We start from the raw sequence: 230,686 nt of genomic DNA on the forward strand, positions 1-230,686 counted from the left end.
AAGTTATACTCGATACTATCATCACAGCCATCGAAGTCCACATCTTGACCAACACCTGTTTTTATGATAGCTATGCCGAACAATGGTGTGCCGTCTCCATCATCTGGGCAAGCATCATCTGGAACAAGAGTTCTGGTAACCCCATTTTCTTCAAGGCTATCATCGTCAGAGAGGTCGAATACTGGTAGGTCCAGCCCAGCAAGTATTCCATTAACAGTTGCTTGGTTTATGACCGAACCTTGGTCAATGTCCGCCTGAGTGATAGCATAGAGTGCCTGATAGGTCCATGTTTCATCTACGGAGAGTATGCCGTCGTCCCCTTCGTCGGTTCCTGCCACGGGCCCGGGAATCTCGCCCCCGAAAAGTTCATCTTCCAGTACTATCTGCCCCAGGTCTGTTTCTCCTGTATTTGTTACGATAAATGTGTACAAAATGCTATCAATGCAGCCGTCTTGGTCGATATCGGTAAGGGTACCCTCTTTGATAAGCCCCATGTCGACCGGGTTATCAGGACATGCATCATCAGGAACGGGTGTCCTGGTGGGTTCGTCCTCAATCAGACTGTCGTCGTCGGAAAGGTCAAAGACAGGAAGATTCATTCCCACAGGAATTCCGTTGACCGTCGCCTGGTTTATGACTGAGCCTTGGTCTATATCTGCCTGAGTGATAGCATAAAGTGCCTGATAGGTCCAAGTTTCTCCAGAGGACAGTATGCCGTCATTGCCATCGTCCGTTCCTTCCACAGGGCCAGAGATTTCACCTCCGAAAAGGTCGTCCTCGAGTGTAATCTGCTCTAGGTCAGAACTTCCTGTATTGGTCACGGTGAAGGTATACAGAATGCTATCAATACAGCCATCTTGATCAATGTCCACAAGCTCGGCCTCCTTGATCATTCCCATATCAGCAGGGTCATTGGGGCACACATCATCCGGTACAGGGGTTCTGGTGGGTTCGTCCTCTTCAAGACTATCATCATCTGATAAATCGGATACTGGCACATCCTGTCCAACAGGTAGACCATTCACAGTGGCCTGGTTTATCACAGAGCCCTGATCTATATCCGCTTGTGTAATGCCATACAGGGCCTCGTAGCTCCAGGTTTCTCCGGCTGACAGCATACCATCATTGCCATCATCCGTTCCTTCTACAGGACCTGGTATTTCACCTCCGAAGAGGTCATCCTCGAGTGTAATCTGCTCTAGGTCCGAACTGCCCGTATTGGTCACGGTGAAGGTGTACAGAATGCTGTCAATGCAGCCGTCCTGATCAATGTCGACGAGCGTTCCCTCTTTGATCATTCCAAGATTTGTTGGAGATATTTGACAAGAAGGAAGGTCTATAACAGTTGGATCATCCTCAAATGGGCTGTCATCATCAGAAAGATCTGATACAACTGCCCCTGGGTCTCCTTGCACATTTGCGCTCACAGTAGCTTGATTAACAACCTGTTGATTGTCCTTGTCTGCCTGTGTAGTAATATATGGTCCTGAGTATAGCCATGTCTCGTCAATATCAAGAATACCATCGTCATTGTCATCGCCCATAAAGGGTCCATCCACTTCACCTCCGAGCAATGGATCATCCAAGACTACATTTTCCAACGGTACATCTCCTTCGTTGTTCACAGCGAAGTTGTATAGAATAAGGTTACATCCCGGATTGCCTTCAATACCATCCAAAGCAGCACCTGTTTTAATTACTGAGATGTTTGATTGGCAAGAAGGAAGGTCTATAACAGTTGGGTCATCCTCAGATGGGCTGTCATCATCAGAAAGATCTGATACAACTGCCCCTGGGTCTCCTTGCACATTTGCGATCACAGTCGCCTGATTAACAACCTGTTCGTTGTCCTTGTCTGTCTGTGTAGTAATATACGGCCCTGAATATAGCCATGTCTCGTCAATATCAAGAATGCCATCGTCATTGTCATCGCCCATAAAGGGTCCGTCTACCTCACCTCCGAGCAATGGGTCATCCAAGACTACATTTTCCAATGGTACGCCTCCCTCGTTGTTCACGGTGAAATTATACAGAATAAGGTTACATCCCGGATTGCCCTCTATACCATCCAAAGCGGTACCTTTTTTAATTACTGAAATATTGGGGCAAGAAGAAAGGTCTATAATTGTGGTATCGTCTTCCAGTGGGCTGTCATCATCTGAAAGATCCATTACTGTTACGCCTGGTTGTCCTTGAACATCAGCATTCACATTTGCCTGACCAACAACTTGTCCATTGTTGATATCTGTTTGGGTTATGTTGTGGTTGGCCACATAAATCCATGTTTCTCCTGGATCAAGAAACGTGTTGTTGTTGTCATCTCCGGAGTCAGGTCCTGCCAAATCACCAAAAATAGGATCGGAAACAACTACATTTTCCAAAACCTCACCAAGTGTACTTTCGTTTGTTACGGTGTATGTAAATTCAATAGCGTCACATCCTCCAACTACTGTTCCTGATTTCACAAGAGCTATTCCAGCTGCATAGGTTTCACTCTTATGGGCAGTGCTGTAATCGGGGTTATTTGACATACCTGCCAAAATTGAAGTAATACCGTTTACAAAAAATATAAAATTGGTAAGAGTCAGAACTCTTTTTTTAGAAGAAAAGCTTTTGAAGACTTTCTTGAAAGTAATGTTGCACATCTTAGTTTTATTAAATCCACTATGAACGAAAACACCTTGTATACAAGCAATTAACCTTTTTGTGGGACTGGCTTGTAAAATGGCGTCCAAATATTGGTCTTAATTTTGGTTTCAAACTTGACCAATTGATGAATGGGGTGTTTCAATTGATGAATAGGGAGAAATAATTGATGAAAGTGGCTTTATGGCCAGTTTATTAATGAAGGAATGTATCATACAGGCATTTAAAACACGTAGCATAGAGGAATTCTTTGTGGAATTAGGGGCTTGAAAATTTTGTTTTAATCTTAGAATACTTGGAATAAACTAAGGTCAAAACCAGAAAAAAACAGTTTATCTAAAGATGGTGGGTAGGGGTCAAGTTCAAACTCCAAAATATCTAACTTTAGACGTTCAACCTCGTACTTCTGGCATAAATTTTACGTGATAATAGTTCAGTCTTTAATGATGAACATGGACCTTCTATTGAGTTGGTGCTGCTCTTCTGAACAGTTTACCCCATTGGAACACTCGTTCAACAATTGTGTTTCTCCATAACCCTTGGCTGATAGTCTGCTGCGGTCAATGCCTTGTTTAACGAACCAATTCAATGTGGCTTGGGCACGTCTTTCAGATAATCTCAGATTAAACCTATCACTTGATCTGGAATCTGTGTGGGATTCAATATGAATGGAAAGTTCTGGATATTGTTTCATGGCCTGTAAAATCTTGGCCAGCTCCACTTCAGAATCGGAGCGAATGGTATGCTTCCCATAATCAAAATAAATGGGTTCAAGGGTAAGTCTGCATCCCAGATCATCGACGGGACACTCGGGTGGTGTGAGTTCCATATCCATTTGAACGGTATGGGTTCCCCTAGGGGTCACGGTACTTTTATCAGTCGCTGTGTAATCTTTATATTCTGCATGCACCGTATATTTTTTACTGCAATCCACAACACCTTTAAACACATAGTTGCCACTCTCGTCGGTTGTTGTTTCGGTTATTACATTATTGTTCTTGTTCAGTAGTTTTACCGTGACACCGACCAAGGTTTTACCTGTTTTGGAGTCAGAAATGGCCCCTTGGATAACCATGATGCCACAGCTTTCCCAAACCCGGTAAATGTCGTCGGAACTGCTGCCGCCGTCCCCATCTCGGTTTGAGGCCAGATACCCAATCTTCTTTTCTTCATCCAGAATGAATCCAAAATCGTCCTTATTGGAATTTATGGGCTGTTTTAAGTTAGTAACCTCCTTAAATTCACCATCGGGTTCCAAGGAGACCACAAAAATATCGAGGCCACCAAGGCCAAGGTGCCCATCACTCGAAAAGTATAGGTTGTTATTTTTGCCTATAAAAGGAAAACCCTCCCGTGTTTCTGTATTTATTTCAGGACCTAAATTAACAGGTGTACCATAGGTTCCACCTTCCAATATATCCACATACCAAATATCGGAATCTCCATGTGTACCTTCCATATCGGAAGAAAAATACAAGCGCTTTTCATCTGGACTCAGGGCTGGGTGCGCTGCGGAATAGGAATCGTTGTTAAAGGGGAGCTCCTCGATGTTCGTCCATGTACCATTTTCCGTTTTAGTGGCCTTGTAAATTTTTAGGCTGATAAGCTTTTTTCGGCTTTTCTTTTTTCGGCCATCACTATAATTGTTACGGGTAAAGTAAACTGTTTTCCCATCCTTGGTAAATACCGCATTAGATTCATGGTAAGGAGTGTTGATGTCACCTTCAAGAGGTTTGGGGTTCGATAATCTCCAATCTTCGTCTATATCCGCTTCAAAAAGATCAAGGTAGGGCAAACCTGTCCAATTGTGTATTTTATCACCCTCTGTATTGGTGGATGATGAAGCATACACAATTTTATCTCCGTAAAAAGAAGGTGCAAAATCAGAACTTGTCAATAGCCCGGTTATATTGTCCACTTCGTAAGTGCTGGACTTGATACCGACCAAACTGTCCAAGGCAGGGTAATCTTTCATGAAGTTCTTTGCAATTTCCGTATTGGCGGACAACCCGGCGAACTTGCCCATCATTTTTTTGGAGGTATGGTATTCTCCAATACTTTTAAAACTTTGTGAGGCTCGATAATAGTAGATGGGGTCAACATCGTTGGGGTGTTTTTCCATGAGCCGTTTGTACCATTTTACGGCCTCGGCATATTCACTGTTAAAATAATAGGTGTCTCCCAGTTTTTTTAAAACTTGTGGGGATTCATAGCCATCCTCTACAATATTTAAATAAATTTCCCTGGCATCGATATAATTATAGGCATCAAAATCCTCGTTAGCCTTTTTAACGACACTTTTTTGGGCATTTATGGTTGATACCATTAAAACTGCCATTAAAATCTTTAGAATAGTTTTTGGGTACATTAATTGCTGCATTTAAAAGAATCTTGGGGTTAGGACTTTGTCCAGTCTGTTTAGTATATCAAAGCGAATCACGGCTTCATAAGAGCCATTGTTATAATCCTTTATTGTAGTTGAATCATAGTCATAAGCCAATCCAATAAATATAGACTGAGAGATTTGAAACCCCGCTAAGGCGCTGATTGATGAATTCCACCGATAGGAAGCCCCGAGGGTAAATTTCTCATTGATCAAAAAATTGGCGGACATATCCCATTGAAACGGCGCCCCGCTTACAAACTTGGTCAAGCCTGCAGGTTTGAACTTTAGGTTGGGACCAAGGTCAAAAACATATCCTATTATAAAAAAGTAGTGCAAACGTTCTATGGCTATGCTCTGCAATTCTTCATTCTCCAACGAGGATTCATCAAAATGTTTTGAATTAAGAAAATTGGGGACAGAAAATCCTGCATAGAATTTTTGAGTGTGGTAATACATTCCAGCTCCGATTTGGGGTTGAATTTTATTATCTACAGTGTTTTGGAAATGAGGGTCATAGGGATTATGGATGGTCAATTTGGTATAATCAACATCCAATACATCCATTCCAGCTTTTAAACCAAAAGAAAGCTTGCTCACATCATGCCGATCAAGATGAATTGAATATGAATAGTCCACATTGGCATTGGATTCGGTGGCCGGACCTATCTGATCATATACGATGGATAGCCCAAGCCCCATATTGTCCAATGCTCCTATGGGTGAACTTACAGTAAGTGTACCTGTTCGCGGAGCCCCATCTATATCTACCCATTGCATACGCCCCAAAATCCCAAAACTCAACATTTCCCTAGAACCTGTGTAGGCGGGGTTCACAATTTGGGTATTATACAGGTATTGTGTGTATTGCGGGTCTTGTTGGGCATAAGTTGCATGAATGCAGGCAATAACAAGCATCGTCAATAACCAATAGAACTTTTTGTTTGAATGCGACTTATTTTTGAGCTTCATTTTTTGTGTTGGTATATTTTCAGTTAATCCCTATTGATGTAGAGGTAGCCTGAATAGTATTCCTTACCAGGATTTTGTCCCGTAAAGGAAAGGGTGTAGAAATAGGTTCCGCTGGGGAGTTCCCTTTTCTGTTGGATGGTGGCCTTGCCTTCGGAAATACCTGTAAAATAATTGCCATCCAGTCCATATCCTTCGGCTTGATAGACGAGTGCACCCCATCTGTTGAAGATTTTTAGGACGTTATCAGGATAATTTTCAATATTGTTTATTCTGAAATAATCATTAATGTCGTCACCATCGGGCGTGATTCCTGTAAATATTTTAAAATCTGGATCTTGGTTTCCTCCTGAGCAGCTATAATTGGGTACAAAAGTTATGGTTTGATGGTTTTCAAAAAGATTGTTGTCATCAGATAGATCCATAATCTGGATTTCCGTTCCAATGGGTATGGCCGTGACCGTAGCTTGATTGGTGACGGAACCTACATCAATATCCTCTTGGGTAAGGGCGTAGGTATCTTCATAAGTCCAACTTTCCCCAACAGACAAAATCCCGTCCTCATTTATATCATTCCCTAGCAAAGGACCGGTTACTGTGCCACTAAGCAAATCGTCAGTTAGTGTAATTTCTTCTAGATCAACATAACCTCCGTTCGTAACAGTAAAGGTGTATCGGATGCTATCGTCACAACCATCATAGTTTGCATCAAAAAGTTCCCCTTCTTTGATTAATCCAATACCAGCCCCACCAGTGGTACAGACATCATTAAAAATTGTGACAGTGGTAGGATCATTTTCTGTAAGACTATTGTTGTCGGACAGGTCTTGCACCCCGGTGTCGGTGTCCAGTATCTGTGCGGAGACCGTTGCAGAATTGGCCACGCTGCCGTTGTCGATGTCCTGTTGTTCGAGTCCGTAGATCGCCTCGTAGGTCCAGCTCTCGCCAATCGACAGGATACCATCGCCCCCTTCGTCGCTGCCCACTACGGGGCCTGCGAGCGTACCGCCGAGCAGTGGGTCGTCCACGGTGACCTGATCCAGATCCACATCACCTGTATTGGTCACGGTAAAGGTATATTGGATACTCTCATCGCAGCCATCGGTGTTGACGTCGATAAGTGTCCCTGTCTTTATAAGTCCTATTCCCGCACTTCCGTCGGTACAGGCATCGTTGGGGATTGTGGTGTTGGTGGGGTCGTCTTCCAGTAGGCTGTCATCATCGGACAGGTCCTGCACCCCGGTGTCGGAGCCTAGAATCTGGGCCGAGACCGTGGCGGAGTTCATCACACTTCCGTTGTTGATGTCCTGTTGTTCGAGTCCGTAGATCGCCTCGTAGGTCCAGCTCTCGCCAATAGAAAGGATGCCGTCGTCCCCCTCGTCGCTGCCCGCTACGGGGCCTGCGAGCGCACCGCCCAGCAGTGGGTCGTTGACGGTGACTTCGTCCAAATCCACATCGCCCGTGTTGGTCACGGTAAAGGTATATTGGATGCTCTCGTCGCAGCCATCGGTATTGACATCTATCAAGGCACCTGTTTTTATCAGCCCGATTCCTGCGCTGCCGTCGGTACAGGCATCGTTGGGGATTGTGGTGTTGATGGGGTCGTCTTCCAGTAGGCTGTCATCATCGGACAGGTCCTGCACCCCGGTGTCGGAGCCTAGAATCTGGGCCGAGACCGTGGCGGAGTTGACCACGTTGCCGTTGTCGATGTCCTGTTGTTCGAGTCCGTAGATCGCCTCGTAGGTCCAGCTCTCGCCAATAGAAAGGATGCCGTCGTCCCCCTCGTCGCTGCCCGCTACGGGGCCTGCGAGCGCACCGCCCAGCAAGGGGTCGTCCACGGTGACCTGATCCAAATCTACATCTCCGGTGTTGGCCACGGTAAAGGTATATTGGATACTCTCGTCGCAGCCATCGGTATTGACATCTATCAAGGCACCTGTTTTTATCAGCCCGATTCCTGCGCTGCCGTCGGTACAGGCATCGTTGGGGATTGTGGTGTTGGTGGGATCATCTTCCAGCAAGCTGTCATCATCGGACAGGTCCTGCACCCCAGTGTCGGTGCCCAGAATCTGGGCCGATACCGTTGCGGAGTTGACCACGCTGCCGTTGTCGATGTCCGGTTGGGTGAAGGCGTAGATTGCCTCGTAGGTCCAGCTCTCGCCAATGGAGAGGATGCCGTCGTCCCCGTCATCGCTGCCCGCTACGGGGCCTGCGAGCGCACCGCCGAGCAGTGGGTCGTCCACGGTGACCTGATCCAAATCTACATCGCCCATGTTGGTCACGGTAAAGGTATATTGGATACTCTCATCGCAGCCATCGGTGTTGACATCTACCAAAGCTCCGGTTTTTATCAGCCCGATACCGGCACTTCCATTAATACAGGCATCGTTGGGGATTGTGGTGTTGGTGGGGTCGTCTTCCAGTAGACTGTCGTCATCGGACAGATCCTGCACCCCGGTGTCGGAGCCTAGAATCTGGGCCGAGACCGTGGCGGAGTTCATCACACTTCCGTTGTCGATGTCCTGTTGTTCGAGTCCGTAGATGGCCTCGTAGATCCAGCTCTCGCCAATGGAAAGGATGCCGTCGTCCCCCTCGTCGCTGCCCGCTACGGGGCCGGCGAGCGCACCGCCTAGCATGGGGTCGTCCAAGGCGACCTGATCCAGGTCCACATCACCTGTATTGGTCACGGTAAAGGTATATTGGATACTCTCATCGCAGCCATCGGTGTTGACGTCGATAAGTGTCCCTGTCTTTATCAGCCCGATTCCTGCGCTGCCGTCGGTACAGGCATCGTTGGGGATTGTGGTGTTGGTGGGATCATCTTCCAAGAGACTGTCGTCATCGGACAGATCCTGCACCCCGGTGTCGGTGTCCAGTATCTGTGCGGAGACCGTTGCAGAATTGGCCACGCTGCCGTTGTCGATGTCCTGTTGTTCGAGTCCGTAGATCGCCTCGTAGGTCCAGCTCTCGCCAATGGAGAGGATGCCGTCGTCCCCCTCGTCGCTGCCCGCTACGGGGCCTGCGAGCGCACCGCCCAGCAGTGGGTCGTTGACGGTGACTTCGTCCAAATCCACATCGCCCGTGTTGGTCACGGTAAAGGTATATTGGATGCTCTCGTCGCAGCCATCGGTATTGACATCTATCAAGGCACCTGTTTTTATCAAACCAATGGATGGTGAGCTAATTTGACAACTAGATACATCAATAGAGGTAATGTCATTTTCATCAATACTATTGTCATCGGATAAATCTTCTATCATCAGGTCTGGAAGTCCAAGAACATTGGCAGAGACCACAGCTTGATTATCCACTTGTCCGGCATCAATATCGGCTTGTGTTAGGGCATAAGTGGCGGTATAGGTCCAAGTTTCATCTATATCCAAGCGGGTATTGTTATTCGCATCACCTTCAGGACCTTCAATGACGAGGGGTAGGTTTAAATCGTTCAGCACCACATTTTCCAATATTTGATCGTCACCACTTTCATTGGTAAGGGTAAAAGTGTAATCAATGGATGTGCAATCTTCACTAAGAACACCAGTTTTGATGAGTCCCATGCCAGCGCAGTTGACAAGTGGCACCACGGTGGGACGGTCTTCATCAATGCTTTCATAATCGGAGTAATCCTCTACATCAATATCTGCACTTAGGAGTTTTGCCTTTACATGTGCCTGATTTTCTACCTGTTCTGCATTGATGTCATCTGCAGTTAGTTGATAAGTGGCTGTATAGTCCCAAGTTTCCCCTGGATCCATAAGGCCATCATTGTTGATATCTCCTTCGGGACCTTGTATTAAAAGTTCTGGATGATTTAAATCTGCCAATGTTATACTTTCCAGTATCTGGTCGGGACCGCTTTGGTTGGTCACCGAAAAGGAATACGCTATTTGGCTGCAACCTCCTTCCTCTCCAAGACCATTAGTGACCACTCCTTTTTTAATAAGACTGATCCTTGGCGAACATGCTGAAAGGTCCACCACGGTGGGACGGTCTTCATCGGTACTTTCATAATCGGAAAAATCCTCGAGGGTAATATTCACTGGCCCCAATAGCTCGGCCCCGACACGTGCTTGGTTTTCTACCGATCCAGCGTTGATATCATCGGCAGTAATTTGGTAATTGGCCGTATAGTCCCAAGTTTCTCCAGGATCCATGAGACCATCATTGTTGATATCTCCTACGGGGCCTTGTATTAAAAGCCCTGGGTGATCTAAATCTGCCAGCGATATATTCTCAAGTACTTGATCGGGGCCACTTTGGTTGGTCACCGAAAACGAATACGCTATTTGGCTACAACCTCCTTCCTCGCCTAAACCGTTTGTGGTTACACCTTTTTTAATAAGGCTGATTTTTGGCACACAAGAAGATAGGTCTATCGCTGTTTTTCTATCTTCGTCCAAGCTAACATAATCCGAAAGGTCGCTGACCATTATATTGGGATCAACAGTAGTAACACCTTCCACGTAGCCTTGAACCAACATAGTACCAGCCAAGTATTCTTCTGCGGTAGGGACATAGGCCACTTTGTAAATCCATACTTCACCTGGATCCAACATACCGAAGTTAATATCATCGCCACTGTCCGGCGCTAAGATATTGCCTTGGTGGGAGTCGTTCAGCACAATGGATTCAAATGTTTCGCCGGGAACGTCACTAGTATGGTGCAGTTCATAAGTAAGCTCAACACTGGAACAGCCCGGGTCTCCATTTCCCAAAGGGCCTGTGGTCACTCCTGTCAAAAGTAAGGAGATACCAGTACCACAATCATCCAAAAACGTTTTTGTGGTAGCATCCCAATTTTGTAATGTTGGGTGTGACAGATCGCTCACTAAAACCCCTGGTTGGCCTACCACATCAGCCTTGACTGCGGCCTGATCCTCTGCGATACCATTTTCTATTTCACTTTTAAGAATTATTCGTTTGCCTTGATATGTCCATTGTTCCCCTACATCCAATTGGCCGTTATTGTTATCATCACCATCTTTAAAGCTTATGGTAATCTCTGAGCCCATACTTATATCTATGTTTTCAAGAGATTCGTTGTTTGTACTTGTATTAAAAATCAATATCCGAAACTCGATATAGGTACAACCTGGCGTATTGTTGTTATAGGTAAGTGTTTGAGTTTGAAGTATTGCAGCAATGCCAGGTGCGTACAACCCCTTGTCCACAGATGTTTTAAAAGAAGTAGGGAACTCACTTTTAATTATTGGTCCTTTTGAGCAGAGTGTTTCATTTATTGTATGAGAACTTTTGTTTCCAAGTACATTAGAAACCAATAAAATTGAAAGTAGGATAAAACAAACAACGTATTTTTTCTTTTGTAAGATAGATTTGGAGAGGAACATGGCTACAATGTTAACTTGTGACCTGTAATATTAGAGAATAGGGACATCATTGGACTAGATGAATTGATAGATGCCAATGGTAAATTGACGAAATAGGGGTTTGGATTGATAGAAAAAATCAACTATTAAAGTCTCTAAAATTTTATGTATTTTCTTTTTTACAAAAGAAGTGGTAATATACTTACATTGCTGTTTGTGCCGTGATTTAGGTGCAGTATTTGATCATCTTGGCGGCATCCTTCTATCGCTTAGGACTCCCAGTCAGGTTTAAGTTCAAGTATCAAGTTTAAGAGCCAAGACTTTGGAGTTATGAGTTCAGAGATCAGAGTTACTGCGTACTGCGTACTTCGGACGTTTCGACTGCGCTCAACGTGACACTTCGGACTAAGTTGTTCGGTTATTGAGTTACTGCAAACTGCGTACTGCAACTGCCGACTGCGTACTTCCAAATTCGGACGTTTCGACTGCGCTCAACGTGACACTTCCAACTCCGTGCATCGGGCTTCCGACATCCGATTTCTTATAATTTTTCCCTCAAATACGTTGCTGTGTAAGATTCCTTATTGTTTATAATTTCTTCGGGGGTGCCTTCTATCACTAAATTCCCGCCCTTTTCGCCACCTTCGAGACCAAGGTCGATGATGTAGTCGGCACATTTTACGAGCTCCATATTATGCTCGATTACGATTACGGAATGTCCTTTGCCAATAAGTTCATCAAAGGATTTAAGCAATTTCTTAATATCATGAAAATGAAGACCTGTGGTGGGTTCATCAAAGATGAACAAAGCTTTTTCCTTGGTATGCCCTTTTACCAAAAATGAAGCCAGTTTTATACGCTGCGCTTCACCGCCGGAAAGGGTAGAGGAGGACTGCCCTAAAGCCACGTATCCCAAGCCTACATCTTGCAAAGGCTTCAGTTTGGTTACTATCTTGTCTTGTTTGTGGGTTGAAAAATGTGCAATGGCATCGTCAATGGTCATATTAAGGATGTCATCAATATTTTTTCCTTCAAACTGGACTTCTAGAATATCTTTTTTGAAGCGTTTTCCTGCACATACATCACATTCCAAATGCACATCGGCCATAAACTGCATCTCTACGGTAATTTCACCTTCGCCCTTACATTTTTCGCATCGACCTCCATCAACATTAAATGAAAAATGCTTGGCCTGGTATCCCCTTAACTTGCTCAGTTTTTGTGAAGCAAACAGGCTTCGAATATCATCGTAGGCCTTTATATAGGTTACGGGGTTGGAACGCGAGGAACGACCTATTGGGTTTTGGTCTACAAACTCTACATGTTTTATATGGGAATATTTTCCATCCATGGATGAGAACTGACCTGCTTTTTCGCCATATCCTCCGGTTTCTTTTAATATGGTGGGATACAATATTTTCCTGACGAGGGTACTTTTACCACTTCCGGATACTCCCGTGACCACGGTCAATACGTTCAAAGGGAAAGTAACATCAATATTTTTTAGATTGTTTTCCCGTGCCCCAGTTATTTTAATGTAGTGTTTGGAATTTCTACGTTCTTTTGGAACTGGTATTTCCATGGTTCCATTAAGGTAGGATGCCGTTAGGGAGTCAGATTGGAGAATGGTTTCCCAATTTCCCGTAGCAACAACTTTTCCGCCCAAGGTTCCTGCTTCAGGGCCTATGTCGATAATTTCATCTGCGGCCTGCATAATGTCTTCGTCGTGTTCTACTACTATGACAGTATTGCCTAAATTCCTGAGTGATTTGAGTACCTCTATCAAATTTTCTGTATCTCTTGGGTGAAGCCCGATACTAGGTTCGTCTAAAATATACATGGAACCCACCAGACTACTTCCCAAAGAGGTTGCCAAATTGATGCGCTGGCTTTCACCACCGGAAAGCGTGTTGGATTTTCGATTCAGGGTGAGGTAACTCAAACCTACTTTATCCAAAAAGTCCAAACGTGTAGTGATTTCCTTTAGTAATCTATTGGAAATGACTGTATCGTGTTCAGAAAGTTGAAGCTCCTCAAAAAATGGTCCCAGTTTATTGATGGGCAGTTCAATCAAATCCGAAATGGATTTCCCCCCAACCTTTACATAATCGGCTTCTTTGCGAAGTCGCTTTCCTTTACAAACGGAGCATCTGGTTTTTCCGCGGTATCGGGATAGCATTACCCTGTTCTGAATCTTATAACTTTTCTCTTCTAACTGTTCAAAAAACTTATGGATACCTATAAAGTGTTCGTTGCCGTCCCAGACCAGTTGTTTTTGTTCTTCGGAGAGTTCGAACCAAGGTTTGTGAATGGGAAAATCAAATTTGTAAGCTGAGTTCACCAATTGATCACGGTACCAGCTCATACTTTCGCCTCGCCATGGGAAAATGGCATTTTCATAGACAGATAGTGCAGTATTGGGAATCACCAAATCCTCATCAATACCGATAACATCGCCATAGCCTTCACATTTTGGGCAGGCTCCGTAGGGATTATTGAAACTGAACAAGTGAACGTTCGGTTCCAAAAACTTCATTCCGTCCAATTCAAACTGGTTGCTGAAGGTCTTGACTTCTCCTGTTTGAAGGTTTTCGATGGCACATTGGCCTTTCCCTTCAAAAAAAGCATTGTCCACAGCATTGGCCAAGCGGTTATAAAAATCCTCATCATCCTTAACAATGATTCTATCTATCACTAAATCAAATTCCCTCCCAATATTTTCAGGAACTTGATCTATTCGGATGACCTCACCCTTATACTTAATACGGGCATAGCCTTGTTTGGAAAAAAGTTCCAACGATTTTAAAGGCTCTCGCTCTTCTTTAATTTTAATGGGTGCCAACAATAACAGTTTGTCCCTTTCGTTTAATCCTTTAATATGGTTGATGACATCCGTAACGGTTTGCTTCTTTACTTCTTTCCCAGAAATAGGGGATAGGGTCTTGCCGATACGAGCATACAACAACTTTAGGTAGTCATATATTTCGGTAGTGGTTCCCACAGTTGACCGTGGATTCGTAGAATTCACTTTTTGTTCTATGGCAATGGCGGGGGCTATACCTTTAATATAGTCCACTTTGGGCTTGTCCAATTTCCCCAAAAACTGTCGTGCGTAAGAGGAAAGGCTTTCCACATATCTACGCTGACCTTCGGCATAGAGCGTATCAAACGCCAGGCTGGACTTACCAGAGCCGGATAATCCAGTGATTACCACCAACTTATTTCTTGGGATAACCACATCAATATTTTTAAGGTTGTGCAGTTTGGCACCTTTAATGATGATATGCTGCTTGGGATCTACGTTGATATTGATTGACATTTGTTAAAATTAGGGTCTCAAAGATACGATACACTACACTTAATACGTATATTGCATCAGTTAACATATAAAAATCGTCAACTCACAACATAGATTTTAGGTCGCCTACCTATTTATCTATATTTGAAGTGTAATTAAAATCCTGATAGGCCTATACAGAATAATTACTTTTTTAAAGATTAAAAACTGAATAACTAAAGTCTTTCTTAGAAAAGGGAGGACTATGTTTTAACCCAAAAAAAGTAATTTGTATGGAACAACTACAGATTAAAGACTCGATTTTAGTAAAAAATTACATTGACGGAGACGAAAAGGCTCTTGAAATCCTGATCAACAGGCATAACCAAAGAATTACCAGCTTTATTTACAGCAAAGTTTTGGACAGAGATGTAGCAGAGGACATCTTTCAGGACACTTTTATCAAGGTAATAAAGACTTTGAAAAAAGGAAGATATAGCGAAGAGGGCAAATTCTTGCCTTGGGTAATGCGAATTGCGCACAACTTGGTAATAGATCATTTCCGTAAAAACAAAAGAATGCCCAAATTCGAAGGCAGCGATGACTTCAATATTTTTTCCGTTATCCACGACGAGAAGTTAAATGCCGAAAAGCAAATCATCAAAGATCAAATAGAAAGTGATCTAACACTTTTGATCGATGAATTGCCAGATGATCAAAGAGAGGTGTTGATCATGCGTATTTACAAGGATATGAGCTTTAAAGAAATATCCGAAAACACTAACGTAAGCATCAATACGGCCTTGGGAAGAATGCGATATGCCCTTATCAATCTAAGAAAAATTGTAGAGCGTAAGAATATCGTTTTAACGAATTAATCGAGCAATACGTCGAAGTCTGCAATATTTCCAAACTAGCGCCGTTATATAATGGAAACAATTACTTACGCTAGAATATGGAAAACATTTACTCTGAAGAACAAAAATCCGTAAAAACGGTAAAAGCTAGTCAGAAAACAGTAGATTTTTTGCTTAGCTTTTCAAAATCGATTCATGTAGTTGACTACAAAAAACACCAGTTTGAAGTAACATTGAATTAATTTAAGGATCAAACTGACGAAAAGAGCCGCAATTAGCGGCTCTTTTTGTTTTTATAATACTCGTTGATCACTGTTTTTCTACCAATGGTCTTGGTAATAATGTCTTTTTCCAAGTCCCAGCCCCTTGCCGGAGAATATTCCCTACCGTACCAAATAATTTGAAGATGCAAACGGTTCCAAATCTCCTCGGGGAACAATCGTTTGGCATCACGCTCGGTTTGCACCACATTTTTCCCATTGCTGAAACCCCAACGGTACATCAGCCTATGAATGTGTGTATCTACCGGAAAAGCGGGTATCCCAAAGGCCTGGGAAACCACAACACTGGCTGTTTTATGTCCTACTGCGGGTAATTCTTCCAGCAAAGCAATATCGCGAGGGACTTTACCATTATATTTTTCAATCAAAATTTGGGAAAGCCCATATATTCCCTTTGATTTCATCGGGGATAGCCCTACTGGTTTTATGATTTCCCGAATCTCATCCTCCGAAAGTTTTACCATATCATAAGGGTTATCCGCTTTTTCAAATAAAAGAGGTGTGATTTGGTTAACCCGAACATCCGTACTTTGGGCCGATAACAGTACAGCTATTAATAAAGTATAAGGATCTTTATGATCTAACGGAATGGGAATAGTAGGATATAGTTTATCCAAGGTCTTGATTGTGAATGCAACCTTTTCTTGTTTGGTCATATTTGTTTAACTTTGTTAATGTAAATATTAAACAATTAATTCAAGAGCAACGCAAATGAACATGTTAAAAGTAGGAGATAAAGTACCTGATTTTTCGGCAAAAGACCAAGACGGCAATACAATTAATCTGAGTGATTACAAAGGCAAAAAACTTGTTGTCTTTTTCTACCCCAAAGCAAACACACCTGGTTGCACGGCAGAAGCCTGTAACTTAAGGGATAACTACAAAGAATTACAAGACCAAGGTTTCGAAATTTTGGGCGTAAGTGCCGATTCAGAAAAGAAACAGTCCAATTTTAAGAACAAATATGAGTTCCCTTTTCCTTTATTGGCCGATGAAGACCATACCGTGATCAACACCTTTGGTGTTTGGGGGCCTAAGAAATTTATGGGCAAGGAATACGATGGAATTCACCGAACTACTTTTGTGATCAATGGAGATAGCGTTGTGGAAAGCGTTATTGACAAGGTAAAGACTAAAGATCACGCCGCGCAGATATTGTCTTAAAAGAATATTTGTCACATCGAGCGCAGTCGAGAACCTAATTAAACCTGATAACCAAGAGGTTTCGACTGCGCTCGAACTGACATTTTAAAATAAAGAGGCTGTCTAAAAAGTAGTGAAATACTTCATTCTGAATTTATTTCAGAATCCCATCATATTGATAAACAAATCATTATGTGAACCTGAAACAAGTTCAGGTTGACGAAAACCGACTTTTTAGACAGCCTCTTTATTTTATTTTTCCTTCTCTTCAAGAACCTTTCTGGTAAACAGGTTTTTCTCTTTTATTATTTCGGCAATGCCCTCTGGCAACTCTTTTTCCCATCCATCGGCATTGTTTATAATCTTCTTGAGCACATTTCTAGAAAAAATATGAAGTACATCCGGGTCGTAGTCAATAATATCCATCACTTTTCCATTGTACTTAAAGAATTTGTACAACTCTTTCATACGAGGATGAACTTTGACATTGTTGCTGGTAAGCACCTGTCCAGTTTCTGGATCTTTCATCGGATACAGGTACACCTTAAGATCCTTAAAGAACAATTTTCCGAAAGCTTCCAAAATACCACCGCTTAAGTGACGGTAGTATTTTTCATCAAATACATCCACTAAATTGTTCACGCCCATGGTCAATCCAATTTTGGCTTTGGTGTAATTGTTAAAATACTCTACCAATTTATAGTACTCTTGGAATTTGGATATCAACACCGTATGTCCGAGTGAACACAATAGTTCCGCCCTGTCCATAAAGTCCTGCTCGTCGATTTCACCCGAAGCTTTTAGGTTGGATAATGTTATTTCGAAAACAACAATGGCATTTTCCATATCCACGGTCTGTTCCCGAATAAAAATATCGTACGATTTCTGGAACATGTCCATATTCACCTTGGTCACAGGCCTAAAACTACCCCGTAATGCCAAGATATTTTTTTTGTACAACACGGCTGCAGGCAGCAAGTTGTTTCCATCGGGACCAAACATAACCGCATCGGTCATATCATTTTTAATCAACTGAAGGCTCATCAACCTATTATCAACATCCGCAAAGTTGGGCCCTGTAAAGTTGATCATATCAATTTCCAAAGTGTCATGGTCGATATGATCATATAGGTATTTTAAAAGTTTTTTGGGTTTATGGAACTTAAAAAACGCCCCATAAATCAAGTTTACACCTAAAATACCCAAGGTTTCTTGCTGTAATCTTGCTTCATTTTGTTTAAAACGAATATGAAGGACGATTTCATCGTATTCTTTTTGGTCCGGATCCAATTGAAAACGAAGTCCAACCCATCCATGCCCTTTGTAACGTTTGGAAAAATCGATGGTAGCCACAGTATTGGCGTAACTAAAGAACAAATAATCCGGATTGCTGTCCCTACTGATTCGTTCCTCGACCAACCTCATTTCGTGATCCAACATCTTTTTCAACCGGGATTGGGTAACGTAGCGCCCATCTTCCTCAATACCATAAATGGCATCACTAAAAGATTTGTCGTAAGCGCTCATCGCCTTTGCTATGGTTCCAGAAGCTCCACCAGCCCTAAAAAAATGTCTAGCAGTTTCTTGTCCAGCGCCAATTTCGGCAAATGTTCCATAAATATCACGGTTCAAATTGATCCTAAGGGTCTTCGCTTTTATGGAAGGAATATTTTCAAAAGCATTTTCTCTGCTTGGTACGCTAGGCATATCCGAATTTTTAAAGTAAAACAAAGTTACACTCTTCAATCAATCTATTAAATAAATAAGTTATAATTTTGGATTTAATGGATGATAAGATGACCATTACTTTTTTGGGTACGGGAACTTCACAGGGAATCCCCATAATCGGAAGCAAACACCCCGTTTGCCTGAGCGATAATCCAAAAGACAAAAGACTACGTGTATCCGTGCTCATTTCTTGGCAAGATTATAACTACGTGATTGATTGCGGCCCCGACTTTAGGCAACAAATGCTCTCCAACCCAATAGATAAGTTGGATGGAATTTTGTTTACCCACGAGCATGCCGACCATACCGCAGGCATTGATGATATTCGCCCCTTTTTCTTTAGGCAAGGAGATATTCCTGTTTATGCACACCCCAGAGTGCTTGATTCCCTCAAGAGGCGATTTGATTACATTTTTGCAGATGAAGATCGTTACCCGGGCGCACCTGCCGTAAAGGTTCATGAAGTTTTCAAGGATAAGAAAATTCCTTTGGGCGGCTTGGATGTAGTTCCCATTGAAGCTAGCCACAACAGATTAAAAGTTTTTGGTTACCGTTTTGGCGAATTTGTATACATGACCGATGTAAAAAGGGTAGAGGAGGAGGAAATGAAAAAAATGAAAGGAGCCGAAGTATTGGTGATAAATGCGCTACGGATAGATCCGCACCATTCCCATTTTAATTTGAAGGAAGCACTGGAGTTTGCCGAAGAAGTGGGAGCAGAGCGAACCTATTTTACTCATATCAGTCATTTATTGGGATTTCATGATGAAGTTGAAAAAAATCTCCCCAAAAACATACATTTGGCATACGATAACCTACAATTAAAAATATAGAAGTTCTTGATGCGTTATGATAACATGTCTCAAAGCTTTGGTTTTGTTATCTTGAGCGCAGTCGAAAGGTAGACAAGAACATCTCGACTACGCTCGATATGACATTTAGAAGAAATATCAAATTGAATGTCCGCAATGTGTCATAATATTAGCGTCACCCTGAACTTGATTCAGGGTCACATAAAGATGCTCATATTCAGCAGGATGAGATGTTGAAACCTGTCTTTGCCGGCAGGCAAGTTCAACATGACGCCAAAAACACCATTTTGACATTAAACGGACAATCAGTAATATCAATTTACAAAATATATAAATCCATGAAAAGCAGAATTTTTCTATACCTATTTGTTTTTGCCGCATTGTTGGCCTTGTTTCAATATGTGACAGGAAATAACATGCAAAAAGCATTGACCTCCGATGTTGAACAGTTACAGACCGAGGTGGAAGAACTTAAGGATTCCTTGCAAACCATGCACCTTAAAGTTCTTGATATGCAGTATTTTACTTTGGAAAACAATGATGATGCTCTTGCCTATTATGATCATTTGGATATAGAAAACCCATCACTCTACATTCAGGATAAGTTGCTGGAAACCAATGAACAAAAAGGAGATAATCCTTTAATTCCCTACGAAGGAATGGAAAGTGATTTTAAAATCAACAAAATAAAGGTACTCAACCATAAATGGATTTTGGCCGATTTTTCCGACGGTAAATACTGGGGAGACCTCATTATAAAATATGAGCTAAAAGATGATTTGAGCGTAGACTTCACCTTGGCCGAACATTTGCTTTATGCTCCGCAGTAATTAATCCGTGCCAAAAGAGAAACAAGAACAGAGAAAATAGAACAAGGACAAAAGAATCAAGACTCAAGTTCGGAGTTCAGAGTTCAGAGTTACTGCGTACTGCACACTGCCTACTGCAAACTGACTCCCGACTTCAGACTTCGTGCTTCCGACCCAAAGACAAGTTCAAGAGCAAACCTATTTGCGATGATTCGTGGAATTCGTGTCAAAAGGGAAAATAGAACAAGGACAAAAGAATCAAGAGACAAGAACCAAGACTCAAGTTCAGAGTTCGGAGTTACTAAGTTATTGGGTTACTGCCAGCTTCGTGCTTCGGACGTCCGACTTCGGCCCCCCAACAAGTTCAAAAAAAAGAGTTACTACCGACCGCGAAACTGACTCCAGACCTCGTGCATCAGACTTCCGACATCAAACATCAAACATGTTCCTCCAACCATTTTTTAAAGGAAAAAAAGTTATGTTGGGAAACCCCATGCCCCACAGGAAACTCCTGATAAGTAGTCGGAATACCCAGATTTTCAAGGAATTCTGGTGAATTTTGGGCCCATTCCAAAGGAATTACTTGGTCTACTTGCCCATGCGATGTGTAAACATTTAGTTTACTATGATCTTTTTCAGCATAGCCGTTCACCAAAATATTTTCATTAATGTATCCACTGAGTGCAATCACGTTCTTCACTTTTTCCGGATACGACAAGGCAACCGCATAGCTTAAAATGGTTCCTTGACTAAATCCCAATAGCGTAATATTATCTTTGTCCAAATCGTATGCCTCAATGGCTTCATCCATAAAAGCAACAATTTTCTCCCTAGACTCTTTGGCTTGTTCGTCATCGCTCCATTTGCCTTGTTCGGCATCAAAATTAATGGCATACCATGCATGGCCAAATGGCTCAAGGTCATAAGGTGCTTTTACAGAAAAAACCATTAATTCCTCAGGGAGTTCAGATGCAAATGAAAAAAGGTCTTCCTCATTGCTGCCATAACCATGAAACATAAACAATGCTGGAACTTTTCCAGAGGCTTTGGATGAAGGTCGTAATAAATATGTTAGCGATAAGGGTTTTGAGGACATTATTATAGTTTATGATATGAATGTGAACCATTTTTGAAAGTATTTTCCCAATACTGGTAATGGTTTTGTCTTTTCGTTCAGGGCTTGTAAAAAACCAAACACCCAGATTACAATATAAAAAATATAGATGGGGATCGATAGATAAACCAACTCTGTATACGTTAGCAATATGGCCAAGACATGGAAAAGAATATGGATTCCAAACGCCTGCCGTATATGAAAACGGGCAAAGGTATTTTTGGGTTCAATGTTCATGGTGATGGCAATCAAACAGCCCACAATGGTAATATATGCTACTACTGCTGTGGTTTTTCCCGGTGTGGAATTACTCATTATAAAATGCTTTGATCATTGTTGATGATTCCGTAAACTTTACCTTTTAATGTGGAACCTACGAACATGCTATTCTTTGAGGTGGAAAGAATGTTCTTTGTCTCAAAAGTATATTCACCATCAGGATTGAACAGGGTTAAACATGCTTTGGAACCTTCTTTTAGGGCAGGAGGCACTATTTGGAACCGAGAACGTCCTTTGGTTAAAAAAGCAATGGTTTCTTCCAACTCAAAAATGGTGTTCAAACTTCCAAAAGCGGACTCTAGCCCAAGACTTCCACTTTTTGCATTATCAAATTCCACACGTTTGTGCTCAATATCCATCGGAATATGGTCTGTGGTCACAAAATCAATGGTTCCGTTTTTCACCCCCTTGATCAATGTCTTACAATCCGATTTTGTCCGAAGGGGAGGTGACACCTTAAAATGGGTATCAAAACTCGTTAGGGTTTCATCCGAAAAGAATAGATTATGAATGGCCACGCTGCACGTTACATCCAATCCCTTTTTCTTGGCCTCAGCGATAAGTTTTACCGAACCCCCTGAAGATATGGTCGGAATATGCAATTTACCTCCGGTATATTCCAAAATAAAAAGATCTCGTGCAACTTGCAGTTCTTCGGCCAAGGCAGGAATACCCTTTAGTCCCAATACGGTGGATACTTCGCCTTCGTGGGCCACACCTTTTCCTTTTATGTCGCCGTCCTGAGGAAAGGAATACACCAGTCCATCGAAATTTTGGGCGTACAACAATGCTATTTTTAATAGGTTGGGATTGGAAACCTGTTTTTTGAAATCGTAAAAGGCCACGGCCCCTGCATTCCTCATATCATAAAGCTCCGCAAGGTCAACGCCGTCGGCATTCTTGGTCAAGGTGCCCAAAGGATAAATTTTTGTAGCCTTACCTATTCCACGTTCTTTTAAAAATACCACATCGGAGCTGGTATCGGGCACGGGATTCGTGTTTGGGTTCAGCACAATATCGGTGAACCCACTTTTACCGGCTGTAAACAATCCGTTTGCAATGGTTTCCCGTTCCTCAAATCCTGGCTCACCAAAACTCACGCTGCTATCGAACCAACCGAGGGATACATGTAGATTATCCTTTTCTACCACCTTGGTATTGGCAGGAGCTTCCACAGAGGCACCAATCTTCTCGATGATTCCTTTTTTAATAAGGATATCCCTTTTCTTTAGGTGAAGTTCCTTGTTATCTGGGCATACGATTTTTGCAGACTTCAGCAGAATGTTCATGTAACAAATTTTTGAATGAGTACCTCAATAAGCGCCAGAAGCAACGCTAAAATAACAAACCATTTCCAATATGCGGTAATGTTGTTCTCCGCTTCCAGATATTCAAATAGTTCGGGAACGGAATCCATCGTGTTTACATTTTCCAATACTCCGATATCCAAATATTTGAGTTGACTTTCCGCTCTGGGGTAATTAAAACTTATATTTTGTAGCCTTTGTTCGTTTTGTAAAATGGAAAAAATGCCATCTTCGGTCGGATTTTGGTCAAAAGTGAGCCGCACCCGATTTGGGAAAGTTTGTTGTAGCGGAATAAACTCATAACCTGCTTTGGAGGCCTCTAAAATATCGTCGTTGCCTATTTGAGCAGAAATATCCACCGTGGTTACTTCACCAAGGGTTTGATAGGGCTTTGGTGTTTGCAAACTGGATTGTGCCATATTATAAAAGGTGGGCACAATCAATGGCGAGTTGATAAAATTGGAGTTATCCAATGCTAAGGGAGCTGTATAAACATATAGTCCGTCATCCCCGGACAAAAACGAATCCCCGCCTTCTAAGGACAAAGCTTTGGGCAAAGTAGTCTGTATTCTAAAATGCTCTTTTACGGATGGATATTGAAAATTGGTCACTTCCTGTTCAAAAACGTTGCGGTACAATGGGTGATCAAAGGTGATGGTAGTCAATTGGGCATTGGATGTGATTTTCTCCGAAAATTGTGTTGGGGATAAACTGGACAAAAACGTATTGTATGTGGATAAATTACTGTTGATCGCAGGAACTATGATCAATGTGCCACCATCATTTTTAAAAGTACGCAAGATATTTTGAAGGCTACTTGGAATTGTAGCTAAATTATCCAGAATCACTACATTTTTATTATCCAAATTACTGTAATCCAGTTGATTCAAAGCATATTTTTGAAAATCGAACTCGTCGCCCCGGAACAATCGGTTTAAATAATCGCTATCTGATTCACTAATGGCCAAAACTTTAATTTTTTCTTTGGAATTGATGTTGAAGTAAAACCGATTATCGTACCCCAATGCATTATCGATGATGCTCAAACGTCCGTTTAACTTTTCACTAGCTGGAATGGTAAATGCTACTTCTGCATCTCCATTTGATTTAAATTTTGCAGCAGTTTTGGCAATCAATTCCTCATCATTATAAAGAGAAATGGGCAAGGCATTATTCTCGTTCCCTCCAGAAAGAAACACTTTTAATTTGGCCTGTTCATTCAAACCATCATCCACAAAAACGGAATCAATCGATACATTTTGGATCTCTCGCGGCTGCATCGGAACAAAATGAGTCACTAAAGTTGAATCCAAATCGGTATTTCCATCGGATAATCTTTCTTGAAAATCAGAAATTACAATCAAGTTTTTTATGCTACTATTGTTTTGGGAGAACAGACTATTGGCCTTTAGGTCAATTTCGTTTAAGTTCAGTTGTTTGTAGGAGTAGGGGAGTGATAGCAACGAATTTTGAATGTCCGTTACGCGAACGTTATTGAATGTTTTTTCGTTAGTGAACAGACTGAACTCCGTATCCCCATCAATGTTTTTGATTAAATCCTGGACAGCTTTTTCCAAAAGTGAAATACCATTGTTCTTAGCTTGCATACTGAAAGAGTCGTCCAGATAAACAACGGTTTCCTTTTCTTGAAGCGCTGTTGTGGCCGAGGTAAACGGTTGCGCAAAAGCAATTATGATGGCAGCCAACAATAAGAGACGGGTAAATAGCAGCAGCCATTTTTTTAGGGAATTACTTTTTCTGGACTCCGAAACCACTTTTTGTAGCATGGCCACATTGGTGAACGGGGTTTTGGTAAAGCGCCGTAACTGAAATAAATGGATTAAAATGGGTATGACTAGAAGAAAAAGTGCCCAAAGAATTTCTGGATGTTTAAACTGCATTCCCAACATTGCTTGATCAAAGATAGGCATTAAAACATTCTGATTTCAAACTTCATTTGTAATGTACCGTTAACAACTCACAATTTATCTTTGACATGAATTTCACAAATATGTCAAATATTATAAATTGTCATTTCGAGCGCAGCCGAGAAATCTTCAACTCATTGACACGAATTCCACTAAGTTTCACAAATCGAATATTGAAATTAAGGTCTAACAAAAAAAGAAGTAATCCTGCATGGGCAACTGCCCCAATTCTGAAAAATATGCTCGAATTTCTTTTTGGGCTTCTTCATTGGCAACGGTAATAATACTTTGCGGATTGTCCAGTTCTTGTAATGCCTCAAAGTGGACAAGTTCTTTATCATAGATTTTTTTGCCGATTTTCTTTGGGTTGTCGCACAGCCAAACAAAATCAAGACCTCGTTTTTTCAACCCTTTTGCAATCTTCTTCCCTTTAAATCCAGCTCCCCAAACTACCAAGGTGCGGGTTGCATCGTAATTCAACCTTAAAAAATAATGGAGTTTGATGTCTAAAAAATAGTTTTGTGCGTAATGCTCATGGGTACGGGAGGTTCGGGTATCGTAGTCACGCCAAAGGTGTAGCACCTTTTTGCAGGGAATAATTTTAAATCCATGTTCATAAAATCGAAAGGTTAGGTCGTAATCTTCTGGGTAACGGTTGGGTTGAAAACCATCGCACTTATCAAAATCTTCTCGGTGAACCATCCAGCAAGGGGAGGGAATTACGCACTCCTTATAAATTTCATCATAATTATTGCCAGTTGATGTTAATTGGTTCAACCATGTCTCATACCGCTCATAACCATTGCTAATGCCTCGGTTAGAAAAATATTTTACTTGTCCAACAGCGATATGTCCAATACCGTTTTCAACTAAAGCATTTACCATTACCTCCAATCTGATAGGCTTCATGATGTCATCCGAATCCATGCGGGTCACAAAGCTTCCACTACTTTGGGCATAGGCCGTTTGGAGCGCAGGAATAATCCCCGTGCCTTTGTTTTGGAAGACTTTTATACGATTATCTTTTTTGGAGTAGGCGGAGAGGAGCTCAAAACTCTTATCGGTAGAATGGTCATTAACGGCCAGAATTTCCCAATAGGCATAGGTTTGATTCAAAATGGAATCCAAGCATTCTGGAAGAAAATGTGCAGTGTTTTTAAAAGGAATGATGATGCTAACCTTGCCGTTTTGCATGTTGTAAGGTAACTAATTTAAGACAAGTAATTTTAGTTGAACGGGAGTAGGTCGGGTTCCAAATAGGTTGTTTTTGCCTTTGGGTCGGCAATAACATCTTTGCCATAATGTTGGAACAGTAATTCTTTGAACGAGGTGATCAGTCTAGGAAATTCGGTTATAAATTCTTCAAAATTGGTTGCGTTCGATTTTTGCTTGAAATGATGCACCACTTTTACAGCGGCCACAGTCAAGGTTGTGTGAAATTTTGTACCATCTCCATGTAGCTTATCAAAATTTTGAATGGCCTTACACGTTTTGGAAATAGCAGTCTCCTCATCAAACTGATTTAAATAAATCCAAGCTAGTTTGATATGCGCTGCGTGATTGAATTGACTTGGTGGAAAACTCCCATTTTCAAAAGCATGGACAAACTTATTGTTGTTCATTTTACTTGGTATTAAGAACCTTTTTGATGGCTTCTCGCACCATTTCCTCCATAATTTCATAGCCCACTTTGGTCACATGTACTTCGTCCGTGGTCAATTCGGATGGCAGTCCATTCCTATCATCGGCCATTTCAGAAAAATAATCTAGGTAAATAACTCCTTGGGCTTCTGTCATAGCCTTGAGCATGTTATTGAGCTTTGGTATTTTAATGTTCGGCTCCAAACCTGGACGCCACGGGTAATCGTAAGCAGGCAGTACGGAACAAACTATTGGTTTAATGCCGTTTGCTTTTGCCAGTTCTACCATGGAAAGGATATTATAGTGTATTTGTTTCAGCGTCATGGGGCCTGTATTGCCCGCAATATCGTTGGTACCGGCTAAAATCACCACTGCTTTTGGATTTAGGTCAATAACGTCTTGTCTAAAACGTAGCAACATCTGTGGCGTGGTCTGTCCGCCGATGCCACGGTTTATAAAAGGGTGGTTCTTAAAAAACTCAGGATGGGCATCTTCCCACATTTCGGTAATGGAGTTGCCCATGAATACTACACGGTTTTCTCCTTCTGAAGGCGGAGGGAGTTCAGCATTGGCGTTTTTATACTTTTCCAAATTGGGCCAATCTTGGGCATTGATTTTAGAAGTGCCCATCAATCCTAAAAAAGAAAGCATCATCCAGAGTATGGTTTGTTTTTTCACTTTATGCGGTTTTTGCTAAAAATAGAAAATTATCATTGTACAAATAGCAAATACATCACAAAAAACAGTAGAACGGTTGCTATAAAGGCATAAAACATCTGCCGTTTTTCTTTTTCTTTTTGGATAAACATTTTTTTACGGATTCGAGCTACGTCTCGTCGGGTAGATTTTTTGAAATGTAATTTTGTGACGTTTTTTTTGCCGTAGACATCATCTTTAGAAGCTAACTTTCTTTTTTTTAGCATGCTTCGATTGGCCTTTAAGCTTTTTATGGCATGCATCATACTTCCTTCACCTCCCATAATTGATATATTTTACCATATAAGTATGATTAATTACATTTTTGTTACACAAAAGGCTACTTTGTAGATTTTTATTCAACAAAAAAGCGGTATAACTTAAAATGTCCTACCGCTTTTGTAAACTATAAATATTATTTGAATTAATATTTCGCGCTCTTCCCTTTGGCTTGGGTTCTTAAAATGAATGCCCTAATATCTTCGTTGGCCGATTTTAAATCTTCTTTTCTCAAATACATCATGTGACCGGAACGGTATCCTTTAAACTCAAATCGGTCTTTCATTCTACCGCTTGGGTCTACTTGAGACATGGTATACTTGGCGGCAAAATAGGTGCAGGCACCATCGTAATATCCCGATTGTACCAAAACGTTCAAGTATGGGTTCTGTGCCATCGCTTGACGTAGATTTTCCCTTACGTTATCATCATCATTGTCCCAAGGATGTACAGGACCGAACATGTTGTACTTAATGTCAGTTTTAAAATCAAGCTCTTCCTGCAAGTAATAATTAATAGCAGGGGTAAAGCTGTGCAACCAAGAGGTCAATTCGGGTGAGTAATCTGGTCGGGTTCCTGCCATTTTTTTATCAATTCCCAAATAACGGCTATCCAAACGCCCGATCGTGTATCCACCTTTGTCCCTCAACAAAGCTTTCCAAAAGAATTGCGTTGGTACGTCCAAATTGTGGTCAATAATGTCTTTTGCATCCAATCCAGAATAACGCGCCATTTTATCGGCAATGGCTTTACGTTCAGATTCAGGAATAAAACCACCTTTAGCGATTGCTGGCAGTAATTCATTAATTGTGAATTCTTCCACTTCCGGCAGTACTTCCAACAAATCTTTGCTTTGAAGGTCAGACGGCAACGCCTTGTGGTGCCATGCTGCAGCGGCAAAATAAGGAAGGTTCAATGCACTGGAAACAGGGTCGTTGTCACGGAACACCTTGTAATCCGCAGGGGAAACCATGATTACGCCGTTCAAGTACATCCATTGTTGGTTTTGAAGTGCCAACGAAAGCCCCATCACTCGGGTACCTCCATAGCTTTCACCCACAATGTATTTCGGAGAGTTCCAGCGGTTGTTTCTAGAAACAAAGGTGTTCAGCCATTCCGCCAAATATTTGGTATCTGCATTGATTCCGAAGAATTTTTTACGGTCCACTTCTTTTCCTGTTTCGGGAATGGTACGTGAATAGCCCGTGTTTACAGGATTTACGTAAACAATATCGGTTACGTCCAAAACGGAATACGGATTTTCCTTAACGCCATAAGGCTGCACAGGGTATCCTTCATCATCAATTTTAAGGATACGCGGACCTGTGTAGGCTAAGTGCATCCAAACCGAACCAGAACCCGGCCCTCCGTTAAAGGAAATCAATAAAGGTCTTGAAGACCTGTCTTTTACACCGTTTTTGGTGTAATACGTATAGTGCAGGGAAGCAATCGGTTCTCCCAATTCATCCCATACGGGTTGGGTTCCTGTAGTTGCGGTGTAGTCAATGTTGGAACCGTTGATGGTTACGGAATGTTGTGTGGTTACTGTGGTGTCAACGGGTAATTTTCTGCTTTGGGCAAAGGCAAGCGACGTGCAAAACGCCATGCCTAGTAGTAAGAGTTTTTTCATTTTTACGGGTTGAATTAGTCTAGTTCATAAAAATAGGGAATTTGAAGATTCTTATACAGACAAAAGCTCTGAAAATGCATGAAGGTGCATTCGATTGTTCTATTATGTGTAAATTTAATAGCGTTAACTAATTTTATATTCCATGAAGAGTCTCACCCGAAGAAATTTTAACAATCTCACCGCAAAAGGCATAGGAGGTGCCGCCTTGTTGTCGTCAGCGCCGTTTGCCTGTGCCATGGGTGCCAATCAAGATAAAAAGAAGCTGGGCATTGCCCTAGTTGGACTTGGCAGTTACAGCACCTATCAGTTGGCACCTGCTTTGCAGGATACCCAACATTGTTATTTGGCAGGAATTGTTACTGGAACTCCCGAAAAGGAAAAGGTTTGGGCAGATAAATACGGTATTCCTAAAAAGAACATCTACAATTATCAAAATTTTGATGACATTGCCAACAACCCAGAAATTGATGTGGTGTATGTGGTGCTTCCCAACAGTATGCATGCCGAATTCAGTATCCGTGCGGCACAAGCAGGCAAGCATGTAATTTGTGAAAAACCTATGGCCATTAGTGTAGCGGAATGTGATGCCATCATCAATGCATGTAAGGAAGCTGGCGTAAAATTGGGAATGGGCTATCGCTTGCATTCTGAACCTTACACACAGCAAGTGAAGGAATTTGTTAAGGGGAAAACCTTTGGTGATATTTTGTTTGTATCTGCGGATGCTGCCTACCGCTCCACGAGCAATACAAACCAATGGCGTTTGGACAAAAAACTTTCGGGAGGGGGTGCTTTAATGAATATGGGCGTGTATGCCGTGCAAAGTGCCATTTATGGTACGGGTGAAAATCCAATTTCGGTGGCTGCACAGGAATTTAGCACCAGACCTGAGTATTTTAAAGACACTGACGAGACCATTACGGCACAATTTGAATTCCCGAGTGGGGCAGTGGGCAACATTTCCACTTCGCACAATTTTAATGCGAATGCGATGTATGTTTCCGGGACTTCGGGATGGTTTCGGTTACAGCCTGCCAATAATTATGGTCCGTTGAGCGGGGTGACTTCTAATGGTGATGTTATTAAATTTCCGCACGAGAGCCAGCAGAAATTGCAAATGGACGATTTTGCCCGGCACGTATTGTTCGATGAGCCCAACAAAGCGCCCGGTGAAATGGGCAAACGTGATATGATGATCGTGGAAGCCATATACAAATCCATTGCGAATGGGGGAGAGACAATTTCCTTAAATCTTGAACCTGATTTTGGGTTTGGGGGGTGAGTTGAGTCGATTGAAGAATTGGAGGTGTTTTTCAATTGGTATTTAGCCGATTAATTTGTGCTTGTTGCTTTCTAAATTGACTTTGTACTTAGACCATAATGTTTAGGTTTCGCGAGACAAATATCCGTAGCCCTATCTTTCGATTCGAAAAAGTCTAAATCATTTCTCTAAAAAATCAATGGAATTAGCTAACTTCAATCAAAATGAACAAAAAAGAAACTTTGGAACAACTACGTTACCCCATTGGAAAATTTGAGGTTCCTGACACCATCACAAAACATAATTTGGAGGAATGGATTTCCGTTTTGGAACAATTGCCCCAACGTTTGAGCGATTTGGTTACTCCATTGTCCGAGGAACAACTCGAAACCCCGTATCGACCAGGGGGTTGGACGGTTCGCCAGGTGGTCCATCATATTTCCGATAGCCACCACAATAGCTATATTCGCTTTAAATGGGCACTTACGGAAGATACTCCTACAATTAAAGCCTACGATGAAAAGGCCTGGGCCGAATTGTTCGATACCCGTACCGCACCCATATTAATGTCACTCTACCATTTGAGTGCCATACATGCCAAGTTGGTTTATTTGCTGAAAGGAATCTCTGAAGGAGATTTAAAAAGAAGCTTTATCCATCCCGATGGAAACCAAGAGACCACTTTGGAAGAAAACATTGCACGCTACGCTTGGCACAGCAACCATCATTTTGCCCATATTGAAAATTTGGTGGAGCGCGAAGGATGGTAGGTCATAGGGTCTTGGTAAGAATCCACATAGCTTTTTCGTTTGGCCTTGCGCCCGGAAAAGGAATTTCGCTATCTCTTTTGATGATATATCCGTTTTTTTGATAGAAATGAACGGGATTTCCTTTTTGCATGGCATCCAGCCAAACGTACTTTTTGTTCCGTTTTCTCGCGATGTCTTCAATAAACAAAAGCACCTGTTTGCCTATTCCTTTACCGGAGTGTTCTTTCAGCAAATAAATTTTCTCAGCTTTCAGTGCATCTGAATCTGCAATTTCATCAATGCCACAGTTTTTTACCAATTTAAGGATGCCAACATTTTTATTGTTTTGTTGAATCAGATAGTTGAGTGCATTGGGGTCCTGAAGTTCGCGTTCAACAACTTCTTTGGTCAGTCCATACGAAATATAGGGTGTTGGATCTTCGTTCTCCCAAAGATGCAGGTAATGCTCGCAGTACGATTTTACACCAACGGTCAAATATTCATTTAAGTTATCTTGGGTAACGGGCTCCAAGATTACCTTGTTTTTTTGAATAGTGAGGGTCATTCTTTACTACGATGTTAGATGTTGGTCCATTTAATATTACAGCCGAGACTCGGCTTTTGCTCGGAATCTGCAGCTTTGCCATCCAGAACGGCATCCATTGCACTTTTAAGGTCAGCTCCTGTTAGTGGAACGTCATTGCCAGGCCTTGAATCGTCGAGTTGACCTCGATACACTAAGGTCATTTCAGCATCAAAGAGATAAAAGTCGGGAGTACAGGCAGCATCGTATGCCTTTGCCGTTACTTGTGTTTCATCATACAAATAGGGGAACGTATAGCCATCCTTTTTGGCTTTTTCTTTCATTAAATGCGGGGCATCCTGTGGATAGTTTTCCACATCGTTGCTGGAAATGGCGACAAAGGCAATCCCTTTTCCCTGATATTCTTTTGCCAACTTTACGATCATCGGGTTTACATGAACCACAAAAGGGCAGTGGTTGCAGATAAACATGATTACGGTTCCTTTTTCTCCTTTCAACTCGTCCAAAGAGCGTTTTTTATCGGAAACGGTGTCCAATAGTTCAAAGTTTGGAGCCTTGGTTCCCAAGGGAAGCATGTTGCTGGGAGTTCTAGCCATTGTTCTTAAATTTTAGGATTGCACTACATATATGGTAAAAATAAAAAAACGACCTGCAAAAATACAGGTCGCTTAATTTTTTTAAGGAATTGTTTTTAGATGTCGTCGAAACTTACATCGGTAAAGTTGCCTGACGCAGCCCCGTTTTCACTAAAGTTTTCTTCGTCCTTTTTAAAGTCTTTTTGATGGCGTTCGGAGATAACCTCGGTACCTTTTTCGTCAATAATGTAATCCATCATCTCTTCCATAATCTCACGGAAAGCACTGAAATCTTCTTTGTACAGATAAATTTTGTGCTTTTTGTAGTGGAAAGAACCATCGTCGTGGGTAAACTTTTTACTTTCGGTGATGGTAAGGTAGTAATCTCCGGCCTTGGTACTTCTTACATCAAAAAAATAGGTTCTTCTTCCTGCTCTTAAGACTTTCGAATAAATCTCTTCCTGATCCATTGTATCTTTCTGGCCCATATGGTATAGTGTATTTAGTACTATGTTGAATTATGTCTTCAAAAATGTAAAAAAAAAGCTAATTCAGCAACTTTTTTATGAATCTTTACCCGAGAGTTGATTGATGTAGAGGTCTTTGTAATACCCTTCGGTATTGTTCAATTCCTCGTGGGTACCCTCTTGAATGATGCTACCGTTGTCCAACACAATGATTTTATCGGCATTCTTGGCAGATGATACCCTGTGACTTACAATAAGTGTGGTTTTACTTTCCGAAACCCGCTTTAGGTTGTTCAGTATTTCCTCTTCCGTTTCGGTATCCACCGCGGATAGGCAATCATCAAAAAGATAGATTCTAGGGTCTTTTAAGAGGGCGCGGGCGATGGAAACACGTTGTTTTTGACCACCACTAAGTGTGATGCCACGTTCTCCCAAAATAGTTTGGTATTTTTTCGCAAAGCCTTCAATATTTTTATGTACTACTGCTTTTTTGGCTACTTCCACAATATCATCGTGAGTTGCATTTTCGTTTCCAAAACGGATGTTGTTCTCAATGGTGTCCGAAAACAAGAATGCATCTTGCGGAACGGCACCAATGGAACTTCTTAAACTGTCTAGATTTAGCTCTTGGACCGGAACACCATCAATCAAAACTTCTCCCGAAGATGTATCGTACAAGCGGGCCACCAAATCCAATATCGTTGATTTCCCTGCCCCTGTTTTCCCTAAAATAGCCACAGTTTGACCAGCTTCCACCGTAAATGAAACATCTTTGAGAGCAGTTATGTTGGTGTCTTCGTAAGTAAAGGTCACATTTCTGAACTCAATACCACCAGTAATTGGGGTCGGTGTTTTTACTTGGTTTTTAATGGAAGGCTCTTCCTTTAAAAATTCGTTTATTCTTTTTTGGGAAGCCTCCGCCCTTTGCACTATAGATGTAAGCCACCCCACAACGGCAACAGGCCATGTAAGCATATTTACATAAAGAATAAACTCGGCAATGATCCCAATGGTCTCAATTTCCCCATTTATGTATTGCCGTCCACCTATGTAAATCACAAACACATTACTGATACCGATCAATAAAATCATTAAAGGAAAGAACCAAGCGTTCACTTTGGCCAAGGCCATGCTGGTATCTTTTCCATCTTGCGCCAATCCACGAAGCTCTGTATTTATTCGGGGCTCAATGCTGTATGCTTTTATTACTGAAATCCCCGAAAAGGATTCTTGCGTAAAAGTGGACAGGGTGGACAAATATTCTTGGACCTTGGTGCTTCTTTTATGGATTATTTTACTGATTTGATAAATTAAAACAGATAAAATAGGCAACGGAAGCAAGGTATAGGCCGCTAGGGTAGGGGCCTTTATAAACATTAGGGGTATCAAGCACACAAAAAGCGTTAAGGTTTGTATACCGTACATAATGGCAGGGCCACCGTACATACGAACTTGGTTGATATCCTCACTGATTCGGTTCATTAAATCCCCGATCCTGTTTTTTTTGTAAAAATTAAGGCTAAGGAGTTGATAATGGTCAAAAACCTCATTCTTCAAATCATATTCAATGTAACGGGACACATTAATGATGGTCTGTCGCATCAAAAAAGTAAAAAGCCCAGAAAGGATGGCCGCTCCGACGATAATCAGAATATACTGTAACAATAATCCCTTGGCATCCGAAAGGCTGATCACGTCTGACGCAAAGTCTTCGACTGCCTGTATGGATTTGTTCACATACGATGGCATTACCAAGGAAAAAATACGTGCAATTATGGTAATCAAGACCCCCAAAAAAAGTTTGAGCCAATATTTTTTAAAATATTTATTAAGGTGTTTCAGTTCCTTCATAAAAAGGGAAAATGGTGATTTTTAAGGTAAATGTACAGCGACAATCCCGCAAATATATACCATACCACACAAAGTAAACGTTATAAAACTGATAAGAAAACAACTTTGGTAGGTAAGATTCAAATATAAGATTACTTTTGCGGAGTGAAAGCCAAACAATGACTTTAAAAGTTCTTTAAACATGCTTACCCGAAGGCACATCAGAGTAAAAGTAATGCAATGCATCTATGCATTGGTGCAATCCAAGGATGATTCCTTGCAAAAACAAGAAAAGTTTTTGAGAGTTAGTATAGAAAACATGTACGTTCTATACCTTTTGATTTTAAGCCTCTTGGCCGAACTCCATCGTTTGGCGGAAAAACATACGAGCCACGCTTCCAAAAAATATGTGGCCACTGAAGAAGACAATTACCCCGATCCTGAAAAGTTTGTAAAAAACCGATTGCTCTTACAATTGGTGAACAACGAGGTTTTGAAAAACGAACTGTCCAAACGTAAGTTGGACAATTGGTACATGAATGATGAGTATGTGAAAATCATTCATAAAGCCGTTATTTCCAGCGATGTTTACAAAGCGTACATGTCTAATGAAGCGGATAGCTATGCGGATGACCGGAATGTTGTTATTCAACTGTTCAAGGAAATTATAGCGCCAAACGAAAAAATTTACGATTACTTTGAGGACGATAAGTTGACTTGGGTGGATGATTTTCCCATTGTGAACACCTTTTTGGTAAAGCGTTTAAAAAAGGCCAAACCAGATTCCGGGGACCGTTTCTTTTTACCAGCTTTGCTGAAGGACCAACAGGATATGGATTTCGCCAACGAACTGTTGACTAAAACTTTGCTCAACGATGCCAAATGGGAAAAGGAAATCGAAGGTAAAACACCCAATTGGGATAACGACCGTATCGCGGAGATAGATTCCATTATTTTAAAAATGGCCATTTGCGAACTGCTCAACTTCCCTTCCATACCAGAAAAAGTAACCTTGAACGAGTATTTGGAAATAGCCAAAGAGTACTCCACACCAAAGAGTAGCATCTTTATAAATGGAGTTTTGGACAAGCTTGCAAAAGAGTATAAATCAGATGGTAGGCTTCAAAAAATAGGCAGAGGTTTGCAATAAACAATAATTCCTTAATTTTGGAAAAACAAATTTTAATCATGAAAAGAATAACAACAATTTTAAGTTTGATCATGGTAGTCGCCATTATGGGCGTATCATGCAAGGACAAAGCATCAAAAAAAATAGTTGCTGACAACGTTGAAAGTGCTGTGGACAGAGATGAAGCAGCTAAAAATGTTCCCGTAATGACCTTTGAGAAAACTGAACACGATTTCGGTACAATCCAAAGAGGAACTCCACAGGAAACAACTTTTACATTTACCAATACAGGCAATGCTCCTTTGATCATTACAAATGCTAAAAGTAGCTGTGGTTGTACCGTACCAAACCCTCCAAAAGACCCTATTGCACCAGGAGATACCGGAGAGTTGTTGGTTAAGTTCAACGGATCAGGTCAAAACCAGGTTACAAAAACAATTACCGTAAACGCAAATACAGCTAAAGGTTCAGAAATATTGAGAATCAAGGCATTTGTTCAAGCACCAGGAGCTACACCAGCTGGTCCTGTTAAATAATTAAAAGACCTAAATGGAAAATATAGGACAGTTTTTACCGCTGATATTGATTTTTGCCGTGGCGTATTTTTTTATGATTCGCCCGCAGATGAAACGTCAGAAGGATGAGAAAAAATTCGCTTCGGAGATAAAAAAGGGTGATAAAATCATCACCAAAAGTGGGTTGCACGGCAAAATCGTGGAATTGAACGACAAGGATTTTTCCTGTGTCATCGAAACCATGGCCGGCCGCTTAAAGTTTGACCGTTCTGCCATTTCTATGGAAATGAGCAAAAAGTTGAACGCTACCCCCGCCGAAAAGAAGTAAGCGAAAATATATACATTAAATTTTAAAACGTCCCTTGAAAATTAAACTTCAAGGGACGTTTTTTTTGTATCTTTTTCCAAATTTTGAAACAATATGGGAACAAGAAGACAATTTGTAAAACGTGGTGGAATGTATGTGGCAGGTTTGGGAGCATCAATGGTGTTTCCTACCGAATTATTGGCATCAATTCGGAAAAACATAAGTCCTAACGATAAAGTACAGGTTGGTCTTATTGGTTGTAAAGGTATGGGCTTTTCCGATCTAAGTTCCATGCTGCAGAACAGCGAAGTGGAAATTGTTGCCCTTTGTGATGTTGATGAAAATGTTCTTCGTGAAAAAACGGCCGAGCTGGAAAAAGGAGGTATCAAAAAGCCCAAATGGTATTCCGATTACCGAAAACTGCTGGAGGACAAAGATATTCACATTGCCATTATCGGAACTCCAGACCATTGGCATTGTTTACAACTTACAGATGCCATTGATGCAGGCAAAGACGTGTATTGCGAAAAACCCATTGCCAACTCTGTAGCGGAGAGCGATACCATGCTCGCCAAAGTAAATGCAAGCGATAGAATGGTGCAAATAGGCCAGTGGCAGCGTAGCGAGCCCCATTTTGTAGATGCTATCAATTATGTACATTCCGGTAAATTGGGACAGATTCGCTTGGTAAAAACTTGGGCCTACCAAGGGTGGATGCAATCCATACCTGTAGTTCCGAATAGTCCCGTACCGGACGGGGTGGATTACAATATGTGGTTGGGCCCTGCGGAGAACAGGCCATTCAATAAAAATAGGTTCCATTTTAATTTTAGGTGGTTTTGGGACTATGCCGGTGGCTTAATGACGGATTGGGGCGTTCACTTAATCGATTATGCTCTTTATGGCATGAAAGCCTCCACACCAAAATCCGTAATGGCGATGGGGGGCAAATTTGCTTATCCCAATGATGCCGCAGAAACACCCGATACCTTGCAGACCGTTTACGATTTTGGTGACTTTTCCCTGTTATGGGAACACGCTACAGGAATTGATGGTGGCAATTACGGACGAAACCACGGTATAGCCTTTATTGGTAACAATGGCACCTTGGTGCTGGACCGTGGTGGATGGGAAGTGATCCCAGAGCACGAGCGCCCTCACTGGAGCAAAGATTTGGGGCCTAAAATAGAAGCCGTGCCGTTACAACAAGGAGTAGGGCAAGGGTTGGGGCTACACACACAGAATTTTTTGGAAGCTGTAAAAACCCGTGATAAATCAATTTTGAAGGCGCCAATAAAAATTGGATATGATGCTGCAGTGGTAAGCCATTTGGGCAATATTGCCTACAAAACAGGGGAGCGTTTGTTTTGGGATGCCGAAAACGGCAAGTTCAACCACACAGAAGCTGATGTCATGTTGAAAAATGAATACCACAACGGTTGGGAGTTTCCAAGGATATAACTTCTTGGGTGTATTTAGATTGGAAAAACTCCCAAAAAAGGTGTTCAAATTCAACTACAATACCAATCAATCGGTTCAGTATTGCTCAAAAGGTAAATTTGATTGCTCCTTGAAAAATCTTTAATAGTGCATTTTGCAATATTTATATTTTGCAGACTTTTTAAAAAGTAGCTTTCTAAAAATTAACGAAATTGGAAAAGGGGACAGCTCCTTGCCTAAATACGAATTCAATGAATGTTGGGAAGTTTCTAAAACCGCTCAAAAACACCTAAACCAAATAGGGCAAAGTCATACTTTACGGGGTCGGTGGCGTCCAGTTTTCGAAGATTCTTGTCCAGTTCCTTTAGTGCCTTGGCATCGTTTTGTTTGCGTTTGAGCAGCTTTAGTTTGCGAGCTACATTGCCCGAGTGTACATCTAACGGGCAGGAGAGTTTGGCCGGGTCAATGTCTTCCCAAAGCCCAAAATCAACTCCCGTGGCATTGTCGCGAACCATCCAACGTAAAAACATATTGATGCGCTTGGCAGCAGAACCTTTATTGGGGTCGGAAACATGTTTTTGGGTTCTACTTTGGTGGGGCAACTCAAAAAACACTTCCTTAAACTTTGAAATGGCAGGCTGCATGGAGTCTTTGGTCTGATGTTCTGTAAAAATTGCTTCCAAACCACCGTGATTCTTATAAATATTCTTTAAACTGGTTACAAAGTAACCAAGATCCATCCCATTAAAGGTTCGGTGTACAAAAGGGCGGAGTTGTTCAAGATCATCATCGGTATGGTTTATCACAAAATCATAAGGTGTGTTGTCCATCATCCCCATTAATTTAGTGGCATTGTTGATAATACTTTTGCGATTGCCCCAAGCAATAGTGGCCGTTAAAAATGCACTGATTTCAATATCTTCTTTTCGATTAAATAGGTGAGGAATCTGTATGGGGTCATCTTCCAAAAACTTAGGGTGATTGTATTCCAACACCTTGGCATCCAAAAACTCTTTGAGCTCTGTCTTGGTCATATCAGTCTTTGGAAACGATCAAACCATCGACCATGGTGAGTCTTCGGTCTGCCATGTCGGCCAGTTCTAAGTTATGTGTGACCAAGACAAAAGTCTGTCCAAATTCATCTCGCAGCTGAAAAAAGAGTTTGTGCAGGTTGTCCGCACTTTCAGAATCTAGGTTTCCACTGGGCTCATCTGCCAAGACTACAGAGGGGTTGTTCATTAACGAACGGGCCACGGCAACACGTTGCTGTTCACCCCCAGAGAGGGCGTTGGGCTTGTGGTCGTAACGATCCTGCAATCCTAAAAAATCCAATAGTTCCTTGGCACGCTCTTCAGCTTCGGCCCGTGGAGTTTTTTTTATAAAAGCAGGAATACAAACATTTTCCAAGGCCGTAAACTCCGGCAACAATTGGTGAAACTGAAAAATAAAACCGATATGCTCGTTCCGGAATTGCGCCAAGCTCTTATCGTTGAGTTGGTTTACATCGGTGTCGTTGATCAAAAGTGTGCTTTCTCCTTTGTTGGTAGGGGTATCCAAGGTGCCCAGAATTTGCAATAAAGTGGTTTTTCCTGCACCCGAGGCCCCGACAATGGAGACCACTTCGCCTTTTTTTATTACCAAATCGACCCCTTTTAAAACTTTGAGGTCTCCGTAACTTTTTTGAATATTTGTGGCCTTTATCATAAATACAACTTCGTTGGTCGAAGATAATGATTACTACTGTATCGTAAAGAATGTATTTTCTGGCTAAACGCCTGTCAATTTAAGTTATTTTTGATTGAAGCGAATAAAATTGCATGGAGGGTTAGCATGGTAAGATGTCAGTTCTCGATGCTTTTTCTCAAACAAACGTTCTAAAATGTACAACAGGTATTTTTAATACACTTTTAACTGATTTTATACGCATTACCCAAATAATCTAGTAATTTTGTAGGGTACTAATTTTTCAAACTTTAAAATCAGAAAATATATGGCAACTTTACGATTGGGAGATACTGCTCCGGACTTTACTGCAGTTACTTCGGAAGGAACACTTAATTTTTATGAATACCTTGGTGATAGTTGGGGGATTCTATTTTCTCACCCTGCTGACTTTACTCCTGTTTGTACCACCGAACTGGGTACTGCTGCCAAGTTTAAGGATGAGTTCGACAAAAGAAACGTAAAGATGATGGCATTGAGTGTTGACGGGGCCGCATCTCACATGGAATGGATCAAGGACATCAACGAGACCCAAAATACCAAGGTCAACTTTCCTATAGTTGCCGATGTGGAAAGAAAGGTTTCCGATCTTTACGATATGATTCACCCCAATGCGGACGATACACTTACTGTACGATCAGTGTTTATTGTGGGTCCCGATAAAAAAATCAAACTTACATTAACATATCCTGCCTCGACCGGACGTAATTTTTACGAATTGTTGCGCGTAGTGGATTCTTTGCAATTAACGGCAAACCATAAAGTGGCTACTCCGGCAAACTGGAAAAATGGGGAAAAAGTCGTGGTAAGTCCATCTATACCTACCGAAGAGGCCAAAGGAATTTTTACCAAAGGTGTGGAAGAAATTAAGCCATACCTGCGTTTGACGCCTGATCCAACCACATAATTATTTTATTTTTAAGAAAAAAAAACTGATTCTCAATAAATTAAATGTACCTTTGTAGCTCAATTAATTTTTTTCAATTTATATTATGAGTAAAGGAACAGTAAAATTCTTCAATGATTCTAAAGGTTATGGATTTATCACTGAAGATGGTTCAAACACAGATCACTTCGTACACATTTCTGGTTTAATCGATGAAATTAGAGAAGGTGACGTTGTAGAATTCGAACTACAACAAGGTAAAAAAGGATTAAACGCCGTTAATGTACAAGTTGCGGATTAAGTTATAACATACTTTTTTATAGAGACAAAGCCTGGGCAGTGCCCGGGTTTTTTTTTGCAATTTTTTTTGAATCTCACGCAACCATTTATTTTTTTACTATCTAAGCTATAAACACACTGTTCCCCATAACCATTAAATCCAATATAAATGAACACTTTTTTTGGAGTACTCTCGTTCCTTTTAATCGTAAATGCCCTGCTGTTGTTGTGGAGTGTAAACGGTTCCCAAAAGTAACTTAAAAAGGTTTTTAGGCAATAGGTAGGGTTTTTTACCGTTGGATTGTTACGTAATAAACACGTTACAACCATGACCACTTTTTTCAGCATTCTAATTTCATTACTTGCCCTTAATCTTTGTTTGCTTTTATTGAGTGTAAATAGGGCCAAATAAAAGAGGTTGTCTAAAATGTCGATTTTCGTCAACCTGAACTTGATTCAGGTTCTCATAGTGATTTGTTTATCAGTATGATGAGATTCTGAAATAAATTCAGAATGACGTGTTTCAATACTTTTTAGACAACCTCTTTTATATATTCTTGTGAATTTTGTTATTTCATGTTCACCAGTTCCACATCAAAAATAAGTGTTGCGTTCGGAGGAATAACCCCTCCTGCGCCTGTGCTTCCGTAAGCCAAATGGGATGGAATTACAAAACGGGCCTTGTCACCTACCTGCAATAGGCTAATTCCTTCGTCCCAACCCGGGATTACCTGTCCAATACCCAAAACAAAATCAATGGGTTGGTTTCTTTTATAGGAGGAGTCAAAAATTTGTCCGTTGGTCAATGCACCTTCATAATGAACGGAAACGGTTTTACCTTTTTCAGCTTTGGCACCACTTCCCTTTTGAATCATTTTATAACGCAGCCCACTATCGGTCTTGTCAAACCCAGCGGCCAATTTTTCCATTTCTGCCTCTGCGGCAGCTTTTTGTTCGGCAATCCGCTTTTCCCTGGCTCCTTCAAAAACCCTGAAGGCTTCTATGGCATTCCAGTTTTTGGCTTCATCTCCAACCCTAACAATTTCTAAAGTTTCAATAGCATCGCCTTGAGCAATGGAATCCACAATATCCTGGCCTTCTTGTACACGACCAAATATAGTATGTTTGTTATCTAACCAAGGGGTAGCCACGTGCGTAATAAAAAACTGGCTTCCATTGGTGCCGGGTCCGGCATTGGCCATGGATAATACTCCTGGACCATCGTGTACCAGATCGGGGTGGAACTCATCATCAAACTTATAACCTGGGTCTCCAGTTCCGGTTCCGGTTGGGCACCCGCCTTGGATCATAAAATCGGCGATTACCCTATGAAATTTTAGCCCGTCATAATATGGTTTGCCCTGTGGTCTTACACTGTTTTCCATATTTCCTTCGGCCAATGCAACAAAGTTGCCAACAGTTCCCGGTGTTTTATCGTGGGTAAGTTTTACCAGTATTTCCCCTTTGGTAGTATTAAATTTTGCGTAGATTCCGTCTTGCATTGTATGTTGATTATTATGTTATTAAAAACTAAATTCTCGGATTTTTCCAAGGATGCAAAGGTAGGGGTTTATGGTCAAAGGCAAAAGCAGGAACTGTGGTGTAAAGGGTTTACTATCTACCATAAATTCCCCACCTGTTCAATTATATTGGTGCAACATTGCTGTACACAAAGGTTTTACCAATATAATTGTAGAATGATTTGAATATGTATTGCCCTTTTCAGTAATTGGGCAGGGAACTACCCATTAAGGTAGAAGATTACATTTTTTTATGCCTGATTTCTGCTAGAAAATAGTAAACGTATAATTTTGACGATAATTTCGACCAAGGATTATATAAATATTTGCTAGAATTCAATTTCTCAATCAAATATTGTTTAACTTTGAATCAAAATACATGAACAAAAATAATTTAAAATTGGAAACCGCAATATTTGCCGGGGGGTGTTTTTGGTGTACGGAAGCTGTTTTTCAGCGACTTAATGGAGTAGAGGAGGTGGTTTCCGGTTATACGGGTGGAACCATTAAAAATCCAGCATATAGGGAGATTGCTACTGGAAGAACAGGACATGCCGAGGGGGTAAAAATAGCATTTGATGCTTCACAAATATCGTATGAAGAGTTATTGGAAGTTTTTTTTGCTACTCACGACCCCACAACATTGAATCGTCAAGGAAATGATGTGGGCACGCAATATCGCAGCGAAATTTTCTATACTACTGCGGAACAAAAACAATTGGCAGAGGACTTTATCAAACTTTTGGAAAAAGAAAAAGTGTTCGATTCCCCAATTGTAACAGCAATATCTGCTGAAAAACCCTTTTATTTGGCAGAAGAAGACCATCATAATTATTACAACCAACATAGGCAACAACCGTATTGTCAAATCATAATTGATCCCAAGATCAAAAAACTGAACAACTATTTTTCAAAAAAACTTAAGCATGGCACCCTATAGAAACCTCGAAGAGTATAATATTGAAATTACCAATGAGGTAAAAGAGCATTTCTCAAAAATAGTGGAGGATATTGGGGAGGATGTAACCCGAGAGGGGCTTTTAAAAACACCTGAACGTGCCGCAAAAGCTATGCTTTTCTTAACGCAAGGTTACAAACAAAATGCAGAGGAAATTCTTAAAGGCGCCATGTTTGCAGAGGATTATGACGATATGGTCATAATAAAGGATATTGAGCTTTATTCGCTTTGTGAGCACCACATGCTGCCATTTTTTGGCAAAGCCCATGTAGCTTACATCCCCAACGGACATATTGTAGGTTTGAGCAAAATTCCCCGAATAGTAGATGTTTTTGCCCGTAGGTTGCAGGTGCAGGAACGGTTGACGCACGATATTCTGGAATGCATCAACAAAACATTAAAACCCAAAGGCGTTGCCGTTGTAATAGAAGCCGCCCACATGTGCATGATGATGCGCGGTGTGCAAAAACAAAATTCTGTGACGACAACCTCGGGTTTTAGAGGACAATTTGAAAAAATTGAGACCCGAAACGAATTTTTAAAGCTGATTAGCTCCGATTTGTCATAAACAGCTTTTTCAATTAAGCGGGAATCGCTAATTTTCCCCTATGACAGAAGAAAAGGATAACAAGTATCGCAATCTTATTTTGGGATTGTTATTTGATGGTATCGGGATGATATCGTATGCAATTCCCGGAATAGGGGAGTTTTCCGATGTAATTTGGGCACCCGTTGCGGGATGGCTCATGACCAGACTTTACAAGGGCAGGGTAGGGCAGGCTGCAGGTTTGGTGACTTTTGCCGAGGAGTTGGTGCCTGGTATGGACGTCATCCCCACTTTTACCTTGACCTGGATTTATACTTATTTTTTGAGCAAGAAAAAAGGCCAACCTAAAAAAGATTGACCTTGAATTTATTCTGATTTGATTTAGAAAGAACTTGTTCTCGATACAATTTTCTTCGCTATACTCGAAAATTACTCGAACTGACGATTTTCAATTTATAATTTCTACCGATTTATTTTCACAAAGGAATATTCAAGTTGAAAGAAATATTTCTTCCAATATTGGCAATACCATCTGCCTTTAATCTGGACAAGTGTGAGATATAGTTCTTATCAAAAAGGTTATTTCCTGTAATGGAATATCCCACTTTTTGGTTGAAGATTCGTATATCACCGCCCACACCAACATTAAATAGATTATACCTTGAAGTAGGAGTTTCAAAATCTGCTACTTTATTTTGGTCAAAAAAGGTTTGAAGCGTTACAAATGCATAGTATTTATAATCTTGGTTTTTATTCCATTCCACTCTAAAAGTATTTGTCCAACGGTTGGCCGGAATCAAGGGCAGGTCGGATTTATCTTCCAATTCACCAAAAACAATATCGTAACTACTTTCTAAATGGAGCCAATCCAAAGGATGGGGATGTAAATGGAATCCGAACTCACCACCGTACAAGGTCGCATTTTGCTGTTGGAAATTATATATCGGATCCAATTCCCTAAACTCTCCTGTAGGTTCTAGATAGATATAATCGTTTATGATATTATAAAATGTATTGACGTAAGCTTCAATATGCTTGTTTCCATACTCCAAAGCCAAATCCACTTGAAAATTCTGTTCGCTATCCAAGTCTGGATTTCCGATTTCCACTCGGTTCGCTCCGCTGTGCAAGCCATTCGAGGTCAATTCCGATAGGTTAGGGGCCCTAAAGCCTGTAGCCAGGTTCAAACGGCCCATCACGTTTTGAGTCAGGTCCATTCGGTAACCCACAGCAGCATTGAAACTGTTGAAATCCTTGTTTAAAGCAGGAATGTACTCTTCATCCCCTTCGATACCACTTTCTTCACCATTGATAGATCTAAGGTCGTAACGCAATCCAATTTGCAAATCACTATTGTTGAAATGTATGTGAGAAGTGGCCAAAACTCCAAAATCGTTTGTTGTAGCATTGGGAACCAACACTTCTTCCCCAAAGTTTTCATTGGTTTGATGCATTCCCTGAACTCCAAAAATGGTCGTCATTTTCCCCCATTGTGGGTTAAATTGAATGTTGTAGTTCAAGGTGCTCAAACGCATATCCAAAGCAGCTCCTTCTCCTTCTTCATGCTCTTCCTCCGCATGTTCCTCTTCGGTATGCTCTTCGCCTTCATGTTCCTCACCTTCGTGCTCCTCCTCGTGATGGTGTTCTTCAAACTCTTTTCTATTATTGACTGTATACCCAAAAGTGGCCTCTAAACTCGATTTTTTAAAAAAGAAATTGTTTTTGGAACTTATAATATGCGTGGAAAGCTCTTGGTAGGGCATCAAAGGATCCCGGTCGTTGTTCTGAACCCCAATTTCTTCAGGAATACCAAGCTCCGAAGCATTGTAATTGTATCGGAGTTCAGTCTTAAATTTAGATGCTTGGTAGGCAAGACCCGTTTTTAAATCCGCTTCGTTAAACCTAGAATTTGTAACGCTAGTTCCATCGCCAGTTTCATAATCGGCATTGGTAGCATAAGCACCACGTACCAAAAACTTTAATTTTTCTCCAGATGTCTTAAACCCTGCATTGGCATTATACCCCAAGGTATTGGTAAAATACCTCATGTTTACATCTCCAGAAGTTTCGCCGGAGGCTTCAAACTTTTCTGGGTTTAAATATAGTACACCGCCCAAGGCATCGGAACCATATAGCAAAGATGCTGGGCCTTTAATGACCTCTACACTGGAAATTCCCGCATCGTTGATACCCAAGCCATGTTCACCACCATATTGCTGATTTTCCAAACGAACACCTTGCGTGTACACCAACACACGGTTAAAACTCAAACCACGTATAACGGGTTTTCCGATTCCCACACCCGTAGAAACCGATGATACCCCTGGGATATTCGTAATTCCTTCGGATAGGGTTATGCCGCCTTGTTGTTTCAGTTCTTCCATGGATTTTTGTTCCACCTTCATCACGTTTTCACGCTGTAATTTATGGAAAGGGGTAGACAGTACCACTTCATCCATTTCTATGGCCGATGGAGACATCTGATAATCAAATTGGTTGTTTTCAGAGTTGATTTCTATGGAAGTTGAATAGGTTTCAAATCCTATGTAAGATATAACGAGCTTATAGTTTCCTTCAGGAAGGTTTTTGAGGGAATAGTTTCCATTTTGATCAGTAACCGTTCCGTTTTCCAATTGAGGAATGTAAACGGAAACTTGTTCCAAAGGTTCGCCAGTTTCAGCGTCCAATATCTTACCTGATAATGTATTTTGAGTATATGCAAATAAGGGAACCAATGCTAAAAGCATTGAAATATATAGTTGTTTCATTGTAAAAAATAAATGGTTTTTAAAAAAATTAAATCAATCTTACTATGAAACAGATGGAGGACCGCGTAAAGCCTGGAAAGAAATTTTGTGCGGCTTATAAACAAATGTGTAATTGATGGTCGTGTACCTTATTTCGGGTATCTCGACCGGAATGTAAGTTAAAGAAGAATTGAAGAGTACCTTATTGGCAAGGGTGAAATCATGAAAATCACAATCCAGATTGGCATCGTGAATATGATTTGTGCCATAGGCTATACATTGGTTTTCTTGGTTATGCTCATACAAAGCATGTCCCAATTTTATAACGGATGGAGCTAAAATTGCTGCCACCATTACAAGGGAAACAAAGATGAGTATACGTTTATGGAGGTTGGTAAACATACTTCACAAAAGTAACCAAGGCACCTACTCTTTTTATGTTAAAAAAATTATAAACTATGAAAAGAAAGCACCTAACCCCATGCGCTTAAGCATCTTTTTCTCAAAATCCCAAAAAAATTGATACTGACCGAACAACCAGCCAATAAAAACAAGGAGAATTTGGTAGATGGGAAAAATCAATAGGATTCGGAGTGCCCAATACACTGCAGAGTGTACATTTTCACTATCCAATCCGATCCAATGGACCAAGGGACCGGCCAATTTACCGGAAAGACTGCCTGTAATCGCAAAAACAATGAAAATGGCGATCATTTCCCATTTATAGTCCACTTTCCATTTGTTTTCCACTTTTTTAAAGCACCATAGGAAAAACTTTATCAAAATAACATGCAAAAGCAATGTAATCCCAATGGTAAAGAACCATTCAAAAATTGTGTTGTTTAGTCCAAAAGCGTGTAATAGGCTCCGAGAAATGGTATAAGAGGTAAGTAAAACCAATAGGGTGCCCAAAATGGGAAAAAGCATTTGCCAGTTTTTCTGGATTTCCCAACGCTGCTTTATTTTTTGCATTATCTCAATATAATTGAGGGCAAAAATAACAATTTAAATTCTTGGCAGAAAAGGACCTAGCCGCTGGTTATATTTTCTTTGAAAATAAATGAAGTAGTTATAGAGTTTATAGTTGACCTCGTAACCATAATCAATATTAGAATCATAATTGATTTGCATTTCGTAAAGGTTGGGGTTAAACCTATTGGGCTGCAATACCCTTTGATTCCAAGTAATTACCATGATTGCATTTCTATTTTCCAAGAATGATTGGGAATAGTAGCCCTCTGGTTTTGCAATGGAATTTAACCAAGTGTAGAACCCCGGCTCTATGATGATGATTTCATATTCGGTTTCGTCATCTGCGATTTCAACGGGTTTCTCGTCATCAGAATCAAAAAGGGCTTTTTCTTGGTTTGAAACATCCAAGGTCGATTTTTGCGAGGTACAAGAAATCAGACCAAAACAAAGTACCAAACAAAACAATAATGTATTTATAAGCTTCTTTTTCATCTTATTAAGATACAAAAAAGCCACTTGAAAATTCAAATGGCTTTGTTAAATATCGTTAGGTTGAATTTTATTTTCCGAAAAGCCCGCCCAGCATTCCACCAAGACCGCCTTTTTGCTTACCTCCACTATTTAGGGCTATTCCGGCCAAATCGTCAATAACGCTGCCATCACCATCACTATCCAAAAAAGTTTCTACTAGGGATTGTTGTTTGGCAGCTGTTTTACCACCGCCCATTAGTCCTCCCAATAAACCATTTAGGCCTTCGGGACTGTTTACGTTTTGTTGCTTGGTCTGTTTTCCCAAATAGCCCAAAATAATTGGGGCAGCAATTTTTAATATTTGAGAGATTGTACCGGCATCGATACCTGATTTACTGCTCAAAGCATTTTCTACTTGGGGTTGTTTGGATCCAAGGATATGGCCCAAGATTCCGGCACCATCATCCATTACATTTTGGTCCACACCACCTCCAAAAAGGCCTCCCAAATCATCCAATATACCACCATCGTGTTTAGAGGAAAGGGCATCCATGAGTCCTTGCGCACCTCCCGGGGTTGATGCATTCTTTTTCATGGCACCCATTAAAAGAGGCATGGCCATGCTCAAAACATCTGCTGTTTTGCTTTCTGGTTGTCCTGTTTGACCAGCTACACCACTGACCAATTGTTTGCCCATTGGGCTATTTATCAAATCCAATAATCCTGACATTGTGTTAGTGTTAAGGTTAAAGTGACAATGTACAAAAAAGTGGGTTTTGAAAAGGTGTTTCCATTCAGAAATACCATCACTTTAGCAATTTGATAACTTTTTGTGCCAATTCGATTCCGATACGTTGCTGTGCTTCGATTGTAGAACCACCAACATGGGGGCTGAGGGAAATCTTGGGATTCATCAATATTTTGATTTCTGGATTGGGTTCTGACTCAAACACATCAAGTCCTGCAAAGGCCAAGTGGTCGGAATCCAAAGCCTCAACCAAGGCAACTTCATCCAAAACACCACCGCGAGAGGTGTTTACGATTCCAGAACCTGGTTTCATGAGTGCCAATTCTTTTTTGCCAATCAGGTATTTTTCTTGCGATGGTACGTGTAGGCTCACAAAATCTGAATTCGCGAGTACTTCTTTTAAATCTTTACTTTTTAAAACGAAATCGACGGATTGTCCATCAAAATAAGAAAGGGTTATGGTCGCTTCTTTGGTATGATGGTCTGTAAATAGAACCTCCATACCCAAAGCAAGCGCAATTTTAGCGGTAGCTTGGCCAATTCTGCCAAAACCTACTATTCCCAAGACTTTTCCGCGAAGTTCAACACCTGCCGAGTAACTCTTTTTGAGTTGTTTAAATTGACTATCACCTTCCAAAGGCATGTTTCTGTTGGAATCGTGCAAAAAGCGGACCCCATTGAGCAAATGCGCAAAAACCAGTTCAGCTACCGATTCCGAAGATGCTTCGGGCGTGTTGAACACATGAATGTCTTTGGATTTTGCATATTTCACATCAATATTGTCCAAACCAACACCACCGCGGCCAATCAACTTTAAGCTTGGGCAGTCGTCAATTAACTTTTTGTCAACCTTTGTAGCGCTACGCACCAAAAGTGCTTCAATTTTGTTTTTGTTGATATAATTTGCCAATTGCTCTTCGGCAACCCTTGTATTTTTTACTTCGAAACCTTCTTTTTCAAGCAAGTCGATTCCTGATTGGGCCAAGCCGTCATTCGCTAAAATATTCGCCATTAAAATTATCCTTTCTTTTCGAGTTCACTCATTATATCTACCAACACGCCTACACTTTCCATAGGAAGTGCGTTGTACATGGAAGCGCGGTAACCACCAACTGAGCGGTGGCCGTTGATTCCGTTTATTCCTGCTTCTTTGCACATTTCATCAAACACATCTTTTAATTCATCATCGGTGATGTTGAAGGTGGCATTCATATTAGAGCGGTCTTCTTTGGCGGCAATTCCGGAGAAAACAGGATTGAGTTCAATTTCGGAATAAATTAGGTTGGCCTTGCGTTCGTTGATTTCCTCGATAGCTGGGATTCCTCCCAAGTCTTTTAACCATTGCATGGTCAGCATGGAAACGTACACCGCAAAAACTGGAGGAGTGTTAAACATACTGTCTTTTGCCACATGTACGGAATAATCCAGCATTGATGGTATTTTTCGGGATACTTTGCCTAAAATATCCTCCTTTACAACCACAAGTGTTGTTCCGGCAGGGCCCATATTTTTCTGTGCCCCCGCATAAATCAAATCAAACTGAGAAAAATCGAGCTGTCTGGAAAAGATATCGGAGCTCATATCGCACACCAAGGGCACATCGGTTTTAGGGAACTTTTTGTACTGCGTCCCATAAATGGTGTTATTAGATGTTAGGTGCAGATAATCCAAATCGGAGGGAATATCGAACCCCTTCGGAATATGGTTGAAATTATCCTTTTGGGAAGATGCTACTTCCACAATATCGCCGAACAAGCGAGCTTCCTTAATGGCTTTTTGGCTCCATGTTCCCGTGTTTACATATCCTGCCTTTTTATCCAAAAAGTTATAGGCGGTCATTAAGAATTGCATACTTGCGCCTCCCTGAAGGAACAAAGCTTGGTACCCTTTGCCTTCGAGTCCCAAAAGCTCCAGGGCAAGGGCTCTCGCTTTTTCCATAATGCCCACAAACTCTTTGCTGCGGTGGGAGATTTCTATAAGTGAAAGACCAATGCCGTCCAGTTCAATAACGGCTTCGGATGCCTTTTGCATTACCTCTGCGGGCAAAATGCAAGGGCCTGCGCTAAAATTGTGCTTTTTCATTTCCTTGGTTTAAGGGGTAAAGGTCTAAAAAATTGTTGGATCTATAAACCATTGCGAAGGTTAGGGTTTTCTTAAAGTTGAAGGAGAAATTGCATGGTGTCGATTCCGTCCGCGTAGTCGTTAAGGTTTGGTTTTTGGGTTTCTCCAAATTTCACTTCGTTTTCTCCCGCAGCACTAGAAACCATACATTGAATTTGTTCTTCAAGTTCTTCCAATTCTTTTCTCAAACTTGATTCATCATCATAGTGGGAATAATACAACACAGAAATGGGAGAGGTGAGCCCTTTGTCTTCCTTCAAAAGCATAAAGCCATTGTCCAAAATCTTAAACTGACTCATCAAATAAACGGCTTTGTTGTAGTCATAGTTATTGGCATATTTATGTTGATGAATGATATCTTTGTAATCGTAAAGCGCTTTGTACAAGGTATCAAAATCATAACTTTTGGGCACAAATAGTTTGGATACATTGCGGCAACCCAATCCGTAGTACCGAAAAATATCCTCGCCAAGTGATTTTAGTTCTTCTTCGGATTCATTTCCAGTTAGTATTGCAACGGAATTTCTGTTTTTTCGTATGATGTTGGGTTTATTGCCAAAATAATATTCAAAATAACGGCTTGTGTTATTACTTCCCGTTGCGATAACAGCATCGAAATTTTCTAGCTTTCCATCAACGAACTCAATTTTATCAGCTAGTGAGGCTTCTTGTTGAATCAAGTATTTTGACAGGTATGGAAGTAACATCTTGTCGTTGGAAGATAGTTTGGCCAACACCTTGTTGCCCGAGAGCAATACGCATAAAAAATCATGAAAACCGACCAAAGGAATATTGCCCGCCATCACGATACCTATTGTTTTTGGCGCATTATTCGAATCAAAAGTATAATCGTACAACCATTCCCTGAGATTTTCTTCTGTAAGCAAATGCCCCCATTGCTTTAGAGAAAACAATATGTTATCCTCGGTAAACCACCCGTTGTGGTGTCGCGCTTGCACAACGATTTCCTTCAGTTCCGAATCGACTTTATCGGTCTTGGAATAACAATTATCACAAAAATCCGTTAAGTATTTTCCAAGTTTAACAAAAGCAGTTATGGTATTTGTATCTGATGCCATTAAATTTGTACACTAAATTACTAGGGTTTATTTTTGTCAAAAGTAAGCATGCTGATAAGAATCAGCCCAAAAGGAAAAGAAAATTATGGCAATTATTATAACAGATGAGTGCATAAACTGTGGTGCTTGCGAGCCAGAATGCCCGAACACAGCAATTTATGAAGGTGCGGATGAATGGAGATATAGTGATGGAACTTCGCTGACCGGCGACGTAGTCTTGCCCAATGGCAAAGAGGTCAATGCCGATGAAGTTCAAGAACCTGTTAGCGATGAGCTTTATTATATAGTTCCGGATAAATGCACGGAATGCCAAGGATTTCACGAAGAACCCCAATGTGCAGCGGTATGTCCCGTTGATTGTTGTGTTCCCGATGAAGACCACGTAGAAAGTGAAGAAGAACTATTGGGCAAGCAAAAGTTTATGCACCCCGATGGTTAAGCAATAAAAAACATTTAATTTAGCCCCGAACCAAGGTTCGGGGTTTTTTTATGCAAGAAAAAGAGAAAGTATACAAAGGTATTTGGAAACAAGCGGGATGCATATTGTCCTTGATTGCCATTTTTGGTATCATAGCCTTGGTTGTAATAGGTTTCTATTTACTCATTCAAGGTTATTAAGTTCCATAACCAAAACTTCAACTTATATTTGCAGCCTCAAAACACAAGAATTTAGATGAAAGCAGGTATTGTAGGATTGCCCAACGTAGGAAAATCAACACTTTTTAACTGTTTGTCCAATGCAAAGGCACAAAGTGCCAACTTCCCTTTTTGTACCATAGAACCCAATATTGGTGTGGTGAACGTGCCCGACCAACGCTTGGAGAAATTGGAAGAATTGGTGAATCCCGAACGTGTTCTTCCAGCTACTGTGGAAATTGTGGACATTGCCGGTTTGGTAAAAGGTGCCAGCAAAGGAGAGGGACTTGGAAACCAGTTTTTGGGGAATATTCGCGAAACCGATGCTATTCTGCACGTACTTCGCTGTTTTGATAATGACAATGTGGTTCATGTCGATGGTTCGGTAGACCCAATTCGGGACAAGGAGACCATTGATATGGAATTGCAGCTAAAGGATTTGGAAAGTGTTGAGAAAAAGCTGGATAAAGTAAAGCGTGCAGCCAAAACAGGCAATAAAGAAGCCCAAAAGGAAGAAGCGGTACTTTCTGCACTAAAAGAAGGTCTGGAAGCCGGAAAATCGGTCAGAGCCATTGAAATTAGCGAAGATGGCCGGGAAGAATTTGTAAAACCATTGCAGTTGATCACGGACAAGCCCGTAATGTATGTTTGTAATGTAGATGAAAGCTCAGCCGTTGATGGCAATGCATATGTTGAAAAAGTAAAAGAAGCTGTGTCCGATGAAAATGCAGAGGTTATTTTTTTAGCTGTGGGCACTGAGGCCGATATCACCGAATTGGAATCTTACGAAGAGCGCCAAATGTTCTTGGAAGATATCGGACTTTCCGAACCAGGTTCCGCCAAATTGATTCGTGGAGCCTACAGATTACTCGAATTGGATACTTATTTCACTGCTGGAGAAAAAGAAGTCCGCGCGTGGACCATTCCTGTTGGGGCCACGGCACCACAAGCTGCAGGTGTTATCCATACCGATTTTGAAAAAGGCTTTATCCGTGCCGAGGTCATTGCTTACGACGATTACGTAAAATATGGCAGCGAAGCCAAAGTAAAAGAAGCTGGCCGTATGCGCGTAGAAGGCAAAGAATACATTGTTAAGGACGGTGATGTGATGCACTTTAGGTTTAATGTGTAGCCGCTGGGCATTGTAATCAACACCATTTACTACATTCTAGTTTACGGGTATAAAATAGCTTTGCCACATGTCCAGTAAAAGCTTGGGAATTTTATACGGTGTTTTGGGGGTAGTACTGTTCTCCTCCAAGGCCGTTATGGTGAAACTGGCTTACCGTTACGATGTGGACACCTTGGATTTACTACTGTTTCGGATGCTGTTTTCCCTACCGTTCTATGTTTTTATTCTCTTTTTGATTCGAAAAAAATCGTCAAAAACAACAATTGTTGCCAGAGATTATGCATGGCTCTTTCTTTTTGGCTTTGTCGGTTATTATTTGGCCAGTTATTTTGATTTTTTGGGACTGAATTACATCAAGGCGGGATTGGAGCGTATCATTTTATTTGTGTACCCTACCATTGTCGTATTTCTTACCTGGTTGATTTTTAGGAAAAAAATAACTCGGGTTCAATTTGTTGCTATTCTTATCACCTATCTAGGTGTGCTCATTACTTTTTGGGATGAATTGGACATCACGGGAAACAAAGTGTTGTTAGGCGGATTTTTGGTTTTGTTGAGCGCCATAACTTATGCCTCTTATTTAGTGGGCAGTGGTTGGTTGATTCCTAAATTCGGAGTGCTTCGATTTACCTGCTACGCGATGATCGTATCCACCATTTGTATTGTGATACATTATTTGGTGGCGGGCAACTGGGAATTTGCGAATTACCCATGGCCAGTGTACGCTTATGGTTTGGCCATGGCCATTTTTGCCACTTTGATTCCATCCTTTTTGGTTTCAGCCGCAATCGAAAGACTGGGAGCTTCCAATTTTTCAATTTTGGGAAGTTTGGGACCCATTTCCACGATTTTGCTTGCCTTTGTGTTTTTGGACGAAAAACTCACGAATTGGCAGTTGGTTGGAATGTTGATTGTTATTTTTGGAGTGACATATCTATCAATCCAAGGAAAAAAGCGGGCTAACGGCTGATATATATTAACAATTATTGTTATCTATTGTTGATTACTTTCTACCGTACACCCTTTTATTTTTGCTCCTAAATTTTATATTGCAATGATTAACCCTTAACTAATGGCAGACACCCAATATACTGAGGATAATATCCGTTCGCTGGACTGGAAGGAGCATATTCGTATGCGTCCAGGAATGTACATTGGAAAATTGGGCGACGGTTCCTCTGCGGATGATGGTATTTATATTCTCTTAAAAGAAGTTCTCGATAACTCCATCGATGAATTTGTGATGGGAGCCGGGAAGACCATCGAAATCACTATAAAGGAAAATACCGTTCACGTACGCGATTACGGTCGTGGCATTCCGCTGGGAAAAGTGGTGGACGTTGTTTCCAAAATGAACACAGGTGGTAAATACGATACCCGGGCCTTTAAAAAATCTGTAGGACTGAACGGGGTAGGTACCAAAGCTGTGAATGCACTTTCCTCTTATTTTAGGGTAGAATCCAACCGGGACGGGCAATCCAAGTCAGCAGAGTTTGAGACAGGAAATTTGGTCAACGAAGAACTTTTGGAGGAATCTTCCCGAAGAAAGGGGACCAAGGTGAGTTTCACTCCAGATGAATCCATCTTTAAAAAATACAAATACCGCAATGAGTATGTGGAACGCATGCTCAAATACTACGTTTACCTGAATCCTGGGTTGACCATCGTTTTCAATGGCGAAAAATTCCATTCGGATAATGGCCTAAAGGATTTGTTGGAGGACAACAACAACGAAGAAGACTTTTTATATCCGGTAATTCATCTCAAAGGCGATGATATTGAAGTGGCGATGACCCACAGCAAAACCCAGTATAGTGAGGAGTACCATTCTTTTGTGAATGGACAGCACACCACACAAGGAGGAACACATCAATCCGCATTTAGGGAAGCTATCGTGAAAACCATTCGTGATTTCTACGGTAAAAACTACGATGCTTCCGATGTTCGTAAATCCATCATATCCGCAGTTTCCATCAAAGTAATGGAGCCCGTATTCGAGAGCCAGACCAAGACCAAATTGGGTTCTACCGATATGGGGGGCGATCTGCCCACTGTCCGCACCTATATCAATGATTTTATAGGGACACATTTGGACAACTACCTCCATAAGAACCAAGCAACTGCCGATGTTCTTCAAAAGAAAATTGTTCAGGCCGAGAAAGAACGTAAAGAACTCTCAGGGATTCGAAAATTGGCCAGAGACCGTGCCAAGAAAGCCAGTCTTCACAATAAAAAGCTACGAGATTGCCGCGTCCATCTACAGGACATGAAAAAAGATCGACGCTTGGAGACCACCTTGTTTATTACCGAAGGGGATTCCGCATCGGGTTCCATTACCAAATCCCGCGATGTAAATACCCAGGCCGTATTCAGCCTACGAGGTAAACCGTTGAACTCCTATGGAATGTCCAAAAAGATTGTATACGAGAACGAGGAGTTCAATTTGTTGCAAGCGGCACTTAACATCGAGGATTCTATGGAAGAGCTGCGATACAACAATATTGTAATCGCTACGGATGCCGATGTGGACGGAATGCACATTCGCCTATTGCTGATTACCTTCTTTTTGCAATTTTTCCCGGAATTGATCAAAGAAAACCACTTATATATTCTTCAAACCCCATTATTTAGGGTGCGCAATAAAAAAGAAACCATTTATTGTTACAGTGATGAAGAGCGAAGAAATGCTATTGAAAAACTTACCGGGAAACCAGAAATTACCCGATTTAAGGGATTGGGTGAAATTTCTCCGGATGAGTTTAAAAATTTTATAGGTGATGATATCCGTTTGGAACCTGTTATGCTGGACAAGGCGATGAGCATAGATGCCCTGTTGAAATTTTATATGGGGAAAAATACGCCGGATAGACAGGAATTCATTATCAACAACCTTAAGGTGGAACTTGACCTTGTTGAAGAAAACCAACTGCAACCCAAATAAATGCCGATTTTCTAAATGGAAGAAAATGAAGAACTGAACGATGAGAGTTTAGAGAACCAAGACGAGTCCCAAGACAGCCTGATCAAGGTAACGGGGATGTACAAGGATTGGTTTTTGGATTATGCTTCATACGTAATATTGGAGCGTGCCGTTCCTGCTATCGAAGATGGATTTAAGCCCGTGCAGCGCAGGATTATGCACGCACTAAAGGAGCTTGACGATGGCCGATACAACAAAGTGGCCAACGTAGTCGGACACACCATGCAGTACCACCCGCACGGAGATGCCAGTATTGCCGATGCCATGGTCCAAATTGGGCAAAAGGATTTGCTGATCGACACCCAAGGTAACTGGGGTAACATTTTAACAGGTGACGGAGCAGCTGCACCACGTTATATAGAAGCGCGACTTTCCAAGTTTGCCCTGGAAGTAGTTTACAGCCCAAAAATTACCGAGTGGCAACTTTCTTATGATGGCAGAAAAAAAGAACCCGTTAATTTACCCGTTAAATTTCCGCTTCTTTTGGCCCAAGGAGCCGAGGGGATTGCGGTAGGTCTTTCCACAAAAATACTTCCGCACAACTTTAATGAGTTGATCGATGCTTCCATAAAGCATTTAAAAGGCAAACGTTTTACAATTTATCCCGACTTTCCAACCGCGGGAATCATTGATATCACGAATTACAATGATGGGATGCGAGGTGGAAAAATCAGGGTGAGGGCAAAAATATCGACCTTGGACAAAAATACCTTGGTGATCAACGAAATACCTTATGGCACCAATACTTCCTCTTTAATTGACTCCATCTTAAAGGCTAATGATAAGGGGAAAATCAAAATAAAAAAGATTGAGGACAATACGGCTGCCGAAGTAGAGATTTTGGTGCATTTGCCCAACGGTATCTCTCCCGATAAAACCATTGATGCCCTCTATGCGTTTACGGCGTGCGAATCCTCCATATCCCCGCTGGGATGTGTAATTGAAGACAACAAGCCCTTGTTTATCGGCATTAAGGAGATGCTTGAAAGATCCACAGACAATACGGTGGAACTACTTAAAGCAGAACTTGAAATACAACTGGACGAGTTGGAGGAGCAATGGCACTTTTCTTCCTTGGAACGAATTTTTATAGAGAACAGGATTTATCGCGAAATTGAGGAGGAGGAAACCTGGGAAGGTGTAATCGAAGCCATAGACAAAGGCTTGAAGCCACACATCACGCATTTAAAAAGAGAAGTAACCAAGGAAGACATTGTACGACTGACCGAAATCCGAATCAAGCGAATTTCAAAGTTTGATCTGGACAAGGCACAGCAACTTATTGAAAGTTTAGAAGATAAGATTGCCCAGACCAAGCACCACTTGGAGCATTTGGTAGATTACGCCATTACTTATTTTAAGGAACTTAAAAAGAAATACGGTGCTGGTCGGGAGCGCAAATCAGAAATAAAGATTTTTGATGATATTGAAGCCACCAAAGTGGTCATTAGAAACACCAAACTTTATGTAAACCGCAAAGAAGGCTTTATTGGCACCTCTTTAAAGCGAGATGAATACGTTACCGATTGTAGTGATATCGACGATATTATTGTTTTTACGGAGAAAGGGGAGATGATGGTGACCAAAGTGGACTCCAAGGTGTTTGTTGGAAAAAACATTATCCATGTGGCCGTTTTCAAAAAGAAGGACAAGCGCACCACCTACAACATGATCTACAAACTCATGAAAGGTGGGCCAAGCTACATCAAAAGGTTCAACGTCACTAGCATGACCAGGGATAAAATTTATCAACTGGCCGGGGATAAGCCCTCTGCAGAAGTACTTTATTTTTCTGCAAACCCAAATGGTGAAGCCGAGGTGGTCACTGTAATGTTGCGCCAATCAGGAAGCATTAAAAAACTGAAGTGGGACTTGGATTTTTCCGACGTACTCATCAAGGGAAGAGGTTCCAAAGGAAATTTAGTCACCAAATATGCCGTAAAACGCATCGAACTAAAAGAAAAAGGCGTATCTACACTTAAACCAAGAAAAATTTGGTTCGACGATGTGGTAAGTCGCCTTAATGTGGATGGAAGAGGGGAGTTGCTCGGTGAATTCAGGGGAGACGACCTATTGTTGGTAATAGACCAGAAAGGGATTGTAAAAACCATTCCGCCAGATTTACTGACAAGATTTAATGACGACATGATCGTGTTGGAAAAATGGAATCCTGACAAGCCTATTTCGGTGGTGCACTACGTGGGCGACAAGGACCGTTTTTACTTGAAAAGGTTCTTGGTGGAAAGCCCCAACAAGGAAGAGGTAGTGATTTCCGAAGATTCAAAATCCTATTTGGAGCTTGTTTCCACTGACTGGAGACCCATGTTGGAAATTGAATTTGTTAAGCCCAGAGGCAAGGACCCCAAACCAAACCAAGAAATTAATGTGGAAGATTTTATTGCTGTAAAAGGAATAAAAGCACTTGGAAACCAGCTTACTCCGGAAAAAGTGAAAAATATAAATATTTTGGACCCCTTACCTTACGAGGAACCCGAGGAACAAAAAACCGAAGACATTGAAGTAGTGGATGAAGAACAAATAAATAATAATGATAATGAAATAGAGACCAAGAATGACAGTTCAGACCAAACCACTTTGTTTTGATGTGATTTATGGCTAATTTTCACGCGAGTTACACACCTACAGCAGACCGCTTAATACATTTATATGGATTTTACAAACCCACTGGTATATGGTGTACCAGTATTTATTGCCTTTATTTTATTAGAATTAACTTACAGTAAAACCCATGATCACGAACACCATGATCTTTATAACTGGAAAGATTTAGCTGCCAGTGGCTTTATGGGGATTGGCTCTGCAATCCTTGGACCTTTGTTCAAGGTTGCCTTTGCTATACTCCTTTTTGAAGGGACCTATGAGTTGTTCAATCCCGTTGTGGGTGGCGTAAGAACCAATATTATGGGGTATGAGTCCTTTGGCTACGCTTGGTACGTTTGGATTATTTGTCAATTGGGCGACGATTTCACCTATTATTGGTTCCATAGGGCCAATCACGAAGTCCGTATTTTATGGGCTGCACATATAGTACACCATTCTTCCGATAATTTTAATTTAGGTACAGCGATAAGAAACGGATGGTTCACTATTTTATACAAACCATTCTTTTACTTATGGTTGCCTGCAATTGGTTTTCCACCAGAAATGGTACTGGTATGTTTAGGGATTGAAGCATTATGGCAATTTCAATTGCACACGGTTTATGTTCCCAAACTCGGATTTTTGGAAAAAATATTCAATACACACACCATGCACCAAGTACACCACGCCCAAAATGTGGAGTATCTAGATAAAAACCACGGCGGTTTCTTGAATATTTTCGATAAAATATTTGGCACCTGGAAGGAGCTTGACGATGATGTCGATGTTAAATACGGCGTAATCCATGCTCCAGAATCATACAATCCTGTAGTTATACTTACCCACGAATTCAAGGATATTTGGAACGATGTCAAAAAATCGAAAAAACTCTCGCATAAATTAATGTACATTTTTGGCCCTCCAGGATGGAGCCACGATGGAAGCACTTTGACAGTGAAACAACAACAGCGATTGTTCAAAAAACAAAAGGAAGCCAGCCCGGAACTTGCTTACCAAAGACCCAACTAATTTTTATAAATCCAATTTATTGGATTGGGGACTCCCTAAATTAATCAATTTTATGGGCAGTCCCTTTAAACTTGCGATTATCGCCAACTACATTATATTCAAAAGTGTACGAAGATTCAGTAGTGGTCAATATTTTGATGTGAATCGGTTTTTCTTCTGCCTTGTTCTTGGGGTTCAGGTTTTTTAGCACATATTCACAATCGTTTATCCAGCGAACCGACGAAGAATCTGTTTTCCCTTCAAATTCATCCACTTCCAAATCTGTGGTTCTATTGAATATGGTTTTTTTTTCCTCACCGTTTATGGTTGCGGTGAACGAAAATTTACCCGTTTTAAAATCGTTACAATTGCGTTGTGGTGGCTGCCCACAGGCCAAAAACAATAGTATAATTGACCCAAAAAGAAGATGTTTTGTCATACCTACAAAGTAACGGAAAGTAGTTGAAAGGGTCAATCCTTTTTTGTGTTGTATACCTCAAAAGTACCATCGGAATAAAACATAACTACCTTATACGGGTTTTTGGACTGTTGTACACGCTTCTTTTCTTTAGAAGAGGGAATAGCAAAATCATCCAGATGTGGGTTATCTACCTCTTTAGTGATTTTAGGGCCATTGATTTCGGCCTGATTGGTGCTCTCCTTTGGAAAGCGGCCTTCACCCTTTAACAACCAATACAAATCCACCTCAGGGTAGGTATTGACCAATTTCATTACAAAGTCCAAGCTAGGTTTGTTTCTTCCATTCAGCAAGTGCGAGATGCTCGAACGCTGCACACCAATCTCGTCGGCAAAGGCAGAGACAGACAACTCCAAGTGCTCGATAACAGTTTCTATACGGGCTATAATTCCTTTGTTCACAAATGTAAATTATTTAACAACTAAGATAGTGCAATTCGAACTAATAAAGAACATGTATGATAAAATAAAGTCAATAATATAAAACAAATAGGTTAAATAAATACATATATATTACTGGTATAACGCATTTTATGTATATTAAATAAGGCAGTGTTTACATTTATCACAGAAGGACAGGAAAACATGTTGTGGAATGTTACAAATGTGTCAAAACATTCTTTGAATCTAGTTACAATTGTAAATACAAGGTTGGTTACTTTTGTAAACTTTAATTCCGAAACTTCATGCTTCAATATTCACTATATAAGGAGAAGTCCATTCAAGGTAGATACATTAACATAGAATCCATTCAGTCTTGTTTCTCCAAACTATCATCACCCTTAATTCATATCGGGGATTCCGTAAATGGCATTAAAATAAATGCTTTTGAAATGGGGACAGGAAAAAAGAAGGTGCTTATGTGGTCCCAAATGCATGGCAACGAATCAACCACGACCAAGGCGGTATGGGACATGGTCAATTTTATGCAATCGGAGGAAGCATTGGCCAAAACCATTTTAAAGGAATGTACCTTAATGATTATACCCATGCTAAACCCTGACGGAGCCAATGTGTATACTCGCGAGAATATAAACAAGGTAGATTTGAACCGCGATGCTAAAAATTTGACACAGCCCGAAAGCATAGCTTTACGAAAACTGTTTGAATCGTTTCAGCCGGATTTTTGTTTTAACCTACATGATCAACGCACCCTATTTAGTGCCGGTAAAACGGACAAGCCGGCGACGGTCTCTTTTTTATCCCCGGCAAGCAACCAAGAACGCCACATTACCCCCGCAAGGGAAGTGGCCATGAAATTGATTGTTGGCATGGACTCCATGCTGCAAAAACATATTCTGGGGCAGGTGGGTAGGTACGATGACGGATTCAACGATAATTGCATTGGAGATACACTTCAAATGTTGGGGGTGCCGACTATTTTGTTCGAGTCGGGCCATTATCCCAAAGACTATGAGCGGGAGAAAACCAGAGAGTTGATTTTTCTATCAATTGTAGAAGCGCTGAAAATTATTGCCACAGATAAAATTGACGACTATAAAACAGGCGATTATTTTTCAATTCCAGGCAACCATAAGTTATTTTTTGATGTGCTGGTAAAGAATCCAGAGGTGGCAAACCCTGAATTTGATGCCGGACATTCAGTAGGAATTCGATATAAGGAAGTGTTGAAAAGCGATAAAATCGTTTTTAGGCCAGAAATAGCGGAAATTGGCCCTCTTGAAGGTTTTTACGGACACCAAACCATAGAATGTGTTGATACCAAGGATTTTGGATTTGCATCCTCCCAAAACGAAATTCTTGATTTAATCCTGAAAATCAATAAATAAGAATCATTCCTCAAAGGTTCTTGCATATTATTTAAAAAAGAACCATTTTTATTACGTAAATTTCCATTTTTAACTATTTTTGCTGCAAAATTCAATGTAATGACCAAAGTAAAACTTGACGAGATAGATCACCAGATATTGGATATGTTAATCGATAACACTCGTACACCTTTTACGGACATCGCAAAAAAATTGCTGATTTCCGCAGGTACGGTTCATGTCCGTGTCAAAAAAATGGAAGAATCCGGAATCATTAAAGGCTCTTCCCTTACTCTGGACTATGTCAAATTGGGTTATTCCTTTATCGCCTATGTTGGTATATTCTTGGAAAAAACACACCAGACAAAATTTGTACTGGAAAGGTTGAGCCAAATACCTTATGTTACCGTGGCCCACATAACAACAGGCAAATTCAATATTTTCTGTAAAATAAGGGCTAAGGATACTACACATGCAAAAAATATTATTTTTAAGATAGATGATATTGAAGGCATCAGCAGAACAGAAACCATGATTTCTTTGGAAGAGAGCATCAACGATAAAAGACGTTTGATGCACACTATCTTCAACGAACTATAATTCCATTATACATATTGTATGGTGCTTTCGGAACTACCCTCTTCGGAATACAATCCATTTTACCAGACCTATATTATGGCGCTGGGGAATGTAGATTTGATGGAAGAACTAAAGAAGGGAAAGGACAACTTTCTGACCCTTTTGGAACAAATCCCAGAAGAAAAACTTTATTATGCTTACGCCGAGGGCAAATGGTCCTTGGCGGAAGTGTTGGTGCATGTGATAGACACTGAGCGAATATTCCAATACCGTGCACTTTGTATTGCAAGAAACGATAAAACCCCACTGCCAGGGTTTGACCAAGACACCTATGTGCCGTATTCCAATGCCGATAACAGGTCCAAAAAAAGCTTGATGGAGGAATATAAAGCGGTTAGGGATTCCACAATTTTTCTTTTTAATTCCTTTGACGAAGAAACAATTAAAAGGGTTGGAGTGGCCAGTGGGTCCAAAATGAGTGTGCGAGCACTGGGTTTTATCATAAGCGGACATCAAGCGCACCATATTCGAATCCTACGGGAACGCTATTTGCCCTAAATCAATATTGATCTTCGTTTTCCAAATCTTCCGAAGTAGGTTCCAGGCCCTCGAACGAGTCATCTTCAAAATCAGAAGCCACTAATTCTTTGTCGAGTTCCTTTTCAATGGTCTCTTCAAAATTTGAAATGAAGTTGGAAAGGCTCTTACTGATTTTTACCAGATAAATGGTATCTGCCGTTTTTACTTCTACCGCTTCAATAAGCTCTCCGTCGGGTTTTCTTATAGAAACAATATCATCATCACCATAACCGTCTGGATATAAATCAATTAATTGCGCCGCCACTTTGTGGTCCAACTTTTTGTAGTCTATCAAAATTCGTTTCATAATAGTTGGTTATTAAATGCATTCCTAAGCTAGGAATTTTTGAATTTGATGGACCCTAATAGTTGTAAACGAAAAAAATAAGTATGCGAAGTGATTATTCCTTGTAGTAAGCAAAAGCTTTTTGGAACAGTTCTTCCGGAACTTTAATATCTGTAACGGCTTTACCAATAGAATGTAGCAATACAAAATTTACGTTCCCGTGAGAATTCTTTTTATCGTATTTAAGTAATTGAAGAATGGCATCAATATCGTCATCAGTAAAGTCCACTTTGTCAAAATGGGTTAAAAATGTTTTTTTGATTTCATCCAACGATAATTTGGAAAGTCCCTGGAGCTCGTGTGATAAATATCCCTCCAAAATCATTCCTGCTGCAATAGCTTCACCATGCAATAAGGTTTTCTTGTCATGATTATCCAAACAATACGATTCAATGGCGTGCCCCAAGGTGTGCCCAAAATTTAAGATTTTTCGCAACCCTTTTTCGGTAGGGTCTTGAAGAACAACCTCATTTTTTATGGCAATAGATTTTTGAATGCATGATGCATCTGTAAAATTGCTTTTTTCAGTTAAACTGCTCCAGTACGCTTTGTCCTTTATAAGCCCGTGTTTCAACATCTCGGCATATCCACTTTTTACCTGGCGTGGGTCAAGGGTCTTTAAAAAATCTGGAAAAATCAGCACCATTTGGGGTTGGTTGATCACACCAATCTGGTTTTTTAACGAACCTAAATCAACACCTGTTTTGCCGCCGATGGACGCATCTACCATAGAAAGTAGGGTAGTGGGGATGTTGATAAAATCAATCCCTCGCTTAAAAGTAGAGGCCACAAAACCTCCCATATCGGTAAGCACCCCCCCACCAAGGTTGATCAGTAGGCTTTTTCGGTCACCATCTAAATTGGAAAGGTCCTCCCAAAGTTGCAAACAAGTATGGATATGTTTGTTTTCTTCCCCTGATTGGATTTCCAAGATAAAATCTACAGAGCCGTCAAATATTTTTTTAAAAAAAGGCAAGCAATGCTCTTTGGTGTTTTCATCCACCAAAACAAATATTTTGGAGTAACCACTTTTAGCAATGTGTTGGTTAAGAGCAGCTTCTGCCAATTCGCCAATATGTACCTCGTAAGACTGTGATTTAACCGATTCCATAATTTAAATTTCACTGCTAAATAAAGACTATTTTTATATATATGGTTCTAGTTTGCGTACTTATCTTTGAATCTTTAATGGATATCAAAGAATGCGACCTAATTTTGAGAATACTGCAATAGCTTTTGAGCTTAAGTCGGACTCCCAGCTGGAGCGAGCCTATTTCCTTTTTAAATTGATTTCCAACGAACCCTTGGTTCGTATTGGAACCGCTGTGACCAATTTTGCCATTAAGGCCCATTTGCCTGTTGAGGGTTTGATCAGGGCTACCGTGTTCGACCATTTTTGTGGTGGGGTGAACGAGGAGGATTGTCTCCCCATTATTGATAATATGTATGGCAATGGGGTCTGTTCTATTTTGGATTATTCGGCCGAGGGCAAAGAGGTGGACAACCAGTTTGATTTTGCCATGGAAAAGACCTTGGATATTCTGGATTTTGTGAAGGAAAAAGATGCGATACCCTTTGCGGTTTTTAAGCCCACAGGATTTGGCCGCTTTAAATTGTTCGAAAAAATTTCTGCACAAAGTGAATTGAATGAAGATGAAAAAGCGGAATGGGGAAGAATAGTGAACCGTTTCGAAAAAGTTTGTCAAAAAGCACACAAGCTGGATGTTGCGTTGTTGATAGATGCCGAGGAAAGTTGGATGCAAGATGCGGCAGATGATTTGGTCCTTGATATGATGCGCAAATACAACAAGGAAAAAGCGATTGTTTTCAATACCTTTCAAATGTACCGTTGGGACCGAATGGATTACATTAAAAAACTTTATGTAATGGCTTCTGATGAAGGTTTTAAAATTGGAGCCAAGGTGGTTCGCGGAGCTTACATGGAAAAGGAAAACGATAGGGCGAACGACAATGGGTATGAAAGCCCTATTTGCAAGTCCAAGCAGGAAACCGACGAAAACTTTGATGCCTCCATTGCATACATGATGGAGCATTTAGACCAATTTATCATCTTTGCCGGCACCCATAATGAGCAAAGTACCTTCAAACTAATTGATTTGATGGAAAAACAGGGAGTACCTACCAACGACGAACGGATTTGGTTTGGTCAATTGTTCGGTATGAGCGACCATATTACCTATAATTTGGCGGCCCACGGCTATAATGCTGTAAAATATGTTCCGTATGGCCCTGTCAGGGACGTAATGCCCTACCTGATCAGAAGGGCAGAGGAAAACACTTCGGTCGCTGGGCAAACCTCAAGGGAACTGGCCTTGTTGCAAAGAGAGCGGAAGCGTAGGAGGTTGGAGGATTAGACCTATAAGTCTCTTCTGCAAACATCTTGTTCCACATCAAAGTGCTCTTAAGAGTATTTTACACTTATAAAAATGCACGAAAAACAATTGATTTATAAATTGACTTGTTGATTCTTAAATGCAAAAGAGACCCTTTTGGGATTTTGGTCTTATGGGAGCACCTTTAGGGTATGCAAATTTTCCCGAAAGAGATTATTGAGAATACAGTACAGGCTTACATCCCCAAAAATGGGGTAAAAAGCAAAGCAATTTATAGTTTACTCCTGTTTTTTATCCTGTCAATTATTTGTGCTTTGCCTTTTATTAAGGTGAAAGTTTACACAAACGCTCAAGGTCTGGTTAAACCCTCTAAAGAGCGCATAGCCATTACAAGTCTTAATTCCGGAAAAGTATTGTTTTCCGGAATTGAGAGTAATAAATATGTGGACAAAGGGGATGTGCTGCTCATTTTGGAGAACAATGTACTTAATGAACAGATAGCCCTGACCAAGTACGATACAAAAAGATTATCGGAACAAATAAGAGACCTACAATACCTGTTGAGTCAAAAACGAATACAAAGCGATAGTATGTTGTCCGCAAAATATCAAAAGGAATATTTTCAATTTTTAGAAATTTCCTTTGAACACCGAACGCGGATTAAAAAGTTAAAAGTTGATTATGAGCGTAACCATAAGCTTTTAACTAGGGGGGTGATTGCAAAAGCTGAATTTGAAAACATTAAATTGGAATATGATTTGGCATTAAATGCATATAGCCAATTCAAAAAACAACAATTCAATACTTGGGAATCCAGTTTGACAGCGTTGAAGAATGAATTGGAAATCACCCAAAACAAAAGCTCCCAATATCTAGAAAGCAAAAAAGAACATGTAGTAACTGCTCCTGTTTCCGGTTCTTTGGTTAACCCTATGGGCATTGAAAAGGGAAGCATAATTACTTCTGGCTCAATATTGACCGAGATATCGCCAGACACCAAATTATTGGCCGAATGCTATGTTAGTCCATTGGATATTGGACTTATTGATAAGTCAAAGTCTGTTAATTTTCAGATAGATGCCTTTAACTACAACCAATGGGGTTTGGCCACGGGAAAAATCTTAGAGATTTCGGAAGATATAGAATTGATCAATGAGCAACCTATTTTTAAGATGAGATGCCAGATAAACGAAGAGTTTTTGGAACTTAAAAATGGAGCAAAGGGAACCATAAAAAAGGGGATGACCTTTAATGCTCGCTTTGAACTCACCGAAAGGACCCTGTACCAGCTCTTATATGACAAGGTTGACGATTGGATGAATCCAACCAATCAAAATAGTCAAATCACTTCAATCGAGTAAAATGGGGAAGACAACAATCAAACAACACGATATTACGGATTGTGGGGCTGCTTGTCTGGCTTCTATTTCAGCACACTACAATTTTCAAATACCTATTTCACGCATACGGCAATATGCAGGCACCGATAAAAAAGGCACAAACGTTCTGGGTCTTATAAAAGCTGCTGAAAAGTTGGGTTTTGAGGCCAAAGGGGTACGTGGTGATTTTGAAAGTCTGTTCAAGATACCCAAACCGGCCATTGCACATATTATTGTGCGCAAAAGACTGCATCACTATGTTGTAATTTATGAAGTGACCAAGAGCTACATAAAAATCATGGACCCAGGTTCTGGGAAACTGGAAAAACGAAGTCATGAGGAATTTAAAAAGGAATGGACCGGGGTTTTGGTACTCTTGTTACCCAATGAGAGTTTTGAAAAAGGTAACGAAAAAGTATCGGTATTTAAGCGCTTTTGGTTCTTGTTGAGACCTCACCGAGCAGTACTTACCCAAGCTTTTATTGGTGCTTTGGTCTATACCTTATTGGGTTTTTCCACATCAATTTACATTCAAAAGATTACGGACCATGTCTTGGTAGATGGCAATGCCAAACTTCTGAACTTGTTGAGTGTGGTAATGATTATCTTGTTATTGATTCAACTTGCCATTGGGTATTATAAGGATACATTTCTTTTAAAAACGGGGCAACAGATTGATGCGCGGTTGATTTTAGGCTATTATAAACATTTATTAAAGTTGCCACAACAGTTTTTCGACACCATGAGGGTAGGGGAGATTATATCCCGAATCAATGATGCGGTCAAGATTAGAAACTTTATCAATGGAGTCTCTCTTAATCTAACCGTGAACATCCTCATCGTTATCTTCTCGTTTGCCTTGATGTTCACTTATTATTGGAAGCTAGCTCTAATTATGCTGATTATTATTCCAATATATACCCTTATTTATTGGATTGTGAACAAACTCAATAAAAAAGTGGAACGCAGGGTAATGGAAAATGCAGCTGATCTTGAAAGCCAGTTGGTAGAATCATTGAATGCGGTTGGCACTATTAAAAGGTTTGGATTGGAAGATTATGCAAATATCAAAACAGAAACTCGTTTCATTACCCTTTTAAGAACAGGATATACTTCAGCGCTGAATATGATTTTTTCCCAGACCTCTTCAAAAGCCATCTCACAGATCTTTATTATTGTACTGCTTTGGACCGGGTCTGGATTTGTGATTGAACGGCAGATAAGTCCGGGGGAATTATTATCATTTTATGCCATTATAGGATATTTCACTGGACCATTGAGTAGTTTGATAGGAGCAAACAAAGAAATTCAAAATGCCCTTATTGCTGCTGATCGACTTTTCGAGATCATGGATTTGGAGCGAGAGGAGAAAGATAAAAATATAGTGTTCACCAGGGATAAGGTTGATGACATTACCTTCTCGGAGGTAAGTTTTCAGTATGGAACAAGGGTCGAAGTCTTTAAAAATTTGAACCTGACCATTCAGAAAGGCACCATAACGGCCTTTGTGGGGGAAAGTGGCTCAGGAAAATCGACCCTTGTATCCCTTTTGCAAAACATCTATCCCATAAATAAGGGGAAAATTCGAATCGGAGACATAGATATTAACCATATTGAAAACCAGAGTCTTCGAAATTTAATAAGCGTAGTCCCACAAAAAATTGACCTTTTTGCAGGCAACGTCATTGAAAACATTGCTGTGGGGGAAATACAACCCAACTTTGAAAAGATTTACAAGATTTGCAAGGACATTGGTATTTTAGATTTCATTGAAAGCCTCCCCAACGACTTCAACACCTATTTGGGCGAAAATGGGGCCACATTGTCCGGAGGGCAAAAACAACGTATTGCCATTGCACGGGCACTATATAAAGACCCAGAAATTTTGGTCTTGGACGAGGCCACCTCTTCTTTGGACAGTAGCTCGGAGAATTATGTGCAAAAAACCATTGATAATTTAAGGTCCGAAGGTAAAACCGTAATTATCATAGCGCACAGGTTAAGTACCGTGGTCAATGCAGATAAGATTGTAGTGTTGGACCAAGGCGAAGTTTTGGAAGAAGGCTCGCATTACCAACTATACGAACAAAAAGGAGCCTATTTTAAACTATGGCAACAACAAGTGCCCGCATTCTTATCCATACACAAACCTATTAATTCATAAATCTTACAATTATGGCAAAACTTACTCAACAGATAGCAATTTTGGAACGTATAGATCAATTGATACGATTAAAGGCCACAGGAAGGCCAAAACAGTTGGCAGATAGGTTGGAAGTATCCGAAGCCACAGTTTTTAGAATGATAGAAACCATGAAAGAACTCAACGCTCCCATTTGTTATGACTTGTCGTGGCAAAGTTATGTGTATACCGAAACCACAAGCTTTAAATGCGGGTTTTATGTGGAAGCGCTCGACGAAACAACAGAACGGAACCTTTCCGGAGGGTATAGCTTTGGCAATATGAAACGATTACTGAAATTTTAACATTTTTCACCTGCTCACTCTCAAAATTTGAGAGTGGCATGCCTCATATTTGAAATACAACTCAACGCGGCGCGCAACAGAATTTCTAGCTTTGGTTGCTGAAATTATTGTTTAATTAAAATTTACTACTTATGGAAAACTTAGAAAGTTATGGGGTATCTGAACTTAGAAGAGATGATACCAAAGAATTAAATGGAGGAGTATGGCCTCTTGTATTAGCCTTAACAGCTATGGGTATTCACGATTCAATAGAGCATCCAGACGCCTTTTTAAAAGGATTATTAGGAGAGGAATTATAAATATTAAAAGAATAGAATATTATGATACAAGACTTAAACAAAAAGGAAACTATCGAAGTTAATGGAGGTGGGGAAAGATATGCATATTACTTTGGACGAGCCGTAGGTTTAGCTGTTGGTTTTCCTTTTTCAGGAATATATTATGCAGGTAAGGATTTGGATTTATGGTAATTCTACCAAATTTATAATGGGTATTGCTTTTAAGCAGTACCTATTGTTTAGTTTTATAACATGGCTCTTTTTTATAGACATAGTAGATTATTTTTTGTAATTCTGTCAAACAGTATATTCTATCTGTTAAACCTTAGGTTTTTCCGACCATATATTTACTCATGTTGTAATAGTAGTTCAATTGCTATAGTAGTAGGAGTTTTACCGAATATTATAGGAACTTTTTTATTTGGGACATTGATTAGATATTTTTCCAGCTATACTTTTTTTAAAGTATTTTTAATATCTATGGCACTTCCACTGTTTATGGAGTTTCAAAGAAATATTTCTGGAGGACATAATTTTGACGTTTACGATATTATTGCTTCCCTGATTAGTATGGTTTTTGTATATTTTTTTGTTGGAAGTAATCGTTTCATCAAGCCAATCAAACGAATGACATTAGATTGAATATGGATAATATAGAAAATAATAATATCTTCCATCATGAGTTTGAAGATTACATTCTCTCAGAACATTATCTTAAAAAGTGCAAGGCCATACGTGATAAAGCCGATAGAATCTATCACAAAAAAATAAACGCCCAAGACAAATACCTAAAGAGGAAGATTGTTCTCTTTCAAAAATGGATGTTCATATCTAACAAAAGGAGGGGACTACTGCTAAAGCAATATTCCAATTTGATTTATATTTCAAAATGCGTTCTTCGATAATTTCCATAAATTTCTTCTCTGCTATAATGTTGGGTGTATTCTACTTCTCAACCTTTCATGTAAGTTTTTCCCAAAACACTCAATCAAATGATAGCGCAGATGCGAAACACGTCTATGATTTCTCTGTTATTAATGGAGAAAACCTCTTTACCATGCGTCAGACAAACACAAACTATGTGTCGGCAAATAGGATTTTGGCCAGATTAATCAATAAAAAACCTTCTAAGGTTGACAGGTTCTTACAATTCGGGATTTCATTTCTTGGTGTCGCAGTAACCCACGAAGAAGGACATCGATCAATTTTAACAGACTTGGAGATAGGCTCGGTAAGCCAACCCTTTTCAATATTCAACGGAGCAGCCTATGTTAAGGGAGTGACAGATCAAACATTGATTGATTTAAGGGATAATAACCTAAATGATTATATCAGGCTGCACACGGCCGGATTGGAATCCGATTATGCTATCCTAACAAGAACAGAAACACTATTGGCTTTTGAAGAGGACAATTTTAAAAACCTTGGCATAGATTATCTAACAAGGAAAGCATCCATGATTGGTTATTACCTTACAAATTTGATTCCTGCCCTGTTTTCAGAGATGGAAGAAGAAGAAAATGAGTTGGAAAGGGATATTGTTGGGCATGACATATATGGTGCTATAAAAAACTTATACCGACCCAACGAAGAATTTTATAGATACACCAATTTTGATGATTTGACCGAGGAAGAAAAGAAATTTACCAGAAAAGTAGGCTGGTTGTCCATATTGAATTTAATCAACCCGATGCTGTTGGGAAAGAACAACTTCAAGTTTAACGAGAATTTAAAGGTAAATGCTGGGCTGGGATACACAATGGCTCCTTTTGGTGGTTACTTGGATGAGAATTTTTGGTTTAACTATAAAAACCGATATAAAATCCACTTTTATTTAAGACAATTTCATAACAAAGACAATATGTTTTGGGGTATGGGCATCAAACTTTTTAATCATTCGCTATTTGTCGATAAAATTATTTTAAACTCAGAACTCCATTATTGGAACCAACCTGAGAACTTGGATTTCTTCATCTCCAATTCCACATCAGGGGTAGGAGGAGCATTGGATCTAGGGTATAAAATTTTAAATGAAACCGAAAATGAGTCTAAGCTCTATTTAAATCTTGGCCTCAGTCACAAAACTCAAGGGTTTTTACCTGAATACACAAGTTTGGACAAACAAACAATGTTCAATCTAGGGTTTTCTTTAGCGTGGTAAATTTTTCCACTCATCCTCCAAAAGCCGCTTAAAAAACACTCCTGGTGTTATCCCAGTTTTGTTTTTAAACGTTTTTGTAAAAACACTTAAAGAATTAAACCCGTACATTTTGGCAATCTGGATTATGGACTCGGTAATATAAAACGATTACTCAAATTTTAACATTTTTTGCCTACTCACTCTCAAAATTTGAGAGTGGTAACTCCCATATTTGGAATGTAATCCAAAGCAGCGCGCAACAGAATTTCTGGCTTTGGTTACGGAAATTATTGTTTAACTAAAATTTATTTAAAATGAAAAGTTTAGAAAATTTTGGAGTTTGTGAGCTTAAGAAACTCGAAGTCAAAGAAATCAATGGTGGTAATATCTGGGGAAGACTAGTAAGAGCAGGAATAGCAGCTCTAGCTGCACTTCATGATCAGGTTTGCGATGGTGAAGGAAGATGCGAAATGTCATTAACACCAAATCAGTCAGCAGATTATTATAAATATAGAGCTATGTGATTATCCTTGAAAACAGTAAATTTTAAAATGCCAAACCAATAATATATTAAGTTGGTTTGGTATATTTATGTGACAAATTGCACATTATGTTTTGGAAAACTACTAAAGTCAAGCAACAAATGTTATCAAAAAGCGTAAGAATCATATTAACAACGATAATAATAGTAATTGCCATATTATCTCTTTTACACATAGATTTTGTGGGAAGAAAGATATTACTGTATGGCGGGATAATTTTAATTCTTGCAGAGAATGTCTATGCAATTTCAAAAAAGTAATTACTATAATTCCGTTATTCTTTTTCAGTTGTTCTTTCCCACTCATCCTCCAAAATCCGCTTAAAAAACACCCCTGGCGTTACCCCAGTTTTATTTTTGAACGTTTTTGTAAAAACACTTAACGAGTTAAACCCGTACATTTCGGCTATCTGGATCATGGATTTGGTTTTCACTATCTCCGGTTTTTCCTTTAAATGATTTATCGCATAAGTAATCCGAACATCTTTTAGGTAGCTTGCAAAATTTTGATTTTTATGGGTGTTTATTACTTTGGATAAGTAAGAACTGTTGGTGTTGAGTTCTTTGGCCAAACGGTGCAAGGTAATTTTGTTGTCCAAAAAGCCGTTTTGTTGTTCCCAAAAACTGAGCTTTTCCAAAATTTCTCCAACTAACTCTTCTTTTACTTTTGACCTTTTATTTATTGGAAAAGTTGAAGCAAACGATAATTTCTTTTTTGATACTCTACTGAGCTTATATTTAAGTACACCAAAATCAATCATGAAAAGAGTGTTTTTCTGTTTAGTCAGAAATATAACACTTGATTTGTGTAATTAGCTTACAAATTGACGAATGCCCCTTTTGAATTGATGGATAAGGCTATGAATTGTTATTCATTAATTTTCTCGACCTTTTCTAGTATAACTTCCTCCTCACAACTCTTGGCCTTTAATTCCAACTCTTCACCATTGTATTCATGTGAGATAAAATACGTCTTGCACGGTTCGGATTTGGTGTCACTTTTACCAAAATCCACGTCTCCATCCTCTAAAAAGGACTGGATCAGCAAAGAGTCTCGATATTGCTCGGGCAGGGATTCGGAGAAAGTCAAAGGTTTGGAACGCATATCCTTGAGCACCCTACAATTAGGGAAGTAGCAGAAATCCAACCCCTCTTCACCCGATTTTTTCTTCAAAATAAAAACCAAAAAAATCAATCCTATGGACAGTCCCACTAGGTACCATCCCAATCGTTTCAAAAATGCCATCTACATTAAAAAATAAGAAAATTAATATCGTTATAGCTCAAGCCGAACCAATCGCCCACAGATTTGTTGGTCAATATACCGTGGTACATGTAAAGTCCGTTGCGCAAGCCTTTATCAAACCGAAGTGAATGCTCCAGACCGCCCTCTTCGCCAATTTTCAATAAATAGGGCGTAAAAATATTACTTATGGAGATAGACGATGTTCTCGGATACCTCGATGGAATATTGGGAACACCATAATGGACCACCCCATATTTCTCAAAAGTGGGTTTTCTGTGTGTGGTCACCTCGGAGGTTTCAAAACAACCGCCCATGTCAATGCTCACATCAATGATCACCGCCCCTTTTTTCATGTTTTCCACCATGGAACAGGAAACAACCACAGGAGAACGGTCCTTTCCGCGGGTGGCGCCAATGGCAACATCGCAACGTTGCAAGGACTTGATTAAATTCTTGGGTTGCACCGTGGAGGTGTACAAAGTTTGGTTAAGGTTGGTTTGCAAATTTCTGAGTTTACTGATGGAATTGTCAAAGACCTTTACATTGGCTCCAAGCCCTAAGGCAGACCTGGCTGCAAACTCACCTACGGTTCCGGCTCCAATAATGACCACTTCAACAGGAGGTACCCCGCTAATATTTCCAAACATTAATCCGTTGCCCGTACTGGGGTTTGCCATCAATTCCGAGGCAATTAGAATGGAAGAGATTCCTGCAATTTCGCTCAACGACCGAACAGCTGGGTAGTTTCCATCATCATCCCGAATGTATTCGAAAGCGATGGCCGTGAGACGCTTTTTGGCCATGATCTCAAAATACTCCTTGTTCTGGGTCTTAATCTGCAAAGCAGAAATAACGATGGTCTGTGGATTTAATATATCTATTTCCGAAAGGGTAGGGGGCTCCACTTTTAAAATTAGGGGGCAAGAGAACACTTTTTTGGTATCCCTTGTAATCTCGGCCCCTGCATTCGTATAGTCCAGATCTGAAAAATTGGCACCATCACCAGCTCCGGATTCCACCAATACTCGATGTCCGTGTGCTGTAATGGCATTAACAGCATCCGGAGTAAGGCATACTCGCTTTTCTTGATACTGGTTTTCTTTTGGAATGCCTATAAAAAGTTCCCCCTTTTGTTTTACAACCTCTAAGGTTTCTTCTTGGGGGAGCAATTGTTGTTTGCTAAATGGAGATGAAGCTTGGCTCATAAACGGTAAATCTATTCGAACTCGTCTTGAGTTGTCATATTCAGTCGAAAATTAAAGATTTTGTGCCCGGATGAAGGCTTTTTTGAACCACATAGCAGCGCTACGGGGCGAGAAAAAGACAAAATGCGGGTGCAAAAGATAAATTTACAGCAAATATTGGGAACTCAAGACGAGTTCTCCACAATACCGCCAGGTATTAAAACAAATTTACATTTTTTTTGAAGCAGTCTTTTGACGTTGTTCCAGTTTCTCGCGTTCTTTGCGCAATTCTTCTTTTTCCTTGAGTATTTGGAGTTCGGTGTCCATGGCCTCCAAGTCGATACCGTGGACATGTTTATCAACTAATTTGACCCTTATAAAGTAGACAATTGGTACTACTACCATGGTAACAGCAATAACATACAAAATCTCATTTTCATCCAACTTACTGTTTTCATAATTCAACACATTGAAGAATTGAAAGCTATACATGGCTATGGGTATAAGAATTGCATGATACCACCAGTTCCTTGAAGTTATATACCAAATGACAAGTAACAGCAGAGGAACAATTTTATTGAAGTAATAATAAAAAGCATCACTTACATCGTTGAATCCATTGGCAGTAAATTCTATACCCAAAAAACTCCATGTTTCTTCAAGTGGCATGTACTTGTAGAAATAAAACATCAACGGGGTAATTGCTATCAATAGTGACAGAAACCCTTCAATAATAAACTTCTTCTTAACCGTAAATTTATCCTTCATTATTCTAAATAACTATAAAAATGAAAGATTATTGTAAAAAAAATAATCCCTTCTAAAAAAAAGGGATTATTGTTTGGTTTCGATAAAAAGAGTTCTACAATTTCTTGATGTCTTTTCTATCGATGCTCACTGTTTGATCTTTGTCAATTTTAACAACGCTTGTCGAAACAGCGGTCATTGCCAAAAATGCAACAGCTAGCAATCCAAAAAAAACTTTTTTAGTGTTCATCGTAAAAGAGTTTTTGGTTAATAAATGAATTCATTTCAGAACAAATGTAGGAAAATATTTCAACTTACCATGCTTTTTGTCGATAAAATTGGTTTTTAAACGAAAAAAACTTACACTTTATCGAAATAAGCTTGCTCTGAACAATAATTGCGATGAAGATACCGGGATGATTCCTTAAGAAATATTTAACTCGATTGAACGCGTGCTTTCCTCGACAAAGTGCAAGAATACCCCCACAGCATCATCAGGAAGCAAGGATGGGATTTTATTGGGCCACTCGATAAACAACCAAACATCTGAATTCAAATAATCCTCTAAGCCCATGTCCAAGGCTTCCATTTCATCATTTAGTCTGTAAAAATCAAAATGGTAAGCTATAGGGGTATCCTTATCATCATGGTATTCATTCACCAAACCAAAAGTGGGGCTATTGGCCAACTCCACAGCGCCAAGTTCCTTTACCAAGGCTTTTACCAAAGTGGTTTTGCCCACCCCCATATCGCCATATAGGCACAGCACCTTGTTTGGTGCTACCTGCAGCACTTCTTTGGCAACCTCATGGATTTCATCCAATGCAAAGTTTCTCTTCAAAATAGATTTATTTAGGATCCAAAACTACAAAAGGAACTATCATTTCTTCCAAGGAAACACCACCATGTTGATATGTGTTTCTGTAATAACTCACATAATGATTGTAGTTGTTCGGATAGGCAAAAAAGAGGTCGTTCTTGGCAAAAATGTAACTACTGCTCAAGTTGATGTTGGGCAAGTGAATCTCTTGCGGATTTTTGGTGGCCAACACATCTTTGTCCTGATAGGTAAGGCTTCTCCCTGTTTTATAACGAAGGTTCAAGCTGGTTTCTCTGTCACCAATTACCTTGGATGGCTGTTTTACATTGATGGTGCCATGATCCGTAGTCAAAATCAACTTCATTCCCAAATCCTGTGCCTGCTGGATAATTTCCAACAAGGGCGAATTTTTAAACCAGCTCAAGGTAAGGGAACGATAGGCTTTATCGTTGGCAGCAAGCTCTTTAACCACTTCCATTTCTGTTTTGGAGTGGGAGAGCATATCCACAAAATTGTAGACAACAACGGTTAGATCGTTATCTTTTTGGGATTTAAAGTTTTGGGCCAGTTGCTTACCTTGCTTAAGGTTGCTTATTTTATGGTATTCCCAATTAAGATTCAGCCCCAGTCGTTTTAACTGTGCTCCCAAGAACTCGGATTCGTGGAGGTTTTTACCCCCTTCGTCCGTATCGTTTTTCCACCAATTCGGATATTGTTTCTCCATTTCAGAGGGCATCAGGCCAGAAAAAAGGGCATTACGGGCATATTGCGTTGCTGTGGGGAGAATACTGAAATACGCGCACTCTTGCTTCTTTTTATAATGTGCCGATAACGTTTTCTCAAATGCCAACCATTGGTCGTACCGTAAATTATCAATCACAACCAAAAGCGTTTTGTTCTCTTCCAATTCGGGTTGAATCTTATTTTTAAATAGGGTGTGGGACATCACGGGAGCATCACCATCTCGAAACCAGCCTTTATAGTTTTTGTCCACAAACTTGCCAAACTGCGAATTGGCCTCTGTTTTCTGGGATTCCAATATCTCGAACATACCGGAGTCCTCAATATGTTCCAGCTCCAACTCCCAATAGATCAATTTTTTATAGAGTTCCACCCACTCTTCCTGCGTATTGATCATGGAAAGGTCCATCGCAATTTTTCGGAATTCCTGTTGATAGTTGGCAGTGGTTTTTTCAGAAACCAAACGGGAATTGTCCAAACTCTTTTTTAAAGAAAGAAGAATTTGATTGGGATTTACAGGTTTAATAAGGTAATCGGCAATTTTGGAACCAATGGCTTCGTCCATAATATATTCCTCTTCACTTTTGGTAATCATTACCACGGGAATGGAACCATCATACTTCTTTATTTCGGTCAACGTCTCCAAACCAGAAAGTCCGGGCATATTTTCATCGAGGAAAACAATATCAAAAAAAGTTTCTTTGATCTCTTCAAGGGCATCTTGGCCACTTTGACTAGTGACCACTTTGTAGCCTTTGCCTTCTAAAAATAATATGTGAGGTTTTAATAGGTCTATTTCATCATCGACCCAAAGAATTGTTATCTTGTTCATATAGTAGTTATCTTTGTGGGAAATAAAACAAAAAACTTTGGTAAAAACCAATAAGCTTAATGTTTTCAACGATCCAATTTACGGTTTTATTGGAACTCCCAACGAACTAATTTTTAGTCTGATCTCGCACCCTTACTTTCAAAGATTGAGGCGGATATCCCAAATGGGGCTCTCTTATTTAGTATATCCCGGAGCCCACCATACCCGGTTCCATCATGCGCTGGGAAGCATGCATTTAATGACTAAGGCCATTCAGGTTTTAAAGTTGAAAAATGTAGAAATAACCGATGAAGAGGAGAAAGGTTTATTGTGTGCCATTTTGTTGCACGATATCGGCCACGGTCCATTTTCCCATGCGCTGGAAGGTTTTGTTGCCAAAGAAATAAGCCACGAACAGATTTCCTTGAAATTTATGATGGAACTGAACAGGGAATTTGAAGGACAACTCGATATAGCCATTTCCATATTTAGGGGAGATTACCCTAAGCCTTTTTTAAATCAGTTGGTATCCAGTCAGTTGGACATGGACCGGTTAGATTACCTTAAAAGAGATAGTTTTTACTCAGGGGTTACCGAGGGGAACATTAATTCGGAACGGCTCATCTCCATGTTAAACGTAGTCAACGGTAATTTGGTGGTAGAGGAGAAGGCCATTTATGCCGTGGAAAAGTTTTTGATGGCTCGTAGGTTTATGTATTGGCAGGTTTACTTGCACAAAACAGGATTGGTGGCCGAGCAATTGTTGATTCGAATTATGCAACGGGCAAGACTGTTGTTGAGTAGAGGTGAAGATTTAATGGGAAGCCGACCATTATTGCTTTTTCTGAAAAATAATAGGGCACAGGCATTTAATAAGGAAGTTCTGGAAACTTTTGCGGAACTGGACGATATTGATGTTCTTGGTGCCTTGAAAAATTGGCAATTCCATGAAGATTTTGTGCTTTCCAAACTGTGCAAAATGATTTTGGACAGAAGACTTTTGCACGTTAAAATAAAAAAGAGACCCATGACTCCTGAAAAAATGACCGAAAAGTTGGATTGGATCATAGAAAAGCATGATCTTTCAGTTGAAGAAGCTTCCAATTTTGTGTTTCAAGGAGAAATATCCAATAAAGCCTATAGCAAGGATGAGGCTATTCAAATTTTAAAAAAGAACGGGAAAATATCGGATGTTTTAAAGGAGTCGGACCAGCTTAGCCTAAAAGCGCTGGCCAAAACCGTCACCAAATATTACAGCTGTTACCCAAAGAAAGCCGTTTAACAAATTTTGTTACTTTTGCACCAATGAAATTTACAGCTACCCAAATTGCCGGAATCTTAGAAGGGGAAGTTGAGGGAAATCCTCAAATCGCTGTCCATAAATTGTCCAAGATAGAAGACGGTGAAAAAGGGTCTTTGACCTTTTTGGCCAACCCAAAATATACATCGTACATATATTCTACCAAGGCATCAATAACTATTGTAAACAAGGATTTTATTCCAGAGCAGGAAATTTCTACCACACTTATTAAGGTAGATGATGCCTATAAATCCTTTTCCAAATTATTGGAATACTACAATCAAGTTAAAAACAACAAGATAGGGGTTGAAAACCCTTGTTACATTTCCGAAAGTGCAAACTACGGCGAAGGTTTTTACTTAGGTGCTTTTGCCTATTTGGGAGATAATGTTAAAATCGGGGATAACGTCAAAATATACCCCAATGCTTATGTGGGCGACAATGTGGTTATTGGCGATAATGTTATCGTTTTTGCCGGGGCCAAGATCTATTCAGAAACCATTATAGGTAGCAATTGTGTTATCCATGGTGGTGCGATCATTGGGGCAGATGGGTTTGGTTTTACACCAAATTCTAATGGAGAATACAGCAAAGTACCGCAGACTGGCAACGTAATAATTGAAGATAATGTGGATGTAGGCGCGGGAACTACCATAGACCGTGCTACTTTAGGTTCCACTATTTTGAGAAAAGGTGTGAAACTGGATAATCAAATCCAAATAGCACATAATGTAGAAATTGGCGAAAATACCGCCATTGCGGCCCAAACAGGGGTTGCCGGTTCCACCAAAATAGGAAAAAACTGCTTGATTGGCGGTCAAGTGGGCATTGTGGGCCATATCATCATAGGTGATAGGGTACGCATTCAGGCCCAATCCGGAATCGGAAGAAACGTAAAAGATGATGAAGTCCTCCAAGGATCACCAGCATTGAACTATGGAGACTTCAACAAATCATATGTACACTTTAAGAATTTGCCGAAATTGGCAAATCAAATCTCCAACATAGAAAAAAGAGTTGAAGGTGAGCAAACCAAGTAACAAACAACGCACCATAGCCAAAAAAGTAACGCTACAAGGTGTAGGGCTACATACGGGCGAAAACGTAAGCATGAGTTTTCTTCCTGCCGATGAGAATCACGGCTATGCATTCAAGAGAATAGATTTGGAAGGGGAACCCATAATTGAAGCCGATGCGAATTATGTGGTAAATACCCAGCGTGGCACCAATCTGGAAAAGAATGGCGTTAAAATCCACACCTCGGAGCATGTGCTTGCAGCCCTGGTCGGTTTGGATATCGACAACGTCCTAATTGAATTGGATGCCCCGGAGCCTCCCATCATGGACGGTTCTTCCAAGTTTTTTGTTGAGGCGTTGGAAGAAGCAGGTATAGTGGAGCAAGATGAGGAGCGTGAAGAATTTGTGGTAAAAGATGTTATTTCCTATAGAGATGAAGCCACAGGAAGCGAAATTACCGTAATTCCTGCGAATGAATACCAAGTAACTACAATGGTGGATTTTGGCACCAAGGTTTTGGGCACACAAAATGCCACTTTGGAAAAAATGTCCGATTTTAAAGAGCAAATAGCAGACTCACGTACCTTTAGTTTTCTTCATGAACTGGAAATGTTACTGGAAAATGGCCTGATCAAGGGAGGTGACCTCAATAATGCCATTGTTTATGTGGATAAAGAGATATCGGAATCCACAATGAAGAAATTGGAGAAGGCCTTTAACAAAGAAAAACTATCCGTAAAGCCCAACGGTATTTTAGATAACCTTACCCTACACCATCCAAATGAAGCGGCACGGCACAAGTTGCTGGACGTGATTGGGGATTTGGCCTTGACAGGCACCCGGATCAAGGGTAAAGTAATCGCAAACAAACCTGGCCATTTTGTGAACACACAGTTTGCAAAAAAGTTGTCCAAAATCATTAAAATAGAAAAAAGGAACAAAGTTCCCAGCTATGATTTGAATCAAGAGCCTTTGCTTAACGTGAATCAAATTATGGAGAGATTGCCTCACCGACCACCGTTTTTGTTGGTTGATAAAATCTTGGAACTGTCCGACACCCATGTGGTCGGGGTTAAGAACGTGACGATGAACGAACCTTTTTTCGTAGGTCACTTTCCGGGAGCTCCTGTAATGCCAGGGGTTTTGCAAGTAGAGGCGATGGCTCAAACTGGTGGGATACTTGTTTTGAGCACCGTTCCAGACCCAGAGAACTACCTAACTTTCTTCATGAAAATTGATAAGGTAAAGTTCAAGCAACAAGTGGTGCCAGGCGACACTTTAATATTTAAATGCGATTTAATCTCTCCTATACGTAGAGGTATTTGTCACATGCAAGCCTATGCTTATGCCAATGGTAAATTGGTGTCCGAGGCAGAGTTAATGGCACAAATCGTAAAAACAAAAAATACAGATTCGTAAATGAACCAACCATTAGCATATGTACACCCCGGGGCCAAAATTGCCAAAAATGTGGTAATTGAACCCTTTACCACCATACATAATAATGTAACCATTGGGGAGGGAACGTGGATTGGTTCCAACGTAACCATAATGGAGGGTGCCAGAATCGGAAAAAATTGCAGCATTTTTCCAGGTGCCGTAATCTCCGCAATGCCCCAAGATTTAAAATACCAAGGAGAGGATACCACCGTCGTAATTGGAGATAATACCACAATTAGGGAATGTGCCACCATAAACAAAGGGACTTCCGACCGAATGAAAACGGTTATCGGAAATAATTGTTTGATCATGGCCTATTGCCACGTAGCACACGACTGTTTTGTTGGCGATGGTTGTATTTTTAGTAACAATTCAACTTTAGCGGGACACGTTACAATAGGTCAAAATGTAGTATTGGCGGGAATGGTTGCCGTACATCAGTTTGTTTCTATCGGAAACCATGCCTTTGTAACGGGTGGATCATTAGTTCGTAAAGATGTACCACCATACGTAAAAGCGGCCAGGGAACCTTTATCTTATGTGGGGATCAACTCCATTGGATTGCGCAGAAGAGGTTTTGAAGCCGATAAAATCCGTGAGATTCAAAATATTTACAGATTACTATATCAACAAAACTATAACAATTCCCAAGCTGCGTCCATTATCGAAGCTGAGATGGAAGCAACCCCGGAAAGGGATGAAATCCTTCAATTCATCAGGGATTCGCAACGAGGAATTATGAAAGGTTATTTCAGTTCAAATTAAGTTTATGGCAAGTACTTCAGATATAAGAAAAGGATTGTGCATTAAGTACAACCACGACATTTACAAAATTATAGAGTTTCTTCACGTAAAACCAGGTAAGGGACCCGCTTTTGTCCGTACCAAACTAAAAAGTGTTACCTCGGGCAAAGTGGTGGACAATACATTTTCTGCAGGACACAAAATTGAAGATGTCCGTGTAGAAACACGTTCGTACCAATTTTTGTACAATGATGGTGAAACGTATCATTTTATGAATACAGATGATTACACCCAGATTGCTTTGCAAAAAGATGCCTTGGATGCTTCCGATTTGCTAAAAGAAAGCGAAGTGGTGACCATTATCTTCAACGCAGAGGACAATAATCCGCTTTCCGTAGAAATGCCAACGAGTGTTGTATTGGAGGTAACCCATACCGAACCAGGTGTAAAAGGAAATACAGCTACAAATGCAACAAAACCGGCCACCGTGGAAACTGGAGCCACCATCAATGTGCCGCTTTTTATTAACGAAGGCGACAGAATAAAGATTGATACGGAGAAAGCAGCCTATTTGGAACGGGCCAAAGAATAGCTTGAATGAAATTCCCTAAAACCTATACCTTAAAGGAAATATCGGAGATCATTGATGCCGACTTTGTAGGAAATGAAGATTTCCCTGTTTTTGGTATGAATGAAATCCATGTGGTAGAGGAAGGCGATATCGTATTTGTGGACCATCCAAAATATTACGATAAAGCCTTACTGTCCAACGCTACCATCGTGCTCATCAACAAAGTGGTGGATTGTCCCGAGGGCAAGGCCTTACTTGTTTCTGATGACCCTTTCAGGGATTTCAACAAATTGACCCATCATTTTAAACCTTTTGAAAGTGCCAGTTCTTCCATTTCAGATTCAGCACAAATAGGAGAGGGAACCGTAATTCAACCCAATGTTTTTATAGGCAATCATGTAAAGATTGGTGAAAATTGCATCGTTCATTCCAATGTAAGCATTTATGATGGATGCATCATTGGTGACAACGTAACTATTCATGCAGGTACTGTTTTAGGAGCCGATGCATTCTATTATAAGAACAGACCCGAAGGTTTTGATAAGCTAATTTCTGGAGGAAACGTGGTAATTGAAAACAATGTGGACATTGGAGCTTCTTGTACCATAGACCGTGGAGTAACAGGTTCGACCACCATTAAGGAAGGTTCCAAGCTGGATAATCAAATCCAAGTAGGCCACGATACAGTTATCGGGAAGAAATGTTTGATTGCATCCCATGTGGGTATTGCAGGCTGTGTCATCATCGAAGATGAAGTTACCTTGTGGGGACAGGTTGGAGTCATAAGTGGCGTCACCATTGGCAAGAAAGCGGTGATATTGGCCCAATCCGGCATTTCAAAATCACTTAAAGGAGGTAAAACCTATTTTGGCTCCCCAGCAGAAGAAGCACGTGAAAAATTGAAACAAATCGCATCCATTAAAAGGATTCCAGAAATCTTGAAAAAACTGAAAAAGATTTAAGAAATCAATAGATAAAAACTTTAGTAAACCATATTTTTGTATCTACATTAAGTAAAATATATGAGCGTCTTAGTAAACAAGGATTCAAACATAATTGTACAAGGATTTACCGGTAGTGAAGGAACATTTCATGCCGAACAAATGATTGAATACGGAACCAACGTGGTTGGTGGTGTGACCCCCGGTAAAGGTGGTCAGGAACATTTGGGAAAACCAGTTTTCAATACAGTGGAAGATGCTGTAAAAGAAGTTGGTGCCGACACCACGATTATTTTTGTTCCGCCCGCATTTGCTGCGGATGCCATTATGGAAGCTGCCGATGCCGGAATCAAGGTAATCATTACCATTACCGAAGGTATTCCAGTAGCGGATATGGTAAAAGCCAACGATTACATTAAGGATTTTGACTGCACTTTGATCGGTCCTAACTGTCCTGGTGTTATCACGCCTGGTGAAGCCAAAGTTGGTATTATGCCCGGATTTGTCTTCAAAAAAGGAAAAGTAGGTATCGTTTCCAAATCAGGAACACTTACTTACGAAGCGGCCGACCAAGTAGTTCGCCAAGGATTGGGAATTACAACAGCCATCGGAATCGGTGGAGACCCCATCATCGGAACCACTACTAAACAAGCTGTTGAACTGTTGATCAATGACCCTGAAACCGAATGTGTTGTTATGATCGGTGAAATTGGTGGTCAATTGGAAGCCGAAGCAGCAAGATGGTACAAAGAGAGCGGTAGTAAAAAGCCTATTGTTGGTTTTATTGCTGGTGAAACCGCTCCTGCAGGACGTACCATGGGGCATGCCGGTGCCATTGTAGGTGGTAGCGACGATACGGCCCAAGCCAAGAAGAAAATTATGCACGATTGTGGTATCCATGTAGTGGATTCACCCGCGGAAATTGGTGTAAAAGTGAAGGAAGTGGTTGGGTAACCAACCGTTAAAACCATACTAAATCCCGTTTTATGCGGGATTTTTTTTCGACTAAACGTAAAACAACAACTATATTTGACCCGTTTTGTATTTTGAACATACAAAATAGTTCTAGGTGTCAGTTCGAGTGATTTTGAGAAACGAAAAATCGTATCGAGAACTTTTTAGATAAAAATTCTGTTTCTCGATACAAATTTCACTCCTGCTGTCGTGAAATCCACTCGAAATGACAAATTTTAGCAAAATGAACAACAACAACTATAATTTGGTTAATAACCATTCAAACACAATCATTGTATGCAACTTTTGGAAGGGAAAAACGTAATCATAACAGGAGCCAGTAGGGGAATTGGTAAAGGAATTGCCGAAGTATTTGCAAAACATGGTGCAAATGTGGCTTTTACCTACAGTTCCAGTGAAGCTCCAGCCTTGGAACTGGAAAAAGAACTGACCCAAATGGGCGTAAAGGCCAAGGCCTATAAAAGTAATGCTGCCAGTTTTGAAGAATCTGAAGCCCTCGTGGCCAAAGTTTTGGAAGATTTTGATGGCAGAATCGATGTGCTCATCAATAACGCTGGTATTACAAAAGACAATTTGTTGATGCGTATGGGCGAAGATGATTTTGATAAAGTCATCGAAATCAATCTAAAATCAGTATTCAATATGACCAAAGCTGTGCAACGTACGATGTTGAAGCAGCGTAAAGGTTCCATTATCAACATGAGTAGTGTGGTAGGTGTTAAAGGTAATGCTGGACAAACCAACTATGCCGCATCCAAAGCGGGTATGATTGGCTTCACCAAATCCGTAGCCTTGGAATTGGGATCTAGAAACATCCGTTGTAACGCCATCGCCCCAGGATTTATCGAAACTGAAATGACCGAGAAATTGGACGAAAAAGTAGTTCAAGGTTGGAGAGAAGGCATTCCATTAAAACGCGGAGGTAACCCTGAAGATGTGGCAAATGCCTGTGTGTTCTTGGCATCCGACTTATCGGGTTATATTACAGGACAGGTATTGAATGTTGATGGTGGTATGTTAACATAGAATGAATGGATTTACGCACGGTACTACTTATTGTTTTAGCAGTTGCTGCCGCGCTTGCCATAGTATTTTTTCAATACTTTTATAAGAACCCGAGAAAAGGTTCGCTTAAAATAATATTGGCCGCATTGAGGTTTGTTACCTTATTTTGTGGCCTTTTGCTTTTGATAAACCCAAAATTTGTCAACAAGGATTATTTTCTTGAAAAAGCAAACCTTATCCTGTTAGTGGACAATTCCACTTCCATGGAAGATGCTTCTACCACTTCGGAGATTTCCCAAGCCATTGCCCAAATTAAAGCTGATGATGATTTAAATGAACGGTTTACCATCCATCAATACGGGTTTGGAAATACAATAGCAGTAACGGATTCCGTAAGTTTTAACCAAGGAAATACCGATGTTTCCAATGCCCTTTCAACTTTAAATGATGTTTTTGTGAACGGAACCAATGCCCTTGTTATGTTTTCCGATGGAAATCAAACACTCGGCAGGGATTACGAATACATCAGCCTGAATAAAAATTCAACAATAAACCCCGTCGTGGTTGGAGACACCGCGCAGTATGAGGATATTTCCGTCGGTTTAATAAACGTAAACAAATACGCTTTTTTAAGAAATAGCTTCCCGATTGAGACCTCTGTTCGGTATCAAGGTTCTCGACCTGTTTCCAGTACGGTTACCATTTTCATAAATGGGAATAGGGTGCATCAAGAACGGGTAAGCCTAAATAGCACCAAAAACAGTCAAACCTTAAATACGTTGGTCGAGGCACAAAGTGTGGGCATCAAAACCATCAAAATTGAGGTGGGTGCGTTGGAAAATGAACGGAACACCGCTAACAACAGCAAGGAAACCGCCATTGAGGTAATCGATGAAAAAACCAATGTTGCCATAGTTTCGGATATGCTACATCCAGATATAGGCGCGTTAAAAAAATCCATCGAGTCCAATGAGCAACGTTCGGTTACCCTGGTAAAACCAAATGCAAGTCAGTCTGTTCTAGCGGAATCCGATATTATAATTCTGTATCAGCCCAATCGGAATTATAGAAGTGTCTATGAATTTCTGGAAAATTCAGGGGCCAATTATTTTACAATAACAGGAAGCAAAACCGATTGGAATTTTTTGAACAGGATACAAGAAAGCTATACCATTACGGGAAGTACACAACCAGAAGAAATTTTGCCAGTTTTAAACAATGCCTTTGGCCTGTTTGGTTTAGGTGAATTTACGGTTGACGGATTTCCGCCCTTGAATGGAACTCTTGGGGATATTCAACTCAATAAGGATAACGAAACCGTTATGTTCCAGCAATTACAGGGGGTTAATTTGGATAAGCCTTTGTTCACCATTCTCACGGAATCCAATCAAAAGGAAGCCGTACTCTTTGGAGAGAATCTTTGGCGCTGGCGCGCACAGGTATATCGTAATGACCAAAGTTTTCAAAAGTTTGATGACTTTATGGGAAGTTTGATGGTGTATCTGGGTTCCAACAGACAGCGGAGCCGATTGGAGTTGGATTACGAGCTAGTTTTTGACAACGCTAGTATGGCCAAAATTAGAGCTTCGTATTTTGATGAAAGCTACCAATTTGATGCCGATGCCAATATTTCCATCGCTATTAAGGGTAAGGACAATGATTTTTCCAGAGTGTCCCCTATACTTTTAAAAGGTTCTTTTTATGAGGTGGATTTGAGTGATTTGGAGGCTGGGGAATATAATTTCACCGTTACCGTGCAAGACGAAAACCTGAACCGTTCGGGAACATTTAGAATATTGGATTTTAATCCCGAAAAGCAATTGGTCTCTGCCAACTACAAAAAATTGGGGCGTTTAGCAGCTAATAATAAGGGGCAACTGTACTTTTTGGATAAACTCGAAGACTTACGATCCGACTTATCATCTTCCAATGAATTTCTTCCTGTCCAAAAAAGCAGGGATAATGTTGTATCTTTGATAGATTTCCGTATTTTATTGGGATTGATGGTTCTTTCCCTAGCTGCGGAATGGTTCATCAGAAAATATAACGGATTAATATAAAACCATTTATACATGGATAAATTACCTAAAATTGCATTACCTGCTTTAGCAGGAATTATTTTTATTATCATTTTCGCATCAAGGTCTACCATAACTATTGGTTCTGGTGAGGCCGGGGTGTTGTACAAATATTTCGGCGGAGGTGTTGTTACCGACGAACCGCCTTTGGGGGAAGGTTTTCACTTGGTGGCTCCATGGAACAAAGTCTTTATTTATGAAGTGCGTCAACAAGAAAAACTTGAAAAAATGAACGTACTTTCTTCCAACGGGTTGGATATAAAACTGGAAGCTTCTGTTTGGTTTCAGCCAAAATCTGAAGACCTTGGAAAACTGCATCAAGAAAAAGGGGAACAGTATATAGACCGTGTGCTATTGCCTGCAATTCGTTCGGCTGCCCGTAGCGTGGTTGGGCGATATACACCGGAACAATTGTACTCAAGTAAGCGAGATGCAATTCAACAGGAGATTTTTGAGGAAACGCAAAAAATTGTGGACGACCAATACGTTCAATTAAATGAAATACTGGTACGCGATGTTACATTACCTCCCACTATTAAAGATGCCATTGAACGTAAATTAAGGCAAGAACAAGAATCGTTGGAGTATGAGTTTAGATTGGTGACCGCCGAAAAAGAAGCTCAAAAAGTTCGTATTGAAGCACAAGGTAAGGCAGATGCCAACCAAATATTGAGTGCCTCTCTTACCGATAAGATATTGCAGGACAAAGGGATAGATGCCACATTAAAGCTCGCGGAATCACCCAATGCAAAAATAGTTGTAGTAGGGTCGGGGGATGACGGTTTACCATTAATTTTGGGAAATAACTAAATTCCTCTTTTTTGATATAAAAATATATTCTATTTTTGGAGCGTAATGAGAAACAAAAACACACATCATCATTTTTATACTTGCCCTCAAGCGAGATAGAAATGTATTGTTGTTTTTAAAATATATTCTAACCCGTTTGAGAAATCAAACGGGTTTTATTTTTTGTACCCATTTGGTTTTTCAGACAAAACGATTGAAAAATGACAAAAATTAGGATTGCTGTTCAAAAAAGCGGCCGTTTAAACGAGGATTCCCTCAAAATTTTAAAAGACTGCGGTATTTCCATAGATAATGGTAAAGACCAACTAAAGGCTACTTCCCGTAATTTTCCTTTGGAAGTATTTTATTTAAGGAACGGGGATATTCCCCAATACCTTAGGGATGGAGTAGTGGACATTGCCATTATAGGTGAAAATGTGCTTATTGAAAAAGGAAAGGATATTTCCATTGCGGAGCGATTGAACTTTTCCAAATGTCGTGTCTCCCTTGCCGTACCCAAAAATGTTTCCTACAATTCCATTACGGATTTTGAAGGCAATAAAATCGCAACATCATACCCGAATACAGTAAAAGAATATTTGGCGTCAAAAGGAGTTACGGCCGACCTGCACATTATCAACGGTTCTGTGGAAATTGCCCCAAATATTGGTTTGGCTTACGGTATCTGTGACATTGTTTCGAGCGGAAGCACACTTTTTAAAAACAATTTGAAAGAGGTGGAAGTCATGCTAAAAAGCGAGGCAGTTCTTGCAGTATCTCCCACAATTTCTGAAGAGCACAAAGAATTACTTAGAAAGATTCAATTCAGAATCAAATCCGTATTGCAGGCGCGCCAAAACAAATATGTGTTGATGAATGCACCAAATGATAAATTGGATAAAATTATTTCCATTCTCCCTGGAATGCGAAGCCCCACGGTTTTGCCCTTGGCAGAAGAGGGATGGAGTTCCGTGCACACCGTGATCAACCGGGAAACTTTTTGGGAGGTCATCGATGAATTGAAGGAAGCCGGAGCCGAAGGAATCTTGGTTTGTCCTATTGAAAAAATGGTACTGTAATGCAGCGTATCAATTATCCACAGCAAAGTGATTGGGCCGAAATATTGAAGCGACCCACGCAAACTGTTTCCGATATTGAAGAAATTGTCAACAGTATTTTTAAAGAGGTGAAATCTGATGGCGATACCGTTATCAAAAAGTGTACAGACCGGTTTGACCAAGTGAAGTTGGATGCACTTTCGGTATCTCCTTCAGAAATTAAAATAGCTAATGATGCCGTTTCAGATGCCCTAAAACAAGCTATCAACCTAGCAAAGGTCAATATCGAAAAATTCCATGCAGCTCAAAAAACTTCCAAAGTTGAAGTAGAAACGATGCCTGGTGTGGAATGCTGGCAGGAAAAACGCCCTATTCAAAAAGTAGGTTTGTACATACCCGGCGGCACAGCTCCCTTATTTTCTACTATTTTGATGTTGGCAATTCCGGCTAAATTGGCTGGTTGTGAGGAAATTGTACTCTGCACCCCACCCGATAAAAATGGAGAAATCAATCCAGCGATTTTATACACGGCCCAACTTTGTGGCGTAACACGGATTTTTAAAGTTGGCGGTATTCAGGCTATTGCAGGAATGACCTTTGGTACGGAAAGCATCCCAAAAGTGTATAAAATATTTGGTCCGGGAAACCAATATGTGACCGTTGCCAAGCAATTGGCCACTAAATATGGGGTAGCGATAGATATGCCAGCGGGGCCAAGTGAGCTTTTGGTGGTTGCGGATGATTCAGCGAACGCTGCTTTTGTAGCTTCGGATTTGTTAAGTCAAGCCGAACACGGGGTGGACAGTCAGGTAATTTTGGTATCCACTTCAGAAAAATTGATTGAGGCAGTTGAAGAGGAAATCGAAAGTCAGCTACAGCAGTTGCCGAGAGCGGAAATAGCTCGCAAATCGATTGGCAATAGTAGATTGATTTTGGTGAAGAATGACCAAGAAGCTATGGATTTGATCAATGAATATGGTCCGGAGCACTTTATTGTTTGTATGGGAAATGAGGCGTTTTACCTCGAAAACATCCAGAATGCGGGCTCTGTGTTTATCGGCAATTATACGCCCGAGAGTGCAGGTGATTACGCTTCGGGCACCAATCATACCCTGCCTACCAACGGATATGCCAAGCAATACAGCGGGGTGAATCTGGATAGTTTTATGAAGAGCATGACTTTTCAAAAAATATCCGAAAAGGGAATCCAAGGCATCGGAAGTGCCATAGAGCTTATGGCAGAGGCCGAGGGATTACAGGCGCACAAAAATGCGGTAACCTTACGATTGAAAAGTTTGAAATAATGAAAGTGTTTGAGTTAAATAAATTGGTTAGGGAATCGGTTCGCAAGTTGCAACCGTATTCCTCCGCACGGGACGAATATGTTTCCGATGGCTCGGAAATGATATTTCTGGATGCCAACGAAAACCCTTTTGATAACGGGGTCAACCGCTACCCAGACCCGTATCAACGAAGTTTAAAATCCCTTTTGGCCGAACAAAAAGGAGTATCGGAAAGCCAAATTTTACTTGGAAACGGTAGTGACGAAGTTTTGGATTTGATTTACAGGGCTTTTTGTGAACCCAATCAAGATAACATTATCACATTACCACCCACTTATGGAATGTACAAAGTGTTGGCAGGCATCAATTCCGTGGAGAACAAAGAAGTTTTGTTGACTACTGATTTTCAGCCGAATGTGGATGAAATTCTAGCGACAGTCGATACAAACACCAAGCTTCTCTTTATTTGCTCACCCAACAATCCTACGGGAAACTCCTTTAAAAAAGAAGGAATTGAAGAGTTATTGAAATCATTCAATGGATTAATGGTAATTGACGAAGCCTACATTGATTTTTCAAAGGATGAAAGTTGGTTGTCACAATTAAAACAGTACCCCAACTTGATTGTTACCCAAACCCTGTCCAAAGCTTATGGCTTAGCGGGCATTAGGCTAGGTATTTGCTATGCATCGGAAGAAATAATCGCTGTTTTAAACAAAATCAAACCACCATACAATGTCAATCAATTGACTCAGCAAAGAGCACTACAACGCGTGTTGAATCAGGATTTGGTTAATCAAGAAGTAAAACAAATTCTTCAAGAAAGAGCTGAATTAATCAAAGCATTGAACAGTTTAAAATTTGTGGAACAACTATATCCATCCGATGCTAATTTTGTGTTGGCCAAAGTTGATAATGCCGACAAACGCTACCAACAATTGTTGAAAAAACAGGTGGTAGTGCGCAACCGAAGTACGCAACCGCTTTGCGAAAACACGCTGCGATTTACCGTGGGCACACCAGAAGAGAACAAAAAATTGATAGCCATTTTAAAAGAATTATAGTAATGGGCAAGAAAGTACTATTTATTGATCGGGATGGGACGATCATCAAAGAAACTGCCGATGAGCAGATTGATGCCTTTGAGAAACTAGATTTTTATCCCAAAACCTTTACCTATTTGGGCAAAATCGCCAAGGAATTGGATTATGAATTGGTGATGATCACCAACCAAGATGGGTTGGGCACCGACATTTTCCCAGAAGATACGTTTTGGCCTGTGCAAAACTTTATCATCAGAGCTTTTGAAAATGAAGGGGTTGTTTTTGATAAGGTTTTTATAGACAGAACATTTCCAAAGGACAATGCAGATACCCGTAAACCAGGTACAGGAACGTTAACTTCTTATTTTTCTGAAGAGTATGATTTAGAGAATTCTTTCGTGATCGGTGACCGATTGACGGACATGGAATTGGCCAAAAACCTCGGAGCTAAAGGAATCTTTATCAATGATGAAACTCATCTGGGCACAGGAGAAATTACTGTGAAACGTGAAGCTTTGGATGAATATATTGCTCTGGAAAGCAATGATTGGGAAAAAATCTATGAATTTCTCAAATTGGAAAATCGGATTGCAGAAATATCCCGAAAAACCAATGAAACCGACATTAAAATCAAAATAAACCTCGATGGAACCGGAAAGAGTGACATCAACACAGGTTTGGCTTTTTTCGACCACATGTTGGACCAATTGGCGCGGCATGGCCAAATGGATTTGAACATTAAGGTGGATGGGGACTTGGAGGTGGATGAACACCATACCATCGAAGACACCGCTATCGCCCTGGGAGAGTTGTTCTCCAAAGCCTTGGGCAACAAACTGGGAATTGAACGCTATGGTTTTGCTTTGCCTATGGATGATTGTCTGGCACAGGTTGCCATAGATTTTGGTGGGAGAAACTGGTTGGTTTGGGACACCAAATTCAAACGTGAAAAAGTAGGGGATGTGCCCACAGAAATGTTTATGCACTTTTTTAAATCGTTCACCGATGGTGCCAAGGCCAATTTGAACATTAAAGCCGAAGGTACCAACGAGCACCATAAAATCGAGGCTATTTTCAAAGCTTTTGCCAAGTCAATTAAAATGGCGGTAAAACGGGATGCGGAGAAAATGGTTTTGCCATCAACCAAAGGAATGTTGTAAACCCCAATCATTTCGAAAGAGCTTGCGACTGAGAAATCTAGATTTCTCCCTTCGATCGAAATGACAATAAACAAGTATAAATGAAATTAGTAATCATAGATTACGGAGCAGGAAACATCCAGAGCATCATGTTTGCTATTAAACGCCTTGGTTTTGAGGCTGTTTTAAGCCATGATGCAGAAGAAATCCGAAATGCAGATAAGGTGATATTCCCAGGTGTTGGGGAAGCGAGTTCGGCCATGGCAAAGTTGAAAGCCACAGGGTTGGACAAGTTGATTCCTACATTAAAACAGCCCGTTCTGGGGATTTGTTTGGGTATGCAGTTGATGTGTCATTCATCCGAAGAGGGCAATACCGAAGGTTTGGGAATTTTTGACTTGGATGTGGTTAAATTTTCCAACAACGTTAAAGTTCCACAAATTGGATGGAACCAAATTTCAGGTTTAAAAAGTAAGCTATTCACCAATATTCCAGAGAAATCATACATCTATTTGGTACACAGTTTTTATGCCCCGATCGGGAAAGAAACCATTGCAACTTCGGAATATGACCTAACTTACAGTGCTGCTTTGCAAAAGGATAATTTTTACGGAGTACAGTTTCACCCAGAAAAGAGCAGTGATGTGGGTAGTCAAATATTAAACAACTTTTTAACAATTGTCTGATATGGAGTTCCTTATATCAACGGACAAGGATAAATTGGATATCCCAAAGATTCACGAAGAAGTTGCATCGACATATTGGGGAAAGGGCAGGAGCATGGAACAAACGCTGATGACCATTGAAAAAAGTGTCTGTTTTGGGATGTATGCTGAAAATGGAGAACAAATTGCTTATACCAGAATAATGACCGACGGACTGGTTTTTGCCTACATTATGGATGTCGTCGTCTTTGACCCCTATAAAGGAAAAGGACTCGGAAAAAAGCTGATTAAGCATATTTTGGACCGCCCCGATGTTAGTAAAGTCAATACAGTAGCATTAAAAACAAAAGATGCCCACAGCTTTTATGAAACCTTAGGCTTTAAAAGAATAGGGGATTCGGAAATGTGGATGTCAATAGACCGAGTAAAATACGATTAGAAAATGAGATTGATTCCAGCAATAGACATCATTGAAGGAAAATGTGTTCGGCTTTCCAAAGGAGATTATGACACTAAAAAGATATATAACGAAAATCCGTTGGAAGTAGCCAAGGAGTTCGAGGCTCATGGAATTAGGTATTTACATTTAGTAGATTTGGATGGGGCTAAATCCAAGCACATTGTTAATCATAAGGTATTGGAGACCATCGCATCAAAAACCAATTTGCAAATAGATTTTGGGGGAGGGTTAAAGACCGATAAAGATCTACGCATTGCTTTTGAAAGTGGCGCCCATCAAATTACTGGCGGAAGTATTGCCGTAAGAGACCAAGAAACTTTTTTAAGTTGGTTGAAAAATTTTGGCCCAGATAAAATTATTTTAGGAGCTGATGCCAATAACGAAAAAATTGCAGTTTCAGGTTGGCAAGAAGAATCTGAGCAAGAATTGTTACCTTTTATTCAATTTTACCAAAAAGCGGGTATTGTGTACGTGATTTGCACGGATATTAGTAAAGATGGTATGTTGCAAGGCCCTGCTTTTGAGCTCTATAAAAAGATATTGGACAATACTTCTGATATCAAATTAATCGCTAGTGGAGGTATTTCTTCATTTGATGAGTTGCCAAAACTTGCTGAAATTGGTTGTGATGGCACCATTATAGGAAAGGCCATTTATGAAAACAGAATCAGTTTAAAACAATTGGAACATTACATTCTCGAAAATGGATAAGGAAAAAGAACTCCAGGAAGAATTGGTTTGGAACGCAGGCTACCGTATGAACGAAAGCCTCCGTATGATCAAAATTTGTTTGGAACAGTTGTCGGAAGAGCAGGTTTGGGAAAAACCAAATGAATCTAGTAACAGTATTGCCAATCTCATCCTTCATCTGTGCGGAAATATTACCCAATATGGGATTGCCTCCATCCAAAATTTAGATGACGAACGGAAAAGAGATGAAGAATTTTCAACTGAATCGGGCTATACTAAAGCAGGGCTTATCCAAAAATTGGAAGATACCATATCTGATGCCAAAAGAGCATTTTATGATGCTCCGCTCAAAGAACTTTTGCGTAAAAGAAATGTTCAAAGCTTCAACTTTTCTGGTGTAGGCAATATTATCCATGTCACGGAGCATTTGTCTTATCATACAGGACAGATAGCACTTTGGACTAAAATTTTACAGAACAAAGATTTAGGGTTTTATGGAGACGTAGACCTAAATGTCAAGAATGAAACTGAAAATTAGGTATTTATGAACTACGTCATGCTGAACTTGTTTCAGCATCTCATAGCCCTTTAAGCCAATCAGGATGGGACCCTGAAACGAGTTCAGGGTGACGACCAAAAATTATGAGGATAAATATTAAAAAAAGATACGTCATGCAGAACTCGTTTCAGCATCTCATCATCTATAAAACCTATTTTGAGAGGAACACAAGATGACAAAAAAGAAATTATGCTTACAAAAAGAATCATACCCTGTCTCGATATTAAAAACGGACGGACCGTAAAGGGAATCAACTTTGTTGACCTCAGGGATGCGGGCGATCCCGTGGAATTGGCAGAAATCTATGCCAAAGAAGGAGCTGATGAATTGGTTTTTTTGGATATTTCAGCCACCGAGGAAAAGCGAAAGACCTTGGCCGAGTTGGTATATCATGTTGCAGAGACCATCAATATACCTTTTACCGTTGGCGGAGGAATTTCATCTGTGGAAGATGTGGATATTCTGCTGAAAAACGGGGCTGACAAGGTTTCCATAAATTCATCAGCGGTAAAAAGACCTGATTTGATCAATGAACTGGTAGCGAAATTCGGTTCGCAGTGCGTTGTTGTAGCAATAGATGCCAAACAAATCGATGGACAATGGAAAGTTCATTTGGTAGGAGGGAAGGTTCCCACGGAACTAGACCTTTTTGAATGGGCCAAGGAAGTGGAAGAACGTGGAGCAGGTGAAATTTTATTCACTTCCATGGACCACGATGGCACTAAAAACGGGTTTGCCAACAAAGCCTTAGCGCATTTGTCAGGTTTGGTGAACATTCCTGTGATTGCATCAGGTGGAGCTGGTACCGTTTCACACTTTATAGATACTTTTAAGGATGGAAAGGCTGATGCAGCATTAGCTGCCAGTGTTTTTCATTTTAAGGAAATCGAAATCAACACACTAAAAGAAAAATTAAAGCAAGAGGGAATTCCTGTAAGAATATAAAATCCACATCTCGACGCTCCTTCCACTACGCTCAGAATGACATCTCGATGTGACAGCTTAAGAAAAATTTACAATGAAAATAGATTTCAATAAAAACCTAGACGGACTAGTTCCAGCAATTATTCAAGATGCAACCACCAAAAACGTCTTGATGCTGGGCTATATGAACCAAGAAGCGTTTGAGAAAACCAAGGAAACACAAAAAGTCACATTTTTTAGCCGCTCCAAGCAACGGTTATGGACCAAAGGCGAGGAAAGTGGCAACTTCTTAAACCTTGTGGATATTCAAGTGGACTGCGATAACGACACCCTTTTGGTGACCGTAAACCCGGTTGGACCTACCTGCCACAAAGGAACGGACACTTGCTGGGCCGAAGAAAATGTTCAAGGATATGGCTTCTTGTCCACTTTGGAAGGTATCATCGAATCCAGAAAAAATGACCAAGAGAATCCAGATAGCTACGTGGCATCATTGTTTCGAAAAGGTATCAACAAAATAGCACAAAAAGTAGGGGAGGAGGCTGTGGAAACCATTATCGAGGCCAAAGATGACGATGAGAGCCTTTTCCAGAACGAAAGTGCAGATTTACTGTTTCACTACCTTATTTTGTTGCAGGCCAAAGGCTACACTTTGGACGATATTGCCCAAGTACTGGAAAAACGTCATTAAACAAATCCGTTAAGTTTTTTCTAAAGCCCTAGTCGTTACAGCGAAATGCCGTAAATTTATGTAATGGCTATGAACACAAGAAAAGGGTTTCGTTTTACCAATTATGAGGCTCCGGACCAAACTCCGTTCGAAAAACTCTTTAAGATTTTTCAGGAATTGATTACCCATACTTCAGGTGATGTGGAGGAGGCTTTGGACTGGCTTCGCGAACTCGACAAGGAATACGAACTTACCGACGACGATTACACCATTGACGATTTTATAGAAGATTTGAAGTCTAAGGGGTATATCCGTGAAGAATTCGATATGGATAATCCCCAAGGTGGTGAAGGCGAAGAAGGTGACGAAAATGGTAGGGGTGGAAATCTATCCATTACTTCCAAACTGGAGCGTATGATACGTCAAAGAGCTTTGGACCAAATCTTTGGTAAAATAAAACGTAGTGGCTCGGGAAACCATAAAACCGGTAAATCCGGAAAAGGAGATGAACATACCGGGGAGTTTCGTGAATACCGTTTTGGAGATTCACTGGAGCGAATTAGTATGACGGAAAGTCTCAAGAATGCCCAAGTGAACCACGGGTTGGACAATTTTTCTTTGAGTGAAGCCGATTTAGTGGTTGAAGATACCCAGCACAAGGCGCAAATGAGCACGGTATTGATGATTGATATCAGCCATAGTATGATTTTGTATGGCGAAGACCGAATCACACCCGCCAAAAAAGTCGCAATGGCACTCGCAGAACTGATTACGACCCGTTATCCAAAGGATACCTTGGATATTTTGGTGTTCGGAAACGATGCCTGGCCCATTCCCATTAAGGATTTACCTTACTTGAGAGTAGGACCGTATCACACCAATACCGTTGCGGGACTTCAATTGGCGATGGATATGCTCCGCAGAAAAAGAAACACCAATAAGCAGATATTTATGATCACGGACGGAAAACCGTCCTGTTTAAGGCTTCCGAACGGTGATTATTACAAGAACAGTGTAGGATTGGATGAATATATCGTTGAAAAATGTTATGCTATGGCGCAACAGGCCCGAAAACTTCATATCCCCATAACCACTTTTATGATTGCGGAGGACCCTTATTTGATGCAGTTTGTGCGCGAATTCACCAAAGCTAATAAAGGGAAAGCCTTTTACACAGGCCTTAAAGGTTTGGGTGAAATGATTTTTGAAGATTACGAACAAAACAGAAAAAGAAGAATAAAAGGATAACACAACATATGAACTTGGATCATACCAAAATTACAACGCTAGGTGAATTAAAATCAGCGGGATATACAAGCAGAAGCATCAAAGACGAACTCCGGGAAAATCTTTTGGAGAAAATATCCAAGAAAGAACAGGTGTTCGAAGGGGTTTGGGGTTATGAAAATTCCGTAATTCCGGAATTGGAAAGAGCCATTCTTTCCCGTCACAATATTAATTTATTGGGCTTGCGCGGACAGGCAAAGACCCGTTTGGCCCGTTTAATGGTACAACTGCTTGATGAATGGATGCCCATTGTGGAAGGCTCTGAAATCCACGATGACCCTTTGGAACCTATTTCAAGATACGCCACCGAGCTGATTAAAGAAAAAGGAGATGACACTCCCATAAGTTGGGTACACCGAAGCGAACGTTTTTACGAAAAGCTGGCCACACCCGATGTAACCGTAGCGGATTTGATAGGTGATGTTGACCCGATAAAAGCGGCTAACCTTAAACTATCCTATGCTGATGATCGTGTAATCCATTTTGGAATGATCCCACGGGCCAACCGCTGTATTTTTGTAATCAATGAACTTCCTGATCTTCAAGCAAGGATTCAAGTGGCTTTATTTAATATTTTACAAGAAGGGGATATACAAATTCGAGGATTTAAACTTCGATTGCATTTGGACATTCAATTTGTATTTACCGCCAACCCTGAAGATTATACGAACAGAGGAAGCATTGTAACTCCATTGAAGGATAGAATCGGTTCCCAGATTCTTACCCATTATCCCGAGAGTATCGAAATTGCAAAGAAAATTACGAAACAAGAAGCGCAATTGGATAAACGACAATCTGATTTTGTGTATGTACCTGAAATCGCGATGGATTTATTGGAGCAAATCAGTTTTGAGGCCAGAAAAAGTGAGTATGTTGATGCCAAAAGTGGTGTGAGTGCACGTATGAGCATCACCGCATTTGAAAATTTATTGAGTACTGCAGAGCGCAGGGCCATTGTTGCTGGAGACAGAAAAACATCAGTTCGTCTCAGTGATTTTATGGGCGTAGTGCCATCCATCACAGGAAAAATAGAATTGGTGTACGAAGGAGAGCAAGAGGGAGCGGGTTCTGTGGCGGAAAACTTAATTGAGGATGCGGCAAAGTCATTGTTCCCGAATTACTTCCCTAAAATTGATAAACTTCAGCGCAAAGAGGAGGAAAACGAATACGATGAATTGGTCAGTTGGTTTTTTGATGGCGAGGGTTTCGACCTTTTAGATGATGAAAAAGAAGAAAACTACAAATCAAAATTGGATTCCATTGGCCCTTTGAACAATCTTTTAAAGGAGTATCAACCCGATGCCCCCAAAGAAGATTCTTATTTTTTGAAGGAACTGCTGCTCTGGGGATTGGTTGCCTATAAAAAGTTGAGCAAACACCGCTTTCAGCAAGGATATCAGTTTAAAGATTTGTATGGAAGTTACATTCGAGGACTGTAACTATTGCCAAATATTTAGATTGTCGTTGTAGTTTTCAAAATTGTAGATACCCACGTAGCGCTTTCTCAACCAAAAAGTATAAAGCGTTAGAATTGGTAAAATACTGTAAAGTACTACGGAAAGGGTCGCCATAGGTTTGAAAGTGGCTGGAATTACATGTTGCCCATAAAGATTTATGGAGTTTAAAACCGTTATGCTATCATATATTTTAAATACGTACACAATCATAATGGCGTAAAGTACGTATTCGATGTTTCTCATCTTAGGGTCTGGCAACTCATCTTCTGTAATCTTAAACCACACCACATATAGATACAAAAAATGCACAGTAGTAAGAACTGGAAATATATAGTTATCAGCCTTAAGAAAGTAAAATTGATTGGTAAAGACACCGTAAAAGCTTAGCACAATCAATGTTAACAAGACTGCTGCACTGGCCAGTATGTTTCTTTTCCAAGTGATGATTTTTGACAGGGTATTCATATCAATTTCAAGATTTTGGGACTTTATCACTATAAAGAACGGGGTTTTATCAGGACTATTTCAAAGAAATCGATGATTCGCAAACAATGTTGGATAATGCGAAAAATCCGAAATGAAAGTCGTGAAAATTGATATGAAAATGATTCGTCTAATCAAACAAATCTGAAGATAGATAACGATCACCTCTGTCGCAAACAATGGAAACGATAACCCCACTCTCCAAGGTTTCTGCAAGGCGTAATGCCACTGTAGCGGCTCCACCGCTGCTCATCCCGGCAAAAATACCTTCTTCTTTAGCCAACCTTTTGGCCATTTCGGTGGCATCCTGTTCACTGACTTCCATTACCGTATCAACCTTTTTAGGGTTAAAAATCTTTGGAAGGTATTCCTGCGGCCACTTGCGTATCCCAGGAATTTTGGAATCATCGGTAGGCTGTACACCCACAATTTGAATATTGGGATTCTGCTCCTTCAAATAAGTAGAAGTTCCCATAATGGTTCCGGTAGTTCCCATGCTGGACACAAAATGGGTGATTTCTCCATTGGTATCCCTCCAAATCTCAGGGCCTGTTGTTTTGTAGTGCGCCTTCCAGTTGTCATCATTGGAAAACTGGTTCAACATTTGGAAACCTTCATCCTTTACTTTAGCCTCTGCATAATCCCGAGCACCTTCTATACCAACATCGGCAGGAGTCAGCGTCACTTTTGCCCCGTATGCACGCATTGTTTGCACACGTTCTTTTGTTGAATTCTCGGGCATGACCAATTCAATATCAAGGCCAAAAAGACCTGCTATCATGGCCAATCCAATACCCGTATTTCCACTTGTGGCCTCAATGAGCTTGGTACTTTTGGTAAAATCCCCACGTTCCAGACCGCTTTTGATCATATTGAATGCGGGTCTGTCCTTTACACTTCCTCCGGGGTTGTTCCCTTCGAGCTTAAACAGGATTTTTACATTAGGATTTTTATTCAAAACTTTGGATTCCACCAAAGGGGTGTTTCCAATAAGGTCTAGTATACTGTTAGACATTTGGGGTTGTCTTTATTTTAATTTCTGGTTTATGATAAACGGTTGAATTCGCAGGAACGGACGAAGTAATCCATGCATTACCACCAATAACGGAATTGGCGCCCACAACGGTTTCACCTCCTAAAATTGTCGCATTGGCGTAGATGGTCACATTGTTTTCTATGGTAGGATGACGTTTTGTTTTCTCCAAATTCTTGGCAACATAAAGCGCTCCGAGCGTAACACCTTGATACAATTTTACATTATCATGGATTACTGCAGTTTCGCCAATTACGACTCCCGTGGCGTGGTCTATAAAAAACGATTTCCCGATTTTAGCTCCTGGGTTAATGTCCACGCCTGTTTGTCGATGCGCATATTCGGTCATCATTCTGGGAATTAATGGAACTCCCTCTTCATAAAGTTCGTGCGCCAATCTGTAAATAGCGATGGCATAGAAACCCGGGTAGGCCATATAAATCTCCTGAATGGAAAGTGAGGCAGGGTCGCAATTCAATATAGCCTCAGCATCCAAATTCAAATTTTCTAAAATTTGTGGCAAATGGGAAATGTAGTTGTTCCAAAGCTCTTCGCTTGGTTTCTCCAAATCCCAACATGCCATATCCATTAATTGGTTGAATTTTTTCTCTAACAGCTCCAAGTTAACGGCCACAGGGGTATTGGCATCAAATAAAGTATAAAAAAGCGTATCGGTAAAATCCTCAGTTTCCTGCTTTAGTCTATAGTCCAAATATGGCAATTTTTTATGCCTATTGAGTTCAGCTATTATTTTTTCTTTGTCCATACTGCGCTTTATAGTCTTAAAATTAGACAAATCCTTACCATACCCATGATAAAAAGTTAACTTTAGTTTAAAAATAACATATTATCGTTATATGACATCCAACGTTACGATATCCAAAGGAGTTTTTGATTTTTTGGCCGAACTTAAAAAGAACAACAATAGAGATTGGTTCGAAGCACACAAACCTACATTTAAAAAACATAAATCCGATGTAAAGTCATTTCTTGAAGCTGTCAAGGATAGGTTGAACCATCACGATGAAATTGAAAAGATGAAATTGTTCCGTATTTATAGGGATGTTCGTTTTTCCAAGGACAAAACACCGTACAAAGCTCACTTTGCTGGTTCCTTTTCTCGATTGGGCGCACATTTACGGGGAGGCTATTATCTTCATTTAAAACCAGGGGAGTCGTTTTTGGCCACTGGATTCTGGGCTCCAAACAAGGAAGACCTTTTACGGATAAGAAAAGAACTGGAAATGGATGCTTCCGAATTTAGGGAAGTCATCAATCAAAAAGAATTAAAAACAATTTGGGGCGAACTAAGTGGTGATGAAGTAAAAACTGCTCCTAAAGGTTTTGACAAAGAACATTCCGATATCGACTTGATCAGAAAGAAACAGTTTGTGTTCACACACAAGTTTTCCGATAAAGAAGTCCTTTCTTCATCATTTATAGATGAAGTGGACAAGTCGTACAGGGCTATTCGGCCTTATTTTGACCTAATGAGCGATATCCTCACTACCAACCTAAATGGAGAATCAATTTTGTAATAAAGCTTCTTCTTCCAGAAGTTGAATCTGATCCTTTAATCGTTCCACCACCATGTTCATCATTCTTTTGTTCAATGCGGAAGAATTAGTAATGTAATCCTGGTATTCATCCACGGTGAACTGGCCAATGATCATTCCCTTTAGGGAATTCCTGAATTTGATGTCCTTTTGGATGGCCCGTTCAATGTAGTGGAACTTTTTTTCCAAAGAGAGCTCGTAGAAAACTCCCTTATGCTTGTTCGCATAATTCTTGAAAGCCTCTACCAACAAATAGTTTTGGAGTTTGATCACGGGTCGAAGGGTTTTGTTCTGAAAATACTCATCGAAACCCATTTGACTGTTAAAATGTGACTCGGGAATGCTTGGACGGATGTCCAATCGACGGTCGGATTGTGAATCCATGGCTGTGATTTTTAATAAAATTACAGAATGATCAACCGCACACTTTTAAATATGGCAATAGTTGTCAACGATGTTATGAACAAACACAGCAAGGATATTTCTGGGTATTTTAAAGTAATTTGGAAATCCAGTAAACGATCAGGCACACTATACAGATTGAGAATTCGAGCAAAACCCAATATCTGAATAGCTTGGAGAGTTTAATACGTCTGTTGAAGAGTAACATAAACTAAATATAACAAAAATATTGTTCATGCCCTCTAAAAATCAAAAGTGTTATATTACTGACTTAACATTAGCAATCTAAAAGATTCGTTATCTTCGTTTTTACAAAATATTGATTATGAATATTCAAGCGGAAAAAATAGAGCTGGCAAAAATGTTGTTAAATACTAACGACCCCAAGATTATTCAATCAATCAAGCAAATTTTCAAAAAGGAAAGTTCAACTGATTTTTGGGATGAATTGACTACCGAGCAACAAGCTGAAATAAATCAAGGAATTTCTGAAATTGAAAATGGAGATGTTGTTGACTTCGACTCATTTATGGCAAAGCATAGATAAGAATGGATAGAAAGGTCAAGATTTCTAAAACAGCAGAAAAGAAAGTATCAGAACTCTTAGACTACTTACAGGAAAATTGGTCGTTGAAAGTTAAGTTGGATTTCGTTAAAAAGTTGGATAAATCCATTGATTTAATAAAGAACGACCCTAATATTTTTCCAGAATCTGATAAAAAGCTTGGACTGTATAAATGTGTAATCTCCAAACAGACCACTATGTATTATCGTTTTAATTCTAAAACGATATTTATAGTTACAATTTTTGATAATAGACAAAATCCCTCTAAATTAAAAAGAGAGGTGTAATAAAGCTTTAAAATAGTTTTACATATAAACTTTAATGAATAAATGAAATTCGGCAAAGTAGACCATCCAGAGCACATAGATTTCACCATACCTCCAGACCACCCCGATACTCCCGTGGTCTTATCAAAAAATAAGACGGGTGCGGACACTAAAATTTTTGTCGGCTGTGCCAAATGGAATCGGCAAGAACTCAAGAATTTTTACCCTCGAGGCACAAAAGATGAGTTAGCTTACTATTCTACACAATTCAACAGTATTGAACTCAATGCGACGTTCTATAGAATTTTTCCCGCAGAACAATATGAAAAGTGGCGGGACAAAACACCGGAAGGCTTTAAATTCTTTCCAAAAATGACCAACGAGGTCAGTCATCTTCGGCGAATGAACGATAAGGCACTGGAGGCCGCAGACCGCTATTTGGAAGTGACCGCTTTGTTAGGAGAAAAGTTGGGAACCATCTTTTTACAAATGCACAACAACTTTGGACCCAAAAATTGGGATAGGGTAGTGCGCTTTGTGGAATATTGGCCAAAAGAGTTCCCATTGGCCATGGAGTTTCGGCACACGGATTGGTTTACGGACGAAAAAGTCGCCCAAGAACTTTATCATTTATTGGAAGAAAACAACATTGTCAATATTTTGGTGGATACCGCAGGTAGGAGAGACCTTATGCACATGCGATTGACCAAAAACGAAGCTTTTGTTCGTTATGTTGGTGCAAATCATGTGTCGGATTATCCCCGTTTGGACGATTGGATCGAGCGTTTATCTTCATGGAAATCCATGGGATTGGAGAACATCCATTTTTTTGTGCATCAGAACCTTGAACTGGAATCTCCATTATTGTCTGCCTATTTTGTTGAACAATTAAATGCCAAAATGGGCTGTAACTTGCACATTCCAAAGACGACCTTGCCCTCTCAAAAAGGTTTATTCGATTAAGGAATTTGGATGTGAGGTGCCTGAAGTTGGAAGTACGAAGGCAGTATGCAGTAGGCAGTGAGCAATTATCAATCACCAATTGTCAGTTCGAGCGCAGTCGAGAACCCTTGGCCTTTTACCGTTCACCTAAGAACCATCAATCAACGAACAACCCTAGACCACTTTGCCCGCACAAGAGGATTTGTTCAGTTAAAACACATCGAATTGATCAAGTTCAAAATCTTGGGCATTCAAAATTATTTACTCAATACTCGTCGACCAGCAAATATTTCAAATTCATAATTCGTATAAATTAAAGACTTTAACAAGAAATATCTTCAAGGGATTCATCTAACTTTGTATTGAATTATAAAAGTTTCAATTATGCGATTTCATACAAGAAAATGGGTGAAGCCAGAGGATTTGAATGCCAATGGAACGCTGTTTGGAGGTAAGGTCCTTGCTTGGATAGATGAAGAAGCTGCATTGTACAGCATCATTCAGCTCGAGAACAAAAAAATTGTAACCAAATACATGTCCGAAATCAATTTTATGAGTACTGCCAAAGAAGGCGATATCATAGAAATTGGTATTGAGGTCATAAAATTTGGGACCACCTCAATTTCCTTGAACTGCGAAGTTAGAAATAAGATGACCCACGAGAGTATTGTTACGGTGGACAATATTATTATGGTCAATCTAGATGAGAACGGCAATCCCAAGGCCCACGGGAAAACGAAAATAGAATACGTTAAAGACCGTTTGGCCAAAAAAGAAAAAGAAGAAGAAAGGTCCGCTTCTTAGTTCAAAGTTTTGGCCACGGCCTGAACATCGTCCAACACTCTTAACAGGTTGCCGCCCCACAATTTGGCTATTTCTTCTTCGGTATAGCCCCGTTTCACCAGTTCCAAGGTTACGTTGAAGGTTTCAGAAGCATCTGACCAGCCTTCGATGCCGCCACCTCCATCAAAATCGGAGCTGATGCCCACGTGGTCAATTCCGATTAAATCCACCATATAGTCAATGTGGTCCACAAAGTCGGATACATTTACTGCTGGTGGCACATTGGGGTCGGTTTCGGCCAATTCTTTACCAATGTTCATCACCTTTCGGTAGTTGACAAAGAATTCCTCACGCTGCTCATCGGTCAAAGAAGAGAACTGGGAACGTTCATACCAGGCAACATCCAATGAATCTGCTACTTTTTTATAGACTTCGGTCATATAAGCGGAACGGGCTTCGTGCTTTTCGGTGTTCAAATAAGAACTAAAGGCAACGGTTTGCACCACGCCTCCATTTTCTTTCATCAACATCAATTGTTCATCATCCAAATTACGGCTGTGGTCGCAAAGTGCCCTAGCCGAAGAGTGTGAGGCAATAATGGGAGCTTTGGTCAACTCAATCATTTGTTTCATGGCTTCTTTGGATGGATGCGAAACATCGATCATCATTCCAACACGGTTCATTTCAGCAACAGCTTCCTTCCCCAGAGCACTTAGGCCGTTATGCAGCCATGCACTGTCTTGTTCTCCGGTGTTGGAATCGCTGAACTGGCTATGCCCATTGTGTGATAGGGACATATAGCGGGCACCAAGTTTTTGGTACTCTTCAATATTGGAAAGATCTTCGCCGATTGGATAAGCATTTTCCACACCGATCATGGCCACTTTTTTTCCTGATGCTGCAATTCTTCTCACATCATCGGAAGTCAATGCCAACTCAATTTGGTCCGGAGCAATATCTTCGCACAACCGGTGAATGGCTTCAAATTTGGAAATAGCATTCTCAGAGGCTTTGGCATAACCTTCGGTGGTTAAAGTATCCTGACCCGTATACACAATAAGCCAAGCTACATCCAATCCACCTTCCTCCATTTTCGGAATATTGATTTGAGTTTCCAGTCGTTGAGTGTAATTGATGCTGTCCGTAAAATTCTGCACGTTGATATCGTCATGAGTATCAATCGTAATCACGGAATCATGAATCCTTTGGGCTTTTTCTTCCAAGGTTTCGGTCTTTTCAGTTTTTTTTTCTCCGCAAGAGATTAATAGGGAAAGACTAAAGAATAGATAAAAATATTTCATGGTTGGTTTTTTTACACATACAAATAACGCAATTTGACAACAAAATCCGAATGCTACGGAACAATAAATTGTAATCCCTCAGTATAATCAACATTTTTAGAATAGTTAATATTGATTATAGCAAAGAATTGGGAACACGGGAATTGTTGACATATCTAGAAAAACTGGAAATAGGATTAAGTTCATTTTCTTATGAGGAATTGGGCGTTGTGGAGGCAGGAGAGCTTAAAAAATCCTTTGAAGTTTTTAAGATGGGACTGGAAAACAAGGTTTTTGGTGTCTCAGAAATGAGACAACTTGAAAGTATCTACCAAAAAATAGGTATACAAAGCTTGGACAACAAACAATTCACCGAATCTGATAACACCAAGTTTTTAGCTCTGATCAAAGCAATGGAAGATACCCCGCTATCCAATGAGCAAAGTGCTATTGTGAAGGAACTTAAAAAATTGGTGCAAAATCCGCAGGGTGATAAAGCTCAACATTCTGATAAAAATACCGACATCATGTCTACCGATTTTAAATTTATAGAAAAAAGTTTGCAAGCTGGGTTTGTTGGCCAAGACATTGACCTTAAACCTGTTTTGGAAGATTGTATGGGGCAGATGGATCTATTGGAAGAATTGGTCCGTATGTTCAAACAGAACGTTTGGGAATTTATTGGAAGCGCCAAGGTTAATCTAATGAATGAAAACTTCGCTGAACTGGAACTTGCATGTCAAAAAATTATGCCTTCGTTGCGCATGATAAAAACTTACGGCCTTTTGGAAGTGACCCAGCAAGTTTCCAGACTCTGCAAAACCGACAAAGATGTAAAACATCTTACTTTTTTATATGACCAATTTCTTCAAGAATATCCACGTGTACAAGAGCAGATAGATTTTGAAATGGAAATGTTCCGAACAATGTAAAATACCTACACCATGGCAAGCAACGAACTCCCCGAGTACCTCCAAAGCATCTTTTATCCTTTGTTCCAATATACAAAGGACCTTGATACCCAATTAATGTTATTGGATGAAATGTTAGAAGTAGGGGATAGGAAAGAAATTCCTTTTCTTTCTGAGTTGGAATCCCATGATGACCCAAAAATCAGCAATAAAGCATTTCAAATCAAAAATGAACTGCAATCCAAATTGGGTGTAATGTCCGATACCGAACGACGAAGGTTGCCGATGAATTTGTGTTTCATTTATGATGAATTCAACATAAGGCCAAGCAAAGTGGATAAAGCCCTTGATTTTGAGGTAGAACTGGATATTTTAAATACAAAGTAGGGGTTTTACCACATTTTATAAGAACAATATAATCTTTAAAATAAAATTACGTTATACCTAAAACCCCGAACAAAAACCGAAGATTACTATGTTATACGATACCTACGGCGAAGAATACTTGGCATTTTTACAAGAACTGAATGAAATTTTGACAGTAAATGAACTTGCCGAACTTGATTACCTATAGTTGGATAAACAACCCAAAACTTGTTACCATGAAAAACCATAACAAAGAAAACACAGCCTACTTGAATTTTATTCAAGATTTGAAAGACATGCTCACCGACTTTGATATTAGTCTTTTGAGCAAATCGTGATGTTTTTTAAGTGAATATCATGGAAAAGGGGATGTTGAATTGATTACAACATCCCCTTTTTTATTGAACTCATTTAAACTTTTAGGATTGAAGCGAAAATTAGTCAATTTGTGCCCATTTGAAGACTTTTTCGAGTTGCATAGCAGGGCTACGGAAGGATAAAAAGACAAAAAGTGGGTGCAAAAGGGCAATTTTTTAGCCAATTGAAAAAGTTTAAATGAGTTCACCTATAACCATTTGGCATCTTATCCCAAATAAGACTTTAATATCTTACTTTTTGAGGTATGTCTTAATTTTCTAATTGCTTTTTCACGGATTTGACGCACACGCTCCCTGGTCAGATCAAAGGTGCTGCCAATTTCTTCCAAGGTCATGGAGGGTTGATTACCAATTCCATAATACAGTCTTACCACATCGGCTTCTCTTGGAGATAGTGTATCCAATGCCCTGTTTATTTCGGTGTTCAAAGACTGGTGCATCAAACCTTTATCGGGTTTTGGGGAATCTCCGGCGTTTAGCACATCATACAAATTGGACGTTTCTCCCTCTTTTAATGGAGCATCCATGGATACGTGCCTGCCTGTATTCTTCAAAGATTGTTTTACTTCGGAAACCGTCATGTCCAATTCCTTGGCAATTTCTTCGGGAGATGGTGGACGCTCGTGCGCTTGTTCCAAATAAGAGAATGTTTTTTTTATTTTGTTGATGGATCCAATCTTGTTCAAAGGCAATCGAACCACACGGGATTGTTCTGCCAAGGCTTGCAGAATGGATTGGCGAATCCACCAAACCGCGTAGGAAATAAATTTAAATCCTCGGGTTTCATCAAATCGTTTGGCAGCTTTTACCAAACCAACGTTTCCCTCGTTGATCAAATCGGGTAATTTTAGACCTTGATTTTGATATTGTTTTGCCACGGAGACCACAAACCTTAGGTTTGCGTTCGTCAGTTTTTCCAAAGCAGCTTGGTCTCCGGCCCTGATCTTCTGTGCTAGCTCAACTTCCTCCTGCGCGGTGATTAAATCAATTTTACTAATGTCCTGCAAGTATTTGTCAAGTGATTTGGATTCCCGGTTCGTAACCTGTTTAATGATTTTTAGCTGCCTCATTCTTATATCTGGTTTAACAAGTGTTATAAGCTATCATTATACATTATAATCTCCATTTTTCCAAGTCCAAAATGTTATTGTTATCAAAATGTTATAAGCAAATGCATCAATTGCGAAAAAAAGGATTCAACAAGGGTTGTTGATACTATTTTTAATATAAAAGCTTCCGAGTATTGGTCTCAAGCGCAAAAAACCTCTAATTTTGTAGGGTTTTTTATTTAAGAACCCATAACGCAATTTCCCTTTGGAGGTAAACAGAGAAATCAAGAAGAAAACATTATACGATTATCAGGAAGAAGACCTGAACAAAATCTTCAAACACTTGGAAAAGATTCCTAAGGGTGCCAATATTTTGTACCAATTGCCCACAGGAGGTGGTAAAACCGTGGTTTTTTCCGAGATAACCAGAAGGTTTATTGAGCAGACCGGTAAAAAGGTGATGGTGCTTACCCACCGTATTGAGCTCAGTAAACAAACCTCCAAAATGCTCCATGGCTTCGGTGTGGCCAATAAGGTAATTAACAGCGAGGTCAAGGAACTTTACGATCAGGACAACTATATGTGCTTTGTGGCTATGGTGGAAACACTGAACAATCGGTTACAGGAAGAAAAAGTAAAAATCAACAATATTGGGCTGGTCATTATTGATGAGGCCCACTACAATTCCTTTAGGAAACTTTTCAAATATTTTGAAGATTCCACGATTTTGGGTGTAACGGCAACACCGTTGAGCTCCAACATCAAACTTCCCATGAAGGACAACTACAAGCATTTGATCATTGGGGAGTCCATAAAATCATTGATAGACAAACAGTTCTTAGCTAAGGCCAACCTTTATAATTATGATGTTAGCCTACGGACCTTAAAACTTGGCATCAATGGAGACTATACCGTAAAGTCTTCTGATGAGTTTTACAGTGCGCACAGTATGTTGGGCAAATTGCTCACTGCTTACGAAGAGATTGCAAGGGGCACCAAAACACTGATTTTCAATAACGGTATCAACACCTCCTTGTATGTGTACGAGACCTTTAAAAAGGCTGGCTACAACGTTAGGCACTTAGATAATAAGAATACAGCGACCGAACGAAAAGAAATCTTGGATTGGTTTGCCAAAACACCAGACGCCATTTTAACCTCCGTAAGTATTTTAACCACAGGTTTTGATGAGCCCACCGTGGAAAGTATTATCCTAAATAGGGCTACACGTTCCCTTACGCTATATTTTCAGATGATAGGAAGGGGCTCTAGGGTATTGCCCAATAAAGATGAGTTCAACGTTATTGATATGGGTAACAACATTGCCCGTTTTGGTTCTTGGGATGCACCTGTGGATTGGCAAGAAATATTCCACTTTCCAGACTTTTATCTGGAAAACATTAAAAATGATGAGGAGATTGAGCGTGATTTTGTGTACGAGATGCCCGATGAGCTCCGTGCCAAATTCAGTAAGTCCGACAACATTACGTTTGATGTAAAAGCGGAGTACAAAAAAATATTCGCGCAAGGTAAAAAATCTAAGGTTGTACTGGAAAAAAGTATAGAACAACATGCCCAAATATGTGTGGAAAATAGCGAAGATGTATTCGATGCCCGTATTTTGGCCAAGGAACTCAAAGATGAGATTTCCTATCGCGTAAAGCAGTATTCGTATTGCATTATGAACAACACCAAAAATTACAAGGAGTGGTTGGAAGAAGATTATGAACGAAAACTCCGTTCCAGTATCTCCAAAATGTTTGCGGCGCGGATGTAGTTGGTTATTAGTTTGGAAGTTTGATGCTCGGTGCTAGATGTCAGGTGTTCTGTTATTTGGTTATTGAGTTATTGGTGTTTCGGGTTTCTGTTCCCTGTCTCTTGTCTATTTTCTTTGGTCTGGTTTCAGGTTTAGTTATTTGGAATTTGTCTACCAGTAAAGAAGAGTGCCCTGTATCTTGGTTCCTAAACCCTTCTTCTTGTACTTGATGCTTGAACTTAACACTTGGATTTGACTCTTGTATTTCGTGCTTGTCACATCGAGCGCAGTCGAGATGTCTTCTTCCAAGAAAATTGGTGTCATTCGTGCCAAATACAGGTCACTTGTTGACTGCCAATTGCCCACTGCTTACTGCGTTCTTGAACTTAAGCTTGCACTTTAAACTGAGTAACTCGTACTTTTACCAACATGTCAAAAAAACTTCTCGTAATCGGTTATGTATGGCCCGAGCCCAACACCACGGCTGCTGGCTGCCGAATGCAACAATTGCTGGAAGCCTTTATAAGCTTTGGTTTTCAAGTTACGTTTGCCAGTACCGCCAGTAAAACCGAGTACAGTTTAGATCTGCAACAAATGGGAATTCGGGAAACTCCCATACAGCTTAACCATTCCAGTTTTGATGAATTTGTAAAAGAACTATCTCCCGATATGGTGCTGTTCGATCGCTTTATGGTGGAAGAACAATTTGGATGGCGTGTAGCGGACTGTGCCCCAAATGCCATTCGCATACTGAATACCGAAGATTTACACTCGCTGCGAAAGGCTAGGGAAGAGGCTCATAAAAAGAAGGAATGCTTTACGTTACAACATTGGAAAAACCACCCAATAACTTTACGGGAAGTGGCCAGTATTTATCGTTGTGATCTTAGTTTGATTATTTCTACCTACGAAATGGAAATTTTATATGCAACACTGAACATTCCTACTGAATTGTTGTGCCATTTGCCTTTTATGGTGGGTAAAACTACAGAACAATGGCCATCTTATATAGCACGAAAAGGCTTTGTAAGCATAGGAAATGGTAAACATGCCCCCAATGTTGACGCCATCAAGGTTTTAAAGCAAGAGATTTGGCCTCAAATTCGAAAACAACTACCAGAAGCCGAAATGCATATTTATGGAGCATACTTACCCCAACAATTGAATGAAATGCACAGCCCCAAAACCCGTTTTCATGTACACGGATGGGCAGAAGACGTAGATGTAGTGCTTAAAAAAGCCAAAGTATTGCTTGCACCCATACAATTTGGTGCGGGGATTAAAGGAAAATTATTGGATGCCATGAAAATAGGCACCCCAAGCGTAACCACATCTATTGGAGCGGAGGGCATGCATGGTGACCTGCCTTGGAACGGCACAATTACTAATGCCTGGGACAAGTTTGCCCAAGCTGCAGTGGATTTGTACCAAAACCCGACCGCTTGGGAGAACGCTCAACGGCAAGGAAGTGAATTGCTTCAAACTTTTTATGATAAAGAAAGTTTGCAAACTCGATTAAAAGAACGACTGCAACAACTAAGCGAAGCTTTGCAAACCCATCGTACGCAAAATTTTATCGGGAAGTTGCTACAGCATCAAACCATGGCCAGTACCAAGTATATGGCCAAATGGATTGAAGCGAAGCATAAGGAGTAGTTTGGTATGGCTTTAAGGAGTTCCATGGGCACACCATTAACATATCAGCCAGAGAGTAGGTACAACAAACAACTAATGATTGTAGTCGTTTTTCAGAAGTAGGGCTACCAAGTTTTCGACAATGGATCGTTATAAAAGTTCCCTGCAAGAATCACAAGAACTTAAAGATTAGCTCTTGAGGATTGTTTTTTATGATTGTCCAGATCCAGAGTTTCCAAATCTTGAAAGGTTCCGCAAGAAATTTGTCTCTTAACGAGTGACCGTGACTTTTTTCGTTTGGTACGTGATTCTATTTCCTTATTTAAAAAATTCACGGGAAAATATTTTACCTAAAAACGAGTTTAGAGTTGTTTTATTATTTAGCACACAATTAAATTACTGAAATTCAGTATAATTAATTCAATTTATTTAAAAGTATTACGTACTTAAAATTACAATGGTGGTTGATTTAATTCTGTTTGTTTATCCCGTTGAAGAACACAACGTAGGAATGAATTTGTTACTTCTTCGCCTCCACCAATTCCAATTGATCCACGCTAACGTTGGTGGTAAACATACCGTAATTCACCACGGCCTTGCCTTTCTCCAAAGTGTCAATGCTGCCTACGGCCTTACCGTCCATTAAGCGGACGCGATCGCCTACCTTAAAAACAGGGCGCGGCTTGTTCTTTTCTGCCTGAATTTCTTTTTTCTTCTGGACTTTTTTCTCAACCCGAACTTTCTTGATCTTTTGCTCCAGTTCTTGGGCCACTTGTTTTTTCTCCTGTTGCTTGGCCTTCGCCTTTTTGGCCGTGGTTTTTTTGCGCTTGCTGTTCTCGGTTTCCACAATACGAAGCATCTCAGAAATTAGCGGCCGTTTTTTTTTGTCGATAAAGTATTTCTCAGCTGCGGTGTTCACTTTGTTGCCGAGTTGGATCATACGCTGGTTGTGGTCGTACATTTCTTGGTAACTCTCCAACTTGGACTTGATCTTGGAGTTGAGCTGTTCCAATCGTTCCGATTCTTCACGGGCCTTGGACTCCTCTTCTTTGAGTTTGGAGCCAGTTTCCACCATTTTGCTGCGCTCTTTTTGTAGCTTGGCAATAGTGGCATCAAAGCGGACCTTTCCGCGTTCAATTTTCTTCTTTGCTTTATTGATCAAGGAGTAGGGGATGCCGTTCTTTTGGGCCACCTCAAACGTAAAGGAGCTTCCCGCTTCGCCCAGCACCAATTGAAAGGTGGGCTCCAAGGTTTTAGAGTTGAACAGCATATTGGCGTTGGTGGTGTGTGGCAGTTCGTTGGCCAAAGCCTTCAAATTGGCATAGTGTGTAGTGATCACTCCATAAGCTTCGCGCTCGTAGAACACCTCCAAAAAAGCTTCCGCCAAAGCACCGCCCAATTCGGGGTCACTGCCTGTACCAAATTCATCAATTAAGAACAAGGTTTTGTCGTTGCACTTTCTTAAAAATTGGTTCATGTTTTTGAGTCGATAACTGTATGTGCTCAAATGATTTTCAATGGATTGATTATCCCCAATATCCGTTAGAATCTTATCAAAAAAGCAAACGGAACTACGTTCGTGCACGGGAATCAACATTCCGCTTTGAAGCATTACTTGAAGCAGTCCAATTGTTTTTAATGTGATACTTTTTCCCCCTGCGTTAGGCCCAGAAATCACAATAATTCGGTTCTCTTGGTGTAGTTTTATCGTCTGCGGCCAGGTTTTCTCGTTCTTTCGTTTGTTGGAAAGATAAAGTAGCGGATGGTAGGCATCTCGAAGATATAGTTCCCGCTCCTCATTGATTTCTGGCAATAAACCGTTCATCTCGCTCGCGTACCTTGCTTTGGCAGCGGTAATATCTGTATTGGAAAGATGTTTTTGATATTCCTGTAACAACTCCAAATAAGGTCGAATCTCGTCGGTGAGCTTGTTCAGGATGCGCTGGATTTCTTCTTTCTCCTCAAACTCAAGATTATTGAGCTCTCTGGTGTAGGAAAGCGTGGCCTCTGGCACAATATACACGATGCTTCCTGTTTTGGAAGTGCCCATCACCGTGCCCTTCACTTTTTTGCGGTGCATGGCCTTTACGGCCAATACCCTACGGTTTTCCACAACAGATTCACGGATTTCATCCAAAAAATCCGAGGATTGATAACGCCCAAGGGCCGTACTGAAACTTTGGTTGATTTTACTGCGCACTTCATTGATTTTGCTTCGAATGTAGCGTAACTCATCCGAGGCGGAATCTTTGATTTCCCCAAACTTGTCGATAACATCATCAATTGCATCCGGAATTTCAGGATGCAATTCCAGGGCATTCACTTTATCAAAAAGCAACGGATAGTATTCCTTGAACTTTTTAAAGAATTTTTGATGGATGGCGACAGTCTTGCAGATGCCACCAATCTTTCGAAAACCAGAAATCTCCAAAGTGCTATTGTCAATCTTGAGCAGCCCCAATTCGCTGTTGATATGGTCGAAACCATGATTGGGAATGCGGTTGTCGTTGGAAAAAGACGCCAAATACTCCGAAGTCTGCCCTAAAATAGCCATCAATTCCTCTTTATCTTGGAACGGTTTTATGGCCAGGGCCTCCTCTTTGCCCAATTCGGTATTGCATCGTGCAGCGATTTGGGTCAATACCGTTGGAAATTCGAGATCCTGAAGTGTTTTGGGGTGAATGTTTTGCATCTTTTTCTACTAGCAGCGCAAATATAGGATTTTGAAGGGTTTTTGGAGGTGGGTATCTGGTAAAAACAATTCGCATTGCGTACTTTTGAATCGCACCGATTCATTGCATTAAATAGTACTTAAATGAGGAGCGACAATATCGTGATTTACATTATAGCAGGCATAATTTTGCTTCATTTTGTTGTGGGCATAGGGTATTTAATCTAAAAATTGACTAAAAAGAAGTAAAGTCATCACATGGACGTTAATATTGAAAATAGCTGGAAAGCACAATTGAACAATGAATTTAAAAAAACCTATTTCCAAGAATTGGCAATATTTGTGAAGCAGGAATATAAACAGAATACCTGTTACCCAAAGGGTAAGGATATTTTTTCTGCATTTGATCATTGTCCATTCCAAGAAACCAAAGTGGTCATCATTGGTCAAGACCCCTACCATGGGCCGAACCAAGCGAATGGGTTGTGCTTTTCCGTAAAAGATGGTATTCCGCATCCGCCATCCTTGGTCAATATTTTCAAAGAGATCAAAACCGATGTTGAAAAGCCGTATCCCAAAAGCGGTAATCTGGAGTGTTGGGCGGATCAAGGGGTTCTTTTGTTGAATGCCACGCTGACAGTTCGTGCACATCAGGCAGGGAGTCATCAGAAAAAAGGGTGGGAGCAATTTACCGATGCGGTGATCAAAACGGTTTCCAGTGAACTGGAAGGTGTTGTTTTTCTGCTTTGGGGCGGATTCGCCAAGAAAAAATCATCCTTGATCGATAAAAGCAAACACCATATTTTAACATCGGGGCATCCTTCTCCTTTGAGTGCCAATCGCGGATTGTGGTTTGGCAATCAACATTTTAGTAAAACCAACGGTTTGCTCGCCCAAATGGGTAAAGAACCGATTGATTGGTGAAAATGTCGGGTTATTTCCAAAGGAATTTTGAAGCGTCTTTGACTTCCTCAATCAAATTAAGGTCATATAGCCTGGATTGCACCTCATTCATGGTTTCTTCAGAAAGTTGCTCTTGTCCCCATGTGGTTTTGGATAACCATTCTTGGGTATCCTCCAGCTTTTGTTCGTATCGGTTGGATAGTGTCCTGTCAATACTCGGAATTTGTTTAAATTCCGAGGTGTAGGTATTAATCACTTCCAAAATATGGCGCAACACACCTGCGTTTTCTTTTAAAAATGCATCCGAAGCGGCCATAACAAAACAAGGCCATGGAGTAGGGCAGTCGCCCACTCGTTTAAAGGTTCCGTTGTCTACAAGGGGTTTGGTGGTAAAGTGTTCCCACATAAAATAGGCGTTGGAGCCGTTTGTGAGATTTTCTACGGCGCCATCAAGGTTGTTCACGATTTCAAATTCGAGGTTTTTGGTATCCCATCCTTGGTTTTGTGCGTTGATGTAGGCCATTAAATGACTCCCACTGCCCATACGGCTGATGGCAATCTTGTCATCCTTTAATGAGGTGATGGATTGTCGGTCGCTGTTTGCGTCTACATGGATTCCCCAGAGCAGGGGAGAAGAGACATATTCCTGAACAATTTTACTTGGATTGCCCTGTGAGATGCTTTTTATGATACCCTCGGTGAGAATGATGCCCATGTCCGCTTCACCATCTTGAAGCATTTGGGTCATTTTTCCCGTTCCTTCGGGAATGTCAGTCCATTCCAATTGAATACCCCGGTCTTCAAATGCGTTATCTTCCATAGCGAGGTGCCAGGGCAGATTAAAATGTTCGGGGACCCCAATAATTTTTACGGTTTTCATGCGTCTTTTTTTCTTTGGAGTTTAAAATTATGATTCCGTTCGGTATCTTTCAAAAAAATCAGAATGGAAAATTATACCAAATGACTTTCGGCAATATGTTCCAAGGTATATTGAATCAATTCATCGATGGCTTTATGGCCTTGCTTGGAGAACTCTCCCGTAGCCCTGTTGGCCAATATTGCATTGAGGGAAACGGCTCGGTGTCCATGTAGTTTTGCAATACCGTATATGGCTGCTGTTTCCATTTCTAGATTGGTTATCCTCAAATCCCCATAAGAAAAACCAGCTAATTTCTCATTAAAGTCCCTAATAACGGGAGCTAAACGCAACGACCTGCCTTGTGGAGCGTAAAAACCTGAATTTGTACCAGTTACACCTAATCGTATACGATTTGAGACAAAAACATCACCTAGCTCTTTGTTAAAATCAACCACATAGGGGTGAATATTGTACTTACCCCAATTTAAGTAGGCCGCAAGGGCTTGTTCCATCTCTTTGTTTTTGATGTGCCCGCAATCATAGAAATGCAAAAGGTTGTCAAAGCCAATACCAGCGGCACTAATCAAAAATGAATCAACGGGGATATCCGATTGTAAAGAGCCTGATGTACCGACCCGTATAAAATTGAGCTGTTTTTTTTTGGTGTTTATCTGTCGAGATTGAAAATCTATGTTTGCCAAGGCATCCAATTCATTAAAAACAATGTCAATATTGTCCGTTCCGATGCCAGTTGAGACAACAGAAATGCGTTTACCTGAATAATACCCGGTATGGGTGACAAACTCTCGTTTGCTTTTCTTTATTTCAATGGAGTCAAAGTATTTGGACACTTCGCGCACCCGTTCTGGGTCACCAACCGTGATAATGGTGGTGGCAATGTCATCTGGAAGAAGATTTAGATGGTAAATGCTCCCATCAGGATTCAGAATAAGTTCTGAACTTCCCAGCGATGAGCCCATTTTTTATAATTTGAGGATTCGGTCCGTATCGGCGTTGTACAAGAAGTTATACTTTAAAGAACCGCCCAGATACATTTGATTATCACGCAGTTCCGAATAATAATTTGCTTCTTGTTTCAATACATGCATTCCCTTTTTGGTCAATTTAACAGGGTTAAACGAACTAAAAAGCGGTTTTAAGGAAGAAATCATGCGTTCGTATTGCGTGTCTCCAAAACCGTAATACCCTTGGTTGGTCAATAAATTATCCAAAAGTTCTTTTTTGGACTTAGGCTTATATTGTTTGGCCACTTCCAAAATATGGTTTTCTAAATCATTAAGCCCATTTTTAATGGTCGGAAAGCGTTTTAGGTGGGTTTTCAGTGCATCCGATAGATATTCAAACTGAAAATCATTGTTGGCAATCTGGTTTTCCAAGCGAATAGGGTTATCGCTACAGTACAGTTGCCAAATATAATCCGCGTACTCTATATCGTCTTGCGAAAGAACTTTCCTATTGTCGTAAAGTTCAAGTAACTTCTCATCACCGAGTTCATTTAAACCATAAAGTTTGCTGGAACCTTCCACTTTGCCACTACAGACCAAAGAGATTTCTGCATGCCTTCTGTGTGTTTTTAGCCAACTAAGAACGGCCAGCATGTTAATTTGGCAAAAGAGGTCATATTCAAACCACAGTACAATATGGTCTTGCTGCTTATGGTTGCAGAGTGACCGATATTCCTTTAGGGTTTTTTCTATGAACCAAGATTTGGAGACTTTGTAATTTTTGTTCAGGAACTCGAACCTTGTTTTCCAAAAAGATTCGCTCCCCACGGAGGAAAGGGTTTTGCCTTCACAAAGCATTTCCCTCCATGTAATTACATCTCCTTTTAATTGCAAAGATTGTAATCTGGACGTGAAACTGTCCCCGTTGGTTATATGCAACAGTGATTTCATTTTCAGCTCAGTTTTCGTTGGTTAGGAAGAATAAAAGTAAGGTTTAAAGCAAGAACACAAAAATTTTTTCACAAAACATTGGTATTCTGATCAAGTTTTTAACAAGAATTAAAAAGTAAATTAAATTTTTGCGGATTTATCAAGTCATCCGCCGACCCGCTTTACTGAAAAGCCATTTTCTTTAAGAAAGTCCATAATTTTACCCCGGTAATCCCCTTGTATAATAATGGTTTCGTTCTTAAAACTTCCGCCCACTCCCAATAGCGTTTTTAGGTCTTTCGTCAATTTTTTAAAATCGCTGTCGGCACCGTTGTACCCTTCAAGAATGGTTACGGGTTTCCCTTTTCTTTTTTCATATTTACAGATAATGGGGTCGTCTTGCAGCCAATAAGAGGGTTTTTCTTTGTCATTATCGGGTTCTTTCTCTGGTTCGTGGTCTGGAAATAAATTTTTAAGCTGATCTCCTAAATCCATTGTTGTTGTTTTTTGTATATCAGTAATTGTACCAGTGACCTTGAAGGTTGGTGCCGATGCTTTGTTTTTGCCCTCTTGAGCGCAGTCGAAAGGCAGACAAAAACATCTCGACTGCGCTCGATATGACATTTGGATTGGCCACTGGTGCAATTGTGTATAATCGATTATTTTTTTATCAATCCCAGTTCTATCAATCTTTCGTGTAGATATTCTCCTGCGGTAATGTCCTCAAAAGCCTTGGGGTGCTCATCATCAATACAGTTTTCCAAGCAGTTTAACGGCATGTCGCTCACAGGGTGCATAAAAAAGGGAATGGAATAGCGGGAAGTGCCCCAAAGTTCCTTCGGTGGATTGACTACTTGGTGAATGGTCGATTTCAATTGGTTGTTGGATAGTCTGGAGAGCATATCGCCAACATTGATCATTAATTGATCGGGTCTTGCAATGGCATCCACCCAGTTTCCTTCGTGGTCTTTCACCTGGAGCCCTTTGCCATGTGCCCCCATGAGCAAAGTAATCAGGTTGATGTCCCCGTGCGCCGCTGCTCTTACCGCATTTTTGGGTTCTTCTGTTATGGGAGGATAGTGGATGGGTCTTAAAATGGAGTTGCCGTTTTTTATGTAGTTGTCAAAATAGGTTTCCTCCAGGCCAAGATGCAAAGCCAATGCCCGAAGCACATACTTTGCCGTTTTCTCCAGCATTTTATACGTTTCTTTTCCAACATTGTTAAAGTTGGGAAGCTCCTTTACGGTAACATTGTCGGGATATTCAGTTTCCAGTTCGGGATTGTCTTCCACATATTGGCCAAAATGCCAAAATTCCTTCAGGTCGCCTTCTTTTTTGCCTTTAGCATGCTCTTTTCCAAAGGAAGTGTATCCCCTCTGTCCTCCAATGCCTTCAATTTCATACTTGTTTTTCACATCTTGGGGCAAATTGAAGAACTTTTTTATTTCGGTATAAAGGTTTTCCACCAACTCATCCGATAAAAAATGTCCGCTCAATGCCACAAAACCGATATCCTCGAAAGCAGCACCTATTTCTTCGACAAATTTTTCTTTTCTTTTTGGGTCACCCGAAACAAAGTCTTTCAGGTCCACACTAGGAATAGCACTCATATTGTATTCTTTGATATAAAATCAAAAATAAGGAAATAAGATGAAGGTTTTTGAATTTTAAAGCGTTTTGAAAGGCTTTTTACTACTTTTAACCGACAGAATTTTATTGTATGAGGTATCATGTTGGCGACTTGGAACACGAAAAGTTGCTGGATTTGTACACAGGGATGCTGAAGCCGAGAATGATAGAGGAAAAAATGTTGATTCTTCTACGGCAAGGCAAAATTTCTAAATGGTTTAGTGGGATAGGACAGGAGGCTATTTCCGTTGGTGTCGCCAAGGCGCTCAAGGAAAGTGAGTATATCCTCCCCATGCACCGGAATTTGGGGGTTTTCACCGCCAGAAACATTCCTTTGAACCGTCTTTTTGCGCAATGGCAAGGAAAACAAAGCGGTTTTACCCAAGGTAGGGACCGAAGTTTTCATTTTGGCACTCAAGAATATAAAATTGTCGGTATGATTTCGCATCTGGGGCCCCAACTCGGAGTGGCCGATGGTATTGCCTTGGCCGATATGTTACGGAGAAAGAAGCGGGTAACGGCCGTTTTTACAGGAGAGGGTGCAACCAGCGAAGGAGATTTTCATGAAGCCTTGAACGTGGCTTCTGTTTGGAACTTACCTGTATTGTTCTGTATTGAGAACAATGGCTATGGGCTTTCCACGCCCACCAACGAGCAATACAATTGCGAACATTTGGCGGATAGGGCCAAAGGGTATGGCATTGAGTCCAGAATTATTGATGGCAACAATATCTTGGAAGTGTACGCTAAAGTGGACGAATTGTGCAAAGCCATTCGGAGGAGGCCGCGACCAGTGCTTTTGGAATTCAAAACGTTTCGGATGCGTGGGCACGAAGAGGCAAGTGGAACCAAATATGTTCCAGATAAGTTGATGAAGGAATGGGGGAAGAAAGACCCTATTTCCAATTATGAAAGTTTTCTGTTGGAAGAAGGGGTGCTTACCGAGGAAAATGTTGAAGCGATCAAGCAAGACATTACTGAGGAAATCAATACCAATTTGCAGATGGCTTTTGATGAACCCGAAGTTTTATTAAATGAAACCAAAGAATTAAGTGAGGTTTATCAAGATTTTAATTATCAGAATGTTGAGCCTGAATCAAACGAATCTGAAAACACTCGATTTGTTGATGCTATTTCCCAAGGATTGGAGCAATCCATGTACCGCCACAACGAACTCATTATCATGGGGCAAGATGTTGCGGATTACGGAGGTGTTTTTAAAATTACCGAAGGTTTTGTGCCCAAATTTGGAAAAAGTCGGGTACGAAATACACCCATTTGTGAGTCGGCGATTGTTTCCACGGCCATGGGATTGTCCATCAACGGAATGAAATCCGTGGTTGAAATGCAGTTTGCCGATTTTGTCAGCTCTGGGTTCAACCCTATTGTCAACTATTTGGCAAAAGTACATTATCGTTGGAACGAGAAAGCCGATGTGGTCATCCGAATGCCCTGTGGCGGTGGCGTAGGGGCAGGGCCTTTCCATTCCCAGACCAATGAAGCATGGTTTACTAAGACCCCCGGACTCAAAGTGGTATATCCTGCATCTCCTTATGATGCCAAAGGATTGCTGGCCACAGCGATTAACGACCCCAATCCCGTACTGTTTTTTGAGCACAAAGGCTTGTACCGAAGTATTAAAGGCGATGTTCCAAAAGATTATTACACGCTTCCTTTTGGTAAAGCCAAACTTTTAAAGGAAGGGAACGCCATAACGGTGGTCACCTATGGTGCAGGTGTGCATTGGGCTTTGGAGATTCTAGAAAAACACCCTGAAATTGATGTGGACCTAGTGGATTTACGAACGCTTCAACCATTGGACACCGAAACTATTTTCAATTCAGTGAAAAAGACAGGGAAATTGATCGTGCTTCAAGAAGACACCTTATTTGGAGGTATTGCCAGCGATATTTCGGCCTTGGTCATGGAAAACTGTTTTGAATTCCTGGACGCTCCCGTAAAAAGGGTCGGCAGTTTGGAAACTCCAGTACCCTTTGCAAAACCACTTGAAACCAATTATTTGCCAAAAAATCGATTCGAATCAGCATTAATTGAATTATATCAATATTAAAATCAACTATTTAACTTTTTTTTGATAATTTAACAACTATAAACACGTCCCCAAACGTATATTTTTTGAACATTAACTTATATACTTATGATGAAACGATCACTTTTATTTCTCACAGTGATGGGACTTTTGCTCTCATCCTGTTCCATTTCCAAAAGCGCTAGAACACAGCGAAATTTGTTTAGCGGTACATGGAATTTGGACAATGTTTACTACGAAAATGCCTCTGGCAACTTCAAATCTACCATTTTCAACGATGCAGAGGATATCTGTTTTGAGGATAGTGAATGGTTTTTCCGCGACAATAACAGTACAGGGCGCTACACTATAGCCCAAAGCTCACTTTGTCAAGGTGGAGACCGTTTTTTTAGATGGTCCGTGGTAGAACCCGAACAGAATTACCAAAGCCAGCTTCAATTTAAGTTTATTGATGATAAACGAAAGGATATTTCCGGAGGGTACGGATATCGCTTAAATATTGTTAGTCTGTCCGAACAATCCATGACGCTTAATTCAAATGTTTCAGTTGATGGTCAACCTGTGACCATAGTTTACGAATTCTCAAAAAAATAATTCCATGAAAAATATAGTTTTAAAAGGGGCAACTGCTTTTTTGGCGTTGACCATGATTATTGGTTGTGATGCCATCAAAAATGCGAACAATACCCAAAAAGGTGCCGCAATTGGCGCTGGTGGTGGTGCCGTTATCGGTGGCGTTATCGGTAATAACGTAGGAGAGGGCAATACTGCTCTGGGCGCTATTATTGGCGCTGTAGTTGGTGGTGCCGCCGGTGGCTACATTGGAAACCGTATGGACAGACAAGCCGAACGGATTGAACAGGAAATTCCAGGTGCAGAAGTAAACAGGGTCGGCGAAGGTATCAATGTTACCTTTAGTGGCGAAAATGGTGTTTATTTTGACACCAATAAATCTGACGTTAAAGGAGCTTCTGCCACCACATTGGATAAATTGGCCGGAATTTTTATGGAATACCCTAAAACCAATATTTTGGTGGAAGGACATACCGATAGCGATGGTGCAGCCGATTACAATATGGGCCTTTCCCAACGTAGGGCACAGGCAGTAACCGGTTATCTGGTAGCCAAAGGCATTTCCAGCGGACGATTTACTACCAAATGGTATGGCGAAGAACAACCTGTTGAAAGTAACGATACGGCGTCAGGTAAAGCAGCCAATAGACGTGTAGAGCTTGCCATTATTGCCTCTGACGAATTAAAAGAGGAAGCTCGCGAGCAGACTGAAAATTAATTTTTCAATATTCAAAATTAACAAAGGCCCGGTTTTTACTGGGTCTTTTTTTGTTTATGTTAAATAAACCATTAAAAGATAGTTAACCATGTCGGAGTTTGTAAGAATTTATTTAACTTAAAGGGTGTCAAACCGTTAATGTTAAAAATCCTTGTGAGCCATGGAACATATCACCCAAAATAGTATTAAACAGAACCAAGAGCTACTGATGCGGGTGGAACGAAACCAAAGAATGGTGCAACGCCTGTCCGAAAAATTGAATTCGTACATCTATGAACCCAAATGTCCTCGGCGGTTCGAAAAATTTTACGAACTGAACAGAAGCATCCAAAGTTTTACAAGGCACCAAAAACAGGTGATGTCCAAAATTAAGAGCCGTAGGATAGATTTGACAGATGCAAAAATCAACGAAATTGAGGATCATTTAAATCGCTTTAAAAAATTGGAAAGCGAGTTTGCATCCTACATATTCGATTTAAATAAACCGCTCTAATCCGTTCAAGCGGGAAAATCAGCTAAAATTTAACTTCGCAGTCACATACTCCAGTAAACATACGTAATATTGCAGGGCGGTTAAACTGTCCTTAAAAATGGCAAAATCCTCTAACTCTGCTCTCGTCATCCTGGCTTTTTTTGCCATTTATGTGATTTGGGGCTCTACCTATTTGTTGAACAAAATAGCTGTATTGGAACTGGAACCCTTTATGCTGGCCAGTTTTAGGTTTACCTTGGCAGGACTCTGTATTTTTCTTCTGGCCAAAATCATGGGAACCTCCCTGCGAATCACCAAAAAACAACTTTTGAATACACTAATTGCAGGAGTGCTTTTCTTGAGTATTGGCAATGGTTTGGTAGTTTGGGCCCTGCGTTATGTGGATACGGGCTTCGCAGCTCTGGAAATTTCTTCCCAGCCTCTTATTATTCTTTTGTTGATGCGCATACTGCAAGGCAAAAAAATTCAACCCATGTCCGTTGTTGGTGTTGTTTTAGGGATAATAGGAATCTATTTATTGGTAAGCCAAAAACAGATAATTGCCCAAGAAGAGTCTATAGTGGGTATGATCATGATCTTTTTTTGCATGTTCTGTTGGGCCTACGCCAGTCTTTTTGTGGCCAAGGCAGATTTGCCCACCAATTATTTTGTGAACACGGGCTACCAAATGCTCTTTGCCGGTATTGTTTTAAGTTTGATGAGCCTTGGTTTCGGGGAAGAATGGATTTCGCCCTTGGCATGGAGCGGTGAGGTACAGTTAGCCATGGTATTGCTTATCTTTTTGGGAAGTATTGTGGCCTTTACCTCGTTCAATTACCTGCTCAAGGCCGTTTCTCCAGAGAAAGTGGCAACCTCTACCTATGTTAATCCGATTGTTGCCCTTTTGTTGGGCTGGTATTTTTTGGATGAACAGATTACACTGCAATCCATAATAGCAGCGGCCATTCTTTTAACAGGAGTATATTTTATCAATACCAAAAAGACATTGGCCATTTTTGAACGTTTCAAACGTTAACACACCGTTATTTGTCTCGGAATTGGCTTGACTATTTTGTACTTTGTAAGAAGTTAATAATCAAAACAATGAAGTCTATTGTAAAAGTTGGAGCTTTCCTATTGTTATTGACCACGTTTGCATGTGCGTCGAGCAAAAGCCATGCAACGCCCGAAGAATTGGCAGCTTTGGATAAGATGCTTTCCAACAAGCAGTTTAAAATAGAAGCCAAATGGGCACAACCCATGGCCAGCCAAGGATTGAACAGTATCGCCAATGCCGGATTGTTGCCGCCTGGTAGTACGGCCAGCCGCATAGATGTTTCGGGCTCAAGCGGATATTTGCGCATGGTGGGCGATAGTGTAAAGGCAAACCTTCCCTTTTTTGGAGAACGCCAAATGGGAGGGTATTATGATCAAGACAAAGCGGGAATAAAGTTCGAGGGAATTCCAAAGAACCTTTCTTTCTCTTCCAATAAAAAAGATACCGGAAAAACCATACGGTTTACTATTAGCCAAGAATCTGAGAATTTTCAGGTAATTGCACAGCTCTATCCCAATGGAAAGGCTAGACTTGCCGTTTCCAGTTCCCACCGAACCAATATTTGGTATCAAGGCAATCTTTCCGAATATAAGGAAGAGTAGAGAAGTTCAGGCTCAAACATCAAGTTCAAGATCAAGGAGCAAAGAACCAAGACCGCCGCGCTGTTTGATACGAGAACAAAGACCTATAACCAGATCCAGCAATCTAAAACCTGAAACTTGAAACAAGGAACGGGCTTCCGACTTCGTTCTTCGGACATCAAGCCCAAACTCAAGTATCAAGTTCAAACACAAATAACTCAATAACCGTATAATGTAGTAACTTGAAACGGATTTTAGACTTCGTACCCCTGACATCCAACATCAGACTTCCAACTTTAAACACGGATATACTATATCAAATCCCAAACTTCTTCCTCTTTCCACCATTTTGTTATAGCTTTATTGACTCAGAAACAAAAAAAACTAAAAAATCAAGATGAAAATATATACTTTGCCCCTTAGGTCAATAGTTATGTTGATGCTTTCCGTTAGCTTTCTGGCCTGTAATGGAAAAAAAGAAAGCAATGATGAAGAATCAACTGAAGAAGAAGTAGTAGAGAATGCGGAAGAATCTTCACAGGATTCTCTCCAATTGAATATGAATCGCCTTAACCTTCCCGAAGGCTTTAGTATTGAACTTTATGCGAAAAACATTGAGGGAGCACGCTCCATGGCCATGGGATCGAACGGTACCCTGTTTGTGGGTACTCGAAACGAAGGTAAAGTATACGCACTAAAAGATACGGACGGCGATTACAAGGTAGATAAAACCTACACCATCGCTTCCGATTTGGAGCAGCCCAACGGCGTAGCGTTTAAAGATGGAGCTTTGTATGTGGCCGCAGTAAGCCGAATGCTCAAATACAACAATATTGAATCGCAGTTGGAAAGTCCACAAGAACCGGAATTGATCTATGACGATTACCCGACCGAATTCCACCATGGTTGGAAATACATTGCCTTTGGCCCTGACGATAAATTGTACGTGCCCGTAGGAGCGCCGTGCAATATTTGCGATAGCGCTACGGTAGATAAGCGTTATGCTTCCATCACTAGAATGGACCCCAATGGCAGTAATCGGGAGATTGTAGCCCATGGAGTGCGCAACACTGTTGGTTTTACGTGGCATCCGGATACCAACGAGTTGTGGTTTACGGACAACGGTAGGGACATGATGGGAGACGATGTACCTCCGGGGGAATTGAACAAACTTACCGAAGCAGGTCAGCATTTTGGTTATCCCTATTGCCACGGCGGAACCGTAAAGGACCCCGAATATGGAGACCAACGTCCCTGTTCCGATTTTGTACCTCCTGTACAGCCTTTGGGGGCGCACGTAGCGGCCCTTGGTGTTAAGTTTGGTAAAGGCCCCATGTTCCCGGAAGCCTATCAAAAACATGCATTTTTGGCCGAGCATGGCTCTTGGAACCGTTCTTCTAAGGTAGGGTACAGGGTAACCTTGGTAAAACTCGAAAACGGAGAAGCTGTAAGTTACGAACCCTTTATAGATGGCTGGTTGGACGAGGAGTCGCAAGAAGCCTTTGGTAGGCCTGTGGACCTGCTTTTCTTGAAAGATGGTTCTTTGTTGATTTCCGATGATGAAGGGGACGCTATTTATAGGGTTACCTACAAGGGATAACCCCGTTTCAAGGCGCTTGGGGATGAGTATTTACCCTATTCGCGTGATGGAGCAAAAAATAAATAGCAGTAAGAATCTGGACGACCAAGAAAAGGTGGATCTACAACAATATATTACCCGCATTAACGGCAGCTTAACCAGTTTTAATGTACTGTTTAAAACCAAAGGTGATCATTTTGTGGGGGAGAGGGGGAAGTGATTAAGCAATTAACCTGTAATTAGGCATTTCATCGTAAGTACGACCATTCAGCAAACGACCACTCTTTTTCTTATTAGTGCCGCCCCATTGTTTAAAAAAGAATGCGACATTTAAATTTTCACATTGATTTTGAATATCTTTAACCCATTCGGCTTTGATTGGTCGTGGTTTACGTCCACTTTCTCCTCCAACAATGACCCAGCTAATTCTACTGAGGTTTAAGTTAGGGAGTGGTCCAATTAGAGGTTCGAGAGATAAAAACTTTACTTTTGCATTGGTTTCACGTAAATAATCAATTCGATGCTCAACTTGTTGGTCTTCAACCGAAACTCCCATCCAAATATTAGGTGTCCAATTCAATTTCTCGTGTAATTCCAATAATCGTTCATGTCTTTTTGTTAAGACCTGAAAAATATGCTGTTGATTATCATTCATTACCTCAAATACCTTTTGTATGAATGACAGCGGAACTTCTGGATGAAACAAATCACTCATGGAGTTTACAAATACCATTTTAGGTTTCTTCCATGTGTAAGGTGTTTTTAATTCCGATTCGTGAATCCGAACCTTGAAATTATCCTTGTATTTGTCGATTCCCATTGCCTGAAGCCGTTTGGACATTACCTCTGCATAGCAGAATTTGCAACCTTGACTTACTTTGGTGCAGCCAGTAGTTGGGTTCCACGTCATTTCCGTCCATTCGATACTAGATTGGGCCATAATTATAGGATTTCTATTTTTTTGGGTTCTCTGGTTGGTTTCAATACTGTAGTGCATGAAAAAGATGGATGCTTTATTTTAATTTTACCAGTTTTTTTTAATCTGTTTACTACTTCGGATACATGTTTACCAATAAACCCATTGTTAATCATATAGACAAATACTTCTTTGTCAGATTTAAGCTCACCACTTAATATTTTATCTTCGAGTTGTCTTTGAAACGTTGGAATTTTTCTCTTGTCGTTGTCTTCTGGGAATAGTGAGGGTTGTAAACATAATTTTTTATCTCCCTGTATATCAAAGTTTGCTTCTCCTGTTTCCTCATCTTCTTTCCAACAAATATTTAGAAATTTTTCCATACCTAATGGGTGACCGCTTCCAAATATTAAACCATAAATGTTTGTTCCTTTTTTTATAGAAAATGGCGCAAGCGAGTAGGAAACTTCTTGTGGAATTAATTCAAAATATTTTTGATGGACTAATCTGTGTATTTCATAAAAAGGTTTTTCCTGTATTTCCTCTGAAGTCAGACCAATTACATTTGTCACATTATCATCATTATGAAAGCGATTAAATGTGGAAGAAGATATAAAGAAAATGATGTCTGTTACTGGTAGACCAATTAAAACTTTAAATCTTTCTTCATTAACATATTTAACGCCGAATTGGTCGAGGAAAATTAGGTTTGCGGCATTTTCCATTTTTGGGATCGTATCTGGAAATAACTCGGTGAAGTCTTTATTATAAAAATGAATATTAATTTTATCTGTTGGTAAACCAGATTCGTTGATGTTCTTTCTCAGGGTTTCAATGTATTCTATTTTGGAATCGTTGAAATGTAAATTTATTTCTACGGTTGTGTCTTGAACGTATTCTTGATATTCTTTTAAAATTTCAAGTGCAATGAGTGGGCTTCCCGATGTGCCTTCTGAATCCTTACCGGGTCCACAAAAGAAATCAAATAAATTTACTACTTTCTTAAATGGTCTGCGGGCAGCTATAAAGACAGGAAACCATTCTTTTAAATACTCTTTATAGAGTGATAATTTAACATTAGTATCTTCAGTAAAAGGCTTTTGGAAAAAATCTTCAGACATATCAATTGTTGAATTTTATTGCAAATACATTTTTGTATGGGGAAGATTTCTTACAATATTAAATAATTTATTTAAACCGCCTCTTTCTTCTCGCTCAAATACTTCCAATTGGGTTTGGGAACATGTTGCGTGTGTAACTTTGGGTTAATACGGGATGCGATATTAATACTCTTAAAATAATCGTTCCAAAGGGTTTGGTTTTCGTATTCCTCGCTGGTAAAGACATCACTTCTAACGGTTTTGTCATGGAGGATGTCCTTTAAGTTCAGGGAAACCATTTCCATATGATCTAAATTGTAAAAGATACCGTATTTGCGTTTCACATCATAAATCAACCAGCGCTGATCAGCATAACAGCCGCGGAAATGTTTGGAAATTAGAGGAAGTACATCAAAATCAGGGTCAATGTTCGCAAAATAAATATCGTCCTTGCTCAACTGGAACTGAACAAAGGCTTCCATACGGTGCTTTTCCCGCCCCACTTTTTTGGCCAATTGGCCAATGTGCACTACGGTACTATCCGAATAATCCAAACACTTACCGTTTTGTGTGCGCATTAATTTTTGAACATAGGTATAAAGCATGAGCTCAATGCCTTCGGCTTCACTCAAAAAAGCGAAATAGATATTGGATATGGCATTATGACTTTTGTTTCGGATACCGTTCCATACCCGTTTGGCCTTTTCTACATTGGTAAAAACGGTTTCTGTATCGGAAAACAATCCGTTTTGGCATTGATTGTTTTTTTGAATGTCGGCCACATTGATTTTCTCATCAAAAGCTATGAAGATTGCGGTCAGAAATCCATTAAAACTGCCATCGTAAATAAGGGTTGTTGTGGGTTCCATAATTGCTATTTAAATAAATTAAAAACATCGACCATTGGAAATATTCCAATCAAATATATGGAAATGTTCCAAATAATGGAAATATTCCATAAAAGTTTTTGGAAATAATCCAAATGTTATATATTTGGTACGAGATGTCAGGTCGAGCCTTTCGACTCTGCTCCAGATAAGCTTAAGTCGAGACCTGTTCTTTGCTAAATGGTTAGGAGGCTTCTCGATTATTCCTTCGACTGCGCTCAGGATGACAGCTCGAAGTGACACCAAAAATGAAGAAATGGAAAACGAATCAACCCTGAAACGATTTACCGATATCCGAAGGGAACTCGGTTACACCCAAACCGAATTTGCCAAGCTATTGGGGGTGAAGAACACTACAGCGGATATTGAACGGGGAAGAACCAAATTATCGGGAAAGGTGGTTACCGAACTCTTGCGTCAATTTAAAATAAATCCACTTTGGTTGTTCGGAGAAAGCGATCAGAAACATTTGGACACCTCCAAAACTAGTGTTATCCCCAAAGTGGTTACGGTGGACAACTCCGATAATGATAACATGGTGATGGTAAACGCAAAAGCGGCTGCGGGATATCCCCAGAATATTTCAGATACAAGTTGGTATAGGCAATTACCCGCTTTTGATATGCCCATTCCCGAGTTCAGGAACGCCACCTATCGAGGTTTTCAGGTCGAGGGTGATAGCATGTTGCCCAATTTGAGACCCAACGATTGGGTTTTGGCAAAAGCCATTGAGCATATTGATCATGTGAGCCCCAACAAAATGTACGTGGTGGTGCTTCAGGATTCTGTAATGGTGAAGAAAATAGAACGAAAGCCAAATTCCAATAATATCACCCTTGTTTCATTAAACGAAACTTATCCGCCATACGAAATCAAACCTTTTCAAATCCAAGAAATTTGGGAGGTGAGCAGTAAACTTACCTTTAATGTGGATGCCACTACCGAAACTGGATTGCTGAAACAACTGCAACAATCCATGGATGAATTGAAAAAACAAGTTGGACAAATAAAATAGTTTAAAACCCGTCTCCAACCGTTTTGGTCTTAATCCTCATCAAGAATTTATGGGCTGTTATGTAGAGTACAGAGCCATCACCACCCCAAGCACAATTGGCCGTAGGTTGACCTGTATCTATACGTCCCAAAAGTTTTCCTTCTGGGTTTATAATTAATATTCCACCAGGTCCTGTGGAGAAAACAGTTCCATTTTTATCTACTTTGATACCGTCCGGAGACCCGATTAAACCAGATTTTATTAAGGGGGATGTATCAAAAAATAACCTCCCTTCATCCAAAGAACCGTCATTCTTAATGTTGTACGCCATTATATAGGGCGCTTCAGGGGCCGATTGTGTAACGTAGAGGATTTTTTCATCGGGGGACAGTGCCACACCATTGGGGCGACTGAGATTGCTGACCACCATTTCCACACTTCCGTCCACATCTATTTTATATACCCCAAAAGCATCAATTTCCCGCGTTTCTGAATTTTCCTGTTTAGGTAGACCGTAGGGAGGGTCGGTAAAATAGTAGATGCCATTGGAGGTTTGTACAATATCATTTGGGCTATTAAAACGTTTTCCTTGCCATTTATCCGCCACCGTTATTTTTCCACCTTGGGATAAGGGCATGCTAGAAATTCTTCGGTCGCCATGCTCGCAGGCCACCAATTCGCCTTCATTGTTTATTGTAAGCCCATTACTGCCCGGCTCTCTACTATACGGAAGAATACCTGTATATCCCGAAGGCTTTAAAAATTCAGTCAGACCCTCATAGTCCCGCCATTTAAAAATGGTGTTTTGGGGAGCATCGGAAAAGAGGAGAAATCCACCTTCTTTAACCCATACAGGTCCTTCCGACCATATAAAACCTTCGGCCAAAACCTCAATTTTTGCATCGTTATCCACGTAGTTATAAAAAGCATCGTCCTCTGCCACCAGTTTCCCCGTGGTTTTTTGTTGGGCGAAACATCCGAAGGTTATACTTAATAGGAGGAGAGGTAAGTTTTTCATTTTGAAATATTTATTAAATATAAAAATATAGAACAACCCAAATTGGGTTTAATGAACAATGCAAGTTTCTTTGATGGCTTTCGCCAAAATTTTAGCTGCTTTAGGGTTGAGACGAAACCAAAGTTCCGGTTCAAAGATTTCCAGTTCAGCCAAGGCCCAATTACCGTCATTGTCCTTAAAAATATCTACTCTGGCATAAATTGGCAATTCTGGTGCGGCATTTACCACACTTTTGGCAAATGCTATTTGTTCTTCAACGGGATTGTACTCATGAACAGTTCCTCCAAAATCATCCTGTACCCTAAAATCGCCAGGTTTTGCAATTTTTAGTACGGCATGGGTAAACTCACCATTAAAAACCATCATAGATATTTCTCCTTTGGAAACAATATTTTGCTGAAATTCTTGAAACATCATGGCTTCTTCCGCCACTAATTCTTGGAAAATGGCCTCATGCTTTTCAATCTCATTTTTCTGAATTTTGTACGTATGCCGTGCCGCTCCCGAAACACAAGGTTTTAAAATATAGGTGTCCGCCGTAAAGCCATATTCTGATTTTGCGTTTGCAATGGATTCGGCAAGGGTAGTTTTTGTGCCTTTTTCCACAAAAATCGTTTTTGGAATGGTTACGCCTGCGTTTGATAGATCTTGTAGGTAATGCTTGTCAATGTTCCAATAGATCAGTGCTTTGGAATTGATGAACTGCGTTTGTTTTGAAGCTGTCTCCAACCATTTTGAAAATTCTGAATAACGGTCAAAATAGTCCCAAGTAGTTCTAAACAAGGCATATTTGGTGGTTGACCAATCAAAATTGGGGTCGTCCCAAGATTTGCGAATGGCCCGTAAACCTTGTTTTTGCAATGCATCTAGAACTAAGCTGTCTTCTTGCAATACATTTTCAATATAAGGTGTTCGCTCTTTTGGAGCCACATAGCGGTGGTCTGTTAAAACAACAACATCAAACTTCATATTTGGGAAAATTAATATCCAACTGCGGTATCGTCGCCACGTTTGTCCGCTCCACCTTCGAGCTTTCCATCGGGTAAAACACGAATGGCATCCACTTTACCAATAATGGGCGTGCGCTCTTCGTTAATAATGTATCCTTTGGATTTTAACTCATCTATAAGTTCTTCAGAAAATCCTTCGGGTTCAAAAATTACCATATCGGGTAACCATTGGTGGTGGAATCGTGGAGCATTGACCGCTTCTTGCATGCTCAAATTAAACTCATATACGTTTAAAATAGTCTGTGCCACCGCTGTAATAATGGTGGAACCTCCGGGGGTGCCGACCACCATGTACAGTTTGCCATCCTTCTCCACAATAGTAGGCGTCATACTGCTCAACATGCGTTTTTCCGGTTCAATGCTATTGGCCTCGGCGCCAATGAGCCCAAACATATTGGGAACGCCGGGTTTGGCACTAAAGTCGTCCATTTCGTTGTTTAAAAAGAAACCGAGTTCCTCGCAATATAGCTTGGAACCATACCCTCCGTTAAGTGTAGAGGTTACAGAAACGGCATTCCCCTCACTGTCCACTATGGAAAAATGTGTGGTTTGGGCGCTTTCAACAATCTTTACTTCACCATGGCTTACTTCTGATGATAGTGTGGCCTTATCAAAAGAGAAATTGGACATTCTATCCTGAAGATAATCATCACTTAACAAGACATCATAGGGAATATCCACAAAGTCAGGGTCGCCCAAATAGAAATTCCTGTCTGCATAGGCTCTTCGTGAGGCTTCGGTGAACAACTGAATGGTTTTGGTGGAGTTGTGTCCAAACTTTGAAACATCGTAGGGCTCCATCATTTTAAATATTTGATTGATGGTGACCCCACCGCTGCTGGGAGGGCTCATGGATATAACCTTGATGTCTTTATAATCAAAAACTATCGGGTCTCTCCATACAGCCTCATACTTTTCCAAATCTTCTTCGGTGATGTAACCGCCATTTTCCTGTACAAAAGCGGCCAGTTTTTGGGCAACCTCACCTTTGTAAAAACCATCCCTGCCTTGTTCCATAATTTTTTGAAGGGTTTTGGCGTAGGCAGGGTATTTTATGGTATCGCCCGTAACAAAAGGACCTACAAATTTGGTACTGTCCCCATTGGCCTCAATAAAATCTTCCCGATAACCTTCCAATCGGCCTGCTTGCTTTTTGGTGACCACAACGCCTTTTTTTGCTAGCGCTATAATTGGCTCTATAATCTCTTTGAGTGGAAGTTTTCCGAATTTCTTGTGGACTTCCAGTACTCCAGCTACCGTTCCTGGCACACCTACGGCGGTTCCGCCCGAGGTGCTCATTCCAGGGATTACATTGCCCAAGGAGTCCAAATACATGTCCTTATGGGCGGCCAAGGGAGCTTTTTCCCTATAATCGATTCCTCCGACCTCGCCATTGCTTTTACGATAAACCATAAACCCGCCCCCGCCAACGCTACCCGCAAAGGGATAGGCGACCACCAAAGAAAGTTCGGTGGCGACCATGGCATCAAAGGCATTTCCACCTTTTTTCATAATGTCCGCCGCCAATTGTGATGCTTCTTCACGTGCGGATACCACCATCGCTTTTTCGGCGACCAGTCCAGTTGGTTTTGCAGGTTGTTGTTTACAATGGATAAATAAGATTAGGGGTAGGAGGAGTATTAGTCTTCGCATAGAGAAATAAATTTTTGGTTGGAAAAGGTAATCAATTCTTTAAAAAAGGAGGTGAATTCATTTTCAAAATCAGTATAATGCTCTTCAAGGTCTAAAATGGCAAAATTCATCTTGGATTTGTTTTTAGTGCGTCGGTTCATTCCGTTCAAAACACGGTCAATTCCAGCTAAATTGGCATAATTGAGCAACCAATTGTCCGCAATCATGTAGGGCATCATGCGTTTGGTGGCCATGGGGAGGATGTCGTAGTTGTCTTCCAATAAATCATAAAAATCCTCTACATATTCATCCAAAGGCGTATTGGAATAATCACTCCAGTTTTTGGCCAAAAAATGGTCGTAATAAATATCTACAATAACTCGGCTGTAATGGCTGTAATTTTTATGGAGGCGCTTGCTACTTTGTCTCACTATGGGATGGGAATCGGTAAAGGTGTCAATTTCCCGATGTAGGAGAATCCCTTTCTGGATTTTATCCGGCAGATGTTTGTACTTGTTTCCACGGATATGATCGGCAAAGAAATTACCCAAAGTTATTTCCTTATCATCAAAAGATAGATAAATATGAGCCAAGAAGTTCATCGGGACAAATTCTTTTTCTGTCGAAATTTACAAATTCAAAACATGGAATCGGATATGCCCGATTATATTTGCAAAAACTTTTTTAACAATTATGACACTGATCAAATCAATTTCTGGAATACGAGGAACCATAGGGGGCAACACTAACGATAACTTAACACCTGTTGATGCGGTTAAATTTGCTGCTGCTTACGGAACCTGGTTAAAGTCGTATTCCAAGAAACAAAAATTAAAGGTCGTAATTGGACGGGATGCCCGTTTGTCGGGCGAGATGATTCAGAATTTGGTGGTTTCCACCTTGGTTGGATTGGGGATTGATATAATTGATTTGGGATTGTCCACCACGCCAACGGTAGAAATTGCCGTTCCTTTGGAAAAGGCTGATGGGGGAATTATTTTAACGGCTAGCCACAACCCCAAGCAATGGAATGCCCTCAAATTATTGAACGAACGAGGTGAGTTTTTGGATGCCGAGCAAGGTGCAAAGATTTTGGCTTTGGCCGAGAAAGAGGATTTTGAATTTGCAGAAGTGGATGATTTGGGGGAAATCATTAAAAATGATTCTTATATTGATATTCATATTGATGAAGTTTTAGAGTTGTCCCTAGTTGATGCCGACACCATAAAAAAAGCTGGTTTTAAGGTGGTGGTGGACGGAGTTAACTCTACTGGAGGTATAGCCATTCCCAAATTACTTGAAGAATTGGGCGTGGAAGTGGTAAAGCTCTACTGTGACCCTACGGGGCATTTTCCGCACAATCCAGAGCCTTTAAAGGAGCATTTGGGTGACATTTGTAAAAAAGTGGTGGAGGAAAAGGCAGACTTTGGTATTGTGGTGGATCCCGATGTTGACCGTTTGGCATTCATCAGCAACGATGGTGAAATGTTCGGGGAGGAATACACTTTGGTGGCCTGTGCCGATTATGTGTTGGGCAAGACCAAAGGAAATACGGTTTCCAATCTGTCATCCTCCAGGGCATTGCGCGATGTTACCGAAAAACACGGTGGCACATACGAAGCTGCTGCGGTTGGTGAGGTCAATGTGGTGACCAAAATGAAAGAAAACAACGCCATTATTGGTGGAGAGGGGAACGGTGGAATTATTTACCCGGAAAGTCATTATGGTCGTGATGCCTTGGTAGGAACGGCTCTGTTCTTGATGTTGATGGCAGAAAGGGGTGGAACCGTGGCTGAGTTACGTGCCAGTTACCCCAGCTATTTTATGAGCAAAAAGAAGATACAATTAACGCCCGATCTGGATGTGGATGCCCTTTTGGATGCCATGCACGATAAATATAAAGACGAGCAGGTTTCAACCATTGATGGGGTAAAGATTGATTTCTCTGAAAACTGGGTGCATCTTCGCAAATCGAATACGGAACCTATTATCCGAATTTATACCGAGGCTAAATCACAAAATGAAGCTGATAGTCTAGCCGACCGTATTATTGGTGAGATTAAGGAAGTTGCTGGAATCTAACAGTTGACTGCTTTTGAGGTGTCTTTTTGGAAATCTTTTGGCACTTTGTCCTTGTGCTTCCACCGTTTATGGGTCCAGAAATAATATTCCGGAGCCTCACGAATGGATTTTTCGGTTTCTTTCATAAAAGCTTCAGAAACCTTATAATTTGCTACCTCGTTTGGATTTTCCGCTAGAATTTTAAAAGAAGCTTGGTAATAGCCACGCCCAACTTTTTTTACTTTTAGATAAACCGGGATCATTTTATGGCTTTTACAGATTTCTTCTGCACCAACATGTATTGGAACAAAAACACCCATAAAATTCGCCCAATGCCGCGCTCTTTGTAACATAGGTGATTGGTCACTGATAATACCAACCGTAATTAATTTGTTCAATTTATTTGCATCTGCAATAATTTTTCGACTCTCATATGTTTTTATCAGTGTGGTTCCGTACTTGCTACGTATATCACGCACTAATTTGTCGAAGTATTTATTCTGTATGGGTTGATAAATCGCGTATGCCTTTGATTTAACCATTGAGTTTAATGAAAAAACCCATTCCCAGCTAGCGTAATGTGGCATCATTATCATAATATTTTTGCCCTCATTTTCCAGTTTTTGAAAAACTTCAACGTTGGTAAAAACATATCTTTTTTTCATTTGGTTATCACTAATCCCCAAGGTCTTTATCATCTCCAAGAACATATCGCAGAAATGCTTGTAGAATTTCTTTTCTATCCCTAATCGTTCTTCACCCGACTTTTCGGGAAAAACAAGGGCCAAGTTGTTGCGGACCACTTTTTTACGATACCCGATTACATGGTAAAGGAGTACGTAGACACCATCAGAAATAAAATAAATGATTTTAAAGGGAAGTCTGGAAATCAACCAGAGCAAAGGATAAACAAGGATATAAACTACCAGCTGCATAGACTATTCTTGTGTGCAAATATAGCTATATTTGAACCCAAACCTTTATTTACATGCTTAATTTACATATTGCCACTATTGCTATTATGGCTGCCAATGTCTTGGTTTCCTTACGCGGATTCAACAACATGGTTTTTTTTGACAGATACAAGTTCAATATCAGTGCCATACAGGCCGGGCAGCGTGAACGAATGGTGACTTCGGGGTTCTTGCACGTGGATATTTCCCATCTGTTCCTGAATATGTTTACCCTCTATTTTTTTGCTCCAGTGGTAATAGGTTGGTTCGGTTCTATAAAATTCCTTATCATTTACCTGGTTAGTTTGCTTGCAGGGAGTTTGTTGGCACTTTTTTTTCATAAAGATGAGCCTTTTTATAGCGCTGTTGGTGCCAGTGGTGCGGTAATGGGTATTTTATACGCGGCCATATTGTTGAACCCTGATATGCAATTGGGTATTATGTTTATCCCGATTCCCTTACCTGCGTATGTACTGGGGATTGCTTATTTGTTATATTCCATTTGGGGAATGAAGAGTAGAATGGGCAACATTGGGCATACAGCGCACTTTGGAGGGGCTATTGGCGGTTATGCAACCACCTTGTTGTTTAAGCCAGAACTTTTTGTGACGGATACTTTAATCGTTGTGTTGTTGGCCATTCCCATAATCATCCTGTTTGTTTTGGGGAAAATGGGGAAGATTTAGGTTTAGGTTTCAAGCTCAAGTTCAAACTCAAATTTCAACAATACAATAACACCCTGAGCTTAGCCGAAGGGGAATATGGGAAATCTCGTCACCCTAAACTGGTTTCAGGGTCTCACTCTTATGGGATTCCGAAACAAGTTCGGAATGACGACCTAACACGAATTTCACTAATTGCTCGGATTAAGCATCAAGTTCAAGTGTCAAGTTCAAGAGCAAAGAAAAGAGAGCCAAGAACCAAGACTCAAGTTCAGAGTTAGGAGTTCAGAGTTACTAAGTTATTGAGTTACTGCGGACCGCCACTGCTTACTGCCAACTGACTTCCGACCTCGGACTTCGTGCTTCCAACTTCTGGACTAAATTATTGGATTATTCAGTTACTGCGTACCGCACACTGCCTACTACCAACTGATTCCCAACTCCAACAAAAAAGGCCTTGAAATTATCAAGACCTTCTTTAGCTACCAATATTGTTACTTTTTAGCTTTTGCCAAGTATTTCAGCTACCTTTTGTTCCAATGCAGGACCTCTTAAGTCCCTTGCTACGATAACGCCATTTTCATCCAATAAAAATGCTGCTGGTATCGCGTTGATGTTGTACAAACGAGCAATTGGATCTTGAAAACGTTGCAAGTTTGAGATGTGGTTCCACACCAAACCATCGGATTCAATGGCATTTTTCCAATGCTCTTCCTTGTTGTCCAAAGAAACACCTAGGACGTCAAAGCCTTTTTCGTGATATTTTTTATAAACCGATACGATATTGGGGTTTTCGGCACGACAAGGCCTACACCATGCTGCCCAAAAATCGACCAAAGTAAGTTTAGCGTTGCTGGTAACATCGCTGAGTGCAAGTACATCGCCGGTTGGAGTAGGGGCAGAAAAGTCTGGTGCTATGGCCCCGACTTCGGTGGATTTTAAATTTTCGAGTTGTTCCGCAATCTTTTTACCAGGTTCGGTCGCCTTCATTTCTGGTGATAGCCCTTCAAACATTGCCTTAACCTCATCAACGGGCACTGCTTTAGTGGCCAATAGGTTTCCAATTACCAATACAGATATAAACGCATTGGGATTGTTCTTTACAAAATCAATATTGAAGTTCTTTGCGTCTTCCTGAAACTCGATAAATTCTTCACGCAATGCTGTAACTGTGGCTGTATCTTGTTGTTGGGCTGCCATGCGCATATCGTTCTGCATAGACCTTGCACGTTCCGATAGTTTACGGGACTCTTCCAAAAAGCCCATAAATATCTCGTTTTGTTCTGTTCCCTTAAGTTTAGCCTGACCTATACTATCTCTTTGGAACTCAACCTCTATAGTGCCGTTTTCAACAATCACAGGTACATTTCCACGAACTTTGTCCACAAAAACATAGTACATTTTAGGCTCCACCTGATTTCCGTTAAAGCTGAACAAACCATTTTCAATCACCGTGGTATCAACATCCACCAATTGGTTGACGGAATCTGTAGTTTTTAAAAATATTTGGGTGCCATTTTCAGGTTCGCCGGTTATAGTGCCTTTTAAAGTGTATCCTTTTGGGTCGGAATTACAAGAAGCTAAAAACAGAACTCCTAAGGATATTACAAATAGTCTTTTCATTTCAAAATGTTTAGATCGCTAAGGTATTCAATACTTATGGCATAAAAAAACCCTTGGCGTTTTGGTAAGGCCAAGGGTTCTTCTTAAATGCATTCGCTATTAGAATTGATATCGGATACCAAGTGCTATGTCAAAATCAAAATCGTTGTCAAAACCGTCGTAACCTACCAAACCTATTTCAGGTCTAAAGTCCAAAGACAGCAGTAGCGGAATATCAAAATTATACTCTATACCAATATCTCCTGCGGCAAAGACAAAAAGTCCGTCATTGTCATCGTCAAAATCAGGGTCAGGATAATCAAAATCAACGCTGCCCAATCCGCCACCAACACCATAGTACCAGTTAAAATTGCCGTCCAATTGGTGAACCCATTGGTATACTCCCGTCAATTTAAAGGCATCAAAATTTCTGCTGTCTCTCCAACCGAGGTCAAATTCAGCACGGTGATACTGTCCAATGGATTTTTGATAAGAAATTTCGGCTCCAAAGCCGTCGCTGTCACCCAAACGTAGCCCTAGGGCATGTTCGGATATACTTTGTGCACTTAAGCTCGCTGTTGCAAATAACATAAGTGCTGCAAATAATGTGGTAATCTTCATGAGTTTCTCTTTTAAGTTAAAAATTAGAGATAGTTTTGTGTTAGATTTACGTTTGAAAAACAGTTTTAGTTCCCAAAAAGTATTCCAAGTTGAATAAAAATTTGTTAAAAGACCTTTCTGAAGCATTGAAAGGCGAGTTGCTGTTCGATGAATTAAGCAAAGCCATTTATGCCACCGATGCCTCTGTATACCGTAAATTACCTACCGCGGTAGCTTACCCTAAAAATGCGGAGGATCTAAAAACCTTGATTGTATTCGCGAATAAAAATAAAGTTGGACTTATTCCCCGTACTGCGGGCACCTCTTTGGCGGGTCAGTGTGTGGGAGATGGTATTGTGGTCGATGTAAGTCGCCATTTTACCAAAATCATAAGTTTGGACAAAGATAAAAAGCAAGTTACCGTACAACCAGGTGTGGTTCGTGACGAGCTCAATCAATATTTAAAACCATTTGGTCTATTCTTTGGGCCGAACACTTCTACCTCTAACCGCTGTATGATAGGAGGAATGGTCGGGAACAATTCTTCGGGCACCACCTCTATCCAATATGGGGTTACCCGGGACAAAGTAATGGCAATGCAGTGTGTTTTATCCGACGGAAGTGATGCTTTCTTCTCTGATATTTCAAAAAAAGAATTCGAAGAAAGGAAAGATGGTGATTCGCTGGAAGCAAAAATCTACAGCAAACTCTTTGAAGAGCTTTCCAATCCAGAAATCCAGAACAATATAAAAGCTGAGTTCCCTAAACCCAGTATCCACAGAAGAAATACCGGATATGCGGTGGACGAATTGCTCAAAAACAACATTTTTGGGGATGATAAAGTCGATTTCAACCTTTGTAAGTTGTTATCCGGAAGTGAAGGGACACTGGCTTTTACCACCGAAGTTACCCTTCAATTGGATGATTTACCACCCCAACATGCGGCAATGGTGGCTACGCACTATAAAACTTTGGAAGATTGTTTGAGCGACGTTGCCCCTGTAATGCAGCATAACCTCCATTTGTGCGAGATGATGGACAAGGTGATTCTGGACTGTACCAAAAACAACAGGGCCCAATTGGCCAATCGTTTTTTTGTGGAAGGAGACCCTGCAGGAATTTTAATGTTGGAAGTAAAAGCGGACTCCAAAGAAGATTTGGACAAACAACTGGACGAACTTTTAAAAACCATTGAGAAGTCTGGATTGAGTTATGCCAGTCCTATTTTGTACGGGGATAATATTAACAAGGCCATTGAACTCCGCAAGGCCGGACTAGGCCTTTTAGGAAATATGGTCGGGGACAGAAAAGCAGTCGCATGTATAGAAGATACTGCCGTGGCTTTGGAAGACCTTAAGGATTTTATCGGGGAGTTTTCCCAGATTATGAAAGGCTATGACCAAGATGCGGTGTATTATGCCCATGCTGGTGCTGGAGAATTGCATTTGCGTCCCATTCTCAATTTAAAAAAGTCGGAGGATGTGGTTTTGTTCCGAAGCATTACTACCGATGTGGCCAAACTCACCAAAAAATATCAAGGAAGTTTTAGTGGTGAGCATGGTGATGGGATTGTGCGTGCCGAGTTTATTCCTTTAATGATTGGTGAAGCGAATTATGAGCTGTTGAAAAGGGTGAAAGCACTCTTTGACCCCAACTTGGTGCTCAATCCTGGCAAAATTGTGGACGCCTACCCCATGGATGAGTCTTTGCGCTATAAGGTTGACCGTAAAGAACCAGAAGTGGAGACTTTGATGGATTTTTCCGATAGTGAGGGCATTTTAAAAGCTGCCGAAAAATGTAACGGAAGCGGAGATTGTAGAAAAAGTCACCACATGAACGGGGGCATGTGCCCAAGTTACCAAGCTACCAAAGATGAAAAAGATACTACTCGTGGCAGGGCCAATGCGCTTCGGGAATTTTTGACCAACTCAGAAAAAACCAATCGATTCGATCATGAAGAACTCAAAAATGTTTTTGATTTATGTTTGAGTTGCAAGGCCTGCGCTAGCGAATGCCCAAGTAATGTGGATGTCGCGGCGTTGAAAGCGGAATTTCTATATAATTATCAAGAAGCGAACGGATATTCGTTGCGTAGCAAACTGTTCGCTTACAACACCCGATTAAATGCTTTGGGAAGTAAATTTTCTGGCATCACCAATTGGATGTTTGAGTCCAAAACGGTAAGTGGTATGTTAAAAAAGGTGGTTGGAGTTGCTCCTGAGCGAAGTTTACCTTTAGTAGGCCGATTCAGTTTTAAAAAGCATTTAGATAAATACCGGGTAAAACGGACCGACATCTCTAAAAAACGGGTTGTGCTTTATGTGGACGAGTTTGTAAAGTACCTGGATATCCAAGTGGGAAAAGATGCCATTGAGCTTCTTTGTAAACTGGGGTACGATGTGGAATTGTTTTATGGCGAAAGTGGCCGGACCTATCTTTCCAAAGGATTCTTGAAGCAAGCCAAAAAATTAGTGGCACAAAACATGGAAAGGTTAAAAAGTATTTTGAATGATGGTACACTCATTGTTGGTTTGGAGCCATCGGCAATTCTATCTTTTAGGGATGAATACCAAAGATTGCATGATGATAAGGAGCAATTACAAAAACTGGCTTCCAACTCATTTTTGATTGAAGAGTTTTTGGCGGCAGAGATTGCTGCAGGACATATTTCTGCAGATAGTTTCACCGAAGAGGAACGAACCGTTAAAATTCATGGGCATTGTCATCAAAAGGCATTGAGCAACCAAAAGGTGACTTTTGATGTATTGAATCTACCAAAAAACTATAAGGTAACGATTATACCGTCCGGTTGTTGTGGAATGGCAGGCTCTTTCGGCTACGAAAAGGAACATTACGAAACCAGTATGCAGGTAGGGGAGCTTAAGTTGTTCCCAGCCGTGAAGAAAAGCTCGGAAGATACCTTGATCGCGGCAAATGGAACAAGTTGTAGGCATCAAATCAAGGATGGGACGAAAAGGGAGGCACAACACCCGGTATCAATCTTGAGAAAGGCCTTGGTCATCTAAGAAATCACGGTCTATATTTTCTTCGCTTTCGCTAAGGTGTTGTTTCTCGGTAATGTCTTCAATGTCCACCTCTTTATCGGTAATGGAAGCAATAAGGTCGTTCATGTCCATTTCCTTTAAATCTTCATCCACAAAGAACGGGGATAATCTATCGTGATTGTAATGGTAGATTTTCCAACGCTTGAACGAATATTCCAAAGCGGTCAGGTTTTCTACCCAATCACCCGAATTTAAGTAAGTGCAACTGCCATGTTTGGTTTCGTACACTTCTTTTTTAGGTTGATGGATATGTCCGCAGACCACATAATCATAGTCGTTTTCTATAGCAAGCTCCGCAGCGGTCTTTTCAAAATTGTTGATGTATTTAACGGCACCCTTTACGCTATTTTTGATTTTTTTGGAGAGCGAATATTTTTCACGGCCCATTTTGGCCAAGCACCAGTTTAGGAAGCTATTGATTAAAATAAGAAGGTCATAACCATAGCCGCCCAACTTGGCCAACCATTTGGCATTCTGTATCGAAACATCGAACACATCACCATGAAAAATCCATGCTTTTTTACCATCAAGATTGAGCACCAATTTATCCATTATCTTAAAATTCCCCATTGAAGTGTTGCTAAACTTTCGGAGCATTTCGTCGTGATTTCCAGTAATATAGTAAACTTCGGTACCCTTGGAGGCCATTCCTATGATCTTTCTCAATACCTTTAGATGGGAAGGGGGGAAATACCTTTTGCTAAACTGCCAAATATCAATAATATCACCATTTAAAATGAGCTTTTTCGGCTGGATACTGTTGAGGTAGGTAATGAGTTCATCTGCATGGCAGCCATAGGTTCCCAAGTGGACATCTGAGATAACTGCCAATTCTATCTTCCTTTTTTTCAACGGTATAGGGTTTAATACAAAATAAAAGGAGAGGAATAAAACAGAAATCAAATTGAAGTCATTAATTCATGAGGATATTGTTAAAAAAACATCACTCCAAGGTGAATTATGTTACAATAACATTAAGCCAAAATTGAATATCCGTAATGTGTCATAATATTATCAACGTCACCCTGAACTTGATTCAGGGTCACATAAAGATGCTCATATTCAACAGGATGAGATGTTGAAACAAGTTCAACATGACGACAAAAACACTGATATGATACACTAAGGACAATTAGAAAGCCAAAACCTTGTTTTTGAATTAGATTTGTAACATCTACCTTTGAGGCAACATAATTTTTATACCGAATGGCAGGAAATTCGTTTGGACAACTTTTTAGGCTCACCACCTTTGGTGAATCTCACGGAAAGGCATTGGGAGGCATCATTGATGGTTGTCCTGCAGGGATAACATTGGACTTGGAACAGATTCAGTTCGAGCTCAACCGAAGAAAACCTGGGCAATCTGCCATTGTAACGCAACGGAAAGAACCGGACACCGTTGAAATTTATTCCGGAGTTTTTGAGGGAAAGACCACGGGAACACCCATTGGTTTTGCAATTCACAATACCAACCAAAAATCCAAGGATTACTCGCACATCAAAGATTCGTACCGACCATCGCATGCCGATTATGTGTATGACAAGAAATACGGTTTCCGTGATTACCGTGGTGGCGGAAGAAGCTCTGCTCGCGAAACGGCCAGCAGGGTAGTGGCAGGGAGCATTGCAAAGCAATTTTTGAGTGATGTCAAAATAGGCGCCTTTGTTTCCCAAGTGGGCGAAATGAAGTTGGACAAATCCTATCAGGAATTGGATTTTTCCAAGATTGAATCCAATGCTGTTCGTTGTCCAGATACCGAAATGGCGCAAAAAATGGAGGAATACATCAAATCCATTAAAAAAGAGGGAGATACCATTGGAGGTGTCATCACCTGTGTCATTCAAAATGTACCCATTGGTCTTGGAGAACCTGTTTTTGATAAACTACATGCCCGATTGGGAGAAGCCATGTTGTCCATAAATGCTGTTAAAGGTTTTGAGTATGGCAGTGGTTTTGCCGGAGTTGCCATGAAGGGCAGCGAACACAATGACGCTTTCAATACCGATGGCACTACAAAAACCAATCGCAGTGGAGGAGTCCAGGGTGGAATCAGCAACGGAATGGATATTTACTTCAGTGTGGCATTTAAGCCCGTTGCTACGGTGCTACAATCCTATGAGACCATTAATAAAGAAGGAGAAAAAGTAACTACCCAAGGTAAGGGTAGGCACGACCCTTGTGTTGTTCCAAGAGCGGTTCCCATTGTAGAAGCTATGGCTGCATTGGTTTTGGCAGATTACTCGCTTTTGGCCCGTACCAACAAAATCTAGGTCTACGTTAGGAGGTTTCCAATCAAAAAAGTATCTTACCGTCCATAATTTTACTTTATGAAGAAATTGGAATTGCACTGGCAAATCCTAATAGGAATGCTGCTCGGTATTCTTTTTGGATTTGCAATGACCCAAATTAGCTGGGGTAAGGATTTTGTATCGGATTGGATTCAGCCTCTAGGCACCATTTTTGTAAAACTTCTCAAATTAATTGCCATACCTCTTATTTTGGCATCCTTGGTCAAAGGTATTTCGGACCTTAAGGACATTTCTAAATTTAGGAATATCGGTCTCCGAACCATTGCCACATATATAGTTACCACGGTTGTGGCCATTACAATTGGTCTTTTTTTGGTAAATGTTATGAATCCCGGAAGTGGAATTTCCCAAGAAACCGTTACCAAACTAACCGACACTTATGCAGGCGATGCTGAGGTTACCTCCAAATTGGAAGAAGCTTCACGCCAAAAAGATAGCGGACCATTACAGTTTCTTGTGGATATGGTGCCGGACAATGCTTTGGCGGCCATGACGGATAATGCTTTAATGCTACAAGTTATCTTCTTTACCATTTTTCTTGGTATTTCCATGTTGTTGATCGGGGAGAAAAAGGCAAAGCCCTTAAAAGATTTCTTCGATGCCCTGAACTATGTGGTCCTAAAAATGGTCGATTTGATCATGCTGACCGCTCCATACGCTGTATTTGCCCTATTAGCTGGAGTTGTGGTCTCATCCAGTGACCCTGACTTATTGTTGGCATTGTTAAAATATGCTGGTGTGGTTGTATTGGGTCTGGCTTTAATGATTGTTTTTTATTCCACTGTGGTTGCCCTTGTTACCAAAAAGAACCCTTTTTGGTTCTTAAAAGAGATAAGTCCAGCGCAACTATTGGCTTTTTCCACAAGTTCAAGTGCGGCAACGCTGCCCGTGACTATGGAAAGGGTGGAAGAGCACATAGGAGTGGACAAAGAAGTGTCCAGTTTTGTGTTGCCCGTAGGTGCCACCATCAATATGGACGGTACTAGTTTGTACCAAGGTGTTGCAGCTGTATTCATTTCACAAGCGCTCGGTTTTGACCTGACTTTTGGAAATCAGTTGACCATTGTATTGACGGCTTTGTTGGCCTCTATTGGTTCTGCGGCTGTTCCAGGAGCAGGAATGGTAATGTTGGTAATAGTATTGGAGTCTATTGGATTCCCACCAGATAAATTGGCCATTGGTCTTGCCTTGATTTTTGCAGTGGATAGACCATTGGATATGTGCCGAACCGTAGTAAACGTTACCGGTGATGCTACCGTTTCCATGTTGGTTGCCAAATCTGTGGGCAAACTTGGTGACCCTCATGTAGAGGAATGGGATGATCATTTGGATGAAGTGAAATAACTTTTTAAAGTTTATATATAAAAGAGGCTGTCTAAAAAGTATTGAAATACGTCATTCTGAATTTATTTCAGAATCCCATCATATTGATAAACAAATCATTATGAGAACCTGAAACAAGTTTAAGTTGACGAAAACCGACTTTTTAGACAGCCTCTTCAGTTGTACTACAAGGAAATGTATCTTCCTTTGGGAAATTTCACCTGAAATGAAAAGTCTTCCTTTTGTGCAGATTTTGGTTTCAATACCATATTCCAAGTCAATAACCCTTTGACTTCATCATAGGAAGCGTTGTTGGTAATAATGTCATCAACCTTGATTTCTTTATTTTGAGATTTGGGAACTCTATCCATAAGTCTTAGATTGATAGTAGAGTTTTTATTGTTTTTAACCTCAAGAACATAACTACGATCTAAAATTCGATTGTTACCCACAAAAGGCTTGCTTTTGAAATTAAGTGCCTGTTGTCTTGTAACTGTAATATTGTTTTCAATACCTAGAGATAAAATCATTTCTTTCTTTGTGGTGTAAGGGTCTATAACAGTTTTGCCCGCATAGGAACCTTCAAAATAGATATTGGCTTCACCCGGCAATAGCTGATGCTTTTCCCAATCTTTAAAACTGGCTGTCAGATATACATTTTCATTCAAAATTGGTGCTGTAAAATATTCGTAGGTAGCTGGAATCTTATATGTATTCACTTCAACCGACGTAATATCGCCATCTGACAAAATCGTGTACGGTTTTTTAATGGTAAACTCTGTCTTGGCAGCTCCTTCCTGTGTATGACTTTTCTTGGTTGTAATTACCACAACACCATTATCTCCTCGATTCCCATAAATGGCGGAAGCATTTTTACCCTTTAGTACTTCAATATCCTGAATTTCGTTTTCATCCAAATCACCTTCAGCAAAATTGTCTACGGGGACCCCATCTATAATATAAAGTGGTTCGGTGTAATTAATGGATGAATTTCCTCGAATAGAGATCCCAGCTGCTCTGCCACTCAATACCCGTTCAGGAGAAACAGAACCAACTGCGGCAGTTGCATATCCAGTAACTACTACCTCTTCTAGCCTCGCTACATCTTCTTCCATACGAACGTTCATAATGGAGGCGTAAATGGGCAACTCTTGCGGAAACATACCAATGTAACTGTAGGTTAATTCTTGACCCATCGGCACATCCAAAGCATAATTTCCGTCAAAATCGGATGTGGTCCCCGTGGAAGTTCCTTTGATTACAATATTGACTCCTGGTAGCGGAGCACCAGATTCGTCCGTTATAGTTCCAACCACCTTTTTTACATTAGGGTTAAAGGCATACCCCTTTTTCTTGGTGGATGGAGTGTACCTTTTTTGGTAGGCACTTACAAAATTTAAATAATGAGCGTCCATTGTTGGTTTACTAATATTATAATTGGGGTTACCGGTTGAAAGGGAAATTTTCACATTTTTCCAGTCTTGTCCTGTTTTTTGGTAAACATTCCCTTTATAGGCTAAACTTAGCGGTGCGTTTAGTCCTGTGGATTTGATGTCATAATTGGGCACCCAACCTGCATCTTTCACCAAATAAGAAAGGGTAGTATTTAAATTTGTGGAAATTGGAGCATCAAAAGTAATGGTGATCTCTCCTTGTGGTACTTCGGCACTATTGTTTGCCTCGGCCAATTGTTGCTGTAGGTCTTTTACCTCAAGCTTTATTTTGTTGATGTTTAAATTGGTCTTGAAAATTTCGTTTTTGATTTTGGTTATACGCTCTCTATAATACTGGCCGATTTGTTTGATTCTTTCCAGATCTAATACTTGGCTGTCACCATTTACAACCCGATTGGAAGTAATCACTTTTTCTTCCTCTTCAAGACCGGCAATGGTATTTTTTAATAATGAAATTTCATATTCCAGTTGTTCAATTTGGCTTTCCCACAGCTTAATTTTTGGGTTGCTTTCGGATTTCTCCAGATAATTAATATTGTAGGCGATGGATAAGATGGAAACAGCGCCAAGACCTGAGACTTGAATACTGCTCTCATCAATTTTGTGTGACAATCCTGTAAATATTACTTCGTTGGAGCCTTCTTGAAGTTCGTAGGAGGCAGTTCTTGTAATTTGTGCCCCGTTAAGGTAAACGGTGACTTCTTTGATTTTGGAAGGTGTTTTCAATTCGTTGGAAAATAAAAACACCGGAGCTAACAAAAATAGAATGACTGCATTTTTCATAGTGGTTGGATATTTAATTGTTTATCCAAACCTATGATTCACATTGCCTAATAAAAACTTATAATGGTGTGAATGGGGCAGTTGGGTTAGGGAAGACCGATTTTCGATGAGTTAACCCAAAAACTTGGCCTTTAATTCGGGTGTTGGAATCATGCAAGCATCCTGTTTGCCAAACCATTTATAGCGGTTTTTGGCAATAAAATCATAGATTCCATTTCGAATAGAAGTGGGAATCCATGTAAAAATGGCTGACAATTTCCATAATCCACCAAGGTCTTGGGCAATTTCCAATGCAGCATCGGATTTAGTATAGTAAGCGACGCCAGGTTCAATAAGGATAATGGAATCCACCTTGGTGGCATCAATGCCGCGCTCGGCTACCAAATGTTGCCCCACCTCACTTTGTAGAGCAGCATAGCGGAATACATCTTTTTTGTCCCGTTTGATCACAAACTGGACCGAGCTGTTGCAAAGGTTGCACACACCATCGAACAGGATTATTTTTTTGTTTTCCAGCTTGTTCATGACACTTGACTAAAACCTGACATCCGCAATGCTGCTGTTTTTATCAAATTCTGCTTTTGCAAAGGGGCAGAGGGGTAGAATTTTCACATCTTTTTCTCGAGCGAACGTTACAGCTTTCATTACCAACATTTTTCCATATCCTTTTCCTCCGAACGCCTCTTCTATTCCGGTATGGTCTATGATGAATTTTGTTGTTCCGGCCCAAGTATAGGTCATTTCACCTGCAAATTCACCATCATCATAAATTACAAACCTACCTTTTCTTTGATTTTCTTCTCTTTCTATCTTAACCAAAATACGTTAGTTTTTTATGCTTAATGCCCCCGAAGGACATTTGGATACTTGATTTATTAACTCTTTACTAGTAGCATTTTCGGGTTTGACCCAAGGCTTTTCTTTTGGGTTGTATACTTTGGGCAATGTTTTTACACATATTCCAGAGTGAATGCATTTTTCGGGTTGCCATAATATGGTGACCTCTCCGTTGGTGTACTCTTTCGTTGTCATAATTGTACCGGTTTAGATTTTGTTGTCACCAATGTTTTTGGTCAAAAATTGATGCAACAAAGAATACTGATTCAGCTTAAGTAAAGATACTATAGTTTGTTCAATTTTATTTCTGAACCGATACTTCCTTTTGATATGTTATTCTCTTCTTCCAAAATATCTGTCAAATAAATTTTGTCGATATTCTCCACATAATAGTCGTGGATTCGTTTACCTTGTTGGAGAAAGCGTTTGGCGGTTTTTAAGTTCGATAGGTAACTTTCTTGATTTTGCATAAACTTGTAAGCAATAGCAATGTAAAACCTATTTTCGGCCAAGTCGTTTATGTTTTCCTGCTTTTTAAACTGCTCTATTGCTTTGGTGTATTCTTCTTGTTCTAAATACATGGTGCCCAAGTGCAAATGATCAAACAATCCTGAAGAGTAGGAGGGGTCAGCTAATCTTGAACGCATAATTTTGATTGCTTTTTCCGTTTCTCCCAAAGATCTAAAGCATAGGGCTAAAAAAGTATCTACGTGGGTATCATCATGTACCAGCAACTGTTCGTTTTCATTTTGATTGTTAATGTAACGTTTAAGTGCCTTAAAATCTTCGATGGCTCCTTTGTAGTCCCTAAAATAGTTGAACCTGCATCTTCCTCGATAATATAAATTGTTTAAAGTGTCGAACTGCACAGCTTTGTCGATCAGTTTTTTCCAAGTAACAAAGTCACCACTTTTTAAATAGGCGGTAGATTTTGCCCTGTATGGATAGGCCCAAGTAGGGTCTATGGTAAGGGCACTGTCGAGCACAGACTGAAACTCTTTGCTAAACTGATAGTGTCCCGCTGTTTTTTCTGCGGCCAAACAGGCCTTGTAGCGCTCCATCTGCCCTGTATACTTAAAATAGTTGCAATTGGGTTGGGCCAACAATAGGTTGATCGGGAGGAAAACAAAAATTACAATGGACAGTTTTTTCATGGCATCACTTTTTCAATTTCTCCATTCTTGATTTTAAAGATCAGATACTGATAATAATCTATGGGCTCATCATCTTTGGTTTGGATTTTCCATCCTTTCAGGGCTTTGGATAGTGTTACCAGTTGTTTTGAAATTTTTTTATCAAATGGTCTTTCTTTGTAGTTTTCGTCGGACTCCAACATTCTGAACCTTCCTGTTTCTCCCTTACAATTAACAATAAAACGCACCCTTATCCAGCCAGATTGATTGGTTTTTACTGGCTGATAATTTTTTAAGAAATAACGTTCAACCGCTATTTTTTCACCTTCAAACTGAAGACCTCGCTGCATATTGAAGTATTGATAGATGTGGTCGTCTCCATGGCAGAGCTTAAAATTCTCCTCGTCAATATTTGGGTCATGGGAAATATCTCCTACCCAGCGAGGATAAGGTTGTTTTTTGTCTTTTTTGTTGGAGTCGCATGACAACAATACGATTGATAACACAAGAAGTAAATGCTTAAAATCCATTTTTGTTTAAATAAAAATCGATTAAGCCAATGCCCAATTAAGGGAAGTGCTAAAGCAAGATCGTATGCACGGTACTAATTTCGTTTATTTTTCGTTAAAATCAAATTTGTTATTTCAAACCCACCAGCGGGAGTGTGAGAAATCTAATTTACATGGAGAGATTTCCCGTCGCTTCGCTGGCTCGAAATGACGTAGTATGTTGAAAGAATCGTACTCTTTAAAATAAAGAGGCTGTCTAAAAAGTATTGAAATACGTCATTCTGAACTTGTTTCAGAATCCCATCATATTGATAAACAAATCATTATGAGAACCTGAAACAAGTTCAGGTTGACGAAAACCGACTTTTTAGACAGCCTCTAAAATTTCAATTATAATTTTTTTTGGGACATTACATTTCCCATCCCTCACGGTAAGTGCGGGTAACAAATTGGTTGGCATCATCAAAATTGGTGATGTTCATATTCTCCCCGTCCCAAAGCAGCTTTTTACGACCATAGAACTCCATGTTACCTTCGGTGTTTTCCCTTTGTAACATATAACTACGGATAGCAAGATTGCCCATCAACACAGTTTCGGTCATAGGGCCGGCATAATCAAAAGAAGAGGTAAGGTCTAAGTGTTCCTGACTGCCAAAACCTGCTTTGCAGGCATCCACCCATTTGCGTTGGTGGCCATACTCGGGTTCGGGCATTTCCTCAACCTCAGGGCCAAACTCGGTAACGCCATTGTTCATGTATAACTTGGGTGTCAAAGGCGAACTATCGTTAATGTTTGTGGAAATAACGCCATGCTCTCCGTGAATCAGTACTCCATTTTGACTTCCTGGCCCTCCAATATCACTATCGGCAGGAATAATCTCTGGATGGGACGGACGTATGCCGCCATCGCTCCATGTCATGGTCAAAGGAGCAGCAGTTTTATCCGTAGCCTCATAATTTAAGGTTATGAACGAAGAAGGCGGGCACCCTTCGGGATGATAATCCGGATTCCACATTTGTGAGAACACCGTGCCTACACTACATTCTGCAGCGGTAGGGTAACCCAATTTCAAGGTTCTGTAGGGAATGTCGATTAAGTGACAGCCCACATCGCCCAGGGCTCCAGTGCCATAATCCCACCAGCCTCTCCAGTTAAAAGGGTGTAGGTTTGGCGTGTATGGGCGCATTGGTGCAGGGCCTAACCATAAATCCCAGAATAAATCGTCTGGTTTGCTGGAGGGGTCTGCTTTCGGCATCGCATTGCCCTGTGGCCATACGGGGCGGTTGGTCCATATTTCCACTTTGGTGATTCTTCCCAAAGCTCCGGAATCCACCCACTTTTGTACCAAGCCCAATAACGGGTTGGACCCACCTTGGTTCCCCATTTGGGTCACCACTTGTTTGTCCCTTGCCATTTGGGTCAGCATTCTTGCTTCGCGTATATTGTGGGTCATGGGTTTTTGTACGTACACGTGTTTACCGCGTTGCATGGCATAGGCTGCTGCTGGGCCATGGACGTGGTCGGGTGTGCTAATGGTGACAGCATCGATATCTTTTACGGTATCGAGCATTTCACGGTAATCGTTGAACAGTTTAGCTTTGGGAAAACGCTCCACCGACCGTTTTGCCGATCCTGAAAAATCGACATCACAGAGGGCCACCACGTTTTCACGACCGTTAACGGAGGCATTGGCAATATCGCTCGACCCTTTACCGCCCGCACCTATAGCAGCAATGTTCAAGCGGTCGCTGGGCGCTAAAAAGCCGGGGCCGCCCAAAACATGGCGCGGTACAATAAACACGCCAGATGCCAGCGCGGTGTTCTTTACAAACTTTCTTCTACTTTGGGAATTGGATTTTTTTTCCATTTTTTGTTTACGATGTTTTTAGAGCCTGTTTAGGAATTTGCCAATTGTTTTCGTATGCTCCTTTTTGCGCATTTTTTCGTTATAATTTTGAACCGTAACCACGGCTATGCTTAAAAATTATGCCTCAAACTGCATCAAAAATGATTTATACCAATTCCAATCACAAATTCCTAAACAGGCTCTTAGTTTCTAATTGCAAAACAAGATAGGAAAAAATGAACTGAGCCCTTATTGGGATTTTGTGATATGTGTAAAATTAGGTGGAGGTGGGAGGGGGAGGTTTGTTGTCGGTTTTGGGGTATGAGTAGTTGCGAGGATTTTCAGAAGTAAGTGAGAATAAGCAATTAATTAGGAAAGTATTTTATTTTCTAAAGTCAGATAAAACAAGTTCGAAATTTTCCTTTGCTAATAAAATTTTCTCTTTTGTTTCTATACTTTCTTTTAATTCAGGTTTTACGCTTTCCAGAATTGTTTCAAATTCTAGTTCTAAATATTGTTTAAATCCCATTGAAAATAATTGCGATTGCAAAGATTGACAATGAATTTTCATTCGTTCAATATCTATTTTAAAGACCTCTTTTTCAATTTCAATCTTTTTGTTTTTGTCAGCGTATTTAAAATCGGGATGAATAGGTTCTTTAATTGGAAAACTATCTTTATGTTTTACACAATTTGCAATATAACTTACTCTTTTTGTTATGTCAAATTGATAATGTGATTTGTAAATATCGATTTTATATTCCTTTTTACAATATTGTTCTAAAGTCAGCAAATTATTTTCTTCCCGTAATTCTGCAAACAGAAAATTAGTTGCTGCAACTAAATCTTTAAGGTAAGATTCGTATTTGTGAAATAGACCAACATATCCAAGTCGAATAGTTTCGTACAAATTATCTTTTAAATCTTGTTTTGATAAGTTTAATAAACTCTTGTATTTTGATTTTGAAATGTGCGTCCAACTGTCTGCAATTGACCTGTTAGCAGCAGGAATATAATAATTCAAGAACAAAGCCTGAAAAGATTCCATTTCGGAAGTTGATTTTACAATCAAATCAAACAGTTTTTGACCTTCTTCCGACTCTTGTAATTTATCGAAGTCTTTGATTTTAGCAAAATTGACAGAAAGGTTATCAACCGCTGTTCAGACCCATTGCAATGGGTTTCTAGATAAAATGTATATTTACTCCGTCAACACATTTTAATAATCTCGCAATGCGAAATTTTCAAAAACGGTTTAAACAGAAAAAACTGGGAAGGCATACGGGTGCAAGTCCCGAGACCTATCTGAGCATTGCTTGGAATGTGTTGACGGTGACCTTCCCTCTTTGTTTAATTTTTAATCCACTTACTTATGTCAACACAAGATGGTCAAAAAAACTGCCCCCATTGCGGTAACGAGAATTCGCAAAGCGCACCCAAAATTTCCCGAATGCTTACCCCAGAACAAGTTGAACTCTTGGAGTTTGCCGATCATTTGGATGGCCCAGATTTGGTAAAATCCCTAAAACTGGTACATGATGTTGTCCTTTATCATTCCCATGAACCTATAGACGAGGCCGAAAAAGATGCGCTCTTCAACCTAAAAGGCCTTTGGGAGTGTATTGATCGGATTGGGGAGTAATTTTTCAGGAGATAGGGGGTAGGAGTAAGGTATTTGGGGTTGGAATGGATTTTACCCTGTCATTTCGAACCGACCAGCGGGAGTGTGAGAAATCTATAAGGCAAGTAATTCCAACAATAAAAAAGTTAACCATTTTTAATGTGGATCTGTCCTCCAATATGTTCCAAAATGGACATCCAATGCATTCGTAAAATCAAGGCGGCTGTAGGAACATTATCTTCTTGGATGGCCTCGACCACGGAGCGGGTTTGAGCACTTAATTTTTTGAAGAATGAAAAGTCTTGGATAAAATCATGCTCATAAAAATGAAGCCTTAGCTTGAGGTCTTTCAAAATTTGCAATAAAATTTTATTGGTACAATGCCGTACCAATTGATTGTGGAAATTGTACCGAATTGCAAGTCCTTCGGCAATACTCTCGGTATTCTCCATTTTGGTTTGTAGCGTCTTCAAAAGATCCATTTCGTCAAAATCAAAATCGGAATTCTCCAAAGCCATAACTTCTAGCTGGGCTACGATTTCGATAAGGTTCTTGACTTCGGTTTTGGAAAGTTTTGCCACCACAAAACCGCGATTGGGTATAGCTTGCAATACCTGAGCCTGCTCTAATTGACTCAAGGCTTCACGAATAGGGGTAACGCTGACCCCGGTATCTCTGGAAAGGGCGGCCAAATTAATGGTTTTGCCCACTTTTAACGCTCCGTTCTGAATTTGAAGCAATAAATGCGCCTTTATTTTATCCCTCAAAATAGATTGTTTGGCCATGGCTTCAAGTCAAGTATGACGGTATTTTAATTATCCACGCTGCAATAAAAATTACTGCCGTTTTTCATAAACATAGGTCTCTACACCCGGTAGTTCCTCATCTTCGCTTTTTATGATTTTATTGCCATCCAATTGTAGGACGCCCAAAGTAACGCTACCTTGAAAAGCTATTTCTGTACCATCGCTGGCCCAGGCTCCGGTTGATGAATTGGTGCCAAAACAATCCACGTAGTATTGATCGTTGGTAATTGCCGTTATATTAAAGCTGGATTGTTCGTATTGGTAGGTGGTGTCGTCTTTAAGTACCAGGGTTCCCGAAATACAAGTTTCCTCATCCAAGAGATTGGAGGAGAGTTTTCCATCACCATCAAGGTCCACGGCAGCACTTAATTTTACTTCTACCAAATCCCAAGTACCTACAAGGGCTGCGCTGGAAAATCCATTATCGTCGTTACCATCATCTTCACTGCAAGAAAAGATGGGGAGCAGGGTTAAAAGCAATATCGAAAGTGATTTGATTTTTTTCATAGAACCTTAATTTACGCGATAATCGAGATTTGAACTCCGAGGCTTGTCTCGAGTTTGTTTACTTCTTGTTGAAAATAACATAATTTCAAGAATAATATTTCAATACCCTTGTATTTCATCGATTTAACGACGCTATCTACACTAAATGGCAGATCGCAACGTTTTTTTGGTAAATACACAATCAAATGAAGAAACTTACCTTAAGATTTTTATCGATTACTCTTGCCAGCTTTGCGCTGATCGGTTTTCAATCCTGTAGTGATGATGCCAAGGCAGGCGAGGGGGAAGCACTTACCCAAACGGAGTTAAAGACCATTTTAAATACCGACGATATTGCTGGAGCGGCCGATACAACATTGGCAGGGCTTTTTGCTGGAAATACGGCCAAAACGTCCACAGCAAAGGACGGGGAGTGCTACTCAGCCGTATATTCCGAAACTGGATTTGTGGCGACCTTTAACAATTGCGTGCTCAACGGAACGGACAATGTAAACGGAACCGTGACCGTTACTTACGAAGCAGGGGAGGAAACCGCCTCGTTTACAGCTACTTATCAGGATTTCTACGTGGGCAAAATCAAAATAACCGGTACTAGAACTTTTGAAATGTCAGCGAGCAGCGATCAAACTTCTATTATATTTTCGGTAGTAAGTAATGTGTCCGTGGAAATGGAAGATGGTTCTGTAATTTCTGAAAATGGGACCAAAACATTCGGCATCACCTTTGGTGATAGCTTGGAAAGTGCCATTTTTACCCTTTCGGGCAGTTGGACCGTTGAAGCGGATGGAAATACTTATGCCGTGGAAACTTTGGAAGACCTGCAAGGAAATGCTTCTTGCCAGTACATGACCACCGGGACCATGGTTGTTTCCAAAAATGGATTGGCCGTTACCGTGGACTTTGGTAATGGGGAATGTGATAACACTGTCACGATTATCTATCCGAACGGAGCCACAGAAGAGTTGACGCTTTAAACGTTTTTAAAATATATTTTAAAGAAGCTGTCTAAAAAGTATTGAAATACGTCATTCTGAACCTGCCTACCGGCCAGGTAGGTTTATTTCAGAATCCCATCATATTGATAAACAAATCATTATGAGAACTTGAAACAAGTTCAGGTTGACGAAAACCGACTTTTTAGACAGCTTCTTTTATTTTAATGAGATTCCTAGTTAGATTGGTTATATTTAAGGAAACAATCTATTTATGGTGAAGCATTTGGTAGCGGCCCAGAATGAGTTTTTTGCCACTCAGAAAACAAAGGAAGTCACATATAGAAAATACTACCTCAAAAAATTGCAGCAAGAAATTCTTGATCAAGAAGATGCTATTTGCAATGCGCTTTATGCCGATTTTAAAAAACCGAAATTCGAAAGCCTCGCCACCGAAACCCAATTGGTTTTGGCCGAACTCAAGCACGCTATCAAAAATATACGATCATGGAGCGAACCCAATAGCGTAGGGGCCTCATTGTCCAATTTTCCATCAAAGGATTGGATTCAGCCTGAGCCCTATGGAAAAGTACTTATTATTTCGCCCTGGAACTACCCGTTTATGCTCGCCATTGCACCCTTGGTCGGGGCCTTGGCCGCTGGCAATACCGCTATCTTGAAACCATCGGAATTTAGTCCGCATACTTCCAAGATGATTGCGCAAATTATTCAAAAAGTATTTCCGCCAGAATATGTGACAGTTGTGGAGGGTGGAGTAGAGGTATCTGCCCAGCTTTTAAAAGAAAAATGGGAGTATATCTTTTTTACGGGAAGCACCCGAGTGGGCAAAATTGTCTACCAAAGCGCTGCGGAGCACCTAACACCGGTTACCTTGGAACTGAGCGGCAAAAATCCCTGTATTGTGGACGAAACGGCTTCCATAAAACTGGCCGCAAAACGTATTGCCTGGGGTAAATTTATCAACGCAGGGCAGACTTGTATTGCCCCGGACTATATTTTGGTGCACAAAAACATTAAGGATTCCTTGGTGGATCATCTTAAACAAAACATCACCCAATTTTATGGGAAAGAAATGGAAACATCGGAGAGTTTTGCCCGGATTGCCACAACCAAGCACTACCAAGAACTTAAAGTAATGCTTGAAGGTCAAACACTGCTGTTTGGTGGCTCTTTTACCGATGAGGAGCAATATATTTCGCCCACTTTGGTGGATGAGCCCCAACTGGACAGCCCAATTATGAACGGTGAGATATTTGGCCCCATTCTTCCCATAATTTCCTATGAAGAGGAAGATGAATTACATGAGTATATCTCCAAATACCCGAACCCTTTGGCATTTTATGTATTCTCCAGCAATAAAAAGTTTCAAAAACGTTTGATGGGCCAATATTCCTTTGGCGGAGGCGCCATTAACGATGTGGTAGTACATATCAGCAACAAGGATTTACCCTTTGGTGGGGTTGGCCAATCGGGGATAGGGGGGTACCATGGAAAACACACTTTTGACCTTTTCTCCCATCATAAATCCATAATAAAGAGAGGTACGTGGTTAGATGTGCCACTGAGATATGCACCTTACAATATTTCTTTGAAATGGGTGAAAAAAATAAAGCACTTATTTTGAACTCAAGACGAGTTCTTTGATTGATCAAGGTTTTACCAAATTTTATAAGGTCATTTTAGCAATATCATATTTCTTGTCTTAATCAAAAGTTAAACCTTTGAATTATAAGGGTTTTGATACTATTTTAGGGGAAACCATCAAAATCTACACATCTATGGGAGTGAATCAAAAAAAATATCGCATCTCAGTTTTATTGGACATGTCCAAGAATTCTTCGTTTGTATTGAACAGTGCCGTGGAATTGGCCAAAAGAGTTCAGGGCTCCATTGAGGTTTTCCATGTAAAACCCACTACCAACATCATTAAAGGGGACAGCCAACTCTCCGCCATACGAACATTGAACCAGGACGATCGATCTACACGTGCGGAGATCAATGAACTTATTTCCAAGATAAGTGAAAAGGAAAATCTTTCCATTAGTTATAAATTGGAGTATGGCAACGTAAAAAACAGGGTCAGGGATTATTTGGCGCTCCAAAACCCGGATATTTTAGTTTTGGGCAAGCGTAGGCCAAGATTGGGAATGTTTTTTGAAAGTATTACGGATTTTGTAATTAACCAGACGAACAACACCAATGTGTTGATTTTGGGCGAGGACGATAAATTCCATTCGTTTGAGGATATTAATTTGGGCTTTTTTGGAGCAGAGCTTGCAGAAACCGATCTGGAAGTGATACAAGACTTAAAACGGGATAGTGAAAAACCTGTGCGACATTTTGATATTTCGAACGAGGAAACATCCCAAAACCGTAATTATCCTTGGCACAAAACAATTTCGTACAAGTTTAGTAAAGGAGCCAATGCACTGGATGGGCTTGTAAGTTATGTGGCACGTACCAACACGCAACTTTTGTGTGTTCCCAAAAGCGGCAAAAATTTTATGTTTACACCGAGCCCTATAAAATCTGTGATTAGAAAAACAAAGGTGCCATTAATGGTTTTTGCCAAATAAGGGACTTAGGGGAGTATTGTTTTGCTTCCTGATATTTTCTATTTTACATAACATAAATTATAGTACAAATATAATATATGAGTAAAACAGCGAATACAGCGTATTTGATATAATTGCAGATATAGACCTAAGGTACTATATCTGCAATTATGTCACAACGGTTTTATACGCTGGTTTGTTTCCTACCAGATTCGTAAGCTATAATTTGTTATTATATTTAATTGCTACGCGCAATTGAAAGAAAAAATTAATTATAATTTATTCTTTTGCAAATGTCCATTTAAAATCTTTTAGTCTTAAAGGGAATAATTTATCAAATTCAATTTTTTCATTAATTAAACTATGTATAGTTAGTAAGCTTTTATATTTATCTTTTACAATCTTACCTTGTATAGATGTTTTGCTATGTAATGAATCAAGAATCTTGAAAAAATCTACATCATCATCTTTGATGGATTGCTCTAACTCTTGAAATTCTTCTATATTCATTATAACAAGTGGCCAAATAATATGGTCTTTAGATTTTAGATTAATATCTTCTTTAATTAGCATTTTTTCAAATTGTTGTCGTAATGGAAAATTAAAAAGACCACTAGATAATATAGGTTCATTTACAAGTATTATGGGATATAAATGTACTTTACGATTCAAATTCAATCCCTCATCATTAATATGATGCTTATAAGTATGGAAGTTCTTCATCGTATCTACCATTTGAGTTAATCCAAAGCTTTTATAAAATTTTTCCAAATCTAATGCTTTAAATTCTTCAACGGTCGTAACACTTTTATATCCATCAACCATATTGATAAAATTGCTTTTCACCTCAATACAAGCAATTTTTTGTTTCTGACGAATATATACATCTGCTATTTCTATTTCTGATTTAGCAGGAAGTGTAATTTTTAACTCATCCAACATTTTAATTGTATAATTCTGTTTGTTGTTAAAAGTATTGGAGATAACATCTTCCACAAGTGGTTCAAAAAATTTTGAACCAATAAAATTCCCCCAATCTGTTCGGTTTAAATCTGAATGAGTCTTTAAATAATCAAACCAAAAATCGTTGATAAAAAATGAATCCATTTTTTCTAATAAAAATGCCATATCTAAAACTGCAAATCCAGTAAATTCATCTGAACTTAAAGGTTCCCATGAAAATATAGGATTCTTTTTAACAGATAAAAAATCTAACGTTTTAACATCATCATGGTTTACTGTTTTTAAAGGAGTATTAGCACTAAAACCTTTAATTATTTTGATTATAGCTTTCTGTTCATTATCTATTTTTAGATGATAAATTTTCAAATTTTCATCATACATTTTTAAAAATGAAAAAATAAAGACCCTAAAAAACTCTTCTATATCATCAAGGCCATACTTGCTTTTAAAATAATTCGTTAAATGACCTTTTGTGGAATCATCGTTCATAAGGCATTTAAGGAAAATAGCCGATTTATAAAGCTTGGTTAAACTATTTATTGAATTAGTATATTGATTAAATGGAGTTTGATTAAAGGCAAAAAATTCAAAGAAATTTAATCCTTGGTCTGTAATGTTTTCATATGGTTCCACATTTGAGAATTTTAAAATCCTTTCATTGCAAACGAGCAAGTATTCAAGTATTCCTATTCTTTCTTCTTGAGAATACTGTCTTTTGTCAACTTTTAAAAAGTTATCTGACTGTAGAATTTCATTCAATGCATAAAGACATGTTCCTCTTGTGAAAACAATATATTCCTCTGGTAAATTATTTAGATGTTCAGCATACGTCTGAAATATTCTAATATACTCTAATGGAGCATTTTTTTCATCTTGTAATATAATGGCCTTAAGACATTCTATTTGTGTTTCTTTGGAATTATCAATATTACGATAGCCTTGTGGTTGTAAAAGCGTGTTTATTTTTGCAATGGTTACTATAATCTCATTTTTAGGAAGATGTGCCAATAAACCAAGAGGGGTTTCTGGGATTGGCTTATTATAATAATTCGAGTATTTTAAAATTATTCCTATCAATTTATTTTAAATTTTATTTGTTTTTTATTCTTCTTAATGTACCAATAATCAATAACGTGTGTAATACTCGCTCACTTGTACTTCTACTTGATGAATTAGGTTCACTTAATCCATGACATATTTTATTTCTTAAATTCCAGCCTCTTGGGTCTGTATAAATAGCTCTAAAATATATTTGGATATCTTTTCCCAAAGTATATTTTACAATATCATCAAGTAATAACTTATTAAATGTTTTTAACTGAAATGCATCTAGAGAAGATGGTTCTAAAACAACTCCATTATTTTGTTCAATTAAGTTTCTTATTGAAGTTTCAATTTGTGGAATAAGTAGATGTTCGCAAACGATAAAATCATTATCAAAGTATGCTTGAACACCTTTACGAATGACATTAATTCTACTTTCAGATAGAATTGCAGAATCTTTTATGAAATTTATAAAATCATCAACAGTATAATTAAGTTCGTTAATTAATCGATAAAATATTCTATTTGTATAAAACGAATTATATTGAAAATCTTGAGAAAGATAATGGAGTATATTTCCAATTAAATCCTCTTCAAGCGTACCAATATTTGCAATCTCTCTTCCGGTTTCGTCTATGATACTTTTACCAAACAAGTTACTTAATACATGTTTTTTAGCAGACTCTTTTAAAGACTGTGTCACAAGGTCTATTTGTGGAGTAAAAAAATGAATCAATTTATAAAAAACTTCATTTTTTGTTCCTGTAGTCATTGGAATAATTATTTTATCAATTTCTTCTTTGGTTATTTGAACTTCTGAAGTTATCAATTGCATTTCATCCAATACTTTAACACTAATTTCTTTAATTGTAATTAATAATTCATCAGACTCATTTTTCATTCCATATTCGGAATACAATTTTTGTAAATCCTTAAGAGCACCTTGGTACTGAAGAATTAACGCATATTCTTTTTTATTTTTTATAGCATCTCCATGTATACGCAAAACTCTTTGAGCATCATTAAGCTTATTCTTTTTTCTGTAATATGGAGCAAGTCTTTTTATAATGCATTCAGAAGCCCAAGTGTTCAATTCATTTTCTGAAGTTACATCAACTAAACGTTGTTCAAGTTTTTGTAGAATTGTTGTTTGTTCAAGTTTCGATAATTGAGATTTAGAATTATCCAATAATACATCAAAAGAAAATCCCCAAAGCCCAGGTTTGTCATTTTCTCCAATTTCATCTTCAAGTGCAAGTATTACTTCTTTAGATTTATTTATTAGTTCTTTATTATTTATCGATATAGCAACAGAAATTGCTCTTTCAATTTTTCGAATTAAGTCAATTCCATTTTGCAACCTACCCTCTACAATTCTTATTAGTGATTCAATATATATTATCGCAATATGATGAGATGGTTTTTTAGATGTAATATTAGAAGTGAAATCCCATACTAAACCTGCATATCGAGCTTTTAGAACTGGATTTACTACTTGATTTGCTCTTTCTTTCCAATGGTCTATAACATCTCCATTAACGTCTTTAATTGATGGGATTTCAATTGACGTCCCATTTTCTTGAGGAAAACGAGCAAATGAGCCAAAATAAGTTCCCCAATCACTCCTATTTTGATTATTTTCCATGAATTGAAAACCAATGATTTCCGCTTTTATTTTACTGCAATCATCAGTATTAGGAACACTTTGAAACTTTTTTAAAATATTAGTTTCAAGATAATAGTTATTTTCAAGTTCAATATAGATATCGTCTAACATATTTTGAATTTATTTCAAGAAATATTATGGTAAAAAAATTAATTAAGGGAGAGTTTAAATTTACAAAATAATGTAGGGGTATATATGAGGGAAAACCGTAAAGTAAATAAAGTTTTAAATATAAATTGTCACTTCACACACATTATACTCCCCTCCTACCTCGGGTTATAAAAAGTGTCCTGACACCTTTTTTTGAGGGTAGGTGATTATAAGAAGAGTCTTTTTGAAGAATTATTACAAAGTGGACACAAGAAGCTCACGAATATCTACTCCAAGTGCATACGCTACATCTCGCAGCGTTTCTAAAGAAGGCTGCATTTCATTGGTACACCAACGAGAAACAGTTGTTCTACTTTTCCCAACTTTTTCTGCCAACCATTTATTGGTTCTGTCTTGCTCTGCAAGGACAACTCTAATTCTATTGATTGGCTTTCTGGTGCTCATTTGTATCGTTTTACGTTAAATGTGTAGCATTTTAAACAAACTTAATTTTCTTATTAGTAATTAAATATTAACTTTAAACGATATAAATGAACTGTTATAAGTAACTTAAATATCATTTTATTTAAATTAAAATGCTTTAAATGATAAAAAATGATTATTAAAGTTTTTTTCAACACCCAGCATTCAATATTATGGAATTAAAGAATTTAGACCTACTCCCCCTCCTCTCCTACTTTGAAGAATGCCACGAAGACGACTTGCTTTCCTTTACCCAATGGTTGGACAAGGCCATTTATATGTTCCATTACCTTCCTTCGGATGCCTTTTCAGAATTGGAGCGCCAAAATGTTTGCCATGTGTTAATGGAACTAAAGGAAGTTGTAATGGAAATCCATGTTGAGCAAAATAATTGTGCTTAATATCCATTCCAAACACTTTCACCTCCCCTACTCTCTTCGGCTTCGCTCAGGACAGGTTCGGGGGTGTGCAATAAGTTCTAGTATCAAACAAAAAACGCCTGATCAAAATTGAAAAGGCGCTTTGCTTTCTATTGGTATTATGGTTTATAGTATCTCGACCACCTCAAGATCAAACACCAAATCTTGGCCCGCCAACGGGTGGTTGGCATCTATGATTATATCTTCCTCTTCTACTTTTGCAACGCGAAACTGTTGTTCTTGCCCTTGTGAATTGGCACCTACCAATCCCATTCCAACTTCTGGCTTAAGGTCTTCGGGCAATTGTGTTTTGGAGATTTTTTGAAAAAGTGCTTCGTTGACCTCTCCATACGCATCTTCCTTATCAATGGTTATGGTTTTCTTTTCGTTAACAGCCATATCTATAAGTCCCTTTTCAAATCCCGGTATAAGTTGACCTTGACCCAAGGCTACTTCCATGGGTTCTCTTTCCAACGAACTGTCAAAAACCTGTCCAGTAGTTAATTTACCCGTGTAGTGTACCTTTACGGTATCGTTTTCTTTTACTTTACTCATAATTATAGTTTATAATTTTATAATCAAAACATTGCAAATATACAGGGTATAAAATGGTTAAAAGAATGAGAGGACATTGGTTTTCCAAAAAGCCGGGTTTTAATAAGGGGGCAACACGCTTTTTTCTATTCCAAAGCGTTCAATTTGTTCTGCAGAAAACTTTGTGTACTGTCGGTCTCAATTTCTAGCCATACGGGCAGGTGGTCGCTTATCTGGTTCCGTTTCCAATACCTGTTGAAATAGGTGCGAAATGCTTCATCGGAAGTCAATGTGGACGGATCATCTTTATGGATCAACATCAACTCGTGGTATTTTAAAATTGCGTCCGGGGTGTTTTTGTACACGTAGTCGAACAGTTTAAAGACGCCTCCCCGCTCCTGCCCATCTTCATCCTCGCCAATTTTAAAATATTGGTCAACATGCAAAAAGATGCGGTCATAAATCTGGTTGAGGCTCGTGTTGGTGTATTTGCCTTTGAGGCCATCGCTTTCAAAAAAACCTTTGTCGTTCATTAATTGAACAATATCCTCATCCTCTTCATATAGATTTGTATCGCCCAACACAATAAGGTTTCGTTCCTCGAAGGAGGATCGGTTCAGTTTCAGCTCCAAAAGCTGCATAAGGAGCCGTACTTCTTCCTTTCGGATTTCTTTGTCCGTGGGTTCATCAGGGTCGTTGGTACCATCCCCTGGGTGCAAATGCAAACTAACGATGGAAAACTTTTTCCACCCACTTTCAAAACCAGTAAACGTAGGGGTACGTTTCAGTTGTTTTATAATGGGGTTTGCCGAGATAAACTCATCCGGGATTACCAGTTCGCCGGACAGGCCCGAGTGGGTCACCCGCCGTGAATCGTAAATAAAACCAAAGCGTTCCTCGTTGCCCGCATTACCTTCGGTTACATCGCTAATGGTATATTTCCAATCACTTCCCAAGAGTTTCATGACCTTGTCAAAATGATCTAAGTCACCGTTGATTTCTTGCAGCGCCACAATATCGAACGCATTGATGATCTCCGCTATGTAAAAAAGTGATTCGGCCGTTCGGTCCTTTAATCTCCCAAAATTTTTGATGTTCCAAGAGGCCAACAGCAGGTTTTTGTCCACTCCCTTCGACGGAATGTTATTGAGGAGGCCTTCTTTTAGTTTTAGCAATCCTTTTATTGTGCGTTCCTTGCCCTCGTTGTCCAACAACCTGGCGTAGTCGTCGTATTTGTCGAGCATTACCAGAAAGTAGCGGTTGGTATTGAGTTCTTCATCCGGTCTAAGATCCGTGTACCACATAGTTTTTGTTTTAAAGATGTTCTACAATGTATATGGGAAACCTTTTGAATCTAAAATATCGAAGGGAAACGGATAAGCTATAACCTGTTGTGCTTAAAGATATTGATTCATTGGAAGACGAACTTGGTGAAACACCTTAAAAATTAAAGGGTTTTTATTGCTGATTTTTAGAGGTTTACCTCAGTATTAGAAGATAAAAAAGTCTATTGATAATTCGCATCAAGTTTACCGAAAAGCTTTTTGAATGGCACCTTTCTTGTTTTTGGTTCTCCCCTTACCTATGCTAAACAAGAGTCATCAAGTTGACGATTTTTATCGGCTCTTTATCATTTTTTGATAAGACTTCAACTAAATTTTATTTTCTTTGATAGATTTGAAGTAATAATCTTACATAAATGACCAACCTCAAACCATTTCTTTGTTTCTGTTTATTTTTTTTTACTGCACTTTCTCATTCTCAATGGACACCTACACCGGGGCCAGAGGGTGGGGCCACTGGTGATGTTATCAAAGTGAACAATACGTTACTGGTGATTTCTTCGTATACAATTCATTCTTCTACAAATAATGGGGAATCATGGACCCAAAGTATTTCTGGGCTACCGGAAGATGGCGGGGCAACTAGTTTAACTACTGATGGCAATACTATTTATGTTGCTTTGGTCAGAAACGGTATTTATAAATCAACAGATGAAGGAAATTCTTGGGTTCCCGCAAATAAAGATATTGAGGACCTTACATTTTACAAGGTATTTGCCAATGGTACCACAATTTATGGTGGTACGGGCACAGGTGTAATATATCGATCTCTTGATTCAGGAGAAAATTGGACAGTTTGGAGTACTGGAGTTACAGGTTATCAAGTCAGCGATTTTGTAGTATTTAATTCCAAAGTATATGTAGGCACACTAGACGGGGTTTTCGAAAATGATGGTAATAGCGATATCTGGACACAAGTGGACATACCTGGACTTACCCATGGCGCATGGTCTTTAACAACTCAAAACGGAATATTGTATGTTGGAGGTATTGGTGAAGTATATGTTTCTAATGATAATTTGAGTACATGGGTAGCAATGAACACCGGGAACGCAAGTATTTCAGACCTAATTTCCATACAAAATACTGTATATGCTGTTGGTGGGTCACGTTCATATTTTTATTCAAACGATGATGGAGCCACTTGGAGTGAGGTCTTGGTTTTGTCCCCTGACAATTATAGCATTTTGAAGTCTTTACTAATATCAAATGGGAAAATAATAGTCAGCTCTACTTCTGGTAACTATGAATCATTGGATAATGGTATGTCTTGGACATGGAACAATACAGGCATAAGAACACAAAACATTACAACTTTTGCTTCAAATGATTACTACCTTTTTACAGGTACTGGAGGTAATGGGCTGTTCCGTTCTGCTGACAATGGTGTCTCCTGGACCGCTATTAATTCAGGAATCGACAGACCAAACGCTTTCACTATCCATGAAATGATAGAAGTGGACAATAAACTAATCATTGCCACCAGTGGAGGGGTGTTCTTATCCAATGACAATGGTGATACTTGGGAAAAAAAGATAAACCCAAGTGTCAATATCGCTACCTCTGCATTGGATTACAGCAATGGTGTTTTGGTCTCAGGAATGCTGGGCGAAGGCATCTACTTGTCCGAGGATTTAGGAGAAACATGGGATGTTTTTGTTCCCGAAGGTTTGGATTCAGGGGAGTCTTATGTGAAAATAGCACTGGAAGGATCTACAATGCTTCTGGATTCGGGAAACGGCGATGTTTACCTATCTACGGATATGGGGCAAAGTTGGAATCTCATCACCACTTTAGAGAATGATTCCATTTTTATTGAAGATATTGACATTATCAATGGTAAACTTTTTGTTTCAGACAGTTATGGGCTTCATAAATCTTCTGATATGGGCCAAACTTGGACCACCTACCAAAATACAGACTATAGCATAGTAGAGAACATTACGGTTGAGGGAGATGTTCTGTATTTGGCGACACGAAAAGGTTTCAAGGCCACAACTATAGATCAAGATGTTTGGTATTCGTTCACCGACGGTATGGGAAACCTTGGCACCACCAGTATTTTCCTTAATAATGGACAATTGTTCGCTGGCACTTATAGATTTAGTGTCTGGTCTAGACCTGTATCCGAAGTAGTGGTTCCTTTTCCTGATGATGACAATGACGGCGTTGCCAATGCGGATGATCTTTGCCCCAATACCTACCCAGGCATAGCTGTTAATGAAGATGGTTGTGATTTTATAGCTATTGACGCGTTAAGCGTAGTTGGTAAATCACAATCATGCCCTAATGTGGATAATGCCAGAATAGTAGTGGGCACCACTCTATCCGGTTATGCTTTTGATATCAGTTTGGAAGGTGAAGGAATTAGCCAAAGCTTCGAAAATGTAAGTCTGGAAGTCGATTTTATATTGGATAATCTTCCTCCGGGTTCATACGAAGTGATAGTTTCGATACCTGAAATACGTTATGAACAGTTATTTGGCCTTACCATCAATGAAATGAACAACATATCTGGAAAAAGGACCATTGTCGACAAAAGCAATAAGGTTGCTAAGTATCTTGTTTCTGGAAGTAATGAGTATGTGGTAAACGTTAACGGACATCAAAAACGTTATTTTTTTGATACTAATGATGAAAATGAAATTTTGATACGGAATTTACAAAGCTCCAATATGGTCCGCATCTCCGGGAAGAATGAATGTCAGGGAACCATAGAAGATAATCTTGTCTTGGAAACCGAAATGCAGGTCTACCCTACCATTACCTCGGGCATGTTGTCCATCTCAGGAGAAACCACAATCAACCAAATAAACGTATACAACTCCATTGGCCAACTTGTATTAAGTAAAAAAATGAATTCCTTGAATAACAAAACCATTCATTTGGAAAACCAGTCTGCTGGATTTTATGTCGTTCACTTGGTTGCTGAAGATAAAATCAAAAGATTTAAAATAATTAAACAATGATAAAGTCCTTAATAAGTCAAGCTCTAGCTTTAATCATTTTATTGATGCTGGTAGGCGCATGCTCATCATCTTCATCAACTGAAGAGGTAGAAGTGATGCCCCCAGGTAAACCCAACGGGATTCTTCCAACAAATGGAGAAACTTGTTCTGATTTTATCGAAGTCCCCCAAGATGAAACCAAAGCCATTATTCTTTTTACATGGGGCAGTATCTCAAATGCAACCGGTTATGTTTTAGAAGTTTTTGATGGAAACGTTATCCAGAATAGCATTAGTGCTTCCAGAACAGATGTAGAAGTTACTTTGGACAAAGGTAAATCCTATACATGGACCGTGACCGCGGAAAATAGTGCAGGTCAAACAAAGAGCGATACAATGTCCTTTACCACTCCAGGTGAGTCTGTTGCCAATTATGCGCCCTATGCGGCAGAAATAAGCACCGAGTTTAAAAGTGAAACTTCCGAACTAATAGTTTCTTGGTCAGGTAGTGATCAAGATGGTGACGCCCTAACATACAATATACTTGTAAAAGACAGTAAGGATATAGAGACAGTTAACCAAACTGGTATGACCGAAACTGCCTTGGACCCCATTGTAGTCAATCTAGGAGAAACGTATAGTATTAGTGTTAAAAGTATAGATGGTTTTGGCAATTTTTCAATATCTGTTAGCTCAATCACCATAAAGAACTAACCACCTGACTAAAGAATTAATGTAGTATAATTAATTCAATTACGAGCAACCGATTGTTAATCCAAATTCCCCTCCACTCCTACCTCATTTTCTATCCAGTAGTAAAAATCATTATCCTAATTCTTTTTATAGGTGTTCAATAACACATTTCATGTCTTTATCGAGACATTTGGTTATTTACCGACATCATTGTCAAAATTCTTATAACATTCTTACTTTCATTGCTGCATGTGTTTTGTTTTCAGAAAATTACATGGTTCCTCCCAAGAGGTTTGTTTAAGAATAAAATAACTAACACTATTCAAAATGAAAAGATTCAGAACTTTTAGTTGCCTATCCTGTTTAGGGATAATGATTTTTATTACTGGTTGTGAAATAGAGGAAGTTGGCAATGCTGATGAACTAAGCGCAACTGGTTTAGTGACAGAAACATCCTGTGATGCCATAATTGACTTTAATAATATTGATGCTGGTACTATAGTGGATGAAATTTCTTCCGGCAATGGTATATCGGGTGTTACCATTTCTGGTGTGGTCTCCGTATATGGTGAGAACTTGAACCCCGCCAGACCTGATGAGAACCATGCCATGATTTTTGACACGGACAATCCCACCGGTGGCGATGAAGATTTAGTAGTGCCAGATACAGACCATCAAGAAGTCTTGATTATTTCAGAAGACCTTGATAGTGGCGATCCTGACGATGACGATATTCCTGGAGGTACTTTTACATTTGATTTTTCCGGATTTGGACCGGGTCATGTAGCTATTGGTAGCTTCACAACCATAGATAATGAAGAGGCTGGAGAGTTTAAGGCCTACGATGGCGATGGAGTTATGGTGGCCAGCGGCCCTGTAGCCGAGATTTCTGATAATACAGAGCAAACCATTATGGTGAATGCTGCCAATATAGTTACGCTTGTTGTAACCTTAAATGGTTCTGGTGCCTTGGATAATTTCTGCATCAATGTCACTGAAGAAGATTCTGGCTGCACCTACACACAAGGTTTTTGGAAAAACGAGAAAAAAGGAGCTTTCCCTGACCCTTATAACAGAAGCGATGTTTTCTTCCTAAGTGAAATGACATGGCAGAAAGTATTGAAGACCAGTCCTAAAGGAAATGCATATTTTCAAGCAGCGCATCAATACATAGCTGCCGTATTAAATGGTGCCAATGGTGCCTCTTATCCTGACGAGGTTGAAGATGCCATAGAACTGGGAACTACATTATTTGACACCTATACCCCAGCCGAAATTGCTGATTTAAAGGGCAATGATGAGCTTAGAGCGCAGTTCCGAATGGTGAACGATGTTTTGGATGACTATAACAACGGAAGAATAGGTCCAGGTCATTGTGATGATTAATAAATAAAATTCAACCATATAAAAAAACCATCGATGGATTAATTCTACCGATGGTTTTTTGTTTACTGCCCTAAAAATGAACTTCCTAAACGCAGAGCGTACGAGGTGTCAAAAGTAAAACCGCTGTGCGTCAAGAACCAGGACACAAGACAAAATAGGGTTCATCGATTCTCCAATACCGCCTTCAACTCATCCAAATCCTCCTGATAAATTTCGTTCAGGTATTCCTTGTAAGGGTCTTTGCGTTTATATTCAATGGTTTCCTGTGCCTTTTTTAAATAATCTTTTGTTTTGATGGTGTCCCCAATCTGCAAATAGGTCTTTGCCAATCCAAAATAAGCTTCGCAAGTGGTTTCATATTGCTCCAGACCATTTTCAAAAGAAACAATGGCATCATCATAATTTCCCATTTCGTAGTGGCACAAGCCTTGGTACACAAATGCCTGTACATCTACCCAATCGGCTCCTTGGTTAATTACACTTTGCTCAAAATGTTCCAATGCCTTCGGATAATTGCCAAGGCCGTAATAGCATTCACCACGCAAAAAATCAATATCCTCGCCCCATGGGGCATCCACCACATCGGGTGTTAGTGCATCCAAGCGTTCAAAAAAAGCAGCAGCATAATCGGGGTGTTGCCAATTGAGAATCCCAAACATGGTTTGAGACCATCCGTGCCCTTGCATGTTTCCTGCAATATTGAACCGTTTTTCCTTGGATTGAAATACCAATTGATACGCAATCAGACCAATATAAACCGTAAAAACAGTCGCCAAAAGGATTTTTATAATTTTGAGGAATAGTTTCATACCTTAAAATATATCTGTGATTTTACCCTCTTCCAGCTTGAAGGCTATTTGTGCGTAGCTATCCGCTGGTTTCCCCTCGATTTGGCCAGGAACCCACCCTTTTAGTTCAGAAATTAGTCCGTAAAAATGTTTTGAGGCCTCTATTGGCGTTGCAACATCTTTTAAATCAGGGTCGATCATTTTAGTTCTGAAGTAACCGGTTTCCCCTTGACAATTAACCACAAAGCGGACTGTCAGCAAACCATTTTTTGGCAGTCCATCAGTTTTTATTTTTGGCAAAAGCTCCGTTTTAATGGCTTTTTTACCACCCTGATAATAAGTGCCAATTTGGTAATACTGAAGAATTCGATAGTCACTACAGGGGCTGAATTCCGCAGAATCCATAGCACTATCATTGGAAATATCACCGACGTGCTCGTTTAGTTTAAGATAGATCCAAAGGGTCAGAAGTGCAGCGATAACAAAGCTGACCAATAGCCAAATATTGATTTTGCGCTTCAAAAAGTAGATAATTTGTTAATGGTTAACGGCAAGATACTAATTACAAGTAAATTATGAAACTGCCCCTATCGCTCGTTGTGTCCTTTCCCGTCAAAAATCTTAGGGACGGACTTATCTATTCGAGACTCCCGGGTCTTGGATTGTTTGGCACTGGAAAAGTATAACAGATGCCCTTTCTGCCTTCCAGGTGTCAAGGCGTTAAAAGCTGCTTTGAGTTCCGGGTCTCCATCCAAACGCTTTTGAAATTCCTCTGGAATCTCATATTCCGATGCTTTTTTAAAATTGACCTTCAACCCCGATTTCTCCACTTCAATAGCTTCGAAAATATAGGTTTTTAAGACGGGTTCCAGGGCTGCGATCCGTTCAACATCGGTAAATCGGATTACCCTACCGGACTGGGTGTTCTCCCCCGGTTTCTCCAGAATCTTATGGTTATCCCTCAACAGGGCACCTTTAAAAAAACTTAATGTACAATTGTCTTTGAATGCAGCCACCATCAGAATATTGCTACCGTTGTGGGTGTAGCAGGGTACGCCCCATTTTCGCTCTTCGGTAAGCCCACAATCCAGCACTACCCTTCTCAAGTATTTCAACTCTTCTTGCCAATTGTGCACCTTACATTTTGGGGTGCCGCCCAAGGCACATCGACCACAGCCTTCCAGTAAATAAGCGTCGATTTCGGGATTCATAAATGTGTCAATAAATTAATTGTGGCACCGTTTGGGTCTTTTACAAAGAACCGTCTAACGCCCCATTCTTCATTTGTTGGCCCATAAACCACTTCGTACCCCAACCTCTTGGCCCGTTCGTACATTTGGTCCACATTGGATATTTCAATGGACAGAAAAACCGATGTATTGTCCGGTTTTATGGCTTCTTCATTTTTAAAAATGTTGATTTGGGCCGTTGGATTTTCTTTGGAGGCAAATGTTATGATCCACCCAAGATCCATAGCCAAATCCATCTCCAAAAATTCCATATAAAATGCTTTGCTCACTTCTAGATCATCGGAATACATATTGGGAACAATTCTTCGCATGGTTCTTTTTTGTTGATGGTTTACATTTCGTTATATCCCTTCCCTTCAAAAATCTTGGGGATGGACTTCTCTATTCGCGATACACGGGTCTTGGATTGTTTGGCTTGTGAAACATAGAGCATATACCCGCGTTGGCGTCCTGGAGTCAATGCTTCAAAAGCGGACTTAAATGCTGTATCTTCATCCAGTTTATTTTGAAGCTCTTCGGGCATATCAAATTCAGAAGTTTTCTTCATTTTGACTTCCAATCCGGCTTTTTTTACCTCAATAGCTTCATGGATATAGGTTTTCAACACTTTTTCCATATTCAAAATCTCCTTCACATCAGTAAATCGAATCTGGCGGGCCGATTGTACATTTTTGGTCTGTTGGATAAGAATTCCTTCGGTATCCTTCAGCAAAACACCTTTATGAAACAACAGCGCGCAATACTCCTTAAAACCATGAATCAAGACCACATTGCTACCCTTATGGGTATAACACGGAACACCCCACTTAAGCGTTTCGGTAAGGCCCGTATCGAGGGCTATTTTACGCAATTGTCGATAGGCTTCCTGCCATTGGGATGGTTTTTCAAAGAAGAAATCAACTTTTGGGTTCATAGCGTTATTGGTTTTGTGTTGTGATAACTTTTCTGCTAGCTGGTCTAAAATACCAAGAAATTAGGGTCAATGCCAATAACAAGGACGGTCCAAAGAAATCAGCGGCTCCATCGCCTACCGCCAAATGGGAAACTAGGGCCCCGGTCATTGTAAAAACAAACCCAGCGTATGCCCATTCCTTGAGTACGGGGAATTTGGGAATTAGTATGGCCACAACGCCCAAAAGTTTCCAAACCCCGATAATAAGAAGAAAGTACAACGGATACCCCAAATGTTCCATCATTTCAATTTCCTCTTCCATTCCGATCAATTGTACAATGCCTGTGGATGTCATTCCCAAGGCCAGCCAAACAGTGGCTACCCAATAGATAATTTTGTTACGTTTTGTCATAGATATGATTTATTGAATATCCGTAATGTGTCATAATATTATCAACGTCACCCTGAACTTGATTCAGGGTCACATAAAGATGCTCATATTCAACAGGATGAGATGTTGAAACCTGCCTTTGCCGGCAGGCAGGCAAGTTCAACATGACGCCAAAAACACTACTATGACACATTACGGACAATTAAACATGATTTTTTAGGTTTGTGTGTTTGCAAAACTTTTTCCTTTCATTTCGACTGCGCTCAATGTCACAGGAAAAAGTTCTTATCGTTAGTAAGACTTATTATTATAACTGTTCCACCACTTCCTGCAAGCGGTTATGTGCCATATTGATGCCTTGGGCAAAAGGCAACTTCAACATGCGGTCCCGATCATCCACTGATTTATAGACCATGTGTATGGTAAGCTTGCTCGTGGTATCGGTAAGGGCTTCAAATTCTAAAAATTCCAACTGGACCGGAAACTGTGCATTTTCCATTTCAAAGGTCCTGATGATTTTTAGATTCGGCACAAATTCGTGTATGGTCCCATTGAACCGATGTTTGTTTCCCTTGGGGTCGGTGGTCTCAAACTGATAACTACCGTGTTTCCTATTGTCAAGTTTTAGTACTTGTGTACCCATCCATTGCTCCACGATTTCAGGTTTTTCATACGCTTTAAAAAGGGATGCCACGGGCAGTTCAAATTCTCTAGTGATCCATATTTCCTGTTTTCCGTCCTCAGCATGGACTTTGGTTTTTCGTTCCATATTATTTTTTAGGTAGTTGTTTTTTCATAATGGCTTCGAGGGCATCGAACCTATCGTCCCACATATCCCTAAAAGGTGCTATAAAATCAGCGATTTCCTTTAATTTCTGTGGATTGAAATGATAGTAGATCTCCCTCCCCTGCTGTTCTTGGTTCAGTAATTCACATTCGGTAAGGATTCGGATATGCTTGGAAATGGTCTGCCGAGACGAATCAAATTCCGCTGCGATGGCTCCCGGTGTCATGGCATTGAGCGCTACCATGGTTATTATGGCCCTTCGGGTAGGATCGGCAATGGCCTGAAAAACATCTCTTCGCAATTCCATTTATGCAGCTATTTGACTGCAAATATATATGCAACCATTTAACTGCGCAAATTTATTTTATAATTCGAAGTATCAAGTCCAAACAACAAGTTCAAGAGCAAAGAACCAAGACTCAAGTTCAGACCTCGTACTTATGACTTCGGACAACAGGCATCGAGCATCAAACAACCGAATAACGCAGTGGGCGGTCAACTGTGTCATTTTGAGCGAAAACGAAAAATCTCAACCTCCTCAATGTCTGGGAGATTCTTCAGTCGCTCCGCTCTTTCAGAATGACAGACATCAAATGTCAAGTTCAGAGTTAGGAGTTACTAAGTTATTGCGCTTTGACACAAATTTCTCGAATTTGCACGAACAGGTATGCTTTTGAACTTCGGGCATCAGGCATTGGGCATCGGGCTTCCGACTCAAATATCAATCTCAATCTCAAAGGCAAGAGTTACTGCACACTGCCAACTGCAAGTTCAAGCATCAAGTGCAAGAGTAGAAAAATTTGTGGCATTCGTGAAATTCGTGTCAAAAAGTAATAATCCGAGTTATTGCGTACTGTCCTACTGCACACTGCCAACTGACTCCCGACTTCGTACTTCCGACCTCTGGACTAAGTTATTCGATTATTGGGTACTGAATACTGCCACTGCCAACTGCACGTTCAAGCATCAAGTGCAAGGGTAGAAAAATTTGTGGCATTCGTGAAATTCGTGTCAAAAAGTAATAATCCGATTTATTGCGTACTGTCCTACTGCACACTGCCACTGCTTACTGCCAACTGACTTCCAACACCGAGCACCCAACATCCAACATCAATAACTCAACAACCAGTAACCAATTAACCACAGAAATACTTAAATTTAAGAGCTAATTCAAAACAATGAAAAATAAATTACTACCTCTACTCCTATTATTAGGGACAATCAGTATTACGGCCCAAGACAAGATTATTGGGTTTAGTGACAAAGCTTCTAAAACTCAAGTACAGCTCGAAGCAGACTACGAAAAACAACTTTCCGCCAACAATTTGGACCAATGGATGAAACTATTGGCCGCCGAACCCCACTGGGTAGGCACCGAATATGGCGAAGCGAATGTAAAATGGATGGAAAAACAGTTTAAATCTTGGGGATACAAAACCAAGATTGATACGTACCACGTGCTTTTCCCCTACCCTAAAGTGCGGGTGCTGGAACTCACCGCTCCTACCCAATACACTGCTAAACTGGAAGCCGTTCCCGTGGAGGGCGACCCCTATACCGCACAGGGCGATAAATTATTGCCCAGCTATAACGCCTTCTCCACCGATGGCGATGTGGAGGCTGAACTCGTGTTCGTGAACTACGGAATCCCCAGCGATTACGAAGAGCTCGAAAAATTGGGCATCGATGTAAAGGGTAAGATTGTTATTGCGAAATATTACGGTTCTTGGCGAGGCATCAAACCAAAACTGGCCGCCGAAAAAGGCGCTATTGGTTGTATTATCTATTCCGACCCCGAAGATGACGGCTACTACCAAGGCGATGTGTACCCCAAAGGACCTTATAAAAATAAAACTGGTGTGCAGCGTGGTTCCGTAATGGATATGCCCCTTTACCCTGGTGATGTGTTGACGCCCGGATACGCGGCCACCAAGGATGCGAAGCGTTTAAAGCGTGAAGAGGCACCGACCATTACCAAGATTCCAGTTTTGCCAATCTCTTATGAAGATGCACAACCCTTGTTGGAAGCTTTGGAAGGCCCTGTGGCCCCAGCTTCTTGGAGAGGTGCTTTGCCCCTCACCTACCACATTGGCCCCGGACCTGCCAAAGTGCACCTAAAATTGGAGTTTGATTGGCAATTGAAACCTGCCCATAACCTGATTGCTACTTTGGAAGGGGATGAATTCCCTGATGAGTGGGTAATCCGTGGTAACCACCACGATGCTTGGGTACACGGTGCCAGCGACCCCATTAGCGGCATGGTGGCCTTGATGGAAGAAGCCCGCGTAGTGGCCAAATTGGCCAAAGCCGGTAACAAACCAAAACGTACTTTAGTGTATTGCGCTTGGGATGCCGAAGAGCCCGGACTCATTGGTTCCACCGAATGGGTAGAAGACCATATCCCCGAACTAAAGGAAAAGGCTGTAGCCTACATTAATACCGATGGCAACAGCCGGGGGTATTTGGGTGCCGGAGGTTCCCACTCGCTACAGGCGATGGTAAGCCAAGTGGCCCACGCCGTGACCGACCCTCAAAAAGGGGTTTCCGTAGCGGAGCGTCGCAAGGCGGCCAATGTTATACGCGGTGGTGACAACACTTTTGCATTGTCCGCCCTGGGTTCTGGTTCGGATTATACGCCATTTATACAGCATACCGGTATTGCTTCGTTGAACTTGGGCTACGGCGGTGAAGGTTCTGGTGGGGAATATCACACCATTTACGATACTTACAGCCACTACACCCGTTTTAAAGACCCCGGGTTCGACTATGGCGTGGCCTTGGCCAACACGGCCGGACGTATTTCGCTACGTTTGGCAAATGCCGAGGTTTTACCGTTTGAACTCACCCAATGGCACAGCACCATTGAAACCTATTTGGGCGAAGTGATGAAAACCTTGGAAAACATGCGCGCCGAAGTGGAAAAACATAACAAATTGGTGAAACAGGACACCTACCAACTGGTGATGGATCCCAAAAAACCCATAGCTCCCGCAAAAATGAAGGACGAAGTACCCTATTTGGACTTTTCGCCCATACAAAATGTGGTTGCCGATCTAAAGAAAAGTATAGCCACCTTTTCCAAGGCCGATGTACTTGCCCTGTCCAGTGCCAAAAAGGCGCAACTGAACCAAGAACTGATGAGCATGGAGCAGGTATTGCTACAGGATAAGGGACTGCCCCGTAGGGATTGGTTCAAACACCAGATCTACGCTCCCGGATTTTACACGGGCTATGGGGTAAAAACACTTCCAGGCGTGCGCGAGGCCATTGAGCAGCAGGAATGGAAAGAAGCACAGGAACAAATTGGGGTATTGGCCACCACCCTCAAAAATTTTGATGCGCAGGTACAACAACTGAACAGCATAGTGCAGTAAATTGGATTGCTGCTAAATAACCAAAACCGCCTCTTGCCAATCGTGAGGGGCGGTTTTTTTATGCCCAAACGGCATTTTTGCTTTTTTCACGGGCATGGACTACCTTTCCCCAACCCAAAAATTATAAACACCTACCATGAACGTAAGGCTTACCAAAGATCAAAAGATAAAAGTGCTCAACTCTGCGGACATATATGCGATCATGCAACAGGTTTTGCTGCGCGAGAACAAGATACGCCGTAACCAAGAGCATTTTTGGGTGGTGGGCCTTAACCACAACAACAAAATCTTGTTCGTGGAGCTCATTGGCCTTGGGGCCAGTAACCGCGTAAATGCCGACCCGCCCGATGTATTCCGCATGGCGATCTACAAACTGGCCAACAAGCTGATCTTGGTGCACAACCACCCCAGCGGCTCGCACGAGGTTAGCGATGCCGACATTACCTTTACCGACCACATGCTAAAAGCGGGCAAACTGATCAAAGTAGAGGTGCTGGACCATTTGGTGATTACCGAAACCAATTACACCAGTTTTGCCGACCAAGGGGTTATGGACGAACTAAAGAAAAATGGCCTTTTTGAAATTATGGGCCCCGAAAGGCAGGAACTAGAACAATTTAAAATTGATACGGAGAAAAAGCGGGCGGAAAAAGAAAAGGCGATCAGTATTTCCAAGAAGATGAAGGCCAAGGGCTATGACGATGCCACTATTAAGGAACTGACAGGGTTGAGTTTGAAGGTTATTGGGGGAATGTAAACTTAAAATTTCTAACTAGGATCTTCTATTACAGGTATGATTTCTTTAAATGTTCTAGGCAACCCTATCCTACCTAAATAACCTGAATATTTTTGTTGAAGATTGGTGATATGAGGAGGCAACAATCGTTGAAGTCTAGATTCTTTTAGTTCTTTAAATTCAAACTGGTACAGACTACTAAGTGAGAAAGAAACAAACTTTGAGCGTTCGATTCCAAAAACAATATATTCATTATCTCTTTGATTAATGTACCCATATTTTTCATTAAATTTTTCGGAAACACTTTTATCAGAAACCTTTTTCCCTCTCAAACAATAGACAATACCGTCGCAAGTCTCCCTGTCAATTACTGTATCACAAATAGGACGAATATTTATATAGTAGACATTCTTTTTTTCTCCTTTGAATATGTCACCTGGTTGTAAATCATTTGATGGAATGCTGTCATCAAATACAAATTGTGAATTAATAACTAAAGATCTTATTTCTTCAGGAGTATGATCCTCATTCTTTTCATCGTTGTTAACAATATCTGGGTTTAATTCAAGTAATGGGCCCCTACCTTTAATATTCCTATAGATTATTTCATCTATACTTAAGCCTTCATGTACTGAATCTTTATTAAAAGCTTTCCATAATACAGTAGGCCAAATCGGACTACTACTGTACAATTCTAGAAATGTAGAATTTTTTGCCTTGTAAAAATTTTCTTCCCATTTTTTTAAAGTATATATAGATGGATTTGAATTTATCCAATCTGAAATACTATCAAACATTTGTTTTTTACCTGTTATTTCACTTTTCTTTCTTATCAAGATAAAATTCTTGCTTTCATCTTCTACATCGTACAAATTCTTTTCAGATTTTAACAACCATTCAATTACGGTATCCGTATCAAATGCAGTAAAAATGAAAACAGGAGCAAAACAATTTTCTTTAATTGATTCAATAAACTTTACATTATCTTCAAAGGAAGAATCTTTTACCGCGTCACCAAGCTGCAATTCAACTTGATCTTCAGAATGCGGCTCTCCTTTATCATTTGGATTCAACTCCCAATCCAATATGAAAAAACTTACCGATTTTATATTTTTAATAAAATTTTCGTTTTTTGGGATTGCATCGTATTTAACCAATGGTATACCTTCCTCCTCAATTTGCTGAACTATATCTAATATTCTATCATCCGAATCTGGACTATTAATATTTTCATCTATTGCAATTGCATAGCCAGAATACAATTTTTCAATAGTCTTTTCAGCCATCGATTGTTCTTTCATACTAACTTTAAAATTTAATCTTGAAATTAGCTCCTTTAAGCACCTTTGAATCTTCTTTTTGGATATAGGAAATTTCATAGTCATACCTTTCTAAAAGTTGTTTTGCTATGTAAAGACCGAGTCCCCTTCCTTCATTACCTTTTGTTGAAAAAAAGGGTTCAAAAATGAAGTCAATATCATCTGGCTGTACACCTATTCCATTGTCAGCAACAACAACTTGTTCTTTGTGACCGTCAATTTCTACAGTAATATTCTTGGGTTCTGCATCGTCTATTGAATGTGCCAGCCAGTAAACAGCATTATCCAATAGATTAATTACAACTTGCATAATTACACCATCGTTACATTCAATGACTAATGGCCCACCCTTTTCAATTACATCCAGAGAAACGTTGTATTTGTTAAATACAGAGTCAAAATATTTAATGACCTTATCAAAGATTACCTTAAAACGATGAGATTTGACTTTTCTCTTAGTACTTCTAAACATAGGCTGAATCCCTTCAAGTTGATCTTCAATGAAAGAAAGCTGCCCTCTGAGCTTTTCTAGTTCTTCTCCCAAGAGTTCATAGTCAATGTCTTGATAGTAACTTGATTTTAGAAGATTATCCAAAAGACCTTTGGCCCTTCCCATCATAAACATGATATCATGTGAAGCAGTTTCAACAGCCAACCCAACTGCTGCTAAATCCTCTGTCTGTTCAGCTCTTTCAACTAAGTAGTTTTTCTCCTGTTCATAATGTTTTGAAGCAGAAACAAGCATTTTAGAAGCCTCACTGTATTTTTTATCAGCAATGAATTCTTTGATTAAATCCAACTCATTGTTAATTGTTTTCTTTTTGAATACTTCAACAGCTTCCTTTTCTTTATTAGCTAATGTGTATTTATTATATTCCTTTTTCAACCATCCCAAAAAACTTTGCAATAAAGCTTTGAAGTCCTGGAAAACACCTCCAATCTCAATTAATCCCTCGCGATTAGTTTTATCTCTTAAATCTGGATTATCTTCCTGTGATATTTGAACGAAACCCACTGTTTGATCCATGCTCAAATAATTACCTGCTCGATGTACTCCTCTTAAAACATCAATACCGAGCCAATCATCATTTGGGTCGCCATATGGATAAACTCTGATGTCATCCCTGTATAGATATATTCTGTGTTTTTTAATATATCCCCTCTCAGCCTTTTGAAGTTTATATTTTGGTGGTGCCTTTGTTGTTAGGTCAAAAACATAGAATTCAAATTCAAAAGGACCACAAGTAATGTTTTTTTGCAAGCGCTTACCATCTTTTTCTATTAGGAATCTATCTTCATACTCCTTGATACCATTTAATTGATTTAAATCGACAGTTAATTGTTGATCATTCAATTTGAATTTGAACACCCTTGCCTTATCATCAAAATGACCATCAGTAACCTTTAACGGTGCTCTTGAAAAATAGGATTCAAGTTTATTTATATTCTCCTCTTGAAAAATCGAACTGCCATTCAATTTTATGTCATAAATAAACCTAGTCCCACTGGTCTTTTTGGAGGAAAGTTCAAGTTTTGACATTTCCTCTAGAATGTTATCTAGTTTTGCCTTAGACCATTCACCCTTTAGGTTTGATATTTTTATCAATGTTCCATGCGGCTTTCTTTTCTTTTTATCCAGCCTTATGGTTATATCTTTTTCGATGATTGTTTTAGCAGTTGGCCTTATTTCATACTCCAATTCAATGTCGTCCAAGAAAATTTCCTTTTCCACATCATTCTCTGTAAGAAAATCGGAATCAAATCTTGACAAATCATTGTCAACATATATTTCATTACCAGTTTCCTTACTTCTTGAAGTAATTTCAATCGTTGAACCTAATTTGTAGATTGCAAATCTCCCAATACCTTTTTCTCCTTGTATTATTCTGTTTTTAACTTTGGTCCTGCGAGATTGTTCATCTTGCTTCAACTTCAATTTTGCAGGAGTAGCAGGGTTCATCCATGATTTCTCAATGATATCGAAGGTCATTCCCTCTCCATCATCTTCAATTTCAATCGATGAATTCTTGTTAGCTATAAGTTTATCTTCATCATTCTCATCAATCTCAAAATCATTTAACCTAATTTGCACCCAGTCAGCGTCAGCGTCATAAGAGTTTTTTATTAACTCTACTAATGCTATGGTCTCATTTTTAATGAGTTGTTCCCCAAGCATTGTCAACAATCTGGCATACGGCCTAATTTTAAATTTATCTTGGCCCATTATTTCCTAGCTATAATTATATATTCCTCAGGATAGACTTTTTTACTATTCTTATTAGCAACTGTGGTAAACTTGCCCGTAGTTTTATCCCTTATGGTAGGTATCAGTTTGTGGGGTATGGACCTTTTGATAACATCATGGACTTCAAATCCGCTTAACTCCAGTAATTCTGAAAAAATTTCTGCAGATAATATTTTCACATTTTTAAAAGTGGTATTTCCAATAACAATAAAAGCGTAACCATCATTTTTCAATATTCGATACATTTCATCTGCCACCATTTTCATGTCATTAAAATAATTAGCCACTTCTTTAGCTGTCCTCAGATGTATATTCTTTAGCTGGTCAATTAAATCTTGAGCAGTCTTGGATTCAGTTTTCAATTCTGTCCCATATGAATAAAAGGTGCCAATAAAATTTTTCCTAAACTCCAATAAATTGGAGACATAATCAAACCAATATCCTGTTAATTGATGCAGGTCGGCATACTCATAAGAAGTAACATATGGAGGAGATGTAATGACTGTACTAATGGAAGAATCCTCAATTTCGGTTTTTCTGGCATCTTGCAAAAATATTTGGCTTTCAACATTACTGTATTGAAGTTTTTTAAGCTCTTTAAAAAAATCAGAATTCTTACGAATCATTGTTTTCACCTGTTTTTTAAACGCAAAAAATACACTTACAGGAACTTTATCAGGATCTATTTGAGGTTTAGTGCTTGTTTGAAGCCATCTGGAGCAATTTTTTAAAATATGTGATAATGCGACCAAAAAGAAATCCTTTATTTTTTGAGACTCTGGCAACCCAGAAATCAAATCGTACAAGTATGCTATTCTGTACTTATTTTCAGGAAAAAACCAGTAATCGATTCTATCATGTTTCTCAATGTTATGATAGTTCTTCTCATCGTAGAACTCGAGAGAATTAACCAAATCTTTAAAAACTCTATCTAACTCTTTTGGATCTATAGGTTGAGTTTTAACTCGTGCAATCAATTGAGCAACAGGATTGATATCCACACCTACCGATTTTCTTCCATGGATTTTAGACTCTACTAAAGTAGTTCCGCATCCTGCAAATAAATCAGCAACAACATCTCCTTCCTTTGTATAATCCTCTATGATTTTTTTTACAATATTTGGAAGAAATTTGGCTGGATATCTATGATATCCATGGGTCCACTGTTCTGTGGACTTAACATTTTTAAATGTCCAATCCTCACTTACCGAAAGACTTTCAAAAGGTATGGCTACGTCCATATTATACTGATTGGTTTGCTTACCAAATATAGAGCAATTCATTTCAATTTTAAACCATTGTCTCTTAATTATATAGGGAACTACTTATTACGACAACAGAATGTTTAATCTTTAAAATCCTATAATTTTCAATAATGTATGGGGAAGTCAATGCCAAATATAAAGAATGGAAAGTGAAAATTATTGTCTTAAAACCTTAAAAAAACTGGGGTTTTTCCCTAACACAGACAAAAAAGCCCTAAAGGGCTTGCTCCAACATTCCAAAAAGTATAAGAATCCAACCACCTCCCACAATAGGTTGTAAGAGGCAGTTTTCTTCTTCGAGAAATTTAATTAATGTCGACTATTCTCTTTACCCGTTCCAACATTTCGGCTGCCATGGCAGGCTCCAAGCCATAATCCTGTAGGCTGCCAACCGGGTTTTTAAAGCTCAGTTGGGTGGTTTGGGCATCTAGTTCTTGCAATACCAATTTTAGGGGGATATCGTTTATGGCCAAGGGGTCGTTTGCCATGATCTGGGCAATGTATGTGGGCTCAAAAAAGAGCAATTGCCGCAATGGCGGTATGCTTACGCCATGTTTGGCCACAATGGCTTGGGTATCAATCTCGTGCAGGAGCAAAAAACCGTGCTCCACAATGCGTTGCTTTAAGGTTTTATACACCTGCCCAAAGGGCAGCGACAGGGTTTGGTGGATAAGGTGTGCCTTCATAATACGTTCGGTTTACGCTATGGCACGGGCAAAGCCCACGGTTTCACGATACGTTGTGGGCGAGATATCCGCATTGTTCTTAAAAAAACGGCTAAAGTAGTGCTCATCGTCATACCCAAGGTCGTAGGCAATCTCCTTTACCGTTTTATCGGTCAGGTACAGTTCGCGCTTGGCCTCAATAATGATCCGTTCGCTGATCAGGTTGGTCATGGTCTTGTTAAAATGGCTTTTGGTCATCTTGGCCAGGGCCTTGGGGCTAATGTTCAACAGATCCGCGTATTCTCCGGCAGAGTGTTTGGTCTTATAGTGGGTTTCAATCAGGTTTTTGAGTTTTTGGAGGATAAAGGGCTCCTTTTCGTCCGGTGTACCTTCCAAAGCTTCGGGCTGTTGTTTGGTCTTGGCACGGGAGGCCGTTATCAAAAATATTTTAAGGTAAGAGACCAACAGTTCGTACTGCGCCAGTTCGGTTTTTTGTACCTCGGTACGCATTTGCCGCAATATCATCTCAAACTCCTGTTGCATATCTTCTGTAACGCAAAGCATGGGCGGACTGTAAATATTGTTGAAAAGCACCCCGTTGCAGGCCACTTGTTCGTGGTGCTTGTGGATGCAGAAAAAATCGGGGTGAAAATGCAACACCACGCCCTCCAACGGTTCTTCCTCGGTGAATGTAAAAGGTTGGTAGGGCGTTACGGCAAATAGGGTGTTTGGCGTAAAGGTGTACTCCGAAAAGTCCACTTGGGCGGTGCCCCTCCCCTTTTTTATCCAGATCAAGGAATAGTAATTAAACCGGTGCGTGTCGCAAAACTGGCAGCTATCCTCAAAACCGAAGAGTTTAAAGGCCAGGTTCCCGGTTTGTTCGTCAATAAGCGTGTTGGTGTTGTAAATGTCCATTTTTTGATTTTATATGTTAACCCTAGTGCATTTGATAAAAATTCGTCATTTCGAGTGGTTTTTGGACCTAAGTCCAAAAATTGTATCGAGAAATGAATTTTTATGTTCCCAAAACCTTGTCAGGTCGAGCACAGTCGAGCCCCATTTCTACTATTGAGATACAAGACTTCTCGACTGCTCCTTCGACTACGCTCAGGATGACAGCTCGAAGTGACATATCTTCAAAATTGACTAAAGTCGTCTTTCGGTTTCGTCTATGGGCAGATCGTTGATGCTGGCATAGCGTTTATGCATAAGCCCATGCGCGTTGAATTCCCAATTCTCGTTTCCATACGCGCGCATCCACGCCCCTTCGGCATTTTGGTATTCGTATTCAAAACGAACTGCAATCTTATTGTCGGTAAAGGCCCATAGTTCCTTTCGTAGCTTGTAGTTTTTTTCTTTTTGCCACTTCTCCTTCAAAAAGGCGACCACTTCTTCACGCCCGTTGATAAACTGCGAACGGTTGCGCCATTCGGTGTCCACGGTGTAGGCCATGCTCACCTTTTCGGGGTCTTGGCTGTTCCAGGCATCTTCGGCCAATTGTACCTTTTCCCGTGCGGTTGCCTTGGTAAAGGGAGGCAACGGGTATTTTTTTTCGATTTCCATACTTGCGATTTAAAAAAAGAATTTGAATATCCGTAATCAATCATAATGCACTGTCACTTCGAGCTTTTCGACTTCGCTCAAGATAAACTTAAGTCGAGAAGTTATTAAACCCAACATCCTAAAAATGAGGTCTCGACTGCGCTCGACCTGACAACTTTTTGTTTCTATGATTGATTGCGAACAATCAGTAAAAAGAAAAAGGCAGGAACATTGAAAGCCCCTGCCCTTGAATTGATTCATTTATTTAACCATTACGATTTTAGCTTACACACTTAAACTGTTTCGACTACGGGAAAATCGATATCGGTATTGGCGGTATTGTTGAAATAGTTGGTGAAAACGTTCAAGGCTACGTGTGCCACGATCTCACCCACGGCGCCATCGGAATACCCGGCTGCTTTTACGGTTTCCACATCTTCTGAAGATACGCGTCCGTTTTTATTGATCAAGGTTTTGGCAAATTGAAGTGCTGCCGCGATTTTTGGCTCGGCGTTTACACCTTCTCTTGCAGCTTGCAGGGTATCGGCATCGATCCCTACCAATTTTCCACCGATAAACGAGTGGGCGGATAAGCAATAGTTACAGGCGTTGGATTCTGCTACGGTCAAAGCCAATAGCTCACCCAATTTTCCGCCCAAAGATCCTTTGCCCAAAGCTTCGCTAAGGCCCAAATAGCCTTCCAAAACCTCTGGGGAATTTCCCATGGTTTTCATCATGTTGGGTACCATGCCCAATTTACCTTGGATAGCATCAAATAGTTCTTTTGATTTTCCGGTGGCCTCCTTTGGATCTAATGCTTGTAAACGTGTCATAATTTTCTTTTTTGAATTCTTAAAAATGATTTCGTCGTTATTGACACTACAAAGGTGGGGCGATGTGCCTTGCGATAAAATGGACAGATGTCGCAACTCCTTGGATAATTTTCCTTCTTGCGCTATGTTTTCAGAATTTATGTTGGCTCAAATGGGGTATTCCTCAATTCAAATGAGGCATTCGTCAATTGGTTGTGCAAAATTATTGCACATCGTGTAGTTTCGTCATCAAAATAAGACAATGACTACACTCGAAACTATAAATGCCTTACAGATATTTTGCTTGGTAGCTTTAGGATTTATTATTTACATAGCTGGATGGCTACACGGTGCCCATTGGGGCAAAAGAAATAAGGTTTAATACAATAGCCGAGCACATATTGGCGTTGAATCCATTCCAAACCAACTTAAACCTACTTAGCCATTTTTTGGAGAGACCCCAATATTAAGTGTATTTTGGCCTATTTCGGCGACGAGTATTACACTATTAAAATCGACAAGCTACGCACTGGAGAAATACGGTATTTGTGTTGGCACAAGAGCAATAGCATTTTGGCCGAACCCAACTTGATCCTAAGGAACGGAAAGATAAAACAAGCCCCGAACGGGGAAAGCACGGAATATGTTTTTTTAAGTGAAGAACGGATTTTTACCGTGGAACACATTCCCTCTAAATTGGAGGGAGGGGCAAGTTACTTTTTTATCGAGGTCACCGATGAGCATCATAAAAAAAGTACTTGGAAAATGCAGCCAATGCCCATTCCCAAGTACTTTCGCCACTTAGTTTGACCCGTAATGTATTTTAATGCTATTATGGTTAAAAGCCGCCAATGTCATTCTGATGGAGCAGAGCGACTGAAGAATCCCCTTTCTCAAGTCCCATGCATATAGTGGGCAGGTGTGCCCAAACTTTTTGCCGATGAAGAGATTCTTCGTTTCACTCAGAATGACACAGGTTGTGAGACCCCGGAACCAGTTCAGGGTGACTAGGTTTTTCAACCTCCCGTTGGGCGGTTCAAAAATGACAAGGTTGACTTGAAAGAACCGTAAACACGGGGACACCTTTGCCCATTGCGTCATTTCGAGCGAGCGAAGCGACGGGAAATCTCCCATGGACTTACAAGTGTCATCCCGTGCTTGACACGGAATCCAGTGCCGTTTGTCACATCGGCTCATTTCGGCTTCTTTCAATGACCGCCGCTCAGCGACCGAAACCAAATCGTCATTACAGAAATGACTGTTTCTAAACTCAAAAATAAACCAATCAATTAACAAAAACGAAAACAAAAGACCACTTCCTTTTTACATCCCAAATCGCTACATTTGAGGTTTGCTATGATTTATGATCAATTACGAAGAACATATTGAGGTTAAGGGCGCAAGGGTCCATAACCTCAAAAATATAGATGTCACCATTCCGCGCGAAAAGCTTGTTGTAATTACAGGACTTTCGGGCAGTGGGAAATCCTCTTTAGCCTTCGATACCATTTATGCCGAGGGGCAACGTAGGTACATTGAAACCTTTTCGGCCTACGCCAGACAGTTTTTGGGTGGATTGGAACGACCCGATGTGGATAAAATTGATGGACTCTCCCCCGTAATCGCCATTGAACAGAAAACCACTTCAAAATCTCCCCGCTCTACAGTGGGCACCATTACCGAGGTGTACGACTTCCTACGCTTGCTCTTTGCCCGCGCAGGAGATGCCTACAGTTACAACACGGGCGAAAAAATGGTAAGCTACAGCGATGAACAGATCAAAGATTTGATTATTGAAACCTACCTCGGCAAAAAAATAAATGTGTTGGCACCGGTAATCAAATCCAGAAAAGGACATTACCGCGAACTTTTTGAACAGATTGCAAAGCAAGGCTTTGTAAAAGTCAGGGTTGATGGTGAAATCACCGACATTACCAAAGGGATGAAGGTGGACCGATACAAAACCCACGATATTGAGATTGTAATAGACCGCTTGAAGGTTGGCGATAGCGACGATTTTCATAAACGGTTGAGTGAAACCATCAATACCGCTATGTACAGCGGAGACAATGTGCTCATGGTTTTGGAAGAGGGCGAAACAGTGCCGCGTTACTTCAGTAGAGATTTGATGTGTCCATCATCCGGTATCTCCTACCCCACTCCAGAACCCAATACGTTTTCCTTTAACTCCCCCAAAGGAATGTGCCCTGAATGCAGTGGATTGGGCCATGTATTCCAAGTGAACGAGGATAAAATAATCCCGAACAAAAAAGTATCCATCAAGTCAGGAGGCCTTACCCCTTTGGGCGAATACAAAAAATCGTGGGCCTTTAAGCAACTGGAAACCATTGCGCAACGCTACAATTTTGACCTTACGGATGCAATAGAAAAGATACCCGAGGAGGCCATAAACGTTATTTTGAACGGTGGCAAGGAAAGTTTTGAGGTGGATTCCAAAAGTTTGGGGGTAAAAAGGCAGTACAAAATTGATTACGAAGGTATTTCCAATTTTATCAAAACCCAATACGAAGAAGCCAATTCCACTTCGATAAAACGATGGGCCAAAGATTATATGGACAAAGTGGAATGTCCAAGTTGTAATGGTTCGCGTTTGCGAAAAGAATCCCTCTATTTTAAAATTGATGGTAAGAACATTGCCGAATTGGCAGAGATGGATATTGCCGAACTTGCCAATTTCTTTACACATTTGGAAGATACGCTGGAGGGCAACCAAAAAAAGATTGCGGAAGAAATTATAAAGGAAATCAAGTCCCGTATTGGTTTCTTACTGGATGTTGGGCTGGATTACCTCTCGTTGAACCGAAGCTCCAAATCCTTGTCCGGTGGTGAAGCCCAACGCATTCGATTGGCCACACAAATAGGTTCGCAATTGGTGGGTGTACTTTACATTTTGGATGAACCTAGTATTGGTCTGCATCAGCGGGACAACGAACGTTTGATTCAATCCTTGGAGGCACTACGCGATATTGGCAATTCCGTTATTGTGGTGGAACACGACCGGGATATGATCGAAAGTGCCGACCATGTTATCGATATTGGTCCAAAAGCAGGTAAACACGGCGGGGAAATCATTTCCGAAGGAAGTCCAAAAGAATTGATTGACCACCATACGATAACCGCACAATACATTACGGGCGAGCTTGAAATTCCTGTGCCCGAAAAACGACGCAAAGGAACCGGTAAAAAAATTGTGCTTTCGGGCTGTACAGGGAATAACCTTAAAAATGTGACGGTTGATTTCCCTTTGGGTAAACTTATTGGGGTTACCGGAGTTTCAGGAAGTGGCAAATCCACTTTGGTCAACGAAACCCTCTACCCTATTATGAACGCCCATTATTTTAATGGGGTAAAAAAACCGATGCCGTATAAAAAAATTACGGGTTTACAGCATATTGACAAGGTTATCGACATCAACCAATCGCCTATTGGACGTACTCCACGCTCCAATCCAGCGACATATACAGGTGTTTTTAGCGAAATACGTTCCCTATTCTCCAAAACTACCGAAGCTACCATCCGAGGGTACAAACCCGGTCGCTTTAGTTTTAATGTGGCTGGAGGGCGTTGCGAAACCTGTCAAGGAGGAGGTCTCAAAGTGATTGAAATGAACTTTTTGCCCGATGTTTATGTAGAATGTGAGACCTGTAATGGCAAAAGATTCAATCGTGAGACTTTGGAAATAAGATACAAGGGGAAGTCCATTGCAGATGTTTTGGAGATGACCATCAACGAAGCTGTAGATTTCTTTGAAAATATTCCAAAAATTCATCGTAAACTTAAGACAATAAAAGATGTAGGCTTGGGTTATATATCATTGGGACAACAGTCCACTACCCTATCCGGCGGTGAAGCCCAAAGGGTAAAGTTGGCCACGGAGCTTTCCAAAAGAGATACTGGAAACACCTTTTACATCCTCGACGAACCAACCACAGGCCTCCACTTTGAAGATATTCGGGTACTTATGGAAGTGCTTGAACGTTTGGTGGACAAAGGCAACACCATTTTGGTAATAGAGCACAATATGGACGTAATTAAAATGATGGACCATATTATAGATATTGGTTACGAAGGTGGAAGAGGTGGCGGTACAGTTGTTGCATCAGGAACCCCGGAAGAGGTGGCTAAGGACAAGAAAAGCTATACGGCCAAATTTTTGAGGAAAGAATTAGATAATACAAAGCAAAAAATTAAACGCGCGGTTTAAAACACTAGACAATTATGCAGATGCGAAAAGAACAACATTCCAAAGGATGGAATGAGATTAAGACAAACGATTCATGGGCCATTTTCAAGATTATGGGTGAGTTTGTCAATGGATTTGAAAAGATGAGCGTAATAGGCCCATGTGTATCCATTTTTGGGTCCGCAAGGGTTCGGGAAGGCCATCCTTATTACGATTTGGCAGTGAAAATCTCCAAAAAAATTGCCGAGGCCGGTTATGGGGTCATTACTGGTGGTGGACCGGGAATTATGGAAGCAGGTAACAAAGGAGCCAACCTAGCTGGAGGAACATCGGTAGGTTTGAACATAGAACTTCCGTTTGAACAGCACGACAATCCTTACATTGACGATGACAAAAGCCTTGATTTTGACTACTTCTTTGTTAGAAAAGTAATGTTTGTAAAATATTCCCAAGGCTTTGTGGTAATGCCTGGAGGTTTTGGTACGTTGGATGAATTCTTTGAAGCACTCACGCTTATTCAAACACACAAAATACATACATTCCCAATTATACTTGTTGGCACGGAGTTCTGGAAAGGACTTATGGATTGGATCAAAAATACCCTGGTCGAGGCTGGTAACATTAGCGCAAAAGACCTGGATTTAATCAAATTAGTGGATACTGAGGATGAAGTCGTCGAAATTATAGATGCCTTTTACAAGGGCAGAACCCTTAGTCCAAACTTTTAATTTTGCTGCATTGATCAACCATCGAGTATTACTTAGTATTTCGCTGCTTATTATAATGGTGTGTCCCAAACTTTGGGGACAGCACAAAAATGAGATAGTGGCCACCCTCGATGGACCCACCAACCAAATACGGATTCGGCAACATTTTACCTATGTCAACCAATCGAACAAAGGATTATCCACCTTGTATTTCAACGATTGGAACCATGCATATTCCAACAAAAACACGGCACTGGCCAAGCGGTTTGCAGAAGAATTCAACCGAAGTCTTCATTTGGCAAAAGACAGGGAAAGAGGCAAAACCACCATTAAAACCATTGTAGATGACAACTATGCTGGTTTGGATTGGAAAAGAAAGGGAAATACAGATATCATTTCCGTCACCTTGAATGAAATACTTAAGCCCGGAGAATCCATTCAGTTGTTTTTTACCTACACCATTAAATTGCCCAGTGCCAAGTTTACGGGTTACGGGCGCACCGATAACCTTGGGTATAACTTACAGGATTGGTACTTGACCCCAGCTGTTTTTGATGGTGACTGGAAATTGTACAACAACATAAACCTTGATGACCTCTATACGGACATTACGGAGACCCGAATTAATTTTACCTTCCCGGAGCGGTTGTTCCTGGCATCAAACTACCGAATGTCCAGTATTTCAAATTTTCCGGGAGGACAGCATGTGCAACTTATTGGCGACAAAAGAAAAAACTGTGAAATCATTCTCACCATTGATGAAAGGTTCACCAAGCACGTTACGGATTACCTCACCATCACTACGGATATTGAATCGAACAAGTACGAGGAAATATCCCAAGGAATATCCATTATAAAAATTGCACAATTTCTTCATGAAAACCTAGGGGGGTACCCTCATGATAATCTTTTAGTGAGTGAATTCGATTATAATAGATCTCCGCTGTACGGAATCAGTCAGCTCCCATCTTTTATAAGGCCATACGAAGAGCAGTTTCAATTTGAGATGAAGTTTTTGAAAACGGCCATTCGCAATTATTTAAAGGAGTCTTTATACCTAGATCCACGAAAGGAACGATGGGTGAACGATGCCATTGGATACTATCTGATGATTAAATATGTGGAAGAGCATTACCCCGACCAAAAGCTGATCGGTAAGCTTTCCAAAATCTGGGGATTAAAAAACTTTCATTTGGCACAAATGGATTTTAACGAGCAGTACTCCCTGTTCAGCATGCTCTCTGCACGTAAAAACATCGACCAAGCACTAACAACTTCCAACGATTCCCTGATCAAGTTCAACCAAAAAATTGCCAATGGGTACAAAGCTGGTCTCGGCATGTCCTATCTGTCCGCTTATTTGGGTGAAAAGAAAATAGACAGTACGGTTCTGGATTTCTTCAAGAATTATAAACAAAAACAGTTTGTATCGGCCGCTGATTTTAGAAAAACCATCGAAAAATATGCGGACAAGGAAGTGGATTGGTTTTTTGAAGAATATGTGGCCACTGACAAAAAGATTGATTTCAAAATCAAGAAAGTAGAAAAAACCGAGGATTCCATCACCTTTGTACTTAAGAATAAACAGGGAACCAAAGTGCCCATATCGGTTTTTGGACTCGAAAATGATTCCGTGGTATCCCAATATTGGTTTTCGGACATAGATACCACCGAGAGTTTCACCATTCCCCGAAAGAGTGAAGATCGTTTGGTATTGAACTACGATCAAAAAATCCCCGAGTTCAATCAACGTGATAACTGGAAGACTTTGAACGGTTGGCTATCGAGCAATAAAAAATTAAAGTTCCAATTCTTTAAAGACACCGAGGACCCCTATTACAATCAGGTGTTTTATGTCCCCATAGCAAACTTTAACCTATACGATGGTATAACACCTGGATTAAGGCTCTACAACAAAACCTTTCTGGAAAGGCAATTCCAGTACGATATATCGCCCACTTATTCCTTTTTGGAGCGCACCCTCGTGGGGAAAGTTGGTTTTAGGTACCGTAAGTATCATAAAAAAACCGGGCTGTACGTTACCAATTATTCGTTTTCAGCATCAACCTCCCACTTTCAGGAAAATTCAAGATTTACCACAATCACACCTGCAGTTAGTTTTGGCTGGCGTCCCAACGACCTACTCTCCAACCGTAGACAAAGCTTGCTGTTTAGGTATAGAAGCGTGTTTAGGACCATAGATGAAAGTCTGGTAGGTGAATTGGATACTGACCCCGACTACGGCGTAATGAATGTTAGGTTTACCGATGTGGACAACAATATCCTGAATTATTCATCTTGGTCGGTAGATGCCCAACATTCCAGCGAGTTTACCAAACTTGCCTTTGAACTGGAATATAGAAAATTGTTTCAGAGCAACAGACAATTGAACTTGCGCTTTTATGCAGGCAAATTTTTACGCAACAAGACAGCGTCGGACTTTTTTAGTTTTGCCTTGGACAGACCAACGGATTACATGTTCGACCTTGCTTATTTGGGTAGGTCCGAGAGTTCTGGCTTGTACAGTCAGCAAATTATTATTGCCGAGGGCGGGTTTAAATCAAAACTCGAAAACCCTTTTGCAAACGATTGGATTGCTACGACCAACGCAAGCACCAATATCTGGCGATGGGTAGAAGCCTACGGTGACCTTGGCTTTATTAAAAATAAAGGTGACGATACCCGTTTTGTTTACGACTCCGGTATCCGCTTGAATTTGGTAACGGACTATTTTGAACTCTACTTTCCCATGTATTCCAACAGAGGTTGGGAAATTGGCCAAGACGATTACGGACAACGTATTCGTTTTGTGGTTACCATAAGTCCAAGAACCTTGATTGGGTTGTTTACAAGAAAGTGGTTTTAATTATCAAATTGACAACCAAAAGCTTTTTTTACATTAGTCAAATGATAAATACATAATATACCAAGTGTATTTTTGAATTATTTATATTTTATTAACGAAGTTCTGCATTGCAATTTTGAAGGATTTTTAGTAATTTCGCAGAAATCTTCAACAATTCATGAAACCTAACCCTAGTACAAGTAACGATATTTCCTTTGACGATTTCAAATCTCAGATTCTTCAAGATTATGAGACAGCTGTCACCAGCAGGGAATGTAGTGTAATGGGGAGACGGGAAGTACTTTCTGGAAAAGCCAAGTTTGGTATTTTTGGAGATGGAAAGGAACTTCCACAGTTGGCCATGGCAAGGGCATTTCAAGATGGTGATTTTAGGAGCGGGTATTACCGTGACCAGACCTTTATGATGGCATTGGGCTATTTAAGTCCAAAGGCCTTTTTTCACGGACTTTATGCCACTACGGACTTGGAGAAAGAGCCCATGAGTGCCGGAAGGCAAATGGGCGGCCATTTTGTAACCCATAGTTTAAATGAAGATGGTTCTTGGAAAAACCTAACGGAACAAAAAAACAGTAGCGCAGATATTTCCTGTACAGCAGGCCAAATGCCTCGCTTGCTTGGTTTGGCCCAAGCCTCTAAAATATATCGCAATGTTGACGGCATTGATCAGACCAACTTCTCCAAAAATGGAGATGAAGTAGCTTGGGGGACCATCGGTAACGCCAGTACCAGCGAAGGACATTTTTTTGAGACAATGAATGCCGCTGGGGTAATGCAAGTGCCCATGGTCGTCTGTATTTGGGATGATGAATACGGTATTTCCGTGCCATCGGAATATCACACCACCAAAGGTGATATCTCCGAAGCCCTTAGCGGATTGCAACGTGATGACGACAAAAAGGGCTTTGAAATATTAAAAGTAAAGGGGTGGGATTACACCGCCCTGATCCATGCTTTTGAAAATGCTTCGGACATTGCCAGGGAAGGTCATGTGCCCGTACTTATCCATGTAACAGAGCTTACCCAACCCCAAGGTCACTCTACTTCGGGCTCGCATGAAAGATACAAGTCCTCCGAGCGTTTGGAATGGGAACGGGAAAATGATTGTAACAAACGTTTTAGAGAGTGGATTCTTGAGAACGGCATAAGTACCGAAGAGTATCTTAAAAAAGTGGAACGTGAAATAAAGCACAAAGTGCGTGCTGCCAAAAAAGAAGCATGGTCCGAGTTTTTAAAACCACAATTGGCCGCTAAAAAAGAATTGGTACCACTACTGGAAAAGACAGCAAACCAAAGTCCAAATCGTGCTTTTATAACCAAATTGAAGAACGACTTAATAGCTATCGAGGAACCCTTGAAAAAGGATTTAGCGTCCAAATCCAGACAAGCGCTTCGTTATCTTTTGGGGGAATCTACACCAGAGAAAAAACAGCTTCAACAATGGGTGGATGATTTCTTGGCAACCAATGAGCCACAATTTAGCTCACATCTATATAACGAACTTGGTAATAAAGCCACCAAAGTGGAACAAGTACTCCCCTCCTATTCCAATGAGAGCGAGGTAGATGGTAGAATCATTTTAAGGGACAATTTTGACGCCCTTTTCACTAAGTATCCAGAAGCTTTGGTATTTGGCGAGGATACTGGGAATATTGGAGATGTAAACCAAGGGCTTGAAGGGCTTCAAAAGAAATATGGAGAATTAAGGGTCGCCGATACGGGAATACGCGAAACTTCCATAATAGGACAGGGAATTGGAATGGCACTACGAGGTTTGCGCCCCATTGCCGAAATACAATATTTGGATTACATTCTTTACGCTATCCAAACATTGAGCGACGATTTGGCAACGCTAATGTACCGAACCGTCGGAAAACAAAAGGCGCCGCTTATTGTACGTACCAGAGGACACCGTTTGGAGGGAATATGGCACTCTGGCTCACCCATGGGCGGATTGATCAATTTGTTACGGGGAATGTACATCCTTACTCCCAGAAACATGACACAGGCCGCAGGTTTCTACAACACACTTATGAAAAGTGACGAACCTGCCTTGATTATCGAAAGCCTGAACGGGTATCGTTTAAAAGAAAAGAAACCTTCCAATTTAGGTGAGTTCTGCACGCCGATCGGTAAAGTGGAAACCCTAAAAGAAGGAACGGACATTACATTGCTATCCTACGGTTCCACCCTTAGGATTGTGGAAAAAGTAGCCAACGACCTTTTGGAAGTAGGTATAGATGCAGAAGTGATTGATGCCCAATCATTGCTTCCATTTGATTTGGAACATGATGTGGTGAAAAGTCTGCAAAAAACCAACAGATTCTTGGTAATCGATGAAGATGTTCCCGGTGGATGCTCTGCCTATTTATTGCAAGAAGTGGTCGAAAAACAAGGAGGCTACCGTTATTTGGACAGTGCTCCACAAACCTTGTCAGCAAAAGCGCACCGTCCAGCTTACGCATCAGATGGGGATTACTTTTCCAAACCCAACGCTGAGGACATTTTTGAGAAGGTTTACCAGATTATGCACGAATCCGACCCGAAATCCTACCCAGCGCTTAGGTAATGTTTTTTCTCCGGTGTGGATTCTCCCAAAAACACTTTTCGTCAATTATTGTTACGTTTTTTAAAACATAATTTATACATTCACACGGATTAAAAATTTTTCCCCAAGAATGAAAAACAATACTTTGATACACCTAGGGCTTGCTTTGCTTAGAATTGTACCATCTGCATTTATGCTAACCCACGGCTACCCTAAACTTATGAATCTGATCAACGGTAACACGGAATTTGTCAACCCTTTTGGTATTGGTCAAGCTCCGTCTCTTTTTTTGGCCGTTGTTGGTGAATTTATTTGTCCACTTTTAATCATTATAGGTTTTAAAACCAGATGGGCCGCTATACCTACCGCAATAACCATGTTTGTTGCAGGCTTTATGATCCACGGAGCTGATCCATTCGGAAAAAAGGAGATGGCTTTACTTTACCTAACCATATTTGTGGTCATCATGCTATTGGGTCCAGGTAAATACAGCGTGGACAAAAAGTAATCCTAGATTATTTCGGATAGGAGTTCTTTTAATAAGTCGGCTTGTGTCATATTGCTGGCCCCTACCCCTTTGCCTTTTAAATCCAATGTCCTTAGACTGGAGATAATACTGCTCACCCTTTTCATAGGGTAGTTTTTTGCGGCCACTACATACTCGTTCACAAAGTATGGATTTACTCCCAATACTTTGGCCACATTACTTGGAGAATGGTCTTTAAGTCCGTGATACTGTAACAACTGCGTAAAGAATGTGTTCAACAGCGTAACCGTAACCACAAATGGGTTGTCCTTTGGATTTTGGGCAAAGTAGTCAATAATTTGGGATACCTTTTTTACGTTGCGTTCACCAATTGCCTTTTTCAGCTCAAAATTGTTGAAATCCTTGCTAATGCCGATATGCTCCTCTATCAAATCAGGTGTGATTTCGGTAGTTGGGGGCACAACCAAGGTCAATTTTTCAAGCTCATTGCTGATTTTGCTCAAGTCCGTTCCCAAAAACTCCACGAGCATCACGCAAGATTTTGGTGATATCTTATATTTTTTGCTGGCCAAAGTTCTCCTTATCCAATCTGCAACTTGGTTATCGTAAAGCTTTTTACTTTCAAAAAGTTCCCCACTCTTTTTTATGGTCTTGTAGAGTTTTTTACGCTTATCCAATTTTTTATACTTGTAACAAAGCACCAAAATAGTGGTTGGTTGAGGGTTATCGGCATACGGAACAAGGTTTTCGATGGTTCTGGAAAGGTGCTGCGCCTCTTTAACTATAACAACCTGGTGCTGGGCCATCATCGGAAACCGCTTGGCATTGGCAACTATTTCATCAACAGAGGTCTCTTTGCCATAAAGCACCATTTGGTTAAATCCTTTTTCATCCTCCGTAAGAACATTTTCGGCTATGTACTGGGTAATACGGTCAATATAGTAAGGCTCCTCCCCCATTAAAAAATAAATAGGTTTTGGGTTTCCCTTATTGATTTCCGATACAATCTCTTTTACTTTGTCCATTCAATTTATATCACCAGTTTTGTAGCATGCAAGCTTTGAACTTTCCGCCCTATTCATTTCGTATCAAAAATAGCCAAAATAGACAGTACATTTTTGACGATATCCGTAAAAAATTTGTGGTACTCCAACCTGAAGAATGGGTACGACAGCATGTACTTCATTTTTTGGTGTATACGAAGAACTACCCTAAAAGCTTGGTGAATGCCGAAAAGCAACTAACGGTCAACAAACTCAAGAAACGCTACGATATTGTTGTTTTTAATTCGGATGGTTCTATTTTTCTACTTGTAGAGTGCAAAGCACCGGAAATTAAAATAACCCAATCCACCTTCGACCAGATTGCGAGGTACAACTATCAACTAAAAGCTAACTACCTAATGGTGACCAATGGTTTGGAACATTATTATTGTGAAATGGACCACGGGAATGAAAAATACAGGTTTTTAGAGGAAATTCCTGATTTTAGCCGTTAATTTGCCTCCGTTTTGAAAATTGCCGTCGTCATACTCAATTGGAATGGGGAAGCCTTACTCGAAAGGTTTCTGCCTTCGGTTATGGAATGTTCCGGAGGAGCTGATATTTATGTTGTGGACAATGCCAGCACCGATGGTTCGGTCGATTTTTTAAAACAACACTACCCCACTATTGGTATTGTTCAGAATACATCCAACGGAGGCTTTGCCAAAGGTTACAATGATGGACTTAAAAACATTGAGGCAGATGTGTTCTGCTTGTTGAATTCTGATGTTGAGGTAACTCCAAACTGGCTGGAACCCATAAAAGAAGCCTTTAACACCCTTCCTGATGCCTCCATAATCCAACCCAAAGTATTGGATCTTAACCAAAAGGACCATTTTGAATATGCCGGTGCAGCTGGAGGGTTTATAGACATGTTCGGTTATCCTTTTTGTAGGGGACGCATATTCCAGACCATAGAAAAGGACGAGGGACAATACGACGATGTAAAAGAAGTATTTTGGGCCACAGGTGCCTGTATGTTTATTAAAAGTGATGTATTCCGAAAACTAGGCGGCTTCGATGAGGACTATTTTGCCCATCAAGAAGAAATTGATCTGTGTTGGCGGGCCAAAAATGCCGGACACAAAGTGTATTACGTTGGCCAAAGCCATGTGTATCATTTAGGAGGCAGCACATTGTCCAACATGAATCCCAAGAAAACTTTTCTGAATTTCAGGAACTCGCTCTACTCCATTACAAAAAATCTTCCAAGAAAAAAAGCACTGCCCATAATTTTTGTCCGTTTACTATTGGATGGCATTGCTGCCGTGCGATTCATTTTTCAATTAAAGTTCGATCACTGTTTTGCCATTTTAAAGGCTCATCTCAGTTTTTATGTTAACTTTATAAAAATGTACAGAAAGCGCGAAAAAGCTAATTTTTTATTAAAGTACCACATTACGACATCCATAGTATGGTCCTATTTCGTACATCAAGTAAATAATTTTAACATTTTAGTAAAAGATTAACGATGCCGAAATATAGATACCTTGCTTTTTATCTAATTTTGGTATTGTTTTTCGACATTTGATAAATCTAACAATCCTTAAATTATATTCTGAACTATGAAAAAATTTTTTCTAGGAACATTGGCGATGACAGTTCTTCTATCTTCTTGCGTATCGCAAAAGAAATATGCCGATCTTGAAGCCAAACACAAAGAAACCCAAGACCTATTGAATTCTGCAACCGTTAAATTGAACGATTGCTTGGAAGAAAAAGCAACTGCAGATTCCAGGTTGAAAACACTTGAAGACCAAAACGCATTCCTTAAAGCAAATAACCAAGAGCTCATCAACAACATGGGCAACTTGACAACGCTTACTACAAAAGGTGCCGAAAACCTTGAGAAATCATTGGAAAGTCTTCGTGAAAAAGACCTTACCATCAGAAAATTACAAGATGCCGTTACACGTAGAGACTCTGTAAACCTTGCTTTGGTACAGAGCCTAAAAGGCGTATTGGGCAACTTGGATGACGAAGACATCGAAATCAGTGTTGAAAAAGGTGTGGTATTCGTATCCATTTCCGACAAATTGTTGTTTAGAAGTGGAAGCTACAACGTAACAAATGCTGCAAAAGAAGTGCTTGGCAAAGTAGCCAAAGTGGTGAACAACAAGCCTGATTTTGAATTTATGGTAGAAGGACACACCGACAACGTACCATACAGAAGTGGTGTACTATTGGATAACTGGGACCTAAGTGCCAAAAGAGCAACATCTGTTGTTAGAATCCTACAAAACGACTTTGGTGTAGACCCTGCTAGAATGACAGCTGCTGGACGTAGTTACTACATACCACTTGTTGACAACGATACTTCTGCCAATAGAGCCAAGAACAGAAGAACAAGAATTGTTGTACTTCCAAAAATCGATCAGTTCTACAACATGATCGAAGAAGGAATGAAAGATCCTGCAATCGGCGGTACAGGCAAATAAGAAATAAGCTTTAGCTTACAATAGAAAAGCGGCCAATTGGCCGCTTTTTTTATTCAGAATATCTCAAGGCTGCCCTTGCCCTCCCGTATCACTTCGGGTTCTTCACCGGAAAGATCTATTACTGTAGATGCCACATTATCTCCGTAACCACCATCAATGACAATATCTACAAGGTTCTGCCATTTCTCATAAATAAGTTCAGGATCTGTGGTATATTCCAAAATGTCGTCATCATCCCGAATAGATGTAGAAACAATAGGGTGGCCCAATTCGGACACCAATGCCCTGGCAATCGCATTATCGGGCACGCGGATACCCACCGTTTTTTTCTTTTTAAAATCTTTCGGAAGGTTGTTGTTCCCTGGAAGTATAAAAGTATAAGGCCCGGGAAGGGTACGCTTTAATAATTTAAATGTTGGACCATCTATCTGCCGAACATAATCGGACAAATTACTCAAGTCCGCACAAATAAAGGACCAATTGGCCTTTTCCAACTTTATCCCTTTTATCCTTGCAATGCGCTGTAGGGCCTTTGAGTTGGTTATATCGCAACCAAGACCGTAAACCGTATCCGTAGGATAGATTACAAGCCCTCCTTTCCTAAGCACGTTCACAACTTTTTCAACTTGCTTGGGATTCGGGTTTTCTTCGTAAAGTCTTATCAACTCTGCCATCTTGTTAAGGAATCAACAACAAAGATAATACTTATACAACCAAATCTACGGCGTTCTGCTAGGCATGTTAAATGTTTGATAATACACACAACCTATCATCAGATTCGAATCTTTATAAAGGGAAATGGGCCATTCATCAATTCATACAGGCCATTGGTTGATTTTGACCCTTAACATTAAAATTTATACCCCACCTTTAGATAAAAATTGCATTCTTATGAGATTGAAAACAATAATTACAGCATGTATTACATTTGGACTTTTGATACCGTTCACAAGCTGTAACAATTCCAACAATATGGAACTCGAACAGTTTGATGCTAAAAACACTCTTGCCCAATTGGACAACCTATTCATTCAACTTAATGGGTTGGACACTGTTGATTGTCAAAACTTGGATGAAATAGTGACCATCAACGAAAAAATGCGGGGAATAATTGAAAACATAAGGTCCACCAAAAAATTTGACGATTTAGCAGCTGCTTATAATGAAGATGAACACCAGATTGGCTTCGTGGTTTCAGAAGATCGGCAATTCGGTGTTTTTTCCTGGAAAACCAAAATGGATTGTATGGGGCACAATATCAAAAACATTGCACTTTATAAATCCAACAACAAGGTCGTAGCGTCCTCCCTTTATGGAAAACCCATAATCTACCATGAGATAACATCAAAGAATCAAAACAACGGTAAGACCATATACCTCCTCAATGGTGAAAAAGGGCAATTAAATGCAACTACGAAAGCCTACACTATAACCAATGGGAACTTGGCCGAATCGCAAATCCGTTGTCGGCAAAACCGCGCGATGGGTATGCTACAACTGGATTTGAGGAAGACACCACTTCTTCGGCCCTACATTGATTTGGGGTTTGCCACACCGTTAAACATCATACAAGGGTTGATTTAGTTTTTTTTATAAAAACCAATATCATCCAAAACAACAACCCCCAAAGTATCTTTGTCAAAAACTAAATTGATGCTTTTCAGCTTGGACAGATTCAGGCTATCGTTCCTCTTGATAAAAGAAGATATGGGAATATAACAGCTTTTCAATCGGATCTCAGAATCCTTGCCTATCATTTTCTCATCTAAAAAATCAAACTTGGTAAACTTGGTTTTGATTTTTTTGGGAAGCCTATTCCCTTCGGTCAACTCCACCGAAGCGAAATTGCCTAAACTATCCTTGAGCATAATGCTAAAATTGAAACCCACATCTGGTAATTCAGGTTTTTCTTTACCCTCCATTTTTAACTCTGAAACATCTCCAATAGCCACGGAAAGAGCCAAAGTATCGACAGAACCAAAGTTCTTTAAAGTATCAGGAAGAGCTATACTATAAATTGGGATGGAATCCTTGCCGATGTTCATACCATGGTTCCATCCAAGCACCAAGGCATTGTTCTGTTGACTTCCCCCATCTCGGGCCTCCAACTCCATTTCCCTCCAGACTTTAAAATTATCAGCAAATAATTTTATGCCATTCGATGCGCTCGTTACATCCAAATCACCTTCAAAGTTCACGAGTATTTCTTTGTAGGTATCGCTATATTGACTCAAATAATCTTCTTTGGGCAGCCAATCGCTTACCAAATCCACATTTTTGAACATGGACATGTAATCTTGGTTTCCCTTCAATATAGCTTCCGCAAAACCGCTTACATATACTTTGGCGACTTGACGTTGTTCTTCACCCGTAACCAAAGGCTTAAGATTGAGCAACCACCTCATGGGTGCACCAAAATCCGACCTGCCCCATGTGGAATTAAACTGACCATGATTGGCGTGGTTCATATACAAACCTGCTTTAAAACCATCAAAATCATCTGAAAATTGTAAACGATAAAAAGGCCGCATCCCCCAAAAACTCGTCTCATCCGAGTCGTATGCACCTTGAATTGACAAATAATTGATGTCTTCCAGACTGATTTCACGATTGTAACGGTAATCCGTTGGCGCTATGGTGATAATTCCTTTTATGCCAAAATCAAAATTGAACTTTTCATTGCCATTGTCGGGAAACCTATCCAATTTGTTGAAAGCTGCTGCTATGGATACCGCTTCTCCACCTCTGGAATGCCCCACAAGCACAATATTGTCCATATCTACCTTATCCTTGATATCCGGGTTAGCTCCATCGTTCCATTTTTGCCATTGTTCCAAGTGTTTTAGCAAAAGCCATCCACGGGTGGGCATTTCTTTCCCCATAAAATCACCGGACCAATGCCCATTGATGAAATTCTCATCAACAGAGACGCCTATAATCCCTCTGCTGGCCAAAAGTTCTCCAAGATAGGCATAGCCTCCATCGGAATAGTCGAGCATACTATGGTTGCCGTGCACCATCATTACCATAGGGAAAGGCCCAACTCCTTTGGGCATGTACACCCGAGCATTTAATGGGAAGCTATCCACACCAAAGCCCCAATATTTTTCACGCCATTTCTTCTTTTTCCCTTTCCACTCAGGAAGCAATAATGAAGCATCAACTGTTGGTGTTTTTATCTTAATACCTTCTGCATATTCAGGTCGTTTTTCATCCGTTCCGCTTCCGTAGGTAAAAACTTCTACCTCAAAGTTTCCTTTTTGGGAAGGGTCTTCAATATCTCTTTCACTCAAAAAGGTAATATTGACTGTTTCTTCTGATGATGATACATCTACATAAGGATCACCATCCAAAGCATTGAATCCATAAAAACCTAAAACTCCCAGAGCAACACCTAAAATAACAAGAACGGTCCCTTTTTTAGCATTCTTCTTTCTGACAATTTGCCAAACACCAAAAGTGAGCAAGAGTAAACAGACAAAACCAAATAGTGCCAATCCGTAAAATAAAATCGAAGGCCATCCAAAAGCATACATCCGCATAATATAAAGTGCTAAAAAACCACCAAGAACGGTGGTCACTAGAGTAATCGGGATTTTTTTGGCGAAAGGGGCAATCCAAGTCAGCACTAATTTTAAAACGATGAGCAACAAAATGCCAATTAAGATTCCTGCGAGCATGGTTATCCAAGCGGGGTATCCAATGGCATAATGATAGCCTGCTACACCGAAAAGTATGACAACAAGAAAAGCAACGGCAAGAAATACAGGTTTGTGAAAGAGATTTTTCATAGGGGGAAGGTTGGTTGGTTTATTAAAATAACAACTATGAATTTAAGCATGATTTTTTAAACAATAGACTTTCAGGGGGAGACTATATTTAGTAAACTTATTATTTAATAAACAAGTTACTCATTAAGCACTAACAATAAGACACAATATAGTTTTCAAAGAAGGCTTCAACTTGATCAGTAGTTAAATCAAAATTTTGTCTGCTCTTTATCAAATAAGAACTCGAGGTTTCAATTTCAATATGTTCAAACTTTTCAGGAGAAAAATAGCGTTTAACATAAATTCCATATGTATTGTATCGCTTTGTACAGACAACTGTTCCATCTGGGTTTATGTTATCCTTGTTTTCAATGCTTTTTTCGTCCTTGGTAGGAGAGCCAATAAAGCCAAATGAAGAATTATTATTCTCATAATACAACTTAATCACTATCGAAGTGATGGTATTGAGAATTAATAAGAAATTTTTTGCCCCGTTTGATTTATTCCTTTTTAGGAATCTTTGAGAATTGAGTAACTCATATCGATTTTCAGATAATCGATGGTTTTTTTGGAAAAATTTTATGATGTAAATATCGTTGTTATGATGTTCAATTTCTATAATATATGTGATATTAAAAGAACATTTGAAACTATATAAGTCTGTAGGTACGGGTGCTTGATTATCTTTACCAACTGAATTATAATCAAAAGTTTTACCTAACAATTGAAATCAATTCTAAAGAGGGAGGAAAGTATACGCTTTGCTTCTTTTTGCTTGAACATCGGCAAAAGACAGGACTCGTGCTTTATGCACAACAGTCTTATTCGTCCCTGGAAGTTGAGTCCTGATCGAATTCGTTTTAGATATTTTACTTTTAACTAAGCCCATGATTGCGTTATTTCTTTATAACGTTGCAAAGATAAACGTATTGTTTAGTAGCCGCCTCACAAACCCATCAATATTATTTATTCATAAGTATAAGAAAATAAGTATTCATTATCGTCTTTTTCTAGCGCATAGTACTGTATAAATATCGCAAATAAGCATTTTTGCACACCCAAACAGCCTCTAATTAATTAATTAGAAAATCTCTAAACCAGTGATGGTTTTATTATCAGATAGCGAAAATTTATTAGGCACTGTCCAAAACTTCAAGTTTGGCAAAACGCAGCAACAGTTTTTTGATGCCACCTTGGTCAAAATGAATTTCAGCCTTTCTATCATTCCCCGCGCCTTCAATATTTAGTATTTTCCCTCTTCCGAATCGGGTGTGGTTCACTCGTGCACCTGTCACCAACCCCGGGTCTAAATCCATGGGTTTGGTCGGGGCTGAAATTTCAGGTTTGAGCTTCCGTAATTTCCGTAGCTGGTTTTCATTGGGCTTTTGTGTACTTGGAGGTGTCCCATTTTGGGGTTTTACCTGTCGCAGTTTGCTCTTGTCCACCTCACCAAAAATATTCTTATCGATCGTGGATTTATACCGATAACCATCGTTCACAGGAGTTAAGTTTTCTACATACTGCTCTTCTATCTCTTCCAAAAACCGACTAGGTTCGGCATCAATTAATTTACCCCATCGGTACCTGTTTTGGGTATAGGTGAGAAACGCTTGTTTTTCGGCGCGGGTAAGGGCTACGTAGAACAGCCTTCGCTCCTCTTCCAATTCACTTCGGGTGTTCATGCTCATAGCGGAAGGGAACAAATCCTCTTCCATTCCAACAATGTACACGTACGGAAACTCCAACCCTTTTGCCAAATGGATGGTCATTAGAGCTACCCTATCATCATCCTCAATGTCTTTATCCATATCTGTGGCCAGGGCAACGTCTTCCAAAAACTCCGTCAAACTGCCTGTGGCATCGGCAATTTCTTTTTGGCCTTCGACAAAATCCTTGATACCGTTCAAAAGCTCTTCGATGTTTTCCATCTTCGCAATACCCTCGGGAGTGCCATCTTTTTTGAACTCCAACAGCAGGCCTGTTTTTTTAGCAACATGTTCCGCTAAGGTAAAGGCATCCGAGCCCTCGTTCATAATCTGGAAACTTTTGATCATGGTAACGAAATCCGTCAACTTGCGTTTGGTTCCCGAATTGATGTTCAAATTGAGTTTATCCAGATGCTCCATTACCTCATAAATGGAACGTCCGTAATGGTTGGCGGCCACTACAAGTTTATCAATCGTGGTCTGTCCTATCCCCCTCGTCGGAAAATTGACGACACGCTTGAGCGCTTCCTCGTCCTTAGGGTTGATAATAAGTCGTAAATAGGCCAATACATCCTTAATCTCCTTTCTTTGATAAAATGACAATCCCCCATAAATACGATAGGGAATATCACGTTTACGCAATGCATCCTCAATGGCACGGGATTGTGAATTGGTCCGATACAACACGGCAAAATCACCATTTTGCATCTGATTTTGCATCTTGCTCTCAAAAATGGAGCCTGCCACGTACCGACCCTCTTCGGCATCGGTAACGCTGCGGTGTATTTTTATGAGTCCGCCATCATCGTTGGAGGTCCAAACATTCTTCTCTAACTGGTTTTTATTGTTTGCGATGATAGAATTTGCTGCGCTGACAATGTTTTTGGTGGAACGGTAATTCTGTTCCAAACGGTACATCGCTACATCGTCGTAATCCTTTTGAAAGTTGAGGATATTGTTGATGTTCGCCCCACGGAAGGAATAAATACTCTGGGCATCGTCCCCTACCACACAAATATTTTGATAGCGGTCAGATAAAGCTTTTACAATCAAATACTGCGAATGGTTGGTATCTTGGTACTCATCCACCAAAATGTATCGGAAACGATCCTGATACTTCATCAAAACCTCTGGAAAACGGGTCAACAATTCATTGGTCCGTAACAAAAGGTCATCAAAATCCATCGCCCCTGCCTTAAAGCAGCGATCTACATAATTCTGATATATCTCCCCCAATCTCGGGCGCTTGGCCATGGCATCGGCCTCCATCAGTTCAGGGTTCTGAAAATAGGCCTTAACGGTAATTAGGCTGTTCTTGTAGGATGAAATCCGGTTTTGTACCTGCTTGTACTTGTAAATATCCTTGTCCAGCCCCATTTCCTTGATGATGGAAGCAATCAAACGTTGGGAATCCTGCGTATCGTAAATGGTAAAGTTGCTAGGATAGCCCAGTTTATCACCATCAAAGCGAAGCAATTTTGCGAAAACAGAGTGGAATGTACCCATCCAAAGATTCTTTGCTTCGGAATTACCCACAATGGTAGCAATACGTTTCTTCATTTCACGCGCTGCCTTATTGGTAAAGGTCAGGGCCAAAATATTAAATGAGTCTACCCCTTGCTCCATCAAGTGGGCTATTCTGTAAGTGAGCACCCGGGTTTTACCAGAGCCTGCACCCGCAATTACCATTAAAGGTCCATCCTTATGCAGCACGGGGGCGCGCTGCGCATCATTCAATTCATCTATAAAATTACTCAAGGGCCAGAAGCTTTTTAAACGTAGGCGTGAAATTAGCCATTATTGATCTCTTGCTGAAATCAAGCTTTCAATTTTTATAAACACTGTTTTCGGATTTGGTCTTATTTTTAAATATATTTAACATCTTAATTAAAATAGCTGATGAATTTTCACCACCTCCCCCTATTCCTTTTAATTATTGTTGCATTTTCTGGAATTTCACAAGAAACCAAATCAGGTCCCATTGTAGAAAACTATGGTGCCGTTTGGGAAATTGAAAATCCTGATTTTAAAACTGAGACCACCCAAGAGTTCAAAGTGGTTTTTGATGTGAAAGATGGACCAGAATCCGATACTGAAATCAATAGAAATCTAAATACTGTAGCACGTTTTTTAAACATGCACGCCCAAAGTGGCGTCCCTACCTCTCAATTAAAAGCTGCACTTATTGTACATGGGACGGCTGCAAGAAACTTACTGACGGACGAAGCTTTTCGAGACAGATACAAAGTAGACAATCCAAACCGAGAACTTGTAGCGGATTTATTGGAAGCTGGCGTTGAGGTCATTATATGCGGACAATCTTCAAAAACAAGGAATCTTCCAAAAGAAGATCTAATTCCTGGGATTAAGGTTGCCCTCTCTGCAATGACGGCCAATATCCAATTGCAAAACCAAGGATACCGTCCAATTAATTTATAAACTAACTCAACCCGATTATGAAGAAAATTTTAGCGCTTGCCCTTTGTTCCGCAAGTTTATCCATGTATGCCCAAGACCATGGGCTGGAAAAAGACATCGCCGCTGTCGAATCCAAAGTAATCGAATGGCGACGCGATATGCACCAACACCCCGAACTGAGTAACAGAGAGTTCAAAACGGCTGAAAAAATCGCCGCTCATTTAAAATCTTTGGGTATCGAAGTACAAACAGGGGTTGCCCATACGGGTGTAGTCGGACTTTTAAAAGGAGACCACCCCGGAAAAGTCGTTGCCCTTAGAGCTGATATTGATGCATTGCCTGTTACCGAAAGAAATGACCTTCCCTTTAAATCTGAAGTTACATCCGAGTATTTAGGTGAAGAAGTCGGTGTGATGCATGCTTGCGGACACGATACCCACATTGCCATTATGATGGGAACTGCAGAGGTTTTGGCCAAAAACAAGGATAAAATCCACGGAACCATCAAATTTATATTTCAGCCTGCCGAAGAAGGAGCACCTCCTGGGGAAGAAGGTGGTGCCGCGCTTATGGTAAAGGAAGGTGTACTTGAAAACCCGAAAGTGGATGCCATTTATGGGCTTCATATTGGTTCCTACCTACCTGTAGGGCACATTGCCTATAAACCAGGCGGAGCCTTGGCTGCCGCACAGCGATTTGTTGTCAAAATCAAAGGAAAACAATCCCACGGTTCCCAACCTTGGGGAGGAATCGACCCAATTTTTGTAGCCTCCAAAATTGTAGATGGCTACCAATCCATCATCAGCCGTGAATTGGAATTGACCAAGGAAGCTGCTGTAATCACCGTTGGAAAAATCAGTGGTGGTGTTCGTAACAACATTATTCCAGAAAGCGCAGAACTTATTGGAACCATCCGAACATTGGATTACGATATGCAAAAGCAAGTAAATGACCGAATGATAGAAATGGCAGAAACCATTGCCAAAGCGTATCGCGCCGAAGCAACTGTGGAAATTGCCAAAGGGGTGCCAATCACCTATAATGATACCGACTTGACCGCAGCATCGCTTCCAAGTCTTCAAGAAGTGGCCGGTGCCGAAAATGTACATTTGATCAAAGCCATAACTGGAGCTGAGGATTTTTCGTTCTACCAAGAAAAAATTCCAGGTTTCTTTTACATTTTGGGCGGTAAAGACCCAAACGCTGGTCCCGATGAGCATTTTCCCCACCACACGCCTGATTTCAAAATTGATGACAGCGGCCTGCAATTGGGCGTAAAAGCTATGACCGAAATTGCTTTGGATTATTTGGACAGAAGTAAATAGATTCTATTTCAAACCCGTCATTTCGATTTCTATGACGCAACCAAACGATTTTGATAAAAAGCTTGGTTTTTTATTAGTGCAAAAATAAGGTGGATGATTTTGTTCCTTACGGCGTTTAAGACACTCATTTTGTTTTTGCCCTCATTTACCTTTCTCTTGTAATAAAGGGCCAGGTCATTTTCTAACCTGATAGCGCTCATTGCACCAAGGTGCAATAATTTTTTCAACGATTTATCAGCTAAGTTCGACACCCTGTTCCGCCCAAATATAGATGTTCCGGAGGTGTTTTGAAAAGGTGCCACACCACAGTAACAAGCTAATTTCCTTGGTTGGGTTATGCTCTTAAATTCATTTGTCTTCACAAGAATGTTCCAGCACAGGACATCGCCAACACCGGGAATGGATTTTAATTGCCTGCTCAATGTATTTAGCTTGGTGTCCGATTTCAGAAGGGCCCTGACCTGCTGTTCAATGGCCTTTACTTGAACAGTCAATTCTTTGATCAATCTGTTGTTCTGTTCAATTATGTGCTTGGCCAATTTTTGATTCCCAAGAACCATTAATTCTTTGTTCTTGGTCTTTAGTTGTTTTCTTTGGTTGATTCTAAAACCTCTCTCGGACAAAAGGATCTGAAGGTCTTCGATAACGTTTCTCTTTTGGACATAGGTTTTGGTCTCAGTGTAGTTCTTCTTTATAAAATGTGCAATTCTAACAGCATCTACTTTATCGTTTTTGCCCCTGACAAGTCCAAGGCTCCGCTTTAAGTGCAACGGATTTACCACATAAAAATCACAATCCATATCAGCAAGGACACTCATTAACGACCAAGTATATTTCCCTGTGTTCTCAGCACAGATATGATAGCTTATGTTCTCTTCCAACAGGGCATTAAAGAACCGGGCTATATCCTTTTCCCTGTTTTTGACAATAAAAGATCTTGACCGCTCACTGAGCAGGCAAATGTCCAAAGTATCTTTACTCACATCGATACCTATAAAATTCAGTTCTGTTTCCATATCTTTGGTTTAAGTGAAAAAATGATAAGCTCAACTCCTTAATAATGGGATCTGGGTCCCGAATTTCTAATTTGAGTTTATTATCAAAGCGGAAGAAATCTAAATCGAATTATAAGCTCTAAAACTTGGAGTGAATTGATAGTGTATTTCTTCCGTTTTTAAATATAATATTTCAAAGCACCAATCTAAAGGAGTGATTTTTCAAGAAAATCGAAGAAAAATTATATCGAGAATTAAAAGTTGAAATTATGACGCTCGTTCTCGATACTTTTCCAAAGGAAAAACTCGAACTGACGCTATTAAAAAATAAAACTTTCAGCCCCAATATCCTCCAGCATTTGGAATTTGGATATTGGGGCTTGATATTTGTGGTTACTACTTCAAATTAAAAGATATGGAAGCATTCCTTGATTTTCTAGCTGATATTCCCTGGTGGTCTTGGCTTCTGATTTTCCTGCTCTTGGTTGCCATTCGCGACATCTTCTTCCAAAAAGCGCATACCATCAGTCATAACTATCCCATCGTGGGTCACCTTCGGTATTGGCTGGAAAGTATAGGGCCGGAAATGCGACAATATTTTGTGGCCAACAATCGAGAAGAACTTCCCTTTAATCGTATTGAACGTAGTTGGATCTATGCTTCTGCAAAAAAGGAGAACAATTACGAAGGGTTTGGAACCGACAGGGATATCTATAAACATCAACACATCTTCATCAAAAATGCCATGATCGGGTTTCAGGTACCCGAAAACCATCCAAATAAAAGTCATCCCTATTTTTTGCCTTGCGCTAAAGTGATGGGCGCCTATAACAAACGTAAAAAACCGTATCGTCCTGCATCCATCATCAACGTTTCTGCCATGAGTTTTGGCTCGTTATCAGCTGCTGCTATTGAATCACTGAACAAAGGTGTTGAAAAATGTGGTGCTTATCACAATACAGGCGAAGGCGGACTCTCTCCCTACCACAAACAAGGGGGTGATGTAATTTTTCATTTTGGAACAGGTTATTTTGGCGTAAGGTCTCGTGATGGTGGTTTTTCTATGGACAAATTAAAAGTCTTGGTAGATGAAAATCCATGCGTCAAAGCAATAGAGATTAAACTCTCCCAAGGTGCAAAACCTGGAAAAGGAGGTGTGTTGCCAGGTTCTAAAATAACGCCTGAACTTGCTGAAATCCGAGGTGTTGAGGTAGGAAAAGATGTTATCTCCCCTCCCACCCACAAAGCTTTTTCCACGATTCCAGAGCTTTTGGAGTTTATTGAATCCATTGCAGAGGAGACCGGTTTGCCCGTAGGCATAAAAGGAGCCATTGGTAAAATTGACCAATGGGAAGAACTTGCCGATTTAATGAAAAAGACTGGAAAAGGCCCCGATTTTATCACCATTGATGGTGGTGAAGGGGGTACTGGTGCTGCTCCGCCCAGTTTTGCAGACCACGTTTCCCTGCCTTGGACCTATGGGTTTTCCAAGGTGTACAGCTTATTTATGGAGCGTGGCCTTACGGAACGAATAGTGTTTATCGGTAGTGGTAAACTGGGTTTTCCAGGAAAAGCTGCCATGGCCTTTGCCATGGGTGCCGACTGCATCAATGTAGCCCGCGAAGCCATGATGAGCATCGGTTGCATCCAAGCACAGGTTTGTCACACCAACCGTTGTCCTGCTGGTGTTGCCACCCAAAGCAAGTGGCGTCAAAGTGGTATTAATGTGCCGTTAAAATCCGATAGATTGGCGCAGTATTTTAAAACATTTAAAAAGGAGTTTTTGGAAATCACGCATGCCGCGGGTTACGAACACCCTTGTCAATTTAATATGGATGATGTGCAAGTAAATGTAGATGATGATTATCTTAGCAGCGATTTAAAGTCCGTTTATGGATACCAAAAAGAAAAGGTGAAATTTGATTCCATGCAAAATCTTTTGGATTGTGAACACTTGGGCGGAAAAACAGCATTACAAAAAAATTATAATTTAGACCCAGATATTTAAATAAACTATTGTACTACTTATGAAAAAAAAATTACCCTTAATCCTGTTTTTAATGATAGCCACCAGTGCTTTTTCCCAAAGAAAAAGCGAGCTTTTTGCAGAGATTGACACCTTGAAGACCAAAATATCCAAAGTGGAGCAGGAATTAGCAAAAGCAAAAAGAGAAATATCATCGAGTACTGCCGAAGCGGAAGCTCTCAAGGCTCAAAACGCAAGCTTGCGCGATGCCAACGCCACCCTTTTGAGCAATATGAGCAACTTCTCGGAACTATCTAAACAAAATTCGGATAACGTAGATCGTGCCATGGAAGCTTTGGCGAGAAAGGAAAGACAATTGAGCGGTATCAACGATATGATTTCTGCCAATGACTCCACTGCCATTGTGTCCCTGACCCAGATAAAAAAGACCTTGGGTGAAAATGCCAAAGTTGGTGTTGAAGCAGGTGTAATTATCATCAGCAATAGCATGAACTCACTTTTTGGATCGGATACGGCCACAGAATTGACCGAGGAAGGTAAAACTTGGTTGGCCGGCATAGCCAATGTGATCAAAACCAACCCTAATTTTAAAGCAGAAGTTGAAGGGCTTAACATTACAGGAGAATATGGCCCTACCTACGATCAAGTGGCGGCTGTCGCCTCAGCATTGGTGACTACTTTGGAAGTTCCTGCGGAAAGCATTGCAATTTCGGCCAAAGATGGTAATTTTAAGGAAGGCATCAACATTAGACTACAACCAGACTATAAAGCTTTTTATGCCAAAGCCAAAGAAAGTACCAAGGTGGGCCAATAACACTTCATTTAAAATACTTTTTGAGGTTTTGATGCGTTCTTGGTAGTGTAAAATCAATAAAAAAACCAGACTACCTTATGAGTGGAGATCAAATCCTTCAGTTATTTGCTTATTTATTACCTGCCGTTGTTACCGGTGCTGTTGCATTCTATTTCTTTAGATTGCACACCCGAAACGAAGATGGACGCAGACGATTTTTGCTTCATAAAGATTCCCAAAAGGAAACTTTACCAATTCGATTGCAGGCCTACGAGCGTATGGCTCTTTTCCTGGAGCGTATTGCCCTGAACAGCCTTGTGGTAAGGGTTGCACCAAAGGGAAAAAATAAAAGCGACTATGAAAATTTGCTTATTAAACAGATTGAAACAGAATTCGAACATAATTTATCGCAACAGATCTATATGTCCGATTCGTGCTGGAACATCATCAAAACCGCTAAAAATGCAACGATACAAATCATCCGTTCCGCTGGAATGAGTGAAACCGATTCACCGGACAAGCTTCGGGAAGATATCCTCAATCAGACTATGGAAAAGGAGTCTCCTTCCAACGCCGCTTTGGCCTTTGTAAAAAAGGAAGTTACAGACCTTTGGAAGTAATAACTTACCAATATCAAAGTCGGGAACCGAAAGATAGTGGGCAATAGCAGTTGGCAGTTGGCAGTTGGCAGTTGGCAGTAAACAAATAACAAAAGAACCGAATAACTATTCCTGCCGATCAGGCTCTAGTAAAAATAGCTTCCTCGTTCATGTGGATTTCTCAATCGATGTTTTGCATCTCATATCGGAACGCCCCATTGGCCTAATCGAAATTGAGGTGAGTGTTAATAATCTAGATGCTAACCGCTCCACGCTTTCAGAATGATAGGTTCCGGACAAATTCAAACTGAAGTATCAAGTTCAAGTTCAAACTTAAAACCAATTCCAGAACACCCAACTTCCGACTTCAGACATCCGACTTCCAACCCATCACAGTAACCCTACAACAGAGTAACCGAACAACTATTCCTGCCGATCAGGCTCTATTGGGCTCGTTTGCTCGTTCTTGTTCTTGGCATACAAATAACCGCGTTTCCACCATAAGGTCATTCGTTCCTTGTTAAAGATCAATGAATTTGTGGTAAGGACCGTTGGCGTATAGTAAAAATTGATAATCGCTCCCTTCCTATTGGCCACTAACTTGCCAATTCTGATATTCTGATTCTCGATACGGTCCAACATAAAACCGAAAATGGTGGTAATCAAATCAAATGGATTTTTAGAGGACATCCGGTTTAAATGGTTCACCTCGGTATGGAGCACCACCACATCTACCTCTGTTGCCCCACGGTTCAATGCTTCTTCAATGGGAACTAAAGTTCCCAAGCCACCATCGGCATATTCACAGCCATTTTTTTTGACCAAGCTCATAAACGGTGTGTAGTTGGACGAAATCCATATCCAATCGCAAAATTCATCGTACGTGCAATCGTTTATTGATTTGTACTCTACCTGGTTCAACGAAAGGTTGGACACCGTAACCACCACATCCATTTTACCTTTCTTCAATTCATTGAACTCTTCAATGGTAATAGATCTACGAATCAATTTTCTGAGATTCTCACTTTCTCCGAAGGTCTTTTTACCCTTAATAAAGTTTTTGATTACATTCCAATGGTTGATGGCAATTATCTCAACCCCATACTTTTTTTTAATGATGAACGGACAATTACTGAAAATACTGTCTTGATTAACGTTTGAATAGATGTTCTTGATCTTGTCCAGTTTATTCAACGCCAAATGGGAAATCAATAGGCTCCCTGTGGATGTCCCGACAAATAAATCGTAATCGTGTTTGGCTTCTTGAATTAAAAATTGGGCAACACCGCCTGCAAAGGCCCCCTTGCTACCTCCTCCCGAAATGACCAATGCCCTCATTCCCCTAAAGTTTTCTCCAAATATTGTTTTTCTTGCTGACTTAACAAAGGGTAAATACTCTTAATACGAGCCGTATTCCCCTCGGATTGCAAAAAGTCGCTCAATATTTCCCTGGCCGATTTTTTAAAGTGCCATACGTGGTGACCACAGGACTCCACCAGGTTTTTTAGCACGATATCCGTAAAACCTCCTATACTTTTTAAGTACTGAAAGGCAATCAAACGAGTCTCAAAATGATGTTCCGAACCAGTGTACCCGCTCAATTCATCAAAATAAAGTGCTTTTAAATCAGGGTTATATTCTGGTGACACCAAGGCCAGCGTCAACCAGAGTAATCGGATATTCTTATTGGAAAATCCCATGATTCCGTCCGTTTCATTGAGGTATTTGCTCCTGTTTTGGGGAAAATCGGTCCACAAGCGATATAAAGCGGCCTCCATGGTAGTATAGCTTTTATCTTTTAAAAGTCCTTCAATGTCCGTTTGAAGCTCATCCGATATTTTATTCTGTGACAGGATAACAGCCTGCCGTACTTTTAAGCCTTCAGATTTGATAATATCGCCCAAAAAGTCAGGGGAAAGCTTATCGCCGTAATCCAGAACAAGGTTTTCCTTTAGTTGGTTTGATTTTAATCTTTTCCAAGCTCGCTTTAAAATGGCCTCGGTTTTTTCAGGTTGCTCGGCTATCTTATTTTTCAGCTCAAAATAGGTTTTGATGGATACATTTTTTTCTTCCAAAAAAGCAACTACTTGATTATAAGGAAAATCAGGGTTCTCCAACCACAACTTCTCAAAATCATCAAGGTCGGTATTGAAAACCACTTCCAGTTCCTCCATCAAATAAGGAATCGTCACGTTTTTGAAAGCATATTTGTTGAGATAGTTCTGTATACCTTTTTTAAAAGCTTCCTCACCCACTTTATTTTGGAGCATTACCAAGGCCCAAGCTCCTTTTTCATAAAAAGTAAGGCTGCCTGCGTTTGGATTGCGAATCGCCTCGCCACCATCATCGCCAGAAAAACGTTGTAAGGCATTGGCCGTTTCCAACAATTGCCAATAGTAATGATCATCACCAAAAATTTCCTTCTCCGCCAAATAAGCATAAAAGGTAGCAAAGCCCTCATGTAACCAATGGTGTTCACTGCTGGTTTCGGTCACTAAGTTACCAAACCATTGGTGGGCCAACTCGTGCGCATTCACATTCACATAGTTTTTGTCAACAAAGGCAGTTGAATCTATCACATACTGGTTGGAAAATATGGTACAAGTGGTGTTTTCCATTCCCGCATACAGAAAATCCTGAACGGGAACCTGTTTGTAGTTCTGCCAAGGATAAGCAACACCTATTTCGTTCTCCAAAAAGTCAAAAATGTGTTTGGTGTACCGGTATGTAGGCTCCACTTTTAAAAAATCCGTAGGCTCATAATATAGTTCAATAGGGACTCCTGATGATGATTCAACCGTTTTTTTATTGTAATCTCCAATGGCAAAACCCACGAGATAGCTACTCATCGGTTTCTTCATATCAAACTGCCATGAATATCCTAATGAATCGGGCAAAGTGTCCTTTTTAACCAACTTCCCGTTGGCGATTACTGTATAATCCTGCCTAAGAAGAATGTCAAGATCAAATTCCACCTTTTCGGTCATATCATCAAAACTGGGCAGCCAATGACTGGTGTATTTTCCCTGTCCTTGCGTCCAAACCTGCTCATTGTTCTTGACTGTATCATGCCAACCTAAAAAATATACCGTTTGTTTTGGTTTGGCCACATAATCTAACTTTAGCTTATGGGTATCCCCTTTCGCCATCTTTTTTTTGATGATTATTTTTCGGCCATTGTAATCGTAGTCTATTTTTGCATCATCCAGAAAAACTGATGAAAAATCTAGGTTTACGGCATCAAGATAAATGGAATCCACAACTTCAATCACATTATATTGATAGGCCACACTACCCTTTATCCGGTTTTCGAACGGCGTGGGCTCAATCAAAACTTCGGCACGGACAAAGTCAACCTTATCCTGAATTTGGGCGGACAACAACTGTGCAAATAAGAAAAAAACAAGAATGGGGCTCAGCTTCATACCATCATCTTATCAAAAGTCCTTCCAAATTACATATTTTAGTTCGATGAATCCCAATTTTCTGCAAACTCCCATAGCATACCTTAAAGGTGTTGGTCCAAATCGGGCCGATGCCCTTAAGGCCGAATTGGGCATTGAGACCTTTAGGGACCTACTACACCTTTTTCCCAATCGGTATTTGGACCGGACGAGTTATTACAAAATAAATCAATTGCAACCCAGCGGAGCCGATGTGCAAGTAATGGGGAAAATTGTCCATCTAAAAACGGTAGAGCAAAAACGGGGGAAACGTTTGGTGGCAACTTTTGTGGATGAAACGGGGCAAATGGACCTCGTTTGGTTCCGTGGGCATAAATGGATCAAGGAAAATTTAAAACTGAACGAACCCTACGTGGTTTTTGGAAAGGTGAACCGATACGGAAGTACATTTTCCATGCCCCACCCTGATATGGAACCCTTGCAAAAGCATCAGCAAGGATTAAAAATGGCGATGCAACCCATTTATCCCTCCACGGAAAAATTAAGCAATAAGGGAATTACCAATCGGGTCATCAGCAAAATGATTCAGCAATTATTTTTGGAGTGCAAGGGCAAGTTTCCAGAATCATTGTCACCCTCCATTTTGGAAGAATTAAAGTTGATCTCGAAGAGTTCTGCTCTTTTCAATATTCATTTTCCAAAAAACCAAGAATTATTGGCCAAGGCACAGTTTCGGTTAAAGTTTGAAGAGTTGTTTTTTGTGCAATTGCGATTGATATCCCAAAATTTAAAGCGGAAGCAAAAGATAAAAGGGATGCCTTTTGAAGCGGTTGGTGAAAAGTTTACGGAATTCTTTGAAAACCATCTCCCATTTGAACTCACGAATGCCCAAAAACGGGTCATTAAGGAAATCCGTAACGATTTGGGGAGTAATGCCCAAATGAATCGATTGCTGCAAGGTGATGTGGGTTCAGGGAAAACCATTGTAGCACTGATGTGCATGCTTTTGGCCATTGACAACGGTTTTCAGACGTGTTTGATGGCTCCAACAGAGATTTTGGCCACCCAACATTACAACGGACTCAAGGAGCTTCTGGAAAATATGGACGTTAAAATTGCATTATTGACGGGTTCAACAAAAAAGTCCGAACGCACTTTGCTGCACAATCAACTAGAAAATGGCAATTTGAACATTCTGGTGGGCACACATGCCGTTTTAGAAGATAAAGTACAGTTCAAAAATCTTGGCTTGGCTATTGTGGACGAGCAACATCGGTTTGGTGTGGCGCAACGATCTAAACTGTGGCATAAAAATCAAACACCTCCACACATATTGGTGATGACGGCCACCCCCATTCCCAGAACCTTGGCCATGAGCCTTTACGGCGATTTGGACATTTCGGTGATTGATGAGCTGCCCCCTGGAAGAAAACCCATCAAGACGGTGCACCGATACGACAGCAACAGACTGAAGGTTTTTGGGTTCATCAAAGATGAAATTAAAAAGGGCAGACAGATTTACATCGTTTACCCGCTGATCCAAGAATCCGAAGCACTGGACTACAAGGATTTGATGGATGGGTACGAAAGCATTGTTCGTGATTTTCCACAGCCCGAATATCAGATTTCCATTGTACACGGTAAAATGAAGCCCGCTGACAAGGATTACGAAATGGAACGTTTTGTAAAAGGCGAAACCCAAATTATGATTGCCACCACAGTAATCGAGGTAGGCGTAAATGTACCCAACGCATCCGTAATGATCATTGAAAGTGCCGAACGGTTTGGATTGTCGCAATTACACCAGCTCCGTGGGCGTGTAGGGCGAGGCGCAGAACAAAGTTTTTGTATTTTGATGACAAGTCACAAACTATCCGAAGATGCCAAAACCCGTTTGCAAACCATGGTCGGCACCAATGATGGCTTTGAAATCGCGGAGGTTGACCTTAAGCTTCGTGGTCCTGGGGATTTGATGGGCACCCAACAAAGTGGCCTGCTGACTTTAAAGATCGCGGACATTGTGAAGGACAATCAAATCCTGAAAACAGCCCGCTATCACGCCATTCAATTGCTCAAACAAGACCCAAGACTCGAAAAATCGGAAAATGCCCCTATTCTGAATGCCTATTCCAAAATGATGGCCAACAAAACCATTTGGAATTATATTAGTTGATTCCGATTAGGTTTGTAATTGGAAGTAGGCGCAATTCTCCATACTTCTTTGTTACAAATTGAAAATCAACCCTTACCATTTGTTAACTTTAAGTACAATCGCTTGAAATTGCGGTTGAACATCGTAATTTTACCACTAACCGATAATCGGTTTCACACACAAATTTTAACTTTGTAGGCTTACAAATTATTGAAGACACCATGAGCAAGACACTATTTGATAAAGTTTGGGATTCCCACGTGGTAAAACATATTGAGAATGGCCCGGATGTACTCTTTATTGACAGGCATTTGGTCCACGAAGTAACGAGTCCCGTAGCTTTTTTAGGATTAAAGAACAGAGGAATAAAAGTATTGTACCCAGAGCGTACTTTTGCAACGGCAGATCACAATACCCCGACCCGCAACCAACACTTGCCCGTAAAAGACCCATTGTCTGCCAATCAATTGAGGGCATTGGAAGAAAACGCAAACACCCATGGTATTCCATACTGGGGACTTGGGCATAAGAAAAATGGAATTGTACACGTAATTGGGCCAGAACACGGGATAACCGTACCTGGGGCCACCATAGTTTGCGGCGATTCCCATACCTCTACGCATGGTGCATTTGGTGCCATTGCCTTTGGTATCGGAACCAGTGAAGTGGAAATGGTGCTTTCCACCCAATGTATTATGCAGCCCAAACCTAAAAGTATGCGCATCAATGTAAACGGGGAATTGAGCGAAGCCGTTACCCCAAAAGATGTAGCCCTTTTCATCATTTCCAAACTGTCTACGTCGGGTGCAACGGGCTATTTTGCTGAGTATGCTGGAGATGTCTTCAAAAACATGTCAATGGAAGGCCGAATGACCGTTTGTAACCTTAGTATTGAAATGGGGGCCCGTGGCGGTATGATTGCTCCCGACGAAACCACTTTTGAATACATTAAAGGAAGGGAATACACACCAAAAGGCAAGGATTGGGATGCTGCCATGGAATACTGGAGCACCCTTTATTCAGATGATGATGCGGAATTTGACAAAGAAGTGACTTTCGATGCCAGCGAGATTGAACCGATGATTACTTTCGGCACCAATCCAGGGATGGGTATCGGTATCAGCAAGGATATTCCGTTGGCTGAAAGCATTGACGGTTCTCCGGCTACCTATAAAAAATCATTGGAATACATGGATTACAACGAAGGAGAGCCAATGATAGGCAAACCTATCGATTTTGTATTCCTTGGAAGTTGTACCAATGGGAGAATTGAAGACTTTAGAGCTTTTGCTTCCATCATAAAAGGAAGAAAAAAGGCAGACAATGTAACGGCGTGGTTAGTTCCTGGCTCGCACAAGGTGGAAGACGCCATCAAAGAAGAAGGTATTTTAGATATCCTAACAGAAGCTGGGTTTGAATTGAGAGAGCCCGGTTGTTCTGCTTGTTTGGCCATGAACGATGATAAAATCCCCGCAGGGAAATATGCGGTGAGTACGTCAAACAGAAACTTTGAAGGACGACAGGGACCCGGTGCCCGTACTTTATTGGCCAGTCCATTGGTGGCCGCCGCCGCCGCCGTTACTGGAAAAGTAACTGACCCAAGGGAATTAATGCACGAAGAAGCATTTGCTTAACAATAAACAATCTACAATAAAACAATTAACAATAGAGCGACAAAAAATTGATTATTGCTCATTGATAATTGTTAATTGAAAAACTGATAATTGAAAAAATAATGGCTTACGACAAATTCAACATACTAACAAGTTCAGCGGTACCATTGCCTATCGAAAATGTGGATACCGACCAAATAATCCCTGCACGATTCCTTAAAGCAACCGAACGTAAAGGATTTGGCGATAATTTGTTCCGTGATTGGAGATATAATTCAGACGGAACCCCAAAGGAGCAATTCGTTTTGAACAACCCCATCTATTCTGGAAAGATTTTGGTAGGAGGCAAAAATTTCGGCTCAGGTTCCTCTAGAGAACACGCGGCTTGGGCGGTATACGATTACGGTTTCCGTTGTGTGGTATCCAGCTTTTTTGCTGATATTTTTAGAGGCAACTGTTTGAACATCGGTGTACTTCCCGTTCAAGTGACTCCAGAGTTTTTGGACAAGATTTACAAGGCGATTGAAGCTGACCCAAAAACCGAGTTGGAAATCAACCTACCAGAACAAAAGATTACCATTTTGGCCACGGGTGAAAGCGAAAGTTTTGACATCAACGATTACAAAAAGGACAATATGCTCAATGGATTTGATGATATCGACTATTTGTTGAATATCCAAGATGATATTGAGAAGTATGCCGAAAACACACCTCTGTAACCTATTGCTCGGAACACTACGGCATAAAAAATGAAAGCACGCACCATAGAAATTATGGACACCACCCTGCGGGATGGTGAACAAACCTCTGGGGTTTCCTTTTCCGCATCGGAAAAGCTCACCTTGGCCAAATTATTATTGGAAGAGCTCCAAGTAGACCGTATCGAAGTGGCTTCCGCCCGTGTTTCGGAAGGAGAACTACAGGCCGTAAAAAATATAACGGATTGGGCCGCCACAGAAGGTTACCTTTCCAACGTGGAAGTGTTGACCTTTGTGGACAATGGAGTATCCCTCAAATGGATGCAAGAAGCAGGTGCCAAAGTGCAAAACCTGCTCACCAAGGGCTCATTGAATCATTTAACCCACCAACTTAAAAAGACTCCTCAACAGCATTTTACAGAAATAGAAAATGTAATTTCTGAAGGGCAAAAACTTGGAATAGAAACCAATGTTTATTTAGAAGACTGGAGTAACGGTATGCGAAATTCCAAGGATTATGTTTTTCAGTTTTTGGATTTTTTGACAAAGCAACCCATAAAGCGTGTCTTGCTTCCAGATACCCTAGGCGTGCTTACACATACCGAAACAGGAGCTTTTTTTAAAGAAATTGTTCAAAAGTATCCGAATACCCATTTCGATTTTCACGGACATAACGATTATGATTTGAGTGTCGCCAATGTTATGGAGGCAGTAAAAGCGGGCTGTCACGGATTGCACCTTACCGTAAATGGCATGGGAGAACGTGCAGGCAATGCACCACTTGCAAGTGCAGTTGCCGTAATCAACGATTTTTTACCAGAGATTAAGATTGGTGTAAAGGAATCATCACTTTACAAAGTAAGTAAATTGGTATCTGCCTTTACTGGTTTTAGCATTCCTGACAACAAACCTATTGTTGGAGATAACGTGTTTACTCAAACTGCTGGCATACATGCAGATGGAGATAGCAAGAAGAATCTTTACTTTAACGATTTACTTCCGGAGCGATTTGGCAGAAAACGTAAATATGCCTTAGGTAAAACATCAGGAAAAGCGAACATCCAAAAGAATCTTCAAGAGCTTGGTTTAACTTTGAATGATGACGAACTGAAAAAGGTCACGGAACGTATTATTGAGCTTGGAGACAAAAAAGAGCGCGTCACCAAAGATGATTTGCCATACATCATTTCCGATGTATTGGACAGCAATCTTCGCCAGCAAAAGGTATTTGTAAAATCTTACGTGCTGACCCATTCCAAAGGACTGAAGCCCTCCACTACCCTTTCCATAGAAATTGAAGGGAAAACTTATGAAGAAAGTTCACAAGGAGATGGCCAGTTTGATGCTTTCATCAACGCTTTGAAGAAGGTATACAAAAAAGAAGGCAGGGAATTGCCGAAATTGGTGGATTATGCCGTTCGTATCCCTCCAGGTAGTAATTCCGATGCCTTGTGCGAAACCATAATCACCTGGCAAACCAAGGAAAAGGATTTTACTACACGAGGTTTGGATTCGGATCAAACGGTATCCGCCATAAAAGCCACGGAAAAAATGCTAAACCTAGTATAACCACGCATTAATAATTGTTTATTGAAAACTGATAATTGAAGAAATGAAATTAAACATAGCGCTCTTGGCCGGAGATGGAATTGGCCCCGAAGTAATTGACCAAGCTGTAAAAGTATCGGATGCCGTTGCTGCAAAGTTCGGACATGAAATTAGCTGGACACCTGCCCTTACAGGAGCCGCAGCGATTGATGCCGTAGGCGAACCTTACCCGGACGAAACCCATGAAGCCTGTGTTGCTGCAGATGCCGTTCTTTTTGGCGCCATTGGTCACCCACGTTTTGATAATGACCCATCTGCCAAGGTACGGCCCGAGCAAGGCTTGTTGAAAATGCGTCAGAAACTGGGCTTGTTTGCCAATGTTCGTCCAACCTTCACTTTTCCCTCGTTGATTGATAAATCCCCATTGAAAAGAGAAAGAATTGAAGGTACCGACCTTGTATTCCTCCGTGAGTTAACGGGAGGAATCTATTTTGGAAAAAGAGGTCGTGAGGACAACGACAATACCGCTTTCGATACCTGCACCTATACACGCGCCGAGGTTGAGCGTCTGGCCAAAAAAGGCTTTGAAATGGCCATGCAACGCTCCAAAAAGTTATGCTGTGTGGATAAAGCCAATGTTCTGGAAACCTCTCGCCTGTGGAGAGAGACTGTTCAAAAAATGGCAAAAGACTATCCCGAAGTAGAAGTGTCCTATGAATTTGTGGATGCCGTAGCCATGCGATTGGTGCAATGGCCCAGTGCTTATGATGTGTTGATTACAGAAAACCTATTTGGAGACATCTTAACCGATGAAGCTTCCGTGATTTCCGGGTCTATGGGGTTAATGCCCTCCGCTTCTTTGGGTGAAAAGACTTCTTTGTTTGAGCCTATCCATGGCTCTTACCCACAAGCAGCCGGAAAAGACATAGCTAACCCGTTGGCCACTGTATTGTCTGCTGCCATGATGTTCGAAACTGCTTTTGGACTAAAAGATGAAGCCGAAGCGATTCGCGAAGTGGTGAATAAATCATTAGCTGAAGGCGTGGTTACCGAAGACTTGGCCGATGGTGGAAAAGCATACAAAACCAGTGAAGTTGGGAACTGGTTGGCTGAAAATATTTAAGCAACCCACATAAAAACCAATAGGAAAGCCCCGAAATTCGGGGCTTTTTACATTATTACAACAGCTATAGCATCAAATGCTTCTTTCCTATTTCTAAAATCACGGTGCGTCATTCTGAACTTGTTTCAGAATCTCATCATTTGAGAACCTGAAACAAGTTCAGGTTGACGTGGACTATATTTTTAAGAGTTCCATAAAAACAAGAATTAGTATTTTATTGACAAAGACCTCGTTCTCGATACTTTTTCCTTCAGAAAAAACTCGAACTGACAGCCTTTTCTCCTTGAAGTCAATCTTCATCTGAGATTTCTCGTCGTGCGTTCGCACTCCATCGAAATGACATCAAACCTATATATTGTTTATTGCCTACTGATCAATGCAAAAGCTTTGCTTTTACAAAATATAATCCGTGCTCAAGAAATTGCTCACTTTGGCTTCCATTAATTGCTCCACGGTCTGGGTGTTCAGATCATTATCCTTAAAAGCCACAAAAGTCCTTATGGAGAATGAGCGCAATGCATCGTGAACGCTCAATGTGGATTGCGCAGAGTCCTTTCTTCCCGTAAACGGATAAACATCTGGTCCTCTTTGGCAAGAACTGTTCAGGTTAACCCTGCAAACCAAGTTGGCCAAGGAATCAATTAGCGGAGACAAGGTGTACACATCTTTCCCGAACAAGCTCACTTGCTGCCCGTAGTTAGACTCCGCCATATCATCCAAAGGCTCTTCAATATCTTGGAATGAAAGTACTGGAATAATGGGCCCAAACTGCTCCTCTTGATACACTCGCATATCCTTGGTCACAGGGTACAGCACGGCTGGCCAAATGTAATTATCAAAATGTTTTCCTCCTTTTTTGTTGACGATCTTCGCCCCTTTTGTCAAGGCATCATCCAACAATTCTTGTATATAAGCTGGTTTGTCCGGTTCAGGGAGCGGGGTCAAGTTGACGCCATCATCCCAAGGGTTTCCGAATTTTAGTCCGTCCACTTTCTCAGCAAAGCGTTTCAAGAATTTATCTTTCACTTCATCGTGTACGTAAACCACTTTTAAGGCAGTGCAACGCTGTCCGTTAAATGATAATGTCCCGGAAATACATTCATTGATGGTCAAGTCCAATTCGGCATCAGGCAACACAATGGCTGGATTTTTGGCTTCCAATCCCAAAACTAGACGCAATCTATTGCTTTTTGGGTGTTGATCCTGCAAGGCATTGGCAGAAACACTATTCCCGATCAAAGCCAGCACATCTACCTTCCCTGTTTTCATTATAGGCGCCGCCACGGCCCTTCCTCGACCAAAAAGTATATTCACCACTCCTTTGGGAAAACTGCTCTGAAAAGCTTCCAAAAGTGGTGTAATCAATAAAACTCCATGCTTTGCAGGCTTAAAAATGGTAGTATTTCCCATAATGATGGCCGGAATCAATAAAGCAAAGGTCTCATTCAATGGGTAGTTGTATGGGCCAAGACACAAAACAACACCCAACGGACCTCTTCGGATATGGGCATATACGCTATCATGCTTCTGAAATTTGGCACTATCGCGGTCCAATTGCTTGTAATCTTCGATGGTGTCGTAAATATACTCAACGGTACGATCAAACTCCTTGTACGAATCTGGTTTGGATTTACCGATCTCCCACATCAAAAGTTTCACTACCTCCTCGCGCTTCTCTTCCATTTTTTTCACAAAGGACTCCATACACTCAATACGATCCTTCACTTTCATGGTAGGCCAAAGTCCTTGCCCCTTATCGTATGCTGCCAAAGCTGCATCCAACGCCTCCATCGCTTCGGGCTCTCCCATATCGGGCACACTGCCCAAGGTTGTCGGGGCATATTTTTCTGTAGAGGAAATCGTAGAAACTACAGGACTTGTATCCCCACTCCATTTACGGAGCTCTCCATGTACCAAGTAAGTTTTTTGATGGATTTCTTCAGTGATTTGATATTGTTCAGGTATTACGGTTTTAGTTGTAGCCATTACTAGTTGTTTTAAGCGATTAGTGTTGATTGAAATGGTCGCCCATCCTATACAAAACTAACATAAAAACGAATGACAGCTCTTTAAGTTTTTATGTAATTGGTTCCGAAAACGATGGAAAACCCAGTTTATAAAAATGATGCTTAAAAATGTTGGTGGCATCACACCAAATATTGAAACAAATCGGGTTTGTTGTTGAGATAATCTCCAAAG

The 230,686-nt window shown here is 40.3% G+C and carries 212 protein-coding genes (2 of these 212 only partly in view); 107 read left to right on the top strand and 105 right to left on the bottom strand.

The genetic code is table 11. From position 1 onward, the window contains the following. The 5 genes from MURRU_RS15010 to uvrA (MURRU_RS15030) all read right to left on the bottom strand — a co-directional run. On the bottom strand, window positions 1-2,531 hold the 5' portion of the coding sequence (locus MURRU_RS15010; protein WP_187289859.1) for a gliding motility-associated C-terminal domain-containing protein. It extends 637 nt beyond the left edge of the window; the window shows 2,531 of its 3,168 coding nt (coding positions 1-2,531); it begins with the start codon at window positions 2,529-2,531; the stop codon falls past the left edge of the window. A gap of 548 nt (window positions 2,532-3,079) precedes the next feature. Beyond that, entirely contained in the window at window positions 3,080-5,014 is a 1,935-nt protein-coding gene (locus MURRU_RS15015; protein WP_014034326.1) for an OmpA family protein, read from the bottom strand. Window positions 5,015-5,026: 12 nt separating this feature from the next. After that, window positions 5,027-6,001 carry a PorP/SprF family type IX secretion system membrane protein gene (locus MURRU_RS15020; protein WP_014034327.1) on the bottom strand — a complete coding sequence of 325 codons (975 nt, stop codon included), beginning with the start codon at window positions 5,999-6,001 and terminating at the stop codon, window positions 5,027-5,029. Between the two features lie 23 nt (window positions 6,002-6,024). Then, window positions 6,025-11,169, bottom strand: a complete 5,145-nt coding sequence (locus MURRU_RS15025) for a gliding motility-associated C-terminal domain-containing protein (RefSeq protein WP_187289860.1) — start codon at window positions 11,167-11,169, stop codon at window positions 6,025-6,027. 697 nt (window positions 11,170-11,866) lie between these two features. Next, window positions 11,867-14,644, bottom strand: coding sequence for an excinuclease ABC subunit UvrA (uvrA, locus tag MURRU_RS15030; protein ID WP_014034329.1), 2,778 nt, complete (start codon window positions 14,642-14,644; stop codon window positions 11,867-11,869). A 251-nt stretch (window positions 14,645-14,895) separates the two neighbouring features. Between uvrA (MURRU_RS15030) and MURRU_RS15035 the strand changes: the two genes are divergently transcribed. After that, window positions 14,896-15,480: an RNA polymerase sigma factor gene (locus MURRU_RS15035; protein WP_014034330.1), complete on the top strand. Its 585-nt coding sequence runs from the start codon at window positions 14,896-14,898 to the stop codon at window positions 15,478-15,480. Between the two features lie 253 nt (window positions 15,481-15,733). On the opposite strand, the gene MURRU_RS15040 is transcribed toward MURRU_RS15035, so the two are convergent. After that, complete coding sequence (locus MURRU_RS15040) at window positions 15,734-16,396, bottom strand: endonuclease III domain-containing protein (protein WP_014034331.1); 663 nt, start codon at window positions 16,394-16,396, stop codon at window positions 15,734-15,736. Between the two features lie 55 nt (window positions 16,397-16,451). Here MURRU_RS15040 and bcp point away from each other — a divergent pair, with 55 nt between their 5' ends. After that, complete coding sequence (bcp, locus tag MURRU_RS15045) at window positions 16,452-16,904, top strand: thioredoxin-dependent thiol peroxidase (RefSeq protein WP_041801603.1); 453 nt, start codon at window positions 16,452-16,454, stop codon at window positions 16,902-16,904. Window positions 16,905-17,135: 231 nt separating this feature from the next. Here bcp and MURRU_RS15050 read toward each other — a convergent pair whose 3' ends face one another. After that, window positions 17,136-18,590, bottom strand: a complete 1,455-nt coding sequence (locus MURRU_RS15050) for a hypothetical protein (RefSeq protein WP_014034333.1) — start codon at window positions 18,588-18,590, stop codon at window positions 17,136-17,138. Between the two features lie 89 nt (window positions 18,591-18,679). On the opposite strand from MURRU_RS15050, the gene MURRU_RS15055 reads away from it, so the two are divergent. Next, entirely contained in the window at window positions 18,680-19,444 is a 765-nt protein-coding gene (locus MURRU_RS15055; protein WP_041802111.1) for an MBL fold metallo-hydrolase, read from the top strand. 317 nt (window positions 19,445-19,761) lie between these two features. Beyond that, on the top strand, window positions 19,762-20,253 hold the full coding sequence (locus tag MURRU_RS15060) for a hypothetical protein (protein WP_014034335.1): 492 nt from the start codon (window positions 19,762-19,764) through the stop codon (window positions 20,251-20,253). 415 nt (window positions 20,254-20,668) lie between these two features. Here the strand turns inward: MURRU_RS15060 and MURRU_RS15065 are convergent, their stop codons facing one another. From MURRU_RS15065 to MURRU_RS15105, 8 genes are all read right to left on the bottom strand, one after another. Beyond that, entirely contained in the window at window positions 20,669-21,328 is a 660-nt protein-coding gene (locus tag MURRU_RS15065) for an alpha/beta hydrolase (RefSeq protein ID WP_014034336.1), read from the bottom strand. Window positions 21,329-21,337: 9 nt separating this feature from the next. Further along, entirely contained in the window at window positions 21,338-21,661 is a 324-nt protein-coding gene (locus MURRU_RS15070) for a hypothetical protein (protein WP_014034337.1), read from the bottom strand. Further along, on the bottom strand, window positions 21,661-22,914 hold the full coding sequence (locus MURRU_RS15075) for a dihydroorotase (RefSeq protein ID WP_014034338.1): 1,254 nt from the start codon (window positions 22,912-22,914) through the stop codon (window positions 21,661-21,663). Before MURRU_RS15075 ends, MURRU_RS15070 begins: the two co-directional genes overlap by 1 nt. Then, complete coding sequence (locus MURRU_RS15080) at window positions 22,911-24,833, bottom strand: BatA domain-containing protein (RefSeq protein WP_041802113.1); 1,923 nt, start codon at window positions 24,831-24,833, stop codon at window positions 22,911-22,913. Before MURRU_RS15080 ends, MURRU_RS15075 begins: the two co-directional genes overlap by 4 nt. A gap of 213 nt (window positions 24,834-25,046) precedes the next feature. Beyond that, window positions 25,047-26,054 (bottom strand): glycosyltransferase, encoded by a 1,008-nt coding sequence (locus MURRU_RS15085; protein WP_014034340.1) that lies wholly within the window; start codon window positions 26,052-26,054, stop codon window positions 25,047-25,049. Window positions 26,055-26,086: 32 nt separating this feature from the next. After that, the gene (locus MURRU_RS15090; protein WP_014034341.1) at window positions 26,087-26,482 is read right to left on the bottom strand and encodes a hypothetical protein; all 396 of its coding nucleotides are present in this window, start codon (window positions 26,480-26,482) and stop codon (window positions 26,087-26,089) included. A 1-nt stretch (window position 26,483) separates the two neighbouring features. After that, the gene (locus tag MURRU_RS15095) at window positions 26,484-27,179 is read right to left on the bottom strand and encodes an SGNH/GDSL hydrolase family protein (protein WP_014034342.1); all 696 of its coding nucleotides are present in this window, start codon (window positions 27,177-27,179) and stop codon (window positions 26,484-26,486) included. A gap of 442 nt (window positions 27,180-27,621) precedes the next feature. Beyond that, on the bottom strand, window positions 27,622-29,106 hold the full coding sequence (locus MURRU_RS15105; RefSeq protein ID WP_014034344.1) for a S10 family peptidase: 1,485 nt from the start codon (window positions 29,104-29,106) through the stop codon (window positions 27,622-27,624). A 142-nt stretch (window positions 29,107-29,248) separates the two neighbouring features. On the opposite strand from MURRU_RS15105, the gene MURRU_RS15110 reads away from it, so the two are divergent. Together MURRU_RS15110 and MURRU_RS15115 are read left to right on the top strand one after the other, a co-directional pair. Further along, window positions 29,249-30,388 carry a Gfo/Idh/MocA family protein gene (locus tag MURRU_RS15110; protein ID WP_014034345.1) on the top strand — a complete coding sequence of 380 codons (1,140 nt, stop codon included), beginning with the start codon at window positions 29,249-29,251 and terminating at the stop codon, window positions 30,386-30,388. A gap of 203 nt (window positions 30,389-30,591) precedes the next feature. Then, window positions 30,592-31,137, top strand: a complete 546-nt coding sequence (locus MURRU_RS15115) for a YfiT family bacillithiol transferase (protein ID WP_014034346.1) — start codon at window positions 30,592-30,594, stop codon at window positions 31,135-31,137. 1 nt (window position 31,138) lies between these two features. Here the strand turns inward: MURRU_RS15115 and MURRU_RS15120 are convergent, their stop codons facing one another. The 4 genes from MURRU_RS15120 to MURRU_RS15135 form a co-directional block, all read right to left on the bottom strand. Next, entirely contained in the window at window positions 31,139-31,681 is a 543-nt protein-coding gene (locus tag MURRU_RS15120) for a GNAT family N-acetyltransferase (RefSeq protein ID WP_014034347.1), read from the bottom strand. A 14-nt stretch (window positions 31,682-31,695) separates the two neighbouring features. Further along, the gene (locus tag MURRU_RS15125) at window positions 31,696-32,256 is read right to left on the bottom strand and encodes a thioredoxin family protein (protein WP_014034348.1); all 561 of its coding nucleotides are present in this window, start codon (window positions 32,254-32,256) and stop codon (window positions 31,696-31,698) included. A gap of 95 nt (window positions 32,257-32,351) precedes the next feature. Beyond that, window positions 32,352-32,723 (bottom strand): PUR family DNA/RNA-binding protein, encoded by a 372-nt coding sequence (locus MURRU_RS15130; protein ID WP_014034349.1) that lies wholly within the window; start codon window positions 32,721-32,723, stop codon window positions 32,352-32,354. A 75-nt stretch (window positions 32,724-32,798) separates the two neighbouring features. After that, on the bottom strand, window positions 32,799-34,553 hold the full coding sequence (locus tag MURRU_RS15135; protein ID WP_014034350.1) for an ABC transporter ATP-binding protein: 1,755 nt from the start codon (window positions 34,551-34,553) through the stop codon (window positions 32,799-32,801). 181 nt (window positions 34,554-34,734) lie between these two features. On the opposite strand from MURRU_RS15135, the gene nusB reads away from it, so the two are divergent. From nusB to MURRU_RS15155, 4 genes are all read left to right on the top strand, one after another. Beyond that, window positions 34,735-35,682, top strand: a complete 948-nt coding sequence (nusB, locus tag MURRU_RS15140) for a transcription antitermination factor NusB (protein ID WP_014034351.1) — start codon at window positions 34,735-34,737, stop codon at window positions 35,680-35,682. A 38-nt stretch (window positions 35,683-35,720) separates the two neighbouring features. Then, entirely contained in the window at window positions 35,721-36,197 is a 477-nt protein-coding gene (locus tag MURRU_RS15145) for a DUF1573 domain-containing protein (RefSeq protein ID WP_014034352.1), read from the top strand. A gap of 13 nt (window positions 36,198-36,210) precedes the next feature. After that, complete coding sequence (gene yajC, locus MURRU_RS15150) at window positions 36,211-36,504, top strand: preprotein translocase subunit YajC (protein WP_014034353.1); 294 nt, start codon at window positions 36,211-36,213, stop codon at window positions 36,502-36,504. Between the two features lie 93 nt (window positions 36,505-36,597). After that, window positions 36,598-37,944 (top strand): Gfo/Idh/MocA family protein, encoded by a 1,347-nt coding sequence (locus MURRU_RS15155; protein ID WP_014034354.1) that lies wholly within the window; start codon window positions 36,598-36,600, stop codon window positions 37,942-37,944. A gap of 248 nt (window positions 37,945-38,192) precedes the next feature. On the opposite strand, the gene MURRU_RS15160 is transcribed toward MURRU_RS15155, so the two are convergent. Then, the gene (locus tag MURRU_RS15160; RefSeq protein WP_014034355.1) at window positions 38,193-38,957 is read right to left on the bottom strand and encodes a TIGR02757 family protein; all 765 of its coding nucleotides are present in this window, start codon (window positions 38,955-38,957) and stop codon (window positions 38,193-38,195) included. Window position 38,958: 1 nt separating this feature from the next. After that, on the bottom strand, window positions 38,959-39,627 hold the full coding sequence (locus MURRU_RS15165; RefSeq protein WP_014034356.1) for an ABC transporter ATP-binding protein: 669 nt from the start codon (window positions 39,625-39,627) through the stop codon (window positions 38,959-38,961). A 286-nt stretch (window positions 39,628-39,913) separates the two neighbouring features. Between MURRU_RS15165 and MURRU_RS15170 the strand changes: the two genes are divergently transcribed. Both MURRU_RS15170 and MURRU_RS15175 read left to right on the top strand, forming a co-directional pair. Further along, on the top strand, window positions 39,914-40,552 hold the full coding sequence (locus MURRU_RS15170) for a peroxiredoxin (RefSeq protein WP_014034357.1): 639 nt from the start codon (window positions 39,914-39,916) through the stop codon (window positions 40,550-40,552). A gap of 85 nt (window positions 40,553-40,637) precedes the next feature. Next, window positions 40,638-40,832, top strand: coding sequence for a cold-shock protein (locus MURRU_RS15175; protein WP_014034358.1), 195 nt, complete (start codon window positions 40,638-40,640; stop codon window positions 40,830-40,832). 547 nt (window positions 40,833-41,379) lie between these two features. On the opposite strand, the gene MURRU_RS15185 is transcribed toward MURRU_RS15175, so the two are convergent. Further along, complete coding sequence (locus tag MURRU_RS15185; RefSeq protein WP_014034359.1) at window positions 41,380-42,312, bottom strand: peptidylprolyl isomerase; 933 nt, start codon at window positions 42,310-42,312, stop codon at window positions 41,380-41,382. 397 nt (window positions 42,313-42,709) lie between these two features. On the opposite strand from MURRU_RS15185, the gene msrA reads away from it, so the two are divergent. The 3 genes from msrA to MURRU_RS15200 are packed head-to-tail and all read left to right on the top strand — an operon-like array spanning window position 42,710 to window position 44,193. Next, window positions 42,710-43,270 (top strand): peptide-methionine (S)-S-oxide reductase MsrA, encoded by a 561-nt coding sequence (msrA, locus tag MURRU_RS15190; RefSeq protein WP_014034360.1) that lies wholly within the window; start codon window positions 42,710-42,712, stop codon window positions 43,268-43,270. Continuing rightward, window positions 43,257-43,856 carry a GTP cyclohydrolase I FolE gene (gene folE / locus MURRU_RS15195; protein WP_014034361.1) on the top strand — a complete coding sequence of 200 codons (600 nt, stop codon included), beginning with the start codon at window positions 43,257-43,259 and terminating at the stop codon, window positions 43,854-43,856. The genes msrA and folE overlap by 14 nt, the downstream gene beginning before the upstream one ends. A 40-nt stretch (window positions 43,857-43,896) precedes the next feature. Continuing rightward, window positions 43,897-44,193: a hypothetical protein gene (locus MURRU_RS15200; RefSeq protein ID WP_014034362.1), complete on the top strand. Its 297-nt coding sequence runs from the start codon at window positions 43,897-43,899 to the stop codon at window positions 44,191-44,193. Between the two features lie 118 nt (window positions 44,194-44,311). Here MURRU_RS15200 and MURRU_RS15205 read toward each other — a convergent pair whose 3' ends face one another. The 8 genes from MURRU_RS15205 to MURRU_RS15240 form a co-directional block, all read right to left on the bottom strand. Further along, window positions 44,312-46,603 (bottom strand): TonB-dependent receptor, encoded by a 2,292-nt coding sequence (locus MURRU_RS15205; protein WP_041801606.1) that lies wholly within the window; start codon window positions 46,601-46,603, stop codon window positions 44,312-44,314. Window positions 46,604-46,645: 42 nt separating this feature from the next. Beyond that, on the bottom strand, window positions 46,646-46,984 hold the full coding sequence (locus tag MURRU_RS15210; RefSeq protein ID WP_014034364.1) for a hypothetical protein: 339 nt from the start codon (window positions 46,982-46,984) through the stop codon (window positions 46,646-46,648). A 54-nt stretch (window positions 46,985-47,038) separates the two neighbouring features. Beyond that, window positions 47,039-47,554, bottom strand: coding sequence for a DUF6787 family protein (locus MURRU_RS15215; protein ID WP_041801608.1), 516 nt, complete (start codon window positions 47,552-47,554; stop codon window positions 47,039-47,041). A gap of 33 nt (window positions 47,555-47,587) precedes the next feature. Next, a complete protein-coding gene (locus MURRU_RS15220) occupies window positions 47,588-48,046 on the bottom strand; it encodes a DUF6146 family protein (RefSeq protein ID WP_041801610.1) in 459 nt (152 codons plus the stop codon). A 67-nt stretch (window positions 48,047-48,113) separates the two neighbouring features. After that, on the bottom strand, window positions 48,114-48,755 hold the full coding sequence (locus MURRU_RS15225) for a DUF937 domain-containing protein (protein WP_014034367.1): 642 nt from the start codon (window positions 48,753-48,755) through the stop codon (window positions 48,114-48,116). Between the two features lie 76 nt (window positions 48,756-48,831). Beyond that, entirely contained in the window at window positions 48,832-49,785 is a 954-nt protein-coding gene (locus MURRU_RS15230) for a D-2-hydroxyacid dehydrogenase (RefSeq protein ID WP_014034368.1), read from the bottom strand. A 5-nt stretch (window positions 49,786-49,790) separates the two neighbouring features. Further along, a complete protein-coding gene (gene serC, locus MURRU_RS15235; protein ID WP_014034369.1) occupies window positions 49,791-50,855 on the bottom strand; it encodes a 3-phosphoserine/phosphohydroxythreonine transaminase in 1,065 nt (354 codons plus the stop codon). A 71-nt stretch (window positions 50,856-50,926) separates the two neighbouring features. After that, window positions 50,927-51,973 (bottom strand): acyl-CoA reductase, encoded by a 1,047-nt coding sequence (locus MURRU_RS15240; protein ID WP_014034370.1) that lies wholly within the window; start codon window positions 51,971-51,973, stop codon window positions 50,927-50,929. Window positions 51,974-52,058: 85 nt separating this feature from the next. Here MURRU_RS15240 and MURRU_RS15245 point away from each other — a divergent pair, with 85 nt between their 5' ends. From MURRU_RS15245 to MURRU_RS15270, 6 genes are all read left to right on the top strand, one after another. Beyond that, window positions 52,059-52,412 carry a 4Fe-4S dicluster domain-containing protein gene (locus tag MURRU_RS15245; RefSeq protein ID WP_014034371.1) on the top strand — a complete coding sequence of 118 codons (354 nt, stop codon included), beginning with the start codon at window positions 52,059-52,061 and terminating at the stop codon, window positions 52,410-52,412. 234 nt (window positions 52,413-52,646) lie between these two features. Next, entirely contained in the window at window positions 52,647-53,741 is a 1,095-nt protein-coding gene (gene ychF / locus MURRU_RS15250) for a redox-regulated ATPase YchF (RefSeq protein ID WP_014034372.1), read from the top strand. 67 nt (window positions 53,742-53,808) lie between these two features. Continuing rightward, window positions 53,809-54,711: a DMT family transporter gene (locus MURRU_RS15255; RefSeq protein ID WP_014034373.1), complete on the top strand. Its 903-nt coding sequence runs from the start codon at window positions 53,809-53,811 to the stop codon at window positions 54,709-54,711. A gap of 102 nt (window positions 54,712-54,813) precedes the next feature. After that, window positions 54,814-56,682, top strand: coding sequence for a DNA topoisomerase IV subunit B (locus MURRU_RS15260; protein ID WP_014034374.1), 1,869 nt, complete (start codon window positions 54,814-54,816; stop codon window positions 56,680-56,682). 15 nt (window positions 56,683-56,697) lie between these two features. Then, window positions 56,698-59,325 carry a DNA gyrase/topoisomerase IV subunit A gene (locus tag MURRU_RS15265; RefSeq protein WP_014034375.1) on the top strand — a complete coding sequence of 876 codons (2,628 nt, stop codon included), beginning with the start codon at window positions 56,698-56,700 and terminating at the stop codon, window positions 59,323-59,325. Between the two features lie 63 nt (window positions 59,326-59,388). Further along, a complete protein-coding gene (locus MURRU_RS15270) occupies window positions 59,389-60,351 on the top strand; it encodes a sterol desaturase family protein (protein WP_014034376.1) in 963 nt (320 codons plus the stop codon). 40 nt (window positions 60,352-60,391) lie between these two features. Here MURRU_RS15270 and MURRU_RS15275 read toward each other — a convergent pair whose 3' ends face one another. Beyond that, a complete protein-coding gene (locus tag MURRU_RS15275; RefSeq protein ID WP_014034377.1) occupies window positions 60,392-60,769 on the bottom strand; it encodes a hypothetical protein in 378 nt (125 codons plus the stop codon). 32 nt (window positions 60,770-60,801) lie between these two features. Then, window positions 60,802-61,209 (bottom strand): helix-turn-helix transcriptional regulator, encoded by a 408-nt coding sequence (locus tag MURRU_RS15280; RefSeq protein ID WP_014034378.1) that lies wholly within the window; start codon window positions 61,207-61,209, stop codon window positions 60,802-60,804. 284 nt (window positions 61,210-61,493) lie between these two features. Between MURRU_RS15280 and MURRU_RS15285 the strand changes: the two genes are divergently transcribed. From MURRU_RS15285 to MURRU_RS15295, 3 genes are all read left to right on the top strand, one after another. Further along, window positions 61,494-62,597, top strand: a complete 1,104-nt coding sequence (locus MURRU_RS15285; RefSeq protein WP_014034379.1) for a M14 family metallopeptidase — start codon at window positions 61,494-61,496, stop codon at window positions 62,595-62,597. 99 nt (window positions 62,598-62,696) lie between these two features. Next, entirely contained in the window at window positions 62,697-63,176 is a 480-nt protein-coding gene (locus MURRU_RS15290; protein ID WP_014034380.1) for an Lrp/AsnC family transcriptional regulator, read from the top strand. A gap of 18 nt (window positions 63,177-63,194) precedes the next feature. Beyond that, window positions 63,195-63,713 (top strand): DinB family protein, encoded by a 519-nt coding sequence (locus MURRU_RS15295; RefSeq protein ID WP_014034381.1) that lies wholly within the window; start codon window positions 63,195-63,197, stop codon window positions 63,711-63,713. A gap of 1 nt (window position 63,714) precedes the next feature. Here MURRU_RS15295 and MURRU_RS15300 read toward each other — a convergent pair whose 3' ends face one another. Then, window positions 63,715-64,041, bottom strand: a complete 327-nt coding sequence (locus tag MURRU_RS15300) for a hypothetical protein (protein ID WP_014034382.1) — start codon at window positions 64,039-64,041, stop codon at window positions 63,715-63,717. Window positions 64,042-64,135: 94 nt separating this feature from the next. Beyond that, complete coding sequence (aroB, locus tag MURRU_RS15305) at window positions 64,136-65,191, bottom strand: 3-dehydroquinate synthase (protein WP_014034383.1); 1,056 nt, start codon at window positions 65,189-65,191, stop codon at window positions 64,136-64,138. A 91-nt stretch (window positions 65,192-65,282) separates the two neighbouring features. On the opposite strand from aroB, the gene MURRU_RS15310 reads away from it, so the two are divergent. The 7 genes from MURRU_RS15310 (at window position 65,283) to MURRU_RS15335 (ending at window position 72,739) form a co-directional block, all read left to right on the top strand. Next, window positions 65,283-66,455, top strand: coding sequence for a proline dehydrogenase family protein (locus MURRU_RS15310; protein WP_014034384.1), 1,173 nt, complete (start codon window positions 65,283-65,285; stop codon window positions 66,453-66,455). Window positions 66,456-66,748: 293 nt separating this feature from the next. Beyond that, window positions 66,749-67,795, top strand: coding sequence for an HlyD family secretion protein (locus MURRU_RS15315; RefSeq protein ID WP_187289861.1), 1,047 nt, complete (start codon window positions 66,749-66,751; stop codon window positions 67,793-67,795). Between the two features lies 1 nt (window position 67,796). After that, window positions 67,797-69,977, top strand: a complete 2,181-nt coding sequence (locus MURRU_RS15320) for a peptidase domain-containing ABC transporter (protein ID WP_014034386.1) — start codon at window positions 67,797-67,799, stop codon at window positions 69,975-69,977. 11 nt (window positions 69,978-69,988) lie between these two features. Then, complete coding sequence (locus tag MURRU_RS15325) at window positions 69,989-70,300, top strand: HTH domain-containing protein (RefSeq protein ID WP_014034387.1); 312 nt, start codon at window positions 69,989-69,991, stop codon at window positions 70,298-70,300. A gap of 131 nt (window positions 70,301-70,431) precedes the next feature. After that, on the top strand, window positions 70,432-70,599 hold the full coding sequence (locus tag MURRU_RS17990; RefSeq protein WP_014034388.1) for a hypothetical protein: 168 nt from the start codon (window positions 70,432-70,434) through the stop codon (window positions 70,597-70,599). Between the two features lie 21 nt (window positions 70,600-70,620). After that, window positions 70,621-70,770, top strand: coding sequence for a hypothetical protein (locus tag MURRU_RS17995; protein WP_014034389.1), 150 nt, complete (start codon window positions 70,621-70,623; stop codon window positions 70,768-70,770). An 865-nt stretch (window positions 70,771-71,635) separates the two neighbouring features. Next, window positions 71,636-72,739 (top strand): hypothetical protein, encoded by a 1,104-nt coding sequence (locus tag MURRU_RS15335; protein WP_148261525.1) that lies wholly within the window; start codon window positions 71,636-71,638, stop codon window positions 72,737-72,739. Here the strand turns inward: MURRU_RS15335 and MURRU_RS18245 are convergent. Continuing rightward, a complete protein-coding gene (locus tag MURRU_RS18245; protein WP_417870670.1) occupies window positions 72,728-72,877 on the bottom strand; it encodes an AraC family transcriptional regulator in 150 nt (49 codons plus the stop codon). The two genes, MURRU_RS15335 and MURRU_RS18245, sit on opposite strands and share 12 nt — an antisense overlap. Window positions 72,878-73,032: 155 nt before the next feature. On the opposite strand from MURRU_RS18245, the gene MURRU_RS15340 reads away from it, so the two are divergent. Beyond that, window positions 73,033-73,242: a hypothetical protein gene (locus MURRU_RS15340; RefSeq protein ID WP_014034393.1), complete on the top strand. Its 210-nt coding sequence runs from the start codon at window positions 73,033-73,035 to the stop codon at window positions 73,240-73,242. Between the two features lie 292 nt (window positions 73,243-73,534). On the opposite strand, the gene MURRU_RS15350 is transcribed toward MURRU_RS15340, so the two are convergent. The 7 genes from MURRU_RS15350 to porX all read right to left on the bottom strand — a co-directional run bounded on the left by MURRU_RS15350 (window position 73,535) and on the right by porX (window position 78,829). After that, complete coding sequence (locus MURRU_RS15350; RefSeq protein WP_014034395.1) at window positions 73,535-74,020, bottom strand: helix-turn-helix domain-containing protein; 486 nt, start codon at window positions 74,018-74,020, stop codon at window positions 73,535-73,537. 107 nt (window positions 74,021-74,127) lie between these two features. Continuing rightward, window positions 74,128-74,505, bottom strand: coding sequence for a hypothetical protein (locus MURRU_RS15355; protein ID WP_014034396.1), 378 nt, complete (start codon window positions 74,503-74,505; stop codon window positions 74,128-74,130). Window positions 74,506-74,510: 5 nt separating this feature from the next. Next, window positions 74,511-75,710 (bottom strand): alanine dehydrogenase, encoded by a 1,200-nt coding sequence (locus MURRU_RS15360; RefSeq protein WP_014034397.1) that lies wholly within the window; start codon window positions 75,708-75,710, stop codon window positions 74,511-74,513. A 207-nt stretch (window positions 75,711-75,917) separates the two neighbouring features. Continuing rightward, window positions 75,918-76,457 (bottom strand): hypothetical protein, encoded by a 540-nt coding sequence (locus MURRU_RS15365; protein ID WP_014034398.1) that lies wholly within the window; start codon window positions 76,455-76,457, stop codon window positions 75,918-75,920. Window positions 76,458-76,551: 94 nt separating this feature from the next. After that, window positions 76,552-76,686 carry a hypothetical protein gene (locus tag MURRU_RS18170; protein ID WP_014034399.1) on the bottom strand — a complete coding sequence of 45 codons (135 nt, stop codon included), beginning with the start codon at window positions 76,684-76,686 and terminating at the stop codon, window positions 76,552-76,554. Window positions 76,687-76,860: 174 nt separating this feature from the next. After that, window positions 76,861-77,277 carry a tRNA (adenosine(37)-N6)-threonylcarbamoyltransferase complex ATPase subunit type 1 TsaE gene (gene tsaE / locus MURRU_RS15370; RefSeq protein WP_014034400.1) on the bottom strand — a complete coding sequence of 139 codons (417 nt, stop codon included), beginning with the start codon at window positions 77,275-77,277 and terminating at the stop codon, window positions 76,861-76,863. A gap of 7 nt (window positions 77,278-77,284) precedes the next feature. Continuing rightward, window positions 77,285-78,829, bottom strand: coding sequence for a T9SS response regulator signal transducer PorX (porX, locus tag MURRU_RS15375; protein ID WP_014034401.1), 1,545 nt, complete (start codon window positions 78,827-78,829; stop codon window positions 77,285-77,287). A gap of 37 nt (window positions 78,830-78,866) precedes the next feature. Here porX and MURRU_RS15380 point away from each other — a divergent pair, with 37 nt between their 5' ends. The 22 genes from MURRU_RS15380 (at window position 78,867) to MURRU_RS15485 (ending at window position 100,885) form a co-directional block, all read left to right on the top strand. Then, window positions 78,867-80,090: an HD domain-containing protein gene (locus MURRU_RS15380; protein WP_014034402.1), complete on the top strand. Its 1,224-nt coding sequence runs from the start codon at window positions 78,867-78,869 to the stop codon at window positions 80,088-80,090. A gap of 23 nt (window positions 80,091-80,113) precedes the next feature. Further along, window positions 80,114-81,148 carry a UDP-3-O-(3-hydroxymyristoyl)glucosamine N-acyltransferase gene (gene lpxD, locus MURRU_RS15385; protein ID WP_014034403.1) on the top strand — a complete coding sequence of 345 codons (1,035 nt, stop codon included), beginning with the start codon at window positions 80,114-80,116 and terminating at the stop codon, window positions 81,146-81,148. Beyond that, window positions 81,132-82,544, top strand: coding sequence for a bifunctional UDP-3-O-[3-hydroxymyristoyl] N-acetylglucosamine deacetylase/3-hydroxyacyl-ACP dehydratase (locus MURRU_RS15390; protein WP_014034404.1), 1,413 nt, complete (start codon window positions 81,132-81,134; stop codon window positions 82,542-82,544). The genes lpxD and MURRU_RS15390 overlap by 17 nt, the downstream gene beginning before the upstream one ends. Continuing rightward, window positions 82,545-83,330 (top strand): acyl-ACP--UDP-N-acetylglucosamine O-acyltransferase, encoded by a 786-nt coding sequence (gene lpxA, locus MURRU_RS15395; protein WP_014034405.1) that lies wholly within the window; start codon window positions 82,545-82,547, stop codon window positions 83,328-83,330. 4 nt (window positions 83,331-83,334) lie between these two features. Then, window positions 83,335-83,901 carry an elongation factor P gene (gene efp, locus MURRU_RS15400; protein WP_014034406.1) on the top strand — a complete coding sequence of 189 codons (567 nt, stop codon included), beginning with the start codon at window positions 83,335-83,337 and terminating at the stop codon, window positions 83,899-83,901. 5 nt (window positions 83,902-83,906) lie between these two features. Further along, window positions 83,907-84,842 carry a UDP-3-O-(3-hydroxymyristoyl)glucosamine N-acyltransferase gene (locus tag MURRU_RS15405; RefSeq protein ID WP_014034407.1) on the top strand — a complete coding sequence of 312 codons (936 nt, stop codon included), beginning with the start codon at window positions 83,907-83,909 and terminating at the stop codon, window positions 84,840-84,842. Window positions 84,843-84,902: 60 nt separating this feature from the next. Then, a complete protein-coding gene (sucD, locus tag MURRU_RS15410; RefSeq protein WP_014034408.1) occupies window positions 84,903-85,775 on the top strand; it encodes a succinate--CoA ligase subunit alpha in 873 nt (290 codons plus the stop codon). A gap of 297 nt (window positions 85,776-86,072) precedes the next feature. Continuing rightward, window positions 86,073-86,822, top strand: a complete 750-nt coding sequence (gene fabG / locus MURRU_RS15415) for a 3-oxoacyl-[acyl-carrier-protein] reductase (protein ID WP_014034409.1) — start codon at window positions 86,073-86,075, stop codon at window positions 86,820-86,822. Between the two features lie 5 nt (window positions 86,823-86,827). After that, complete coding sequence (locus MURRU_RS15420; RefSeq protein WP_014034410.1) at window positions 86,828-88,861, top strand: vWA domain-containing protein; 2,034 nt, start codon at window positions 86,828-86,830, stop codon at window positions 88,859-88,861. A gap of 12 nt (window positions 88,862-88,873) precedes the next feature. Continuing rightward, window positions 88,874-89,689, top strand: a complete 816-nt coding sequence (locus tag MURRU_RS15425; RefSeq protein WP_014034411.1) for a prohibitin family protein — start codon at window positions 88,874-88,876, stop codon at window positions 89,687-89,689. A 200-nt stretch (window positions 89,690-89,889) separates the two neighbouring features. After that, the gene (gene hisG, locus MURRU_RS15430) at window positions 89,890-90,747 is read left to right on the top strand and encodes an ATP phosphoribosyltransferase (RefSeq protein ID WP_014034412.1); all 858 of its coding nucleotides are present in this window, start codon (window positions 89,890-89,892) and stop codon (window positions 90,745-90,747) included. Next, complete coding sequence (gene hisD / locus MURRU_RS15435) at window positions 90,747-92,030, top strand: histidinol dehydrogenase (RefSeq protein ID WP_014034413.1); 1,284 nt, start codon at window positions 90,747-90,749, stop codon at window positions 92,028-92,030. The genes hisG and hisD overlap by 1 nt, the downstream gene beginning before the upstream one ends. Beyond that, complete coding sequence (hisC, locus tag MURRU_RS15440; protein WP_014034414.1) at window positions 92,030-93,073, top strand: histidinol-phosphate transaminase; 1,044 nt, start codon at window positions 92,030-92,032, stop codon at window positions 93,071-93,073. Before hisD ends, hisC begins: the two co-directional genes overlap by 1 nt. A gap of 2 nt (window positions 93,074-93,075) precedes the next feature. After that, entirely contained in the window at window positions 93,076-94,212 is a 1,137-nt protein-coding gene (gene hisB, locus MURRU_RS15445; RefSeq protein WP_014034415.1) for a bifunctional histidinol-phosphatase/imidazoleglycerol-phosphate dehydratase HisB, read from the top strand. A gap of 80 nt (window positions 94,213-94,292) precedes the next feature. Continuing rightward, entirely contained in the window at window positions 94,293-94,877 is a 585-nt protein-coding gene (gene hisH / locus MURRU_RS15450; protein WP_014034416.1) for an imidazole glycerol phosphate synthase subunit HisH, read from the top strand. Window position 94,878: 1 nt separating this feature from the next. Further along, window positions 94,879-95,295 (top strand): GNAT family N-acetyltransferase, encoded by a 417-nt coding sequence (locus MURRU_RS15455; RefSeq protein ID WP_014034417.1) that lies wholly within the window; start codon window positions 94,879-94,881, stop codon window positions 95,293-95,295. A gap of 3 nt (window positions 95,296-95,298) precedes the next feature. Beyond that, on the top strand, window positions 95,299-96,027 hold the full coding sequence (gene hisA / locus MURRU_RS15460) for a 1-(5-phosphoribosyl)-5-[(5-phosphoribosylamino)methylideneamino]imidazole-4-carboxamide isomerase (RefSeq protein WP_014034418.1): 729 nt from the start codon (window positions 95,299-95,301) through the stop codon (window positions 96,025-96,027). After that, window positions 96,020-96,544: a DinB family protein gene (locus tag MURRU_RS15465; RefSeq protein ID WP_014034419.1), complete on the top strand. Its 525-nt coding sequence runs from the start codon at window positions 96,020-96,022 to the stop codon at window positions 96,542-96,544. The genes hisA and MURRU_RS15465 overlap by 8 nt, the downstream gene beginning before the upstream one ends. Window positions 96,545-96,754: 210 nt before the next feature. After that, window positions 96,755-97,510, top strand: a complete 756-nt coding sequence (hisF, locus tag MURRU_RS15470; protein WP_014034420.1) for an imidazole glycerol phosphate synthase subunit HisF — start codon at window positions 96,755-96,757, stop codon at window positions 97,508-97,510. 73 nt (window positions 97,511-97,583) lie between these two features. After that, window positions 97,584-98,180 carry a bifunctional phosphoribosyl-AMP cyclohydrolase/phosphoribosyl-ATP diphosphatase HisIE gene (gene hisIE, locus MURRU_RS15475; RefSeq protein WP_014034421.1) on the top strand — a complete coding sequence of 199 codons (597 nt, stop codon included), beginning with the start codon at window positions 97,584-97,586 and terminating at the stop codon, window positions 98,178-98,180. Between the two features lie 63 nt (window positions 98,181-98,243). Further along, window positions 98,244-99,407: a vWA domain-containing protein gene (locus tag MURRU_RS15480; RefSeq protein ID WP_014034422.1), complete on the top strand. Its 1,164-nt coding sequence runs from the start codon at window positions 98,244-98,246 to the stop codon at window positions 99,405-99,407. An 8-nt stretch (window positions 99,408-99,415) separates the two neighbouring features. Continuing rightward, window positions 99,416-100,885, top strand: coding sequence for a magnesium chelatase (locus MURRU_RS15485; protein WP_014034423.1), 1,470 nt, complete (start codon window positions 99,416-99,418; stop codon window positions 100,883-100,885). Here the strand turns inward: MURRU_RS15485 and MURRU_RS15490 are convergent, their stop codons facing one another. The 3 genes from MURRU_RS15490 to epsC form a co-directional block, all read right to left on the bottom strand. Then, window positions 100,886-101,368, bottom strand: coding sequence for a hypothetical protein (locus MURRU_RS15490; RefSeq protein WP_041801616.1), 483 nt, complete (start codon window positions 101,366-101,368; stop codon window positions 100,886-100,888). A gap of 148 nt (window positions 101,369-101,516) precedes the next feature. Continuing rightward, window positions 101,517-102,401 (bottom strand): cysteine synthase CysM, encoded by an 885-nt coding sequence (gene cysM, locus MURRU_RS15495; RefSeq protein ID WP_014034425.1) that lies wholly within the window; start codon window positions 102,399-102,401, stop codon window positions 101,517-101,519. Next, complete coding sequence (epsC, locus tag MURRU_RS15500) at window positions 102,394-103,185, bottom strand: serine O-acetyltransferase EpsC (RefSeq protein WP_014034426.1); 792 nt, start codon at window positions 103,183-103,185, stop codon at window positions 102,394-102,396. Before epsC ends, cysM begins: the two co-directional genes overlap by 8 nt. Window positions 103,186-103,276: 91 nt before the next feature. On the opposite strand from epsC, the gene MURRU_RS15505 reads away from it, so the two are divergent. Then, window positions 103,277-103,957, top strand: a complete 681-nt coding sequence (locus MURRU_RS15505) for a DUF2461 domain-containing protein (protein ID WP_014034427.1) — start codon at window positions 103,277-103,279, stop codon at window positions 103,955-103,957. Here the strand turns inward: MURRU_RS15505 and MURRU_RS15510 are convergent. After that, a complete protein-coding gene (locus MURRU_RS15510) occupies window positions 103,946-104,359 on the bottom strand; it encodes a hypothetical protein (protein WP_014034428.1) in 414 nt (137 codons plus the stop codon). The two genes, MURRU_RS15505 and MURRU_RS15510, sit on opposite strands and share 12 nt — an antisense overlap. A 343-nt stretch (window positions 104,360-104,702) precedes the next feature. Between MURRU_RS15510 and MURRU_RS15515 the strand changes: the two genes are divergently transcribed. The 4 genes from MURRU_RS15515 (at window position 104,703) to MURRU_RS15530 (ending at window position 106,954) form a co-directional block, all read left to right on the top strand. Continuing rightward, window positions 104,703-104,924, top strand: a complete 222-nt coding sequence (locus tag MURRU_RS15515; protein WP_014034430.1) for a hypothetical protein — start codon at window positions 104,703-104,705, stop codon at window positions 104,922-104,924. A 2-nt stretch (window positions 104,925-104,926) separates the two neighbouring features. Then, entirely contained in the window at window positions 104,927-105,229 is a 303-nt protein-coding gene (locus MURRU_RS15520) for a type II toxin-antitoxin system RelE/ParE family toxin (RefSeq protein ID WP_014034431.1), read from the top strand. Between the two features lie 42 nt (window positions 105,230-105,271). Next, window positions 105,272-106,171 (top strand): DUF72 domain-containing protein, encoded by a 900-nt coding sequence (locus tag MURRU_RS15525; protein WP_014034432.1) that lies wholly within the window; start codon window positions 105,272-105,274, stop codon window positions 106,169-106,171. 363 nt (window positions 106,172-106,534) lie between these two features. Then, on the top strand, window positions 106,535-106,954 hold the full coding sequence (locus MURRU_RS15530) for an acyl-CoA thioesterase (protein ID WP_014034433.1): 420 nt from the start codon (window positions 106,535-106,537) through the stop codon (window positions 106,952-106,954). On the opposite strand, the gene MURRU_RS15535 is transcribed toward MURRU_RS15530, so the two are convergent. Beyond that, window positions 106,951-108,234, bottom strand: coding sequence for a dipeptidase (locus tag MURRU_RS15535; protein ID WP_014034434.1), 1,284 nt, complete (start codon window positions 108,232-108,234; stop codon window positions 106,951-106,953). The two genes, MURRU_RS15530 and MURRU_RS15535, sit on opposite strands and share 4 nt — an antisense overlap. A gap of 128 nt (window positions 108,235-108,362) precedes the next feature. Between MURRU_RS15535 and MURRU_RS15540 the strand changes: the two genes are divergently transcribed. Then, window positions 108,363-109,145 carry a hypothetical protein gene (locus tag MURRU_RS15540; RefSeq protein WP_014034435.1) on the top strand — a complete coding sequence of 261 codons (783 nt, stop codon included), beginning with the start codon at window positions 108,363-108,365 and terminating at the stop codon, window positions 109,143-109,145. 12 nt (window positions 109,146-109,157) lie between these two features. Further along, a complete protein-coding gene (locus MURRU_RS15545) occupies window positions 109,158-109,511 on the top strand; it encodes a hypothetical protein (RefSeq protein ID WP_014034436.1) in 354 nt (117 codons plus the stop codon). 562 nt (window positions 109,512-110,073) lie between these two features. Here MURRU_RS15545 and MURRU_RS15550 read toward each other — a convergent pair. After that, the gene (locus tag MURRU_RS15550; RefSeq protein ID WP_014034439.1) at window positions 110,074-110,937 is read right to left on the bottom strand and encodes a sigma-70 family RNA polymerase sigma factor; all 864 of its coding nucleotides are present in this window, start codon (window positions 110,935-110,937) and stop codon (window positions 110,074-110,076) included. A 244-nt stretch (window positions 110,938-111,181) separates the two neighbouring features. Here MURRU_RS15550 and MURRU_RS15555 point away from each other — a divergent pair, with 244 nt between their 5' ends. Continuing rightward, window positions 111,182-112,693, top strand: coding sequence for a DEAD/DEAH box helicase (locus MURRU_RS15555; RefSeq protein ID WP_014034440.1), 1,512 nt, complete (start codon window positions 111,182-111,184; stop codon window positions 112,691-112,693). A 408-nt stretch (window positions 112,694-113,101) separates the two neighbouring features. Continuing rightward, window positions 113,102-114,328, top strand: coding sequence for a glycosyltransferase (locus MURRU_RS15560; RefSeq protein WP_014034441.1), 1,227 nt, complete (start codon window positions 113,102-113,104; stop codon window positions 114,326-114,328). Window positions 114,329-114,827: 499 nt separating this feature from the next. Here MURRU_RS15560 and MURRU_RS15565 read toward each other — a convergent pair whose 3' ends face one another. Next, entirely contained in the window at window positions 114,828-116,999 is a 2,172-nt protein-coding gene (locus MURRU_RS15565) for an endonuclease MutS2 (RefSeq protein WP_014034442.1), read from the bottom strand. Window positions 117,000-117,236: 237 nt separating this feature from the next. On the opposite strand from MURRU_RS15565, the gene MURRU_RS15570 reads away from it, so the two are divergent. Further along, window positions 117,237-117,902 (top strand): uracil-DNA glycosylase, encoded by a 666-nt coding sequence (locus MURRU_RS15570; RefSeq protein ID WP_014034443.1) that lies wholly within the window; start codon window positions 117,237-117,239, stop codon window positions 117,900-117,902. A gap of 10 nt (window positions 117,903-117,912) precedes the next feature. Here MURRU_RS15570 and MURRU_RS15575 read toward each other — a convergent pair whose 3' ends face one another. The 5 genes from MURRU_RS15575 to MURRU_RS15595 form a co-directional block, all read right to left on the bottom strand. Then, complete coding sequence (locus MURRU_RS15575) at window positions 117,913-118,761, bottom strand: substrate-binding domain-containing protein (protein ID WP_014034444.1); 849 nt, start codon at window positions 118,759-118,761, stop codon at window positions 117,913-117,915. 71 nt (window positions 118,762-118,832) lie between these two features. Then, window positions 118,833-119,720 (bottom strand): nucleoside phosphorylase, encoded by an 888-nt coding sequence (locus MURRU_RS15580; RefSeq protein WP_014034445.1) that lies wholly within the window; start codon window positions 119,718-119,720, stop codon window positions 118,833-118,835. Window positions 119,721-119,723: 3 nt separating this feature from the next. Further along, window positions 119,724-120,656 carry a DUF1835 domain-containing protein gene (locus tag MURRU_RS15585; protein ID WP_014034446.1) on the bottom strand — a complete coding sequence of 311 codons (933 nt, stop codon included), beginning with the start codon at window positions 120,654-120,656 and terminating at the stop codon, window positions 119,724-119,726. 144 nt (window positions 120,657-120,800) lie between these two features. Beyond that, entirely contained in the window at window positions 120,801-121,130 is a 330-nt protein-coding gene (locus MURRU_RS15590; RefSeq protein ID WP_014034447.1) for a translation initiation factor, read from the bottom strand. A 164-nt stretch (window positions 121,131-121,294) separates the two neighbouring features. After that, the gene (locus MURRU_RS15595; RefSeq protein WP_014034448.1) at window positions 121,295-122,245 is read right to left on the bottom strand and encodes an isopenicillin N synthase family dioxygenase; all 951 of its coding nucleotides are present in this window, start codon (window positions 122,243-122,245) and stop codon (window positions 121,295-121,297) included. A 110-nt stretch (window positions 122,246-122,355) separates the two neighbouring features. On the opposite strand from MURRU_RS15595, the gene MURRU_RS15600 reads away from it, so the two are divergent. The 7 genes from MURRU_RS15600 (at window position 122,356) to MURRU_RS15630 (ending at window position 129,315) form a co-directional block, all read left to right on the top strand. Then, window positions 122,356-124,335 (top strand): alpha-ketoacid dehydrogenase subunit alpha/beta, encoded by a 1,980-nt coding sequence (locus MURRU_RS15600; protein WP_014034449.1) that lies wholly within the window; start codon window positions 122,356-122,358, stop codon window positions 124,333-124,335. A gap of 87 nt (window positions 124,336-124,422) precedes the next feature. Next, window positions 124,423-124,908, top strand: a complete 486-nt coding sequence (locus tag MURRU_RS15605; protein ID WP_014034450.1) for a lipocalin-like domain-containing protein — start codon at window positions 124,423-124,425, stop codon at window positions 124,906-124,908. A gap of 4 nt (window positions 124,909-124,912) precedes the next feature. Next, the gene (locus tag MURRU_RS15610; protein ID WP_014034451.1) at window positions 124,913-125,605 is read left to right on the top strand and encodes a YiaD family glycine zipper/OmpA-like lipoprotein; all 693 of its coding nucleotides are present in this window, start codon (window positions 124,913-124,915) and stop codon (window positions 125,603-125,605) included. 160 nt (window positions 125,606-125,765) lie between these two features. Further along, window positions 125,766-126,098, top strand: a complete 333-nt coding sequence (locus MURRU_RS15615) for a hypothetical protein (RefSeq protein WP_014034452.1) — start codon at window positions 125,766-125,768, stop codon at window positions 126,096-126,098. Window positions 126,099-126,195: 97 nt separating this feature from the next. Next, complete coding sequence (locus tag MURRU_RS15620) at window positions 126,196-127,113, top strand: EamA family transporter (RefSeq protein WP_014034453.1); 918 nt, start codon at window positions 126,196-126,198, stop codon at window positions 127,111-127,113. Between the two features lie 68 nt (window positions 127,114-127,181). Continuing rightward, the gene (locus MURRU_RS15625; RefSeq protein ID WP_014034454.1) at window positions 127,182-127,736 is read left to right on the top strand and encodes a DUF4251 domain-containing protein; all 555 of its coding nucleotides are present in this window, start codon (window positions 127,182-127,184) and stop codon (window positions 127,734-127,736) included. A 376-nt stretch (window positions 127,737-128,112) separates the two neighbouring features. After that, window positions 128,113-129,315 (top strand): PQQ-dependent sugar dehydrogenase, encoded by a 1,203-nt coding sequence (locus tag MURRU_RS15630; RefSeq protein ID WP_014034455.1) that lies wholly within the window; start codon window positions 128,113-128,115, stop codon window positions 129,313-129,315. Window positions 129,316-129,514: 199 nt separating this feature from the next. Here the strand turns inward: MURRU_RS15630 and MURRU_RS15635 are convergent, their stop codons facing one another. The 3 genes from MURRU_RS15635 to MURRU_RS15645 all read right to left on the bottom strand — a co-directional run bounded on the left by MURRU_RS15635 (window position 129,515) and on the right by MURRU_RS15645 (window position 132,179). Further along, window positions 129,515-130,234 (bottom strand): DUF5131 family protein, encoded by a 720-nt coding sequence (locus MURRU_RS15635; RefSeq protein WP_014034456.1) that lies wholly within the window; start codon window positions 130,232-130,234, stop codon window positions 129,515-129,517. Window positions 130,235-130,236: 2 nt separating this feature from the next. Then, window positions 130,237-131,331: a three-Cys-motif partner protein TcmP gene (locus MURRU_RS15640; protein ID WP_014034457.1), complete on the bottom strand. Its 1,095-nt coding sequence runs from the start codon at window positions 131,329-131,331 to the stop codon at window positions 130,237-130,239. A gap of 71 nt (window positions 131,332-131,402) precedes the next feature. Next, window positions 131,403-132,179 carry a TIGR03915 family putative DNA repair protein gene (locus MURRU_RS15645; RefSeq protein ID WP_014034458.1) on the bottom strand — a complete coding sequence of 259 codons (777 nt, stop codon included), beginning with the start codon at window positions 132,177-132,179 and terminating at the stop codon, window positions 131,403-131,405. A 274-nt stretch (window positions 132,180-132,453) separates the two neighbouring features. On the opposite strand from MURRU_RS15645, the gene MURRU_RS15650 reads away from it, so the two are divergent. Next, complete coding sequence (locus MURRU_RS15650; RefSeq protein WP_014034459.1) at window positions 132,454-133,212, top strand: XRE family transcriptional regulator; 759 nt, start codon at window positions 132,454-132,456, stop codon at window positions 133,210-133,212. Between the two features lies 1 nt (window position 133,213). On the opposite strand, the gene MURRU_RS15655 is transcribed toward MURRU_RS15650, so the two are convergent. From MURRU_RS15655 to MURRU_RS15670, 4 genes are read right to left on the bottom strand one after another with little or no spacing between them, the layout of a single operon-like run. Next, window positions 133,214-134,209, bottom strand: coding sequence for an SMP-30/gluconolactonase/LRE family protein (locus MURRU_RS15655; protein WP_014034460.1), 996 nt, complete (start codon window positions 134,207-134,209; stop codon window positions 133,214-133,216). A gap of 48 nt (window positions 134,210-134,257) precedes the next feature. Beyond that, window positions 134,258-135,178 carry an ATP-grasp domain-containing protein gene (locus MURRU_RS15660; protein ID WP_014034461.1) on the bottom strand — a complete coding sequence of 307 codons (921 nt, stop codon included), beginning with the start codon at window positions 135,176-135,178 and terminating at the stop codon, window positions 134,258-134,260. Window positions 135,179-135,189: 11 nt separating this feature from the next. After that, window positions 135,190-136,872, bottom strand: a complete 1,683-nt coding sequence (gene ggt / locus MURRU_RS15665; RefSeq protein ID WP_014034462.1) for a gamma-glutamyltransferase — start codon at window positions 136,870-136,872, stop codon at window positions 135,190-135,192. Next, window positions 136,860-137,453 (bottom strand): acyl carrier protein phosphodiesterase, encoded by a 594-nt coding sequence (locus MURRU_RS15670; RefSeq protein ID WP_014034463.1) that lies wholly within the window; start codon window positions 137,451-137,453, stop codon window positions 136,860-136,862. The genes ggt and MURRU_RS15670 overlap by 13 nt, the downstream gene beginning before the upstream one ends. A gap of 91 nt (window positions 137,454-137,544) precedes the next feature. Between MURRU_RS15670 and glmM the strand changes: the two genes are divergently transcribed. Next, window positions 137,545-138,933 (top strand): phosphoglucosamine mutase, encoded by a 1,389-nt coding sequence (gene glmM, locus MURRU_RS15675; RefSeq protein ID WP_014034464.1) that lies wholly within the window; start codon window positions 137,545-137,547, stop codon window positions 138,931-138,933. On the opposite strand, the gene MURRU_RS15680 is transcribed toward glmM, so the two are convergent. Next, complete coding sequence (locus tag MURRU_RS15680) at window positions 138,930-139,847, bottom strand: lysophospholipid acyltransferase family protein (protein WP_014034465.1); 918 nt, start codon at window positions 139,845-139,847, stop codon at window positions 138,930-138,932. The genes glmM and MURRU_RS15680 overlap by 4 nt on opposite strands. A 53-nt stretch (window positions 139,848-139,900) precedes the next feature. Between MURRU_RS15680 and MURRU_RS15685 the strand changes: the two genes are divergently transcribed. Next, a complete protein-coding gene (locus MURRU_RS15685) occupies window positions 139,901-140,551 on the top strand; it encodes a rhomboid family intramembrane serine protease (RefSeq protein ID WP_014034466.1) in 651 nt (216 codons plus the stop codon). 477 nt (window positions 140,552-141,028) lie between these two features. Here MURRU_RS15685 and MURRU_RS15690 read toward each other — a convergent pair whose 3' ends face one another. Beyond that, window positions 141,029-142,150, bottom strand: coding sequence for a TlpA disulfide reductase family protein (locus MURRU_RS15690; protein WP_014034467.1), 1,122 nt, complete (start codon window positions 142,148-142,150; stop codon window positions 141,029-141,031). 99 nt (window positions 142,151-142,249) lie between these two features. After that, on the bottom strand, window positions 142,250-142,750 hold the full coding sequence (locus MURRU_RS15695) for a hypothetical protein (protein WP_014034468.1): 501 nt from the start codon (window positions 142,748-142,750) through the stop codon (window positions 142,250-142,252). 89 nt (window positions 142,751-142,839) lie between these two features. On the opposite strand from MURRU_RS15695, the gene MURRU_RS15700 reads away from it, so the two are divergent. Beyond that, window positions 142,840-145,755, top strand: a complete 2,916-nt coding sequence (locus MURRU_RS15700; RefSeq protein ID WP_014034469.1) for an FAD-binding and (Fe-S)-binding domain-containing protein — start codon at window positions 142,840-142,842, stop codon at window positions 145,753-145,755. On the opposite strand, the gene MURRU_RS15705 is transcribed toward MURRU_RS15700, so the two are convergent. Beyond that, entirely contained in the window at window positions 145,726-146,646 is a 921-nt protein-coding gene (locus MURRU_RS15705; protein WP_014034470.1) for a UDP-2,3-diacylglucosamine diphosphatase, read from the bottom strand. The genes MURRU_RS15700 and MURRU_RS15705 overlap by 30 nt on opposite strands. A 354-nt stretch (window positions 146,647-147,000) precedes the next feature. On the opposite strand from MURRU_RS15705, the gene aroC reads away from it, so the two are divergent. Next, on the top strand, window positions 147,001-148,065 hold the full coding sequence (gene aroC / locus MURRU_RS15710) for a chorismate synthase (RefSeq protein ID WP_014034471.1): 1,065 nt from the start codon (window positions 147,001-147,003) through the stop codon (window positions 148,063-148,065). Between the two features lie 57 nt (window positions 148,066-148,122). Next, on the top strand, window positions 148,123-149,448 hold the full coding sequence (locus MURRU_RS15715; RefSeq protein WP_014034472.1) for a dicarboxylate/amino acid:cation symporter: 1,326 nt from the start codon (window positions 148,123-148,125) through the stop codon (window positions 149,446-149,448). Between the two features lie 164 nt (window positions 149,449-149,612). Here the strand turns inward: MURRU_RS15715 and MURRU_RS15720 are convergent, their stop codons facing one another. The 8 genes from MURRU_RS15720 to MURRU_RS15755 form a co-directional block, all read right to left on the bottom strand. Beyond that, the gene (locus tag MURRU_RS15720) at window positions 149,613-151,664 is read right to left on the bottom strand and encodes a mucoidy inhibitor MuiA family protein (RefSeq protein ID WP_014034473.1); all 2,052 of its coding nucleotides are present in this window, start codon (window positions 151,662-151,664) and stop codon (window positions 149,613-149,615) included. Window positions 151,665-151,775: 111 nt separating this feature from the next. Next, window positions 151,776-152,189 carry a thiol-disulfide oxidoreductase DCC family protein gene (locus MURRU_RS15725; RefSeq protein ID WP_014034474.1) on the bottom strand — a complete coding sequence of 138 codons (414 nt, stop codon included), beginning with the start codon at window positions 152,187-152,189 and terminating at the stop codon, window positions 151,776-151,778. A gap of 9 nt (window positions 152,190-152,198) precedes the next feature. Beyond that, complete coding sequence (locus MURRU_RS15730) at window positions 152,199-152,483, bottom strand: GNAT family N-acetyltransferase (protein WP_014034475.1); 285 nt, start codon at window positions 152,481-152,483, stop codon at window positions 152,199-152,201. 6 nt (window positions 152,484-152,489) lie between these two features. Further along, complete coding sequence (locus MURRU_RS15735; RefSeq protein WP_014034476.1) at window positions 152,490-152,696, bottom strand: (4Fe-4S)-binding protein; 207 nt, start codon at window positions 152,694-152,696, stop codon at window positions 152,490-152,492. Window positions 152,697-152,785: 89 nt separating this feature from the next. Beyond that, entirely contained in the window at window positions 152,786-153,655 is an 870-nt protein-coding gene (locus MURRU_RS15740; RefSeq protein WP_014034477.1) for a tetratricopeptide repeat protein, read from the bottom strand. Further along, a complete protein-coding gene (locus MURRU_RS15745; protein ID WP_014034478.1) occupies window positions 153,652-154,164 on the bottom strand; it encodes a hypothetical protein in 513 nt (170 codons plus the stop codon). The genes MURRU_RS15740 and MURRU_RS15745 overlap by 4 nt, the downstream gene beginning before the upstream one ends. A gap of 389 nt (window positions 154,165-154,553) precedes the next feature. Further along, window positions 154,554-156,011: a Gfo/Idh/MocA family protein gene (locus tag MURRU_RS15750; protein WP_014034479.1), complete on the bottom strand. Its 1,458-nt coding sequence runs from the start codon at window positions 156,009-156,011 to the stop codon at window positions 154,554-154,556. Window positions 156,012-156,372: 361 nt separating this feature from the next. Continuing rightward, complete coding sequence (locus MURRU_RS15755; protein WP_014034480.1) at window positions 156,373-157,038, bottom strand: hypothetical protein; 666 nt, start codon at window positions 157,036-157,038, stop codon at window positions 156,373-156,375. Between the two features lie 324 nt (window positions 157,039-157,362). Between MURRU_RS15755 and MURRU_RS15760 the strand changes: the two genes are divergently transcribed. Beyond that, the gene (locus tag MURRU_RS15760) at window positions 157,363-157,632 is read left to right on the top strand and encodes a hypothetical protein (protein WP_014034481.1); all 270 of its coding nucleotides are present in this window, start codon (window positions 157,363-157,365) and stop codon (window positions 157,630-157,632) included. A 125-nt stretch (window positions 157,633-157,757) separates the two neighbouring features. Here MURRU_RS15760 and MURRU_RS15765 read toward each other — a convergent pair whose 3' ends face one another. Then, entirely contained in the window at window positions 157,758-158,378 is a 621-nt protein-coding gene (locus tag MURRU_RS15765; RefSeq protein ID WP_187289862.1) for a GntR family transcriptional regulator, read from the bottom strand. A 69-nt stretch (window positions 158,379-158,447) separates the two neighbouring features. Next, complete coding sequence (locus tag MURRU_RS15770) at window positions 158,448-158,924, bottom strand: hypothetical protein (RefSeq protein ID WP_014034483.1); 477 nt, start codon at window positions 158,922-158,924, stop codon at window positions 158,448-158,450. 185 nt (window positions 158,925-159,109) lie between these two features. Here MURRU_RS15770 and MURRU_RS15775 point away from each other — a divergent pair, with 185 nt between their 5' ends. The 3 genes from MURRU_RS15775 to MURRU_RS15785 all read left to right on the top strand — a co-directional run bounded on the left by MURRU_RS15775 (window position 159,110) and on the right by MURRU_RS15785 (window position 162,453). Further along, the gene (locus MURRU_RS15775; RefSeq protein WP_014034484.1) at window positions 159,110-159,898 is read left to right on the top strand and encodes a hypothetical protein; all 789 of its coding nucleotides are present in this window, start codon (window positions 159,110-159,112) and stop codon (window positions 159,896-159,898) included. A 232-nt stretch (window positions 159,899-160,130) separates the two neighbouring features. Next, entirely contained in the window at window positions 160,131-161,501 is a 1,371-nt protein-coding gene (locus tag MURRU_RS15780; protein ID WP_014034485.1) for an aldehyde dehydrogenase, read from the top strand. A 154-nt stretch (window positions 161,502-161,655) separates the two neighbouring features. Next, window positions 161,656-162,453 carry a universal stress protein gene (locus MURRU_RS15785; RefSeq protein WP_041801618.1) on the top strand — a complete coding sequence of 266 codons (798 nt, stop codon included), beginning with the start codon at window positions 161,656-161,658 and terminating at the stop codon, window positions 162,451-162,453. 258 nt (window positions 162,454-162,711) lie between these two features. Here the strand turns inward: MURRU_RS15785 and MURRU_RS15790 are convergent, their stop codons facing one another. The 3 genes from MURRU_RS15790 to MURRU_RS15800 form a co-directional block, all read right to left on the bottom strand. Beyond that, the gene (locus MURRU_RS15790) at window positions 162,712-164,472 is read right to left on the bottom strand and encodes a hypothetical protein (protein WP_014034487.1); all 1,761 of its coding nucleotides are present in this window, start codon (window positions 164,470-164,472) and stop codon (window positions 162,712-162,714) included. 13 nt (window positions 164,473-164,485) lie between these two features. Next, complete coding sequence (locus MURRU_RS15795) at window positions 164,486-166,216, bottom strand: DUF4209 domain-containing protein (RefSeq protein ID WP_014034488.1); 1,731 nt, start codon at window positions 166,214-166,216, stop codon at window positions 164,486-164,488. A gap of 234 nt (window positions 166,217-166,450) precedes the next feature. Further along, entirely contained in the window at window positions 166,451-166,660 is a 210-nt protein-coding gene (locus MURRU_RS15800) for a helix-turn-helix transcriptional regulator (RefSeq protein ID WP_014034489.1), read from the bottom strand. 191 nt (window positions 166,661-166,851) lie between these two features. Between MURRU_RS15800 and MURRU_RS15805 the strand changes: the two genes are divergently transcribed. Further along, on the top strand, window positions 166,852-167,079 hold the full coding sequence (locus tag MURRU_RS15805; RefSeq protein WP_014034490.1) for a hypothetical protein: 228 nt from the start codon (window positions 166,852-166,854) through the stop codon (window positions 167,077-167,079). Between the two features lie 144 nt (window positions 167,080-167,223). On the opposite strand, the gene MURRU_RS15810 is transcribed toward MURRU_RS15805, so the two are convergent. After that, complete coding sequence (locus MURRU_RS15810; RefSeq protein ID WP_014034491.1) at window positions 167,224-167,652, bottom strand: FKBP-type peptidyl-prolyl cis-trans isomerase; 429 nt, start codon at window positions 167,650-167,652, stop codon at window positions 167,224-167,226. A 125-nt stretch (window positions 167,653-167,777) separates the two neighbouring features. Further along, entirely contained in the window at window positions 167,778-168,935 is a 1,158-nt protein-coding gene (locus MURRU_RS15815) for an endonuclease/exonuclease/phosphatase family protein (RefSeq protein WP_014034492.1), read from the bottom strand. A 395-nt stretch (window positions 168,936-169,330) separates the two neighbouring features. Between MURRU_RS15815 and MURRU_RS15820 the strand changes: the two genes are divergently transcribed. The 3 genes from MURRU_RS15820 to MURRU_RS17480 all read left to right on the top strand — a co-directional run bounded on the left by MURRU_RS15820 (window position 169,331) and on the right by MURRU_RS17480 (window position 174,000). Further along, window positions 169,331-171,943, top strand: a complete 2,613-nt coding sequence (locus tag MURRU_RS15820) for a T9SS type A sorting domain-containing protein (RefSeq protein ID WP_014034493.1) — start codon at window positions 169,331-169,333, stop codon at window positions 171,941-171,943. Continuing rightward, a complete protein-coding gene (locus MURRU_RS15825; RefSeq protein WP_014034494.1) occupies window positions 171,940-172,635 on the top strand; it encodes a hypothetical protein in 696 nt (231 codons plus the stop codon). The genes MURRU_RS15820 and MURRU_RS15825 overlap by 4 nt, the downstream gene beginning before the upstream one ends. Before the next feature lie 306 nt (window positions 172,636-172,941). After that, window positions 172,942-174,000 carry a hypothetical protein gene (locus tag MURRU_RS17480; RefSeq protein WP_014034495.1) on the top strand — a complete coding sequence of 353 codons (1,059 nt, stop codon included), beginning with the start codon at window positions 172,942-172,944 and terminating at the stop codon, window positions 173,998-174,000. Window positions 174,001-174,161: 161 nt separating this feature from the next. Here the strand turns inward: MURRU_RS17480 and MURRU_RS15835 are convergent, their stop codons facing one another. The 8 genes from MURRU_RS15835 to MURRU_RS15870 form a co-directional block, all read right to left on the bottom strand. Beyond that, on the bottom strand, window positions 174,162-174,809 hold the full coding sequence (locus MURRU_RS15835) for a tetratricopeptide repeat protein (RefSeq protein ID WP_014034496.1): 648 nt from the start codon (window positions 174,807-174,809) through the stop codon (window positions 174,162-174,164). 3 nt (window positions 174,810-174,812) lie between these two features. Beyond that, a complete protein-coding gene (locus MURRU_RS17485; protein WP_014034497.1) occupies window positions 174,813-175,310 on the bottom strand; it encodes a hypothetical protein in 498 nt (165 codons plus the stop codon). A 65-nt stretch (window positions 175,311-175,375) separates the two neighbouring features. After that, window positions 175,376-175,999 carry a YdeI/OmpD-associated family protein gene (locus tag MURRU_RS15845; protein WP_014034498.1) on the bottom strand — a complete coding sequence of 208 codons (624 nt, stop codon included), beginning with the start codon at window positions 175,997-175,999 and terminating at the stop codon, window positions 175,376-175,378. Next, a complete protein-coding gene (locus tag MURRU_RS15850; RefSeq protein ID WP_014034499.1) occupies window positions 175,996-176,349 on the bottom strand; it encodes a VOC family protein in 354 nt (117 codons plus the stop codon). Before MURRU_RS15850 ends, MURRU_RS15845 begins: the two co-directional genes overlap by 4 nt. A gap of 20 nt (window positions 176,350-176,369) precedes the next feature. Further along, a complete protein-coding gene (locus MURRU_RS15855) occupies window positions 176,370-176,951 on the bottom strand; it encodes a YdeI/OmpD-associated family protein (RefSeq protein ID WP_014034500.1) in 582 nt (193 codons plus the stop codon). A 4-nt stretch (window positions 176,952-176,955) separates the two neighbouring features. After that, complete coding sequence (locus MURRU_RS15860; RefSeq protein WP_014034501.1) at window positions 176,956-177,342, bottom strand: DoxX family protein; 387 nt, start codon at window positions 177,340-177,342, stop codon at window positions 176,956-176,958. 286 nt (window positions 177,343-177,628) lie between these two features. After that, on the bottom strand, window positions 177,629-178,090 hold the full coding sequence (locus MURRU_RS15865; protein WP_014034503.1) for an SRPBCC domain-containing protein: 462 nt from the start codon (window positions 178,088-178,090) through the stop codon (window positions 177,629-177,631). A 1-nt stretch (window position 178,091) separates the two neighbouring features. Then, window positions 178,092-178,415: an ArsR/SmtB family transcription factor gene (locus MURRU_RS15870; RefSeq protein ID WP_014034504.1), complete on the bottom strand. Its 324-nt coding sequence runs from the start codon at window positions 178,413-178,415 to the stop codon at window positions 178,092-178,094. A gap of 871 nt (window positions 178,416-179,286) precedes the next feature. Here MURRU_RS15870 and MURRU_RS15875 point away from each other — a divergent pair. Further along, entirely contained in the window at window positions 179,287-181,482 is a 2,196-nt protein-coding gene (locus tag MURRU_RS15875) for a transferrin receptor-like dimerization domain-containing protein (protein WP_014034505.1), read from the top strand. Window positions 181,483-181,618: 136 nt separating this feature from the next. Further along, window positions 181,619-182,239, top strand: coding sequence for a JAB domain-containing protein (locus tag MURRU_RS15880; RefSeq protein WP_014034506.1), 621 nt, complete (start codon window positions 181,619-181,621; stop codon window positions 182,237-182,239). An 11-nt stretch (window positions 182,240-182,250) separates the two neighbouring features. Here MURRU_RS15880 and MURRU_RS15885 read toward each other — a convergent pair whose 3' ends face one another. The 7 genes from MURRU_RS15885 to MURRU_RS15915 all read right to left on the bottom strand — a co-directional run bounded on the left by MURRU_RS15885 (window position 182,251) and on the right by MURRU_RS15915 (window position 190,087). Further along, window positions 182,251-183,519, bottom strand: a complete 1,269-nt coding sequence (locus MURRU_RS15885) for a hypothetical protein (RefSeq protein WP_014034507.1) — start codon at window positions 183,517-183,519, stop codon at window positions 182,251-182,253. Between the two features lie 7 nt (window positions 183,520-183,526). Beyond that, window positions 183,527-185,761, bottom strand: a complete 2,235-nt coding sequence (locus MURRU_RS15890) for a sensor histidine kinase (RefSeq protein WP_014034508.1) — start codon at window positions 185,759-185,761, stop codon at window positions 183,527-183,529. After that, entirely contained in the window at window positions 185,761-187,023 is a 1,263-nt protein-coding gene (locus MURRU_RS15895) for a DNA methyltransferase (RefSeq protein WP_049789129.1), read from the bottom strand. The genes MURRU_RS15890 and MURRU_RS15895 overlap by 1 nt, the downstream gene beginning before the upstream one ends. A gap of 329 nt (window positions 187,024-187,352) precedes the next feature. Then, window positions 187,353-187,733 carry a DUF302 domain-containing protein gene (locus MURRU_RS15900; RefSeq protein ID WP_014034511.1) on the bottom strand — a complete coding sequence of 127 codons (381 nt, stop codon included), beginning with the start codon at window positions 187,731-187,733 and terminating at the stop codon, window positions 187,353-187,355. A 12-nt stretch (window positions 187,734-187,745) separates the two neighbouring features. Next, window positions 187,746-188,627, bottom strand: a complete 882-nt coding sequence (locus MURRU_RS15905; protein WP_014034512.1) for a helix-turn-helix domain-containing protein — start codon at window positions 188,625-188,627, stop codon at window positions 187,746-187,748. 231 nt (window positions 188,628-188,858) lie between these two features. Further along, on the bottom strand, window positions 188,859-189,275 hold the full coding sequence (locus MURRU_RS15910; RefSeq protein ID WP_014034513.1) for a nuclear transport factor 2 family protein: 417 nt from the start codon (window positions 189,273-189,275) through the stop codon (window positions 188,859-188,861). 272 nt (window positions 189,276-189,547) lie between these two features. Then, window positions 189,548-190,087, bottom strand: coding sequence for a carboxymuconolactone decarboxylase family protein (locus MURRU_RS15915; protein WP_014034515.1), 540 nt, complete (start codon window positions 190,085-190,087; stop codon window positions 189,548-189,550). Between the two features lie 456 nt (window positions 190,088-190,543). Between MURRU_RS15915 and MURRU_RS15920 the strand changes: the two genes are divergently transcribed. The 6 genes from MURRU_RS15920 to MURRU_RS15950 all read left to right on the top strand — a co-directional run bounded on the left by MURRU_RS15920 (window position 190,544) and on the right by MURRU_RS15950 (window position 200,896). Further along, entirely contained in the window at window positions 190,544-190,876 is a 333-nt protein-coding gene (locus MURRU_RS15920; RefSeq protein ID WP_041801621.1) for a hypothetical protein, read from the top strand. Window positions 190,877-191,429: 553 nt separating this feature from the next. Continuing rightward, the gene (gene uvrA / locus MURRU_RS15930) at window positions 191,430-194,291 is read left to right on the top strand and encodes an excinuclease ABC subunit UvrA (RefSeq protein ID WP_014034517.1); all 2,862 of its coding nucleotides are present in this window, start codon (window positions 191,430-191,432) and stop codon (window positions 194,289-194,291) included. Window positions 194,292-194,311: 20 nt separating this feature from the next. Then, a complete protein-coding gene (locus MURRU_RS15935) occupies window positions 194,312-194,998 on the top strand; it encodes an LOG family protein (RefSeq protein WP_041802127.1) in 687 nt (228 codons plus the stop codon). Then, on the top strand, window positions 194,958-197,843 hold the full coding sequence (locus tag MURRU_RS15940) for a gluzincin family metallopeptidase (RefSeq protein WP_014034519.1): 2,886 nt from the start codon (window positions 194,958-194,960) through the stop codon (window positions 197,841-197,843). The genes MURRU_RS15935 and MURRU_RS15940 overlap by 41 nt, the downstream gene beginning before the upstream one ends. Before the next feature lie 157 nt (window positions 197,844-198,000). Then, window positions 198,001-200,409, top strand: coding sequence for an alpha-ketoacid dehydrogenase subunit alpha/beta (locus MURRU_RS15945; protein ID WP_014034520.1), 2,409 nt, complete (start codon window positions 198,001-198,003; stop codon window positions 200,407-200,409). Window positions 200,410-200,518: 109 nt separating this feature from the next. Continuing rightward, window positions 200,519-200,896 carry a DoxX family protein gene (locus tag MURRU_RS15950; protein ID WP_014034521.1) on the top strand — a complete coding sequence of 126 codons (378 nt, stop codon included), beginning with the start codon at window positions 200,519-200,521 and terminating at the stop codon, window positions 200,894-200,896. Window positions 200,897-200,898: 2 nt separating this feature from the next. Here MURRU_RS15950 and holA read toward each other — a convergent pair whose 3' ends face one another. Further along, on the bottom strand, window positions 200,899-201,900 hold the full coding sequence (gene holA / locus MURRU_RS15955) for a DNA polymerase III subunit delta (protein WP_014034522.1): 1,002 nt from the start codon (window positions 201,898-201,900) through the stop codon (window positions 200,899-200,901). 26 nt (window positions 201,901-201,926) lie between these two features. Here holA and MURRU_RS15960 point away from each other — a divergent pair, with 26 nt between their 5' ends. From MURRU_RS15960 to MURRU_RS15970, 3 genes are all read left to right on the top strand, one after another. Further along, a complete protein-coding gene (locus tag MURRU_RS15960) occupies window positions 201,927-202,373 on the top strand; it encodes a type I restriction enzyme HsdR N-terminal domain-containing protein (RefSeq protein ID WP_014034523.1) in 447 nt (148 codons plus the stop codon). A gap of 12 nt (window positions 202,374-202,385) precedes the next feature. Then, a complete protein-coding gene (locus MURRU_RS15965; RefSeq protein ID WP_014034524.1) occupies window positions 202,386-203,387 on the top strand; it encodes a glycosyltransferase family 2 protein in 1,002 nt (333 codons plus the stop codon). Window positions 203,388-203,483: 96 nt separating this feature from the next. Then, window positions 203,484-204,356: an OmpA/MotB family protein gene (locus MURRU_RS15970; protein ID WP_014034525.1), complete on the top strand. Its 873-nt coding sequence runs from the start codon at window positions 203,484-203,486 to the stop codon at window positions 204,354-204,356. Between the two features lie 53 nt (window positions 204,357-204,409). Here the strand turns inward: MURRU_RS15970 and MURRU_RS15975 are convergent, their stop codons facing one another. Continuing rightward, a complete protein-coding gene (locus MURRU_RS15975; RefSeq protein WP_014034526.1) occupies window positions 204,410-205,030 on the bottom strand; it encodes an L-threonylcarbamoyladenylate synthase in 621 nt (206 codons plus the stop codon). Window positions 205,031-205,247: 217 nt separating this feature from the next. On the opposite strand from MURRU_RS15975, the gene MURRU_RS15980 reads away from it, so the two are divergent. After that, on the top strand, window positions 205,248-205,940 hold the full coding sequence (locus MURRU_RS15980; RefSeq protein WP_148261528.1) for a hypothetical protein: 693 nt from the start codon (window positions 205,248-205,250) through the stop codon (window positions 205,938-205,940). Here the strand turns inward: MURRU_RS15980 and MURRU_RS15985 are convergent. The 3 genes from MURRU_RS15985 to MURRU_RS15995 all read right to left on the bottom strand — a co-directional run bounded on the left by MURRU_RS15985 (window position 205,937) and on the right by MURRU_RS15995 (window position 211,590). Then, entirely contained in the window at window positions 205,937-208,147 is a 2,211-nt protein-coding gene (locus tag MURRU_RS15985; RefSeq protein WP_014034528.1) for an alpha/beta hydrolase, read from the bottom strand. The genes MURRU_RS15980 and MURRU_RS15985 overlap by 4 nt on opposite strands. Window positions 208,148-208,277: 130 nt before the next feature. After that, the gene (locus MURRU_RS15990; protein WP_014034529.1) at window positions 208,278-208,850 is read right to left on the bottom strand and encodes a hypothetical protein; all 573 of its coding nucleotides are present in this window, start codon (window positions 208,848-208,850) and stop codon (window positions 208,278-208,280) included. A gap of 409 nt (window positions 208,851-209,259) precedes the next feature. After that, window positions 209,260-211,590: an ATP-dependent helicase gene (locus MURRU_RS15995; RefSeq protein WP_014034530.1), complete on the bottom strand. Its 2,331-nt coding sequence runs from the start codon at window positions 211,588-211,590 to the stop codon at window positions 209,260-209,262. Between the two features lie 141 nt (window positions 211,591-211,731). Between MURRU_RS15995 and MURRU_RS16000 the strand changes: the two genes are divergently transcribed. Together MURRU_RS16000 and MURRU_RS16005 are read left to right on the top strand one after the other, a co-directional pair. Beyond that, window positions 211,732-212,271 (top strand): DsrE family protein, encoded by a 540-nt coding sequence (locus tag MURRU_RS16000; protein WP_014034531.1) that lies wholly within the window; start codon window positions 211,732-211,734, stop codon window positions 212,269-212,271. Between the two features lie 17 nt (window positions 212,272-212,288). Further along, window positions 212,289-213,575 (top strand): amidohydrolase, encoded by a 1,287-nt coding sequence (locus MURRU_RS16005; RefSeq protein ID WP_014034532.1) that lies wholly within the window; start codon window positions 212,289-212,291, stop codon window positions 213,573-213,575. Window positions 213,576-213,604: 29 nt separating this feature from the next. Here MURRU_RS16005 and MURRU_RS16010 read toward each other — a convergent pair whose 3' ends face one another. After that, window positions 213,605-214,591 (bottom strand): IS110 family RNA-guided transposase, encoded by a 987-nt coding sequence (locus MURRU_RS16010; protein ID WP_014032626.1) that lies wholly within the window; start codon window positions 214,589-214,591, stop codon window positions 213,605-213,607. A 394-nt stretch (window positions 214,592-214,985) separates the two neighbouring features. Between MURRU_RS16010 and MURRU_RS16015 the strand changes: the two genes are divergently transcribed. From MURRU_RS16015 to MURRU_RS16025, 3 genes are all read left to right on the top strand, one after another. Continuing rightward, window positions 214,986-216,578 carry an FMN-binding glutamate synthase family protein gene (locus MURRU_RS16015; protein WP_014034534.1) on the top strand — a complete coding sequence of 531 codons (1,593 nt, stop codon included), beginning with the start codon at window positions 214,986-214,988 and terminating at the stop codon, window positions 216,576-216,578. A 19-nt stretch (window positions 216,579-216,597) separates the two neighbouring features. Further along, a complete protein-coding gene (locus MURRU_RS16020; RefSeq protein WP_014034535.1) occupies window positions 216,598-217,371 on the top strand; it encodes a hypothetical protein in 774 nt (257 codons plus the stop codon). A 77-nt stretch (window positions 217,372-217,448) separates the two neighbouring features. Then, on the top strand, window positions 217,449-217,970 hold the full coding sequence (locus MURRU_RS16025) for a DUF7935 family protein (RefSeq protein WP_014034536.1): 522 nt from the start codon (window positions 217,449-217,451) through the stop codon (window positions 217,968-217,970). A 402-nt stretch (window positions 217,971-218,372) separates the two neighbouring features. Here the strand turns inward: MURRU_RS16025 and MURRU_RS16030 are convergent, their stop codons facing one another. Both MURRU_RS16030 and MURRU_RS16035 read right to left on the bottom strand, forming a co-directional pair. Beyond that, the gene (locus tag MURRU_RS16030; protein WP_014034537.1) at window positions 218,373-219,287 is read right to left on the bottom strand and encodes a patatin-like phospholipase family protein; all 915 of its coding nucleotides are present in this window, start codon (window positions 219,285-219,287) and stop codon (window positions 218,373-218,375) included. Beyond that, on the bottom strand, window positions 219,284-221,374 hold the full coding sequence (locus tag MURRU_RS16035) for a M1 family metallopeptidase (protein ID WP_014034538.1): 2,091 nt from the start codon (window positions 221,372-221,374) through the stop codon (window positions 219,284-219,286). Before MURRU_RS16035 ends, MURRU_RS16030 begins: the two co-directional genes overlap by 4 nt. 46 nt (window positions 221,375-221,420) lie before the next feature. Between MURRU_RS16035 and recG the strand changes: the two genes are divergently transcribed. From recG to leuB, 5 genes are all read left to right on the top strand, one after another. Beyond that, the gene (gene recG / locus MURRU_RS16040) at window positions 221,421-223,526 is read left to right on the top strand and encodes an ATP-dependent DNA helicase RecG (RefSeq protein ID WP_014034539.1); all 2,106 of its coding nucleotides are present in this window, start codon (window positions 221,421-221,423) and stop codon (window positions 223,524-223,526) included. A 200-nt stretch (window positions 223,527-223,726) separates the two neighbouring features. Continuing rightward, window positions 223,727-225,139, top strand: a complete 1,413-nt coding sequence (leuC, locus tag MURRU_RS16045; RefSeq protein ID WP_014034540.1) for a 3-isopropylmalate dehydratase large subunit — start codon at window positions 223,727-223,729, stop codon at window positions 225,137-225,139. A gap of 101 nt (window positions 225,140-225,240) precedes the next feature. Continuing rightward, complete coding sequence (gene leuD, locus MURRU_RS16050; protein WP_014034541.1) at window positions 225,241-225,837, top strand: 3-isopropylmalate dehydratase small subunit; 597 nt, start codon at window positions 225,241-225,243, stop codon at window positions 225,835-225,837. A gap of 30 nt (window positions 225,838-225,867) precedes the next feature. Then, the gene (locus MURRU_RS16055; RefSeq protein WP_014034542.1) at window positions 225,868-227,385 is read left to right on the top strand and encodes an alpha-isopropylmalate synthase regulatory domain-containing protein; all 1,518 of its coding nucleotides are present in this window, start codon (window positions 225,868-225,870) and stop codon (window positions 227,383-227,385) included. 43 nt (window positions 227,386-227,428) lie between these two features. After that, a complete protein-coding gene (leuB, locus tag MURRU_RS16060; RefSeq protein WP_014034543.1) occupies window positions 227,429-228,487 on the top strand; it encodes a 3-isopropylmalate dehydrogenase in 1,059 nt (352 codons plus the stop codon). 393 nt (window positions 228,488-228,880) lie between these two features. On the opposite strand, the gene MURRU_RS16065 is transcribed toward leuB, so the two are convergent. Together MURRU_RS16065 and ilvA are read right to left on the bottom strand one after the other, a co-directional pair. Then, window positions 228,881-230,473 (bottom strand): NADP-dependent glyceraldehyde-3-phosphate dehydrogenase, encoded by a 1,593-nt coding sequence (locus tag MURRU_RS16065; protein ID WP_014034544.1) that lies wholly within the window; start codon window positions 230,471-230,473, stop codon window positions 228,881-228,883. Window positions 230,474-230,634: 161 nt separating this feature from the next. Then, window positions 230,635-230,686: the 3' portion of a threonine ammonia-lyase IlvA gene (gene ilvA / locus MURRU_RS16070; RefSeq protein WP_014034545.1), read on the bottom strand. The gene runs 1,214 nt beyond the window's last position; the window shows 52 of its 1,266 coding nt (coding positions 1,215-1,266); the start codon falls outside the window, past its right edge — the gene reads right to left on this strand; the stop codon is at window positions 230,635-230,637.

This window comes from Allomuricauda ruestringensis DSM 13258, from assembly GCF_000224085.1.
Lineage (GTDB): Bacteria > Bacteroidota > Bacteroidia > Flavobacteriales > Flavobacteriaceae > Flagellimonas > Flagellimonas ruestringensis.

Bases quoted from the DNA above. Each gene is read 5' to 3' on its own strand.
- MURRU_RS15015 (WP_014034326.1), bottom strand. From the start codon at position 5,014: ATGTACCCAAAAACTATTCTAAAGATTTTAATGGCAGTTTTAATGGTA.
- MURRU_RS15020 (WP_014034327.1), bottom strand. From the start codon at position 6,001: ATGAAGCTCAAAAATAAGTCGCATTCAAACAAAAAGTTCTATTGGTTA.
- uvrA (WP_014034329.1), bottom strand. From the start codon at position 14,644: ATGTCAATCAATATCAACGTAGATCCCAAGCAGCATATCATCATTAAA.
- MURRU_RS15035 (WP_014034330.1), top strand. From the start codon at position 14,896: ATGGAACAACTACAGATTAAAGACTCGATTTTAGTAAAAAATTACATT.
- MURRU_RS15040 (WP_014034331.1), bottom strand. From the start codon at position 16,396: ATGACCAAACAAGAAAAGGTTGCATTCACAATCAAGACCTTGGATAAA.
- bcp (WP_041801603.1), top strand. From the start codon at position 16,452: ATGAACATGTTAAAAGTAGGAGATAAAGTACCTGATTTTTCGGCAAAA.
- MURRU_RS15050 (WP_014034333.1), bottom strand. From the start codon at position 18,590: ATGCCTAGCGTACCAAGCAGAGAAAATGCTTTTGAAAATATTCCTTCC.
- MURRU_RS15055 (WP_041802111.1), top strand. From the start codon at position 18,680: ATGACCATTACTTTTTTGGGTACGGGAACTTCACAGGGAATCCCCATA.
- MURRU_RS15060 (WP_014034335.1), top strand. From the start codon at position 19,762: ATGAAAAGCAGAATTTTTCTATACCTATTTGTTTTTGCCGCATTGTTG.
- MURRU_RS15065 (WP_014034336.1), bottom strand. From the start codon at position 21,328: ATGTCCTCAAAACCCTTATCGCTAACATATTTATTACGACCTTCATCC.
- MURRU_RS15070 (WP_014034337.1), bottom strand. From the start codon at position 21,661: ATGAGTAATTCCACACCGGGAAAAACCACAGCAGTAGTAGCATATATT.
- MURRU_RS15075 (WP_014034338.1), bottom strand. From the start codon at position 22,914: ATGAACATTCTGCTGAAGTCTGCAAAAATCGTATGCCCAGATAACAAG.
- MURRU_RS15080 (WP_041802113.1), bottom strand. From the start codon at position 24,833: ATGCAGTTTAAACATCCAGAAATTCTTTGGGCACTTTTTCTTCTAGTC.
- MURRU_RS15085 (WP_014034340.1), bottom strand. From the start codon at position 26,054: ATGCAAAACGGCAAGGTTAGCATCATCATTCCTTTTAAAAACACTGCA.
- MURRU_RS15090 (WP_014034341.1), bottom strand. From the start codon at position 26,482: ATGAACAACAATAAGTTTGTCCATGCTTTTGAAAATGGGAGTTTTCCA.
- MURRU_RS15105 (WP_014034344.1), bottom strand. From the start codon at position 29,106: ATGAAAAAACTCTTACTACTAGGCATGGCGTTTTGCACGTCGCTTGCC.
- MURRU_RS15110 (WP_014034345.1), top strand. From the start codon at position 29,249: ATGAAGAGTCTCACCCGAAGAAATTTTAACAATCTCACCGCAAAAGGC.
- MURRU_RS15115 (WP_014034346.1), top strand. From the start codon at position 30,592: ATGAACAAAAAAGAAACTTTGGAACAACTACGTTACCCCATTGGAAAA.
- MURRU_RS15120 (WP_014034347.1), bottom strand. From the start codon at position 31,681: ATGACCCTCACTATTCAAAAAAACAAGGTAATCTTGGAGCCCGTTACC.
- MURRU_RS15125 (WP_014034348.1), bottom strand. From the start codon at position 32,256: ATGGCTAGAACTCCCAGCAACATGCTTCCCTTGGGAACCAAGGCTCCA.
- MURRU_RS15130 (WP_014034349.1), bottom strand. From the start codon at position 32,723: ATGGGCCAGAAAGATACAATGGATCAGGAAGAGATTTATTCGAAAGTC.
- MURRU_RS15135 (WP_014034350.1), bottom strand. From the start codon at position 34,553: ATGAAGGAACTGAAACACCTTAATAAATATTTTAAAAAATATTGGCTC.
- nusB (WP_014034351.1), top strand. From the start codon at position 34,735: ATGCTTACCCGAAGGCACATCAGAGTAAAAGTAATGCAATGCATCTAT.
- MURRU_RS15145 (WP_014034352.1), top strand. From the start codon at position 35,721: ATGAAAAGAATAACAACAATTTTAAGTTTGATCATGGTAGTCGCCATT.
- yajC (WP_014034353.1), top strand. From the start codon at position 36,211: ATGGAAAATATAGGACAGTTTTTACCGCTGATATTGATTTTTGCCGTG.
- MURRU_RS15155 (WP_014034354.1), top strand. From the start codon at position 36,598: ATGGGAACAAGAAGACAATTTGTAAAACGTGGTGGAATGTATGTGGCA.
- MURRU_RS15160 (WP_014034355.1), bottom strand. From the start codon at position 38,957: ATGACCAAGACAGAGCTCAAAGAGTTTTTGGATGCCAAGGTGTTGGAA.
- MURRU_RS15165 (WP_014034356.1), bottom strand. From the start codon at position 39,627: ATGATAAAGGCCACAAATATTCAAAAAAGTTACGGAGACCTCAAAGTT.
- MURRU_RS15170 (WP_014034357.1), top strand. From the start codon at position 39,914: ATGGCAACTTTACGATTGGGAGATACTGCTCCGGACTTTACTGCAGTT.
- MURRU_RS15175 (WP_014034358.1), top strand. From the start codon at position 40,638: ATGAGTAAAGGAACAGTAAAATTCTTCAATGATTCTAAAGGTTATGGA.
- MURRU_RS15185 (WP_014034359.1), bottom strand. From the start codon at position 42,312: ATGCAAGACGGAATCTACGCAAAATTTAATACTACCAAAGGGGAAATA.
- msrA (WP_014034360.1), top strand. From the start codon at position 42,710: ATGAACAAAAATAATTTAAAATTGGAAACCGCAATATTTGCCGGGGGG.
- folE (WP_014034361.1), top strand. From the start codon at position 43,257: ATGGCACCCTATAGAAACCTCGAAGAGTATAATATTGAAATTACCAAT.
- MURRU_RS15200 (WP_014034362.1), top strand. From the start codon at position 43,897: ATGACAGAAGAAAAGGATAACAAGTATCGCAATCTTATTTTGGGATTG.
- MURRU_RS15205 (WP_041801606.1), bottom strand. From the start codon at position 46,603: ATGAAACAACTATATATTTCAATGCTTTTAGCATTGGTTCCCTTATTT.
- MURRU_RS15210 (WP_014034364.1), bottom strand. From the start codon at position 46,984: ATGTTTACCAACCTCCATAAACGTATACTCATCTTTGTTTCCCTTGTA.
- MURRU_RS15215 (WP_041801608.1), bottom strand. From the start codon at position 47,554: ATGCAAAAAATAAAGCAGCGTTGGGAAATCCAGAAAAACTGGCAAATG.
- MURRU_RS15220 (WP_041801610.1), bottom strand. From the start codon at position 48,046: ATGAAAAAGAAGCTTATAAATACATTATTGTTTTGTTTGGTACTTTGT.
- MURRU_RS15225 (WP_014034367.1), bottom strand. From the start codon at position 48,755: ATGTCAGGATTATTGGATTTGATAAATAGCCCAATGGGCAAACAATTG.
- MURRU_RS15230 (WP_014034368.1), bottom strand. From the start codon at position 49,785: ATGGCGAATATTTTAGCGAATGACGGCTTGGCCCAATCAGGAATCGAC.
- serC (WP_014034369.1), bottom strand. From the start codon at position 50,855: ATGAAAAAGCACAATTTTAGCGCAGGCCCTTGCATTTTGCCCGCAGAG.
- MURRU_RS15240 (WP_014034370.1), bottom strand. From the start codon at position 51,973: ATGGCATCAGATACAAATACCATAACTGCTTTTGTTAAACTTGGAAAA.
- MURRU_RS15245 (WP_014034371.1), top strand. From the start codon at position 52,059: ATGGCAATTATTATAACAGATGAGTGCATAAACTGTGGTGCTTGCGAG.
- ychF (WP_014034372.1), top strand. From the start codon at position 52,647: ATGAAAGCAGGTATTGTAGGATTGCCCAACGTAGGAAAATCAACACTT.
- MURRU_RS15255 (WP_014034373.1), top strand. From the start codon at position 53,809: ATGTCCAGTAAAAGCTTGGGAATTTTATACGGTGTTTTGGGGGTAGTA.
- MURRU_RS15260 (WP_014034374.1), top strand. From the start codon at position 54,814: ATGGCAGACACCCAATATACTGAGGATAATATCCGTTCGCTGGACTGG.
- MURRU_RS15265 (WP_014034375.1), top strand. From the start codon at position 56,698: ATGGAAGAAAATGAAGAACTGAACGATGAGAGTTTAGAGAACCAAGAC.
- MURRU_RS15270 (WP_014034376.1), top strand. From the start codon at position 59,389: ATGGATTTTACAAACCCACTGGTATATGGTGTACCAGTATTTATTGCC.
- MURRU_RS15275 (WP_014034377.1), bottom strand. From the start codon at position 60,769: ATGACAAAACATCTTCTTTTTGGGTCAATTATACTATTGTTTTTGGCC.
- MURRU_RS15285 (WP_014034379.1), top strand. From the start codon at position 61,494: ATGCTTCAATATTCACTATATAAGGAGAAGTCCATTCAAGGTAGATAC.
- MURRU_RS15290 (WP_014034380.1), top strand. From the start codon at position 62,697: ATGACCAAAGTAAAACTTGACGAGATAGATCACCAGATATTGGATATG.
- MURRU_RS15295 (WP_014034381.1), top strand. From the start codon at position 63,195: ATGGTGCTTTCGGAACTACCCTCTTCGGAATACAATCCATTTTACCAG.
- MURRU_RS15300 (WP_014034382.1), bottom strand. From the start codon at position 64,041: ATGAAACGAATTTTGATAGACTACAAAAAGTTGGACCACAAAGTGGCG.
- aroB (WP_014034383.1), bottom strand. From the start codon at position 65,191: ATGGAATCGGTTAAATCACAGTCTTACGAGGTACATATTGGCGAATTG.
- MURRU_RS15310 (WP_014034384.1), top strand. From the start codon at position 65,283: ATGCGACCTAATTTTGAGAATACTGCAATAGCTTTTGAGCTTAAGTCG.
- MURRU_RS15320 (WP_014034386.1), top strand. From the start codon at position 67,797: ATGGGGAAGACAACAATCAAACAACACGATATTACGGATTGTGGGGCT.
- MURRU_RS15325 (WP_014034387.1), top strand. From the start codon at position 69,989: ATGGCAAAACTTACTCAACAGATAGCAATTTTGGAACGTATAGATCAA.
- MURRU_RS17990 (WP_014034388.1), top strand. From the start codon at position 70,432: ATGGAAAACTTAGAAAGTTATGGGGTATCTGAACTTAGAAGAGATGAT.
- MURRU_RS17995 (WP_014034389.1), top strand. From the start codon at position 70,621: ATGATACAAGACTTAAACAAAAAGGAAACTATCGAAGTTAATGGAGGT.
- MURRU_RS15335 (WP_148261525.1), top strand. From the start codon at position 71,636: ATGCGTCAGACAAACACAAACTATGTGTCGGCAAATAGGATTTTGGCC.
- MURRU_RS15340 (WP_014034393.1), top strand. From the start codon at position 73,033: ATGAAAAGTTTAGAAAATTTTGGAGTTTGTGAGCTTAAGAAACTCGAA.
- MURRU_RS15350 (WP_014034395.1), bottom strand. From the start codon at position 74,020: ATGATTGATTTTGGTGTACTTAAATATAAGCTCAGTAGAGTATCAAAA.
- MURRU_RS15355 (WP_014034396.1), bottom strand. From the start codon at position 74,505: ATGGCATTTTTGAAACGATTGGGATGGTACCTAGTGGGACTGTCCATA.
- MURRU_RS15360 (WP_014034397.1), bottom strand. From the start codon at position 75,710: ATGAGCCAAGCTTCATCTCCATTTAGCAAACAACAATTGCTCCCCCAA.
- MURRU_RS15365 (WP_014034398.1), bottom strand. From the start codon at position 76,457: ATGAAGGATAAATTTACGGTTAAGAAGAAGTTTATTATTGAAGGGTTT.
- MURRU_RS18170 (WP_014034399.1), bottom strand. From the start codon at position 76,686: ATGAACACTAAAAAAGTTTTTTTTGGATTGCTAGCTGTTGCATTTTTG.
- porX (WP_014034401.1), bottom strand. From the start codon at position 78,829: ATGAACAAGATAACAATTCTTTGGGTCGATGATGAAATAGACCTATTA.
- lpxD (WP_014034403.1), top strand. From the start codon at position 80,114: ATGAAATTTACAGCTACCCAAATTGCCGGAATCTTAGAAGGGGAAGTT.
- lpxA (WP_014034405.1), top strand. From the start codon at position 82,545: ATGAACCAACCATTAGCATATGTACACCCCGGGGCCAAAATTGCCAAA.
- efp (WP_014034406.1), top strand. From the start codon at position 83,335: ATGGCAAGTACTTCAGATATAAGAAAAGGATTGTGCATTAAGTACAAC.
- MURRU_RS15405 (WP_014034407.1), top strand. From the start codon at position 83,907: ATGAAATTCCCTAAAACCTATACCTTAAAGGAAATATCGGAGATCATT.
- sucD (WP_014034408.1), top strand. From the start codon at position 84,903: ATGAGCGTCTTAGTAAACAAGGATTCAAACATAATTGTACAAGGATTT.
- fabG (WP_014034409.1), top strand. From the start codon at position 86,073: ATGCAACTTTTGGAAGGGAAAAACGTAATCATAACAGGAGCCAGTAGG.
- MURRU_RS15420 (WP_014034410.1), top strand. From the start codon at position 86,828: ATGGATTTACGCACGGTACTACTTATTGTTTTAGCAGTTGCTGCCGCG.
- MURRU_RS15425 (WP_014034411.1), top strand. From the start codon at position 88,874: ATGGATAAATTACCTAAAATTGCATTACCTGCTTTAGCAGGAATTATT.
- hisG (WP_014034412.1), top strand. From the start codon at position 89,890: ATGACAAAAATTAGGATTGCTGTTCAAAAAAGCGGCCGTTTAAACGAG.
- hisD (WP_014034413.1), top strand. From the start codon at position 90,747: ATGCAGCGTATCAATTATCCACAGCAAAGTGATTGGGCCGAAATATTG.
- hisC (WP_014034414.1), top strand. From the start codon at position 92,030: ATGAAAGTGTTTGAGTTAAATAAATTGGTTAGGGAATCGGTTCGCAAG.
- hisB (WP_014034415.1), top strand. From the start codon at position 93,076: ATGGGCAAGAAAGTACTATTTATTGATCGGGATGGGACGATCATCAAA.
- hisH (WP_014034416.1), top strand. From the start codon at position 94,293: ATGAAATTAGTAATCATAGATTACGGAGCAGGAAACATCCAGAGCATC.
- MURRU_RS15455 (WP_014034417.1), top strand. From the start codon at position 94,879: ATGGAGTTCCTTATATCAACGGACAAGGATAAATTGGATATCCCAAAG.
- hisA (WP_014034418.1), top strand. From the start codon at position 95,299: ATGAGATTGATTCCAGCAATAGACATCATTGAAGGAAAATGTGTTCGG.
- MURRU_RS15465 (WP_014034419.1), top strand. From the start codon at position 96,020: ATGGATAAGGAAAAAGAACTCCAGGAAGAATTGGTTTGGAACGCAGGC.
- hisF (WP_014034420.1), top strand. From the start codon at position 96,755: ATGCTTACAAAAAGAATCATACCCTGTCTCGATATTAAAAACGGACGG.
- hisIE (WP_014034421.1), top strand. From the start codon at position 97,584: ATGAAAATAGATTTCAATAAAAACCTAGACGGACTAGTTCCAGCAATT.
- MURRU_RS15480 (WP_014034422.1), top strand. From the start codon at position 98,244: ATGGCTATGAACACAAGAAAAGGGTTTCGTTTTACCAATTATGAGGCT.
- MURRU_RS15485 (WP_014034423.1), top strand. From the start codon at position 99,416: ATGAACTTGGATCATACCAAAATTACAACGCTAGGTGAATTAAAATCA.
- MURRU_RS15490 (WP_041801616.1), bottom strand. From the start codon at position 101,368: ATGAATACCCTGTCAAAAATCATCACTTGGAAAAGAAACATACTGGCC.
- cysM (WP_014034425.1), bottom strand. From the start codon at position 102,401: ATGTCTAACAGTATACTAGACCTTATTGGAAACACCCCTTTGGTGGAA.
- epsC (WP_014034426.1), bottom strand. From the start codon at position 103,185: ATGGACAAAGAAAAAATAATAGCTGAACTCAATAGGCATAAAAAATTG.
- MURRU_RS15505 (WP_014034427.1), top strand. From the start codon at position 103,277: ATGACATCCAACGTTACGATATCCAAAGGAGTTTTTGATTTTTTGGCC.
- MURRU_RS15510 (WP_014034428.1), bottom strand. From the start codon at position 104,359: ATGGATTCACAATCCGACCGTCGATTGGACATCCGTCCAAGCATTCCC.
- MURRU_RS15515 (WP_014034430.1), top strand. From the start codon at position 104,703: ATGAATATTCAAGCGGAAAAAATAGAGCTGGCAAAAATGTTGTTAAAT.
- MURRU_RS15520 (WP_014034431.1), top strand. From the start codon at position 104,927: ATGGATAGAAAGGTCAAGATTTCTAAAACAGCAGAAAAGAAAGTATCA.
- MURRU_RS15525 (WP_014034432.1), top strand. From the start codon at position 105,272: ATGAAATTCGGCAAAGTAGACCATCCAGAGCACATAGATTTCACCATA.
- MURRU_RS15530 (WP_014034433.1), top strand. From the start codon at position 106,535: ATGCGATTTCATACAAGAAAATGGGTGAAGCCAGAGGATTTGAATGCC.
- MURRU_RS15535 (WP_014034434.1), bottom strand. From the start codon at position 108,234: ATGAAATATTTTTATCTATTCTTTAGTCTTTCCCTATTAATCTCTTGC.
- MURRU_RS15545 (WP_014034436.1), top strand. From the start codon at position 109,158: ATGGCAAGCAACGAACTCCCCGAGTACCTCCAAAGCATCTTTTATCCT.
- MURRU_RS15550 (WP_014034439.1), bottom strand. From the start codon at position 110,937: ATGAGGCAGCTAAAAATCATTAAACAGGTTACGAACCGGGAATCCAAA.
- MURRU_RS15560 (WP_014034441.1), top strand. From the start codon at position 113,102: ATGTCAAAAAAACTTCTCGTAATCGGTTATGTATGGCCCGAGCCCAAC.
- MURRU_RS15565 (WP_014034442.1), bottom strand. From the start codon at position 116,999: ATGCAAAACATTCACCCCAAAACACTTCAGGATCTCGAATTTCCAACG.
- MURRU_RS15570 (WP_014034443.1), top strand. From the start codon at position 117,237: ATGGACGTTAATATTGAAAATAGCTGGAAAGCACAATTGAACAATGAA.
- MURRU_RS15575 (WP_014034444.1), bottom strand. From the start codon at position 118,761: ATGAAAACCGTAAAAATTATTGGGGTCCCCGAACATTTTAATCTGCCC.
- MURRU_RS15580 (WP_014034445.1), bottom strand. From the start codon at position 119,720: ATGGGCTCATCGCTGGGAAGTTCAGAACTTATTCTGAATCCTGATGGG.
- MURRU_RS15585 (WP_014034446.1), bottom strand. From the start codon at position 120,656: ATGAAATCACTGTTGCATATAACCAACGGGGACAGTTTCACGTCCAGA.
- MURRU_RS15590 (WP_014034447.1), bottom strand. From the start codon at position 121,130: ATGGATTTAGGAGATCAGCTTAAAAATTTATTTCCAGACCACGAACCA.
- MURRU_RS15595 (WP_014034448.1), bottom strand. From the start codon at position 122,245: ATGAGTGCTATTCCTAGTGTGGACCTGAAAGACTTTGTTTCGGGTGAC.
- MURRU_RS15600 (WP_014034449.1), top strand. From the start codon at position 122,356: ATGAGGTATCATGTTGGCGACTTGGAACACGAAAAGTTGCTGGATTTG.
- MURRU_RS15605 (WP_014034450.1), top strand. From the start codon at position 124,423: ATGATGAAACGATCACTTTTATTTCTCACAGTGATGGGACTTTTGCTC.
- MURRU_RS15610 (WP_014034451.1), top strand. From the start codon at position 124,913: ATGAAAAATATAGTTTTAAAAGGGGCAACTGCTTTTTTGGCGTTGACC.
- MURRU_RS15615 (WP_014034452.1), top strand. From the start codon at position 125,766: ATGGAACATATCACCCAAAATAGTATTAAACAGAACCAAGAGCTACTG.
- MURRU_RS15620 (WP_014034453.1), top strand. From the start codon at position 126,196: ATGGCAAAATCCTCTAACTCTGCTCTCGTCATCCTGGCTTTTTTTGCC.
- MURRU_RS15625 (WP_014034454.1), top strand. From the start codon at position 127,182: ATGAAGTCTATTGTAAAAGTTGGAGCTTTCCTATTGTTATTGACCACG.
- MURRU_RS15630 (WP_014034455.1), top strand. From the start codon at position 128,113: ATGAAAATATATACTTTGCCCCTTAGGTCAATAGTTATGTTGATGCTT.
- MURRU_RS15635 (WP_014034456.1), bottom strand. From the start codon at position 130,234: ATGGCCCAATCTAGTATCGAATGGACGGAAATGACGTGGAACCCAACT.
- MURRU_RS15640 (WP_014034457.1), bottom strand. From the start codon at position 131,331: ATGTCTGAAGATTTTTTCCAAAAGCCTTTTACTGAAGATACTAATGTT.
- MURRU_RS15645 (WP_014034458.1), bottom strand. From the start codon at position 132,179: ATGGAACCCACAACAACCCTTATTTACGATGGCAGTTTTAATGGATTT.
- MURRU_RS15650 (WP_014034459.1), top strand. From the start codon at position 132,454: ATGGAAAACGAATCAACCCTGAAACGATTTACCGATATCCGAAGGGAA.
- MURRU_RS15655 (WP_014034460.1), bottom strand. From the start codon at position 134,209: ATGAAAAACTTACCTCTCCTCCTATTAAGTATAACCTTCGGATGTTTC.
- MURRU_RS15660 (WP_014034461.1), bottom strand. From the start codon at position 135,178: ATGAAGTTTGATGTTGTTGTTTTAACAGACCACCGCTATGTGGCTCCA.
- ggt (WP_014034462.1), bottom strand. From the start codon at position 136,872: ATGCGAAGACTAATACTCCTCCTACCCCTAATCTTATTTATCCATTGT.
- MURRU_RS15670 (WP_014034463.1), bottom strand. From the start codon at position 137,453: ATGAACTTCTTGGCTCATATTTATCTATCTTTTGATGATAAGGAAATA.
- glmM (WP_014034464.1), top strand. From the start codon at position 137,545: ATGACACTGATCAAATCAATTTCTGGAATACGAGGAACCATAGGGGGC.
- MURRU_RS15680 (WP_014034465.1), bottom strand. From the start codon at position 139,847: ATGCAGCTGGTAGTTTATATCCTTGTTTATCCTTTGCTCTGGTTGATT.
- MURRU_RS15685 (WP_014034466.1), top strand. From the start codon at position 139,901: ATGCTTAATTTACATATTGCCACTATTGCTATTATGGCTGCCAATGTC.
- MURRU_RS15690 (WP_014034467.1), bottom strand. From the start codon at position 142,150: ATGAAAAGACTATTTGTAATATCCTTAGGAGTTCTGTTTTTAGCTTCT.
- MURRU_RS15695 (WP_014034468.1), bottom strand. From the start codon at position 142,750: ATGAAGATTACCACATTATTTGCAGCACTTATGTTATTTGCAACAGCG.
- aroC (WP_014034471.1), top strand. From the start codon at position 147,001: ATGGCAGGAAATTCGTTTGGACAACTTTTTAGGCTCACCACCTTTGGT.
- MURRU_RS15715 (WP_014034472.1), top strand. From the start codon at position 148,123: ATGAAGAAATTGGAATTGCACTGGCAAATCCTAATAGGAATGCTGCTC.
- MURRU_RS15720 (WP_014034473.1), bottom strand. From the start codon at position 151,664: ATGAAAAATGCAGTCATTCTATTTTTGTTAGCTCCGGTGTTTTTATTT.
- MURRU_RS15725 (WP_014034474.1), bottom strand. From the start codon at position 152,189: ATGAACAAGCTGGAAAACAAAAAAATAATCCTGTTCGATGGTGTGTGC.
- MURRU_RS15735 (WP_014034476.1), bottom strand. From the start codon at position 152,696: ATGACAACGAAAGAGTACACCAACGGAGAGGTCACCATATTATGGCAA.
- MURRU_RS15740 (WP_014034477.1), bottom strand. From the start codon at position 153,655: ATGAAAAAACTGTCCATTGTAATTTTTGTTTTCCTCCCGATCAACCTA.
- MURRU_RS15745 (WP_014034478.1), bottom strand. From the start codon at position 154,164: ATGGATTTTAAGCATTTACTTCTTGTGTTATCAATCGTATTGTTGTCA.
- MURRU_RS15750 (WP_014034479.1), bottom strand. From the start codon at position 156,011: ATGGAAAAAAAATCCAATTCCCAAAGTAGAAGAAAGTTTGTAAAGAAC.
- MURRU_RS15755 (WP_014034480.1), bottom strand. From the start codon at position 157,038: ATGGAATCTTTTCAGGCTTTGTTCTTGAATTATTATATTCCTGCTGCT.
- MURRU_RS15760 (WP_014034481.1), top strand. From the start codon at position 157,363: ATGTCAACACAAGATGGTCAAAAAAACTGCCCCCATTGCGGTAACGAG.
- MURRU_RS15770 (WP_014034483.1), bottom strand. From the start codon at position 158,924: ATGAAAAAAATCAAATCACTTTCGATATTGCTTTTAACCCTGCTCCCC.
- MURRU_RS15775 (WP_014034484.1), top strand. From the start codon at position 159,110: ATGAAGAAACTTACCTTAAGATTTTTATCGATTACTCTTGCCAGCTTT.
- MURRU_RS15780 (WP_014034485.1), top strand. From the start codon at position 160,131: ATGGTGAAGCATTTGGTAGCGGCCCAGAATGAGTTTTTTGCCACTCAG.
- MURRU_RS15785 (WP_041801618.1), top strand. From the start codon at position 161,656: ATGGGAGTGAATCAAAAAAAATATCGCATCTCAGTTTTATTGGACATG.
- MURRU_RS15795 (WP_014034488.1), bottom strand. From the start codon at position 166,216: ATGTTAGACGATATCTATATTGAACTTGAAAATAACTATTATCTTGAA.
- MURRU_RS15800 (WP_014034489.1), bottom strand. From the start codon at position 166,660: ATGAGCACCAGAAAGCCAATCAATAGAATTAGAGTTGTCCTTGCAGAG.
- MURRU_RS15805 (WP_014034490.1), top strand. From the start codon at position 166,852: ATGGAATTAAAGAATTTAGACCTACTCCCCCTCCTCTCCTACTTTGAA.
- MURRU_RS15810 (WP_014034491.1), bottom strand. From the start codon at position 167,652: ATGAGTAAAGTAAAAGAAAACGATACCGTAAAGGTACACTACACGGGT.
- MURRU_RS15815 (WP_014034492.1), bottom strand. From the start codon at position 168,935: ATGTGGTACACGGATCTTAGACCGGATGAAGAACTCAATACCAACCGC.
- MURRU_RS15820 (WP_014034493.1), top strand. From the start codon at position 169,331: ATGACCAACCTCAAACCATTTCTTTGTTTCTGTTTATTTTTTTTTACT.
- MURRU_RS15825 (WP_014034494.1), top strand. From the start codon at position 171,940: ATGATAAAGTCCTTAATAAGTCAAGCTCTAGCTTTAATCATTTTATTG.
- MURRU_RS17480 (WP_014034495.1), top strand. From the start codon at position 172,942: ATGAAAAGATTCAGAACTTTTAGTTGCCTATCCTGTTTAGGGATAATG.
- MURRU_RS15835 (WP_014034496.1), bottom strand. From the start codon at position 174,809: ATGAAACTATTCCTCAAAATTATAAAAATCCTTTTGGCGACTGTTTTT.
- MURRU_RS15845 (WP_014034498.1), bottom strand. From the start codon at position 175,999: ATGAATCCCGAAATCGACGCTTATTTACTGGAAGGCTGTGGTCGATGT.
- MURRU_RS15850 (WP_014034499.1), bottom strand. From the start codon at position 176,349: ATGCGAAGAATTGTTCCCAATATGTATTCCGATGATCTAGAAGTGAGC.
- MURRU_RS15855 (WP_014034500.1), bottom strand. From the start codon at position 176,951: ATGAACCCAAAAGTTGATTTCTTCTTTGAAAAACCATCCCAATGGCAG.
- MURRU_RS15860 (WP_014034501.1), bottom strand. From the start codon at position 177,342: ATGACAAAACGTAACAAAATTATCTATTGGGTAGCCACTGTTTGGCTG.
- MURRU_RS15865 (WP_014034503.1), bottom strand. From the start codon at position 178,090: ATGGAACGAAAAACCAAAGTCCATGCTGAGGACGGAAAACAGGAAATA.
- MURRU_RS15870 (WP_014034504.1), bottom strand. From the start codon at position 178,415: ATGGAATTGCGAAGAGATGTTTTTCAGGCCATTGCCGATCCTACCCGA.
- MURRU_RS15875 (WP_014034505.1), top strand. From the start codon at position 179,287: ATGAAAAATAAATTACTACCTCTACTCCTATTATTAGGGACAATCAGT.
- MURRU_RS15880 (WP_014034506.1), top strand. From the start codon at position 181,619: ATGAACGTAAGGCTTACCAAAGATCAAAAGATAAAAGTGCTCAACTCT.
- MURRU_RS15885 (WP_014034507.1), bottom strand. From the start codon at position 183,519: ATGAAAGAACAATCGATGGCTGAAAAGACTATTGAAAAATTGTATTCT.
- MURRU_RS15890 (WP_014034508.1), bottom strand. From the start codon at position 185,761: ATGGGCCAAGATAAATTTAAAATTAGGCCGTATGCCAGATTGTTGACA.
- MURRU_RS15895 (WP_049789129.1), bottom strand. From the start codon at position 187,023: ATGGACGTAGCCATACCTTTTGAAAGTCTTTCGGTAAGTGAGGATTGG.
- MURRU_RS15900 (WP_014034511.1), bottom strand. From the start codon at position 187,733: ATGAAGGCACACCTTATCCACCAAACCCTGTCGCTGCCCTTTGGGCAG.
- MURRU_RS15905 (WP_014034512.1), bottom strand. From the start codon at position 188,627: ATGGACATTTACAACACCAACACGCTTATTGACGAACAAACCGGGAAC.
- MURRU_RS15910 (WP_014034513.1), bottom strand. From the start codon at position 189,275: ATGGAAATCGAAAAAAAATACCCGTTGCCTCCCTTTACCAAGGCAACC.
- MURRU_RS15915 (WP_014034515.1), bottom strand. From the start codon at position 190,087: ATGACACGTTTACAAGCATTAGATCCAAAGGAGGCCACCGGAAAATCA.
- uvrA (WP_014034517.1), top strand. From the start codon at position 191,430: ATGATCAATTACGAAGAACATATTGAGGTTAAGGGCGCAAGGGTCCAT.
- MURRU_RS15935 (WP_041802127.1), top strand. From the start codon at position 194,312: ATGCGAAAAGAACAACATTCCAAAGGATGGAATGAGATTAAGACAAAC.
- MURRU_RS15940 (WP_014034519.1), top strand. From the start codon at position 194,958: ATGCCTTTTACAAGGGCAGAACCCTTAGTCCAAACTTTTAATTTTGCT.
- MURRU_RS15945 (WP_014034520.1), top strand. From the start codon at position 198,001: ATGAAACCTAACCCTAGTACAAGTAACGATATTTCCTTTGACGATTTC.
- MURRU_RS15950 (WP_014034521.1), top strand. From the start codon at position 200,519: ATGAAAAACAATACTTTGATACACCTAGGGCTTGCTTTGCTTAGAATT.
- holA (WP_014034522.1), bottom strand. From the start codon at position 201,900: ATGGACAAAGTAAAAGAGATTGTATCGGAAATCAATAAGGGAAACCCA.
- MURRU_RS15960 (WP_014034523.1), top strand. From the start codon at position 201,927: ATGCAAGCTTTGAACTTTCCGCCCTATTCATTTCGTATCAAAAATAGC.
- MURRU_RS15970 (WP_014034525.1), top strand. From the start codon at position 203,484: ATGAAAAAATTTTTTCTAGGAACATTGGCGATGACAGTTCTTCTATCT.
- MURRU_RS15975 (WP_014034526.1), bottom strand. From the start codon at position 205,030: ATGGCAGAGTTGATAAGACTTTACGAAGAAAACCCGAATCCCAAGCAA.
- MURRU_RS15980 (WP_148261528.1), top strand. From the start codon at position 205,248: ATGAGATTGAAAACAATAATTACAGCATGTATTACATTTGGACTTTTG.
- MURRU_RS15985 (WP_014034528.1), bottom strand. From the start codon at position 208,147: ATGAAAAATCTCTTTCACAAACCTGTATTTCTTGCCGTTGCTTTTCTT.
- MURRU_RS16000 (WP_014034531.1), top strand. From the start codon at position 211,732: ATGAATTTTCACCACCTCCCCCTATTCCTTTTAATTATTGTTGCATTT.
- MURRU_RS16005 (WP_014034532.1), top strand. From the start codon at position 212,289: ATGAAGAAAATTTTAGCGCTTGCCCTTTGTTCCGCAAGTTTATCCATG.
- MURRU_RS16010 (WP_014032626.1), bottom strand. From the start codon at position 214,591: ATGGAAACAGAACTGAATTTTATAGGTATCGATGTGAGTAAAGATACT.
- MURRU_RS16015 (WP_014034534.1), top strand. From the start codon at position 214,986: ATGGAAGCATTCCTTGATTTTCTAGCTGATATTCCCTGGTGGTCTTGG.
- MURRU_RS16020 (WP_014034535.1), top strand. From the start codon at position 216,598: ATGAAAAAAAAATTACCCTTAATCCTGTTTTTAATGATAGCCACCAGT.
- MURRU_RS16025 (WP_014034536.1), top strand. From the start codon at position 217,449: ATGAGTGGAGATCAAATCCTTCAGTTATTTGCTTATTTATTACCTGCC.
- MURRU_RS16030 (WP_014034537.1), bottom strand. From the start codon at position 219,287: ATGAGGGCATTGGTCATTTCGGGAGGAGGTAGCAAGGGGGCCTTTGCA.
- MURRU_RS16035 (WP_014034538.1), bottom strand. From the start codon at position 221,374: ATGAAGCTGAGCCCCATTCTTGTTTTTTTCTTATTTGCACAGTTGTTG.
- recG (WP_014034539.1), top strand. From the start codon at position 221,421: ATGAATCCCAATTTTCTGCAAACTCCCATAGCATACCTTAAAGGTGTT.
- leuC (WP_014034540.1), top strand. From the start codon at position 223,727: ATGAGCAAGACACTATTTGATAAAGTTTGGGATTCCCACGTGGTAAAA.
- leuD (WP_014034541.1), top strand. From the start codon at position 225,241: ATGGCTTACGACAAATTCAACATACTAACAAGTTCAGCGGTACCATTG.
- MURRU_RS16055 (WP_014034542.1), top strand. From the start codon at position 225,868: ATGAAAGCACGCACCATAGAAATTATGGACACCACCCTGCGGGATGGT.
- leuB (WP_014034543.1), top strand. From the start codon at position 227,429: ATGAAATTAAACATAGCGCTCTTGGCCGGAGATGGAATTGGCCCCGAA.
- MURRU_RS16065 (WP_014034544.1), bottom strand. From the start codon at position 230,473: ATGGCTACAACTAAAACCGTAATACCTGAACAATATCAAATCACTGAA.